Source organism: Actinoallomurus sp. NBC_01490, assembly GCF_036227085.1.
GTDB classification, from domain to species: domain Bacteria; phylum Actinomycetota; class Actinomycetes; order Streptosporangiales; family Streptosporangiaceae; genus Actinoallomurus; species Actinoallomurus oryzae.
On the sequence record NZ_CP109433.1, the window covers coordinates 9,614,850 to 9,841,712 of the forward strand.

A 226,863-nucleotide genomic window follows, 5' to 3' on the forward strand; every position below is an offset into this window, starting at 1 on the left:
GCGCTGGGCCGAGCACACCCGTACGGCCCTGGAGCAGTGTGTGCCGGCGCTGTACGTGCTGATGGACGACGACGACCCGGCCGTCCGCGCCGCGTCGGCGCTGCTGCTGTCGGAGGTACCGGACGCGCGGCCCGACGACGGCGCCGACCCGCTGTCCGAGCTGATGGCGCGGATCGAGAAGGAGACCGAGGTGGAGACCCTGGCGAGCCTGGTGGTCGCCGCCGCACGCGTCGTCCAGGGGCGCGCGGACCCGCCGTCGGCGGTGTTCTCCCGGTTGTGCGCCGACTCGGAGCATCGCGAGGTACGGGCGGCGGCCGCGGCGGCCCTTCTACGGTGTGGTCCGGCCGGTGCGGCGGCCGACTCCACGATCACCGAGGCCATCGACCGGGAACTCGCAGCGCCGGAGTCGGCCCTCGACCGTCCGCTGCGCGTCGTCGGCCTGACACGTGCGTCGTTCCTGGCGACACGCGTCGCCTCTTAGCGGCTTGCAGCCCGCCCCGCGGGGCGGAGATCTAGGCTCGCGCGTTACAGCAAGGGCTCCTGGCCTCCGTCGTAGACGATCAGGCCGTCGTCGCGGAGGCGTGCGCCGGGGGCCGGTTCGTGGCGGGTGAGACGGCCGTCGTGCATCAGGTGCTCGACCGGGACGCCGCGGGCCAAAACGAGGAAGTCGGCGATCATCCGGCGGTGACAGCGCCACCAGACGGACTCGCTGCACATCACCGCCTGCTCGCCCGCGAAGCCGAGCAACGCGTCGATCGCGGCGGCGAACTCCGGCGTACGCATGTGCGCCGCGTAACCCCGGAACATCTCCTCCCGCCAGAAGATGTCCGGCGAGTCGGGCGGAGGCCGCCGAAACCCGCCGAGACGCTTGTCCCATCGGTAGCCGATGCCGTCCGCGGGCAGCCAGGACTCCAGCGACGCCCGGGCGACGTGCGGGTTGCGGCGACTGCCCGGCGCCGTACGGACATCGACCACCAGTTCCACACCGGCGCCCCGCAGCAACCCGGCGATCTCCTCCTGCGATGCCGTCCCATGACCGAACGTCCGAACAGTACGCATCAGCCCAACGCCGCCTCACTCAGCAAGCTGCCCCTCCCGCAGAGATACCCCTAAGCAGCGCGGGAGGTCATCGCAATGCGGCTTCGATGAGGGTGGCGGCGGCGAGTAGGCGTCCCTCTTCGTTCGCCGGGGCCACGAGTTGGAGGGAGCCTGGCAGCGCAGAGCCCTTGACGGGGATCGGCAGGGACAGGGCCGGATCGCCGGACAGGTTGAAGGGGAGGGTCAGCGCGGTGAGATCGACGTCGCGTTCGGCACCGATGCGGGGTGGTGGCTGGGTGATCGTGGGCAGGGCGAGCAGCGGATAGCGTTCGAAGAGCTTGTCGAGGAACTCCCGCAGCGTCTCTTTCGTGGCGTAGGCCTCGTCGAGCATGCCGTCGGTGATCCGCTCGCCGCGCTCGATGCGGCGGCGGATCCGCTCGCTCATCCGGTCGGGGTACGCGAGGAGGCTCCGGTGTGCGCGGAAGCCCTCGCCGAGGATCAGTCTGTTTCCGGCGTCGAGGGCGGCGGGCCAGCAGTCGGCCGGTTCATCGGCGAAGACGAACCCGGCGGCGCCCAACGCGGCGTCGACGGCGGCGTCGAGCTCGGGGGCGACGGGTGTGCCCGCCGGACGCAGCCGTCCGATCATCGCCCCGGCGTCGAACGAGCCGGAAGCGAAACCCGGCTCCATCAGCGTCATGCCGAGCGTCAGCGCGGCGACGTCGGGCCCGAGCGGGCCGACCGAGTCGAGTGTCGGGGCCAGCGGGAACACCCCGTCGACCGGCACCCGGCCTCGCGTGGTCTTGAGCCCGGCGACACCGCAGCAGGCGGCCGGCACACGGACGGATCCGCCCGTGTCAGTGCCGAGCGCGACATCGGCCTCGCCCAACGCGACCGCGACCGCGGAACCGCTGGACGAACCACCGGGCACGCGGCCGGCGTCGAGGGGATTCTCCGGAGTCCCGGTCCAGGGGTTGACGCCGTCGGCGGCGCGGCACAGCTCGGTGAGGTTGGTCTTGCCGACGATCCGAGCCCCCTGCCGGCGAGCGGTCGCGACGACGGGAGCATCGTGCTCCGCGGCCACGGCCTGCTCGCTGATGACCGGGCATGCCAGCGTCGTCGGCGACCCGGCGACGTCGATGGCGTCCTTGACGGCGAGCCGCGGCCCGTCGCCCTGCGCGGTGAACTTCTCCAGCCAGATGGTCACGACGACATCATGGCGTGAGGGGGACGGATGAGATAGACCGTGCGCGCGCCTGTGGACAACCCGAGCGGCGGGGGAGGTCCCTCTCAAAGTTCCCGTGCGGGGGCGAGCGGCGTTCAGGACGACGCAGGGCGGGCGGGCTATCAGGGACTGCGTGTTGAGAGCCGCTCGGGTCGGCCCGGGTCCGGCCGGCGACCGACGGCGGCGCCGCCGAGGACCCCGCCGACGCCGAGGGCCCCGCCGACGCTGAGAGCTCCCCGCGCCTGCACGGCGACCATCGCCGTCACAGCGCAGTGTGCGTTCGACCAGGCGGCGCAGATGGTCGAGCACGCGAGAAGGCCCCCCTGCACGCCGCAGAACAGCGGGGCAGACAGGTCCCTGTGCGGAACAGCGATCACGTGTCCTACGCGAGTCCGAGCCACGGCACCCGCCACGACGCAAAAGCTCGAACACGCGGCGAAACGCCGCCTGGACACCACGCCACACGGCAGCGAGACAACCACGCAGCCCACCAACACAGAACAGCGGTCAAACGCCATCCACGAGACCGAGCCACAGCACCCACCACGGCACAGCCCGAACACGCGCGGAAACGCCCGCCCGCGCGCCGGCCTCACACAACAGCGGGCGATCAGACGGGCCCCTAACGCGGGCCGGTGGTCAGACGTTCTCCGCGAGTTCGAGCCACTGTTCTTCCAGCTCCTCGCGCTCGGTGCGGACGGTGCGCAGGTCCGTGTCGAGGGTGAGGAGCTTTTCGTGGTCGGTGGCGTGCTGTGCCATCAGGTCGTGGAGCTCGGCCTCTCGTTCGCTCAGCCGGGAGATGCGGCGCTCGAGGCGGTCGAGGTCCTTCTTCGTCTGCCAGGCGTTCTTGGAGACGGTCGGCTTGGGTGGCTCGGCCGGGCGCGCGGGCGGCGACGGTGTCGGTGTACGGCGTCGGCGGTCGAGGTATTCGTCCACGCCGCCGGGCAGCATCTTCAGGCCACCGCCGCCGAGGAGGGCGACGACATGGTCGCTGACCCGCTCGAGGAAGTAACGGTCGTGGCTGACGAGGACCAGCGACCCGGGCCATCCGTCGAGCAGGTCCTCCAGCTCGGTCAGCGTCTCGATGTCGAGGTCGTTGGTCGGCTCGTCGAGGAGCAGGACGTTCGGCTCGCCCATGAGCAGGCGGAGCAGTTGCAGGCGCCGGCGCTCGCCGCCCGACAGGTCGCCGACCGGTGTCCACTGGGCGTCGCCGCGGAAGCCGAAGCGTTCGAGCATCTGGCCGGCGGAGAACTCCTTCTTGCCGACCGTGAGGCGCCGCTTGATCTCCTCGATCGTCTCCAGCACACGGCGCGAGGGGTCGAGCTCACCCAGCTCCTGTGACAGGTGGGCGAGGCGTACGGTCTTGCCGGTCACCACCCGGCCCGCCCGCGGGCGTACGGACCCTTCGAGCAGCCGGAGCAGCGTGGTCTTGCCGCTGCCGTTCACCCCGACGAGCCCGATGCGGTCACCGGGGCCGAGCTGCCAGGTCAGATGCTCGAACAGCGTGCGGTCGCCGACCTGGACCGTCACGTCCTCCACGTCGTACACGGTCTTGCCGAGCCGCGCCGTGGCGAACCGTACGAGCTCCACGCTGTCGCGCGGCGGCGGCTCGTCGGCGATGAGGGCGTTCGCGGCCTCGACCCGGAACTTGGGCTTCGACGAGCGCGCCTGCGGGCCGCGCCGGAGCCAGGCCAGCTCCTTGCGCAAAAGGTTCTGCCGCTTTTCCTCGGCGGCGGCGGCGAGCCGGGCCCGCTCGGCCTTGGCCAGGACGTACGCGGAGTAGCCGCCCTCGTACCGGTGGACCTGCCCGTCGGCCACCTCCCAGGTGCGGTCGGTCACCTCGTCGAGGAACCAGCGATCGTGGGTGACCACGACGAGCGTGCGGTCCTTCAGGTGGCCGGCGAGCCAGGCGATCGCCTCGATGTCGAGGTGGTTGGTCGGCTCGTCCAGCATGAGAAGGTCGGTCTCGGGGACCAGCAGCGCGGCGAGCGCGACCCGCCGCCGCTCGCCGCCGGACATGCCCGCCACGGGAGCGTCGAGCGGCACGTCGGCCAGCAGACCGGCGAGGATGTCACGGGCCCGCGCGTCACCCGCCCAGTCGTGCTCCGCCCGATCTCCGAACACGACGGAACGCACCGTCGCACCGTCGGGAAACGCGTCCCGCTGGGCGAGGTAGCCGATCCGCGCGTCGCGCGCACGCGTCACGCGCCCGTCGTCCGGCTCGGTGTGCCCCGCCAGCAGGGACATCAACGTGGACTTGCCGTCACCGTTACGGCCGACGATGCCGACCCGGTCCCCCGCCGCGACCCCGAGCGAGACGCCATCGAGCAGCGGAACCGGTCCGTACGCCTTGCTCAGACCTTCGACATTGATGAGATTCACAACGCCAGTAAGGCTATCCGCCCGCACCGGGCGCCGGGCAACGCCGAGGTGGTCCTGTGGATAAACCGGGTGCCCCACGTACGTCGCGGCACTGCTGTCGCACCTGGCGCGGGCGGCGCTCTCGGGCCACGGCGGCCCCCGCAGGCTTTCCGCGAAGGTACGGAGCCGCCGTGGCCGGACACGCTATCCGCCGATGGTCACCGAACTTTTCTCACCGTCACTCCGTGGTGCGCCGATGGTGTTCGCGGCCTGGATGAGTGCGTTCACAAAGTCGATGTCGGTCTGTGGGACGGACGAATACCCGATTTCGATCTCCTTGTAGCTCATCGCGCCCATGGTCCATCGGTTCGGCCAGAGCCTGGTTGCCGGCCACCGGACGCGTCCTACCGTGCGCCGGTGCTCTGGCGTACCTTGCTCAGTAGATAGAAAAAGATGATCGCGGCGACGACGCCGGGTATCCATACGTAGAGGCTGATCTCGTTGAGAGCGGCTGCGACGAATAGGCCGCATGCGGTGGCGAGCCACAACAGCCCAAGGGCCAGCCGCCAAGGTGTGGAGACGGCCCCCTTGATGGAACTCCAGCGCCCGATGTCGAACAAGACAACGATCGCGAAGAAAAGAATTGGAATACCCAGCACTACGTAGGCGATGACCACGGCATCCTCCATCGGTGAACGAATCGACGCGTCGGGGCAGATCCCGCGGCCTAGTCGAACGTGCCCACGTCGGCCCCAGCGGAAATGTACTGCGAGTCCTACGTCGACTCAGGAGAACTTCGCAACCAAGGCACGGCCCAACTCAAGCGCCTGCTGCTGCGCCTGCACTTTCGAAAACTCGGTGACGTGCGGAGTGGCCCCGCGTGGGATGCGGGCACGGCATCCGCGCCGTACCACTCAATCTCGATCACAACGTTTCGCACCATGATGGCGAGCTGTACACCATTCAGCAAGCGCCACCCCAAAAAGTATCGTAACTCTGTTAGGCGAGAGCAAGTACGTTCACGAGGGCCCTGCGCACAGAGGCTGGCGGCGAGGCCACCGTAAACTGGAAGACGGAGCCTCACAGTTTCTGTAGCACGGTCTTAGCCAGGAGTTCGGCGGTGGCGCGGCGTTGGTCGCCCGAGCACACGTTCGGATTTCGGACGCTGCACGTCACCCGGACGAACAGGTTGCTCGTTCGGAAGGCGACGAGAGGAAGACCCTTGTCCGGAAAGACGCAAGACTGATCGACCGTGATACCGCGCGCGGGCGTACATCCGGCCTGCGTCAGCTCCTTGCCGTAGACCTTCACGATGGCCTGCACACCGTTGTCCACCGCGTTCTCCCTACCAAGCTGGACAAATACGGCGACCTGGCCGAACTTCGCATCGGGATGACTGGCGTCCGCAGGCTTCATCCATGAGCACTCCTGCACTGCCGCCACCGCCTTGTCATCGACGCGCTCACCCGCCACCGCCGCCCCGGTCAGCCGCTTCACCAGGGACGGGGGTATCAGTGAGCACGAGTCGGGCGTCTTGGTGAACCTGCCGGCATCCGAAAAGCCTGGATGATGCTTCTCAACCGAACAGCCAACGAGAAGAAGGGCAGCACACACCACCACGGGAACGGCCCGAGTGGTCGTCATCGTTCGCCGCTCCACAGGAACGCTAATCCTTCCGGAAGTGCCACTTTTTCGCGATCAGCGCGCTCGACGGGAAATCGTTCGGCTCGATGATCGCCTGTACCTCAGTCATGGTCTGCTTGCTGTTCGTGATGTAATCATGAAGCGTGTTGCGGTGCTCGATCTCCCATTTGGCGATCGTCGACGCGAATTCCGACAGCAGATTCGCTGCGGCCTCCGTCGTCCGGAACATGTTCTGAATCTTCCAGGGAGCGTATTTGCTCATGGTGACGGCGACGTCGGCCATCTTCTGCACGGACTGGTTGTACACCTTGATAATCTCGCTGTAGGCCTGCAAAAGCTGCTTGCATACCGCGATCATGTGGGTCGCGTTGCTATTGGAGACCTGGACCGCACCGTTGGTCCCGGTCAGATATCCGGAGAACGATTCGTATGCAGGTCCCTGCCACCAACCTCCCAGATTACTCAACGTCTTCGTGAGCACGCTCGCCGATCCGCCGACCAGATTATTTGCCGCGTCTGACCACACGTCATAGGCGTGGAGAACCACATCGGGGCGCCCGGCCATGTTCCGGATCCTCTGCACGCTCGCCCGAGCGCTGTCGTGACCCCCGACGGCGTCGATGCCCCGCATGATGATCGACTCGGCCTGGCGTGGATAAGCCACCTCGTCCGGCAGCCCATAGTTCTTAAATCTTACGTCCGGCATCGCTGAACCCCCCATCTACCTTTGCGCCGTCAGATACCGATGTCGGGCCGCACCATCTTGACGGTGGCTGTCACGCGGTGGTCGTTCTGTTCATAGTAGTTAGCCACCAGGTGGAGACCGTTGACTCCCGAAGACAGTGACTGCGATCCGCGCCAGAGCTTCTGGACGACCTGTTCGGCGTAGGAATTGAACTGGCTGGGATATCCCACCTCACGCCCGATATTCCCGAACGCGTCGGGCGGAAGTTCGGCCGTCCTGATGTTCTGCCAGGCCTTCTGCCAGTTCTGCGAGGCGACATTCAGGTGCACTGCCTGGTTGCGGATCTCCTCGGCGGCGTAGTAGATCTCATCATCCTTCGCCATTCACATCACCCCGTATTTTGACATCACTGCCACATCTTTCGCACCAGGTCATCGATATGCGCGTCACGCGCACCGAGCGCACGCCGGCGAGCTACGGTGATGGCCTCGAGCACGCGAGGCCCCAACTTGGACGCGTCCCCGGTCTCAAGGCTGTCCGGGTTGAGCCGTACACGGATGATCCGTCCGTGGCCGTCGACCGTCACGGATCCCATACCGGACTCAATCTCACAGCGCGCTCCCTTGTCGACCAGGGACCCGTCGAGCTCGTCGATCTTCGTCAGTACGGCGTCGATCGCCTCGACGCGGCCGGTGATGGCCTGCAACGCTGTGATGATCTGGTCCTTCAGCGGATCTTCCGACATGGCTACTCGTCAGCCCCTAGAAACGATTTGGCCAGCCTCCGGCGCAGCTTCTCCACGACGAGATCGGCTCGCCTGACGGTCAGCGTGATGTCCTTCTCGAGACGCGCTGAATTCTGCCGTGAGATCACGTCGTTCCGTATCTCGAGGTCGACCAGAGTGCCATGGCCGTCCATGGTGACACGCACCCCCTTGTCGTCGGACTCGACGGTGATCCTCTTGGTTGCGAGCTTCTGCTCGAGCTCGCGAATCTCAGCGATCTTCTTCATGGGAATTCCCGTCTCGACCGGTGCGCCCGGCGGCGAGCGACGATGACAAGGACGACCGCGAGGACTGCTATCGCTCCGCCGATCGAGACCACCGCCATGGTCGTCGATACGGCGCCGCCGCCGGTGTTCCGGCTGTGGACACTCCGCCGGACCGCAGCCTCGGGAGTTCCGCGAGGAGCCGTGCCGTAACGATTGGCCTGCCATTCGTCGAAACGGGCGTACACCGGGTTCGGAGCATCAGCCGGTACCGGGTAACGCTGCGCGTTCATCGCGCTGGTGATCTGAATCGGCCCGTAGCCGGTCTGGTCGTTCCAGGCCGGCGCCTTCGGGTGGTACGCAGTCGCCATCAGCCGCTGCACGACGGTGCGGGCCGGCATACGCGGGTTGTGAGAGCGGATGATGGCGATGGCAGCCGACACGAGTGCCGCGGAGAGGCTCGTTCCGGTGACGTGCGGGGCGAACCGACCGGTCTCCCCGACGACAGGTCCCACGCCCGGGGCCGCGACAGCGACGTAGGACTGACGCTGGGTTCCAGACCAGGGACGCAGAGACTTGTCGACCCCGCCGACCGCGACCACACCGGCACACGAGCCCGGAAGCTCGGGCCAGTTGGTCGTGTTCCCCTCATTGCCGGAGCTCGCCACCACAATCACGTCGTGCGCGACGGCGTAGGCGATGGCGTCCTGGACGCCGGGGTCGCAGTGATCGGGCCACGTGGCCGACGTGATGCCCTGCGAGATGTTGATAACTCCAGCCTTGTGATCGACGGCGAACCGTATCCCGCTCGCCATCGCCTCGTAGAGACCGACCGAGTCACCGAATTCTGCTGTGACGTGGACCGGCAGAATCTTTGCGTCAGGAGCAACACCGACATAACCGGTGCTGCCGCCTCCTTGGCCGGCGATCAGCGCCGACAGACCGGTCCCGTGCCCGCCCTCCTTGTCATCGAAGTCCTGGCGCCCGTCGCCTTTTCTCCCGGTCGTGTCGGTTCCTTTGAGGACAACACCGGCGAGCTCGGGCAGAGACGCGTTGACCCCGGAGTCGAGCACCGCGACGGTGACGCCCGCGCCCCTGGACTGCGGCCAAACATATTTCTCGATGCCCCAGACGGAGAACCACCATTCGCCCGGGAGCGGCCGGAGTGCCGCCGACGCCGGGCGGCCCACCATGACCATGAGCATGACCGCGGCGACGCCTGCGAGCAGTCGCCTCACTCGATTTTTCCGATGATCGGGCCCGGCGGCTCAAGGTCATCGATCGTCGCGGCGGCCTGCTCTTCGAGGCCTGCCGACTTCGCCAGAAGTTCGGCGACTTCCTGCTGTGGGTCCTGCGGCGAGTCCTCCCCGCTCAGCTCCTCAAAGAGATCATCGATGACCTTGTTATCGGCGTCCGACAGGTGAATTCGCAGAGGTTCGTCGATCCACTCTCGGTCAGTCTCGGTGTCAACAGCGATCAGCTTGGGTGCTGCCTGCACATCGCCGGTCCACACCTTCTCGTCTTCGGACAGCCAGCTCCGTCGCTTGCGTTCGCGGTCTCGGCGCTCGGCACCGACCGGCAGCCCGGTCATGCCCGCACGCGACGCACTGCTCATCTCAGCGGCCTGAGTCTCCTGCGCGGCGGCGGCCTCATCGGACAAGCCCGGCGTCATCCGACCGGCTCCACCATCCATACCACCGGGGACCCCGGTGATGACGCTCGGGGCGATCGGTCCATAGCCGGACGCCGGTACGCCTCCGGGACCCACGGCGGCGACACCTCCTCCGAGAGGAAACCCGCCCAATTGGCCCGGAGCAGCCCCGGCAGGAGGCGCAACGGATGGAGGCAGGCCGGCGAGCTGGGTACCGCCGTCTCCGATCTGATTCGGCTCCGCAGCGGCGTCCAGCCGGTGACCATGTGACGCGGATGAACCATCGCCGTCACCAGGGTAAGAGAAGGATGACCTCCCGGATGTTCTTGAAGCCGCCGAGTGTTCGGGGCTCCAGCCGTCGGAGTGATACTTCTCGTCGCCGGGCGGGAGGGTTGTGGACAGGTCCTGGGGCAGGGAGCCCCACGCCTGGGCGACGCGTTCGTTGGCTCCGGTCATCCAGCTTTGCGCTTCTGACAGTGACTTGGACGGGGGCTTGTTGTACTTGTACCAGGCCAGGTGCTCCGAGCCATGACGCTCGATCGTCATGCCGAACGTCTTCGCGGCCTCGCGGACCGTCGCGGCGGCGGACCACATCTCTCGCAGCTGTGACTGGGCGGCAGCCGCGTCCTTGCCCTCCCACGCGTCGTGGAGGTCCGTTCGCATGTTGAGCAGGACGCCGGCGATCTTCTCGTACGCCTCGGCGAACCTCTGGTAGCCGCGGCCCGAGGCAGCGACCGCCTCAGGGTCGCTGGACTTCAGCAGGGCGTCGATGCTCTTGGGGTCGGTGTACTGCGACGGCGCCCCCGTCGGGGCCATGGATCGCATCGGGGAGACATAGGAGTCGACCATCTCAGTCCCTCGCGTCCGGGTTCAGCGAGTTCGGAGACGCGGTCGGTGGCGGGGAGCCCGGCGAGCCGTGCTGGAACAGGTCGGTGGTCGGTACGGTGTGCAGGCGCTTGTCGACGGCGGCGATTCGCCGTTCGAGGTCGGCCTCGGTCGCGTCGTAAATGTGGGCCGAGGCATGCAGCTTCTTAATCATGTCGAGCACAGCGTGCAGGAAGCGGCTGTGCTGGTCCACGAGTGTGTCGTGGCCCGACTGGACGCTCGGGTAGAACGCCTGGGCGGCGTCCCAGGCGCCGTACGCCGCCTTGCTCGCCGGCTTCAGGTGCTCGTCCACCGCCAGCATGTCCTCCAGGTGGGAGGTCAGACGCTCGGCGATGGCTCGCACCTGGTGACGATCCATCTTGGCGTGGGCGGACGCGTCAAGTCCGGGCCATTCACGGTACGGGCCCAGTGGTACGGGTCCCTGATCGACAGGCGACATCGCACTCCCCCTCAAACGCGCACAACGCGCCAAGGCCGCACACCCCCGTGTAAAGCCTCCAAGACTTTACAAAGCTTGACACGCGGGGTCCAGATGCCGCTTGACCAACTTTACCGTTCCGTGACGCTCGGTACCGAAAGACAGCACAGAGCCACTTATCGGTCGTCCGAATCAGATCAAGACAGCACCTGGTACAGGGCCCCGAGCCTGGCGGACGGCGGAGAAGCGGCCCGTGCCCGACAGGGTCCTCCCCAAGGCCGCGGCGTGCGAGGCCGAGGACGCCAAGAAGGCGCACGTCGGGCCCGAGCCCGACACCAGGGAGCCCACCGCACCGCTCTCCACGCCCACGGCCAGCGCGGCGGCGAGGGACGGGCGCAGGCTCAGGGCCGCGGGCTGCAGGTCGTTGGTGAGCGCTCGCCCGAGCGCCAGAGGGTCGCCCGTCTTCAACGCGGCCATCAGATCATCCGACACCACCGGCCACGCGGCCGGCGCATCGGCCCGCAGGCGGTCGCATTCGGCGTACACCGCCGGCGTTGACAGGCCGCCGTCCGCGTACCCGAACACCCAGTGGAACTCCCCCACCGCCTCGACCGGGGTCAGCCGCTCGCCCCGGCCCAGCCCCACGGCCGTGCCGCCGAGCAGGGCGAACGGGACATCGCTGCCGATCCGCGCGCCCAGCTCCAGGAGGGTCTCCCGGCTCATGCCCGTCCCCCACAAGGCGTCGCACGCCACCAGGGCCGCCGCCGCGTCGGCGCTGCCGCCGGCCATTCCGCCGGCGACCGGGATGTCCTTGCGGATGTGCAGGGCGACCCGGGGTTCGACGCCGGCGTGCGACGCGAGGAGCCGTGCGGCCCGTACGGCCAGGTTGTCCGGGCCGACGGGAACGCCCGCCGGACCCTCCACAGTGATCGTCAACGTGGCGGCCGGGGTCGCGGTGACCTCGTCGAACAGCGAGACGGCGTGGAAGACGTTGACGAGGTCGTGGTAGCCGTCGTCACGGACCGGGCCGACGCCGAGCTGGAGGTTGACCTTGGCGGGTACGCGAACAGTGGTCACGGTCACGGAATGCTAGGGGATGCTCGTCGCTGTCCGGCGATCCGGGTGAAGGCCGCGACGTCGAGCGCCTCTCCGCGCGCGCCCGGGTCGACGTCGGCGGCGCGCAGGATCCGCTCCGCCGCGGCGGCCGAGCCCGCCCACCCGGCCAGGGCCGCCCGCAGGGTCTTGCGGCGCTGCGCGAAGGCCGCGTCCACCACCGCGAACACCTCCGTACGGGGGACCCCCTGCGGCGGCTCGCGCCGGGTGAAGGCGACCAGGCCCGAGTCGACGTTCGGCACCGGCCAGAACACGGCCCGCCCCACGTTGCCCGCCCGGCGCGTCTCGGCGTACCAGGCCATCTTCACCGACGGCACGCCGTACACCTTGCCGCCCGGGCCGGCCGTGAGCCGGTCGGCGACCTCGGCCTGCACCATGACCAGCCCGTGCCGCAGCGTCGGGAACGCCCCGAGCAGGTGCAGGACGACGGGCACGGCCACGTTGTACGGCAGGTTCGCCACGAGAGCGGTCGGGGGTTCGGGCAGCTCGGTCACGCGCAACGCGTCGCCGGTGACCACCGTCAGGCGGTCGGCGAGCGACGGCGCGAACTCGGCCACGGTCCGCGGCAGCCGCCCCGCGAGCACCTCGTCCACCTCGACCGCCATGACGCGGCGGGCCTCGGGCAGCAGCGCCAGGGTCAGCGAGCCGAGGCCGGGCCCCACCTCCAGGACCGCGTCTTCGGCGCCGACCTCGGCGTCGCGGACGATGCGCCGCACCGTGTTCGCGTCGATGACGAAGTTCTGGCCGAGCGTCTTGGTCGGGCGGATGCCCAGGTCGGCGGCGAGCGCGCGGACGTCCGCCGGCCCGAGTAGTCGTTCACCCACACCCCCAGTGTCCCGTACGTGCAACAGTTCCGGCGCCGGGCCCGTCCCCGTACCTGAGGAGGGTGCCTTGAATGGAGCACTGAGCTTCGAAGAGTTCGTCGGATCCCGCGCCGACGCGTTGATGCGCTACGCCTATGTGCTGACCGGCGACCCGCACGACGCCGCCGACCTGTTGCAGGAGGCGCTGGTACGCGTACGCGCCGCCTGGCCCGGCGTCGTCAACAAGCGCGAGCCGGAGGGATATGTACGCACGACCATGGCCCGGCTGCACATCAGCATCTGGCGGAAACGCCGCCGCGAACGCCTGATGCCCGAGCCGCCCGAGCGGGCCTACGACGACACGGCGCTGGCGCGGGCCGACGGCGACGGCGGCCTGTGGCGGGCGCTCTCCGGCCTGCCGCCGAAGCAGCGGGCCGTGCTGGTCCTTCGCTACTACGAGTCGCTCAGCGACAACGAGATCGCCGAGGTGCTCGGCATCTCCCGCGGCACCGTACGCAGCCAGGCGTCGCGTGCCCTGGACAAGCTACGGACGTCCTGGCGTCCGTCCGTGACGAACGGGAGTCTGCGATGACCGAGGAACTGGAGCAGGCCCTGCGGCGCACGTTCGCCGAGGCCGCCGACCGCGCCCCGAAGGCCCCGCCGGGCATCGGCCTGGAGGCACGCCCCGCGCGGCGAACCCGCGCCTATCCGCGGGTGGCGATGGCCGCCGCCGCCGTGGCCATCGCCATCGGGGGCGCCACGCTCGGCGGCCGTGCGCTGCTGACCGGCACGCACGCGTCCGGCACCGCCAGGACGGCGGCGTCCCCGGCGCTGCACCGCCTGACGAAGACCGACGTGCCGCCGATGGCGAAGGTCTGGCCCCAGGCGATCCACCGGGTGGCGGACACCCTGCCGAACGGGCGCAAGTTCCTGCCGCTGACCTTCCTCGACGGCCACACGCTGCTGGTCAACACCGAGTCCAGCTTCGAGAAGGCCGACGCCCTGTACGCCTACGACCTGCGCCGGCACACGACGAAGCAGATCACGACGGTCGTCACGCCGCCGAAGACGAAGCTGTTCGCCTCCGGCTTCGCGACCGGAGGCGGGTACGTCGCGTGGTACCTCGCGGGCGACTACGGCACCGAGATCTGGGCGGCGCCGCTCTCCGGCGGCAAGGCTCGCCTCGTCAGCCGGTCCGACACCCCCGTGCCGACCGCTCTGGCGATCGACGGCGGCAAGGTCCTGTGGTCGGTGAGCAAGACCGGCGGCGTCTTCCGCGCTCCCGTCACCGGAGGCACCGCCGAGGAGGTTCCGGACACGCGCGGGGCCTACATCCTCCAGTGGCCGTGGGTCGGCTCCCCACCGGCGGTCCGCGACGGCAAGGTGGGCGTCACGGGCTTCGCGAACGTGCGGAACGTCACGACCGGGGAGACCCGTACGGCTCGTCTCACCGACCGCGCGTCCTGGAACTGCGGCCCCACGTGGTGCGTGGGCCGGGACTCGCATTTCGTCTCCGAGGCGCAGCGCCGCGACGGCAGCGGCCGCCACGCGATTCCGGACATCGAGGCCGTTTCGAGCACCCCCCCGTCGCTGGACAGGTTCGTCATCACCTTCCCCGCGAAGGGTGCCATCGCCGTGTACGACCTGCGGACAGGTAAGGCCGGTGATCTGGGAATCAAGCAGCAGGCCAAGGACTCCTTCACCTTCCGGCTGCCCGAGGACCCGGCGAACCGCCTCTACTACACCATGACGGACGGCGGGTACGTGATCGTCGATCTCGGCGCGATCTGAACGCGGGGCCCGCTCACCGGCGATCGAAGACCGAACGACCGGCCCACGACGGTGCCGGGCCGGGGGACCCGGTCCCGTACGTGGCGGTCGCGCGTGCGGCGACCGGCCCCGATGGGCACCGGGCGACGGCGAGACGACGACCCTGGGTCACCAGGATCCGAAGACGCGCTCGCCGTTGCGGCTGATGGTCTCGCACAGCTCGGCCAGGTCCATGCCCTTGACCTCGGCCAGGCAGCGGGCGGTCAGCGGCACGAGGTACGGAGCGTTCGGCCGGCCGCGGTAGGGCACCGGCGTGAGGTACGGCGCGTCGGTCTCGACCAGCAGCAGCTCCGGTGGCGCGACCTCCGCGGCTTCGCGCAGGTCACCGGCGTTCTTGAACGTGACGTTGCCGGCGAAGCTCATGACGTAGCCACGGTCGGCGCAGACCTTGGCCATCTCGCGATCGCCGGAGAAGCAGTGGAAGACGACCTGCTCCGGCGGACCCTCCTCGGCCAGGATGCGCAGGACGTCGTCGTGGGCGTCGCGGTCGTGGATGACCAGCGCCGTGCCGGTGCGCGTGGCGATGTCGATGTGCGCGCGGAAGGACCGGTGCTGGTCGCCGGGGTCGGCCCAGTCGCGGTAGTAGTCGAGCCCGGTCTCCCCGACCGCGCGGACGTGCGGCAGCGCGGCGAGGGAGGCGATCTCATCGAGCACCTCGTCGGTGGCGTCGCCCGCGTCGTTGGGGTGGATCGCGACCGCCGCGTAGACGTCGTCGTGGGCCGCGGCCGCCTCGGCGCACCAGCGGGAGGACGCCAGGTCGTACCCGACGGTCACGACCCGGCGGATCCCGACGGCCTGACCCGCCGCGACGACCTCCGGGACCGGCGTCTTGAGGATGTCGAGGTGGCAGTGGCTGTCGAACACCTCGGCCGGCAGCGGCTCGGGAGGCGGCGGTGCCGCCTCCCGCGAGTCGCCGCGGCTCACGAGGCCTCCTCCGCCTGCCGAGCCTCCGTGCCGACCGAGCCGCTCACGACTGCTCGAGCCGGGCCAGCTCCTCGTCCACGACCGAGGGGTCCAGCTTGGTGAAGAGCGGTTTCGGTGGCGCCAGCGGGACACCCGGCGTGATCGGCCGGGACTCCCAGCGCGCGGCCGTGTCGTACGTGCCGGTCAGCACCTGGTAGCCCGGGCCGCCGTCCTCGTCGACCTCGCGCAGCTCCGGCATGCCGCTCCAGTCGCCCTCGCCGCCGAGCATCTTGTACACCTTGTCCGAGGACTTCGGCAGGAACGGCGTCAGCAGCGACTTGGCGTCGTCCACGAGCTGCAGCGCGACGTGGAGGATGGTCTTCATCCGCTCCGGGTCTTCGCTGCGGAGCTTCCACGGCGCCTGCTCGGACAGGTACTTGTTGGCCTCCGCCACGGTGCGCATGGTCTCGTTGACGGCGTTCTTGAACCGCGAGCGGTTCAGCTCCGCGCCCACCGCGTCGAACGCCGCGCGCGAGCGCTGCAGGATGGTGCGGTCGGCCTCGGTCAGCTCGCCGGCGGCCGGGATCTCGCCGATGTTCTTGGCCGCGAACGAGATCGACCGGTTGACCAGGTTGCCCCAGGCGGCGACGAGCTCGTCGTTGTTGCGCCGGACGAACTCCGACCAGGTGAAGTCGGTGTCCTGGTTCTCCGGGCCGGCCACCGCGATGTAGTAGCGCAGGGCGTCGACGTCGTACCGCTCGAGGAAGTCGCGTACGTAGATCACGACCTGCCGCGAGGAGGAGAACTTTCGCCCCTCCATGGTCAGGAACTCCGAGGAGACCACCTCGGAGGGCAGGTTGAGGCGGCCCAGGGAGCCCGGCTCACCGCCCTTGTCGCCCTCGCCGTTGTAGCCCAGCAGCATCGCCGGCCAGATCTCCGAGTGGAAGACGATGTTGTCCTTGCCCATGAAGTAGTACGACCGGGCGTCGGGGTCCTGCCACCAGGCGCGCCAGGCGTCCGGGTCGCCGGAGCGCCGGGCCCACTCGACCGAGGCCGACAGGTAGCCGATCACCGCGTCGAACCAGACGTACAGCCGCTTGTCGGGCCGGTCGACCCAGCCCGGCAGCGGCACCGGCACGCCCCAGTCGAGGTCACGGCTGATCGGGCGGGGCTGCATGTCGTCGAGGAGGTTGCGGGTGAACTTGTAGACGTTCGGCCGCCAGAGCCCCTCCTTGCTCTGCAGCCACGACCCGAGGGTCTCGGAGAACGCGGGCAGGTCGAGGAAGAAGTGCTCGGTCTCCACGAACTCCGGCTTTTCGCCGTTGATGCGGCTGCGGGGGTTGATCAGGTCGACCGGGTCGAGCTGGTTGCCGCAGTTGTCGCACTGGTCGCCGCGCGCCCCGTCGTAGCCGCAGATCGGACAGGTGCCCTCGATATAGCGGTCCGGGAGGGTGCGGCCGGTGGAGGGCGAGATCGCGCCCATCGTCGTCTTCTCGAAGACGTAGCCGTTGGCGTGGAGCCCCTTGAAGATCTCCTGGGCGACGGCGTAGTGGTTGCGCGTCGTCGTCCGGGTGAACAGGTCGTAGGACATGCCGAGGCCGTGGAGGTCCTGGCCGATCACCTTGTTGTAGCGGTCGGCGAGCTCGCGTGCGGTCACGCCCTCGTTGTCGGCCTGGACCTGGATCGGCGTGCCGTGCTCGTCGGTGCCGCTGACCATCAGGACCTGGTTGCCCGCCATCCGCTGGTAGCGGCTGAACATGTCGCAGGGCAGCGCGAAACCGGAGACGTGCCCGATGTGGCGGGGCCCGTTGGCGTACGGCCAGGCGGGCGCGGTCAGGATGTGACGGCTGGACATGCCCTAAGCCTAGAGGCCCTGCCCCGATGTATCAGCACGATATCCGCCGACCGGTGACCGGGCGCGCCCTCACACCGGCGACCGCGAGGTCTCGGCCTCGCCGAGCGCCCGGGTGAAGTCCTTCGACGACAGCCACAGCTTGTAGACGATGCCCACCTCGAAGACCAGCATCAGCGCCCCGGCCACCACGGTCACCGGAATGATCGCGTGACAGAGCGGGCCGACGATGAACACGGCCATCTGGAACTCGATGCCGCTGACCAGGTGCGTACGGACCCGGTGGCGCAGCAGCCAGTCGCGTACCCGCAGGTACCAGGAGAACCGCTGCCGGAAACCCCGCTGGAGGTCGACCGGGACCCGCTCGGGCCCGTCCGCGGGGACGGCGTCGCGCAGCCGGCCGTTCATCTCCCGGCGCACGGCCGCCACCTTCAGGGCGTCGAGATAGCGGAGCATGTCGAGGAAGACGATCGCGATGCCCAGGCCGAGGTAGACCGGCCGGCCGGTGGCCGTGTACTGCCCGGCGGTCAGGGCGACGGCGCAGGCAAGCACGCGGATGCGGTCGAACACATAGTCCAGCCAGCCGCCGAAGACGGTGCCGGTGCCGGTCAGCCGGGCGAGCTTGCCGTCCACGCAGTCGAGCACGAAGCTCAGGTGGTACAGGACCGCGCCGGCGATCAGCCACGGCCCGGCCTTCCAGAAGCAGCCCGCGGCGCCCAGGCCCAGCAGCAGCGCGCCGAGCGACACCTGGTCCGGGGTCAGCGACGTGCGGTTCGCGGTGAACCGCACGAGCCGCCCGGCCAGGGGATCGACCAGGAACACGGTCCACCACGCGTCGCGCGCCTTGTACGTGCGGGTCCGCACGTCGTCCATCGTGAAGTCCGTCGTGAACGACGGGTTCACCACTCCTCGCCGTCCTCGTCGCCGAGCGCGTGGCTGTCGTCCCCCGAGTGCAGTCCCGGGTCGGGACCGAGGAGTACCGCGATCTGCTCCAACAGATTCTTCAGCATCGGAACCACCGTTCATGCTCGCTGTGCTCACACCTGTACTTGGCCGGTCCGTCCCGTCCGGTTCTCCCTTTTTGACGCTTCCGAGGTGCCGTCGCTATGCCGGCACCGGGCGATCAGCCGCGGGAGGGCACGCCGATGCGGTCGGTCCAGCCGTCGGTGATCATCAGCGTGGAGTGGTCGGGCTCGCTCGCGACCGTGCCGTCCGCGCCGATCGGGTAGTACTCGCGCGCCAGGATCCGCGCCGATCCCGGGTCGATGATCAGGCGCTCCTCGTTCCGCTGGGGGCCGTGGAGCGTGGGTTCCTCGACGCGGACGGCCAGCGCCACGCCGGAGCGGCCGAGACCGTCGCGGGCCGGGCCGATGCCGCGGATGCCCTTCTGGGCGGCGAGCATGCGGTACGCCGCCGCGCGCACCTCCGGGGGCGCGGGCGCGTTGATGATCGCGATCCCGGCGTCCAGGACGTCCTCGGTCAGCGAGAGTTCCTGGCTCTGCGCGTGGTACTTCCGCAGTTCGGCGATCATGCGGTTCCGGTCCGCCAGGACCATCTTCCGGAGTCCTTCGGCGGTGGTGGGCAGTTTCGCCAGACCGGCCATCGTCGTGCCCTTGGGACCCAGTGCGAGGTAGGGATCGGTGGTGCGGGAGTCGGCGGAGAAGGGCTTCATGTCGGTCAGCGACGGTGACCCCGCCCGCTGCCAGGCGGCCTTGTCCGCCGGGGTGGCGAACCGGATCTGGATGTCCCGGTCCACCGTCCGCGAGGGCGGGCCCTGCTGGTACGGGTCCCAGTTCTCCCAGGTGATGCCGACGTACGCGTGGAAGGGGAAGTAGGGTCCGCTCCTCGGCGCCCCGTTGGCGAGCGTGCCGTGGCCCTTGACGCCCTTTCGGCGCTGCCGGGCCCGCTCCACGTCGCGGATCTGGGAGTACCAGTAGGCCCCGTGCGCCGTCGCCGGCTGCTTCGCGGCGTACTCGGCTCCGGCCAGCAACACCGACCGGGCGTCCAGCGGCGTGGAGACAGGTGGCGTCGCCCGGCCGTGCCGGGGCGTGTCGCCGGGCAGGGCGAGGACGCCGGCGGTCACCGCCGCGGCGGCGGCCACGGCCACGCCCGCCAAGATGGGCCGGGTGCGACGGCGTTGGGCGGGAAGGATCCGGTGGTCGGCCCGGGCCGGCGCGCGCCCGGCGGCGGTGATGCGGGCCAGGTCCGCGTCGCGGCGGCGCCGGTAGCCGTCCTCGGCCAGCGTGCCGACGTGGTCGGCGAGGATCGTCATCGGGTCGGTGAAGGTCATCTCGGCTCCTGTGTCGTGGCCGGTCTCGTCGGGGTTCATCGGGCCCTCTGCTGGATCAGTGCCGTACGGGCCGGGGCGGCCGGTGACGTGCGCAGGACGCGGGAGAGGCGTTTGCGGGCCCGGTGCAGCCGTACGGCGAAGGTCGTGGTGGAGCAGCCCATGACGCGGGCGGCGTCGCGGGGCGCCAGGTCGTACCACGTGGCCAGGACGATCGTCTCGACGTCCCGTTCCCCCAGCGCCGACAGCGCGGCGCGGACGGTGGTGCGGTCCACGATGCCTTCGGCCACGTCGGGGCCGGCCAGGTCGTCCGCCGTGGTCGCCGAGGCGATCCGGTCGGCGAGCGCCTGCCGGCGGCGGCCGGCGTCGTACTGCTTGTGCAACAGGTTGCGCGCCACTCCGAGCAGCCACGGCAGCGGCGGGTCGGGCAGGTCGTCCAGCCGCCGCCAGGCGACCAGGAAGACCTCGCTGACCACGTCCTCGGCGGCGTCCTGGCCGGCTCGCAGCAGCGCGTAGCCGAGCACGCTCCGGTAATGCCGGTCGTACAGGGCCGTGAATCGTTCGGCGGGGTCGTTCACGCCTGCGTCCTTCGGGGTCGTCGGTGGCTGACGCGAAGTACTCCCTCCGGCCGGAACGCCGATTACACCGAGACGGCACGCGAACGAGAAAAGGCCCCGGCGAACGCCGGGGCCTTCTCGCGAACCGTCGTCAGGCGGTCTCGGCCGGGTCCTTGCTCTCCTCGTCGGCGGCGTCCTCATCCGCGGGCGCGTCGACCTCCTTGAGGTTGAGGGTCTGCGCCTCGCCCGCGACCTTGACGACCGCGGCGTCCACGACGTCGGCGGCCTCCTCGGCCGGGTCGGTGACCGGCGGGTGGGAGCGGCGGCGGATCCCGAGGATGCTGACGAACAGCGACGCGAAGATCATCTGGAAGCTCATGATGAGCGCGGTCGCGGCGGGCACGACGATGCGGAGCGAGTCGCGCGGGTCCAGCTCGCCGAAGCTGTGGCCCTGCCAGTGCACCAGCGAGGCCACCAGCCCGACGAGGCCGGCGAGCGCGAGCAGGCCGCCGACGACGAGGCCGCGTTCGAGGCTCCAGGAGTCGACGACGCGCTGCACCCGCCGATCATGGGGAAGGAAACCCTCCTCCATGGCGTACACCTTGGTCAGCAGCGCGAACAGCACCGCCTGGAAGCCGATCACCAGCATCGCGGAGGCCCCGACGAGGGTGTCGACGTCGAAGGCGATGTCGCCGACGCGGACGGGCCCGGTGGACAGCGCGACGCCGCCGACGAGGCCGAGCGTCATCAGCAGCAGGCCCGGGATCAGGAACAGCCAGCGCGGGCTGTAGAGCATGAGGAAGCGCAGGTGACGCCAGCCGTCGCGCCAGGTGCTGAGGTGCGGGGCGCGGGAGCGGCCGTCGGGCGAGAGCGTGGTGGGGACCTCGCGCACGTCGTACTTGGCGAGCGTGCAGCGGACCACCATCTCGCTGGCGAACTCCATGCCGCCGGTCTGCAGGCCCAGCCGCAGGATCGAGTCGCGGCGGAACGCGCGCAGCCCGCAGTGGAAGTCGCCGATCTTGCTGCGGAAGAACAGCCGGCCGACGAAGCTGAGTACCGGGTTGCCGAGGTACTTGTGCAGCGGCGGCATGGCGCCGGGCGCGATGCCGCCCTTGAAGCGGTTGCCCATGACGAGGTCGGCGCCGTCCCGCAACTCGGTCAGGAACGGCATGAGCGAGGTGAAGTCGTAGGAGTCGTCGGCGTCGCCCATGACGACGTAGGTGCCGCGGGCCGCGCGGATGCCGCCCATCAGGGCGTTGCCGTAGCCCTTGGAGGTCACCGGCACGACGCGGGCACCCGCCTCGCGGGCGAGCTGCTGACTGCCGTCGGTGCTGCCGTTGTCGGCGATGACGACCTCGCCGTCGACGCCGTGCTCAGCGAAGAATCCGAGGGCCTTCCGCACGCATGTCTCTACGGTCTCCGCCTCGTTCAGGCAAGGCATCACCACGGAGAGTTCCACGTCGCGTCCTCCATTACCCCTCCGCAACCAAGCTTCGGGGGTTTCGACTAACCTCGTCATTGTTCCGACAAGTGGCGTGTGTTACCCATGATGCCCGCCGGCGAGCGGCTGTGTGTTGCAAAGCCGCAACCTTTGACTTCACATGAAGCACCCTGCTGACGGCAGGCTGGGGATACAGGATAAGGGCTGTGCTGTCCAGAGAGGTCGGTCCGACTTGACTACCGCGGGAGAACAGAGCGGGGAATCCGCCGTGACAGGCGCGCCGCCTGACACGTCACCTGACGGGTCCGCGGATGAAAAGCCGCAGGTCAAAGCGGTTGAGGCCGTTACGGAAGAGGAGGCCGCGCCGGAGAAAGGGCGCGCCCGCCGTGTCGGGTTGGTCTCATTCGGCGTGCTCCCGTTCCTGCTCTCGCTCGTCCGGCGTCACAAGACGTTCACCGCCGTGCTCGCCGGCGGCGCCTTCCTGCGCGCGCTCGCCATGCTGGGCTACCGGCCCGCGTCGTGGTTCAACGACTCGTTCGACTACCTGCACGTCGCGATGGCCCCCTACCCGCACCCGATCCGGCCGGACGGCTACTCGTTCCTGCTGTGGGCGCTCAAGCCGTTCCACAGCTTCGCCCTGGTGGCCGGGCTCCAGCACCTGATGGGGCTGGCCGGCGCGGTGATGATCTACGCGCTGCTGCGCCGGAAGTTCGGCCTGCCGAGCTGGGGCGCGTCCCTGGCGACCGTGCCGCTGCTGTACGACGGCTACCAGATCCAACTCGAGCACCTGATCCTGTCCGACATCCCGTTCGAGTTCCTGATCCTGTGCGCGGCGACGATCGTCCTGTGGCACGGGAAGGCGATCACCTGGAAGATCGCGGGAGTGGTCGGGCTGCTGGTCGGGCTCGCCACGCTGACGCGCACCGTCGGCGAGCCGGTGCTGATCGCCATCGTCGTGTACTTCCTGATGCGCCGCTTCAACTGGCGCGTCCTCGTCGCGACGGTCGTCATGTGCGCGCTGCCGCTCGGCGCGTACGCCGGCTGGTTCTGGGCCTGGTACGGCAAGCCGGGCATGACGACCAGCAGCGGCGTCTTCCTGTACGCCCGGGTCACGGAGTTCGCCGACTGCAACAAGATCAAGCCGCCGGTCTCGGAGTACCCGCTCTGCAAGGACAGCCGGACCTCCCACACACCGCTGACCTTCTCTCAGGACGCCATCTGGGACCGCAACTCCCCGTTCCACCGGGTGCCGGCCGCGCGGTTCACCGACTACCAGAACAAGCTCGCCGGCGACTTCGCCAAGCGCGCCATCATGGCCCAGCCGTTCGACTACGCCGTGGTCGTGATGAAGGACTTCCTCTACACCTTCAAGTGGCACCGGTCGGTCTTCCCCGACAAGGCCACCTACCAGATGTATGAGTTCGGCAAGAAGTCCGCGGCCCTGCCGACCTGGCGGATGAGCCGTGACCAGACGGCCTCGTCGGAGGCGCACCGGTACGAGGACGGCAACGCGCGCACCCGCATCATCAAGCCGTACGCCACGGGCATCCGCACCTACCAGGACGTGGCGCACATGCCCGGCACGGTGCTCGGCGGCATCCTCATCGTCGGCCTGGCCGGGCTGGTCCCGCTGTGGCGGCGCTGGGGCGGCGAGGCGTTCCTGCCCTGGATTCTCGCGACCGGGCTCCTGCTGGTGCCGCCGGCCACCGCCGAGTTCGACTACCGCTACGTGCTGCCGACGGTGCCGCTCGCGTGCGTCGCCGCCGCGATCACCTTCTCCCGCGAGCCGCGCGGGAAGCTGACGCGGCTCCTGCGGTGGCGCGGGCGCGCGTCCGAGAAGACGAACGGCTCCTCCGGCGAACCGGAGGAGCCGGGGAAGCTCGCCGCTCAGGACGCGGTCACGGCGTCCTGAGCCGCCTTCAGCGACTTCTAGTAGGCGTGCAGGCGGCGGAGCCGGAAGATCATTTCCAGCTCGGTGTTCCGCTGGCGGGGAATCGGCGCGACGACGGTCCATCCGGTGGGCAGGATCTTGACGTCGTAGCTGCCGCAGGACGGGCACACCGGCTCCGCCCACGGCGAGGTGCAGCGCTGGCTCAGGTGGTGGTAGACGACGACCTCCCCACCGTGGCCGTCTGAGGAGCGTCCGACCTCGAACTCCTTCTGCCACTCGTGCAGGCAGCCGAGGCACTCGTACTTCCACGTCTCGTGCGAGATCATGGATTCGTACATTTTCCCGTCACCCCCGGGCGAAACCATCGGATTACGTCCCGCCACGAGTTTTCCCCATTAAGTCTTGTTTGAGGGGCCCTGAGCTGCGTAAAGATTACGTCAAATAATCGTCATCGCCGGGTTTTTCGTGCAATAACCGCGTCATAAAGGTCCCTCTTTGGTACACGATGTTCTCGTGCAACCTCACCAATCGCGTCTTTTCTGGCCGCGCCATCGGTGACGCGCCGCTCGACCTCGTCCGCCAGCGCGGCCAGGTCCGCCGGGCCGGAACGCTCGGGCGCGCCTCCGACGACGATCGTGATCTCACCGCGCACGCCGCCCGAGGACCAGGCGGCCAGCTCGCCCAGCGGCCCGCGGCGCACCTCCTCGTACGTCTTGGTCAGCTCGCGGCACACGGCGGCGGGCCGTTCGGCGCCCAGCGCGCCCGCCATCGCCTCCAGCGCCGCGGTCAGCCGGTGCGGCGCCTCGAAGAAGACCATCGTGCGCGGCTCGTCGGCCAGCGCGGCCAGCCGCGACGCCCGCTCCCCCGCCTTGCGCGGCAGGAAGCCCTCGAAGCAGAAGCGGTCGCTGGGCAACCCGGAGATCACCAGCGCGGTCGTCACCGCGGACGGCCCGGGCAGGACGGTGACCGGCACCTCGGCCTCGATCGCGGCGGTGACGAGCCGGTAGCCCGGGTCGGAGACCCCCGGCAGGCCGGCGTCGGTGATGACCAGCACGTCTCGGCCCTCGCGCAGTTCCTCGACCAGTTCGGCGGCGCGGGCGCGCTCGTTCGCGTCGTAGTACGACACGATCCGCGCGGCGGTGGTGACACCCAGGTCGGCGGTGAGGCGCCGCAGGCGGCGCGTGTCCTCCGCGGCGATGATGTCGGCAGCGCCCAGTGCGCCGCGGAGGCGTTCGGATGCGTCCTCCGCGCGGCCGATCGGCGCGGCGGCCAGCGTCAGCGTCCCAGATGTTCCCACAGCACCCATCTTCGACCCCGGTGTCACCGTCTCGCACCTCGGAGACCGCCGGGCCGTGACGATCTCGTGAGGGCAGGCAGTTCGAAGTGCACAATCGGCCCGGTATCCCCCCGTACGATGTCGGGGTGGTGGCGATGACAGGACTCGAACCCGCTTCTCGGTCCCAGCGCGACGGGCGCCCGCCATCGCTGCGCCAGTGGATGGCGTCGGCGATTCCGGGCAGCAGGCTGATGGGGTGGCTCGGCCCGCTGCTCGTGACGCTGTTCGCCGGCGTGCTGCGGTTCTACGACCTCAGCAAGCCGCGCGCGGTGATCTTCGATGAGACCTACTACGCCAAAGACGCGTACGCGCTGCTGAAGTTCGGGTACGAGCACAACACGGTCAAGAACGCCGACAGCCTGCTGCTCCAGCACCCGCCGAACCTCGACATCTGGGCGAACGGCGGCAGCTTCGTCGCCCACCCGCCCGCCGGAAAGTGGCTGATCGCCATCGGCGAGTGGATGTTCGGCATGACCCCCTTCGGCTGGCGGTTCGCCTCGGCGGTGATCGGCACGCTGTCGGTGCTGATCCTGGCCCGGGTCGCGCGCCGGATGACGCGCTCGACCCTGCTCGGCACCGCGGCCGGCCTCCTGCTCGCGCTGGACGGCATGCAGTTGGTCACCAGCCGCACCGCGATCCTGGACATCTTCGTGATGTTCTGGATCCTGGCCGGGTTCGCGTGCCTGGTCATCGACCGCGACCGCACCCGCGCGGCGCTCGCGGCCAAGGTCATGGAGACCGGCAACGAGAGCGAGCTGGGCCCGTTCGTCATGCACTGGTGGCGCCTGGCCGCCGGGCTCTGCCTGGGCACGGCCGTGGCGACCAAGTGGACCGGGATCTACTACATCGCGGCGTTCGGCATCATGGTCCTGATCTGGGACATCGGCGCGCGGCGCGCCGCCGGGATCCGCCAGCCGTACGCCGGAGGGTTCCTGCTCGACGCGGTGCCGGCGTTCGTGTCGCTGGTGGTGGTGAGCGGCGTCACGTACCTCGCGTGGTGGAGCGGCTGGATCTTCAACGCGGGCGGCTGGGGCCGCGGCCGGGTGTCCGGCAACCCGATCACCGCGTTCTTCCAGGCGATGCCGCGGCTGTGGGACTACCACCAGCAGATGTGGCACTTCCACACGACGCTCACGGTCAAGCACGACTACCAGTCGTGGCCGTGGAACTGGATGTTCCTCAAGCGGCCGGTGGCGTTCTACTACAACGAGCCGACGGGCTGCGGCGCGAGCAAGTGCTCGCGCGAGGTGCTCGGCATCGGCACCCCGGCGATCTGGTGGATCTCGATCATCACCCTGCTGGTCATCACCGGCTGGTGGCTGGTGCAGCGCGACTGGCGGGCCGGCGCGACGGTCGCGGGCTTCCTGGCCGGCTGGCTGCCGTGGTTCTACTTCGGCTTCGGCCACCGGACGATGTTCCTGTTCTACGCCACCCCGATGCTGCCGTTCATGGTGCTGTCGATCGTGCTGGTCATGGGCATGCTCATCGGCCCGGCCGACACGGTGCCGATGAGACGTGTGTTCGGCGCGGCCGCCTGCGGGGCGTACGTCCTGCTCGTGCTGGCCAACTTCTACTTCCTGTATCCCATCCTCACCGGCCAGATCCTGCCCTACGACGCGTGGCACAGCCGCATGTGGTTCGACTCATGGATCTGAACGCCCGCACCCGCGTGTGGCGCGGCGGGAAGCTCGATAGGGAGAACTTCCCCGCCGCTCAGATCAGCGACTACCTGGCCGAGCCGGACACCGTCGTGTGGCTGGACCTGTGCGAGCCGGACGAGGGCGGTCTGGAGCTCATCAGCCAGGAGTTCGGCCTGGACCCGCTCGCGATCGAGGACGCCCTCAGCCAGCACGAACGACCGAAGCTCGACCGCTACGAAGGCCATCTGTTCTTCAACGCCTACGACGTGCGGCTGAGCGAGGAGACCGGCGAGCTGGCCACCCACGAGATCTCGGCGTTCGTCACCGAGCGCGCGCTGGTGACCGTACGGGGCGATGAGGAGTTCGACCTCGACGCGCTGCTCCGGCAGTGGGACTCCTCCGCCGACCTGGCCGGGTACGGCGTCGCGTACCTCCTGCACGGGCTGATCGACCTGATCGTCGACGGTCACTTCGCCGCCGTCCAGGCGCTGGACGGCGCGATCGACGACCTGGAGGAGCGCCTGTTCGGCGACGAGGCGCCCACCCGGGAGACCCAGCATCGCGGCTTCCGCCTGCGCAAGAGCCTGACCAAGCTGCGACGCGTGGTCCTGCCGATGCGCGAGGTCGTCAACACCCTGCTCCGCCGCGACCTGCACGTGGTGCCGGACCCGATGACGCCGTACTTCCAGGACGTGTACGACCACGTGCTGCGCGCCACGGAGTGGACCGAGAGCCTGCGCGACGTCGTCACGAGCCTGCAGGAGACCCGCATCGCGCTGCAGGGCAACCACCTGAACCAGGTGATGAAGAAGCTGACGGGCTGGGCCGCCGTCATCGCGGTCCCCACGGCCGTGACGGGCTTCTACGGCCAGAACGTCCCGTTCCCGGGCTACGACAAGCAGTGGGGCTTCGTGGTCAGCCTCGCCATCCTCATCGCCACCGCCGTGGCCCTGTACACCATCTTCAAAAAGCGCGACTGGCTCTAGAGCTTCTCGATCTCGGTCAGATCGATGTCGATGTCGAACGGGACCGTGAGCTTCAGCCGATCGTGGTGGATCCCGGTGAGTGCGTACGCCTTGTTCGACGGGTCGAGCTAGACGGACGCGGAGGTGAGACGGGGCAGTCCGGCGCATACCGGCGACCAAGGCGTCCACCACTGGTCCGTGAAAATTGGCCTGGGGGCGTGATCGCCTCAGGCGAGATCGGTCGGGTCGGTGTTGGCTCCGCAGCAGATGACGGCGACGCGTTCTCCCTCGGACGGGGTGTAGGCGCCGGTCAGGAGGGCGGCGTAGGCGGCGGCGGTGCCGTGTTCGACCACGATGTGGTGGTCCTGCCACAGAGCTTGCCGGGCGGCGATCACGTCCGCGTCGCTCACCAGCACCGACTCCACGCCGGTGCGGCGGGCGACCGCGTACGGGATCTCGCCCACGCGGCGGGCGCCCAGGGAGTCGGCGGCCACGCCTCCCACCGGCGCGTCGACCGGTCGGCCCGCCGCCAGTGCGGCGTGGAACGTCGGGCAGCCCTCCGGCTCCACCCCGACCACGCGCGACCGGCCCTCCAGCGCCGCCGCGATGCCGGCCATCAGCCCGCCCCCGCCGACCGCGACCAGCACGGTGTCGACGCCGCCGGTCTGTTCCTCCAGTTCCAGCGCCAGCGTGCCCTGGCCCGCGCAGACCTCCGGCTGGTCGTAGGGGTGGCCGAACAGGGCTCCCGTGTCGGCCGCGCGCTTGGTCGCGGCCTCGTAGGCTTCGGCGTACTCGCACCCGACCTGGTGTACGGAGGCGCCGAGCGCGCGCAGCCGGGCGACCTTCACCGCCGGCGCGGTCTCCGGCACGAACACCTCCGCCCGCGCGCCCAGCTCGCGGGCGGCGTACGCGAAGGCCAGGCCCGCGTTGCCGCCCGACGCCGCGACCACTCCCGCCTCTGGGAGACCGCCCGCCTCGGCCACGGCGAGAACCTGGTTGAAGGCGCCGCGCGTCTTGAACGAACCGGTGTGCTGGAGCTGCTCCAGCTTCAGCCACAGCCGGTCGAGCCGGAGTACCGGCGTCCGCAACACCCGGGAACCGATCCGGGTCCGGGCCGTCTCCACGTCACCACGAGAGATCACCCATCCACCGTACCGGCCGGACCGAAGGCCGCATTCCGGTCGACCGCCCACGTACGGTCGTCGCCGCGGTTACCAAGAAGCGAAAAACGGCCGAGTGCGCTCATAACAATTGGGATGCGGACTCTTATGGAGAATGACCGCGACACGGGATGCTGGTGCCGTGACGGGCTCAGCGAAGACCCGCAGCGCGGCCGAGCGAGTGGCCGCGCAACTGGTGACATGGCCCGGCCTCGCGGCCGGCCGTCCCTCCTGCGGCACCGGCCGGAGCTTCAACTTCCGCGGCGGCGAGATTCTCCACCTGCACACGGGCGAGGAGGCCGATCTCCGCCTGTCCCGCGGCTTCGTCGAACGCCTGGACACGGTGCTCGTCGAGAGCGGCCAGGTCGTCGTGCGGCCCGGTGACGACTGGGTGACCGTGCTGCTCGACACCGACACGGCGGGCGCCCTCCTGATCAGCCTGACGAGCCTGGCGATCCGCGCCGCCGAGGAGCAGGCGCCGGCCCGGCCGTGCACGTGGGAGCGCACCCGCCCGCGGCCCCGGCTCAAGGCTCCCTGGTCCTGATCACTGGTCGACCAGTTCGAACATCCGCTCCCAGCGGTCGGTGACCATGTCGGCGGAGAACCGGCGCACCGAGGTACGCGCCCGGCTGCCGAGCTTGGCCCGCAGGTCCTCGTCGCTCATCAGACGGGCGAGTTGTTCGGCGAACTCCGTGGTGTTGCCCGGCCGTACGAGCAGCCCGTCGGCCTCGTGCGTGATGAGTTCGCGGACGCCCGGCGCGCAGTCGAACGCCACGGTCGGCAGGCCGTACGCCATCGCCTCCATCACCGACATCGGGAAGCCCTCCATGCGCGAGGACAGGGCGAAGATCGACGCCTCGTTCAGCGCGGCCTCGACGTCGGCGGTCGCCCCGGCGAACTCCACGGTCTCCTCGACGCCGAGGTCGGACGCCTGGCGGCGCAGAACCTCCTCGTCGGGCCCGGAGCCGTACAGGCGCAGCCGCCAGTCCGGGAAGGCCCCGGTCACCTCCGCCCACGCCTCCAGCATCATGTCCTGTCCCTTCTCGAAGGACAGCCGGCCGAGCAGTTCGACCACGGGCCGCGACAGGTCCGGCAGGACCGACGGGCTGACGTGGAGCGGGTTCGGCATGAAGTCGGCGTTGGACATGTGGTCGCGGGCCCATGAGTCGGCGTCCTCGGTGCTGAGCACGAGGAACCGGTTCACGTCGGTGAAGTAGCGCTTGACCCGCTGGTACCGCGAGGAGGCCTTGGTCGCCTGGTAGGACTCGTGGCTCATGCCGATGACCGGCATGCCGGCCGTGTCGGCGAGCGCGACCCATTCCATGGCCCACACCTGCGCGGCGATGATGACGCCGCCCGGCCGGGCGGCGCGGAACAGGCGGCTCAGCTTGGCCGCGCCGTGCCGCTGCACCGAACGGAAGCGCATCGCGCGCAGCCATCCGCCGCTCCGGGACGGCGGCGGGGTGTCGTGCAGGACGCTCAGCTCGTACGGCAGGTCGCGGCCGTAGTCGTGCGGCTCGGCGGCGTGCGTCACGCCGATCACGTGCACGCGGTGGCCGCGGGCGGCGAACAGCCCACCGACGTGGTGGACCCATCGCTGCAGGCCGCCGAGCTCTTCGTGGTTGTTGCAGACGATGAAGATGTCACGCATTCGGGTCCCTCGTGAAGAAGCGGTCGACGACCTGCTTGGCGGCGGTACCCCGGTCGTATTCCCCGTAGCGCTCGACGAATTCACGCCGTTTCCCGGCGTAGCGCGCGGTGAGGCCGGGCAGGTCGGCGAGCGCGGCGAACAGCTCGTCCGGATCGCTCAGCACCGGACCGGGCCCCTCTTTCCGCAGGTCGAAGTAGGTGCCGCGGGACCGGACGTAGTCCTCCAGATCGGGGGCGAAGAACACCGTGGGACGGTCGAGCAGGGCGTAGTCGAACATCAGCGACGAATAGTCGGTGACGAGCGCGTCGGAGAGCAGCAGCAGCGAGGTGACGTCGTGCACCGCGCCGACGTCGCGGACCACGCCGCGCAGGCTCGGCGGCACGACCGCGGTGTTGAGGTAGTGCGGGCGGACCAGGAGCACGTGCGTCTCGCCGAGCTCCTCGGCGAACTCCTCCAGGTCGAACGGCGGCTCGAACCGTTTCTGCGCCTTGCCGCCCGCCCCGGCGCGGAACGTCGGCGCGTACAGCACGACCGTGCGCTCGTCGCCGGTCAGCTTCAGCCGTTCGGCCAGCTCGGCCGTGTCGCCCCCGTTGACCAGGGCGTCGTTGCGCGGGTAGCCGCTGCGGATCAGCTCGGCACGCACGCCGAGGCCCTTGGCGAGGGTCCGCGCGTCGTGCTCGGAGCGGATCAGGAAGGCGTCGTAGCGGTCGATCGCCTGTTGGAAGCGCGCCCGCCGGGTCTTGCTCCCGCGCTTGAGCTCCGGGTCGTCGAACCCCATCCGCTTGTACGCCGAGCCGTGCCAGGTCTGGATGTAGGTCGTCTGGGGGCGTTTGACGGCGTCCCGGGGAAAGCCCTGGTTGTCCACCCAGTGACCGGCCCGCGCGAGCGCCAGGTAGTACTGCCAGGAGCCGCGGCGGACGAGCTTGGCGTCCTTGGGGAAGCCGGCCGGGCTCTTGGCGTAGGACCAGATGGCGGTGAACTTCGCGCCGGACCGGCGCAGCTCCTCGTAGATGTACTTGGGGTTGTCGGAGTACTGCTTGCCGAGGTGGCTCTCGAAGACGATCGTGTCGCGCCGGATCGGCAGCCGGACGAACAGCCGGTTGTAGACGGCGATCTTGGTCTTCCGGCGGGTGAAGACCTCACGCCAGCGTCGTTCGGCGCGCAGCAGCGCGGTCCACCACCGGCGTCCGCGCCCGGTGGCGGCGAACCGGCGGAGCGTGGCGATCGTGACCCGGCCGGCCCAGCCGTACGCGACGAGGCGGAAGGCCATCTCCCCGTTCTCGGGGACGTACGCCTCGAAGTGGTCGCCCGCGAGACGGGTCAGGCGCGGTCGTACCGGCACCGACATCTCCATCGGGTCGCTCGCGAACAGCCGGATGAACAGCTCGTCGTCGCCGGCCCTGAGCCGGAGCCGCAGGCCCCAGCTCTGGTCGAGGAAGCCGAGCGGTCGCACGTCGCGGCCCGGCACGACCTCGGCCCTCCAGCGCAGCCGCCCGTCCGCGTGCGTCACCTCGGCGGGCACGGCGAAGAACCGGCCGGTCCGGCTGCGGTCGCGGAACTCCAGCCGCGCGCTGAGCGGGACGCCGGCGCCGATCCGGTTCAGCGGGTTGACGACGTCTCCGGCGAGCCGGAGCGTGTGCCCGTCGCGCGTCATCTCGGTGACTTTTCCGCCCGGGTTCAGCGACTTGAGCGGCAGCGAGTGGATGCCGAGCTCGGTGACGTCCAGGATCCGGCGCCCCTGTTCGGTGTCGAGGTGGTCGCCGGACCAGTAGATCCGCCCGTCGCGCTCGACCAGCGGCGTGGTCAGCCGGGGCTTGCCGGTCTTGCCCTTGCCGACGTAGTCCGCCGCGCTCACGGCCCCCTCGTAGTCGCCCTGGGCGACCATGAAGCCGATGATCGCCTGGAGCTCGTGGGCCTCCTCGTACGCACGCGGGTCGATCGTGGCCATGTACGCGCGGGCCAGGGCGAGGAACGCCTCGCGGTAGTCGTCGTCGCGGCTGCGCAGGCCCCGGACGTACAGCAGCAGGTCGTGGTTGAGGAACTTCACGTCCTTGGACAGCTTCAGGTCGTCGGCCCCGTACCGGGCGTACACCGCGTCGATGCGCCGGAAGATCTCCAGCCGGTCGGAGAAGTTGCGCAGCTCGGCCCGCTGGTTGGTGATCGAGAGCGTCTCGGCCTTCTCGTAGATCATCCAGTTGTAGACGCGGTGCGGGATGATGGCGATCTTCCGGGCGGCCAGGTACGCCTGCGTGCTGAACAGCAGGTCCTCGTAGTGGAGGCGTTCGACGAACCGCAGGCCCTCGCGGTCGAGGAAGTCGCGCCGGTAGAGCTTGTTGGTGGACAGCGTGTCGTAGAGCAGCTCGGGATACTCCCGCACCGAGGCGTACACGCCGCGCTCGCGGTAGACGCCGCGGTACCAGACGCGCTCCTCGCCCTTGTCGGGGTAGACGCGCCAGCAGCAGCCGGAGACGAGTTCGGCCTCGTGCTCCTCGGCGGCGGCGACCAGGTTGCGGCAGGCGTGGCGATCGAGCGTGTCGTCGCTGTCAAGGAACATCAGGTACGTGCCGCGCGCCGCGGCGATGCCGTCATTGCGCGGCTGCCCGCAGCCACCGGAGTTCTCCGCCCGGTGGATCACCCGTACGCGGTCCTCGGTCGTCGCGAGCTCGTCGGCGACCACCGGGGTCCGGTCGGTGCTGGCGTCGTCGACGATCACCACCTCGACGTCACGGTGGGACTGGCCGAGCGCGGAGCGCACGGCGGTCGGCAGCCGATCGGCATCGTTGTACACGATGACGATCACGCTGACGTCTGTCATGGAGGAACCCCTCGAACTTCCAGAGAACGAACACTTTTCTCGGACAAGTACGTAACCGACTCAACGAATGATCACCTTGAGGGGATCCTTAGGATCTGTGGTGTGCCGCGTGAACGAATCCTGATCGTGGAGGACGACTCCGTCATCGGGGCCGAGTTGTTCAAGGCCCTGTCCGCGAACGGCTATGAAGCCGGGCTCGCCACGAGCGGCCGGGCCGCGGTGGCCGACGCCCTCGTCCATCCACCGGATCTCATCCTGCTCGACCTCGGTCTGCCCGACATCGAGGGCGTCGAGCTGTGCCGCCGCCTGCGCGCCGACCTGCCGCAGACCGTGATCGTCGTGCTCACCGCCCGTACCGAGGAGTTCGAGGTCGTGGTCGCCCTCGACGCCGGGGCCGACGACTACCTCACCAAACCGTTCCGGCTCACCGAACTGGTCGCGCGGATCCGCGCCCACCTGCGCCGCCAGGGCGCGGTGCCGGGCGATTCGGTCGTCTCGGTGGGCCGGGTCCGCGTGGACCTGCCCGCACGCCGGGTGCACGCCGGTGACGCCGAGGTGCTCCTGCGGCCGAAGGAGTTCGACCTGCTGGCGGCGCTGGTGACCCGCGCGGGCGAGGTGGTCACCCGCGAACAGCTCATGGACGAGGTCTGGGACGAGAACTGGTTCGGCCCGACCAAGACGCTCGACGTGCACGTCTCCACACTCCGCCGGAAGCTCGGGACATACGCGCAGATCACGACTCTCCGCGGGCGCGGCTACCGGTACGAACGCGACGCGGACGGGGAGAGATGAGCGATCAGGACGGTGACTGATGGCGGCTACCGTATCCGCCCGCAGGCAAAAGCAAGCTAAACGTGGGGGGCGAAGACCGCCGCAGGATCAGGCGGCCTCCCTCCGCTTCGGCCAAGGAACGGGCAAGCGCCAGCCCGATGCCGTGCCCGTCCGCCGGCGCGCGGAAGACGTCCGCGCCGTCGGGCACGCCCGGGCCGTCGTCGGTGACGTCGATCGCCAGACCGGACCCGAGGTCGGTCGCGGACACCGTGATCGGCGGCCGGCCGTGCGTGACGGCGTTGTCCAGCAGGACGTGCAGGATCTGGCGTACGGCCGCGAGTGAGGCCCGCACCTCCGGCAGCTCGTCCGGCACTCGCACGGTCACGTCCGTACGGGACCGGACCTCGCTCAGCAGGGCCGGCACGTCCAGCACGCCGCGGTCGCCCACGCTGCCGCGCGACAGCCGGACCAGGTCCTCGATGATCTCCTGCAGGTGCTCGCCGCGCTCCAGGGCGGTACGGATCACCGCCCGGGGGTCGTCCTCGGCCAGGCCCGCCTCCAGGCCCAGGAGCAGGCCGGTCAGCGGGGTGCGCAGCTGGTGGGAGACGTGGGCGCTGAAGGCGCGCTCGCGGTCGAGCACGTCGCCGAGCCGCCGGGCGGTCGCCTCCAGGGCACGGCTCGCGGCGTCGGCCTCCCGTACCCCGACCGTCCTGGCCCGGATGGAGAAGTCGCCGCCGCCCAGGGCCTGCGCGTCCCGCGTGAGGCGTTCGAGCGGCGCGGCGAGGCGGACCGCCTGCCGCCGCGCGACCACGGCCGCCAGCCCGACCACGAGGAGCGCCAGGGCCGCCATCAGCAGCCACGCCCGTTCGACCCGCGCCGAGATGCGCTCGTACGGCGTCGCGACCCGGATCACCGCGACGATGGACTCGTCGGAGGGCACCGGCGCGGAGACGGTCAGCAACCCGTGCTCGACCGCTTCGTGGACGTGGCCGTCGTCCGCGTTCCCGGCGACGGGCGAGTGCTCCGGCCCGCGGCCGGTGACGCGCCGCCCGTCCAGGGTGTAGACGCCGACGCTCAGGCGCCGCGACATGCGGGTCACGATCGGCACCGGCCGGGGGTCGCGCGCGATGCTGTCGGGGACCTCGGCCGAGATGCGGGTGGCGTCGCGTTCGAGCGAGACGACCGCCTCGTCGCGGTACAGCCGCTGCAACACCACCGCGAGCGGCAGCGCGAACAGCACGACCGCCGACGCGGCGACGCCGACGATCGTGACCAGCACACGGCGCCGCAGGGGACGGCCCTCTGCCGGGGGGTTTCCGGTCATCCGGTCATTCTGCCCCCGCTCCGGCGGTGGCCCGGCCGGGGACCGTGTCGGCGGCCGTCCGGACCGGGCGTCAGCCGCAGGCGTTCTTCAGCGACGTCGCGCCTGAGGAGGACTTGTGCGAGGGCGAGGCGCTCGCCCCGGTGCGCTTGGCCTTGGCGGACGTGCTCGCGCTCGGGGAGTTCGCCGGTGTCGCCGTCGCGGGTTTCGTGCTGTTGGCGATGGCCTTCGCGGCCGCCGCGCGCATGACCCTCAGGTTCGGCTCGTAGACGTGGAATCCCGGGATCTTGCCGGGGTTGTAGGGCATGCTCTGGATGTCGGCGCCCTTCTTCACCGTGCCGGACAGCTTCACCAGAGCGGGCAGGAGCGCCACCGGGATGTTGGTGGAGATCGTGCTCTTGGCGGCCTTGGCCAGCTTCTGGAAGTGGGTGACCACCTTCTGCGGGTCGGCCTGGTCCGCGATGTCCTTCATCAGGCACTTCTGCCGGTCCATCCGGTGGAAGTCGTCGTCCGCGTCGCGGGAGCGCCCGTACCACAGGGCCTGCGTGCCGTTGAGGTGATGGGTGCCGGCCGGGAGGTAGCCCGTCGGCGGCCTCGTCTGGACGCCGTTGACGATCTCGCCGCCGATCGGCAGGCGCTTCTCGACGTGCACCGTGACGCCGCCGATGGCGTTGACGATGTCCTTGAACCCGTTGAGGTTGACGAGCACGTAGTAGTCGATCTTCAGGCCGGTGAGGTAGCCGATGGCGTCCTCGACCAGGTGCGGGCCGCGCTGGCCCTTCTTGTATCCGGGCTCGAGCTCGGGATGCCGCTCGCCCTGGATGTACAGCTCGTTCAGCAGGCCCTCGCCGCCGGGGTGCTGGGGGTTCGGGGCGTCGCCGGTGTAGCCGTAGGGCCACAGCTTCTGCATCTTCGGCGGCACCGGGAACTTCTGCAGGCTGCGGGGCAGGCTGAGCAGCACGGTGTTGCCGGTCTTGGTGTCGATGCTCGCGACCGTCATGCTGTCGGTGCGGATGCCGGTGCGGTCCGCGCCGCCGTCGCCACCGAGCAGCAGCACGTTGATCCGCGGCTTGTTCTTCCAGGGGTCGGACGCGTTGACGGCGGTGTTGCCGTCGCCGGCGAAGATGCTCGACAGCGTGTCACGCAGCACGTACGTCGCGTTCGCCGCGTACACCAGCGGCGTGCAGACCATCAGCGCCATGATCACGACGAGGGTGCCGGAGGTGATCCGCATCGCCGTCGGCAGGCCCGGCGGCCGCACCACCTGGAACGAGCGGATCACGATCACCGCCCACGCGACGGCCAGGATGAGGATGCCCGCGATGATGACGTTCAGCCAGGTGTCCTGGACCACCATCTGCTTGAGCTTGTCCTGGAAGGCCAGGGCCGCCGTCACGGTTCCGAAGACGAGGACGGCGAGAAGTCCCATGAGGGTGAAGCCCACCGCGCGGCGGCCCGCCCAGATGTGCGCTATCCCCCAGACGACGGCCGAGGCGACAGTGAGTCCCAGGGCGCGCCAGAGCCCGGCGACCGGGATCGGCTCACGGCCGTTCACCGCCCGTCCTCCGTACTGCCGCGATGCCATGAAGTCTCCTGCTCCTCTGCTCGTGGCCGGTCACAACTGTGATGAGCGCGCGATGCAACACCGTGCGGTATGCAAAGTGATTGACTGGAAGCGGTCAGTAACCCTTGGCGAAGTTTGATGGATCGTACCGTACGTATGACCCCACCTGCCTCGATTGCCCGGTAAGGCCCGGTCACCGCCCTCATCACGTGACGCATCGTCAGCGCCGCCCGGTCTCAGCCGCAGGCCGCCGTCAGCGAGACGGCCTTGCTCTTGTGCTGACTGGAGCTCTTGGGGCTCGCGCTCTTGCTCGGGTCGGCACTCGTGCTCGGGTCGGCACTCGTGCCCGGGTCCGCGCTGATGCTCGGGTCGGCGGTGGCGCCGGGCGTGACCGGGGTGGCGGACGACGTGCGCCGCGCGGCCTCGCTCTCGGCGATCGCCTTGGCCGCCGCCCGGCGCATCACCCGCAGGTCCGGCCGCACGTTCTGGAACTGCGGCGGCACGTACATCAGGCTGGTGACCTGCGCGCCCTGCTTCATCGTCCCGGACAGGCGGATGAGCGCGGGCAGCATCTCCGCCGGAATGTCGGTGGAGATCGTCTTCTTCGCCGCCTTGGCGAGCTTCTGGAAGCTGGTCAGCACCCGCTGCGGGTCGGCCTGCTCGGCGACGTCCTTCATCAGGCACTTCTGCCGGCCCATGCGGACGAAGTCGCTGCTCATGGTGCGCGACCGCCCGAACCACAGGGCCTGCTTGCCGTTCAGCTTCCGGTTGCCGGCCTTCAGCACACCGGTCGGCGCGCTGCCGTCCTCCGGCCCGCCGTACGGGATGTCGTGGGCGATGTGCACCTTGACGCCGCCCATCGCGTCGATGATGTCGGCGAACCCGAACAGGTTGACCAGGACGTAGTAGTCGATGGGCTGGCCGATGAGGTAGGAGATCTCCTCGCTGACCAGCGCGGGGCCACGGCGGCCCTTGGCGTAGCCGGGCATCAGCGACTTGTCGTCCTCGGCGTCCTGGAACAGCTCGTTCAACAATCCCTCGTCGCCGGCCGACACCCCGGTGAAGCCGCTCGGCCACCGCTTGCGCAGCCGGGGGATGATCGGGAAGTACTGCAGGTTGCGGGGCAGGCTGAACAGCACCGTGTCACCCGTGTGGGTGTCGATGCTCGCGACGGTCATGCTGTCGGTCCGCACGCCGACGCGGTCTCCCGCGCCGTCGCCGCCGAGCAGCAGGATGTTGACGCGCGGCTTGTCCTTCCACGGATCGGCGACGTTCTTGACGACCGGCGGCTTCGTGTCGTCGGCGTGGAAGATCGTGCTGATGGTGTCGCGGAGGGTGTAGGTGTCGCGGGCCGCCCAGACGAGCGGCGTGCAGACGCCGATGACGAGGACGACCACCACGGCGCCGGCGAGCATCCGCGGCACCACGGACATCCCGCTCGGACGCACGATCACGTACGAGCGGACGACGACCGCGGACCACACGAGCGCGAGCAGCAGGATGCCGCCGATGATCCCGGCCAGCCAGTCGCTCTGGACCGCGATCTGCTTGAGTTCCTCGCGGAAGTCCAGCACGACGATGACGCCGCCGCCGATGACGAGCGCGAGGAGCGCCATGAGGAGCCCGCCGACGACGCGTCGTCCGGTCGCCAGGTGGGCGACGCCCCAGACGACGGCCGAGGCGATCGTCAGTCCCAGGGCATGCCAGATGGAGCCTTCCGGCTCCTCACCGGATTCGTCGTCCAGGCCATCGTTGACCCGGGAATCGACTCGCCCCATACGCACTCCTCTGTCCCGGACTGGGAGCTTAGGTCCCAACCTGTACTGGACGCGTAAAAGCTCCGTCCAGATTGCGAGGTGAACGAGCCAACACGAACGGTGACCGGAGCGGCTGATCTACGCCGATACCGACATCCTCGGCGGATGCGAAGGTGTTACGACGATCCGGGGTTGTTTTCGTCACTTTCTGGGATCCGTACCGGCGAGCGCGCCAGACGGCGCGGACTGTCATCATGACCCGCGTGACCGCCGGCTTCTCCCGTACGCACTGGCCCGGAACACTCCGCCCCTACCAGGCGGCGGCGCTGGACCGGCTCGACGCGGCCTGGACCGGCGGACGCCGGCGTGCGTGGGCGGTGCTCCCGCCGGGGGCGGGCAAGACGCTCATCGGCCTGGAGGCCGCCCGGCGCCTGGCGCGCAAGGTCGTCGTTCTGGTCCCCAACACCGCGATCCAGAACCAGTGGATCGCGCACTGGCGGCGGTTCACCCCCGCGACGGCCACGGCGGACGCGGACCGTTCCCTCGGCGCGGACGTCACCGTGCTCACCTACCAGTCGCTGGCGATCTTCGATCCGGACGCCGAGACCGACGAGGAGGGCCGCGCCCGCGGCCCGATGCGGCGGCTGCACGTCAACGGCCGTGACCTCATCGAACGGCTGGCCGCCGCCGGGCCGCTCACCCTCGTGCTCGACGAGTGCCACCACCTGCTCGACGTCTGGGGCCGCCTCGTCGCCGAGGTCCTCGAACGGCTGCCGGACGCGATCGTCCTCGGCCTGACCGGAACCCCGCCGGAGTCGCTCTCCCCTGCCGAGGCCGCGCTGGTCGACACGCTGTTCGGCACGCCGATCCTCGGCGCGTCCACCCCGGCGCTCGTCCGCGAGGGCCACCTCGCGCCGTTCGCCGAGCTGGCCTGGCTCACCCCGCCCACGGCGGTCGAGGCGGACCACATCGCGGGCGAGGCCGAGCGCTTCGCCGAGCTCACGACCGACCTGGTCACCTCGACCGGCTTCCTGACCTGGCTGGACGCCCGGTTCACCGCGAACACGCACGCGGTGCCCTGGACACGCGTCGAAAGGGACGAACCACGGCTGGCCGCCGCCGCGCTGCGCATGCACCACGCGGGGCTGCTCGGCCTGCCGCCCGGTGCCCGGGTGCGCGAGGAGCACCGGCACGCGCCGTCCGCCGACGACTGGGTCGCGCTGCTGGACGACTACGTGAGCAACGCCGCGCCCGGCGCGGACACGGTGGAGGCGATCCGGCGGGCGCTCCCCTCGGTCGGGTACACGCTGACCCGCCGCGGCGTACGGGCCGCGCGGTCGCCGGTGGACCGGGTCCTGGCGCGCAGCGCCGCCAAGACGCACGCGACCGTGGAGATCGCCGCGGCCGAGGGCGCGGCGCTCAGCGAACGCCTGCGCGCGCTCGTGCTGTGCGACCACGAGCGCGCCGGGGCGCGCCTGCCCGCCCGGCTGCACGGAGTGCTGGAGCCGGAGGCGGGCTCGGCCTGGCTCGTGCTCGCCAACCTGGTGGCCGACGAACGCACCGCCCCGCTCGGGCCGATGCTCGTGACCGGCCGTACGGTCGCCGCCGGACCGGCCACGGCGCGGGCGTTCCTCGCCTGGGCGGACCGGCCGGACCTGTCGCTCACCGAGGACGGCGGCGTGTGCGTCATCGGCGGCTCCTGGTCGGCCCGCACCTGGGTCCGCCTGGTCACGGCGTTCTTCGAGGAGGGACGCTGCCGGATCCTCATCGGCACGCGCGCCCTGCTCGGCGAGGGCTGGGACGCCCGCGGCGTCAACGCGCTCATCGACCTGACCTCGGCCACAACCACGACCTCGGTGGTGCAGACGCGCGGGCGCGCGCTGCGGCTCGACCCGTCCTGGCCGGAGAAGGTGGCCAACGTCTGGAGCGTCGTCTGCGTCGCCGACCACCACCCCAAGGGCGCGGCGGACTGGCAGCGGTTCGTCCGCAAGCACCGCGGGTACCTGGCCGCCGCGCCGGACGGGGAGATCGTGTCCGGGGTGGCGCACGTGGACGCCGCGTTCTCCCCGTACGCCCCGCCGGACCCGGGAGAGCTGGACGCGGTGAACGCCGCCATGCTCGCGCGGGCCTCGGCGCGTGAGGAGACCCGCGAGGCCTGGCGGCTCGGCACCGGGTTCCGCGACGAACTCGTGCACACCCTCCGGGTCCGCGCGGCCCGTACGGCTCGCGCGCCGGTCTTGGCGGAGACGGCGCGTCCGGAGCCGCCGCCGGTCGTTCCCGCCGCGGCGTGTGCTGCCCCGGCCCCGCCTCGCCCGGTGCGCGCCGTCGTGGCGCTCGCCCTGGCGGGTGGCGGTGTGGCGGTACTGCTGCTAAGCGTGCTGACCTGGGTCGCCGTGCTGCTCGGCCTGCCGCTGCTGGCCACCGGGGCGTACCTGGGCGTACGCCGCACTCGGGCGCTACGACGGGCGGAACGGCTGCTGGAGGAGGCCGCGGGCGATCCTCCGCTGCTGCGGTTCGCCTGCGCCGTGGCGGACGGGCTGCGCGCCGCGGACCTCTCCCGGCGCGGCGCCGAGGGCGTGGTCGCGCGGGCCGAGCCGGACGGGACCTACCGGTTCTCCCTGTCCGCCGTGGACACGGCGACCTCCGAACGGTTCGCGCTCGCCCTGGACGAGGTGCTCTCCCCCGTCGCCGCGCCGCGCTACGTCATGCCGAGGTACGTCCTGCGGTCCGCTCCGGTGCACGAGTGGCTCGCGGGCACCGCGCGGGCGGACGGCGTCGTCTACCACGCGGTACCGGCGATCCTGGGCCAGAACCGCGGCCGGGCCAGGGCCTTCGCGCAGGCGTGGAACACCTGGATCTCCGCCGGCGATCCGGTCTACGCCAACACCCCGGAGGGAGAAGGCGTCCTCGCCACCCACCGAGGCGAGAACCCCCTGTCCGCCACGACCGTCCTGCGCGTCGCCTGGGACTGACTCAGGCCTCGACCTGGTCGGTCAGGGAGCCGTCGCCGGGAAGGTGACCTGGACGGTGGTGCCCTGCCCGGGCGCCGAGGTGACTCCGACCGTGCCGCCGTGCGCGGTCACGATCGCCTCGACGATGGCCAGCCCCAGGCCCGACGAGCCGCCGCTGTCGCGGCTGCGGCTGGGGTCGGCGCGGTAGAAACGCTCGAAGACGTGCGGCAGATGCTCCGGCGCGATGCCGTCACCCTCGTCGTGTACCGCGATCGCCACTTGCCCGTCCTGCGAGCCGACGGTAACGGTGACCGGCGTGCCGGGCCGGGTGTGCTGCACCGCGTTGCCGACGAGGTTGCGCAGCACCTGCTGGATGCGCGGCCCGTCCCCGTCGATGACCGCGTGCGCCACCCCTTGCAGGGTGATGGCCCGGTCGGCGCTGACCACCTGGGCGTCGTCCACCACCTCGCCGGCCAGCGCCACCATGTCCACCGGCCCGCGGTTCAGCGGCTGGGCCGCGTCGAGGCGGGCCAGCAGCGCCAGTTCGTCGACGAGCAGCCGCATCCGGCCCACCTCGGCCTGCATCCGTTCCATCGCGTGGTCGAGCTGGTCGGGGTCGCGCAGGCCGCCCTGGACGTACAGATCGATCCAGCCGTGCATGGTCGCCAGGGGCGTGCGCAGCTCATGGCTGGCGTCGGCGACGAAGCTGCGCAACCGGTCCTCGGCCCGTCGCTGGGCGTCGAACGCCTTCTGGAGCCTGGCGGTGAGCACGCCGGCTCGCGGGCCGGCGAGCAGCGCGACGAGGACCGGCCGCCACCGGGAGGACCGGTTCACCGCCGCACCGGCCGCAGGCTGTACCCGAACCCCCGTACGGTGTGGATCAACGACGGCCCACCGAAGTCGATCTTGCGACGCAGGTTGGAGACGAAACGCTCGACCACGCCCGCGTCGCCGCCGAAGTCGTACTGCCAGACGTGGTCCAGGATCTGCGCCTTGGAGACCACCCGCCCGGTATTGGCGAGCAGGTAGCGCAGCAGCCGGAACTCGGTGGGGGAAAGCTCGACCGGACGCCCGCCCCGGGTCACCGTGTGCCGGGCCTCATCCATCTCCAGGTCGCCGCAGCGCAGCACTCCCTCCGGCACCGCCGGCGGTACGCGGCGGGAACGCCGCAGCAGCGCCTCCAGCCGCGCGGCGACCTCCACGACGTTGAACGGCTTGGTGAGGTAGTCGTCGCCGCCCAGGCGCAGCCCGCGCACCCGGTCGTCCAGCTCGTCGCGGGCGGTCAGGAACATCACCGGCACGTGGACGTCCTGCGAGCGCAGCAGGTGCAGCAGGTCGAAGCCGTCCGTGCCGGGCAGCATCACGTCCAGCACGATCGCGTCCGGCGTGCGCGCCTCGATCGCGGCCAGTGCGGCCGGCACGTCGCCGGCCGCCTCGACCTCGAACCCCGCGAACCGCAGCGCGGACAGCAGCAACGCCCGCAGCCCCGGGTCGTCGTCCACCACCAGAATGCGGTCCACGTCCTCTATTCCACCATCAGGAGGGAAGCGCGCCCGCTGAGCCGCGCGCCCTCCACATCCAGGTCCGGCAGCACCCGGCCGAGCCACCGCGGCAACCACCAGGCGCCGTGCCGGGCCAGCGCCAGCACCGCCGGCACGAGCGTCATCCGGATCAGGAACGCGTCCAGCAACACGCCCACCGCGAGCGCGAAGGCGATGGGCTTCAGCGTGGCGTCGCCGTTCGGGATGAAGCTCGCGAAGACCGCGGTCATGATCAGGGCGGCCGCCGCCACCACGCGTGCCGAGGCCTGGAACCCCTGGCCGAGCGCGCGTTGCGGGTCGCGGCTGTGGGAGTACTCCTCGTGCATGCGGCTGACCAGGAAGACCTCGTAGTCCATCGCCAGGCCGAACAGCACCGCGATGAGGATGATCGGCATGAAGCTGATCACGGGCCCGGTGCGCGAGACCCCGACCAGATCGGCGAGCCAGCCCCACTGGAACACCGCGACCGCCGCGCCCAGCGTCGCGCCGACCGACAGCAGGAAGCCCAGCGTCGCCTTCAGCGGCACCACCAGCGACCGGAAGGCCACCATCAGCAGCAGAACGGCCAGACCTGCAACGACCAGGGCATAGGGCACGAGCGAAGCGCTCAGCAGCTGGGAGATGTCGATGCCGATGGCGGTCACGCCGGTGACCCCCGCGGACTCCCCGCCCGCGGCCTCGAGGCCGGTCACCACCTTTTCGGTACGTTCGTCCCGCGGCCCGGTCTCGGGGATCACTGTCAGCAGTGCGTACCGGCCGTTCGCGGACAGTTGCGGGCGTCCGGCGGCGACCACCCCGTCCACCGCACCGAGCCTCTCGGCCAGCGCCGTGGCGGCGGCCCGCTTGTCGCCTTCGTTCGCCAGGTCGGCCAGGACCAGCAGCGGGCCGTTGAAGCCCGGTCCGAACGCGGCGGCCGTCAGGTCGTACGCCTGCCGCTGCGTGCTGGCCGCCGGAGCCGAACCGTTGTCGGTGAGCGCGAGGCGCAACCCCGCCGCCGGCAGGGCCATGACGCCGAGCGCCGCGACGACGGCGAGCGTCGTGACCAGCGGTCGGCGGGTGACCAGCCGGACCCAGCGCGCGCCCATGGTGGGCCGGCCGTCGGCGGCCTCGCGCCGGACGGCCCGCGAGCCGGGTTTCGGGCGCAGCCGGTCCCCGGCGAAGCCCAGCACGGCCGGGATCAGGGTGACCGCCACCAGCACCGCGACGATCACGGCGGCGGCCGCGGCCAGTCCCATCGCGGTCAGGAACGGGATCCGGACGATGGTCAGCCCGGCCAGGGCGATGACCACGGTGAGGCCGGCGAAGACCACGGCAGCGCCGGCCGTGCCGATCGCACGGGCCACGGACTCGTCCACGGGTACGCCGGACGCCAGCTGCGACCGGTGCCGCGCGACGATGAACAGCGCATAGTCGATGCCGACCGCCAGCCCCAGCATGAGCGCCAGGGCCGGCGCGGTCGTCGGCAAGGTCAGCATGCCCGCGACGGTGGCCAGGCCGGCGACGGTCGCACCCACCCCGAGCAGCGCGGTGAGCAGAGGCAACCCGGCCGCCACCAGAGAACCGAACGTGATGAGGAGGATGGCCAGCGCGATCAGCAACCCTGCGGCCTCGGTGCCGTCGCCGCCATCAGAGCCGTCGCCGTACGCCGACCCGCCGGCCTCCACCCGTAGCCCGGCTTCACGGGCCGGTCGGAAGACATTCTCCAGCGCTTCGAGGGTGCCGTCCTTCAGGTGGGTGCGGTTCTCGTGGTAGTGCACGTACGCCAGGGCGACGCGACCGTCCGGCGAGACCGTGTTCGTGATGAACGGGTCCACCACCCCGGCCACCTGCGGCGCCTTCGTGGCGGCGGCGAGGGTCTGTTCGATGACGGCTTCGTGCTCGGCGACCTTGTGACCGGCGGGCGCGACGAACACCACCTGCGCGGTGGCACCCGACGAGGCGGGAAACTGCTCGGTGACGGTGTCCAGGACCCGCTGGGCACGCGAGCCGGGGATCGAGAAGTCGTCCTCATACGAGCCGCCGGCGGTGGCGGCGAGCGCCCCGGCGACGACGAGGGCGGCCAGCCAGGCCACCAGGACGGTCCGGCGGCGCCGACAGGTCCAGGCACCGAGCCGGTAGAGCAGTGCGGCCATGACGATGAACTCCCACCGATCGTGGATCAAGGAGCCTCATCACACCGCCCATACCTGACGACCTGACGCCCGCGAACCTGACGGTCGCCTGACGGTCGATCCCCGGCGTTCCCCCGCGTGGCCGGGGACTGGCTCAGGCGCCGACCACCGCGACCTCGACACACTGGCCGTTAGAGCTTGAACGGCTGCTCTTCCGCCACTCAGTCACGGTCGGCACCGCCGATCACCACGACCTCGACGCACTCGCCGTTAGAGCTCGAACGGCTGCTCTTCCGCCACTCGGCTTTGGACAGGTCAGTCATCGCCTGTCTCTCCTCTCGCTTGGTACTGACCAGCTACGCGAGTCAGCAGCCGCCGCGTCGCGGCCGGGTTCAGTGCCAAGGCTCGAAGGTGCTCGTAAAAGCCAGTGTATCGGCGCAATTCGGCATCCTCTTCCAGAAAGCGGTCACCTGCCATGCTGTCGATATAAACCACCTGCGGATCGTCCGCGAAGTTCATCACGACGAACGAGCCATGCATCCCCGGGTGCGCGCCGGCGGCGAAGTCGACCACCTGAAACGTCACGTGGGGCGACTCCATCGCATTGATGAGATGGAGAACTTGGTCGCGCATCACCATCGGCCCACCGACGGCCCGATGGAGCGCCGCCTCGTCGCAGATGGCCCAGAGCCGCAACGGGTCGTCACCCTGGAGCACCGCTTGGCGCTCAATACGAGCCTGGACTCGTCGATCGACCTCGGCTCGGGTCAGTGACGGCATCCCGCCGGGGATGACTGCCCGCGCGTACTCCTCCGTCTGGAGCAGGCCGGGGACGTAGAGGCTCTGGTAGTTCCAGACGGAGCGGGCCTCCTGTTCGAACTCGATGTAGGTGCCGTACTCCTCGGGCAGGTCGTCCGTGTACGGCTGGAGCAGGCCCGGGAAGGCGGCGTCCCTAAGGAGCTTCATCAGGGCGGCGTGCTGGTCGTCCGTCACCTCGTACACGGCGAGTAGGGCGTCGAGCGTCCGTACCTGCGGGCGCGCCCTCGCGGTCTCGATGCGGTACAAGGTCGCGGGGTTGATGCCGGTCTTCTCGCTGACGTAGTCCCGGCTGAGCTCCCTTTCCGCGCGAAGGCGGCAGAGGGTTCCCGCCAGGCGGCGAAGACGAATTGTCGGACGGGGGCGCGCGGACATTGAGAGACCTCCGAATCTAGAATTTCTCTATAAAACACGCAATATCTTGCGTTGATCTTGAATGCGGTACCAAACTGGCCCACGACTGAAGCCTGCCACATGCCATATGGAGGCGTGTGGCAATTCGGAGGTGATCACATGGGAATGCCTCGGCAGGCGTTCTTTCCGGCAGAAGAAGCCGAGTCGGTAGCGCTTGCCGCGACACCCGAGGCCGTGCCGCTCGCGCGGCGGCTCGTCATCGATGTCGCACGTCAGTGGCGCCTGCCGCACGGGTTCGCCGATGACGCCGAATTGGTCATGTCGGAATTAACGATCAATGCCATAAAGGCAACGCATCTCTTCTACGCGACCCACGGCCGGGCCGAGACCGGGAACATCAGAATCCGGCTGCGGTGGACGACACCGAGTCTCTTCACCGAGATATGGGACGTCAATCCAATGCTTCCCACCCCGAGGAAAGCGAGCGAGGACGACGCCGGCGGACGCGGCCTCGGCATCGTCGAATTCATCTGCGCGCGATGGGCCGCCGAGCGTTGCGAAGACGGCGGCAAGCTCGTCTGGGCCGAACTCCGTCTACCGAGGACCTGACGGTGTTCCCCGCACGCCCCGCCCCCGAAACGCTGCTCAAGCCGAGCGAGGCCGCACGGCTCCTGGGAGTCCGGCCGACCACGCTGGCGAGCTGGGCCCGGGCCGGCCGGCTCACCGCCCAGGCCACCCCCGGCGGCCATCGCCGCTACCGGGCGGCCGACATCTACGCCATCATCGAAGCGTCCGGTGGTACGGACGCGGACACCTGGAAGGACGACGCCGTACGCCTCTACGAACAGGGGTGGAGCATCCGCCAGGTCGCGGAGAAGTTCGACCGCGACTACGGCTCCATCCGCCGCCTGCTCCTCAGGCGGAAGGTCGTGTAACGGCACCGGGGTCACGGTCGCCGACCATGACCGGGCCATCACGCAAGAGAGGGCCGACCGCTCGATAAACGGCTTACTGTAGGCAACAAAAATCTTACGGTACGACACCCTTCTCGGCGTGCGCCTTTGTACGGCATCGAATGCTTACTTCGCCCTTCCACGGGAATGCTAGCCGACGGCCTAGGCGACCCGTACGGCAACGACATTTCAGGCAAAGAGGTCAGCGATGCCTGGACGATCTATCTACAGCAAGAACCGTGCCACTGCGGCCGGGGAATCGACGCAGGGGTATTACGAAGCACGATGGATTCGACGCCGCCCTCGCCGGGTCATGATCCGACTGCTGGTGTTCCTCATTCCGTTCATTTTCTTCACCCTTGTGCTCTCGTGGCGGAACGGGTTGGTGATCGGCGCGCTCGCGGTGGCGGCGGAGTTCACCTACGTGTGGCGTCGTCATCGGATGGCGACCGAGATGTTCAAATCGAAGCGCGCGGCGCGGACGACGGTACGGGCGCTGTTCCGGCTGGAACGGGCAGGTTACTATGCGTTTCACGATTGTCTCCTCGAGGGGAAAGAGACCGCCGAGCACATCCTCATCGGGCCGACCGGCATCTGGTTGATCGATAGCGAGACCTTCCGGGCGCAGCCCCTTCTCTGGCCGGACGATAATCGCCTCGACGCAGACGAGTATCCGCCGGTTTCGCCGATAACGACGGTCCGGAAACACGCACAGACCATGGCCGAGTTCGTTCGCGGCGCCCTCGGTAGAGACATCGTCACGCACGCGATACTTGCCGTGAGCGGGGCGCCCTAGAGGCGGCTCAAAGCCGAGGAAGTGAAGGGCGTACCGGTCATCCACAGTCGATTAGTCGCCTCGTGGATTCTCCGTAACGGCGACCCGATCTACTCACCGGAAGACGTCGAGCAGATCACCACTACCGTGGCGGGCCGGCTGTCGCTGCGCAGACAGACCGGCGACGATGAAATTCCCTGGCTGACCAGGGCACTGCGGCTGGGGCGCCCCGACACCCGCGCTCGCCGCCCGTCCCGGCGTTACCTCCCATAGCCGCGATCGACCAGCTCCTCGTCATCGAGGCGTCGTACGGCCCACCGTGCAAGCCTGACGCCCGCCACGGACAACGACGTCCGAGCGAACGGAAACGCCATAATAAAGTGCACTTCTCAGTCAATCGGTCGCTTGTTACGGTTTGACCGACCAGGGCTTCGGCGGCAGTGAGGATCCTCCGATGACCGACCATGGTGAAGCCGATGTCCAGCAGCCTCTTTCGATCGAAAGACTGCCGGTGAGCGAGGACCGGGACACCGCCTACGCCGAGATTCGCGAGCGGGGACCGGTCACCAGACTCACCACCGGGGTGGCGGCCATCTCCCGGGAGACCGCCGAGTACGTCCTGCGGCATCCAGAGCTCTTCTCCTCCAAGCGGGCCTACGAGAGTGCGGGCAGCCCGGTGCCGATGCTGCCGATCGCGTTCGACCCGCCCGAGCACACCCGCTACCGGCGCCTGCTCCAGCCCCACTTCAGCCCGCGCCGGATCAGGACGATGGAGCCCGAGATCAGAGCGCTCGCCGTCAGGCTGGTCGGCGACGTCGCCGGCGCGGGCCGCTGCGACTTCGTCTCGAGCATCGCCGTACCGCTGCCGGCGCAGGTGTTCCTGACGATGTTCGGACTCCCCCTCGCCGACCGCGATCGCCTGATCGCCTGGAAGGACGCCATCCTCGGCTCGGCCCCCGAGTTCGGGGCCGATGCCCCCTCCGAGGCCGCCGCCAAGGCCGCCGGCGAGCTTTTCGGTTATCTGGTCGAGCACATCGCGGCGCGCCGCGCGGAGAGCTGCGGGACCGACCTGCTGGCAGTCCTCCTCGCCGACACCGGCGACGACCGTCTGACCGAGCATGAGCTCCTCGGCATGTGCTTCCAATTCGTCCTCGCGGGGCTCGACACGGTGACCGACGCCCTGTCGAACGCCTTCGCGATCCTGGCCACCCGGCCGGACTTACGGCAGCAGCTCGTCGACGACCCGGGCGTCATCCCCGACGCGGTCGAGGAACTCCTCCGCATCGACGGCCCGATCCTGACCCTCCCCCGCGTGGCCGTCGAGGACATGCGGCTGGACGGCCATCGGGTCACCGCGGGTTCCGCCGTCCATGTCGCCGTCGCGGTCGCCGACCGAGACCCCGCCGAACATGCCGAGCCCGACACGATCGACTTCCACCGCCGCCAGCCTCATCTGGCCTTCGGCAGCGGGCCGCACTTCTGCCTCGGGGCTCATCTCGCCCGGCTGGAGATGAAGGTGGTCCTGGAGGAATGGCACCGCCGCATCCCCGGCTACCGGCTCGCCGAGGGCGTTCGCCCAGCGGCCCTCTGGCCGGCCGGACTGGTCGGCGTCGCCGACCTTCCCCTCGTCTACCCGGTCGAGCCGACACGGGCCGACGGCTGAGCACACGATCTCGGCCGAGCGCGGCTCTCGAGGTGTTTCCCCGGGCGAACTGCCGTCGCGTCGGTAGCGGAACACCGGAAACCGGCTAATCCCAGCGTTCGTAGGCGTCCCGCAGCGACGCTCTCCGCCCCGCGTGTGACAGCACGTCCACGCAGCCGACCCACTGCTCGACCGATCCGGCCGGCGGCAGCCTCCGGATCTCCGGATCGGCGATCTCCGCCAGCAGCCCCCGTACGACCTCCTCATCGATCGTGCGGTAGGGCCGGTCCCAGAACGGTGTGACGGCGCGCGCGGGCGTCGGCAGGCCCCTCTGCCGCTGGACGTCCAGCAGAGCCTCGGCGGCCTCGGCCAGCGCCTGCTCCCGTTCCTTCCAGCCGGACGCCGCCACCACCCGCCGCAAGTCCAGCCGGGCGGCCACCGGAAGCGTCGCGAAGACCGTGCCGCGCCACTTGGCGTACGGCTGCCAACGCCGGGACAGCGTGAAGGCCAATGAGACCACGTCGGCGGCCAATTCGGCGCAAAGGAGGCGAGAGCCCAGCTCGTCGCCGCGCTCGGCGGTCCGTCCCACGAACGGCATCTGCTGCGCCAGGCGTTTCCACCCCGCGGCCAGGACGTACCGCTCGACGTCGGGCGGGTACCAGCGCAGCGCCTGCCGGCACCGGGCGAGCGTGGTGGTCCGGTCGGTGAACACGGGGCCGGCGGTGATCTCGAGCACGCTCTGCCCGGTGAGGCTGAGCCAGTCCACCACCGAGAGGCCGCCGAGCGGGTCGACCCCCAGCCTGCCGACGGCGAAGTCCCTGACCGTGGCCGTCTCCACGTTGTGCGTGCGCGCGGCGTCCCACGTCACCGGAAATCTCACCGGACGGCCCTGGAAGGTCTGGGGCAGCTCTCGCTCGAGTACCTCGATGATCCGTGGGACCGGCGCTCCGTCCTCCACGAGCAGCGTCAAGCGGCAACCCCAGTCATGGTCACGGCTCATCGTGTCGTCGAGGCCGAGAACGTCCGAACCCGAGCCGAGACGTGCCGTGGCGTACGACAGCCCGGGAAAGACCCGGTCGAGAAGGGGCTCGACGACCTCGGCGGCGAAAGAGCGGGCCAGCACGGCTCCGGAGACGTCCACCGCGCCACCGCAGCAGACACAGGCCCCCGCACGCAAGCCATTAACCGTCCGCGGGGTGCCTTCACAAGCGGCCGGATGCGCCGAGATTTCTCAGTAGTGGAACGCCGAGGCCACCTTGGCTCCCTTGCTCTGCAGGTTGACGACCGAGCCCTCGCCGGGCGGCAGGGCGCGGCAGAGTACGCCGCCGTACCCGGCCGGGAAGGCGAAGATGCCCCAGACGGCCCGCCAGTCCTCGACCTCGCCGGTCTCGGGGTTGATGACCGGTTCCGGGGCCGGGTCGACGCGGCGCTGGACGATGTGGTCGCCGCCCTGGCACTCGGCGACCGTCTCGGCCCACTCGCGGTCGGTCTGCTCCCAGCCGACGCGGATGCCCTGGCCCGCCAGGCCCGCGAACGGCTTGAGGATCATCTGGTCACGTTCGGCGCGTACGAGGTCGGCCAGCTCCGGCGTGAGGGTCCGTGTCCAGGGCAGGATGCGGTCGATCAGTGCGTTCTCCTCCGCGGACAGGTCCGCCCGGAAGTCGGGGTCGGAGACGAGCGGCAGGCAGGTCTTGAATGACAGCAGCGCGCTGTTCAGGGGCGTCCACAGGACGACCTGGCCCTCTTCGTGCGCTCGGGTGACCGCTTCGACGTACTCGTCGTTGCGCGGGTCGCGTGCCACCTGGTTGACCGAGAAGTAGCGCAGGAGGAGGTCGATCGGCCGGTCCCGTACGTACACCCGGCCGCCCTCGACCCGTACGTCGTCGAGTTCTCCGTACACCGTCTCGACGCCGTACCCGCGAATGGTCTCCTGGAAGGAGCGGTGCAGGGACTCGTAGTACGGCGACATGCCGCCGACGGCCTCCACCGTCGCGACGACGGGCGATTCCTTCCCCGTCGCCGCGGCGAACTGCCGGGCCATGGCCGCCGGGGTGTCGACGTGCGTCAGGCCGTGTTCCGCCGCGAACTTCGCGAACGGCTCCATCGCGAGCAGGGAGTGGTTGATCTGGCTGACGTCGACCCCGCCGAGCTCACTGCCGACGTTGAACTCCAGCAGGCGGAAGCTCTCGCCGTCGTCGTAGAGGTCCGCCCGGCCGTACAGGGGCTGCTCGCCGGTGAACCGGGCCATCAGCTCGGTGCGCCGCTCGTCGGCGCCGATCGCGGCGCAGTACTTGCGGACGTCGCCGCCGAAGAGCCGGTCCGGCAGCGACACCATCAGGTCGAACAGGCCGGCGACGTCGGCGGCGGCGCGGCGGATCCGGTCCTCGGCGCAGAACAGCGGACGCGGCAGGAAGTACTTGCCCCACGCCGCGTACAACGCCTCGGGGAACTCGGCGTTCGCCATGACGTCGCGCAGGCCGGCGTCCGCCGCACAGGCGTCCAGGTACTTCTCGGTGACCATCCGTGGGCTCCTCATCGTGGGGGGTGGTCAGGCGTCCGGGGTGACGATCAGGTCCTTCTCGATCTTCCGGATGGCCTCGCGGTCGGCGTGGATCTGGTCGCTGCTCTCGTGCGCGAGGATGATGTAGCCCATGGTCATGCTGGCGAGCAGGTCGGTGCTGGCGTCCACGTGGTCGCCGGTCCGCACGACGTGCACCGGGGAGTGGTAGCTCGGCAGCTCGCGGGCCTGGTCGTAGATCTCGGCGTTGCGCACGATCCCCGTCGAGTGCGACATCAGGAACACCGCCATGACGTTGCGCCGGAGCGTGTAGCCGGGCGGCAGTTCGGCGCCGAGGCCCCGGCACACGTCCACGATCCGGGTGACCTGGCTCCCGCCGGTGGCGATCTCGGTGACGGCGGGGTTGCCGGCGCCCGCGAGGCGCGCGTTGACCTCCACCAGCCGCGGTCCGTCGGGCGTCATCATGATCTCGGTGTGCGCGGCCCAGTTCTTCAGCCCGACCGCGTCCAGCGCGCCGAGCCCGTAGTCGATCAGGTCGCCGTACGCGTCGCGGTCGTAGGGCAGCCACTCGACGCTGTCGTAGACCGCGATGCCCTCGCCGAACGGGACCCGCTTGTAGCGGATGATGTCGGTGATCGAGTGCCGCCCGTCGTGGCTGACGGTGTCGACGGCGTACTCGGTGCCGGTCAGCTGCTCCTGGACGAGGACCTCATCGGCCACCTCGTCGAGCTTGTTGCGGGTGCCGAGCAGCGCGTCGAACTGCTCGCGCCACCCGCGCCCGCCCGGCGCCCGGCTCACCCCGACGGTGCCCGCGCTGCTCGTCGGTTTGATCACCAGGTCCCGTCCGGTCAAGCCCTCGCGCTCGATCCAGGCGGCCACCTCGCCGGCGTCGCTGGTGCAGATCTGCCGGGGGATCGGCAGGCCCGCGGCGGCGACGGTCTGGTGCATGACGTACTTGTGCCGGCGGGCGTTCACCAGCTCGGGCACGTTGGAGTACGCGGGCGTCAGCGCGTCCGAGAGGTCCTGCGCCAGGTGCAGCGCCGACTCGAGGCCGGGGATCACGCCCATCGGGCCCAGCGCCCGGAGCCGTTCGGTCGTCCCGGCCAGGTCGCCGTGGTGGTTGATGATCGCGTCGAAGTCACCGGGTACGTGCGAGGAGAACAGCGAGCCCCACCCCGGGACCGCGTAGTCGATCACCGCGACCGGGCTGATGCCCGCCTTCCGCAGCGCCGGCGCGATCATCGCCGCCGAGGTGAAGGGTTGCACGATCGCGACGACTGGTCTGTCCATGACGTTCACCTTTTCCTTGGGCGTCTTACTGGCTGTCGGCCGAGGAGGCCAGGGCGGGTTCGGCGGGCTCCGGCTCGACGCGCCGGCGGCGCAGCCCCGCGCCCGCCGCGACGAACACCGCGCCGGCCAGCGCGAAACCTCCGGTGAGCACCCACACCCCGGAGCCCCATGCGTGCCATCCGGCCGTACCGATGAGGGGCCCGACGGCGTAGCCGACCTGCTGCGGCGTCGTCGCCGCGCCGATGTAGCGGGCGCGCAGGGCGGGCGGTGCGACGAGACCGGGGTAGGCCATCATCGACGGCGCGGCGACGACCTCTCCGAACGTCCACACCACGGTCGCGAGCACGAGCATCGCCACCGGGCTGGGCCCGGTGTAGAGAAGGTGGCCGACCCCCAGCAGCGCCATCCCGGCCGCCATGGGGACGCCGATCGGCAGCCGCTGCGTCCACTTGGACAGCAGCACCTCGCAGGCGATCACCATGAACCCGTTGACGGTCAGCAGGGTCGCGTACACCTGCGCGCTGTGGCCCGACCCCTTGACGAACAGCGGCAGGGCGGCCGAGCTCTGGATGTAGGCGAGCGCGGTCAGGAACAGGCCGAGGACGACGAGCAGGAAACGCCGGTCGGCGAGCACCCGCCCGTAGCCGGGGCGTTCCTCCTGCTTCGCGGTCTTCCCGGCCGCCGCGGGGGCCGGCTCGCGGCCGGGCCCGAGCGCGGCGAAGGCGACGGCGCCGAAGGCCAGTGAGGTCGCGGCGTCGACGTAGAACAACGCGTCGTAGGAGGCGTACGCCAGCAGGAGGGCGGCGCCCAGGGGGCCGACCGTCGAACCCACGTTGAACGTGAGCCGCAGCAGCGAGAAGACCATGACGTGCCGGTCCTTCGGCGTCTCCGCCACGATCCACGCCATGGCCGCGGGCCGGTACGCGTTCGCGGTCAGGCCCGCGCCGCAGGCCACCAGCGCGCCCACCCACACGTTGGGGACGTGCACGATGGCCGCGGTCAGCACGGCCGTCCCGGCCATCGAGCCGGTGACGACCCAGCGGTAGCCGATCCGGTCCGCGACCGAGCCGCCGACCGCGGATCCGGAGATCCGCCCGACCATCAGCGCCATGAGGACGACGCCGCTCTCCCCCGCGCTGAAGCCCTGCCCGGTCAGGAACAGCACCAGGAACGCGTTCAGGAACGCGGCGAGGTTGCTGATCAGGTTGCCCAGGACCAGCACCCGGACCGGCCCGCTCATGGTCCGCAGCGTGGACAGGACGGTCGGGTGCGGCTCCCCCGTGGTCATGACGCCGGCTCCAGCGGGGTTCCGGTGAAGGTGAAGAACCGTTCGGTGCCGGCGACGGCCGCGCGGCTCTCCGCGAGCGTGTCCGCGACCGCGATCACGTAGCCGCTGCGGGCCAGGCCGCGCGGCGGCAGCCGTACCTGCGTGCCGGGCTGCGTCCCGACCTGCATCTCGACGATCGGCGGGCGCAGGAACTCCTCGTGCGCCGTCGCCGAGGTGATCTCCATGTCGTACGGCGGATAGGCGAACCGGACCGACGCGGCGCGGAGCGGCCCGGGGCGCGTCACGTCCGGGGCCCGGCCCGCGACGGCGTCGGCCGCCGCGAGCGGCGCGTCGACGCCGGACGTCAGCCGGCCGAGGTGCGGGATCATCCCGCCGCCGAGCCGGGCGTTGATCTCGATAACGTGCATCGCGCCGCCGGTGAGCTTGAACTCGATGTGGGTGTAGCCGTCGGTGAACCCGACCGCCTCGTGCGCGCGGCGCGCCGTCTCACGCATCAGCGGGTCGCCCAGCAGCGGATCGTTCGCGTCCACGTCGTGGCCGACCTCCTCGAACGCGAACCTGCCCTCCCCCAGGAACTTGCGCGCCACGATCAGCGGTGTGCAGGTGCCCTGGTGCAGCACGCACTCGACGGAGATCTCCGGGCCGTCGAGGAACTCCTCGACGATCACGTAGTCCTCGAACTGGCGGATGCGGCCCATCCGGACCCCGTCGGTCAGGGCGAAGGCGGCATCGAGCTCCTCCGGCCGCTCGACCTTGCGGACGCCCATGCTGCCGCCGAGGTTGCGGGGCTTGAGGATGACCGGGTAGCCGATCTCGGCGGCGAACGCGCGGGCCTGCTCCAGGGACGAGACGGCCTTCGACGCGGGCTGCGGGAGCCCGGCCTTCCGCAGCGCCTCGCGGGTCGCGCTCTTGTCGCGGCAGCGTGCGACCGCGTCCGGGGTGAAGGTGGTGAACCCCAGCGCGCCGCTCAGGTGCGCCGCGGTCTCGACGTAGACCTCGTCGTAGCAGTAGACGCCGGCGATCTCGTGGTGGTCGGCCACCTCGCGGGCCGCCGCCGTCAGCTTGTCCAGGTCGAGGCAGTCGACCACGGTGTGGCCGACGATGTAGGGGTCCTCCCAGGTGGGCGGGGCCGGGTTCAGCAGCCACAGCCGGTACCGCGCCGACACCGACTCCAGGATGTAGGCGCGGTAGACCCAGTAGCTGCTCGCGACGAGGAGGAGGAGCGGGCGGTCGTCGCCCGCCGGCGGGCGGTGTGACATGCGGACCTCGATCAGGGTTGGAAGGCAGGGGATAGTCCCGGGCTAACCGGTGAAGTAGTCCTCCGGTCCGCCCCGGCGGCGGACGTCGAGGGTGGCGCAGTGGAAGCCGCCGCCGAACGTGTTGACCGTGCGGAACGGCACCGGGATGGGCGTGAAGCCCTCCTTCTCCAGCAGCCGGAGCAGCTCGGTCTCCTGGGCCTCCACGAAGATCCGTTCCTGGTCGAGCATCAGCGTGTTCATCGCGATCCAGCGGCTGCAGAAGTACATGGTCTGGTCCGCCGGAATGGCCGGCTCGGGGCAGACGATCATGTCCCAGCCTTGGAACATCTCCGGCGGCTCCGGCACCCGCTCGGGGTTGATGAGCACCTTGCCCGGCCGCAGCGGGACGAACGTGGCGTTCATGTGCATCGGGTGGTCGTCGACGAAGGCCACCTCGCGTACCCGGAACCGGTCGCCGAGCAGCCGGCGTACCCACTCGATGCCGAACCGGTTCGTCACGTGGCTGCGCTGCACGAGGATGTCGCGGCCGAACCGCATGAAGTCGCCGGCGTCGAGGATCGGCTCGAACTCGGTGATGACCGAGGTCTCCGGCGGGAACGGGTTGTCTTTGGACGGCCCGCCCGCGGGCTTGGCCTCGGCGTACCGCGGGTTGAAGGAGGCGTCGGTCAGCTCCGGCTTGGGCGCGGCGACCCAGCCGGCTCCGCGCCGGAAGTAGTCCTTGAAGATCGTGCGGAACGGATGGGTGGCGAAGTAGTACGACCGCCAGCCCATCGTCGCCTCGACGATCGTCTCGCCCGCCACCAGCGCGATGTCGCGCGGGAACGTGTGCGACGAGCCGCCGGTGGACTGCCACGCCTGGGTGCCGAAGGAGCGCGACTGGTCCACCGGGTCCGGCCGGCGTACGGTCACGCCCTCGGCCTCGAGGATCCGGACGAACCCGTCGAGCTCCTCGCGTGCCGCCTCGACCTGCTCGGCCGGGAACGCCCCGCCGCCGTTCCGGCGGTAGAACTCCCAGGCCTCCGGCGGCACGGTCGCCTCGATCGCGGGGTGCCACGGCGGCACGGCGGCGCCGTCGATGACCCCGACGATCACTTCCTCCAGCGGGTCCCACTCGTTGTACGAGCCGACCGGGTTCGTCGTCACGCCGGGCTCCCTTCGACGGTCCGTACGGCCACATCGGCCGCCCCGGAGACGGCGGTCAGGCCGTGCAGCCGCGCGCGCGGTACGAGCAGCGCGTCGCCCCTGCCGAGCCGGTGCGGCCGGTCGGTCGCCCACGCGTGCACGTCGACCTCGCCGCCGGTCACCTCGATGACCCGGTCGGCGTCGTACACGCGGGTGGTGAACGGGTCGCCGGGCCGCAGCCTGCGGACCTCGGCGTCGTCGCGCGCCGAGGTGGCCAGGGAGGCGCCCAGGCGGGTGTGCTCATCCAGCGTGTCCGCCCAGCGGATCTGCGCGCGGAAGTCCTCATCGCCCAGGCGCAGCAGCAGCTTGGTGTCCTCGATGCCGCGGACCAGCTCGGGGATGACCAGGTCGCCGTGCGCGCGGGCGAACCCGAGCAGCAGGTTCTCGTAGGTCATCCGGCCGTGGTGGACGTCGATGTGGGCGTGCTCGTCGCAGTACTTGGTGTCGACGCGGTCGCCGAACACCGCGCGCAGCATGGCGCCGGTGTCGGCGAAGCCCTGGGCGAACAGCCACTCCAGGTAGGTCACCGCGGCCATGTAGCGGAACACGCCGCGATGGTCCTCGGTGAGCCAGTTGAAGTAGTTCACGCCGACGAGCGAGCTGGTCAGATAGAAGTTCCAGTACGCGTGCAGGTCCGTGCGCAGCCCGACGCTGGCGAGCATCCCCTTGAAGATCGTGCTGTGCTTGGCGGGGTAGAGCCCGTACCCGAACTCGTCGTTGAAGATCTTGAACAGCTCCGACTGCTCCACGCCGTACGAGCCGCCGAGGTTGCGTGCCATCGCGGACGCCTCGGTCAGCGCGTCGAGGGCGAGCTGGATCAGGTGCATCCCGGCCGCCTCCTCCGCGTGGCGGCACTCGGTGATCGCGCGCATGGTGCCGCTCACCGACGCGGTCTCCTCGACCGCCGGGTTGTTCCCGGTGTGGTCGGCGGGCGCGCCCGCGCCGCTGACCTCGCCGAGGAAGTACGCCTGCAGCTCCTCCAGGGTCCGTACGGGCGGCACGGTCACCGCGTCGTCGAGGAAGGAGAACGCGTAGCGCTCCAGGCCGGGCCGGATCGTGTCGCGCAGCCCGCGTACCTCGTCGGAGTAGAAGAGGTCGAAGTCCTCCTTGGCCGTGGCGAGACCGCCCGGCGGCAGCAGGATCATGTCGCTCTCGTACGCGTTGCACAGGATGCGGCCGGCGATGAGCTGGCGGTACCCGAGGAACTCCGCCTCCGTGGCGGGCACCGAGAAGTCCAGGTCGCCCACGCCGTCCGGGCCGACCGGCCGGCGGTAGGGGTTGCCGGTGATGTAGATCTCCGGCCCCGGCCGGAAGACGCGCTGCGCGCAGTAGGCCTCGATGGGGCCGGCGTCCACCCCGGTGACAGTCATCATTCCGCGCGTCATTCCGCGGCTCCGTCCGTAAGAGTGCGTACGCCGCTGGCGACGGCGGTGAAGTGGATGTTCACGCCGTCGTGCCGGGCGTCGAGCAGGAGTGGTTCGTCCGGCTGGACGCTGATGGGGACGGGCAGGCACTGGACGGCCTGCTTCCAGTGGGTGTTCGGGGTGCTCGGGGCGTTGGTGAGGCTGAGGCCGGGCACCAGGTCGAGCTCGAACCAGAACGCGACCGCGTGACAGGTGCCGGCCACCGACGGCGGCACGACGAACTCCGCGCGCCGTGGCTCGGCGGTGTCGCGGTAGAAGTCGAAGCGGAAGACCTCGATCGGCTCCGACAGCATGCGGTGCTCGTGGTGGCGGAGCCGCGAGTCGAAGTACTCGATGGAGGACAGCTGGTTGAACTCGGTGAAGTCGAAACCGTACAGCTGCCCCACGTGGTTCTTGCGGTACAGCGACGGGCTCTCGACGAGCTGGGCGAACACGCGCCCGCCGCACGGCAGGATGATCGCGTCGTCGGTGAGCAGGTGCTCGCGGGCGTGGGCGATCGTGGGCAGGATGCCCTCGCCGAGCAGCGCGCAGTCGACCGTCTCGGTGACCAGCACGTCGGCGCGGCGGGGCAGATCCTCGGGCACGCGCATCCGGGTGGACATCTTCGGCACGACCGTGATCACGTCGTCGTGCCCGGCCTTGCGGATGACCCGCCGCGCGACCTCGGCGACCGGGTGCTGGGCCTCACAGGCGACGATCTGCCGGGCGCCGGCGCGCGCGGCCATCATCGACAGCAGCCCCGAGCCGGCGCCGACGTCGAGGACCAGGTGCTCGGGCGAGACGATGTGCCGGATCGCCTTGTCGTACAGCTCCGAGCGCAGCTCGTCGTGGAGCATCTCCCAGTGCCAGCGCGGCACGCTCCGGCGGATCGCCCGGTTGCGGCCGATGAGCGCCCGCCAGTTGCCGCCCTCCACGTCGAGGACGAACTCGAACGCCTTGGCCGCCTCGTCGTACCGGCCCTCCGCGTACAGGGCGTGTCCCCAGTCGATCAGGCCCTCGAGGTTCGGTCTCCCGGCCTCCCGCCGAACCTTGGCGGCGTCGACCAGGCCCCCGGCCTGGACGTCGTCTTCCATCTTCGATCACCCGTCTTCTCTGCCGTTCACCCGGCGAATCGTCGATCGGCTACTCGTGTACGCCCGCCGCCCGCGCCGGGCAGGGCTCCGTCCTCGCCTGCTCGTCCTCCGGCGGCAGGTTGGCCAGAATGCGCTTGTGGATGACGGTGATCGGCGTGTCGTCCTCCACATCGGGGAGCAGCACGACCGCCTCGTCGCCGCTGCGCACCATTGGCACGGAGGTACGTTTCACGGCCGCGGTGCCGACCTTGGTGCCGTGCCAGGGGCAGACGAGCCGGCGGCCGTCCGGGGTCTGACGGCTCAGGCTCAGCGGCCCGCCGCGGTGGGGGCACCGGTCGTGGACGAGCAGCGGCCGTCCGTCCGGCTCGAACACGAAGTAGCGGTTGTGCCCCACCAGCACGGTGTTGTGCCTGCGCAGGTCCATCACCACGACACGACTCATCGGCTCCTCCTTCGGGCGTGGGTGCATGCTCGGATCGGGACACGCCGGTCGGCGTGACCCGTGAGGGAAACCCGGGCTTATGCCGTGGGCTCGTCCACGACCGGGTGCAGCAGGTAGCGGCACTCCGGCGACACGGCCATGACCCCGTACACCCGGCCCGCGGGGATCAGCACGGCGTCGCCGCGTACGAGCCGCTCCGGCTCGCCGGTCGCGCTGGTGACCAGGTCGGCCTCGCCCGTGTCGAGGGTGAGGACCACCGCGCCGTCGTGGCTGCGGGTGCCGAAGGGGCCGTCCGCGCTCGCGCGCACGGGCCGGGGCTCGCCGGTACGGGCGGCGGCGGCGAGTTCGCGGTGGCGCGGGATGGTGTCGGCCCACCGGATCTGGGCCGCGGTGTCCTCCTCGAACCAGCCGCCGACGAGCCGCGCCTCGGCGATGCCGCGCATGAGCTCGGGCACCACGCCCGGCCCGTGCTTCTCGGCCAGGGCCAGCAGGACCTGCTCGCGGGTGATGCGCCCGTGGTGCTCGTCGATGTGGGCGTGCTCGTCGCAGTAGTGCAGGTCGACGTCCTCGCCGAAGATCTCGCGGTAGACCTTGATCATCTTCACGAACGCCGGCGCGAAGACGGCCTCCGCGTACGTGACCGCTCCCGCGTAGCGGAAGAACTTCGCGTGGTCGCGGGAAAGGTAGTAGTAGAAGTTGTTGGTGGCGAGCGGCCCGGCCAGGTAGAAGTTCCAGTACGCGTGCACATGCGTCGCCATGGCGCGGCTGCGCAGCATCTTGGCGAAGATCGTCGTGTGCTTGGTGTCGTAGACGCCGTAGCCGAACTCGTCGATGAAGATCTTGAACAGCGCCGACTGTTCGGGACCGTAGGCTCCGGCGAGGTTGCGCGACATCGCCGACGCCTCGGTGAGCCCGTCGAGCGCGAGCTGCACGAGGTAGGTGTCGGCGGCCACCTCGGGGCGCCGGGCCGCGGCGATGGCGTTCAGCGCCGGCGACTCGCCCTGTTCGGACTCGTCGGTCACGTGCTGGAAGTACGCGTCGAGGACGTCGACCGTGCAGTTCCCGCTGACGTCCACCTCGTCGGCGAGACAGTCGAAGGCGAACCGCTCCAGGTCCGAGATGGTGGCCTCGCGCAGATGGCGGAGCCCGGTGCCGTAGAACTCCTCGAAGTCGCCGCGGAGTTCGGTCAGCCCCTGTTCGGGCAGCAGCACCGTCTCGGACTCATAGAACGTGCCGAGCAGCCGGTGCGCGGCCAGCGACCGGTACGTGACCCGGTCGCGGGCGGTCAGCGGGCGGCCGAAGTCGATCTCACCGAACGTCTCCGGCGCGAGCATCCGCCGGTACGGGTTGGGACCGTGCAACACGTGACGGTCGCCGCCGAACAGCGGATTTCGCGCGAACGAGAGGGCCCGCTCGGAAAGGGTCTCGGTAACGGCTCCCAGCGGTACCGAGACATGCCGAATTGTCATTTATCAACCGTCCAACAAGTCTAAATCGATCAGGCTTAGACGATGATCGCGTTGTCGAGGATCGCCCAATAACGCGAGACAAGGACTCAGCTCAGGCACAGCACAACAATGTTGCGCTGCGCAATGGACGTATTACCCAAAGAGAAGACCCACCCCTTGGGTCGATCTGGCGGGCAGATTAACACTCGAAATGCGCCCGCCGGTATAACGTTCCGGAAACACAAAAATAAGACATAAGGCCATCTTCCGGACATTCTTCGCATACCAGGCGAGAGGCTTCATTCCGGCGCCGCACCGGAGCGACGCCCGCCTTGCCGCGCCCGGGAGCGCCGCCCGTGCGCGGGAATGACGAGAGCGATGACCGCCTGGTCAGGGGCGTAGTCGAGGAATGCCGAGCGTCCCACCTGCGCGGACTCGGGACGCCACCGGCCGGTGCGACAGACCTGGCGCGGTGCCGCGGACACCGTACACCCGCCGTCAGGCACGCTGACCACCATGGTCAGGTAAAGAAATCGAGAACGTCCGAGGCGATTGCTCGATCCGCAGGCAAGAGAAGGATCCCTGAAACGGTGGCCATATCCGGCCGATTCGCGCCCCTTACCCACTCGGCGGGGGCCGAGAAAACCCCTGACGAACACACCCAACAACTCGTGACGAAAGTTTCACCGACGGCTCCTCCCTATCCTTTCCGTATAACCACCGTCACGGAATGAAAAGCATCTTCGCGATGCCTCAGGCCGGGGAAGCCGCCGTCGAGACGACGTCAGGCCGGGCCGGACTCCGAACGTCCGGCCCGGCCTGACGCGGCACCGGGACGGCTCAGGCGAACTGGCCCGGCTGGTAGTCGCCCGCCGGCTGCTGGACGATGACGTTCAGCCGGTTGTAGGCGTTGATGAGGGCGATGAGCGCCACCAGGGCGGCGAGCTGCTCCTCGTCGTAGTGCTTGGCGGCGTTCGCCCAGACCTCATCGGTGACGCCACCGGCGGCGTCGGCGAGGCGGGTGCCCTGCTCGGCGAGCTCCAGGGCGGCCCGCTCGGCCTCGGTGAAGACCTTCGCCTCTCTCCACGCCGCGACGAGGTTGAGGCGCACGGAGGTCTCCCCCGCGTGCGCGGCCTCCTTGGTGTGCATGTCGAGGCAGCCGGCGCAACCGTTGATCTGGCTGGCGCGGATCTTCACCAGCTCCTGCGTCGCCTTCGGCAGCGTCGAGTCGGTCACGACCTTGCCCGCCGAGTTGATGTACTTGCCGAACTTCGCCGCGACGGGGCTGCCGAAGAGGTTGAGACGGGCTTCCATGGTGATCTCCTTGCCGTTCTCGGGATACACCCCTGTCGACGGCACGGAGCGCCGAGATGTGACATCCCCCCGATGTGACCCACGTCTCCCCCATTCGTGAGCCGTCGTCGCGCGCTCGGTGACGGTCAGGGTGTCGATGCCCTCAGCCGGGAGGCGAGCAGGGCGCGCCCCGTGACGATCAGTCGGTCGACCTCCGACGTCGTACCAGTCCGCATAGGGGTGACCGGCCACGCCCAGTTCGCAGAGCAAGGTCAGCCCGCCGATCGTCCGGGACAGCTTGTGACACGCCCACTTCACCGAGGACTCCGCGTTCGCGTCGGCGAACGCGCCCGGCGCATCGGCGACCTTGCCCGCGATGAAGTCGCGGTTCGCGGCCAGGCCCGGATCCGCCATGAGGCGCGACACGGGCGCCGCCGCACCGGCCTCGTCGCCGGCCAACCGGCAGATGCGCGCCTCGATCGCGTTCATCGTGACGACCGGGCTCCAGACGTTGTAGTTCGGCGTTCCCGCGCCGCCCGGCGGATGGACGATCGACGTGACCGATCGCAGCACGTCGAGTGCCTCCGCCTCACGGTCGAGCGCCCACAGGTACCGCGCGAGGTCGGCCTGCTCGAACAACTCCTTCATCCGGGTGTGCGACCAGCGACGGGCCAGCGATGTCTTCACCTTGGCGAGGTATCGGTTCTCCTCATTCGCGGGGAGTGCCGCCCCCGGCGGTGCCACCGCCGTCTTCGCCTTTGACATGACCGCATTCTCCCCGAACCGACCCGTACGCCACGGCCAGGCGAGCAGCGGTCATCCCCAGGAAGGGACCGGGCCGTGGCGCGAGGCCTGAGTCGGCCGGCTGCCGCCGTCAGCTGGTCAGCTGCAGGCAAGCGGCCTCCCACGGCCGAATGACATTCGCGCGGAGACAGGCCGCGATTATCGGATGCTCGAAGAAGACTCGATACCACTTTTTGACGCCGAGATCGATCGCCGCGAGGCCGGCACCGAGATCGTTCTCCTTGTTGTAATCACTGGGCGGCTCCCTGCAACTGCAGCCCACACTGTGAATCGGGGAACCAACCCGCCCGCAACTTACTCTTGCGGAAGATCTTCGAGATAAGCACTCCGTCGTTTTATCTTCGGCACGCCACAGATGGGCTGATGCTCCGGGAGACCTTGTCAAGACCACGGCCCCCATCACACAGAGCCGAATCAGGCGATAATAGATCGCGGGCGACGCCCGATGGTGTTCAGGTGCCGCCCCGGGGCGGGCACACCGAGTCCTCCATGACGAGACTCACGCCACATATCCCCCATACCGGGATGCACTTGTGGAAAGTTGTCCCCCATGGAATGTCAGGGCTACGACCCTTCCGCGGAATCACCCGTCCGTGCCCCCGCGATGGACCGCCCGCACTCGGCACGCGTGTGGAACTACTGGCTGGGCGGGAAGGACTGCTACCAGGTCGATCGCGAACTCGGCGACAAGGTCGCGCGACTGGTGCCCGGCATCGTCGAGTCGGCACGAGCGGACCGGGACTTCCTCAGCCGCTCGGTGCGCCACCTCGGTGAGCAGAAGGGCATCCGGCAGTATCTCGACATCGGCACCGGCCTGCCCACCATGGACAACACCCATGAGGTGGCGCAGCGGATCGCCCCCGAGTCAAGGGTCGTGTACGTCGACCACGACCCGATGGTCCTCTCCCACGCCCGTGCGCTGCTCACCAGCACCCCCGAAGGCGCCACCGACTACATCGACGCCGACCTGCGCGAGCCCGAGAGAATTCTCGAGGCCGCCGCCGAGACGCTGGACTTCGGCAAGCCGATCGCCCTCATGCTCCTCGCCGTCGTCCACCTCATCGCCGACGACGAAGAGGCCTATGGCCTCGTACGGCGACTGATGGCCGCGCTGCCCTCCGGCAGTCATCTCGTCCTGACACACGCGTGCACCGATGCGCCGACGACGCGAACAGCCATCCGGGCCTACAACGAGAGCGACATCCCCACGCTGATGAAGGGTCGCGACAAGGCCGGGATAGGAGCCTTCTTCGACGGCCTGGAACTGGTCGAACCCGGCATCGTGTGCTGCCCGGAGTGGCGCCCCGGCTTCGGCCCCCGCCGAGCGCCACACGAGGTCATGACCTACTGCGGAGTCGCGGCAAAGCCCTAGGAGCACTGTGCCGACGAACGCCGAACCCACCGAACCGGAGCGGGAGCAGGCCCCGGAACTCCTGGGAGAAGGAAGGGCGGCCGAACGGAGCCTGTCCGTTCCGCTTCCCCCGGGCAGGCTCGTGCGCGGCGACGAGGGCACCGGAAAGCCGGTGCTGTGGATGCCGGATGAGCCCACATCGGCCGACACGTGGGCATGGATGTACGCCGACCACCGACGCCCGGGACTGTGACCGCTCCCGCTCGGCGCTCTGTAGTACCGCCGCGCCGACGCGCCACCGACCACGTCGCCCTCTACCCGGACAACATCCGGCAGGCCCCCGTACACCTTGGCCTACGCCGAACAACTGGTAAACCAAAACACCTGATCCTCCTGGTGGAACTGACCAGAAGGCATAACGTGACCAACAGCCCAGCCCGGGAGGGGGCGTGGGGGCAAAGCCCCCACATCGGGGGTTCCAGGGGGTCGCCCCCTGGACAAAATGACGAAGGACCAGCGGGGAAGACGACAAAGTCGCCAACCACACTGGTCCCAGGTCCACAGTGGAGCTGAGGGGATTTGAACCCCTGACCCCCTCGATGCGAACGAGGTGCGCTACCGGACTGCGCTACAGCCCCAACGACGCAGTAAGGCTAGCAAACATTGGGCACTCCTCGCGCACCCGAGGGGGTTCGGGAGGCCGCCCGCCCGAAAAAGATCAGAAGGGGTGCGGCAGACTCCGAAGGCGGTGGCCCGGCTCGTGCCGCACCGCACCCGTTCTGAAGGTCTGTGCAGGGGATCAGTCGCCGACCGCGCGGCGGTCGGTGTACTGGTCGTAGACCTCTTCCTGGGCCCAGGCGGGGAGTTCGATGACCTCCGCCGTACGGGCGGCCTCGGTCTCCCTCGCTTGCTGCTCCTCGCGGGCCCGCCTGGCCGCCTCCGCGCGCGCCGCCGCGGCCCGGCGGCGCATCTCCTCGCGGCGGGCCTGGTCCATGCGGACGGCGACGCGCAGCAGGGAGAGGTGTCCGGCGAGCAGGACGACCGGCGGGACGGTGAACCACCACGGCGCGGCGTGCGACGCGGTGACCACGATCGCGGTCAGCGTCAGCAGGCTCAGGCCCAGCGTGCGGCGACGGCGGCGGGCGATGACGGCGCCCCGGGTGGCCCGGCGCCGGCGTACCGCGGGCGCCTCAGGGTCCCCAGAGGCCACAGGCGCCGCGGGCTCCTGGTGGGAGGGCGGCACGTCCGCCTCTGGAACGCTCTCGTCCGCCGCGTCCGGCTCCTCGTAGGCGAGGTCGTCAGTCGCGAGCGGCTCGCCCCGGCGGTGCAGGAGACGGCCGATGCCGTCGCCGTCGCGGCGGAGCCACATCGGCACGAGAACGACGCCCCAGACGGCTACGATCGCCAAATAGAGGACTGCACTGCTCATCAGCCCTCCCCATTGCCGCGTCCAGGCCCGCGCCGACCTTGGATACGCGCGCGCTCACGTCCCGCACGCTAGGACCCACCGTCAGTGGTTGACGAGTATTCGGGGCGGTGTGTCGCGAGATCGGGCCGCACATAAACGTCGGGATACCAATCTTTTGCGATCTGCCGGTTCAGCGGGGGAAAGGCTGCCGCGTGCTCGCCCGCCAGCGGGACATCAGTCCACCGGGCACATCCTCGGTGGTGAGGGCGTAACAGATGTGGTCGCGCCAGGCTCCGTCGATGTGCAGATGCCGCTGGCGGACGCCTTCCTCGCGGAATCCGAGCTTTTCCACGACACGGCGGCTCGCGGCGTTCTCCGGCCGGATATTGGCCTCCACGCGGTGGAGGCCGACGTTGAAGAAGCAGTGGTCGACGGCGAGGGCCACCGCGGTCGGCATCACCCCCCGGCCGGCGACGTTCTTGTCGATCCAGTAGCCGACCTGCGCCGACCGTGCGGAGCCCCACACGATCGCGCCGATGGTGAGCTGACCGGCGAAGTCACCGTCGTAGGTGACCACCCAGGGCAGCGCGAGGCCCTGACGTGCCTCGCGGCGCATCGTCTGCGCCATGCTGATGTAGGGGCCGATGCCGCTGCGGAACAGGGGCGTCTCCGGATTGGTGGGCTCCCAGGGGCGCAGCCATTCGGCGTTGCGGATCCGCACCTCCCGCCAGATGGAGGCGTCGCGAAGACGCAACGGCCGGAGCCCTACCGGACCCTCGGCCAAGGTGGCGGGCCAACCCCGCATACGATCCACCCCTCCATGATTGCCCCGAGACTCGCCGTGCGCCACCATCGGCCGGGCGGCTCAGGACGTACGCGGGTGGTCGCCGCCGCCGATCTGGTCGACCGCGTGACGCAGGACGCCGGCGAGGACGGCCATGCCGTCCTTCACTCCCCCGGCCGAGCCGGGCAGGTTGACGATCAGCGTACGGCCGGCCACGCCGGCGAGGCCGCGGGACAGCACCGCCGTCGGGATCTTCGCGAAGCCGGTCAGGCGGATCGCCTCCGCGATGCCGGGGATCTCGCGTTCGATCACCCGGCGGGTCATCTCCGGCGTCAGGTCCAGGGGGGTGAGCCCGGTGCCGCCGCTCGTGATCACCGCGTCGTACTCCGCGGCGACCGCCTCCCGCAGCGTCTTCTCGACGGGCTCGCCGTCGGGGATGACGACCGGGTCGCCGACCTCGAAGCCGAGCTCGCGCAGCCCGGCGACGATCAGTGGCCCGGAGGTGTCCTCGTAGACGCCCGCCGACGCACGGTTCGACACGGTGACCGCCAGGGCCCGCATCATCGCTCCTCTCCGCCGGGCCGCCGCCAGTGACCGGTCTTGCCACCGGTCTTCTCCTCGACCCGCACGTCGGTGATCACCGCGGCGGGATCGACGGCCTTGACCATGTCGATCAGTGCCAGAGCCGCGACGGAGACGCAGGTGAGCGCCTCCATCTCCACGCCGGTACGGTCCGCGGTGCGCACCTGGGCCTCGATGGAGACACCCGCGTCGTGGACGGCCAGGTCCACGGTCACGCCGTGGATGGCGATCGGGTGGCAGAGGGGGACGAGGTCGGGCGTGCGCTTGGCCGCCTGGATGCCGGCGATGCGGGCCACGGCCAGCGCGTCGCCCTTGGGAACGTTCCCGGCGCGCAGGGCCGCGACGCAGTCGGCCGACAGGCGTACGAAGCCGCTCGCGGTGGCGGTGCGCGCCGAGACCTCCTTGGCGGAGACGTCGACCATGCGGGCCGCGCCGGACTCGTCGAGGTGGGAGAACCCGGAAGGATCCGTCATGGCAGCCTCAGCACCTCGACCCGGTCGCCCTCGGACAGCTCCGTGACGTCCTCCCCCACCACGATCAGGCAGTTGGACGTGGCGAGCGCGAAGATCTGGTGGGACCCCTGGCCCTCCGCGGGGCTCACCTCGTAGGCGCCGTCGCGGTAACGAAGATCGCCGCGCAGGAAGTGCCGCAGCCCCGAGGGGGACCTGACCGGCGAGGCGAGGTGCGCCGTCACGGTCGGCAGCGGCTCCGGCGGCAGGCCCTGGAGGGCGCGCAGCGCGGGCCGTACGAAGACCTGGAAGGACACGAAGGCGCTGACCGGGTTGCCCGGCAGGGTGAACACCGGCGTGCGGCCGTCCAGCAGGCCGAACCCCTGCGGCTTGCCCGGCCGCATCGCGACCTGCTCGAACTTCATCGTGCCCAGCCCCGACAGCACCTCCTTGACCACGTCGCGGGCGCCCATGCTGACCCCGCCGGAGGTGACGACCAGGTCGGCGAAGCCGAGCTGCTCCTCGATGGCGGCGAGCACCCGGCGGGGGTCGTCGCCGATCGACCCCTGCCGGAAGCCGACGGCTCCGGCCTCGGTGGCGGCGGCGGTCAGCGCGAAGCTGTTGGAGTCCCAGATCTGGCCCGGGCCGACGGTGCCACCGGGCTCGACCAGTTCGCTGCCGGTCGAGAGCACGACGACGCGCGGGCGCGGCCGTACGGAGACGCGGGCCCGGCCGACCGCGGCGAGCATGCCGACCTGGGAGGCGCCCAGGCGCGTGCCCGCCTGCAGAACGGTCTGGCCCGCGGTGACGTCCTCACCGCTGCGCCGGATGTAGCGTCCGGGCTCGGCGGCCTGCCGGATCGTGACCTTGGCCGTGCCGCCGTCGGTGGCCTCGACCGGCACGATCGCGTCGGCGCCGGCCGGCACCGGGGCACCCGTCATGATCCGCGCGCACAGGCCGGGCCGGATGGCGTGGGTGCCCTGGTCGCCGGCGGCGATGTCGCCGACCACCGACAGGCTCACCGGCGACGTCTCCGACGCCCCGGCGACGTCGGAGGAGAGCACGGCGTACCCGTCCATGGCGGAGTTGTCGAACGGCGGCAGGTCGACGGGCGCGGTGACCGGCTCGGTCAGCACGCCGTGCAGCGCCTCCAGGAGGGCGACCTCCAGCGGCGGCAGCGGGCGCGTCGCCGCCAGGATGTCGGCGAGGTGCTCGTCGACGGTCTTCATGACGCGTCTTGCCTGGCCACGAACTCCCGCAGCCACGGCAGGAACTCGGCGGCCAGGTCGGGCCGGTCGGCGGCGAACTGCACCACCGTGCGCAGGTAGTCGAGCTTGTTGCCGGTGTCGTAGCGGCGTCCGCGGAAGAGCACGCCGTGCACCGGGCCGCCCTGGGACCGGTCGCGCTGTGCGAGGGTCATCAGCGCGTCGGTGAGCTGGATCTCGCCGCCGCGGCCGGGCGGGGTCTTCTCCAGCACGTCGAACACGGCCGGGTCGCAGACGTAGCGGCCGATGATGATCCACCGGCTCGGGGCCTCACCGGGCACCGGCTTCTCGACGAGGTTGGTCACCTTGACGACGTCGTCCTCGGCGGTGGGCTCGATCGCGGCGCAGCCGTACAGCGACACCTGCTCGGGCTCGACCTCCATCAGCGCGACGACGCTGCCGCCGAACTCGGCGCGCACCTCGAGCATCCGCTTGAGCAGCGGGTCGCGCGCGTCGATGAGGTCGTCGCCGAGCAGCACCGCGAACGGCTCGTCGCCGACGTGCTGGCGGGCGCAGTGGACGGCGTGCCCGAGGCCCTTGGGCTCGCCCTGGCGTACGTAGTGGACGTTGGCGAGCTCGCTGGACTCGCGTACGGCCGCGAGGCGCTCGGGGTCGTCCTTCGCGCGGAGCGCCTCTTCCAGCTCGTACGCGCGGTCGAAGTGGTCCTCCATCGGGCGCTTGCCGCGTCCGGTGACGAGGAGGACGTCGTTCAGACCGGCGCCCACGGCCTCCTCGACGACGTACTGGATCGCCGGCTTGTCGACGATCGGCAGCATCTCTTTGGGGGTCGCCTTCGTGGCGGGCAGGAAGCGGGTTCCAAGGCCGGCCGCGGGGACGACCGCCTTGGTTACGGGTTCGTGGTCGACCATGGGAAGACCCTAGTCCCCGACTTCCCACGGGACGCCCGCGCGGGTCCGCGAGTTCCGGTCGCGGAGGGCGGGAGAATGGTCTCGTGCGTGACATCGCCGAGGACAAGACGACCCTGCGGGCCGGGCTGCTGGCCGCGCGCGCCGGGCTGAGCGAGGAGACGCGTGCCACGGCCGCCCGGGTCCTGCGCGACACGCTCCTCACGCTCCCGGAGGCCGAGATGGCCGGCACCGTGGCGGCGTACGTCTCGATCGGGGACGAGCCGGGCACTCACGGCCTGCTGTTCGCGCTGTGGAAGCGCGGGACGTACGTGCTGGTGCCCAGGCTGCTGCCCGGCGGCGACCTCGACTGGGCCTCCTACGAAGGGCCCGACTCCCTGCGCCCCGGCCCGTACGGGCTGCTCGAGCCGGTGGAGCCGCCGCGCGGCGTCACGGCCGTCCGCGGGGCGGACCTGATCATCGTGCCGGCGCTGGCGGTGTCGTCCTCGACCGGCACCCGCCTCGGGCGCGGCGGCGGCTCGTACGACCGGGTGCTGGCGCGTGTCGACCCCGGCATCCTGACGGTCGCGGCGGTGTACGACTCCGAGCTCCTCGGCTCGGTGCCCGCCGAGCCGCACGACCGCGCGGTCCGCGCCGTCGTGACGCCCTCGCGGGGCATCACCCGTTTCACTTGATCACAAAAGAGGTGCTGATCACACTCTCTCGGCGTAGCGGAGATTCCTCCGGTACAGAAGAATCGGGCTGAACACCCTGATTCGTGAGGAGATGGTGAGTGCGCCGGACGACCGGAGCGGTCTCGTGAACGGCACGCCGTGGCGATTGCTCGCCCTGATGCCGCTCGGCGAGGAGATGAACCGGGGCCTCTTCGAGCCGCTGGGCGCGGAGGTGAGCGTTCCGGCCACCCGCGACCGGGAGGGGCTGCGCGCGGCACTCTCCGAGGCGGAGCTGGTCGTCGGCGACTACACCGGTCTGCTGGCCATGGACGCGGAGGCGGTGGCCTCGGCGCCGCACCTGGCGTTCGTGCAGATGCCGTCGGTCGGGGTCGACTCCTGCGACCTCGACGCGCTGACCGCCGCGAACGTGCCGGTGGCGAACACGGCCGGGGCGAACACCCGGTCGGTGGCGGAATGGGCCCTCGCGGCCGCTCTCGACCTGTCCCGCCGCCTCACCTGGTCGGACCGGCGGATGCGCTCGGGCGGCTGGCCGCAGCTGGAGGCCGCCGCGCACGGCGCGGACGAGCTGGGCGGCCGACGCGTCGGGATTCTGGGGATGGGCGCGATCGGCACCGAGGCCGCGCGGCTGTTCTCCGCCATCGGCTGCCCGGTGGCGTACTGGTCGCGCCGGCGTCGCCCGGAGGGGGTCTACAAGGACCTCGACGAACTGCTCGCCACCTCCGACGTCGTGGTCGTCTGCCTGCCGCTGACCGCCGAGACGCGCGGGCTTCTCGGCCCCGAACGCCTCGCACTGCTGCCGGACGGCGCGCTGCTGATCAACGTCGCGCGCGGCGGGATCGCGCCGGATGACGCCGTGCTCGCGGCACTGGACGACGGGCGGCTCGCGGGCGCCGCGCTCGACGTGTACGACCAGGAGCCGCTGCCCGCCGACCATCCGCTGCGCGGCCACGACGACGTCCTGCTGTCACCACACGCCGCAGGCGGGACCCGGCGGGCCCAGAGCAACATCATCACCATGGTCATGGACAACGTGCGGGCCGCGGTCGAGGGGCGGCCGGTGTCGGACGTGGTCAACGGTGTGGACTCGGTGATCCGCCGCCGCTAGCGGCCCGGCCTGCCGTTTCGTGACGGTGCCACCGAGGCAGGGGCACGGTGAGGGGCCCGGCAGGCGCGGTTTTGAACCCGGCAGAAGCCACAGTGAGGGGGAGCGGTGAAACTCGATCTGTGGCTGCTGCTCGGCTCCCTCGTGCTCATCACGGCCATCGTCGCCGTACGCGTGGCGCATCGCACCGGACTGCCCAGCCTGCTCCTCTACCTCGCGCTCGGGCTGCTGCTCGGGGAGGCCGGGTTCGGCATCCGCTTCGACGATCCGGCGCTCGCCGAGACGCTGGGCCTGGCCGCGCTCATCCTGATCCTCGCCGAGGGCGGCCTGACCACCCGATGGGCGGACGTACGTGAGGGCGTGCCGGCGGCTCTCTCGCTGGCCATCGCCGGTACGGCGGTCAGCATCGCGGTGGTCGCCGCCGCCGCGCACTGGCTGATCGGCGCCGAGTGGCGCAACGCCGTGCTGCTGGGCGCGGTGCTGGCGCCGACCGACGCCGCGGCCGTGTTCTCGGTGCTGCGGAGGCTGCCGCTGCCCTCACGGCTGTCCGGCGTTCTGGAGGCCGAGTCCGGCTTCAACGACGCGCCAGTGATCATCCTGGTCCTCGCGCTGACCGCCCGGCACGTCCCCAGCACTCTCACGATGGCCGGTGAGCTGGTGGCCGAGCTGATCATCGGCGGTGTGATCGGGCTGGTCGTGGGATGGATCGGCGCGTTCGCGCTGCGGCGCCTGGCGCTGCCGGCCTCGGGCCTGTACCCGCTCGCGGTGCTGTCCCTGGTGATCGGCGCGTACGGCGAGACCTCCCTGATCCACGGCAGCGGGTTCCTCGCGGTGTACGTCGCGGCGCTCGTGCTGGCCAACAGCCCGCTGCCGCACCGCCCGGCGACCCGTGGATTCGCCGAAGGGCTGGCGTGGCTCGCTCAGATCGGGCTGTTCATCATGCTCGGCCTGCTGGCCTCGCCGTCCGAGCTGCCGGCACAGATCTGGCCGGCGCTGGTGTGCGGGTTCGCGCTGGTCCTGGTGGCGCGGCCGCTGTCGGTGCTGCTGTCGACACCGTTCCTCGGGCTCGCCTGGCGGGAGAAGGCCTTCCTGTCGTGGGCGGGGCTGCGCGGGGCGGTGCCGATCGTGCTCGCCACGGTGGCGATGACGGCCGGCGTGAGCGGGGCGGACGAGCTGTTCGCCCAGGTGTTCATCATCGTGGTGGTGTTCACGCTGCTCCAGGGGCCGACGCTGCCCTGGCTCGCCCGCGCGCTCGGCGTCGCCGTCTCCGAGGCGAGCCGCGAGATCGACGTCGAGGCCGCGCCGCTGGAGGAACTGCACGCGGACCTGCTGACCATCCGCATCCCGCCGGAGTCCCGGCTCGACGGGGTGGAGATCTTCGAGCTGCGGATGCCGGCCGGCGCGTCGATCACCCTCGTCGTACGGGACGGCAAGAGCTTCGTACCCGAGCCCAGCACTCGCCTGCAGGCGGGCGATGAGCTGCTGGTCGTCACGACGAGCGACGCCCGCGGCCCGGCCGAACGGCGCTTGCGCGCGATCAGCCGGCGCGGCAAGCTGGCCGGTTGGTACGGCGAGCGAGGGGATGCGTGAGCCCTGGTCGGGAATGATCCGGCGCCCCGTACACTTAGCAGTCATCAGGTGAGAGTGCCAGGTTGCCCCACGTGGCCTGTGCAGCAAGGAGGATCTCGTGCCGACGTATCAGTACGCTTGCACGGAATGCGGTGAGCCGCTGGAGGTCGTGCAGAAGTTCACCGATGACGCGCTGACCGAGTGCCCCGCGTGCGGCGGGCGGCTTCGGAAGATCTTCTCGCCCGCCGCCATCGTGTTCCGTGGATCGGGTTTCTACCGCACCGACAGCCGTTCGGGCTCCGGTGGGACGAGCAGCACGTCCAAGGAGACCACCAAGAAGGACGACACGAAGGCCAAGAGCGAGACGAAGACCGAGACGAAGTCGGAATCCAAGTCGTCCGACTCGTCGTCTTCCTCATCCTCGAAGTCCAGCGGATCTTCGGAGAAGGTGGCCTGACCGGGCCCGGCGAGGCCGCCGGGCCCGCTCTGCCTTTCCCTTCAGCCGACCGACGTGCGCGCCCGCGGCTCGCTCTCACGCCGCGGGACGGTCGGTAGCCGGCCCGGCCACCAGAGGCCTGCGCCGATGTCGCAGGCCAGCGCCGGCACCAGCAGCGACCGTACGAGCAGGGTGTCGAGCAACACTCCGAAAGCCACCGCGAAGGCCATCTCCACCAGCCCGGTCAGGGGCAGGGTGGCGAGTGCCGCGAAGGTGGCGGCCAGCACCACGCCGGCCGAGGTGATCACACCGCCGGTGACGGTCAGGCCGCGCAGGACGCCCCGCCGGGTCCCCAGCCGCCGCGCCTCCTCGCGTACCCGGGTGAGCAGGAAGATGTTGTAATCCACCCCCAGGGCGACCAGGAAGATGAAGATCTCCAGTGGGAACCCGGAGTCGACGCCCTCGAAGCCGAACACATGGGTGAACACCAGTCCGCAGACGCCGAGTGACGCGGCGAAGGACAACACCACGGTGCCCATGAGGAGCAGCGGCGCCACGACCGCCCGCAGCAGCAGGACGAGGATCACGAAGACCACGCCGAGGACCAGCGGGATGATCACCTTGCCGTCGTGGACGGCGGCGCGCTGCGTGTCCACGTTGATCGCGGTGGTGCCGCCGACCCGGCCGCCGAGCGGGTGTACGGCGGCCCGGAGCCGGTCGACGGTGTCGCGCGCGGCCGGGCTGTCCGGCGGATCGGCGAGCGTCGCCTCGTACTGCGTGTAACCGCTCCCGGTGACGGGCTCGCCGATCTGGGCGACGCCCGGGGTGCCCGCGATCGCGTCGTGCAGTCCCGGCGAGGTCGGCGCGATCACCACGGCGGGGTTGCCGGTACCGGCGGCGAAGTGCCGGGCGATCGCCTGTTCGCCGACGACCGAGTCGGGGGTGCCGACGAACTGGCCGGCGCTGGAGACCGGCCCGACCTTCAGCGACGTCAGGCCGAGCGTCAGGACGCCCAGCAGGACCGCCGTGCCGATCCAGATGACGCGTTGCCGGTTGCCGACGAACCGGGCCACGGCGGCCCAGACTCCATGCTCGCCTTCGTCGTACGCGCGGTCGAACCGGGGCACGACGGGCCAGAAGACGCCGCGTGGCAGGGCCACCAGCAGGGCGGGCAGCAGGGTGGTCATGGCGGCCAGCGCGCAGACGATGCCGGCGGCGCCGACCGGGCCGAGGCCGCTGGTGGAGTTGAGCTCGGCGGCGAGCAGGCAGAGCAGGCCGATCGTGACGGTGGCGCCGCTGGCCAGGACGGCCGGTCCGGCACGGCGCAGGGCGAGCCGCATGGCCTCGTGCTTGTCCTCGTGGCGGTGGAGCTCCTCGCGATACCGGGCGATGATCAGTAGCGCGTAGTCGGTGCCGGCTCCGAAGACGAGGACGGCGAGGATGCCGGTGCTCTGCCCGCTGACGGTGAGGCCGGCCCGGGCGAGCAGGTACACCACGCCCTGCGACAGCGTGTACGCCGAGCCGGCGGCGATCAGCGGGACGACCCACAGGAACGGACTGCGGTAGGTCAGCAGCAGCATCAGCACGACCACCGCGAGCGTGACCAGGAGCAGGGTGCCGTCGATGCTGCCGAACACCTTGACCGCGTCGGACAGCCCGCCGGCGGGGCCGGTGACGCGGACGTCCAGCCCGGGCGGGGCGCGTTCCACGGTGTGGCGGATGGTGTCGACGGCCTTCAGCACGCCGTCCCCGTCGCCGGTTATCGGCACGAGGAGCTGCATCGCCCGGCCGTCCTTGGCCATGAGCGGTCCGGTGACGGGACCGATGCGGGCGAGCTGCGCGGCGGCCTGCCGGGCGTCCGCCTGGTCGGCCGGGGTGATGCCGCTGCGGCGCTCGTACGAGACGACGGCGAGCATCCCGTCTTCCTTGTGCACCTTGTCCTGGAGCTTGATGACCTGGGTGGCCTCGGCGCTGCCGGGCAGGTAGGCGTCGGCGTTGTTCTGGGTCACACCCTGGAGCCGGCCGCCGAGCGTGCCGCCGGCCATGAGCAGGACCAGCCACCCGACCAGGACCAGCCACTTCGTACGGCGGCTCGCCGGGAGCCGTACGAGTCTCCTGTTCATGTATCTTCCTCTCGTTTTGCGAGAAGATATTACGCGTTTGTCCGGCCAGTCAAGACATATCGCGTTTTCGGTTGTCCACAGGTGCGCAGGGGCCTCGCGCGGTGGTTCGGCGGGCCGCTAATGTCCCGCTCATGCATGCAGAGATCGGTGTGATCGGCGGCTCGGGTTTCTACTCCTTCCTCGACGACGTCGAGGAGGTCGAGGTCACCACGCCCTACGGCCCGCCCAGCGACCCCATCGCCATCGGCACGCTGCCGGGCGGAGGCGCGGGACGGCGGGTCGCCTTCCTGCCCCGGCACGGCCGCGACCACCGTTTCCCGCCCCACAAGATCCCCTACCGCGCCAATCTCTGGGCGCTGCGGTCCCTGGGCGTGCGGCAGGTGGTGGCGCCGAGCGCCGTCGGGTCCCTCACCACGGCGTACGGGCCCGGCACGCTCTGCGTCCCCGACCAGCTCATCGACCGCACCCATGGGCGCGCGCAGACCTACTACGAGGAGGGCGGCGCGATCCACGTGTCGTTCGCCGACCCCTACTGCCCGGCCGGCCGCCGCACGGCCGTCGAGGCGGCGACCGCGGCGGGCTGGCAGCCGGTCGACGGCGGCACGCTCGTGGTCGTCGAGGGGCCGCGCTTCTCGACCCGGGCCGAGTCCCAGTGGTTTGCGGGGCAGGGCTGGACGCTGGTCGGCATGACCGGGCACCCGGAGGCCGTGCTCGCCCGTGAGCTGGCGCTGTGCTACATCCCGGCGTGCCTGGTGACCGACCTGGACGCCGGCGTCGAAGAGGGCGCGGGGGTGACGCACGAGGAGGTGCTGAAGGTGTTCGCCGAAAACGTCGACCGCCTGCGCGGCCTGGTCACCGACATCGTCGCCGGCCTGCCGGCCGAGCGCGAATGTCTGTGCCCGCAGGCCCTCGACGGGCTCAAGCTTCCGTTCGACCTGCCATGAGGGCGGTGCTGAGCCGGCATCGCCGGCTGCTGGCCGCGGTGTTCGCCGCGGCCGCGGCCGCCCTGGGCCTGGCCGCCGCCCGGCCGCACGGCGGCGGCGTCCGCGTGTGGGTGGCCGCCCGCGACCTGCCCGCGGGCACCACGCTGGCCACCCGCGATGTGACCGCGAGGTCGTTACCGCGAGCCGCGGTCCCGTCCGGCCTGGTGCGCGTGGCGACGGGCCGGACCCTGTCCGGCCCCGTCCGCCGAGGCGAGCCCCTGACCGACGCCCGCCTGCGGTCAGGCGGCCTCCTGACGGCAGACGACCCGGCCGCCGTCGCCACCCCGATCCGCCTGGCCGACGCCGCCGTCGCCCGCCTGCTCCACCCGGGCGACCGCGTGGACGTACTGGCCGCCCGCCCCGACAGCCCCACCCCGGCCCGCACCGTGGCGTCCTCCGTGCCGATCCTGGCCGTCCCCAAACCGGCCCCGGCCTCGGACGAGGGCGCCCTGATCGTCGTCCGCACCGACCGCCCCCAAGCCGCCGCCCTGGCCAGAGCCTCCGTCGACTCCCGCCTATCCATCACCATCCTCAGCCAGTGACGCCCCGGCTGCTCGGCGGTGGATGGCGAGCGTGCGCGTGGCGGCGGCCAGTGCGAGGGGCACTGCGATGGCCAAAGCGATCCCCGGGACGCTGATCCCTGAGTCCTCTACCAGGAATCCGATCATCGACGTCGCGAAAGCACCGACCAGGCCCGCGCGGAGCGCGGGTGCTCGTCCGTAGGCCAGTTCGAGGGCCCCGGCGCGCCATCGAGTCGGACGGATGAGCGCCAGCCACAAGAACAGCAACGCGGCCACGGTCAAGACGGTCAGTTCCGGGGAGTGGCCGACGCTTCGCAGCATCGCTCCGGCCTTGCGGGTCACGACCGTGGCGGCCTGCCCGTTCACCACTTGGCCGGCGAACTCGCCGAGGTGGGTGCGATCTGCGGGAGGGCGCAAGTAGTCGATGAACGCCGAGGTCGCGATGACGACCACACCGGCGGCCAGGCATCCCGCGACGTGCGCGGGTGAGATCCGGCGGCCGGCGACGATCAGGGCGGTGAGAACGATGCCCGGGATGAAGGCGATGGTTCCGCCGAACTTGGCGCCCCAATCCGGCCATGCGGTGACCACCTCGGCGGCGGCACCGAGTACCAGGACGACGATCACGGCTTCACGGCGATGACCGCGGGTGACCAGCAGGTGGGCGAGGCCGGCGGCGGTGAGCAGAACCGCGGTGGCGTAGGCGGCGAAGGCGATGTTCGCGAATCCGTAGAAGCGCCCCGCGATGATCGGGTTGTATCCGGTCACGCTGTCCCACTGCAGCCGTGCGCCGGTCATCACGTCGGCGGCGAACGTGACCATGGTCAGGGCGGCGATGATCGTGCCGGGTGCGATGACGTCGCGCCGCCACCGGCCTGCCAGCGCCGCTGTGACGAGGAGGATGTCGAAGCCGGCGACGCCGGCGAACATCGTGGTGACCGGATGAGGGAAACGTGACCACGGCAGCAGGTTCACCAGGTAGGTCGCCAGCGGCCCGGCCGCCCCGCACAACGCGACCGTCCGGGTCGCCGTCAGGACGCGGCGCCGTCGTCCGCCTTGCCAGTTACGCCGCAGCGCGAGCGCACCTGCCGCGTACAGGAGCAGTTGCCCGGCCATGAACGCGATCCAGAACGGTGTCATGGTGTGCCGGCTGATCTCGGCGGCGCGGTTGGCGTCGCCGAACGAGTCCGCCGCCGCGGCCACCGTGACCGGCTTGCCCTCCGGATGCCAGGCTCTGCCGACGACGGCCGCCGGAGCCGGGACGCCGGCGGCCGACAGCGCGCCGGCGGTCAGATCGGTCAGGGTCACCAGACCCTGTCGCCGGGTCGAAGCAGAGGTCAGATACCGCGGGCGAAGGCCCGGGGCCGCCATGAGGACGTGCAGTGAGTTCCGCCGGGTGGTGTCGGACACGCCCGCGACCACGACTTTCGCCGAGGCCGGAAGCGCGGTGAGCACACTGCCGATACGGCGGTCGGCCTGCCGCACGGCGGCTGCCCGCCGCGTTCGGCTGATGGTCGCCGATCCGGCCCGGGGATAGACGCGCTGGATGTCATCGACATCCACCACGGCCAGCCTGACCGAAGCCCATCTGGTCGGGGGAACGGCCTCCGGCACCGGGGAGTAGAAGTCGACTCGTCCCCGGACGTCGGCTGCGGCGAACGCCGCCCCCGGCCCGGCCGCCATCGTCAGCCCGCCCGACCGGTGGATCGCCGTGCCCAGCGAACCGACCCGTGCGGCGTACTTTCCGCGCAGGTTCCGGGCACGAATCTGGGCGAAGCCGGGCACGATCGCCCCGGACCCGCGCGGGGACGGCGGCGCGGGCAGGTCGCACACCGCCGGCTCGCTGCCGTTCAACGATGCCCGTTGACCCGCGGAGACCGTCAGCCAGCCGTCCACCGGGCAGGTGACCCCCGACACGGTGTATGTGGACAGGTTCGCCAGTCCCGCGCGTCCGGCCAGGCGCCACAGATTCGGGGCGTCCCGCGGGCCGAGATCGTCCCACCGCAGGCCGGGCACGCCCACGACCACCACCGGCCCGCCCGTGTTCTCCCTCGCGGTGGCGTGCGCCGTCCCGAACCCCGGCGCACTCCCGAGCAGGGTGACGATGACCGCCAGGGAGACGAGCATCGACAGGCCGCGCCCCAGCCGAGATCCCGCCCCTGTGGTCGGCCACCGCGCGCCGGAACAGCTCAGCCGCATGCCCGCGAGCCTCTCACAGCGGACCGACCGACGCGGACGCCGCACGCGGTGACGGTCATCGCCCACGACCCGCCCGGGCGTTCCCGGATCCGTGATCCACCGACCGATGCCCCGGCCGACCCGATCAACGGTGCAACTCGATCTCGCAGGGACGAGTCGCGGGTCGGTGGTCAGGCGCCTTCGCAGGTGGTCCCGGTGGCGGTCGGGGCGGGTTGAAAACGGGTTGCCGCTGCCGTCCTCGTGCGTTCAGGCTGGCGGGCATGCGTGCTGCCGAGTTCGCCTCATCGCAAGCGTTGCGCGGCAGGGTCGCGCTCGTCACCGGGGTCAGCCGCCGGGCCGGGATCGGGTTCGCGGTCGCGCGGCGGCTGGCCGGGCTCGGGGCCGGGGTCTTCCTCCACCATCATGTTCCGCATGACGCCGAGCAGCCCTGGGGCGCCGACCCCGGCGGCATCGAGGCGGTGGTCGACGGTGTCCGCGAGGTCCTCGCCGAAGACGCCTCTCTTCACCATCTCGGCCTGGACCTCGGCGAGCCCGGCGCGCCCGAGCGTCTCGTCGACGCGGCCGTGGCGGCGTTCGGGCACCTCGACATCCTCGTCTGCAACCACGCGCGCAGCGGTGGCGACGGTCCGCTCGGCACGCTGGACGCGGCCATGCTCGACGCGCACTGGGCCGTGAACACCCGCTCCACCATCCTGCTCACCCAGGCGTTCGCCGCCCGGCACGACGGGCGGGCCGGCGGCCGGGTCATCCTCATGACCTCCGGGCAGAACCTCGGTCCGATGCGCGACGAGGTCGCGTACGCCAGTGCCAAGGGCGCCCTCGCCGCCATCACTCCGACGCTGGCCGACCACCTCGCCGACCAGGGGATCAACCTCAACGCGGTCAACCCCGGTCCGGTGGACACCGGCTACGCTCCCCCCGCCGCCCACGAGGAGGTACGCCGACGCTTCCCGGCCGGCCGCTGGGGAACGCCGGACGACCCCGCCCGCCTCATCGCCTGGCTCGCCACCGACGACGCCGCCTGGATCACCGGCCAGATCATCAACAGCGAAGGCGGCTTCCGCCGCTGAAGAGACTCGCGGCTGTGAGGGTCCCCCTCAACACGCCAGGCCCAGGTGAGGGTTCCCCTAATGGGAGGTGCCGGGTGAGTTTGTGGGACAGACTCGGTGCCTGGTAGCCGCTGGTGGGTGAGCACTCGGTGCCCCTGGACCGTTGTTGAGTCCTGGTGTGAGATCGTGCCCTCGCTGGTGGTCGGGAGCCGGACCGCTGATGGGGTGTCGTGCCCGCCGGTTGGCGTGAGCACTGGTCCATTAGGCCGCCGGTGGGCTCTCGCGGGCTGCTGATCTGGATCGATACCCCCGATGGAGCGGAGCGGCGATGTTGTTCGTCGGAGATGACTGGGCCGAAGATCACCATGATGTGGAGGTTCAGGACGGCTCGGGCCGGGCGCTGAGGAAGGCCCGGCTGCCCGAGGGTGTGGCGGGGGTGTCTGGTCTGCATGAACTCCTCGCGGCCCTCCTGCCCGATGACGGTGACCCCTCGCAGGTGGTGGTGTGTATCGAGACCGACCGGGGCCCGTGGGTACGGGCGCTGATCGCGGCCGGCTACCAGGTGTATGGGGTGAACCCCAAGGTCGCCGCCCGGCACCGGGAGATCGTGTCGGTCTCCGGCGCCAAGAGCGACAAGGCCGACGCGAGCTCCCTGGCCGACATGGCCCGGACCCGCCGTCACCAGCTCCGCCAGGTCGCCGCCGACTCCGGCATCGCCGAGGCGGTCAAGGTCTTGGCCCGTGCGCATCAGACGCTGATCTGGGAACGGACCCGGCACATGCTCCGGTTACGGGCCGCGCTGCGCGAGTACTTCCCGGCCGCACTGATGGCCTACAAAGACCTGGGGCTGACCGCCGCCGACACCCTGGAGCTGCTGGCGGCGGCCCCCACCCCACAGGCGGCCGCCGAACTCGGCCCACAGGCGATCACCGCAGCGCTCACCGGCCGCCGCCGTGACATCACGGCCAAGGCAAAGGCGATCCACGACGCGCTGAGCACCCCACACCTGGATCAAAGCCCCATCATCACCGCGGCCTACGCCGCGACGACACGGGCGACCGTGGCGGTCCTGCAGACCCTCACCAGCGAGATCAAGGCAATGGAAGAGCAGGTCGAGGCCTATTTTGGCCGGCACCCGGACGCTGAGATCTACCTATCCCAGCCTGGTCTGGGCCCCATCCTCAGCGCCCGGGTACTCGCAGAGTTCGGCGACGCCGACGGACGCTACGCAGACGCCAAGTCCCGCAAGAACTACGCCGGCACCAGCCCGATCACCCGCCAATCCGGCAAGTCCAAAACCGTCCACGCCCGCTTCGTCCACAACGACCGTCTCCTCGACGCCCTCCACATGCAGGCATCCTGCGCGATCTTGCACGACACCGGATGCCGCGCCTACTACGACGAGCTCCGCACACGCGGCACCAGCCACAACGCCGCCCTCCGCCAACTCGGCAACCGACTCGTCGGCATCCTGCACGGCTGCCTGAAGACCAGCACCCCCTACAACCCGGCCACCGCATGGGCACACCGAGTCCACCACAACACCGCCGCTTGACACCCCCAGCTCCAGGGGTGTCTCACACGAGCCGAGGGCCTCGCCGACGATCAGGTGTCGTCGGTGGACTCGGTGAACGGGAGCAGGACCTGAAAGCGGGTGTCGCCCGGTTCGGACCGTACTCGCAGGTCGCCGCGGTGTTTCTTGACCACGATGCGCCACGAGATGTCCAGGCCCAGCCCGGTCCCCTCGCCCACCGGCTTGGTCGTGAAGAACGGTTCGAAGATCCGCTGGCTGAGCTCCGGCGGCACGCCGGGGCCGTTGTCGCCGACCTCGACGAGCAGGTGGTCGTTCTCCCGTGCGGTGCGGACGGTCAGGCGGCCGTCGCCGTTCATCGCGGCGACCGCGTTGTCCACGAGGTTGGTCCAGACCTGGTTGAGCTCGCCGGCGTACGCGGGGATCTGCGGCAGGGACCGGTCGTAGTCCTTGACCACCTCGACGTGGCCGAGCTTGCCCGACAGCATGATCAGCGTCGAGTCGAGGCCGTCGTGCACGTCGATCCACTGGTACGGCGCGCGGTCCATCTGGGAGTACTGCTTGGCCGCCGCCAGCAGCGTGGAGATCCGCGTCGTGGCGTCCTCGATCTCGCCCATCAGCGACTCGGTCTCCACGGCGTACCCGAGCCAGCGCAGCGCGGCGTTCAGGAACTCCTCGCCCACCGCCGCATGGACCTCGTCCAGGCGCTCCACCGTGATCCCGGCCGGGACGAAGACCGCGGCCAGGTCCCAGCCGTCGGCGATGTCGTGGTCCTCGAACCAGTCGGACAGCTCGTCCTCCCGGTCGCTGGTCTGCATCGCGGTCAGCTTCGGCGCGTCGGCGACCTGCTTGACCAGCGTCTCCTGCACGTCGATGAGCTGTTCGAGGAGGTGCGGGTCGATGTCCTTACGGGCGAGCATCGCGAGTTTCTGCCGCATCCCCGCGACGCGTTCGCGCAGCGAGGACGTCGCGCGGACGGCCGCGGCGGCGGGGTTGTTCAGCTCGTGGGTCAGGCCGGCGGACAGCGCGCCGAGCGCGAGCAGGCGTTCGCGCTGGCCCACGACCGCGTCAGTGTTGCGCCGCCCGAGGAACATGCCCTCCAGCAGGTGCGCCGCCATCGGGAACCACTCGCCGAACTTCTCCCCGAACTCCGCGGCCGGCAGGGAGAAGAACGCCGTGTCGGTCAGCGCGTACACCGAGGCGGAGTAGCGCTGCTCGCCACGCTGCCCCATGAGGAACTGGGTGGCGCCGCAGTAGGACCCGCGCTGCTCGCTGCGGAGCATCTCCAGCTCGTCGCCGTGCACCACCCGCGTCATCCGCAGCGTGCCGGACAGCAGCACGTAGAAGCAGGTCGCGGGGTCGCCCTCGGTCAGGACCTTGGTGCCCTCCGCGTACTCCTCGACCTCGCCGTTCGCGCTCACCCAGGCGAGCTGGTCGTCCGTGAGCTTCTCGAAGAGGAAGAGCGTGCGGAGTTCGTCGGGGGAAAGCGTGCTCATCGCTCCTCCAGGTACCGGTGCACGAGAGTGACCGCCATCGCGCCTTCGCCGACCGCCGAGGCGACGCGTTTGACCGACTGCGAGCGTACGTCCCCGGCGACGAACACGCCCGGCACCGACGACTCCAGGTACAGCGGATCGCGGTCGAGGCTCCAGCCCGCCGGGCGCCGCCCCTCGGCGAGCAGGTCCGGTCCGGTACGGACGAAGCCGTGTTCGTCGCGCAGGATCGACTCGCCGAGCCAGTCGGTGTACGGGGCCGCGCCGATGAAGACGAACAGGTGCCCGCACGGCACCGTCTCGGTCTTGCCGCTCTCCCTCTCACAGAGCGTGATGGCCTCCAGGTGATCGTCACCGTGGGCCTCGACGACGCTCGTGCCGACGCGTACGTGCACGTTCTCGATGGCCCGGAGCTGCTCGATCAGGTAGTGGGACATCGACTGCTCCAGCGACGCCCCCCGTACGACCAGCGTGACGGACCGGGCGTGGCGGGAGAAGAACACGGCGGCCTGGCCGGCGGAGTTCGCCCCGCCGACGATGTAGACGTCCTCGCCGCCGCACGCCTGCGCCTCGGTGGACGCCGATCCGTAGTACACGCCGCGGCCGGTGAGGTCGCCGCAGCCGGACGCCTCCAGGGACCGGTACGCCACGCCGCTGGCCAGCACCACGGCGTGGGCCGCGATCTCGCTGCCGTCGCTGAACCTGATCACCCGGGCCGAGCCGCGCGCCTCCAGGCCCACCACGTCGCGGGCGGTGAGGATCTCGGCGCCGAACTTGCGCGCCTGCCGGCGGGCCCGCTCGGTGAGCTGGCTGCCGGACACGCCGTCGGGGAAGCCGAGGTAGTTCTCGATCCGGGAGCTCTGCCCGGCCTGTCCCCCGGTCGCCTGCCGCTCGACGAGCACGGTCCGCAGGCCCTCCGAGGCGCCGTACACCGCCGCGCCCAGGCCCGCGGGCCCGCCGCCGATGACGATCAGGTCGTAGAACTCGGCGGCCGGCTCGGTGGACAGGCCGACCACGGAGGCGATCTCCGCTCCGGTCGGCGAGCGCAGCACCTTGCCGTCCGGAGTGATCAGCACCGGGATGTCCTCGGGCCCGGCGCCGGCCGCCTCGAGCAGCCGGCATCCCTCCGGCTCGTCCACCGAGTACCAGCGGTACGGCACGGAGTTGCGCGCCAGAAAGTCACGCACCTCGTACGTCGGGGCTGACCAGCGATGCCCGATGACCTTGGTCTCCTCCACGGGCCGGTCGCCGACCGCGCGCCAGGTCTCCACCAGCGCGTCCACGACCGGATAGAGCTTCTCCTCCGGCGGGTCCCAGGGCTTGAGCAGGTAGTGGTCGACGTCCACGACGTTGATCGCCTGGATGGCGGCGTCGGTGTCGGCGTACGCGGTGAGCAGCGCGCGCCGCGCGTGCGGGAACAGGTCCATGGCCTGTTCGAGGAACGCGATGCCGTCCATCTGCGGCATGCGGTAGTCGGCGAGCATCGCCGCGACGGTGTCGCCGCGCAGCTTGATCTCGCGCAGCGCTTCGAGCGCGTCCTGCCCCGAGTCGGCGCGTACCACCCGGAAGTCCCGTCCGTACCGGCGTCTCAGGTCACGGGCCACCGCCCGGGACACCGACGGATCGTCATCCACGGTCAACAAGATCGGTATCCCCATAAACAGCGAGTATCCCAGGCGAGCGGCACCTGGACGAGAGCAGCCCGAGGTGTGGCACTGCCCGGATCGGTCGGCCGGCTCCGGCGCTGACCTGGTAACCCACCGGAGCGGAGGCACAACGGGGCGTTCCTCGCTACCCTGCTCGCGTGGATCGGCGACACAGGTGGGCATCGGCTCTGGTTCCGACCGTCATGGCGCGCCGTCTCTGGGCCCGGTTCGAGGTTCTGCCCTTCCGCTACGGCATGACGCTGCTGGCGGGCACGATCGCGGCGGCCGGCCTGCTCGTCGCGGGGCTGACCCTCGGCGGCGGGCCGCACGAGCACGCCGCCGAGCGCGCCCGGCCCGGCCGGAGCCCCGCGGAGGCGGCGCCGCCCGTACCGACCTGGGGCGCGTACGTCCCGCCCCGCCGGTCGGGGCCGACCCCCGTGCCCGCGCGACCCCTGGTGACCTCGGTGCCCTCCCGTCCCCCGGCCACCCACACGCCCTCCCGCTCGGCCCCGGCCACGGCCTGCCCGACGAGCCTGAGGAAATGGCCGTGGATCTGGGAGGTGTGCCGGCGCAAACCGAACGGATGACCCATGACCCGGCCGTCACAATGAGGCGTCTGACCACAGGGGCACCTGTAGTACGGTCGAGCAGCGTCAGTCAGTCGCCAGCCCCCGGAAGGATCCCCGTGCGAAGCCCTCGTCCGGTGGCGCTGATCGCGGCGATCTCGGTGTTCACGTCGTTGTGGGTGGCCGGTGCCTCGGACCGGTCCTCCGCCTCCCAGACACCCTCGCCGAACAGCGTCGAAGCTCTCCGCAAGCAGGCCGACCAGGCCAGTGCGGAGCTGGCCAAGGCGACCAAGACGTGGGAGAACCGCAGCAAGCAGCTGAAGTCCTCCGAGGAGAAGCTGAAGAAGACCCTGGCCGACCTCGGCGTCGCCGACGAGCAGCTCGACCAGATCCGCGAGCCCCTGGCGCGCCTGGCCGCGAGCACCTACAAGGATCCGGCGGCGCTCGGGATACCGGCACTGATCGGCGGCAAGGATCCCGACCAGGACCTCGCGGCGGCCTCCGACCTGACGATGTTGTCCAACGACCAGAAGACACTCATCGACAAGGCGAACCAGCTGCGCAAGCAGCATGAGCAGCTCGCCGCCACGGCCCAGGACCTGCAGTCGCGCAACGCGATCGAGCAGGCCCGGCTGCAGCAGGAGGTCAGTGGCCTGAAGTCGCGCGCCGCCGCGTTGACGGCGCAGCTGACCGCGGCGCTCAAGAAGCTGGACCCGAACACTCGGCTGCGGCTGACGTGCGACAAGAGCCTGGTCTCCGAGGCGCGCAAGTTCCCGAACGGACTGATCCCGGCGCGTTACCTGTGCAAGCTGCCGCAGCCGGGCCGGTCGCTACGCGCCGACGCGGCGCTGGCCTTCTACAACCTGAACGCCGCCTACAAGCGCCGGTTCGGTGTGCAGATGTGCCTGACGGACTCCTACCGCCCTCTCGCCGAACAGCAGCGGATCTACGCCGACCGGCCGGGCATGGCCGCGGTGCCCGGGCACAGCAACCACGGGTACGGCACGGCCGTGGACCTCTGCGGCGGCGTGCAGAGCCAGGGGTCGGCGCAGTTCAACTGGCTCCGGGCGAACTCCAGGAAGTACGAGTGGTTCCACCCCTCGTGGGCCTACAGCAGCCCGTTCGAGCCGTGGCACTGGGAGTACACGAAGGAGAACACCCAGGCCGGCAGCGACTGATCCCCGGGCACGCCTTTCCGCTCGGTACGTCCGAGGGCGCCGCACGGTGGGCCGGCAAGGTCTCACGAGGCGTTTTGCGACAGGCCCGAGGGCCCCGAGCAGGCGGCGGCACGGGGCCCTCGGACGTGTGGTGGCGGCTCCGTACGTCACGGGCCGCCAGGCGTCGGGTCAGCCGGTGACCGGGAGATCGCTGGGCACCGGGGTCGGCCGGGGAGCCTCGCCGGACGAACCGGCGCAGGTCGCGGACGAGATGGCGATCGTCTGGCTCTTGCCGAGCGCCTGCACCGCGAGTTCGAGCGCGGTGACCGTGAGGCTGCCGTCGGGGTTGTGGACCTGCTTGTTGACCGTGACCTGGACGGCGCCCAGGCCCTCGACCGGGACGGTGAGGCGGCTGTTCGGGGACATGCCGGCCTGGATGGCGCGCCCCGCCAGGCGTACGTCCACGAGGCGGGAGGAGCCGGCGCCGTCGTCGCACCGGGCCGAGATCAGCTTGGCGGACAGGACGGCCTTGGGGCTGATGGCGGCCTTGGCCACCTTGAGGTCGACCACGCTGGCCTCCGCGTGGCCAGGGACGGCGCGCGTACGGATGACGGACAGGTGGACCAGCGGGTTGCCGGGCACGGAGGCGACGCTGCGGGTGCTGGGGCGGGACGCGGAGGACACCACGGGCGTCCGCGGGATGTTCACCAGGCCGGCGGCGTAGATGCCGAAGGCCGAGGACGGTCTGCCGCCGCCGGTCGCGGAGGCCGCCGGCATGATGGCGACGGCAGCGGCCACGGGAGCCGCGACGGCGCCCGCGATCGCGCCGTACTTCAGGTGCTTACGCATTGTTGTCTCTCTCCTAATGGGGGTGATTGCTTCCAGGGAAAGCCGGAAGGGCGAGTCGAGAACATGTGACCGATTCGCGTCAGCTGGAGATCTGCACAGGCGTGCCGAGCGGAACCTTGGACAGTTGCCGCAGCGCGTCCGCCGGCACCCGTACGCAGCCGTGCGTGACGGCCTGCCCGAACACCGACTTTTGCGGCCAGCCGTGGAACGCCACGGTGCCCGGCCCTCCGCCGAAGGTGTCGAGCGAGTCGGAGTGCGCGCCGACCGGCAGGATCAGCGGGCTGTAGGTTGCCTTCGCCGGGGCGAGCGAGGCGAGGATGAACGTGCGCCCGGCGGGCGTCGGCGTCTTGGGCGCACCCACGGCGACGGTCCAGGTGCCGAGCGACTTGCCGGACTTGAGCAGAGTGAGCCGGCGCGCGGAGGTGTCGACCTTCACGTCGTACGGGCTGTGCGCCGTCTCCACCTTGCCGTTGCCGGAGGCGATCCAGCCGGCCGCGCCGTTGGGCCGGCTCGGCAGCAGCACGCGCTCCCAGCCGGGCTTGGTCTCGACGACGGGCACCCAGGTCGGGCCGCCCAACTCTTTGGCCGGCAGTATCGCGACCGGCGGGCCCCCGGGGGTCGCGGAGACGGGCAGCGCTTCGGTGGGGTGGACCACGGTGCCATCGGCCGACGCGAGGGCCCCGGTGTCCTTGGGGATGTTCTTGAGGGTCGTGAAAGTGGTCGCCTCCGGCAGCTTTCCGGCCGCCGCCGAACCCCCGGCGGCCGAGGGCGCGGAGTGACTCTTGTCCTTGCCTCCACAACCCGTCACGAGCGTCGCGATGGCAGCCGCGGCGAGCGCGCCCACCACCAGACTGCGCGAGCCCCCGACCGGCGAACACACCGAAACCGATCGCCTGAGGCGAGCCCGCGTGGAGCTAATGCGCACGAAAACTCCAAAGATCACGAGAATGGGAACTTGAGGGATGAGGGATCTTGCGAGCCCTTAATCTCGCAGGAGAGTCACATAACTACCACATGTAACGATGACCCGCAGGCGGAGTGACATAAGGGGTCGCGACCGGTGCAGGGGTACGTCTGACTTGCGGGTAAATGTCGTGCGCTCGGCGTTGAAAAGCCGCCAGGGGGCCGGGGTTACCTCTGTCTCAGGCGTCGGCGGCCCGTGCGGTGCGAGGCGGCCACAAGGCGTGGTCGAGCATGTGTGCCTCGAAGCCGGCGGACCCCGTCGGGCAGGGGCGCGATGGAGATCAGCGTCTTAGGTCTTCGGGATGGACCTCACCGCCACGCTCGACCTGTCGAAGCTGCCGATGGTCGAGCCCCGGCTGACCGGTGTGGTGGGGTTCGACGAGTTGCGGGTCATCGCCGCGACCACCGCACTCGCCGCCACCGAGGTGACGGCCCCGAACGGACCGCTGCCAATGGTCGACCCCCCGGCTAACCAGTGCGGCGGCGTTCGACCCGCTACGGACCACCGCCACGACCACCGCACTCGCCACCACCGAGATGACGGCCCCGAACGGACCGCTGCCAATGGTCGACCCCCCGGCTAACCAGTGCGGCGGCGTTCGACCCGCTACGGACCACCGCCACGACCACCGCACTCGCCACCACCGAGATGACGGCCCCGAACGGACCGCTACCGATGATCGACCCCCCGGCTAACCAGTGCGGCGGCGTTCGACCCGCTACGGACCACCGCCACGACCACCGCACTCGCCACCACCGAGATGACGGCCCCGAACGGACCGCTGCCAATGGTCGACCCCCCGGCTAACCAGTGCGGCGGCGTTCGACCCGCTACGGACCACCGCCACGACCACCGCACTCGCCACCACCGAGATGACGGCCCCGAACGGACCGCTACCGATGATCGACCCCCCGGCTAACCAGTGCGGCGGCGTTCGACCCGCTACGGATCACCGCCACGACCACCGCACTCGCCACCACCGAGATGACGGCCCCGAACGGGCTGCCGCCGCTGGATCTTGCCGTGGATCAGGCACGGCCCCGCGCCCTCCGCCTGGGCGGACTTCGCGTATCGGTGCTTCGAGTGCGCACGGCCGGGTCGACCCGGCCGGGTCGACCGTCCGTGATCGGACAGGGCCAGACGGTTGATTTCTCTGGGATGCCTATGGAAGATGAAAACCGTTCCCGAAAAGCGTGGCCGACCCGACAGGAGAATCCATGTCGTTGACCGTGTCCCCGCAACTCGTTCAGCAGGCCCAGCGTGGTGAGGTGGATGACGCCGCGTTCCTCGACTGCGTCCGAGACTCCCTGCCGTACGCCTGGAAGGTCGTCACCGGCCTGATCGACGAACTCCGGGTCGGTGAGGCCGACTTCACCGACAACCAGACCCCGCCCCCCGACGAGACCGCCCGCGGACAGCTCCTGCGGATGATGGCCAGCGACGCCATGCGCTCGGCGATCGAGCGGCACTTCGACGTACGCCTCGCGTTCCAGAACTGCCACCGCGTCGCCGCCTTCCGGCCGAGCGCCCGGCAGGCCTACGACGACTTCGTCACCGCACGCGAGCAGATCCTCAACCAGAAACCCGAACTCGTCGACTGCTGAGGAATCCCCTCTCTCTCCCGGGTGCCCGGACCGCCTCCACGGCGTCCGGGCACCACCATGCGCGGGCAAGCCATGCGTGCCCCAACCAGCTATGCCTGCCCCGACCAATCGAACCCCCTGGACACGGTCCATCCGCCAGAGGAGACGGCCACCGAGCCCCACGCCGTCGGCGCGTCTACACCGGCCGACGGGGTGCCGCGCGACCACCCACCAGAGACAAAGCCACCACCACACCGCCAACCCGGCACACGACACCACCACCAACGGCGGTGGCCCACCTTTGACGGGTGGTCGGTTGGGGTCGCGTCGGTCGGCGTAGGGCGTGCCGTTGGGATGGGTACGCCCTCGCCCCGGCGCAAGGTCACCGCCGAAGCCGCCCCGCAGCACACGTACGCCCACCGACCGAGCGCCGCGCGGCCACCCAACAGAGAAAGCCACCGCCGCACCATCGACCCGGCACACGAGACCACCGCCAAGACCCACCCCGCCACACACATGCACCCACCAACGGAGCACCGAGCGGCCGCCCACCAGAGATGGAGCCACCGCCCCACCATCGACCCGGCGCGAGATCGCCGCCAATGCCGACCCCGCCAGCACGCGTAAGCGAACCGACGGGATGCCGCCTGGCCACCCACTAGAGACGGAGCCACCGTCACACCATCGCCCCGGCGCAAGATCACCGCCGACGCCCCCGCAGCACACGTACGCCCACCGACCGAGCGCCGCGCGACCGCCCACCAAGAGACGGAGCCACCGCCGCACCATCGACCCGGCACACGAGACCACCACCAACCCCCACCCCAACGGCACGCCCTGCGCCAAGCGACGGGGTGCCGCCTGGCTATCCATGAGAGACGGAGCTGCCGCCGCGCCATCGAGCCGGCACGCGAGACGACCGCCGACACCCACCCGCCGGCACCCGTGCGCCCACCGACGGAGTGCCGTGGTGACCGCTCATCAGAGACGGGGTCGGCGCCGCGCCGTCGGTCTGGCGCGAGGTCACCGCCACCGGCCCGCCTTGTTGCTTGTGCTGGTCGGCGGGGGTCGGTGGGTGTCTGTCAGAGGTGGGCCGCTGCCGCCGGGGTGGGGATGTGCGACGGGCTCAGGACGAAGCCGGGGTCGACCTGGGCTTCCAGATCTTGGCCGATCGCGGCGTTGGCCCAGGCTCGGGCGTTCTTCACGTGGAACTCGATGGCCTGGCGGGTGAACTTGTCCCAATCCTTCGTCTGGCCGTCGACGGCGGATTGGAGGGTGGCCAGTGCCGAGCGGTCGTCTGCGGACAGGTCGCGGATGCCCATGGGACGGCCCTGCTCCATCGCCCGTACGGCGGCGGACTGGCCCACGCAGCACAGCAGTGCGTCGCCGACGCTGTCTCGGAGGAATGCCACGTCGTCGGCGTCGTGGACCTTGTTGCCGATGACGCGCAGGGCGACGTCGTAGTCCGCGGCGTAGTCGACCCACTGGCGGTAGACGGCGACGCCCTTCCTCGTCGGCTCGGCTACGAGGAACGTCAGGTCGAAGCGGGTGAACATGCCCGAGGCGAAGGACTCGGCGCCGGCCGTGCAGTCGACCACCACGTATTCGCCCGGGCCGTCGACGAGGTGGTTGAGGTACAGCTCGACGGCCCCTGTCTTGGAGTGGTAACACGCGACGCCCAGGTCATCGTCGGTGAACGGCCCGGTGACCATGAGCCTGGCTCCGGCGACCTCGGTGGACAGCCTGGCGTGGATGGGGTCGTCGCCGCCCGGCCGGAGCAGGCGGGAGCCGGTGCCGGGCGGAGTCGTCTTCACCATGGACGCCGTGGAGGCGATGCGCGGGTTGGTCCCCCGTAGGTACGTCTTGATCTCCGACAGGTGCTCCCCCATCGCCGGGATCGCGGCCGCCGCCTCCTCCGACATGCCCAGCGCGACCCCGAGATGCTGGTTGATGTCGGCATCGATCGCGACCACCGGCGCACCCGTGGCCACCAGATGCCGCACGAACAGTGAGGACAACGTCGTCTTTCCGCTGCCGCCCTTACCGACAAAAGCGATCTTCACGGTCCCTCCCAGGACGGACGGGCGCCGACAGGTCATCGGCACCGACACCGCGCTCCGCACAGCACCTTCGCTGACGGAACGTAGATCATGCTGCTACTTAGGGTGACAGTGATGCGGCAGGCGGGACCAGTGGTGACCGCCTGCTGTGGATAACTGTCGAGAGAACTCTACCGATAGTGAAAACCGTTTTCATGCATTACGGCATCCCGAAGGCGCACGCAGGCACACCGCCCTCACTTCCGTAGCAAGCCACCGAGCGATCAGGTACGTGACGCCTACGGCTTCCTCCGGTCACAGGTGGTCACGAACGCGGACACGGGCGCCGACCGAACGAGCACCTTATGTACGGCGGCCTACCGGCCCGGCTGGCGGGCGGCCGGGCGGTGCGGGATTCGTAACGGGCGATAGGTAAGCGGTGATCGATAACGGTGGCGGCGCTGGTAACGGGCGGTTGGTAGCCGGTGGTCGGCCGGTTGGCCGCTCGGCCGGTGACCAGCGGTCAGTGGCCAGCCGGTTGGCGGGGGGCGATCGGTCGGCGGGCGGCTGGCGACCGACGGCCAGTTGGTCGACCAGCGGCCAGCGGCCAGCGGCCGGCCGATAGGCGAGCGGGCGATCGGCTGGCGGGCGACTGGCGACCGACGGCCAGTTGGTCGACCAGCGGCCAGCGGCCAGCGGCCGGCCGATAGGCGAGCGGGCGATCGGCTGGCGGGCGACTGGCGACCGACGGCCAGTTGGTCGACCAGCGGCCAGCGGCCAGCGGCCGGCCGATAGGCGAGCGGGCGATCGGCTGGCGGGCGACTGGCGACCGACGGCCAGTTGGTCGACCAGCGGCCAGCGGCCAGCGGCCGGCCGATAGGCGAGCGGGCGATCGGCTGGCGGGCGACTGGCGACCGACGGCCAGTTGGTCGACCAGCGGCCAGCGGCCAGCGGCCGGCCGATAGGCGAGCGGGCGATCGGCTGGCGGGCGACTGGCGACCGACGGCCAGTTGGTCGACCAGCGGTCGGGTCGTCGACCAGCGGCCGGTTGGGCGGTCGGCCGGTGGCTGGCCGATTGGCGGATGGTTGGGCGGGCCGGCGATCGGTCGGCGGTCGGACGGTTGGCAGGCGGCCGGCCGTGGCAACCGGGCTCAATGGTCGCGGTGAGCCTGGGCTCAGCGACGGATGTGTCGGAGCCTCACTTCGCGGCGCAGGCAGGGCAGAGGCCGAAGATCTCCACGGTGTGGTCCACGTCCACGAAGCCCGCCTCCGCCGCCACCCGGTCGGCCCAGCGTTCGACCGCGCGGCCTTCGACCTCCACGCTCCGCCCGCAGGATCGGCAGGTCACGTGGTGGTGGTGTTCGCTGGTCTCGCAGCGGCGGTAGAGCGTCTCGCCGTCCTCGTCGCGGATCGTGTCGACCGCGCCGTCCTCGCTCAGCACCATCAGATGGCGGTACACCGTCGTCAGGCCGATGCGTTCGCCGCGGCGGCGGAGCTCGGCGTGGATGTCCTGGGCGCTGCGGAACCCGGCGAGGTCCTCAAGGGCGGTGGCCAGTGCCTCCGCCTGCCGTGTTCCGCGGACCCGGGTGCCCCGGACCGGCTGCGACGCGCTCACCCTCGCACCGTAGCAGCGCCCGCGACCGCCAGGCGGTCACACGGGCGACGCTCCCTCCCAGATCGCCTCGAAGGCGTAGGTCAGGCACTGGGCGAGCGCCGGGTGTTCGATCAGGACGTTGGTCGTGGAGGAGGAATCGGCCACCGGGTCGCGCAGCGACATGACCACCCGCGTGCCGTCCACGATCCACATCCGCATCGGGACGGAAGAGGCGATTCGGGCGTGCTCCCCCGCCGCCGCGTAGCGCCGGATGTCGGCCAGCATCTCCGAGTGCACCAGCGCGTCGCCCTCGTAGATGCAGCGGACGGTTCCGCCGGCCCTGGTCAGCCGCCGGATGGTGGCCAGGCCGGAGGTGCTGTCACCGGTCAGGTACGGCAGCTTGGCCATGGCGAGGATCTCCTTCTTCGCCTCGGCCTGGATCTCGTCGAGCCGTTCGGCGAGCATCTCGCGGTCGCGGAGCACCTCGACGTAGTCCAGCGGGTCGGTCTCGTCCCGGCCGTGTGACCAGGCGGGGACGAGCGCCTCGACCAGGCGTGCCGTGGCCTGTTCGAGCTGGCTGAACTGCGCGCGGTGCGCGGCCAGGAGCCGCTCGATCGCGGACGCGGGATCGACGGCGGTGTAGCGCGTGACCTGGCCCGGCAGCGCCCGTACGAGACCGCGCTCGGTCAGGCCGGACAGCACGTCGTAGATGCGCTGGCGGGGCACGCCCGACTCACGGGCGACCTGCGCCGCCGTGTAGCGCGAGCGGTTGACCAGCGCGAGGTACACCCGCGCCTCGTACCCGGTCAGGCCCAGTTCGGTGAGCTCTCGTCGCCATCCATCCAGATCACCCATCTCTCCCACGTTATCGGGCGAAAGCGCGCTTCAAGTCCGGATGCGGACGGAGTGGTCAAGAGAGAGTAAAGGCATATTGACCGCTTTATGGCATATGCCTATCGTCCGCCGCAGGCACCACTGCCCGTGGTGTCACTGGCCCGGACGCCTCTTCCGACCGATTCGGAACCCCGCACCCTCGCGCCCGGCCCCCCGCCAGAAAGGGAGCAGGATGTCACCCCCAGCACTTGCTCGACGAACGAAGCGTCGCATGAGACGTGCCGGACTCACCGTTCTCGCCTCGGTCGCGCTCGCCACCGCCTCCCTGGTCACCACCGCCCCGGCCCACGCCGCCACCCCCGCCCAGACCAGGACCGCCGACACCGCCAAGACGGCCGCCCAGGCGAACGCCGCACCGGTCCGGCGCGCCTGCGCGGCGCCCACGCACAAGAACGAGATGGCCTGCCTCTCGCTCGTCCGTACCGACGTGCAGCCGCGCAAGGGTCTTCAGCCGCAGGTCGCGCCCTCGGGCCTGGGCGCCGCCGACCTGAAGAGCGCCTACGCCCTGCCGTCGGGCGGCTCGGGCCAGACCGTCGCGATCATCGACGCGTACGACGATCCCAGCGCCGAGTCCGACCTGGCCACCTACCGCAGCCAGTACGGCCTGCCGGCCTGCACCACCGCCAACGGCTGCTTCAAGAAGGTCAACGAGAACGGCGGCTCCAGCCTGCCGAGCGCCGACTCGGGGTGGGCCGAGGAGATCTCGCTCGACCTCGACATGGTCTCGGCCGTCTGCCCGAGCTGCAAGATCCTGCTCGTGGAGGCGAACCAGCCGTCCATGGACGACCTCGGCACCGCGGTCAACACCGCGGTCAGCCTCGGCGCCAAGTTCGTCTCCAACAGCTACGGAGGCAGCGAGGACTCCAGCGACCCCAGCGCCGACTCGGCCTACTTCAACCACCCGGGCGTGGCGATCACCGTGTCGTCGGGCGATGACGGGTACGGCGTGGAGTACCCGGCCGCGTCCCGCTACGTCACCGCAGTCGGCGGCACCAGCCTGTCGCGGGCGTCCAACACGCGCGGCTGGAGCGAGACCGCCTGGAGCGGCGCCGGCTCCGGCTGCTCCGCGTACGACACCAAGCCGACGTGGCAGACCGACACCGGCTGCTCCAAGCGGACCGTCGCGGACGTCTCGGCGGTCGCCGACCCGAACACCGGCCTCGCGGTGTACGACACGTACGGCGTCGGCGGCTGGGTGGTCGTCGGCGGTACGAGCGCGTCGGCGCCGATCATCGCGGGCGTGTACGCGCTGGCCGGAGCGCCGGCCGCGGGCTCGTACCCGTCCTCGTTCCCGTACGCCCACACCGGCGCGCTGAACGACGTCACCTCCGGCAGCAACGGCTCGTGCAGCCCGAGCTACCTGTGCAGGGCGGCGGCCGGGTACGACGGGCCGACCGGGCTGGGCACGCCGAACGGCGTCACGGCGTTCGGCGGCGGCTCCACCGGCGGGAACACCGTCACGGTCACGAACCCGGGCAACCAGACGAGCACCGTCGGCACGGCCGTCAGCCTGCAGATCCAGGCGAGCGACTCCGCGTCGGGCCAGACACTGACCTACAGCGCCTCGGGCCTGCCCGCCGGCCTGTCGATCAACTCCTCGACCGGTGTCATCTCGGGGACGCCCACCACGGCGAGCACCTCGACCGTGACCGTCACCGCCCAGGACACCACGGGCGCGTCGGGTTCGGCGAGCTTCTCGTGGACGGTGAACCCGGTCGGCGGCGGATGCTCCTCGACGGGCAACAAGGTGAGCAACGGCGGCTTCGAGTCCGGCACGTCACCGTGGACGACCACGTCCGGGGTCGTCTCGACCAACGGCAGCGGTGAGAGCGCCCACTCCGGCACGCACTTCGCCTGGTTCGACGGCTACGGCACCACCCACACCGACACCGCCACCCAGTCGATCAGCATCCCCTCCGGGTGCCACGCCTCCCTCACCTTCTACCTCCATATCGACACCAACGAATACGGATCCACCGCCTACGACAAGTTCACCGTCAAGATCGGCGGCACGACCCTCGCCACCTACAGCAACGCCAACGCCGCCTCCGGCTACACGGCCAGGACCTTCGACGTGTCCTCCTACGCCAGCCAGACGGTCACGTTGTCGTTCAGCGGCACCGAGGACTCGTCCCTGCAGACCAGCTTCGTCCTCGACGACGTCGCGGTGAACGCGTCCTGACCGTGATCCAGCGGGGCCCCGGGCGCATCGCCGCCCGGGGCTCTCTCACATCCGCCGGCGGACGCACGAAGGAGGTCTCCCGGCGTTGGAATCGCCGAGGGAAGGGAAGGCTGACACTGATCAAGACTCGTTCGTCAGTTCCGTGGGAAGCCCCCGAGCCCGAGGAGCCGCTCCGAATGCCCCAGGTCGGAAACACCGAAACACCTCCCGACAAGAGCCTCGAACAGGGTCTGAAGAACCGTCACGTCGGGATGATCGCCATCGGCGGCGTCATCGGCGCCGGCCTCTTCGTCGGCTCGGGTGCCGGCATCCACGGCACCGGCCCGGCCATCCTGCTGTCCTACGCGCTCGCCGGGCTGCTCGTCATCCTGGTCATGCGCATGCTCGGCGAGATGTCGGCGGCCTCACCGGACACCGGGTCGTTCTCCGCCTACGCCGACCGCGCGATCGGGCGGTGGGCCGGCTTCACGATCGGCTGGCTGTACTGGTGGTTCTGGGCGGTCGTGCTCGCGGTCGAGGCGACGGCCGGCGCCAAGATCGTGCACGGCTGGATCCCGGCGCTCCCCCAGTGGACGCTGGCGCTGATCCTGATGATCTTCCTCACCGCGACCAACCTGTTCTCCGTCGGGTCCTACGGGGAGTTCGAGTTCTGGTTCTCGACGATCAAAGTCGCGGCGATCGCCGTCTTCATCGTCCTCGGCGTCCTGGCCATCTTCGGGCTGCTGCCCGGCACCGACGCCGTGGGCACGAGCAACCTCACGGGCCACGGCTTCTTCCCGCACGGGTACGGCGCGGTCATCACCGGGCTGCTCACCGTCGTGTTCTCCTTCATGGGCAGCGAGATCGTGACCATCGCGGCCGGGGAGTCCCGCGACCCGGGCCGCGCCGTGACCAAGGCGGTCAACAGCGTGATCTGGCGGATCATCGTCTTCTACCTCGGTTCGATCGCCGTGATCGTCACCCTGCTGCCGTGGAGCGACAGCAACGTCGCGAGCAGCCCGTACGTCGCGGTGCTCGACCGCATCGGCATCTCCGGCGCGGGCACGATCATGGACGTCATCGTGCTGACCGCCGTTCTGTCCTGCCTGAACTCCGGGCTGTACACGGCGTCGCGGATGGCGTTCTCGCTGGCCGAACGCGGCGACGCGCCGAAGGCCTTCGCCGCGACGACCGCTCGCGGCGTTCCGCACGTGGCGATCTGGGTGTCGGTCGCCTTCGGCTTCCTCGCGGTGATCTTCGACTACACCAGCCCGGACACCGTGTTCCTGTTCCTGCTGAACGGCTCCGGCGCCGTCGCGCTGTTCGTCTGGGCGGTGATCGCCGTGTCGCAGCTGCGGATGCGCCGCCGCCTCGAACGCGAGGCGCCCGAACGCATCGCCGTCCGGATGTGGCTGTACCCGTACCTGACCGTCGCCACGATCGTCGGCATCGCCGCCATCCTCATCGTGATGCTGTTCGACCACGACGGCCGCCCGCAGGTGCTGTGGTCGGTGGCGGTCGCGGCGGTCGTGCTCATCGCCGCGTTCGTACGCCACGGCCGGTCCCGCGCCACCGAACCGATCGCCCCCGGCCCGGTGCCCGCCGACCGCTGACCGTGGCTCCCGCCGGCCGTCACGCAGGTCCGTGTGTCAGGCGGTCAGGGCGAGGAAGGCGTACGTGGCCAGCCAGTGGTCGCTGACGAACCCCTTCCCCGTGACATGGGGCAGGCTCGCGGCCAGATGCCGTTCGGCGGACTCGCGCAGCGGCCCCACGCGTGGGTCGGCCGCCGGGAGGGCGGCCGTCAGCAGGCGGAACTGCCAGGCACGGGACAGGTTCAGCCCGTACAGATGCGCCTGGTGGCCGTCGCTGGCGTCGTTGACCTGGGCCGGGGTGAACAAGGCTTGCGGCCGGCCGTCCTCCAGCCCGGGCAGGAAGCCGGTCAGCCAGCCGGGAAACCGCCCGGCGGGCAGCACCCGGCGCATCAGGTCGGCCTCGCACAACGCCGGTGACAGGAAGTCCTGGCCGCTGGGCTCCCAGTCCGCCGGGTAGTCGCGGTCGTCGCCGAACCAGTCGGCCGCTCGCTCGCCGATCGCGGCGACCAGGCGGTCGCGGCCGAGCGCGGTGCCGCTCTCGTGCAGCAGTGCGAGGGCGAACGCCGTGTTGGTGTGCACGCCGTGCCGGACCGGTGCGACGGCGCGGTCCAGCCAGCCCAGGACCAGTTCCTCGATCGTGTCGGTGAGCGGGCGCAGCGCCGCCGACCACGGCCGCGCGGCCGGGTCCGGGCAGCGTTCGCAGGCGACGGCCAGCGCGACCGCCCACGCCCAGCCGTACGGTCGCTCGAACGCGGGGAACGAGCGCAGATAGGCCGCCTCCGCCTCGATCGCCCGCGCGGTCAGCGTGCGGTCGAGGGTGCCGCGGATCCGCTCGGCGTCCACCTCGCCCGGCACGTCGCTCAGCAGCCGGACCGCGAGCCAGTGCATGTGCACGCACGAGTGCCAGTCGTACGCGCCGTGGAACGCCGGGTGCAGGTCACGTGGCCGCGTGGGCTCGTCCGGCCGGCGCACCACCTGCTGGGTGGCGTGCGGGAACTCGGTGCCGATGTTGCGTACGGCGACGTCCGCGTAGCGGACCGCCACCTCGCCGATCGTCGTCATCGCCCCTCCTTCAGAACGCCAGGACGTACATCAGGACGATGTTGCAGGCCAGCAGCGGGATCGCGGTCGGGATCTGCGCCTTGATCGGCCCGTACTTGTCCTTCATCTCCAGCAGCGCCGCCGGGACGATGTTGAAGTTGGCGGCCATCGGCGTGCACAGGGTGCCGCAGAACCCGGCCAGCATGCCGATCGCGAAGACCGCCGCCGGATTGCCGTGGAAGTGCTGCACCAGCACCGGGTAGCCGATCGCCGCGGTCATGAGCGGGAAGGCGCCGAACGCGTTGCCCATGATGATCGTGAACAGCGCCATGCCGACGCAGTACACGATGACACCGCCGATGAGGGAGTTGTCGGGCAGCACGTTCTTGGTGATGCGGCCGACCTGCGTGCCGACGCCGGCCGCGACGAACAGCTGGCCGAGCGTGGCGAGCATCTGCGGGAGCACGGCGGCCCAGCCGATCGCCTCCAGCAGCCGCCGGCCCTCGTTCAGCGGCGCCAGCGGCGACTTCGGCCGCAGCATGACGAACCCGATGATCACGGCCACGATCGCCGCGACGCCGAGGCCGATCAGGGTCTCGGAAGACTTCTCCAGCAGCGGCTCACCGCCGGGATGGATCTTCGCCAGCCCGATCGCGAAGATGATCACCACGACGGGGATCGTCAGCGCGGGCACGAAGAGCCGGTTGCCGAAGCGGTCGGCGCCCGACTCCTGCTCGGCACGCGTCGGCCCGGGGGTGGTGCCACGGCCGAGCCGGCCGGTGGCGACCAGGAGCGCCATCGCGATGACCGCCAGACCCAGAACCCAGGCGGGCGCGGTCTTGTGGACGACGAACGTGCTGTAGACGAAGGCGGCGCCGAGCAGACCCCAGAACGCGCCGCTGCCGTACCGCTTGGCGTTGGTGCGGTCGGCGACGGTCAGCACGGCGACCGCGAGGAAGATCGCGCCGCACAGCCAGTAGAACCACTCGACCTTGATCATCGACCGGCCCCCTGTGCTTCGGCCCGGTCCGTACGGCCGGTGAGGCCCGCCGCTTCGGCCATCCGGCCGAGCCGGCGGTCCAGCAGGTAGAGCCGCGTGCCGTGGATCACGTACGCGCAGATCGCGGTGGGGATGGCCCACAGCGCGACGTTCAGCGCGTCGAGCTTCAGGTGGTACGTCGTGTCGACGAAGCCGGTGATCAGCAGAATGGAGCCGATCGCGACGAAGATGTCCTCGCCGAAGAACTGGCCCACCGTGTCCGCGCTGGCCGAGAAGGCCTTGACCTTCTCGCGCATGGGGTCCGGAAGCGCGCGGCCGAAGCGGCGCTCGGCGGCGCCCTCGGCCATCGGATAGATCAGGGGGCGGACCAGCGCCGCCGGGCCGTTGATCGAGGCGAGGCCCAGGGCGGAGCTGACCTGCCGGATGAACTGGTAGATGACGAGGAGCCGGCCGGTGGTGAGCCCGCTCAGCCGGGCGATCAGGCGCCGGCCCTGTTCTTGCAGGCCGAAGCGTTCGATCAGGCCGATGACCGGCAGGACGAGCACGAACAAGGTGACCGAACGGCTCGACGCGAAGCCGTTGCCGAAGGCGTTCAGGATGGCCGTCACCGACAGGTGGCCGAGGAATCCGGTGACGATGCCCGCGACCGTGACGACGACGAAGGGGTTGAGCCGCAGCGCGAAGCCGAGGACGACGAGGAGTACGCCGATGAGGACGAGCACGACCGCCCTCCTTCCCGAGTAGGGGACCGAGGGGCAGACAGGGCGCAGCCGTTGCGGGTACCGTACGTATTGTTGAGCAATCCGGCAAGAGGGCAATAAGGGGCGAGATGGCGCGAGATGGCTCTTCTGCCGGACCGGAGTCCGGCGACGCCGGAGGCTCCGGCGCCCCGGGCGAGCGGTCCGCGCCGCTCGCCGGGCTGTCCGGCGCCCGCATGCTGCTCGACCGTACGAGCACCGTGTCCAAGCTGGCCGACGCGCTGCGCGCGCAGATCATCGAAGGCGCCCTGCCGCCCGGCACACAGCTCGCCGAGCACGCCGCCGCCAAGGAGCTCGGCGTCTCGCGCAACACGCTGCGCGAGGCGTTCCGGCTGCTGGCGCACGAACGTCTGGTGATCCACGAACCGCACCGCGGCGTGTTCGTGCGCACCCTCGACGCCGACGACGTCCGCGACATCTACACCACGCGCCGCCTGGTCGAGTGCGCCGCCGTCCGCGCCGGGGACGCACCGCCCCCGGCGGTGGCCGAGATCCGCGCCGCGGTGGAGACCGCCGAGCTCGCGGTCGCCGAGTCGCGCTGGCACGACGTGGGAACGGCCGACCTGCGGTTCCACTCCGCGATCGTCGCGCTCGCCGGCAGCCGCCGCCTCAACGACATGATGCGCCGCATGCTGGCCGAGCTGCGCCTGGTCTTCCACGTGATGGCCGACCCGCACCGCTTCCACGAGCCGTACGTGCAGCGCAACGCCGCCATCGCCACGCTCATCGAGCAGGGCCGTACGCGAGAGGCCGCCGAGGTGCTGACCGGCTACCTCGACGACGCCGAGGCCCAGCTCCTCCGGGGCATCGCCGAACGGGCGGGCGACCGCGAAGGCGGCTGAGCGCACCGCGCCCGCGGGGGTCTGGTCACTGTTGATGGTCACTACCGTCCGGCCGGCTCCCTTGAGCTCACGCGTCTAGGGTCGGTCTTCCGCTCCGGCCTTCGCCACGGTTGCCGACGGCCGAGGTCTTTCGTTCGCGGTGTCGTCGGCCTCGAAGCGCAGCAGGTCTCCCGGCTGGCACTCGAGCGCCTCACAGAGCGCGGCGAGTGTCGTGAAGCGCACCGCCTTGGCGCGGCCGTTCTTGAGTACCGCCAGGTTGGCGGGGGTGATCCCGACGCGGTCCGCGAGCTCGCCCACGGACAGCTTCCGCTTGGCCAGCATCACGTCGATGTCGACGATGATCGGCATCAGATCACCTCGTCGAGCTCGGCCTGCATCTGCGTCGCTTCGACGTCGCGCGCGACGGCCTGGGCGAGCAGCATCCGCAGTACGAGCACGATGAGCGCGCCTCCCAGGACTGCCATGCCGATCCCGCCCATGATGACAGTTATGCCTGGGTTATCCGAATGCTCCGGCGCCAGCACGGCCGTGAGCGCGAACCACAAGAGGGCGGCCGCCACGATCGCCCCGATCATGACGTCGACGTAGCGGAACGCGGCATGGGAGAACACGGTTCCGCGTCGCACCATCGTCACCAGCCGCCACACACAGGCCACGACGACCTGGGCCGACACGACGCCCAGCAACACGATCACCCGGACCGGGGTCAGCGGGAACGACCCGTCCTCCGGGTCGTTCCCGCTGACCAACGCCCACAGCAGCACCGCCTGTACGAACACGGTGCTGGCGAGCACTCCGACGAGCACGACGCGCAGTGCACGGACCGTCAGCTCTCCCATCACTCCCCCTTCGATCGACTTACGATCAAAATCTATCGAATTTCGATAGGTGAGGGAAGGTGTCACCGGAATACATCAGCACTGCTCCTTCGCGTCGCGCCGGTCGACCGGGACGGGGAATCACCGCCCGGACCGTGCCGCTCCGCCGAGAGCGGCGAGCGCCTGTGCCGCTTGTGCGCGGCGCACGTCCTCGACCGAACGCCCGGTGGTGAGCAACTCGTCGATGAGGTCGATGTGCAACGTTGCGAGCAGCGCGTGCGCGACGTATCCGGCGTCATTTGCGGTGCACCCGGTCGCGGCGTCCTGGATCAGGCGCTGCAGGAGTCCGTGCATCCAGCGGTAGCGCTCCGACTGCAGGTTCCCGGTGGTGGCCACCTCGCGGGCGCGCATGAGGTTGTGGTTCTCCAGCTTGAACGTGAGCACCGCGTCCAGGAACGCGACGATCCGGTCGGGCGCCGGAGTGTCCGGCCCGAGCGGCCCCGGGCCGGACTCCACGGCCGTTCGAAGCGGCAGGAACTTCGCGGCGGCCAGTGAATCGAGAAGCCCGTCACGGTCGCCGAACGCCCGGAACAACGTCCCCTTGCCCACACCGGCCGCCGCAGCGATGGCGTCCATCGACACCGTCTGGGGCGCATCGGCGTCCGCGAAAAGCGCGTCCGCGGCGGCGAGCATGTCCTCGCGAGACGCCGGCGGCCGGCCCTGACGCCGGCCAGAGATTTTGGACTGTCGGTCCGAAACTATGTTAGGCTCCGATGGACTCATAGTCCGAAAGTCTAGCCGGGGGCCGCGCCGCCATCGAGGGTGCCGCTTCCCGAATGGTTCACCATGCGATGCCGATGAATCAGGAATCGGAGTACTCACATGCACGTAAAGCCGTTCACGATCACCATTGGTGACGACCAGCTAGAAGATCTGGATCGCCGGTTGCAGCACACTCGCTGGCCCGACGCCATACCGGGCATGGACTGGGATGACGGAACCGACCTCGCATTTCTGCAGCGCCTGACGGAACACTGGCGGACGGATTTCGACTGGCGGGCGCAGGAGGCCAGGCTGAATGCGTTGCCGCAGTTCAGCGCGGAACTCGACGGGGTCGGGGTTCACTTCGTTCACCAACGCGGAACAGGCCCCGACCCCTTGCCGTTGGTGATCACGCACGGCTTTCCGGGCTCTGGTTTCGACATGGAGCAGATCATCCCGCTCCTCGCCGACCCCGGTGGCCACGACGCGGACCCGGCCGACGCGTTCGATGTCGTGGTTCCCTCGCTTCCGGGCTACGGGTTCTCGCAACGGCCGGCCCGGCCGGGCTTCGGCCCCGAACATGTGGCCGAAATGTGGATGAAGCTGATGACAGGCCTCGGTTACGAGCGCTTCGGCCTGCATGCCGGCGACTGGGGTGCGGCTGTCTCCATATGGCTCGCATCCCGCTTCCCCGATCACGTGTCGGGGCTGCACCTCAATTTCGTTCCCGGGCTCTTCCGGCCGCCCGTGGGCGATGGAGAGCCGAGCCTGACGGCGGCCGAAGAGGAGTTCCTCGGCGACATCTCGGCTTGGTTCGATGCGGAAGGTGCATACCACCGCCTCCAGTCGACGAAACCGCAGACCCCTGCGTACGGGTTGACTGATTCACCGGCGGGCTTGGCGGCATGGATCGTCGAGAAAATGCGCGCCTGGAGCGATTGCGGCGGCGATGTGGAGCGCGTGTTCACCTTGGATGCCATCCTCACCAACATCTCGATCTATTGGTTCACCGGCACCATCGGCTCGGCCATGCGGTTCTACCGCGAGAATCGTCTCCGCCCGAATCATTTTGCGCCCGGCGAACGCGTCTTGCCGCCGCTGGGGATAGCCGCGTTTCCGCAGGACCTGATTCCACCTCGTGCCTGGCTGGAGCGCGTCTTCAACGTGACCCGCTGGACGCAGATGCCCCGCGGAGGACACTTCGGCGCCATGGAGGACCCGGAACTCCTCGCCAGGGAGATACGCGAGTTCTTCCGCCCGCTCCGTGCGCACCATGAGGACCCACCTGGCCTGACTTCGTGAACCCTCCCGGGCGTTCACCGGTCATGTGCTACCTGGGAGGTACGCCGCGGTCGGCTCCGCAGGACGATGAGGCACCGGCCGCCCGGTCATTAGCTTCTCCCCCGTCCCCATCGAGCGGAGGAGAGGACATGAGGACCCACGGAGCCCTCGCGGTGGCCGTCGCGCTGGCGCTGATCCCGGGCACGGCCGTCGCCGCGTCGCCCGTCGACGGGATCTGGCGTACCGACGGCTACGGCACGGTGATCGCCCTCGACCACGGTCACCTGCGCAGTTATGAGACCACGGCGATCAGTTGCCTGCCGGGATTCACCGCCGACCGTACCGGCGAGGACGGTACGTACATCACTGACGACGGTGACACCCTCACGGTCCGGCCGGGGCGGATGCGCTTCGCGGGCTCCCCCGGCGTGCGCCTGCTGCGGCGGATGCCCGCGCTCCCCGCCTCCTGCGGTCGCACGCCGGCGCGGGACCCGCTGACGAGCTTCGACGTCTTCTGGCAGACCTTCGCCGAGAACTACCCGTTCTTCGCCGCCAGGGGCGTCGACCGGCAGCAGGTCCGCCATCGGTACCGCCCGCTCGTGACCCCGGCCACGACCACCTCGCGCCTCGCCGAGATCTTCAACGAGATGATCGCGCCGCTGAACGACGCGCACACCTGGGTGAGCACCGGCGGTCCGCCCGTGCCGCATCTGCGCCCGGGCACGACCCTGCCCTCCCCCGCGTACGACCAGCGCGTGAAGACGTACGTCGAGCGCCGCGATCTGCACGGCACGCTCACGGAGTACGCCCAAGGCCGCGTCAGCTATGCCGACCTCCCCGGCGACCGCGGCTACCTGCGGATATCCGGTTTCGGCGGCTACACGGACGCCGACGACCAGACCTCCAACGCCGCCGAGCTGGCGCGTGCCCTCGACGCCGTCTTCACGCCGCGCCGCGCCGGCGCGCTGCGCGGGCTCGTCATCGACGTCCGGATCAACGGCGGGGGTTCGGACTCGCTGGGCCTCCAGGTCGCCTCCCGGCTCACCGGCCGCCCCTACCTCGCGTACGCCAAGCGTGCCCGGAACGACCCGCGGGACCCGGCGCGGTTCACCACGCCGCAGCCCATCGAGGTACGGCCGCACGCGCATCCCTACCGCGGGCCGGTGGCGATCCTGACCGGCGGTTCGACCTTCAGCGCCGGAGAGACGTTCATCCAGGCCCTCATGGACCGGACGCCGGCGCCGGTGCGCATCGGCGAGAACACCCAGGGCGTCTTCTCCGACGTCATGGAACGCTCGCTCCCGGACGGCCTGGTCTTCGGCCTGCCGAACGAGGAGTTCCTCACCCGCACGGGCCGCACGTTCGACGGCGTGGGCATCCCGCCGGACGTCCGCGTGCCGGTCTTCACCGATGAGGAGTTCGCCCGCGACCGCGACTCCGCCTTCGACCGCGCGATGGAGTTCCTGAGCCGCTGACCGGACCCGCGCCGGGGGCGAGGGTTACGCCGCCGGCGGCTCGCCGCGATCGCCCGCGCCCCGGCACGCCGCCCGGCTCCGGATGGCGCCACGCCCCCGGCGCCCGTGCGGGGCGCCGGGGGTGTCCGTCAGCGGAAGCCGGCGACCGGGCGCGGAGAGTAGTGCTTCTCCAGCGCGGCCACCTCGTCGTCGGTCAGCTCGACCGACAGCGCGGCGATCGCGTCCTCCAGGTGCTGCGGCCTGCCCATGCCGACGATGGGCGCGGACACCGCCGGGTGGCGCAGGACCCACGCGAGGGCGACGGCGGCGCGCGTCACGCCGCGTGCCTCGGCGACCTGCGCGACCGCGTCCACGATCTCCCGGTCGCTCTCCTGGTACAGGGTCTTGCCGAACTCGTCGGTCTCGGCGCGCGCGGTCGTGGCGTCCCAGTCGCGGGCGAGACGGCCGCGAGCGAGCGGGCTCCACGGGATCACGCCGATCCCCTGGTCCAGGCAGAGCGGCAGCATCTCCCGCTCCTCCTCGCGGTGCAGAAGGTTGTAGTGGTTCTGCATCGTGGCGAACCGCGTCCAGCCGTTCAGCCGTGAGGTGTAGAGGGCCTTGGAGAACTGCCAGGCGTACATCGAGGACGCGCCGATGTAGCGCGCCTTGCCGGCCTTGACCACGTCGTGCAGCGCCTCGAGGGTCTCCTCGATCGGGGTGTGGTGGTCCCAGCGGTGGATCTGGTACAGGTCGACGTAGTCGGTGCCCAGCCGGCGCAGGCTGGCATCGATCTCGCTCATGATCGCCTTGCGCGACAGGCCCGCGCCGTTCGGGCCCGCGTGCATCCGGCCGTGCACCTTGGTCGCGATCACGACCTCGTCGCGGCGGGCGTACCGGGCCAGGGCCCGGCCGGTGATCTCCTCGCTGCTGCCGTCGGAGTAGACGTTGGCGGTGTCGAAGAAGTTGACGCCGGCCTCGACCGCCTGCCGGATGAGCGGGGCGGCCTGATCCTCACCGAGCGTCCACGAATGGTTGCCCCGGTCGGGCTCGCCGAAGCTCATGCACCCCACGCAGATCCGCGAGACGTCGAGACCGGTCGAACCCAGCTTCACGTAATCCATGGATCCAGTCTCTCGCCGTCACGCACCGTGGCCGCCCGAGGGCGCGCATCCGGACACCGGGCGGTCAGTGAGCGGCGCGCGCCGGTCAGCGGACGGTGCGTGGACGGTCAGCGGGCGCGGCGACGCTCGGGGGCATGAACTCCTCCACGTCCGTCGGGACCGGCCGCAAGTGGGCCACGCTCTCCCTCTGCTGCCTCGCCGTTCTGGTCCTGTCCGTCGACCTGACCGCTCTCCACCTGGCCATCCCCAACCTGATCGGCGACCTGCGCCCGTCCGGCACCCAGATCCTGTGGATCGCCGACGTGTACGGCTTCGCGCTCGCCGGGCTGCTCGTCCCGATGGGCGGGATCGGCGACCGGATCGGCCGCAAGAAGCTGCTGCTCATCGGCACCACGGCGTTCGCGGCGACCTCGGTCGTCACCGCGTACGCCACCAGCGCCACGATGCTGATCGCCGCGCGTGCCCTCCTCGGCGTCGCGGGCGCCACGATCATGCCCTCCACGCTGTCGATCACCCGCAACGTCTTCACCGACGCCAAGGAGCGCACGGCGGCGGTCGGGATCGCCAGCGGCGTCGGCGCGCTCGGGGTCGGGCTCGGTCCGATCATGGGCGGCGCGCTGCTGGACCACTTCTGGTGGGGCTCGGTGTTCCTGATCAACGTGCCGATCATGGCGGTCGTGCTCCTCGCCGGGCTGTTCGTCCTGCCCGAGTCGCGCAACCCCCGGCCCGGCCGCCTCGACGTGCCGAGCGTGCCGCTGTCGATCGCCGGCGTCCTGGGTGTCGTCTACGCCATCACCGAGGCCGGGCACATCGGCCTGTTCCACGCCAGGGTCGGCGCCGGCCTCCTGATCGGCGTCGCCGGCCTCGCGGCGTTCGTCCGGCGGCAGGCGCGGCTGTCCGAGCCGCTGATCGACGTCGCGCTGTTCCGCCAGGCGGCCTTCTCCGGCTCGGTCGGCGCGAACCTGTTCGCGATGTTCGCGCTGGTCGCGCAGTCGCTGGTGTTCTCCCAGTACTTCCAGCTCGTCCTGCACTGGTCGCCGCTGCAGGCCGGGCTCGCCGGGCTGCCCGGCGGCGTCGCCGCGGCCGTCGGCGGCGCGGCGCTGGCCGCTCCGCTGATCCGTCTCATGGGACGCGCCCGTACCGTCGCGGTCGGCCTGACGGTGTCCGCGGTCGGGTTCGCGCTGTACGCCCTGAGCGGCACCGAGTCGAACTACGGGGCGCTGCTGGCGGCGATGATCCCGTGTGCTCTGGGCATCGGCGTGGCCCTGACCGTCACCAGCGACACGATCCTGGCCTCGGTGCCGAAGGACCGGGCGGGAGCCGCCTCGGCGATCTCCGAGACCGCCACCGAGCTGGGCGGCGCGCTGGGCATGGCCGTGCTCGGCAGCGTCCTGACCGCCGCGTACCGGACCCACCTCGACCTGCCCGCGGGCCTGCCGGCGGGCGCCGGCCGGGGCATCCGCGACTCGATCGGTTCCGCCGTGGAGGTCGCCGCGGCCCTGCCCGGGCGGCTCGGAGCCGAGGTCACCACCGCCGCACGGCACGCGTTCGTCGACGGGATGCACGCCGCGGTCTTCTGCAGCGCCGGGCTCGCCGCGCTGACCGGCCTGGCCGCGCTGTTCGCCCTCCGCCGGGTGCCGAAGGTGATCCCCGAGCACCTCGAGGAGGCCGACCCGCTTCCGGAAGCGCCGGCGGCGATCCGGTGACCGTTCCTCCGGGAGGCCCGCCGCCTCGGTGGCCCTCCCCGCCGTTGACCGGAGTCGTACGATGATCACCGCTGATCGTGAAGGGAGACCGCCGTGACCGACGGGACGTTCGCCGTGGAGCCGATCGGATGTGTCGAGTCGCCCCTCGTGGACCTGGCCGAGGCGCCGCGTCAGGGCGACGAGGGCACACCCGAGTCGTGGCTGGTGTTCACCCCGGAGGTGGCCGAGGGCCTGCGCGACCTGCGGTCCGGCACGGACGTGCTCGTGCTGACCTGGCTCGACCGCGCGCGCCGCGACGTGCTGGTGGTCCACCCGCGCGGCGACACGGCACGCCCCGCGACGGGGGTGTTCAGCACGCGTTCGCCGAGCCGCCCGAACCCGATCGGCCTGCACCGGGTGACCATCGTCGCCGTCGAGGGCACCCGCGTGCGCGTACGCGGCATGGAGGCCCTCGACGGCACCCCGATCGTCGACGTCAAACCGGTGCTGGGCCCGATCGCCGAACGCTAGCGCTCACGGCCGGCGCGCAGCCAGGCGACGTAGTCGGCCACCGCGCGTTCGAGGTCGTAGCGGGGCCGGTAGCCGGTGTCCTCACGGATCCTCGTGGTGTCGAGGCGGACGGTCGTGCCCGGTCCGGCGGGGTCGTGGCCGGCGGGCAGGTCCAGGCGCGCGTCCGGGACGACCGCCCTGATGGCGCGGGCGACCTCGGCGTTCGTCGTGGCGTACCCGTTGCCGACGTTGTAGGTGTCGTGGCGCAGCGTGGCGGCGGTCTGCAGCAGCGCGATGGCCCGGCCGCAGTCCTTGGCGTAGCACATGTCGATGCCGTCCTCGGCGTACGGCGTGCGCTCCGGCGGGAAGGCCGGGTCCTCGCCGTTCACGGCGGCGTGGACCAGGCGCGGCGCGGCGAAGAAGGGGGACGCGGCGCGCCCGAGCGGGCCCCAGATCGCCCCGATCCGGAAGTTCACCACGGCGAACCCGGCCTCGACCGCCGCCCGCAGGGCCAGGATCTCCATGGCCTTCTTCGCCGCGGGGATCGTGTGGGGACTGGCCGTCGACAGCGGGGCGTCCTCGCGCAGTCGGTCGCCGGGCACTCCCCCGTACACGCCGATGGTGCTGGCGATCCCGACCCGCGGCACCTCCCAGGCCTCGGCCGCGCGCAGCACGTTGAACAGCCCCTGAGTGCTCTGGGCCAAAGCATCCAGCGCTCGGCCGCCGAGCCCGGCGGCGGCGAGATGCACGATGCCGGTGACGGCGTGCCGCTTGCCCAGCGCGAGGAACGCGTCTTCGTCGGTGACGTCCAGCGGCTCGACCAGGAGCCGCCCGCCGGCCTCGTCGGCGAGGAACTCCGGGAGCCGCGCCGTGCGGTGCCGCGTGACCACACACGTCTCGCCGAGATCGAGAAGGGCCCGCGCGACGTGGGAGCCGATGAAGCCGAGCCCGCCGGTGATGAGGATCATTTCGCCGCCCTTGAGTTCGCTAGCTTGCTAATGAGGCGTCAGCCTAGAGGAGACGGTCGCTAGCATGCAAACGACCCGGCCGCGTGTAGTGTCGGGTCGCCGGTGATCGAGCGGGCGGAGGAACGGGAGACGGCGTGGACGATCTGCTCTACCTGTTCGTCCGGGCGAACAAGCTCATCCACACCGCCGCCGACGAGGCGATGAGCCGGCACGGCGTCCGCGTCGGACAGAACCGCGTGCTCGCGGCGCTCTGGGAGCGTGACGGGCTGACCCCCGGCGAGGTGGCCGCCCGCGTGCACCTCACCACGCCGACGGTGGTCAACACCGCCACCCGCATGGAGGAGGCCGGTCTGCTCACGCGCGTCCGGGACCCCGATGACGGCCGGCTCGTACGGCTCCACCTCACCGAACGCGGCCGGGCCGCGCGCGAGCCCGTCGAGGAGGAGCGGCGGCGCCTCATGGAGCGGGCCACCGCGACGCTCACCGACGACGAGCGCCGCCACCTGCACAGTGCGCTCACGAAGATCGTCGAGCGGCTGTCCTGACCGCCGTCCGCCGCCGTACGGTGTCGGCATGGTCGTCGGACGACAGCCGCTGGGAGACGGCGTCTCGTAGGGTCGACTCGACACGACTTCTCGACAGGGCGGAGCCAGATGAGGCGACCCACGCTGGAGGCGGTGGCGGCGCGGGCCGGCGTGTCCCGGGCGACGGTGTCGCGCGTCGTCAACGGCGCCGCGAACGTCAAGCCGCACCTGCGGACCGCGGTGATGCGCGCGGTCGAGGAGCTCGGCTACATCCCGAACTCCGCGGCCCGCAGCCTGGTCACCCGGCGCACCGACTCCATCGCCCTCGTCGTCTCCGAGCCGCCGTCGCGGGTCTTCTCCGACGACCCGTTCTTCTCCGCGGTCATCCGGGCGGTGAGCCAGGAGCTGGAGGCCGCCGACCGGCAGGTCATCCTCATGCTGGCCTCCTCGGCGGCCGGGCACGCGCGGGTCGAACGCTACGTCGCGGGCGGCCATGTCGACGGCGTGATCCTGCTGTCCATGCACGGCGCCGAGCCGCTGCCGGCCTCGCTCAGCCGCTCACGGGTGCCGATGGTCTCCCACGGCCGCCCCGTCGCCTCGCTGCCGGTGCCGTACTGCGACTGCGACAACCGCGGGGGTGCCCGCGCCGCCGTCGAACACCTGATCTCCCGTGGCCGCCGGCGCATCGCCACCATCTCCGGGCCGCCGGACATGACCGCAGCACAGGACCGGCTCGGCGGCTACCGCGAGGCCATGGCGGCCGCCGGCCGGAGACCGATCGTGGCGACGGGCGACTTCACCCGCGAGTCGGGCGCGACCGCGATGCGGCGGCTGCTGGCCGACGAGCCCGAGATCGACGCGGTGTTCGCCGCCTCGGACCTGATGGCGGTCGGCGCACTCGGCACGCTGCGCGCCGCCGGCCGCCGGGTGCCGGACGACGTGGCGGTGGCCGGCTTCGACGACATCGCCCTCGCGGGGTTCAGCGAGCCGCCGCTCACCACCGTCCGCCAGCCGGTCACCGAAGTCGCGGCCTGCATCGTACGGACGCTGCTGAGCACCGACCCCCCATCCGCCCCGGTCATCCTCCCCACCGAACTGATCATCCGCGAGTCGACCTGAGCCGGTGCGGGCGCGAGGGTCGCGGCTCGCGGTTGTGAGGGCCCCTCACACACCGCTCACAGTGAACGAGGGTGCCGGGCCGAGCCGCTGATCCTCGCGTAGCGCCCAGGTGTCATACCCCACGCCGCCTTGAACACCCGGGTGAAGTGAGCCTGGTCGGCGAAGCCGGTCGCGAGGGCCGTCTCCGCCAGGGCGCATCCCTCGCGCAGCCGCCTGCGGGCGACGTCGAGGCGGCGCATCACCGAGTATCGGTACGGGCTGGTGCCGCACAGGGCGCGGAACTGACGCGCGAACTCATAGCGATCAAGACCCGTGACCGCTTCCAGCTCGCTCGACCGCACGACCGCCAACCGGCTCTCCAGGAACTCCCGGCCGCTCTCGATGGCGGGCAGGTCGAGGTGGCAGGGCAGCGCACGGATGCGGCCGGCCGCGCTGCACCGGAGCAGACCCTCGGCGAGCTCGAGGACCACGGCGTCGAGCGCCAGCGGCTCGGTCGTCCCCTCGAACGCCGCTCGCACCGCGTGCGTGAGGGCCGGGTCGTCGGTCACCGGAGCGGCGAAGGGCAGCGACGTCCGCCGTCCGGTGACGGCCGACAGGGCATCGGCGATCCGGGCCGGGGCGACGTAGATCTGCCGGTAGCCGAACACGCCCGCCCCTTCGGCCCGGCCGTCGTGCGGCTCGTCGGGATGCAGCACGAAGACCTGTCCGGGAAGACTGCGCTCGACCGTGCCCCGATACTCGAACGCCTGGACCCCCGCCTCGGTGACGCCGACGGCGTACACATCGTGCCGGTGCCGGCTGAACGGGGAGCCGCGCAGACGAGCGCGAAACAGCTCCACGCCGTCCACCGGCCCGCTGGTCTCCACCCACTCCCCCAGGCCCCACGAACGTTCAAGACCGCCGCCGTGCGCGTCCGTCACGCTGATCGCCATATCCGGAGTTTACGGAGGACCCCATGCAAGCCTCTTTCACTCCAGCCGGGCTGATCGCGTTCGTGACATTCGCCGCGGTTGCCGCCGGAACTCCCGGTCCCAGCAACGTGCTGCTGGCCGCCGCCGGCGCCAGGACCGGCGTACGGCGGGGCATGACGAGTCTTCTCGGGCAGGTGACCGGGATGAGTGCCATGCTGTTCGTCGTCACCCTGGGACTCGGCAGCCTGCTCCTCGGCCACCCGTGGATCCTCGAGACCCTCAAATGGGGCGGGGCCGCCCTGCTCTGCTGGATGGCCTGGGGGATCGTGACCGCCGAACATGCCGAAGGTGCCGCAGGCGCCTCCACCGGGTTCCTCAGCATGGCCGCCTTCCAGTGGGCCAACCCCAAAGGGTGGCTGATCACGGCTGCGGCCGACGCCACATTCCTCGACCAGCACGGCGGCGGCACCCTGGACCAGGCGCTCATCTTCGCGGTTCTGTTCATGCTGGCCGCACTGCCCAGTTGCCTGCCGTGGCTGGTGTTCGGTGCCGCGCTCCAACGCTTCCTCCGCACCCCGCGAACCTGGCTCGTCTTCCGCTGCACGATGGCCGGCCTGCTGGCGGCGTCCGTCATCGTCCTCGTCTGGCCCCACAGCTGATCCGCACCGCCGGAGGGCGGCACGGCCGGTCCTGATCCGGCGCCGACGACGCCAGGCCGAGGAGGGCCTGTCAGCGGACCAGGCGGCCGAGCAGTGCGGAGGCGGCCGTGATGCCCACCGCGGCGGCGACCACGAGGACGCCGAAGTCCAGGAGCAGGTGGCCCGGCGTGCCGATGAGCAGGTGCCGGAGGGCGTCGACCTCGTAGCTGAGCGGGTTGACGTGGCTGATCACCCGCAGCCACGTCGGCATCAGGTCGACCGGGTACAGGGCGTTGGAGCCGAAGAACAGCGGCATCGTGATCGCCTGCCCGATGCCCATCAGGCGGTCGCGGGACATGGCCAGGCCGGCGATCGTCATGGACAGGCAGGAGAAGAACGCCGTGCCGAGCATCACGATGACGACCACGCCCAGCCAGCGCAGCGGGTTCAAGGTCAGCGTCACGCCGAGGATCGCCGACAGCACGAGGATGGCCACGGCCTGGGTGAGCGCCCTCGTGCCCGCGGCGAACGCCTTGCCCGTGATCAGCGCGGCACGCGGCGTCGGGGTGACGAGGAGCTTGGCCAGGACGCCGGCGTCCCGGTCCCAGATGATCTGGATGCCGTAGAAGATCGCGATGAACAGCGTCGACTGGGCGAGGATGCCCGGCGCCAGATAGTCCAGGTAGGGCACCTTCCCGGTCGGGATGGCCCGGAGGCGCGAGAACGTCTCACCGAAGATCAGCAGCCACAGGGCGGGCTGGATCGCCCGGGTGTACAGCTCCGTACGGTCGTGGCGGATCTTCTGCAGCTCGACGATGCACATCGCCACCACCCGGGCCGGCAGGAGGCGCCAGGTGGTCCAGGCGGGCGGGACGTCAGCCGAGCCGGCTGGCGGTGCGGCGGGTGCGGCGTGCGTCACGGAAGTCTCCTGATTCTTCGAGTTGGTCGCCGGTGTACGCGCGGAACACCTCCTCGAGCGTGGCGCCCGGTTCGAGGCCGGACTTGAGCTCGTCCGGGGTGCCGAGGGCGCGGATCCGCCCGCGGTGCATGAGCGCGATCCGGTTGCAGTACTGGTCGGCCTCGTCCATGTAGTGCGTGGTGACCAGCACGGTCATGCCGGTCGCCCGGCGTACCTCCTGGATGCGCTCCCACACGCCGTCGCGCGCCACCGGGTCCAGGCCGATCGTCGGTTCGTCGAGGATGAGGAGCCGCGGGGAGCTGATCAGCGCCTGGGCGAGCTCCAGCCGGCGGATCATGCCGCCGGAGTAGGTCTGCGCGCGCCGCTCGGCCGCGTCCTCCAGCTTCACGGCGGCCAGCACGTCGCGTACGCGCTCCTTCCGCTCGCCCCGCGGCACGTCGAAGAGGCGGGCGAACAGCTCGACGTTCTCGCGCCCGGTCAGGGACCCGTCGGCGGACAGCTGCTGCGGCAGGTAGCCGATCGTGCGGCGGACGGCCATCCGGTGACGCGCCACGTCGAGGCCGAAGACCTCGACCATGCCGGCCCCGGCCGGGAGGAGGGTGGTGATCAGCCGGATCGTCGTCGTCTTCCCGGCGCCGTTCGGCCCGAGGAGCCCGAAGATCTCTCCTTCGACGACGTCCAGGTCGACGTCGTCGACCGCCACGGCACTGCCGAACGCGTGCCGCAGCCCCCGGCAGACGACCGCATACCTCTCGTCACTCATGGGTCCCCCCGTCTCAGGTGGTCGTTCGGGTCGGGGTCTCCTCGGCCGGCCCGGCGTGTTCCCGCAGGCTCGCGAGGAGGCGGCCGAGCGCGGGCAGGGCCGCGGCGATCGCCGTCCGGTCCTCCTCCGCCAGCTCCTCGATGCGCGCGCCGACCATCCGGGCCCGGCGGTCACGCCAGTCGGTCAGGTGCCGCCGCGCGTCCGGCGTGAGCTCGAGCCGTACGGCGCGCCGGTCGTCCGGATCGGTCTCGCGGCGCAGCATCCCGGCCGCGAGCAACTGGTTGACGAGGGTGCTCACCGAGTTGTCGGCGAGATGCAGCTCCCGCGCGGCGGCGGCGACGCTGATGCCGGGATGGTTGCCGACGACGACCAACAGCTCGACCTGCGCCGGCCGCAGCCGTGGTGGCACCTGTTCCCGCAGCCGCCGCCGTACGAGCCGGCGCATCGCGGTGTTGACGGACATCAGCTCGGCGGCGAGGCGTACCCCCTCATCGGTCACCAAATCAGAATACCTCTTAATAAGAGGTAATTAATAGGTAGCTCCTCGCAGGCGCGTACGAAGCCGGGTTCGTACGGAGCCGGGCCCGTACGATGCCGGTCGTGGACTGGGTCGAGAGGGTCACCGGGATCCGCCGCTGGACGCGCGGGCAGGAGCGCGCGCCGCACAAGCCGCTCCTCCTGCTGTACGCGCTGGGCCACTTCCAGCGGCACGGTGACGAGCCGATCCCGTACAGCGCGGCCGAGGAGCGGCTCGGCCACCTGCTGCGGGAGTTCGGCCCTCCGCGACCGACCACGCCGGCGTACCCGTTCCACCACCTGACCAGCGACGGTCTGTGGGAGGTACGCACCGCCGACGGAGGCGGCAGCCCGGGCGCGCGCGTGGGCGCGCTGCGCGACTCGGCCGCGAGCGGCCGGCTGACGCCGCCGCTGGTACGGGACCTGCGGCGCGACCACCGGTTGCTGTCCCAGCTCGGCCGGGCGCTGCTGGACGCCAACTTCGAGCCGTCGCTGCACGAGGACATCTGCGCCGAGGTCGGCCTGGACCTGGAGTCGGTGGAGACCGGCCGCGCCGTACGCCGCCGCGACCGGGAGTTCCGCGAGCGCGTGATGGTCGCGTACGAGTACCAGTGTGCGTTCTGCGGCTTCGAGGGCTGGCTGAACGGCCGCGCGGTGGGCCTGGACGCGGCGCACGTCCAGTGGTGGGCCTTCGGCGGCCCGGACGACGTCGCCAACGGCATCTGCCTGTGCGCGCTGCACCACAAGCTGTTCGACAAGGGGGTGCTGGGCGTGACGGCCGATCACCGGGTCGCGGTGTCGACCCGTTACGTTGGCCGTGGACGGAGCGCGGAGGGGCAGGTGCTCGAGCTGTCCGGCCGCGAGATCGGCGGACCGCAGCCGGCGTTCCCCCGCGTCGCCGATGACCGCGTCGCCTGGCACACGCGCGAGGTCTTCCGCTCCCCCGCCCGAACCGCCGCCTGACGTATCGCCTTGGGCGGCGCGGAGCCGATCGCACGAGTGCCCGTACCCAGAATGGAGACCCATGGCATCCGCACGCCAAGAACTGATCGCCATCACCGGCGGCCCCGGCTCGGGCAAGACCACCCTTGTCGAGCTGCTGCGAGCGAACGGATTCGCCGCCGCGCCGGAGGCCGGGCGCGCGATCATCCAGGATCAGAGCGCCATCGGAGGCGCCGGCCTGCCCTGGAGCGACACGACGCTGTTCGCCGAGCTGATGTTGTCCTGGGAGATCCGCTCCTACCGGTGGGCGCTGACGCGGACCGGGCCGGTGTTCTTCGATCACGCCGTGCCGTGCGTGGCGGGGTACCTCCGCCTGCTGGGACGCGACGTGCCGGACCATGTGGAGGCCGCGGTGGCGGCGTTCCCCTACCGCCCGCAGGTGTTCATCGCGCCGCCCTGGCCGGAGATCTACCGCACCGATGAGGAGCGGCGCCAGAGCTGGGACGAGGCCCAGCGGACCTACGAGGCCATGGCCGAGACCTATGCCCGATACGGGTACGACCTGGTGGAGCTGCCCCGTACCGACCCGGAGGCGCGCATGAGGTTCGTGCTGCGCCACATCGGCCGCTGACCGCGGGTTAGTGTCCTACTCGTGGATGAGGTCAAGCTCGCCGAGCTGTACAGATACCCGCGGGCCGGTCGCTGGCTGCGGGCGAACATGGTGGCCAGTCTGGACGGGGCCGCATCGTATGAGGGGAAGGTCAGTCCCCTCGGCAGCCAGGTCGACCAGCAGGTGCTCTCCTTCCTGCGCGGGCTGGCCGACGTCGTGATCGTGGGAGCGAACACCATCCGCGTCGAGGGGTACGGGCCGATGCCGCCGCAGGACTCGTGGCGCGACATCCGGAAGGGGCGGCCTCCGGCTCCCCCGCTCGCGATCGTGTCCGCGCGGCTGGACCTGGACTTCGACGCGCCCGTGTTCGCCGACGCCTACGTACGGCCGATCCTCATCACGTGCGCGAGCGCGTCCGCGGAACGCCTCAAGGCGGCCGAGCGGTGCGCCGACGTCCTCGTCTGCGGTGATCTCATCGCCGACATCGGCCAGGCGCTCGACGCGCTCGCCGAGCGGGGGTTCACCCGGCAACTGTCCGAAGGCGGCCCCCGGCTGCTCGCCGAGATCGCGGCGGCCGGGCGTCTCGACGAACTCTGCCTGACGCTGAGTCCGCGGATCGTGGCGGGAAACGGACCGCGCATCGCCAACGGGCCCCTCATCGAGGACCTGTCGTTCCGGCTCGGCCATGTCTTCGAAGAGGACGGCTTTCTGTTCACCCGGTACGTACGAGAGGCGGCGGGCGACGCCTGACCGTGGCGCTAAACGACGTTGTGGCGGGCGGTGGCCGGCGGACGCCAGCCCAGAATGCTTTCCACCATTCGCACGGACGGCACGATTTCGGCGACGTCGTGAACCCGGACGATTCTCGCCCCTTGCAGAATGCACACCGCCACCGTCGCGATGGTTCCCGCCAGCCGTTCGTTCTGGGGAAGGTTCAGGGTCTCGCCGATGAAGTCCTTGTTGGACACGGCCACAAGCGTCGGATAACCGATCCCGGTGATTTCCGGTAGCCGGCGGGTCAGTTCCAGCGAGTGGTAGGTGTTCTTGTTCAGGTCGTGGCCGGGGTCGAGGATGATGCGCTCCGGCGACAGGCCACGGCCGATCGCGGCATCCGCGCGCTCGCGCAGGAAGGCCGCGACCTCCCCGGCGACGTCGTCGTACGTGGGGCGCGGAAACGGCGTGCGCGGCGCGGCGAGACTGTGCGTGATGATCAGATTCGCGTCGGCCTCCGCGACGACGTCCGCCAAGCTCAGATCGTGCAGGCCGGTCACGTTGTTGATCACGTCGGCGCCGGCCGCGAGCACCACCCGGGCGACCTCGGGACGGTAGGTCTCAACGGAGATCACCGCGTCGGTCCGCTCCCGCGCCGCCTCCACGACCGGGACGACGCGATCGATCTCCTCGCGCTCGGTCACCTCCGGCCCCGGCGCGAACGGAACCCCTCCGATGTCGATCCAGTCCGCCTCGTGCGCGATGGCGTTCTCGACCGCCTCGACGGCCTTCGACAGCGCGAAGGTGCGCCCACGATCATGGAAGGAATCCGGCGTCCGATTGATTATCGCCATGACCGCGACTTGACGCGAAAAGTCGAACGCCCGGCGGCCAATGGACCGCCGCGGACCGATGAAGTCAGGGTAGAAAATCTGAGGATTCGCTTCCATGCGCCCGACCTTGACGAAGATGGGTACGGTATACCGGCCGTGCCAGCATAACGGCAGCTCACCGAACCCCCGACCGGCCTGTTTTCGGCGCCCCGGGTACGACGCCGGCGGACAGTGCAGTGCGTGATCACCGTCCGACGAGTGACAGCAGTCTGACCGTGACGTTGCGTGTATGCGTTATCACTCTCTGTAATGATGCCTCGTGACAGAAGGGATCCGTATGGCAATCACCCGACGTACCGTCCTCGCCGCCGCCGCGACCCGCACCGTCACGGCGCTCCTGGCGGCGGCGTCTCTCATAACCGGCGCGGCCACGGCGGCCACCGCACAACCGCGTCCAGGCGTCGTGCCGCTGTACCGGACGTACCAGCCGAACGTGAACGACCACTTCTACACGACCTCGGCCGCCGAACGCGACAACGCCATCATGAGGCTCGGGTATCGCCCCGAGGGCGTCGCCGCCTATGTCTTCCCGCAGCAACGCGGGAACACCGTGCCGCTCTACCGCCTGTACCAGCCGAGCCTGCACGACCACTTCTACACGACCTCGGCCGCCGAACGCGACAACGCGGCCACACGACTCGGCTACCGCGCCGAAGGCGTCGCCGCCTACGTCCTCCCGCAGCAACGCGGGAACACCGTGCCGCTCTACCGCCTGTACCAGCCGAACGTCCACGACCACTTCTACACGACCTCGGCCGCCGAACGCGACAACGCGACCACACGACTCGGCTACCGCGCCGAAGGCATCGCCGCCTACGTCTACCGCCCGTAGACGGACGACTCGCCCAACCCGCCGGACCCCACGGTCCGGCGGGTTGTTCGGCCTCATCCCCCAGAAGCCCACGTCGTGGGTGGATCGAGGCTGAGGAACCTTCCCGCGCGGCAGGATGTCCGTATTCCATAACATGCCCGCGTGAGCGGAAGACAGGCCAAAAAGGGCCGTCGAGGGTCGCGGTCGCACGGCGGTGGCGGATCGGACCGCGAGCCCATCGAGTTGCGGCCCGACGAGCCGATCCGTGACCTGCTCGGCAGGACGCCGGTGCGGCTCCGCATCGAGGGTGACCTACTCGTCGGCTACGGGTTCGGCCACCAGCGCGTGGAGATCCCACGGTCCTCGGTGAAGTCGTTGGGCTACTACTACAAGGCGCGCTACAGGGGCGGCCCGCGGCGGGGCCTGGTCGTTCTCGACGGCGAGGGCCGCATGCTGCTGCGCGCCAAGGGAAGCTGGACCAAGAAGGTGTTCGCCTTCAGCGCCAAGGCCGGACTGCCTACTCCGCAGCACCGGGACGAGGGGCGCCTTTGGCGCCGGGCAAAGGGCTACCGGCGGCTGCGGACCGCTCCCCGCGGCGCGGAGCCGGCCACCGCTCTCGGGGTCGTCTTCGTGCTCGCGGTCGTGATGCTCGGCGGGATGGCCGGCCTGTTTCTGGCCCGGCTGCTGCCGGCATCGTTCGGCGCGGTGCGTTTGCTCTTCTACGGCCTGGCCCTTATCGGCGGAATCATCGCCGGTGCCGTCGTGGGCGGCCAGGCGGTGAAGTGCGCGACCGAGGCGCTGAAGTGGATGGCGCGCCTGGTGACCCGGTCCGGCGAGAGGCCGTCCGCCGCCGCGTCCACGAGGACATCGCCTCGGAGGAGCCGCCGCACCCGGAGCGAATTCGCCCAAGTTGTCGTGTTGGCTCTCCTCATCTTCGGGCCGATCGTGCTCGCGGCCACGCTCAGCAACGGGATACAGGACGAGCGCCTCATCAACCGGCTGCGCCATCACGGGGTCCGCGTGAGCGGCCAGGTGTGGGATCAGGTGGCCGTCTCGAACTCGACCGGCCATCGCCGCGATGTGGGCGTGGAACACCATATACACCTTCAGTTCGTGACGAATGGCAACCGGTTGGTCTGGACCGCCGAGCCGGCGATCGACGGGCACCGCTACAGCAAGGGGCCGCTCAGCGATGCCACGATCGTTTACGACCCGGCGAATCCCGAGACGGCGGCCGTGGCCCAGCAGCTGAGGTGGTCCCCATGGGGTGGCGGACGCACCGGGAACCTGGTGTTCGGCAGTGCCCTGACCGTCGCACTGGTCGTGTACCTGCCCTTCTGGCTGCGCCGGCGGAGGGCGCGCTGACGCCCCGCCAGAGGGAGAATCGGCGGCAGGACTCGACATCACGATCAGCAGGTCCGGGACTCGACGGTTCTCGCCGTGCTCACTCCATGGGCGGCACGCCGGGAAGCGCCGACTGTCGGCGACCACGTACTAGGCTGTACTCGGCGGCGGTCAGCCGTCAGGCCAAGATCCGACTCGGGGCGATATATGTGCAATGATCAAGGTCCGGTCGGTAGGCTCAGCTCTTGCCGCTAGGCGCTGACCAGCGACAAGCCCTCGTAGCTCAGGGGATAGAGCAACGGTTTCCTAAACCGTGTGCCGCAGGTTCGAATCCTGCCGGGGGCACCTAGAACATGGGAAACTTTGGTCGACGCATGTGACCTGCGTGACCTGCGCGGCGAGATGTCTGATTCTCCGGCGGTGACCACGGATGCTGCCTTGGCGAACGTACGGGCGGTGTCCTCGCGTATGGTGACGCGGATTCGCGCCTCGTGTCGGGGCTTGTTGTAGCGGACCTGGAGTTGGAAGGCGTCGTAGAGCCTTCGTTGCAGGTCCTCGGGGAGCTCATCGAGTCTGATCGCCATCTGGGGGATCTCCTCCAAAAGCGAGAGGTCGTCGCTTGCCGGGGATTGGTCTTGCTCGTTGAGGCGTGACAGCTGGGCTTGAGCGTCGCGGCGTTGTCCAGCCAGCTCGGCGAAGCGGCGTTGAATGCTTGCGCGATACTCGCGATCGATCTGGGGATCCCCGGTCGGTTCCTGAACTTCAAGCTGGGACATCAAGTTGTCCTGCCGTCGCTGGAGGTCAGCGACCGTGCTCGCGAGCTTTGCCTTGCGCGCGTCGCTGGCCTCGTCAGCCGGCGTGTTTCGCGTCTGGCCGAGTTTCGCATGCAGGTATTGCTGGCGTTGGGGGCCGAAGACACGCTCTGCGAAAAAGTCGTGGACGGCGCGAATGAGTACATCCTCCCTGACCCATAGGCTCTTGGGATGGTCGTCGTACCAGTCGGAGCGGCCCGCGTGGTGCTGGCGCGGTGGCTCGCAGGCGAAGTAGGCGTCGCCCTTCCTGGTCTTGCCGAACATACGCCTGTCGCAGAGGTCGCAGGTGACGTAGGAGCGCATCTGATAGCTGCGCTTGGTCTGCCGGTGACTGTTCGGTCCCGAGGCGTCCCTCGATCCTTGGCGATGCTTAGCCACTGGGGAGGCGGCCTCGAATAGCTCCTTGGTCACCAGCGGCTCGTGCGTCGGACGGGGTGACCATACCCATTCGCGTAGCGGGTTGTGATGCCCACCCTGCTTGCTGGCCCTGCGGTTCCACACCATGTAGCCGGTGTACTTGGGGTTCGTCAGGATCCCGCGGACGGCCGACCCGGTCCAGCGGCCTACGGCACGTCGGGGATCGACGGGCATCGGCGGCGGGTTTCGCTCTAGATCGATATTGAGCTGATCGGCGATGTGGTCGTAGCCATGACGGTCGAGAGCCCGCATGTGGAAGATCTTGGTTACTACTGGACCGGTGACCGGATCGGGTACGAGCCGTGTCTTGGTCCTTCCTTCCGCCCGCCGCGCCGGGACCGGGTGGGGGCGTTTCTCAGCCTGATAGCCATAGGGCGGGCGGCCGATGTTCCAACCCTGCTCGGTGTGCTCGCGGAAGCCGTCCCATGAGAGTTCAAGCATCTGAAGGACGTACCATTCCGCGATGGCCTGCTTGACCCTACGGGTCAGCGTCGTCGTGGCCTTCTTCCGTGGTCCACGACCGGCGGACGTGAGTTCGGTGATTGGCTCGTCAGCCGCGAGCAAGGCAACACCGGACTGCTCCAGTTCGTATTCGACTTTAGTTCCGAAATAGGTGCGTCGGGCGACTCGTTCGATCGACTCACAAATAACGGCGACAAAGCGTCGATCGGGACGCTTTGCCTCTGCAAGCAGATCTTGGATACCGCCGTCTCGTGGAATCGGAATGTCGAACTTCTCATGCGCACGGCCTTTACCTCGCTCATCGAGGTCTTTGCGACCGGATTCGACGTCGTAGAAGTGAGCGACGATGACGTAGCCATCCGGCAGTGCTTGACGTGAGCCGCGAAGCTGTCTGGGAAGTGACAGCGTCGGATCCTGCTGTTCTTCGGTTGATGTGCGTCCCAGCCAAGCGACCGGCACCGAGACTCCGGCGACAGCGGCCTCAGCCAGCGGATTGGATCGATCACTCTCGTGATGCCACGGCAAGATCGTGTCGGAGCCTACGTTTGAGTTCTCCCTCCGTCCTGCGAGGTTGAACTCCTCTGCTGGTGTAGCCATTGAAGGATCTCCCAGATCACGGCGAATTGCTTGGCTTCTAGTGCTTCGCCCTCTCGCCCACCAATCGCGATGAACTCCGCTCGTACGCTTGGCAGATGATTTCTACGACCGCGGCCACAACGGGTGGGGACACACTCGGGCTCGTGAGCATATCCCCCGGTCCGCTGGTCCGGACCTGCTTGATGGCCATTGTTCTCTAGCCGCCGCGAGGTCACTGCTGTTCTCCCCCGGGCTCATCCCGGTCCCGCGACAGGCGGTCTCTAGCGAGGCCGCACATAGCGGAGTTGTGTTCGATGCCGATGAAGGGGCGGTTGAGTTCGCGGGCGGCGAGTCCCGTGGTGGCGATGCCGGCAAACATGTCCAGGACGGTGCCGCCGGGCCGGCATCCGGCGGCGATGCATCGCAGCGGCACCTCGATTGGGATGGCGTTCAAGAAGGGGCGTGCCGGCAGGGTCCAGACGTCGCCGGTGTTCATGCCGTTCGAGTGTGCCGCGGCATGGTGATGGCCGGTCGGCGGCATTGCCGCGCCGGGCCGGCGGCACATGCCCGCGGCGTTGGCGTACTTGCCACTGCCATGCCGCTGGGAGCGATGCCGGTTGCCGGGGCGGCGGGCGCTGGCGTCGAGGCAATCTGCCGCTGGGTGGGTGCCGCCGATGGCTGACGGGTTGGCGGCAACGTCGGGGCAGCGGAGTGGTTGCCGGATGGGGTCCAGGTCGAAGTGGTACCGCTTCTGCTTGACCAGCAGAAAAATCAACTCATAACCGAGGGTGAGCCGGTCGGTGACGGGCTCCTCGTTGGTTACTTGGCTGGTGGTGGGGTGGTGCCAGACGATGGCGTTGCGGATGATCCAGCCGTCGTCGTGGGCGGCGAACGCGATCTGCCAGGGCAATCCGATCAGCGACTTGGCGGGAAGCCCGCTCATCGCCTGGTGATGTGCTCGGCGGGTGTGCCGCCCGGTGGGTGGGCCGTCCCATCCGGTGTTGGTGGCGTAGCAGTCGCTGGTGACCAGCCAGCAGGTTCCCTCGTCGGTGAGGACCCGGTGGGCTTCGGCCAAGACGCGCCGCAGTCCTGCCACGTAAAGGGTGGGGGTGGGTTCGTGACCGTGCTGGGCGTCGTCGTCAGATCCTGGGTGTTGGGGTGGTGTCCAGGGGGGTGGGCTGGTGACGATGCAGTCGACGGTCTGGTCGGGCATTTCCGCGAGGAAGTCGCGGGGGTCGGCGGCGTACAGGGTGGCGGTGGTGTCGCGGTAGTAGGGATCGCGCATGAGGTCGCTGCCTCCGGTGTGCTCCGGCGAAGTGTTGTTGCCGGATTGTCGGCAGCGGGCTCATACGAACCTCATACGTATGAGCCCTTACCTGCGTCTTTGCCGCGCGAAAGCGTTGTCGTGCGTGAGCCGCGCGGCGGCCAGATCGGCGTAGGCGGGATTCAGCTCGATGCCCCAGAAAGTCCGGTCGATGCGCTGGGCGGCCAGTCTGGTGGTCGCGGTGCCGACGAACGAGTCGACGTCGGTGCCGCGTGGCTGGCACCCGGCGGCATTGCACCGCAGCGGCAGCTCGACCGGGAGCACCGCGTAGTGCGCTTGCCGGAACGGCCGGGTCGAGATCGACCACAGATCGCCGGGGTTCCTGCCGGCTGCCGGTGCCGCGGCATGCCGCTGAGGGCTGGAGCCAGTTTCTCTGCCGCGCCGTCGCTGGCGGCAGTTCGTCTGCTTGTTCGATGCGGTGCCGTTGCCGTCCGGCGGCCAAGGGTGGTGATGGTGTGTGGGGTGGTTGCCGCCCCGGTGGGCCCGGCTTACGGCCAATGCGGACGCCGTACCCAATGCATCGACGCGTTGCTGGCCGCCGAACGCCAAGCACCAGAAGAGATCTACGCCGGCCCGGCCATCCGTGCCCTGGTCTCCGGACTGTTGGTCTCCGGCCCCACCGCACCACAGCTTCGAGGACTGGCATCCCGTTGCGGGCTCAGCTGAATCCCCTCCGAACAGCCGCACTGCCCGGCGGGAGCGGGGTACACACCTACCTGTGACGTCGAAGCACTCCGTTTCTCCTGAGCTACTCCCCGCCCGCGAGCTGCTCCTTCGTGCGCTGACGGGCAGGTGGATCTCACGTCATGCGGTCGCGTCGTCGCCTTCGGGCAGCTCGTCGTGGATGGGCAGGCGCTCGGTCAGCCCTGTGATCGTGAGCAAGCGGCGCACCTGCTCGCTGGGTCGGAGGAAGACGATCCGCGTGCCTGAGTTTTGGGCTCGTCGGTAGGCGTGGATGAAGCAGGTGATGCCTGCTGTGTCGCAGAAGGTGAGCCCGGACACCTCCACCGCTACTGGGCCTCCGCCGGCCGCCAGCGGCTCGCTCAGCCCGGCGTCCCAGAACTTTGCCGTGCCGTAGTCCAGGTCCCCCGCCACGTGGACCAGCGTCCAGCCGGCCTGTGCTTCGACCTGCACCTCCAGCACGCCGTCGAGGCTTTCTGACGCCATCACCCACCCCGTTCCCCAGTTCTTAACTCCCTACAGGGTCGCGCATGGAGGCTCGGAAAAGATGCCCGGGCGGGTAGGGGACCTGTAAGAGACCATCTGGGAGCCCGATGGACTCAAGCGGCGTTCGGTGCTCGGCGTGCCTAACCGCGGTCACCCGTGGCACGTCCTGGTTCCAGTACGGCTGACGCACCTCGCATCTTCCCTTTTCCGTGGCTGGTCGCGGTGTGTTCACCTGCCCGAGTGTGGACACCACCTACAGACCGCTCTCTTACGCGTCAGAGGGCACGTGCTCAGACGGCGGGATATGAACCGGCTCTGACCAGGAGCTCTGCGGGACCGGCATCCCAGGGTCCAGCGGAGTTTTCGGGTGGTTTTGACGATCTTCATACGCCTAGTCCGGCCGTTCGGCGCTTTGGCCTCTCATCTGAGATTCGTCTGCGTATGCGTGGCGGCATGGGTCGTGCCGGGACTCTGCGGGGTCTGAGCCGCCCGCCGGGTCGCTACCACCACCGGTGCGTACGGATAAGTGCGCTGGTAGCCGGAGGGAGGTGACCCCGAGTTCCCCGCGGCCCGAGACGGGTTCTGGGGCTGGCCCTGCGGGGTCCCGGCCACATCCGAGGAGGAGGTGGCCGATGCGCTCGACACCATTCCGGCGAGCGGCACTGACCGTCGCCGTGCTGGCGGCGCTGCTCGTGGTGTTCGCCGCACCCGAAGCGCTCGCTGTCACGGGGCTGGCGGCACCACCGAAGAACCTGCCGAAGGACCTGAACACGGTGATCAACAACATCACCAAGTGGCTGGTCGGGTTGCTGGTGGCGCTCGCGACCTTGTTTTTGACCGTGGGCGGGATCCGGTATCTGCTGGCCGGCGGTGATCCGGGTGAGGTGAACCGGGCCAAGGACACTTTGAAGTACGCCGCGATCGGCTACGGAGTGGCCGTGCTCGCGCCGGTCCTTGTGGGCATCCTCAAAAGCTTTGTCGGCCAATGAGCATGATGCGACGTTTTGCCAGTCGATTCCTCCTGGCCTTCGTGTTCTGTGCCGCCGTCCTCGCGATTGCGGCTCCGGCCAGCGCCGATACCGGGCTTCCGTCCCATGGACCCGCTGTCGTCGCGATCACGTCGACACCCACGCCGACGCCGACGTCTGGCGCACCGTCCCCTACAACGACGTCGACACCGCTGCCATCGGCATCACCGTCGACGAGCTCTCCTGCCGACGCCGTGAGTCCGAGCGTAGGATCCCCGCCGGCCACGTCTCCTCCGAGACAGGGTTCGGATGGCTGCGGCTGGTTCGACGTGTCCTGCAAGGTCAAGCAGTCGATCAACAACTGGTTCAAGGATCTGGTCGAAAGCGCGATCAATCCGGTGTTCGGGATGCTCGGCAAGAGCCTGCTGGCCACCCCGCAGCTGGATGAGTGGGACCGGGTTCAGGGGTTGTGGACCGGCTCGCTGGTGGTAGCCAATGCCTGCTACGTGCTGCTGGTGGTGATCGGCGGGCTGACCCTGATGGGCCACCAAAGCCTGCAGAGTTCCTACACGGTCAAGGACATCGCCCCCCGCCTGGTGGTGGGCATGGTCGCTTCCAACATCAGCCTGCTGCTGGTCGGTAAGGCGATCACGTTCGCCAACGCCTTGGCAGCCGCGCTGCTCGGCGAGGGCGTGGACCCAGGTGCGGCGGCCGGGCAATTCCAGAAGATCATCATCCACGCGCTCAACCCGTCCGACGTGGGGATCTTCATCGTCGTCGTGGCCATTTGGGCGGTCGTGCTCGGCACCATCCTGCTGCTGATCTACATCGTGCGGATCATGTTGACGATCTTGCTGATCGCCGCCGCGCCGCTCGCGTTGGCCTGCCACGCGCTGCCGCAGACCGAGGGCCTGGCCAAGCTGTGGTGGCGGGCTTTGGCCGGGGTGCTGGCGATCCAGGTGGCTCAGGCGCTGGTGTTCATCACCGCGATGAAGGTGCTGTTCACCACCGACATGGTCACCTGGTTTGGGGTTCATACGCCAAAGGACCAGGTCAACCTGTGGATGACCGTGTGCCTGATGTACATCTTGATCCGCATCCCGAGCTGGATCTCCCGCGTGGTCTGGCAAGGGGGCCTGAGCCGTAGCCCGATCGTCCACGCGGCCAAGACCGCGGCAACGATCGTGCTCTTCCGCGGCATGTTCGGCAAGATTGGCACCTCCCGCACGGCTTCCAAGGTTCCCGCGCCTGGAGCCACCGCTGGTGGTGCCCGTCCGTCGGGGCCAACACCGCCCGCGGCCCCGCCCTCCGCGCCTCCCTCCTCCATCCCGCCGCCTACGGGACCGTCGGCTGCCGCCGAGCCGGAGCCTCGGTGGGCGCGCCCGGAGGCGCGGTGGATGCCGCCCGATCCGGAATGGCACGCCCACGTTCATCGAGGCCGTCCCGACGCCGACAGCGTCGCCGAGCAGCAACGGTGGGGTGACCCGGTGGCGATCTGGACGCCGCCGCATGCCGGGGATTGGCGCGCACCGCCACCAGCGCGATCGAGGCCGCCCGTGGAACCTGTCCAGCGCCAACCGGATCCCGGCCGTCCCTGGAAGCGCCCGAACTAAGGCACGCGAAGAGGTGAGCTATGCCTGCTGAGGAATATGGCTACCGGATCCCCGCCGATGTCGAACGTGAGGACCGCATCCTCGCTGGCCTGACCGCACGGCAGGTCGCGATCCTGGCTGCTGCTGGTGCGGTGTTGTGGCTGGCCTACATGGCGACCCGGCATCTGGTGGCGTTGCCGGTCTTCGCCGCGATCGCGTTCCCTTTCGGCGCTGCCACCGCTGTTTTGGCATTGGGCCGGCGTGACGGCCTCGCACTGCATCAGCTCGCGCTCGCCGCGGTCCGGCAGACGCGGTCGCCGCGCAAGCTGGTGCTCGCGCCCGAAGGCGTTACCGCCCAACCGGCATGGATGGATGCCGGCCAGACGGTGCCGTTGCCGGCGCCGCTGCGGCTCCCCGCTCGCGCGATTGACGCTGATGGTCTGATCGATCTCGGTGCTGACGGGGTCGCGGTGATCTGTACCGCCACGACGGTGAGTTTCGCGCTGCGGACCCCCGCCGAGCAGACCGCGCTGGTCGCGACCTTCGGGCGCTGGCTTAACTCCTTGTCCGGGCCGACCCAGATCCTGGTGCGCGCCGAGGACGTCGACATCACCCCGCTGATCTCCGGGCTCCGCCGAGGCGCCCCCACCCTGCCGCACCCGGAACTGGAGGTCGCCGCACAAGAGCACGCCGACTTCCTCGCCAGTCTGACCGCCCGCCGGGATCTGCTGCGCCGCCGGGTGCTGATCGTGCTTCGCGAGCCCCGCCCGGCCGGCGGCACCGGACGTCACGCACGCGACGGCGCCGGCCAGCGGGTGCTGCGCCGCGCTGAGGAAGCCACCCGTGCCCTGTCCGCCGCCGGAATCAGCCTTCAGGTCTTGCCCGGTGAGGCGGCGGCCACGGTTCTTGCCGCCTGCTGCAACCCCTGGCGGCCCGGCCCCGCCTCGTCTACCGGGCAGGCGGGGCCATCGGCAGTGATCACGGCCAACGGAGGTACCTGATGAGCCCGTTCGCATCCGCTCGATCCCGGCTTCGGCCAGCCCACGGTGGATCGGATCGTGAGCCAGGACAGCTCGGTCCTAACAGCATCGAGGTCGGCGCCCGTACCCTGGGGTTGCCCGATGGGGTCTGCGCGTCGTTCGCGGTCACCGGCTATCCCGCCGATGTGGGGCCTGGCTGGCTGGAACCGCTGTTGACCTACCCGGGCCGGCTTGAGGTCGCGGTGCATGTGGAGCCGACCCCGCCCGCGGTTGCGGCTGACCGGCTCCGCCGCCAGCTCGCCCGCCTGGAATCATCAGCGCGTTCGGACGCCAGCCACGGCCGGCTGGAGGACTTCGGCGCCTCGGCCGCGGCCGATGACGCCCGGGGCCTGGCCGCTGCGCTGGCACGCGGCCAGACAAAGCTGTTTCGGGTCGGCCTGTACTTCACCGTGCACGCCAGGGACGACGAGGCGCTGGAGACCGAGTGCTCCCGGGTCCGGGCGCTGACCTCATCGCTGCTCTTAGATGCCGCGCCCGCCACGTTCCGCAGCGTGCAAGGCCTGGCCACCACCCTGCCGCTCGGCGTGGACGCGCTGAAGATGCGCCGGACCTTCGACACCTCCGCGCTGGCCGCGTCGTTCCCGTTCACCAGCCCGGACATGGACGCGCCCATCACCGACACGACCGTGCTGTACGGGATCAACACCGCGTCCTCCTCGCTGGTGATGTGGGACCGGTGGGGGCTGGACAACCACAACTCCGTCGTGCTGGCCCGCTCCGGCGCTGGCAAGTCCTACCTGACCAAGCTGGAGATCCTGCGCAGCTTGTACGCGGGGATCGAGGTCGCCGTCATCGACCCCGAAGACGAATACCGGCGCCTGTGCGAAGCCGTCGGCGGCAGCTATATCGCGCTCGGCTCGCCGGGGGTGAAACTCAACCCCTTCGACCTGCCCACCAGCACCACCACTGCTGGGGCTGACGCGTTCACCCGCCGGGCGCTGTTCTTGCACACCCTCATCGGTGTCCTGCTCGATGAACCCCTCGACCCCGCCGGGAAAGCAGCGCTCGACCGGGCCATCGTCGAGGTCTACGCCCGCGCGGGCATCACCACCGACCCGCGCACCTGGACCCGGCCCGCACCGCTGCTCGCCGACCTGGCCGCCGCTCTCCGTGACGACACTGAAGACTCCAAAGCACACGAGGTCGCCGCGCGGCTCGCCCCGTTCGTGACCGGCACCCACCGGGACTTGTTCGACTCAGCGACCAGCACCCGCCCCGACGGTCACCTGCTGGTGTTCTCCCTGCGGGACCTGCCCGATGAGCTCCGGGCCGCCGGGACGCTTCTGGCCCTGGACGCGGTCTGGCGGCGCGTGTCCAACCCCCGCCAGCGGCGTCGCCGTCTCGTGGTCGTCGACGAGGCGTGGCTGCTCATGCGCGAACCCGACGGCGCCAAATTCCTCTTCCGCCTCGCCAAATCCGCACGCAAGTACTGGTGCGGCCTCGCCGTGGTCACCCAAGACGCCGCTGACCTACTCGACACCCCGCTCGGTCAGGCCGTCATCGCCAACGCCACGACCCAGATCCTGCTCCGCCAAGCTCCACAGGCCATCGATGCCGTCGGCGATGCCTTCAACCTGTCCGCAGGTGAACGGCAGTTCCTTCTCGGCTGTGGCCGCGGCGAGGGTCTCTTGGCTGCCGGCTCGGACCGGGTCTCCTTCCGATCCATCGCCTCACCCGCCGAACACGGCGTGATCACAAGCGACCCCGCCGAACTCGCCGACCTGGATCCCGCCGATGACCGGCTGCACATCGAACTGGCCGACGACGAGCTGGAGGTCGAACCATGACGACCGATCACCGACTTTACTCTCAACAGCCCCCGGCAAGCAGCCCGGCGACACCGCCGCTCATCGCGCGTCCCAAACGGCTTCTGACCCAGAACTCCGAATTGAAACGGCTGGGCATCTGGAACTGGAGTATCCCCGCGCTCGCCGCCCGGCTCCCCAACGGCCGGACCATCCGGACCTGCCCGTCGGCCGGGGTATGCGCCCAGGTCTGCTACGCCCGCGCCGGCCGCTACAACATCCCCACCGTGCGGGCCCGGCACCTGGCCAACCTGCGCTACGTCCTGGAAGACCCGACCGGCTGGGAACACGCCATGCTCGCCGAACTGGCCACCGCGCGCTTCGATGACCGGTGGGTCAGAATCCACGACGCGGGTGACTTCTTTTCCCCCGCATACCTGGCCGCCTGGCTGAGGATCATCACCGCACGCCCGCACGTGAACTTCTACGCCTACACCAAAGAGATCGCCCTCTTCCGCCGCCTGGTCGAGCCCGACGCGCCAGGCAACTTCAGGTGGGTCTACTCCTACGGCGGCACCCAAGACCCCAACCTAGATCCCGACACCGACCGCGTCGCCGATGTCTTCCCCACCGAAGAAGCCATCGAGGACGCCGGCTGGCACTCCCAGACCGCATCGGATCTGCTCGCGGTAACCGGACCCGCCCCCGTCGGCATCCCCGCCAACAACATCGCGCGTTTCCGCCACCGGCAGGGCAACCGAACTTTCGGCCAGTGGCAAGCCCAAACGCAACGGCCTAGATGCGGCAAGCAGGCCACCAATCGACACCATCCCCGCCGAGTACATACGGCCAACCATCCGCAACTCACGCCTCGAGAACCCACCGCCGGGCGCTGCACCCAGCAAACGGACCCAACCCAACCCCAATCCGGCGAGTCGCCCATAGGGGCATGCCGCTACACGACGCCAGCACAGCAGACCGCCGCTGCGAACCGAACCGGCCCAGCGGAGGCGAACCCGTGACCGCCCTGCCGACAGGGCTGACCCGGCCCCGACACGCCGTGGCACCCACACCGACAGAGCCGCCCGTCGGACCGCTTCTCCGTGACCCGAGCGCGTTTATCCACAGCTTTATCCACAGAGGTGAGGTTCTGCTCGCGGCCTACGGCTGGGCCAGCGGCATCCTCATCGCTTGCACCTTCATCGCTGCCCTGATGCTGCGATACCTGTGGTGGCGGCGTTTCCACGCTCGGCTCGCCGACGGCGCCCGGCAGATCACCGTGCTGGCACCCCCCGAGGTCGATCCGAAGGCCGCCCATGAACTGTGGGCCAACCTCATCGGGCTGCTCCGCCCGGCCTACAAACGGCTATTTGCCGGTCAGCCACACCTGGCCTGGGAATACTCCTGGGACACTGCCTCGGTCCAGATCCGGATCTGGGTCCCCGGCCTGATCCCCCCGGGCCTGATCGAACGCGCGGTCGAGGCAGCATGGCCCGCCGCCCGCACCCACACCGCACCGAATTCCGCCCCGCCGCTGCCGCCAGGCAGCGTCACCGCCGGGGGAAGGTTACGGCTGGCGCGCCCGGATTGGCTGCCGCTGCGCGCCGATCATCACGTCGACCCGCTGCGTGCGCTGGTCGGTGCCGCGTCCGGCCTGCCCCCTGGACAGCACGCCGTGGTGCAGATCCTCGCCCGCCCAGCCACGGGCCGACGTCTGGCCAAGGCACACCGGGCGGCTGCCGCGCTCCGCAGCGGCGGCGTCACCTCCGGCCGCCCGTGGGGGCGTCTGTTCGATCTGATCACCCCCACGCCGAATCGCCGCGCTCCCAGCGCCAGTGGGTACGCCCTGCATCCCGAACGCGCAGGTGAAGTCCGCGCGATCCTGGAGAAGGCTCACGAGCCACGGTGGGAAACGGTGGTCCACTACTGCCTGGCCACCGACTCCGGGCAGGTGACCACCACCGTGGCAAGGCCGCGGAACGGCACGGCCACGTGCCATGACGGCCGGTCGAAGACTCAAGTCCGCCGGGCGCTGCGCGGTCGCGCGCACGCGATCGCTTCGGCCTACGCCCTGTACAGCGGATACAACTACCTTCGCCGCCACCGGCTTCGGCGTCCGCTCACCACGCTGAGGCGGCGGTGGATGACCCGCGGGGACCTGCTGTCAGTGACCGAACTCGCGGCACTGGCACATTTACCGTGGGACCCGGCCGTACCCGGGCTGTCCCGCGCGGGCGCCAACGCCGTCCCACCGCCCCCGTTCATCCACAGCCCCGGCCCGGACGCTAAGCCGCTCGGTGTCGCCGATGCGGGCACCCGCCGGCCCGTCGCCCTGGGTGTGGCGGACGGCCGTCACCACGTCCATGTGCTGGGCGCTACCGGGTCCGGCAAATCCACGCTGATGGCCCACATGATCCTCGCCGACGTCGCAGCCGGCCGCGGCGCGGTGGTGATCGACCCCAAAGGCGATCTGGTCACTGACCTGCTCGCCCGGTTACCTGAGCGTGTCGCGGACCGGGTGGTGTTGTTCGACCCGGATGAACGCCACGCCCGACCTTCCCTAAACGTTCTGCAAGGCCCAGACCCGAACTTGGCCACGGACAACCTGGTCGGCATCTTCCAGCGCATCTACAAGGAGTTCTGGGGGCCACGCACCGACGACATCCTCCGCTCCGCGTGCCTGACGTTGTTCCACGACCCGCACGCCACGTTGGCGGACGTCCCCCGTCTGCTGTCCGACCCCGTCTACCGAGCCCGGCTCACCGGCCGGCTCCGCGATCCGATCCTGAGAGATTTCTGGTCCTGGTACGACGAGTTGTCCGACGCCGGACGCGCGCACGCCACCGGCCCGGTGCTGAACAAGCTTCGCGGGCTCTTGCTGCGGGACTTCATCCGCTCGACCATCGGCGCTTCTACCTCCACCGTCGACCTGACCAAGGTGCTCGATGGCGGGCTGTTACTGGTCAGGGCGTCCAAAGGCGTCCTCGGCGCGGACGCCTCATCGGTGCTCGGCTCACTCGTGCTCGCGAAAGTGTGGGAAACCGTCACCAGCCGCGCCCGCCACGGCCAGGCCGCCCGCGCTGACGCCGCGCTCTATGTCGATGAGTGCCACAACTTCCTCACCCTCCCCCACGGGCTGTCCGATCTGCTCGCCGAGGCCCGTGCCTACCGGCTGTCGGTCGTACTCGCGCATCAAGACCTCGCGCAACTCCCGCGCGAGTTGCGCGAGGCGATCTCAGCGAATGCCCGTAACAAGGTCTACTTCGCCGTCTCTCCCGAAGACGCCCGCCATCTCGCCCGCCACGTCGCCCCGAACCTGTCCGAGCACGACCTGGCGCATCTGGGCGGATTCCAGGCCAGCGCCCGCCTGATCGTCGGCGCCGCCGAGACCCCCGCTTTCACCCTGCACACCGCTCCGCTGCCCCCGGCGGTCCCCGGCCGAGCGGAACTGATCCGCCGTACCGCCCGCGACACGCACGGCAGCCGCCCCGACCGCAGCCGGCGGGTACCGCCCGCCGACGATCCCCGCCGTGCCGACCCGCAGCCCAGGCCGGGACACCCCGGCATCTGACAGCGAAAGGAGCCCGTTCGATGGCTCGTCACCTCCCCGTCCCCCGTGACCCTGGTCGCTCCGACGACGCGGCTCTGGCCTTGCTCGCCTCCCGCCTCACCGACCGCGACCGATGGCTGATCCGTCTGCTGTGGGAACACCACGTCTTCACCACACCGCAGGTCGCCCAACTCGCCTACCCCACCAACGACCGCGCCCGCCACGGCATGCTCCGCCTGGCCCGCCTCGGCGTCATCGAAAGCCTGCGCATCCTCCTGCCACCTGGCCAAGGCTCCGCACCTTTGCACCACTTCCTCGGCGCGGCCGGCGCCCGGGTCCTGGCCGCCGAACGCGGCATCCCGTTCGCCGAACTCGGCTACCGCCGGGACCGCACCCTGGCTTGGGCCTACTCGTCCCGCCTGAACCACCTGATCGGCGTCAACGGCTTCTTCACCGGCCTTGTCGCCGCGTCCCGCCACGACCAGTTCAGCCGCCTGGACCAGTGGTGGTCCGAGCGGCGCTGCGCCGAAACGTGGGGCGGCTACGCCCGCCCCGACGGCTACGGACGCTGGTTCGAAGACTCCACCCACGTCGATTTCTTCCTCGAATACGACACCGGCACCGAACCGCTCGCCAAAGTCGTCCGCAAGCTCCGTGGTTACGCCGAACTCGCCGCCACCGACGGTGTCATCACCCCGGTGCTGATCTGGACCAGCGGCGCCACCCGCGAAGCCAACCTGCGGCGCCACCTCATCGGCGCGCCCGTTCCGGTCGCCACCACCAGCCCGCACGCGATCCGCGACTCCCGGCAAGGACCGGCCGGTCCCATCTGGCTCCCGGCCAATCACAACCCCACGCCCCCGCGCCTGCGCCTCATCACCCTCGCTCGCTATGCCCACACCGACCGACCGGAAGGAGAACCCCGATGAGAACCAGTCGAATCACCGGCTTGGCCGCGACGGCTACCGCAGCGATCGCGCTGCTCGCTTCCTGCACCTCACGACCCTCGACATCGGGTCCTCATACCGATCCTCGAACGCCCGCCAGCCATACGCCAGCCCCGAGCCGGTCCGCAGGCTCTGACGCGAGGCTTCTTCCGTTGTCCCCCATAGACCTCAGCACGGCGATCCGGGCAGCGACCGGCTTCGCCGCTGCGTACGCAACCTACAGCTACGCCGAATCAGTCCAGACCTACCTGGAACGCCTGCGGTCCACCGCGACACCCGAGCTGTACGCGACCCTTGCCAGGGCCGCAGCCACCCCCGGTCTCCTCAGCCGTCGCACCCGCGACCACGAGGCCGCCACCGCCCAAGCAGTCCCCGAACGGATCCGTACCATCGGCCCGGCTTCACTGATCCTCGTCGTGGGCCTGCGCGAGAACATCACCAGCTCGACCGGTCCCCGCCAGCACACCGAACGCCTGGCGGTCACCGCCACCAAGACCACCGGCACCTGGCTGATCAGCGACGTCGAGCCCGCATCCGCAGGTGACGCCGGGAACGAGAGCACGTTCCATGCCAGCGCCCCGTAAGAGCGGCGACAGCGGCTCGATCCACATCGCACTCGCAGCGGGCGTTGGAGGTCTTCTCCTGCTCATGGCAGTGCTGATCGGCGCTGGATCCATGCTCAACCTCCAAGACCCCACCGCCTGCCAGACGCAGCCTGAGGCCACCCGCGAGGCCAGCGACACGATCCCCGCGAACTACCTCCAGCTGTACCGCAAAAACGGACAAGAATCCGGGATCGCCTGGAACCTGCTCGCCGCCATCGGCAAGATCGAATCCGACCACGGCCGCGATCCCCATACCGGCGTCGCCTCCGGCGCGAACTACGCCGGAGCCGCCGGCCCCATGCAAATCGGCATCCGCGGCGCCGCCGGCAACACCTGGGGCGGCGCGCCACGCCACCCCGCGAACGCCCACACAGGCGGATACGGCACCGACGGGGACGGCGACGGCTGGGACGACGTCTACGACCCCGCCGACGCCATCCCCGCCGCCGCCCACTACCTCCGGGCCCACGGCGCACCCGGAAACATCCGCGCCGCCCTCTTCGCCTACAACCACTCCAACGACTACGTCGACACCGTGCTCGCCCAGGCCAACCGATACGCACACCACGGCGCCCAAGCGGTCATCGCCGCTGACAACCCGACCTGCGATCAGGCCACACTCGGCTCACCGCCCGCCAGCGGCGTCGCCGCCCAGGTGATCGCCTACGCACGCAGCCAGCTCGGAAAACCCTACGTCTATGGCGCCACCGGCCCCGACGCCTTCGACTGCTCCGGCCTCACCATGAGCGCCTACCGCTCCGCAGCCGTCACCATCCCCCGTCTGTCCGACGCCCAATACTGGTGGGGCGCCACCGTCCCATCAGGGCAAGAACAGCCCGGAGACCTCGTCTTCTTCGACTACAAGCCCGGCCACAGCGGACCCGGCCACGTCGGCATCGTCTACAACCCCACCGCAGGCACCATGATCGTCGCCCCGCACACAGGAACCAACGTCCGTTTCCAAAGCTACAAAAACTACCCCGGCGGCGCCGTGGGATTCACCCGTCCAACGGCTCATAACGGCCATAACGGACCCACAAGATTCTAGGGCGCCAGTTGCTCCCGTTAGCGGCTACATTTGAAATCTGCTGCCCCTTCTGAAGAGGTCCTCGGATCGGACGAACTGCATTCAATCTTCAGAAGGGGCAGATTCCCTTTGTTCAGGCTGGCCCGTGGACGCGAACCCGCTTCTCCGAGCTGTGGCGTCCAGCCCCGGCCGAGTGGCCAGGCACTGGCTTCCGGTAGCTTGAGTGTTCAGTCTGTCGAAGACTCGTCGTCGCCCATCAGGTCATTGAGCAAGGTGTAGCCGGGCATGAGCTCTCCGGGACGAAGCGGCACGGTGAAGACCTCGGGATCCTCGAAGACCGGCTCGCCGTTCGGCCGGCGAGCGTAAGCGACCCTGCCGTAGTCCACACCATCCGCGCGGTCGAATGCCATCCAGGTGATGGCTTCTTGCTCCCCTGGCCGCAGAGGATGGGGAGACACCGACCGTGTCGCCACATCACGTTCGTTGATCACCCATACCTGCGGTACCGCCAGTACCCAGCGTTCCACATCGATACGGCGGGCGTGCACTGCGGCTCGGTGCTCGAAGGCCGCAGCGGCGCTTGGATCCAGGACGTAGTCATAGTCGGTGAGCACCAGGGGACGCTGCCCTTCCATCGCGAGGATAGCCAGATACTCTCCGGCCTGGATGTGGTGCTCCGCCCGGCGCACCGTCTTGAAGAGCAAGGCCACAAGGTCATCATTCATGCACGGGCCGCCTCCCCTTCCGGCTCTAAACCAGCGTCCCCAGGAGGCGCTTTCGCGCCGGCTGATGGACCCGGAGGCTCGTCTCACGCCGATCCGATGTCGCAGGCGTCGGGCGTCTACCGTTCAGACCAGGCATCGTATCGACATCAGTCCGCCGAGAGGCCTCATCGGGCGAGTCTCGTGCATGGCGGTCTCCTGACCCGCTGGAAGGAAGGACGAGGAAGGGGTTCGCTCTTGGAGCGAGGGAGCGTACCGTTCCCGCACATGAAGGCGTATCATAAAGAACGATCGGTTCCATCCGTGTCTTTGTCAACCGTATGGGTTTTCCGATCAGGAGGCCGACTCTCCAAAGGGGAGTCGGCCTTCCCAACTTCGGACGATAGTCTTCCCAGATCGTTCAAAGCCATGTGAGCGATACATCCTTTAAGGCTCCCGGGCCGCCGCTTCGACGAACGCGCCCAATCGTTCTCGTAAAGCTTCGGCGGTCTGCGTGGCCTCTCGCAAGACCTCGATGGCCGCGTCAACCCCAAATGCGGAATCTTCCGTGATATGGCGGACTTCTTTGGGCGGGGACGCGAGCGTTACTGATACCGGCGCCCGAACATGTAGCAGGAAGTGATAGCTCCAATCATCCCCGTCATCGACGAATTCAATGGCCACTTCCACTTCTTCTGCAGACATCAGAATCCCGGGCTGGTCTTGGGCGCAGCGCACCAAGGAGGCGATGGTATCTTCCTGACCGGGCTCACGAGGTTGCCAATCCATGCCGATCTGCGGCATCGACGTGGACACCGAAAGATCGCGACTAGTGTTCAGGTCGGCGAGTTCATAGGTCACGATCAGGCTCGTCACCCAGTCACGCGCCGCCTCCTCGTTGAGAGTGAATGATGTCATCGGTGAATCCGTTCTCGCTATTTGATGGTGGACCATAGGGAAGGTTCCATGTAGGTCTCTTTTCGGTCCCGCCCTGCTTATTCAGTGGCGTGCTTGATTCTGTTATCGCGCGATTCCCACTTGCCGGTCCGGTGCTGTGCCGGTGCTACGTCCACGTCTACAACTACGAACAGGGCCACGGGTGGTGCCTGGCCGTCGTTGTACCCGTCCGGTTCTTCCCAGATCAGGCTGACGCGGTAAGTGATATGGCACCGGCAGCACATCGCCGCACGTTCTTGCTGCTCATTGGGGGCCGGTAGCGTGATACGCCGTCCGCAGCAGGGCGTCTCGGTGGTGATGTGCTTATCGGTGTGGTTGAGCAGATCGCGTAGGGCGCGCACACCGGGTGCCAGGCGATCCAGCAGCCCGCCGGAGGTCACATCGAAGGTGGCCGGCGCCGTCGCGGTCTCCGCGGGCGCCCACTGCGAGCGGTGCTGTTGCAGTTCGGCCGGCGCATCCTCGAGCGCGCGGTGGGCATAGCCGAGGTTGTACCCCTTCCTGAATAGGGGGTGCGACCGCTCGGCTTCGGGCAGGTCGGACAGATTCGGGTGCTCGGTGCCGGGGTTCGTCATGTCGACCTCTTGCTGTTGATCAGCCCGGCTACGGCCTCAACGATCACCAGGACCTGGTCATGGTTGAGATTGGTGATGTGAACCTCGTCCAAACGGTCCGTCTCATCGCGGCTCTTCAGGGCGATCACCACGTGTGGGGCTCGGCCGTACCGGTTGGTGCTGACCGCCTGGTCGAGCTCAGCGGCTTTCCCGTGGGCATCGGCCTGCTCCCAGGACAAGTCACCGTCAAGCAACTCGCGCGCCCGCAGCAGCGTCGCGAGCCTTCCTGCGAGCCGGGCGTCGTGGTCCGCTCGGGCGGCGGCAAGGATGGTCGCGTCCTCTCGGACCGTCGGCAGCAGTCTTCGGCTGATTTCGCGAGCCATCCGTTGTGGTGTCTTGGCCGTCGAAAAATGGATCACTGGTTGCTGACAGCCGTAATCGCCCGGCAGATACCGGCCGACGCCATGGTGGATTCCGCGTACGGTCACTTGCGCGGGCCCAACCTGAACGCACAGCTCGATTCCGTCGGGGGCGTGCAGCTCCCAGCGTCCCGCGTTGTGGTGACGGTCCTCGGCGAGGGCCCAGCCCTCGCCCAACGCCTCGGCGATTTGCGCGACCAGTGCCCGGGTCTGCGCGCTGGTCATGCCAGGGTCCTCCCAGCGGATGAACGGCATCACCACCACCCCGCCGGACATGAAGGATCTAGACCAGCGGTACCCGTGAAGTCGAGAACCTGCTCGCACAGCTCAACCCGGCCGGGCCTGTGGTGTGAGGATCGGTTTCTGTCCATGTCTGGCTACTCCTCGCGGGCGTGGGGTGGCCACCGGTCCAGTTGGCGCCGGACGGGTGGTCTCTCAACGTGGTTACGGCCGAGGTCGGCTTCCTGGCCGGCCTTGACGCCTTGGCGGTAGGCGCTGGAGTTGGAGTTCTTGGGCCTTCGTGGCTTTTTCAGCCGGGGGAAACGCCGTTTGAATTCGGCGGCCACTCTTTGTTCGCGGGTGACCAGGACGAGTTCACGGCTCGCGGAGACGGAGTCTCCTGAGGCGGCCTCGGTGTGCAGCTGGTCTGCGTAGTCGCCATGCTCTTGCTGAAGCTTTTCCTTGATCCCTCTGCCGAATCCGCGCATGAAGCTGCGCCGGGCGGTGGCGGTCTCTGCGGTCCGCTCGTGCGGTGCGAGCCAGGACGGGAGCTTGGCCGCGTGGATCCGGGCGGCTCTTGCGGCGGCCCCTTCCATCTGCACCAAAACTGCCGGGAGGAGGATCTTGAGGTTCTCGATCGTGGAGACCGGCCCGACGATCCGGACCCAGCGGATCCGGTTGCTGGAGTCATTGCTCAGGTAGGCGGTCTCGCAGCCCATGCCTTGTGCGACGTTGCCGAGTGCCCAGGCGCGTTCACGTCCGTGACCGCCGCGGCCCGTAACCGGATGGTCGTATAAGACGATGTCTTCTACAGGCTGGTCGTCTTGGCCTTGATGCAGGTCGGCTTCCTCGATCTCGTATTTGAACATCAACGCACCGGCGCGGGCGAATGCATTCGCGCGTTCTCCGTCCGGCGTATCGGGGTGCTCCGCCAGGGCGAGTAGGTGCCGGATCTTCTGCTTCTGCCGGTGCTTGGTGGTTTCGTCCATTTCGATACCTCGATTCGGAATACGGCCAGGCAGGCGGAGACGGGCTTGGCTTGCTGCCCCCCTGAGGGCGTGGTTTGGCCGGGTGTGGATCAGCGCCTGGGCCGCAGATGCGCGTTGAGCGCTATGTACAGGTCGATGAGTTCGCCGAGCGTTGCGCGTGCCCGAGCCTCTGCGTCGAAGTCCGGGTCGGGGGCGAGGCTGGAGGTGTGGTTGAGCTCGATGGCGTGGCGCTGAAGACGACGAGCGAGACGGCCCACCGCCGACCAATCGATCGAGTGAGGGCGTGTCGCGCTGGACTGATGGAACGGTGGTGCGTCGGTGACGTCGACGACTTGGTAGGTGGCCTGACCGGGCACGACGGCGATGCCCAAGCGGGCGGTCTCAGCGAGAAGCGTACGCACGTAAGACTTCTCCGCCTCGCCGAGCCGAGGCGACAGGCTCATCACCAATTCCTCGACACAGGCGGCGAGTTGCCGAGCAGCGTCGGCGAAATCGTCCCATTCCTGTGAGTGTCGGTCGGTGCGGTTGCCGTCGTGGGAACGGCATGTGATCGTGTAAGGCATCAAAGACTCGCTTTCCGGAGATTTGGTCGTGTGCGATGCCGCCCGGAAGCGCAATGTGAGCGAGGCATCCAGGCCACCGCGCGGATGCGGGTCCTACGCTTCGTAAGCGAGGTGAACGAAGACCTCGTAGGCGATTCGCTGATTAGGAAGGAATTGGGTGCGGAGGGCTATCTCCTGCACACCAGGTTGAGTCGGTTCACGGATGAGAACCATCGGCCAGCGCTGCCCGCGAGCTGGTAGCGGTATCCGCTGGCCTCCGCGACATCGAGAGTGCGGATGGGCGACCGCGCCGCGTGCCACGAGGAATGTCCGGCCACCACAACAGGGCATCGGGCTCCCAACGCGGAACAACCCGCCAGATCCGGTGGAAATCTCGCCGTGCAGCGTGAGCCACAGCGGTACCGCTGCCTCGATCACGCCCGCGCGACCCGGGTGTGGGAGCGCCGACACAGCCGATCTCCTCCGGTGGCATCTCAGCTCACCTCGACCTCGATCGCGCCGGTGAAGATGTCGTCCAACTCCAGGCGTGTCGCGCCCGGAATGTCGCGCTCGGCCAGCACGATCTCGATCATGGCGTCGGCGAACCGCTCCGCCGCCACGCGGGGAATCCATTGCCGGCCGTCGTCGTATCCGGCCGCGATCCACGCCTCGACGAGCAGATGCCGGGCAGTGTCGGCTTTGGATCGGTCGATGCGGGCTCCGGCCTCCAGCCGTTCTCGAGCGCTGGCCGTTTGCCTCGGCTGAGCGGTGTCCCTCCATCGTTCCAGTGCGCTCGCCGACCAGGTGGCGTAGTCCTCGCGCTCGCCCGCCAGCCGGGCGAGCGTCTTGAGGATCTCCTGGACCGCACGCGGCGAGTCCGTCGTGATATGACTCCTAAAGATCATTGACGCTCCTCCCATTCACCTCGCGGTTGATCGGGAGCCGTGACGCACACAGGACGCTTCGTCGCCTGACGGAGATCTATGTGTGAGATTTCCTGCTTAAAGGAGCCAGCGGGGACGTCTGCATTCGCGCAGGAACAGACGCTTCGGCCCATCTGTCCTTTTTGGAAGCCTCGGTGAATCTCCTGGCACTCAACGCACTCGGGATCGCCCATGTGGACCGGATTGGTTAAATGCCGGGTGGTGGCGTGGTGCTGGTCACGGCACAGGCACAAAAGATCGTGGCGGGTCAGCCCGGTGTGGGTACCGTCGCGTACGAACGCGCGCACCGCTTCGACGAGCTTGGGAATGCTCCGGTTGGGGACATTGCAGACCGGTCCTCCATACTCGCCCTCTGTATAAATCAGCTCGACGCTCCAGCCTTGGTTGCTTCCGCCCAGCGGGCCATCCATGACACCGACCGACAAGAAACCCAGCCCTTCGATCGGCACATAGATGCAAAAACAGACGCCGCCATGTGCTCGATGTAGGCGTTTCCGAATTCCTCCCTCAGTGCGGCCACGGCATCGCCCACGCCGGGCCATTCGTCGTAGTTCACGGCCAGTCCTCCCCATCGATTGGCCTCCAGCGCCGGTAACGGAGCACCGTCCCGGGCGTCGGCTCAGCCCAGTGATCGTCGGTGCCGCGCAATTCGGGGTTCAGGACGTGAAACCAGTCCCCGTTGTATTCGGCGACCGGGTCGCCGCATCCACATGCCGCCACAGCCGTCTGCCCAGCGGTGACGTGGTCAAGGTGAGCGCCAGCCAGACGCACCGCTGCCCGGCAGCGCCAGCCTGCGAGGCGTTCGCTTCCCAGGCCGCTCGCAGCAGCGAGGCGACGGTTGTTCGGGCCCGCGCCATCAGCGCCAGCTCGCACAGGGTTGATCGCCCCCACTAGGTTCGGGTTGGAGCGGGGTTGGATTCGCCGAGACCGACTCGTTCCCGCGTCGATGTCGGGTAATTGGTGTGCACGCATCCGGCTCGGCGCACCCGCCGCTGACCGGTGAGTTGAATCGGCCGCGCTGGGTAACCGGATTTATCGGTTCGTCAGCTCGCCTTTGGCGGCGCTGTGGATCCCTTTCGCCGGACCTGCACCAGCGCGCAAGGGTGCGCTTTCCGCTCACGCCGGGCGGTAGCGCCGCGTCACAAATAAGGAGCTGGCCGCGTTGGTGCCGCACTGGTCACAATCTTGCCGGTGCGACACCCAACGGCGGAGAATGGGTCAGGCAGCAGCGCGGACGCTGATGGGCTCGCCGCGTACGGCGGCCAGGGTGCGCAGGGTGGCCTGGTCGAGCTCGTCGACGCCGCCGGTGACGGCGCGCAGCATGTTGCGCTCGACCCGCCCGGCGCCCCGGACGATCTGCTCGTGGTGGGTGTAGGTGTTGACGGCCTGCATCACACCCCAGGCGGTGTTCCGCCAGGGTGAGACCCGCGTGTCGTGATTCCACAGCCGCGTCAGCGTGTCGCGCTTGTTCTCGGCCATGGTGCGCTTGCGGCCCTTGTCCTCCTCCGGCAGCGGCGCGTGGGCGTCCAGGAACGCAGCCCATTGGGCGTCGCTGACCTTGGTGTTGCACAGCGCGGTGACCTCAGCGGCGAAGTCGTCGGCGACCTGGTAGATGATGTGGAGCGCCTCGCGGGCCTGGCCGATGCGCAGCTTGGAGTTCCGCGAGTGCTTGATCTTGATCTGCTGGCCGGCCTCGGCAAGCCCGGCGGCCATCGTGTTGTCGCACACGATGTTGGTGATCGCCCGCTTGAATGTGGTGGCCAGCGACCCGTCGAAGCTCGTGGCGCCGAACAGGTGCGGGCGGAACTCCACGCCTTCGGGGGTGGTGATGTTGTCGGGGACCTCCACGCTCACCCAGGCGACCGCGCCGTTCTTGAGCAGCCCGGCCGACCCGATCGACAGGTCGTCCTCCAGCAGGGTGGCGATGGTGTTGATCAGCCACTCCATGTACGGATGCGGCTCGTATCCTTCGGTGAAGATTCCCATGACGTGGCCGTTGTCGGACCGCAGGATGGCCTGACGGCCCGGGGCCTCGACCAGCCCGCCGGTGACCGGGCTCTCCACATACACCGCGCTGGAGACCGCCTCCCAGCCGAAGAGCCTGCGCTTGACGGCCTCGACCGGGACAGGGCCGACGTAGTGGTTGGGCTCGTCGGCTTGCAGGTCGGCTCGGTAGTGCCAGGCCGTACCGCGCTTTTCGGTGAAGCCGATCAGCGTGTTCTTGTTGAGCCATTCCAGGCTCTCTTTGGACATGGGCGTGTCCTTCCTTTCCGATCGCGGGCATGAAAAAGGGCGCCACGTCGAACAGATGGCGCCCGGCGGCTCAGGGGTACTGGGCGGTCAGGAGTCCGTGGCCGTTGGCCTGGACCGCCACAGCTCGTAGGCGGTCTTTCACCCTCGGCCGGGTCGGCGTCCATGCCGCCACGGCCTTGGGGGATATCCAAGGCGGTTATTGCTTGTCGCCGCCGAAGATGCGCACCTGGTATTCCTGGTCTTCGTTCAACACCACGACGGGCAGTTCTGTGATGCCTTCGCGTTGGGCGCGGGCCAGCCGATGCCACCCGTCGATGAGCATCGCTGCGCCGTCGGCCTCGCGCAGGCGCACCATGATGAGCGGGCGCTCCAGATCGACCGTGGGCACATGATCCTCATCGAGGCCGATCGCGCCCAGCCAGCCGAACCAGGGCTGCGGATTGAACCGGTAGACGGGCAACTCGGCCGCGATCTGCTGGGCTGCGGTGACATCCCAGCGGTAGGCCAGGAATTGAAACACCTCCCGGTCTCTCATCGTCTCCACCTCCAGTGCGCGCGTTCAGACATGGACGGGGCGGGCGTCCAGCGGCCATGGCTGCGTGCCGTGCTCGCAGGTGGTGACGATGTTGAGCCGATCGGTGCGCACGAACGAGAAGCCCACGGCATCGACGCACATCGCCACTCGCTCTTCGCTGTCATCGCCCTCGCCGAGCGCCACGACGTCCCCCACTGATAGGGAGCGCAGGCGCCGATCGCGGTAGGCGCGGGCAAGGGTGGCCATGCGGCCGGTCAGTTCATCGGGGCCGAGGTTGCATGCGGTCCAGACCATCTCGGCCAGCGCTGAGGCGAAGACCTCGTCACCGAGGTCGATGTCGGCTTCGAAGACATGCACGATCGGGTGGCCGGACTCGTATCCGTCGAAATTGATCATTCGGCCCGCTTCGTCGCGGGCCACGTTGTGGTACACGCTTACGCGCATGGGTCACCTCCATGGCTTGTGGTGATCGGGTTGCGCACGCAGGTCACCGACGGCCGTACCGCGACCGACGCGTGAGATCGAAGCTCCCGGGCATTCAGCCCACCGATGGCCTGCGCCGGACCGGGAGCGATGACAACCGGACGGCTTCCGTAGAGATCTACTTCGGTGGCTATGCCGCAGCCCCGCCTGCACGGATTCGTGGGTCACGAATGCAATGACCAGGTGCCGGGCGCGGGCACGTCCAGGGGGTAGCTCGGCTCGTGCCGGTCATCGGCGCAGCGCGGGTCCTCGGGCCGGTAGGTCCATGCCCGGCCGTCGTCGTCGATCACGGCCTGGCAGCCTGGGCGGGTGCACCGACGCTGGTCGGGGTGGAAGACGATCGCATAGACCAGTCCGCTGCCGGAGCAGACCAGCAGATTCAATTCCCCGTCCTTCGAGACCCGGGTATCGGCACCAAAGCCCATTGAGAACAGGTGTGACACGTTGCGCTGCCAGGATGCGACCGCGTCCAGATACTCGCGCGAGCTGGATCCGAACGCCACAGCGAGCCGGTCGCAGTAGGCGGAGGCGGCAGCGATCACGTCGGTGGCCTCGCGGGTAACGGTCAACACGTGCTCGCGTGGACGGTGGTCGATGGTCGGACGCAGCGGGACAGTGACGGTGGGATCGTCGTAGCTGTCCGGCATCAGGTTCATAAGCTCAAGCGCTATCTCGGCGCGAGTACCGAAGGCATCGGCGCGGCCCTGGCAAGCGCTGGCGATCGCGTTCCACTGAGGGGCGGGGATCGCATATTCGCTGGGATCGAGAGTGCGGTCGGGTCCGTAGTTGGCCAGCGCGTCCCCAGCGGCCGTTAAAAGCGCACCGAATAGGTGCTGGACGACGGCAGCGAGAATCTCCCTGGTATTCCCGGCGCCCTCCACTGCGTTCAGCGTCGCTGTGAGCTCACTGCGGCTCAGCGCTCGCCTCACCCGGTACGCGGGCGGTGCTGGCACGATCCATCACCTCGCTTCGTCGCGGCGAACGCCGGTCGGCGGCTGCGCCTGGTGAGCCGCGTCGATGAACGCCAGGTCAGCGGCGGCCTCCGCGGCGCTCGTGTAGGCGCGGCTGGCGGCGAATGCACCCTCGAATCGGGGGTCCAGCCAGAAGATCCGCCACTCCTCACCGTCAACGCGCAGTTCGAAGGCACCCCACGGCTGGGTGAGCCGGCGGATGGTCCTGCCCCAGTGACGGTCGATGCTCTGTGGTGGCGGCAGGTGCCAGATGGTGGGCCAGCCCAACGCCCCCAGCACGAATACCTGCGTGATCTGGCCGTCGGGGCCGTAGTGTGGCGCGCGGTACTCGATCGCCCGTCCCCGCAGCCGGTCTCCCGCGTGGGCGAGGTAAGCGAGATGCTCACGGGCGAACTCATCGCCGGTCTCGGTGAGGTAGGCGGTCAGCCAACTCCGGTAGGTGCGCAGCGCGTCGTTGAAGTCAGACGCGATGGTGAACTCCGCTTCCGGGCCATCGGCCCGGACGATCACATAATCCATGGCATATCGCTCCAAATAGAAAAAAGACGCATGCAGGCGATCCGCCTGTACGCGTCCTGTTGGTGGTGCAATCCCAGGGACCAGGGTCGCCGTTGGGTTTGACCTCGGCTAACGCAAATCGTGGCTCGGATATCTGTTTCAGGTGCCTGATCTCTGGTGGAAAAACTGCGATATTGATCGCGCCTATAATAAAAATACGCTGGGCTACTTAGCCGTACACGGTGGAGGAGGGGAACAGCTCGTCCAAGAACGCACTCAGGCTCTGGTGGAGAGGCCGCGTCCGGTTCGGATGTTCAGCGTGATCACATACGATCTGCGCGGCTTCATCCCCCACTCCATAGACCGACCAGTGACCATCGGAATCCAGCGTCAACCACAGCGGCACGGTCGCTTCGATGACGCCGACGCAGCCCTCTTCCGCGCAGGGGTATCCGTTACGGTCCGGCACCGGCATGTCCATGACCGCACACCTCCTTTCTGCTCTTCGCCGCTTCAGGGAGCACCGCTGTGGGGCGTCAGGGTTCACCCTCCGGGCGGCCCGCACGGGGAGCACACGACCGGATCGAGGCAGGCTTGTTCCAACCTGGAGCCCGGGTGTCGGCGTACTCATGCGAAAAGCTTGATCAGCCTCAAGAGGTGAACGAAGAGCCTCATTCGTGAAGAACCGCGCAGGTCAGCTGGGGGCCGGATCGTGATCGCCGGTCCCGCGTAGCTGATCGTTGTAGACGTGCATCCACTCGCCGTCGTAGTAGGCGATCGGCTCGCCGCACCCGCAGGTGCCGTGTGCCTGGATTCCATCGGTGACCTCCAGCGCCTCCGCCATGGCCTGCTCATGGGCAGCCTGCTCGTGCGGGGCGGTGAATCGCTCGAGAGAACGCAGCAAGGCGTTGGCTTCAGCCGTGATGCCAGCCAGGACCGCGATGGCCGCCTCGGCGCCGACCTGCTCTCCTGGGTTGATCAGGTTCCACTCGCAAGCGGCGGAGGCCAGGCGAAGCTCACCCATCTCCCCGTTGGCGGGGAGGTCGACGGTGGTGTAGTACGCATCTCCGTTCGGGTCGTCGATGTAGATCAACCCGATCTGAGCCGGACCGGTGAGCAGCCTGTTGCGCTGTGCCGATTCCAGCAACTCGATCACGTCGTTTTCAGCGTCGGCTTCCAGCGGATCCCATCCGGCCCAGCTGGTCTCGGCGGATGGTCCTGATCGCTGCGAGTCTTCTGCGTGCAGCCAGGCGCGCAATTTCTTTTCCTGGAGTTCGAAGGATCCAAGATCCACGTTTTGTGTCCTTTCTCCCCTGTTCGTTTCTGGGCCGCCAGTGTGGTCTGGCGTGCACCGACCGGGATGCCCCGGAGGCACTGATCGGTGTCGTCCGCAGCCGAGGCCGGAGAACGTTCATCGCCGTGCTCCGTGTTCGCCAACAGTGGCGGGTGCTACGGGTGGCTGCGCCCCCTGGTCAGCGGTTTAGCGCGCGGGTCCGTCCCCAGGTGGTCTGCGGTGAGCAGCACAGCTGCGCGGGGTGGTCGGCGGCGGGACAGCCGTTGATGCACCAGGCGCACGCCGCCTGGTTCGTGCAGGTGCCGTCGGTCAAGTTGGCGGTGCAGGCACGGGGATCACACGTGCAACATGGCGGCCGGGTGGTCGACGCCGGGCATTGCGGGTGTGGGTGAGCACAGGCGTGGATTCCCAGGGTGGTGATGCCACCGGGCTGGTACGCCAGCGCTGCGATCCCCCGCGCCAGGGCCGACAGTACCCTTGGCCGCTTGCCGGGGGTGTAGAGAAGCTTGTCGGCGTGGGAGGCGATTCGCTGTCCATCGGCCTCGGCGAGTTCCTTCCGCGTCTCGAATGAGTGGTTACGCATTTCCGCGATGTGCAGCGGAATCAAGCCCTCCAAGGCAACCTGGATGTTCTGCCGGATACGACGGTACGCAGGTCCACCTTCGTCACCGCCAGGCCACTTTTCTGCCCGAGATTCGCCGTTCCGGTTAGGTGTTTTCTTCATGCTTCGTCTTCGCGTTGTTCGCCGTCGGACAGGTCCACAGGTATGGCCACACCCGTCTGGTGGTCATAGATCGTGAAGACGTTCGCGATCGAGTCGGGCCGCCGTATATGTTCCCATGCTTGTCTCGCCGCCGCCTGGGGGCTGGTGTCGGTCACGTCGGTTTCCCAGCGCGCTGTGAACTCACGGTGCGTCAGATCTTCCATATGTTCTCCGCTCGGGTGACGCCGATTCTGGTTGCGTTTTCCATGAGGTTGTTTCTGGTGACTGTTGGGTCCGGTAGCCGGTGTGTCTGGTTCATGGCGCGGGTTCGGCGAGCAGGTTCGGGGTAGGCGGCGTCGGTGTCGAAGGCCACGATGAATTGCCGTACGGCTCCCGGTGGCGGTGTGCACACCCACTGGTAGCCGCTGTCGGGACAATCGATACCGACGGTGGCGTTACCGGCGGCGACGCAAGCCGTGATGGCGGCCCAACGGCGAGAGCTCGCGTGCCCGTTTCTTGATGTACTGGGCGATCGGACATCCACAGGGATCGTGGGGCTTGCCCCGGATGCCTGCCGTGCGGAGCGTGGCGGCGACCTTGCCGGGGCTGTTGCCTAACTGTGCCAGGACCTGCGACAGCCACGATTCACTGAGCATGTCGGTACGGGTCGTCATGACGGTTGCCATCTCCTTTCACGTGTTCACAGGCCACTGGACGATTCCCTTGGGATGTGCGCAGTCGATAAGGGGACTTCCTGGGACATCGGCCCAGCATGAAAAAGGGCACGGCCGTGGTGTGCCGTGCCGGTTAGCCGATCCGCCGGGCCTAGCTTTCTATTGCCGCACAGTCGTCGCATTCGCTGCCGGGTGAACAGATCTTTACGGGTCTTGCTTTGGCGGCGTCACCGAGGATCTCTTGTACCGATCGCAGGATATTGACGGCCCAGTCGTCTGAGTCGTGCCATCTACTGAAGGCGCCGCCTTCGTGGTTTTCCTTGTGGGTGACCCGGCGGCGGTCCGCGTCCCAAGCGCGGATGTCCTTCGCCAGCTTCCCGAGCTGGTCCAGCGGTTCCTCCGGCTCGGTCTCGCCTGTTTCCGGTGCGCCGGTCATCTTGATTACGCAGGCATCCGGGAGGTGAGGGCCGCATGCCGTGATCGGATCCATATCGCTGGCTTCACCGTCGAGGTTGGTCTGATCGGACCAGACGGTGAATCGCGCGGTGTGTGCGCATTTACGGAAACAACTCGGCGCTGCGTGTAGCACCGCATCGACGATGGCTTGCATTATGGGTCTCCTTTTGGTCCTTCTTTCTCCGGTGATGGCTCGATGACGGCTCGCGCGCACGCTTCCGGGTGGTGGTGGTCTGCCGGTCCCCTGGCCCCCTCTCCAGGGGACCGGCAGGGCTCGTAAGGCGACGTGGGTACGTCTGAAGCCGTGGCTACCGGATGGTCAGCAGGCAGCGCCCAGCCTTACCCGGGGGTAGTGGATCGGCGGGTTAGTGGGCGAACGGTCACAAGGGCCGGGAAGGGAGCCAGGGACCCGGCCGATGGACGGGTCGAGCGGGGGTTAGCCGGGCCCCTGGCGGCTTCCCGGTGCGGCGGATGCGCCGCCGAGGAGTTCCCAGGGGTGTCCGCGCCGGGGCGGCTTAGCGTGGGGTGTTCGGAGGGCCGGTGGCTGGCGCGTCGCTGTTTCCACCGAGGCTGAGCATGAGCAGGTCGGTCATCAGGTGCGCCATGCTGTAGCCGGGGTCGTGTGAGAGCGCCCGGTTGATGGCGAGTGCCGCCAGAGCGTTGTCTCCGTCCAGCCAGGCGGCGAAGGCGAGTAGTGACGCGCAGGCGGCGATGTTGACGGCTGCCCGGCGGGTCAGGTCGCTCCACAACGCGAGCTGGGCGGGCAGGAGGTCGGGGATGATCGTCATCCAGGCTTCGTCGCGCAGGCGGATCACGCCGATCAGCACGCTGAGGCGGGCGACGTCATCATCGCTGAGCCGCTCGCCACGCCGGTATGCCTCCACCGCCGTGCCGATCAGGGTTCGGGTCTGGGCGATGAGGGCGTGGGGCATCCCGGGTTCGCGCATCTGGGCCTCGATCTGTTCGGCGATGCGGTGGGTCGCCTTCTCCACCGCCGCACGCGATGGCCCGTCCTCGGGTTCGATGCTCCTCTGGAGGCTTTGGCGATCCGGCGAGGCGTCCAGCACACGTTCCAGGTCGGCCGCCAGGGCGATTTCGCCGGCGTAGGGGGTGCCCTCAGGCGGGCAGCATGTTGTGTCGTGGCATAGGTAGGAGTAGTAGCGGCCGTGGTCGGTGCGGATGGCCTCGGCGACCGGGACACCGATGGTGGCCATGGTCGTCATCGCGGCATCGATGATCGGCCGGACGTCTGCGTCAGGCCCGTAGCCGACGAGTGCCACGGTGTCGACGTTCCTGTTGGCGATCAGTTTCGCCAGCTCAACGAAGCGTCCCTGCTCTATTCGATCGGTGTCGGGATAGTCTCGGCAGATCACGCACGTGAACCGGTTGTCTTTCAGCCCCACCACGTACAGGCCGGATGCAGGGTGAAATCCCAGAACATAGTGCAGGGCGGCGAGAACGCCCGCCGGGCCCGTCACCTTGACGACCCGGGAAGCCGTATCGGTCAACGTGACTCCTTTCGCGGACTGCTGGGTTCGGTGCGGATATCGCTGAGCTCGACGACGAGTTGTTTGCCGAGCACAAGTCGCCGGGCAGGGGTGGTCAGCGGCACCATGGCGTTCACCTCGCATGGGGTGGCCGGGCCGGTCGGGTCGTACAGGTCGCCATAGACCGCGACCGGGCGGTGGGCCGCCACCGAGACGCCGACGGTGCCGGTCGCACGCAGGTGCGGGCAGAACCGGCGGGCCAGCGGCCAGCACTCCCGGCAGGTTGGCGGGGTGGTGACGATCGTGGGGTTGGCGGGTTCGGCGAGCAGTTCCCATTCATCGCGGGGAAACAGCCACTGGATGCGGCCGTGTGGATCGGTGGCGGGGCCGCCGCAGACCTGGCAAAGATTCCGCGTCATGCACGCCAGCAGACGGCCGGTGTGGAGTTCGGTCAGTTCCGGTTCGCCGCCACGGCCGGTCCGGTTGCGGTACCACAAAACGCCGAACCGCCGGTCCTCCGAACGCTCGTCGTGGTAAGCCAAGCCGTCGGCGCGTCGTTCCAGCCGCACTTGGGGGTCGATGGTCTCACCGGTCCACCGGACCACCCACGGGACCGGTTCACCACGCCAGGTCACGGGCGTGGGCGGGCGTTGTGCGCTGGTCATGGTTTCCCTCCGATCTGGCTCTGTCCCGCGCACGGGTGCGATGGTGACCTGGCGCGTGCTTCCCCTGCCGGGCTGCGGGAGCGACGCGCCGGTTGCCATGGGAGCTGTCACGTCCCGCAGCCCACCAAGCGTCAGGTGGTCTCCTGGACGTCGCGGATCGCGTCGTATTCAAGGGAGAAGTCGTGGATCTGGAGACGGCAGGGATCGTCGCTGTCGACCGTGAGGTGATGCTTGATGATCCAGTCGATGTCGTCCTTGTCCTCATCCGGCTCACAGTCGACGGTGAGATGGAGGGTGACGTCCACGGTCGCGTCGTAGGTGGGCGCGTACGGGTCTAGGTCGTGGGCCCGGAGGAAGTCGTTGAGCCCCTGACGGCAGATTTCTCCGTCGCGGTGCCGGTCGATGGCGTAGGTGCGCATCGAGGTGATGGTCTCCTGGGCCGCTGTGGCGCGCCCTTGCGCCTGCTCGTATCGCCGCTCAGCGGCTTCACGGTCGCTGATGCAGCGCTTCACCAGCGCGTCCAAGAGGAGGCGTGCCTGCTGGTCTTGCTGCGGTGTGCTGGGCCCGGCGGGAACCAGACGCGTCGTGCTCGCCTGGACGGTGTGGAAACCGTCGGCGTTTCCGGCAACCCCGGCGTCCTCGGCGTCTCCTGTGCTGTGAGGCTCGACGCATAGGAGGGTGACCTGGTCGCTCGGTGTCCCGGCGGCGCAGCCACAGCGGCACCGATCGGCGAGTTCCGGCTGGTGCGCGGTGGCGGCCACGACCGCCAGCCGGTCCGGGCCATCAGGGTCGGTGAGGTGGACGACGTCACCGATCTGGAAGCTGAGCTGATCGGTCGACAGCAGTTCGGTGGGCATGGTGATCTTTCCCCTCTCGGGTGTCCGTTTGGTACGGGGTGTGGTTCCGCCCGGGGTGGCGGAGTGGGCTGTAATAAGCCGCGCATCGGCTTTGAGGGCTGCCACGTCGGCCGGGTCCGGAGTCTTCAGCGGGGAGTCCGGCAGGCAGGGCGGTTGGCCCGGTCGCGCGGGCGTCAGTCGTGGCTGACCAGGCGTTCGGCGATACTGGCGATCACGGCGAACCGCAGCCGCCAGGCCAGCACCGCCGGGTCATTGGTGATGACCTCGCCGATCATGGCCGAAAGAATGTCCATCGCGGCCTGACGCCGTCCTTTCCAATACGCCAGGCGGGGTGAGACGCTCGCGTCGATAAGGGGGTCGCGGTCGCGGGGGGCAAGGTGTTCATCGGCCGTCCAGACCACCTGACGGACCGACGCCAGCGCCGGGCAATCCCGGACCACCTCGGGCAGCAGCCGATCAGTCAGCTGTTCAACCCTGGAGGAGGTTTTCATCACCTCTCACCTCCCTTTTCGATCGAGGTACTGTCTGGGATCCAGGGCAAGCGATCCGCGGGTCGCCGCGGCGCCGACGCTCGCTCGGGTCGCCCCTGGCGTGGCTGTGTGGCGTGGCGCTCAGGTGCCCGCGTCGTCGAGATCGGCGTAATCGCCTCCGCTGTCGAAGGCTTCGATGAAGGCACTCACCGCCAGCGGCGGGGTGACCCGCACCAATACCTCACCGTCCTCACGGGCAATCCGGACCGAAACCGCATCCGACCCGCTCCACACGAACACGCGGGACGCGGACGGAACCCGTTCCTTCGCCTTCGCCCGGACATACAACGCAACCGGGCATCGAACGCCGGAGCCACGCCCGCCGCTGAACCCCGCCGCGCGCAGAGTTGCCGCGACCTCACCCGGGGTGCCGCCCAGCGCACTGAGCACACTGGTCAGCCACTCATCGTTGACCGGATTGATGATCAAAACATTCATCCTCTCTGTTCATGTCGGGCACCAAGCGGTACGGCGATACCTGAAACGCGCTGCGGCCCCAGCCACTTGGCTGACCGGCCGGTCGGGGCATGGAGGCGACGAGCGGGAGCGGGAACGGTGACCGCCTTCGCGCAAGCGCACGCTCCACGTGTGCGCTCGACCCGCTCGACACCGCGAACGGTCCTGCTTGTGGTGGGTGTAGGTGTTGACACCCCAGGCGGTGCCCGCGCCACGGGCGACCCGGTTGTCGCGGCTCCACAGCTTGGACAGCGCATCGCGCTTGTTCTCCGCCATGGTCCGGACCTGGCCCTTGTACTCCGGCACGGGCGCGTACGCGTCCAGGAAGGCGTTCCGCTCCTTGTCGCTCACGCTCGTCTGGCACAGCGCGGCGGTCTCGGCGGCGAAGTCGTCAGCGACCTGGTAGACGATGTTCAGCGCCTCGCGGGAGTTCCACAAGTGCTTGATCTTGATCTGCTGGCCGGCTGTTGGTTTACCTGCCTCCCCGCCTTTGGTCGAGTTTGCGCTGGTGAGCCTCGACTCGTTCCCAGTAGGCCGGGTCGTCTTCGAACGCGTTGTTCCAGCCCGGCTCCACGGCGACCATCTCGGTGCTCTCAACCGGGTACGGCTTCACCTCGGTCATCGCCACGACTTCGATCTCGCCGTTGCCCCACTGCACCGTGTAGGTCACCACGTGCTCGACCCCGTCCCTGTCAGTACGTAGCCGGTAGTCCAAGATCGTTCCCGGCGACTTAGCCGCTCGTTGCCGGGGCAGCACGGCCATCCCGGGGCCCAACTCGGCGTTCTCGGCTTCGATCTCCTCGAAGATCTTGCCGTCTGGATCGCTCACCCTGATCACCGCCTTTGCTTATTTGCGTTTGTCCGCTGAGGAGCCCTGACTCCTGTCGAGACGAAGCCCGTTGTTTCCCGCCCCCTCCCGGGAACAGCGGGATATTCGGTTACATCGACGCCCCGACGATGCGGGGGCTCGCTTGAGGTCCCCCGGCTCTGCTCATGTAGGTGCGGGATGGTGGACAGGACAGGAGGTCTGCGTCCGTTCGCCTGCGTTCGCAGTGTCCTGTTCGGAGATGATTGCCCGCTCAGCGGCCGGTGGTCGGCATCAGCCGCGCGGGCGAGTGCCTCAGTGTCCGTGAGGCTCCTGCCGGGCCACGGGGGGCGACGTGCGTACGCGGTCCGGTTGGCCCGTCCCATCTCGGCGTGGAATATGGCGCCGAGGTGGTCGGGGCGCCCGCTCAGTTGCTCCGGCGGGCCACGGTCGCTGGCATCGTCCTCCCAGCGACCACAGGTCACCGATCATCTGATGGAACTAGACGATCCCTGAGGTCGACACGCGCCAGCAGGGTCTCCTCGGGGGGCGAACTCCTGCGCGTACTTCAGGGGCAGGCCGAGGACAGGGGAATTTCCTTCGCCTGGATGGGCGGGGTGTCGGCGGGCCACGGCTCGGTGCCGTGCTGCCGGGTCGTCACGATCCGTAGCGCCTGGTGGTCCACGCGGGACAGCCCGGCCTTGTCCAAGCTCAACGCGACGCGGTCGTCGCCGTCACCGATCACGACGACGTCGCCGACCAACAGTGACCTCAAGCGGCGGGCACGATAGGCGCGGGCCAGCGTGGCGTGGGCGCCGGTGAGGGTCTGCGGATTGGCGTTGCCGATGATCCAGACCTCTTCGGTCAGCGTCCCGATACCAGGCCCGTCGGTGGGGACGACACCGACCTCGAAGTCGATGACGTGCACGAGCGGGTGGCCCGGCTGGTATCCGAACCAGCTGATCATTCGGCCCTGCTCGTCACGGGCGATGTTGTGGTAGACGCTTACGCGCACGTGCTGTCCTCCTTGTCTCGGTGGTGCTCATCAGCGCGGCCCATTTGCTGGGGTTTGGTCGGCGTGCCGGGCTGGAAGCTGATGCTGAGGTCTTCTTCGGACAGGCCGATGACGAACCAGCGGAAGCCGAGTCGAGCGGCGGCTCGGAGATCATCGAGCAGGCCGGAATCGAGGACTTCGAGGTATTCGGCGAAGTCGTCACCGGGCAGCCCGGTACGGTCCCACGCGCTCCGCCAGTGCCCGAAGCGAGGATCGAACCCGGCGGCGTAACAGACCGGGAGACGGCCGTCGGCGCCGGTGGGCGCGTTCTTGTCGGTGGACATCAGGTAGACGCCGTCGTCGCGGACGAGTATCAGGCAGGGGCCGGCGTCGACCTGCCGGTCCGGCTCATCCGGCGTCGGGTCCCAGCGGGTGCGGTGTTCGGTGGCTGCGACGGCGTCTTCGGCGAGCCGCAGCGTGGCGTCCAGATCGAACCGCAGTAGCACGAAGGGTTTGTCGGGCATGCCGATGTGCTCCTTTCCGCAAAGGTGAAGGGAGGGAAGCACCCCCGGGGTGGGGCGAGGGCGGGTCGTTGATCACCGGGGTCCCGCTGGTCCTGACCCCCCGGTCGCGCTTGGACCAGCGGGACGTCTGCGGTGATCGGTGAAGCGGGGCGGCAACCTTCTCAGTGGTCCCGGCCCCGGGGTGCACTGGCCATCAGCCCTGCTGGGGCATAAGGGCCAGCGCGACGCTTTGCGGGAACTGCTGCCGCTGTTCCGTCTACGCCGCTGCCGCTTCGTGACATGAAGCATCCGTGCCCATCCAGGCGCGGCACAGGTTCTGATGACGCGTGGTGGTCGGTGAGTACGTCACCGGCGGCATCACCATTCGGCCATCCGCGCGGACCCACGCGATCGGGGTGTCGTAGGACAGGACCGTGTACACGATGCCGGGAGCGTTCTGGTCGTCCTGGTAGCGCTCCTGCCAGTGGCGGTCCAGGCGTCCAGTCGAGGAGGGCGCGAAAGCCACGGCGCGCATCGCGCCGTGGCTTTCGAAGGGCAGTGCGCGGGCCAGGACTCCGTCCGGCCCGCCGACGTCATGGCGTATCGAGACCGTGGCCATGGCGTCTCACCCGCCGACAGCACCGCCGCCGCGAACGACGGCGATGATCGCGACGATGACCAGGACGACGTAGAAGACAGCGTTCATCGAGGGACTCACCTTCCTTGGCAAGCAGGGTGGGTTGAGCAGCGGTGAAGGGTCCCGCCCGAGGCCGAAGGCCCGGGCGGGACGGGTACAAGGGGCGGCGGGGGTGGCCGCTCGGGCGCGGGAGAGCGGGCTACTCTCCCAGGAGGGTTTCGGCGGCCTCGCGACCGAACAGGGCGAGGGTGACCAATAGGTGGACCGCGACGGCCTCCACCCCCACGATCAGGCCGATCTCCACCAGGCAGACCACGGCGGCCGTGAACAGGTGGTGGCGGTGGGTCTTGTCATGCAGGTGAGCGTTGATCACGGAGGTGTCGATCCGGTGAGCGGTGGGCGTCTGCGGCTTCACGGCGCATTCCTTCCAATTGGGGGGACGTGTCCACGCAGGTGTTTTGTGCGCGGGGGACTCCCGAGCACGGATGAACCAAGGGGCCCTGGTCTCGGCTCGCAGCCCGCCCACCGGCACGGGTGGGCGGGCAGCCAGCCGCCCGGATGACCTCAGGCGCGGTCAGCCGGGCAGAGCTGGGCGGTTGACGACGGCTACGAGGCGGCCGTCGCGGGCTGGGCTTCGGCCGGACGGCCGAGGACACGGCTGATCTTCCGGGCCTCGCGCCGGGCGCAGTGCTCGCCCCGGTAGATCAATCCGTCATGGGTGAGCAGGCCGGTGGCCGCATCGCGGGTGTACACCCGCCACGGTGTCCGGTCGGTTCTGGTGTCCCAAGCGGGCATGGCGCTCCTCCTGCTGTCGGGAACGAACCCGAGGCTCCGGGGAGACACGCGAATCCCCGGAGCCCACGCGGCGTGGTCAGGTGAGCTGGACGGCCTGGGCCTGGACCTGGAAACGCTGACCGGCGATCTCGGTCTTGCCCGTGGCGTAGTAGCCGGTCCTGCCGGTACGGAACCTCTTGGGCGCCAGGCTGTCGGCAACGCCCGCCAGAGCGGCGATCGCCTCCTGCGGCGTGGCCTTGACCTTGACCTTCGGGTTGTCCTTGCTCCCGATCAGCACGGCCTGGGCCTGCGCCTGGTACCGGGCACCGTCATCACCGACGATCTTCCCGGTGGCGTGGAAGCCCTTCGAGCCCGAGGCGAACGTCTTTGCCTTCAACTCGTCCTTGATCAGGTTCTCCAACGCCTGGTTGAGACTCACATCAGCCTCCTGAGCGGGCAGGGCCCAGGCCCTGTGCCCAGGCCACATCCAGGGGGCGTGTCCACAATGCCGCCCAGGAGCTGCATTCGTGATATCGACAGCCGGTCCGCCGGCGGTCTACTCCTCCAGTGCCGGCAGCCGGGCAGACTGCTTGTCCAGGCCCCGCCCGGGTGCGTGGTCTTCGGCCCCGCAAGACCGCGCGCCGGGGACGGGAGTGGGCGTCCCGTGCTCGATGTGTACCGCCGGAGAGAACGGGACGCATCTCTCCCCGACGGGGGGCCGCTGCCCGCCGTGCGCACCGGCGCCACCGTCGATAAGCGGTGTGACCGCGACATTTAGGTGCGCTCACGCACGACCGTGCACCGCTTTGGCGCGTGCACCGTCATGCCGGGCTTTCACTTCAATACGGGCACCGGAATGGCTGAACCGTCCGCGACATTCAAAATAGTTCCGCGCGACGATACGACACGTTGCGGTAGCCGCATCGATTCACCGCTAGGCGACGACCTAGCGGAATGCCCACGTTAACGCACGCGAGCAACACAGAGCGGAGAGGCAGAGGCAAGCTCACGCGTTGACCGCGCGAACGCCAAACGCGCTCTCACTCTAATACGGGCACCGGAATGGCCGAACCGTCCGCGACATTCAAAATAGTTCCGCGCGACGATACGACACGTTGCGGTAGCCGCATCGATTCACCGCTAGGCGACGACCTAGCGGAATGCCCACGTTAACGCACGCGAGCAACACAGAGCGGAGAGGCAGAGGCAAGCTCACGCGTTGACCGCGCGAACGCCAAACGCGCTCTCACTCTAATACGGGCACCGGATCGGTCGAACCGTCCATACCCGGGAATGCCAGAGACCCCCTAGGAACGCCCCTAGGGGGTCTCTATGCCGTGATCCTTCGTCCCTCTACTCGGTACCCTCCCCCGTCCGCTTGGGCGTCTCACTGGGGCGCATGCCCTTGTGAATCATTTCCTCGCGTGTCTGGTCCAGACGCTCTGATAGCGTCTCCCATTCCCGCCGTGCCTTGTCGCGTGTCCGGCGGACGTTGCGACGTGACCCGTACGCCCCGCCGTGTTCTGCCTGCGCGACCGTGGCCAGCACTCCCGCGCGCCCAAGATCGTCCGCCTCGTTACCGACGAACAGAACCTTTGCCAGTGTGGGGAAATCGCTCCCATCCCCCCACGCGTTCCGCATGATCGCTTCGCTGAGCTGTGAGACACCGGTCGCGGTCGCCAGTGCCGTCACGTGTTCGGCGTGCGGAACGCCGCGCATGCGCTGCACACCCGGCGTCTCCATGACTTCATCCGGGGGGACGTCGAGTCGGTAGCCGTTGCGCGCCGCAGCGTCGCGCACCGCCCAACGCTGGAGCGTCGCCCGTGTGATGATCATGGTCCGACCGTCCTTGCGGAGGTACTCCCACGATGCCGGTTCGCGCGTGTCGATCCACACCGATGCCGTTGGACAGGACTTGAGAACATCCCGCAGACGTCGCGCGAACAACAAGACTGCATCCTGCGTGACGTCGTCCGACACGTCGTCCGTGCCGTAGAGTCCGTAGCCGCTTCGCGTGATCGTCGCGCTACCGTCGCACCGCTTGCGTGATCGCGTCGCGTCCACCGTACGGCAGTAACCGCGCGCCATCCTCCGCAGGTCCGCCCAGTCATCAGCGGTGACCCTTGACATGTCCTCAGGGGTGAGATCCTCCCCAGGGACGTTGACCGGAATTGCCCGTCCAGGAATCCAGTTGGACACGATCACCTCTCCGATCGTTTGTTCCGTGATGCGCAACCGTAAAGCTTGACGGTTACGCATCAAATACCGTGCCTTTGTCACCTACCATTCAACCTCGCTTCACGGACACGTACAACACTTCCCGGCACCTCAATTTAAGGCAGAGGGTTACATTTATGTACCCGACTCAGGCCATCACAAGGAGCACACTTTTCCACACCGCAGGCCATTAAGCCCCCATGCTCGATGAGCGCCGACAATACGCCTGCCAGCATAAATAAGCTTTCGCCATACCAAGCACCAACGCCACATACATAAACGAGCACATAAAATCAGCCACCAAAAATACAGCCCTTTTCTAGAATCCTGGACTACCAGTCGGAACAGCATACGGCTGGGCCGACACCCCTGCCGACCTGCGGCTATAGACCACCCCAAGACTCCCGTTCTTAAGCAGGAGGGCGATTAGGTGTCCTATCGGCAGGGAGATTGGGACGGTCACTCAATTGCTATAGCGAGCCGGATCATCTTGGGCCAATGACTCTATATCCATGCGACACCCCGACACCTCGAGCGTCATCAGTGCGTGGTTGTTAATTAGTAGATCGCACAAACACTTGTTCGCAGGCAGGTGGCATCTCGCCACGCCATGCCTGCCCGGCGAGTTTTGCTCCGCTTACTCGCGGGGCGTGCACCCTATATAATATGCGCTTTAGGTATCGTGTCGCCCACGCCATTGCCGCGAACTAGTGGCGTCGGGTTCGCTTTGATGTTTGGCGCGTGGAATCTTTAGCCGCCACAGAAGTTGACGTGTTTCTTCACTTGGGTCTGCGTCAAGCTCTTCCAGCGCGGTTTCTAGAAGGCGGAAGGTGCGGCGGACCGCGTCGGGCCGGTTCAGGCGCGCTTGTAGCTCCATGATGCGCTGGTAGATCTCCTCGCCATATTGGTCGAGGCTGCGTGCGTGTTCGAGCGCGGCGAGGGCCTGCTCGGGCTTGTCCGGTTCGTGGAGTGAGGCAAGTTGAGTAAGGGCTTCCACTGCTAGACGGCGCAGGGCTTCGCGTTCCGGTTCGATCCATTCATAGGGTTGCTGGGCGGCCAGCTCGCCTTTGTAGGCGTCAAGCGCGTTTTGGAGGAGGCCGGCGCGTATGCGGTCGTCGGGCGCACGTGATGCTTTGTGAAGAGCAGTGCGGAAATGCCATAGATCTACGCCGACGAGTTCGGCGTCGATGCGGTATCGGTCGGCGACGACGGTGATGAAGCTCTGATCGGTGAGCCCGCTCGCGCGGCGTAGCTCCCTGCGTACGTCATTTACTGCTGCGTGGAATCGCATCACGGCGTGGCGCTGGTCGATGTCCGGCCAAAGCGCTTCGAGTATGGCGTCCCGGGATGCTCCGTCTGAGTGTACGGCGAGGAATGTCAGCAGTTCGCGGGCTTTTCCGCGGATTCCGGTCGACAGTTCGCTGCCGCCGGCGCTGAGGGTGGGTGGTCCGAGTACGCGGAGGTGCGCGGGATGGTGTTGAGAGGTGTTGGCCTCTTGCAGCGGAGTCGGTGGTGAGGGCGCAGCAAGGTCTGGTTCCGTGGGCGAGGGCGCGGACTCGGGTTCGCCGTGGGCGCTGCGGATGACGTCGAGCGTTTGGCGGGCGTCGGTGGCGGTGAGGTGGAACAGGCGAAGTCCCTGCCAGTGCGTGTCGCCGCTGTCGGCTGGGATGACGTTTCCGTGTTCGTCGACGGAGAGGTCGGGTCCTGATGGATGGGTCCCGAGGGTGACTACGGCGATGTCGTATTCGGAGGATGCGGTGCTGAGGGCTTCCAGGCGGCGTTGGTGTTCTTGGCTGGTGCTGGTGACCAGGAGGAGGTAGGGCAGGGGCTCGGTGGGGTCATCGGCTCGTAGCGTGGCAAGGTCCTGGCCATCGGTGGCGGTGTCCAGGAGCCGCGCGCGGTGGATGCGTTCGGATTCGAGGAGGCGGACCGCCGATTCGGTGTCGGTGGTGATCCGCAGTGCCCGGATGCGCCGAGCCGTCTCTTGGAGTTCTTGGTGGCTTAGCGCGAGGAGGCGCATGGCGTCGCCGCGTGGGATCACGAGTTCGATGCTGTTATCGCCTGCGTGAGTTAGGAGTCCCAGAAGCAGTGCGCGAGCTGCGGCATCGGCGCCGGGTCCGGTGAGGCCGAGGGTGAGCCCGCTGATCGGGACCGTGGTCTCCTCCTCGCCGCGGACGCCCAGCACGACCTGGCCGCTGGAAGCGACCGGGAACATGTGCAAGCGCTCAGCGTCGGTGCGCGGCGGTGCCTGGGCGTGGTCGTGGTGTCCCCCTTGGCGGGCGGCGAGGTCGGCGCGACGCAGAGCCCGTACGGCCGGCTTCGGTTGTGGTTCGGTGGCGGATAGGTCGGGCCCGGTGGCGGGGGTGCGGTGGCGGCGGCGTCGGTGGAGCCGGGAGGCGGCCAGGGCTGTCCCAACGCCTGCCGCGAACGACAGGCCCACCATCGCGCCGGAGGGCAGATCGATTGTTGTCGGCGCGTGGGTCGGCGCGGTCGTCTGCGGCGGGTTTGGTGGCGCCGGGGGGCGCGGGCTGGTCGGTTCCGGTGTCGGCGTGGAAGGGGTTGCTGTGGCGGCCGGCGGTTCGCCTTGGCGTGGGTTGGCCTGGCTGGGGGTGGTGTGTGGCGTGTCGGGGGCGGCGAGGGTGTAGCTGATTTCTACGCGGCGGTCGCGGGCGCGTGCGGCCGGGTCGTCAGTGCCGTCGGGATGGTGCTCGGGCCCGAGCGGTGCGCTCTCGCCTCGGCCGCTGATCTGGAAGCGGAAGCCCGGTGGTAAGGCTTGAGCGAGGGTTTCCCGGACGGTCTGGGCTCGACGCAGCGATAGGTGCTGGTTGTACGGAGCCGAGCCGAGGGAATCGGTGTGGCCGACGAGCACGATCGGTTGTGTCGCATCGGCGTGGGCGGCGATGTCACGGGCGGCTGCGGCGATCGCCTGGCGCGCATCCGGGGCAAGGCCGGCCGACCCGAATGCGAACCGCACGACCGTATGCCGGTGCCCAGGTCGCCTCGACGTCCTGAGATCGGCCGGCACAGTGAGTGGTCGTTTCCCAGCCGGAGGAGTAGTTGGGGCGACCTGGGGTGAGTGCGAATCCGGTGTGGGTTCGGTTGCCGCGACGTTCCGCAGGACGGGCGTACCGTGGTGCGGCGGAGCGTCGGCGGCAAGGCCTGGTGGCGTTGTCGTCGGTAGAGCGGTGCCGCGGCTGATCGAGGTCATCGCTCCGATAACGGCCACGCCGAGACTGGTGATCAGTAACGCGGCCAGGCGCTGCGGGCCGCCGAGGCCGGGGATATGTGGTGCAGGCCGTCCCGCGATATGGGCTCCAGCCTCCAGCAGCACTGTTCCAGTCCAGATGGCCCAGGCGAGCCAGGCGAGGTACTTCACCGCCACAAGAAGCAGGGTCCCGTCGTCACGATGAGACAGGGCCGCCAACGCCTGGCTCCAGCGGGGAATGTGATCGGGGATCGGAGATCCGGAGACGATTAGGAACAGCCAGGGCAGCCCAACAGTAATCGCGATCAAGGTGGCTGCCGCAGCCATGCCACGCAGGACTCTGCCGATGCCCCGTCTCGACGACGTACTCTGCTGTCGTTTCATAGGCACCCAAAGATCATTTAGCGTCGATTTGTCCCATAGGTCCGCACCGGCGAACGTTGGCGACGCAAATACTATTGCGCCACCTCCATCGCATGTCTAAGATAACTAACCTCTCGACCGAGATTGACTCACTTCTGACAGTCTGACCTCGCAAGTACCATGTGCCGTCTTGACAGACCTCTGCGCACCAGCACCACCCCCGCGGGGATCGGTGGTGTTGCCCTTCTCCTTGCGCTCTTAGCCGGCGCGTGCGGCGACGGACGCAAGGACGTGACGCTGCCGACGACGTCGCCGTCGAAGCCGCAGGCCGCCTCGCCCTCGCCGACATCGGCTGAGGACGCGATCCGTCAGAGCTACACCCAGTACTGGGCGGCCCTGCCGAGGGCAGAGCATGCAGACAGTGAGTCTCAACGCCGTGAGCTCCTAGCGGACTACGCAACCGATCCGCAGTTGGGTACCGCGCTTCGCGGCATTGATGATCTTCATGGCAAGGATCTGACGTCGACTGGCTACGTGGTGGTCCATATCCGGAGGGTGCAGTTGAGCTCCGGGACCGCGACGGTGTGGGACTGCCAGGACGCCACGCAGGCGCTGATCCGCAAACGCAGCACTGGTAAAGCCGTCAGTCGCGGAGTTTCCCACGATTATCTTCGAGCGACGCTTGTACGAGGATCTGATGGCCGATGGCGCATCAGCAAGTTCGCACCCCTCACCCACTGCTGAGGACCTTATGTTGTCTCGCGGGCAGCACGTTACTGTTAGGTATCGAAAGCGCGCCAGCTTTTGCCACGCCACGAGATCCGATACCGCCAACCGCGCATAACTGGGGATATTCCTACGGTGCTCGGCAGCCAGGAAGCGGCGGCGCGCCCAGCGCAGACGGCGATGAAGGGTCTTCTGCCAACAGGGGGAGCCCAGGCCATTCCGGTCCGGACAAGATGTCCATCTGCGGCGTCTGGCGCATGGGAATCCAGGGGTGCTCGGCCATACCGGTCCCAGGAGATCCGGCGGACGCACCTCCTGCCCCAGGGATCACCCCCGCGCAGCTGGCCGCCACCGCCTGGCAGCGGCTGCGGCTTCCCGCGCCCCAGGTCGCGACGGCGCCTCCCCGCGGCTCCGAGGGCCTCGTCGGACTGCCCGAATGGTTCTGGGTACGCAACTGGAGCAGCCACCACAATCGGGCCCAAGCTGGCGGCGTCTGGGCGGAGGTAACCGCCCGGCCCACGAGCCTGAAGATCAACCCCGGCGCAGGGCAGCCGACCGTGACATGTCATGGGCCGGGCATCGCCTACCACCGCGGGCGGCCCGCCGCAGGACAGAACTCAGACTGCTCCTACACCTATCGGCGCTCCTCCGCGGGACTGCCCGATAACTCCTACCGGGTCACCGCCACCGTGACCTGGGCGGGGACATGGGTTGGGTCTGATGGGTCTGGAGGAGCCCTGCCGGCTCTGTCGCGATCGAGCACCTTCGCGGTGCGAGTCGCCGAGGGCCAGGCGGTCACGAACTGACGGAGATTGCAGATGGCAGGGAAATCCAGCCGCACCTACGTGCAGGAATTCGACGGTCCGACCCGTTCTCCGGGCGGTCAGCCCGGAGCCGGGCGGGGATCGCTGCCGCCGCTGCCGCGTCAACGACGGCGCCGGATGCTCGTGCTCGGCGTCCTGCTCGTACTCGCCGGTGCCCTGGCCGCCGGCTACCTCTACACGGGGATGGGCGATCGGGTCGCCGTCATCGTGGTGGCCCGCGATGTGCCGGTCGGCACCCAGCTCAGCGCCGCCGACGTGGCCACGACCCGGGTGGCGGTCGACGGGTCGGTCACGGTCATCCCGGGTCGGCAGCTGCGCCAGGTTGTGGGGCGGTATGCCGCTGTCGGCCTTCGCAAGGGAACCTTGCTGGCGGCGTCCCAGCTGACCGGTGCGGTCTCTCCGCGGCCCGGGCAACAGGTCGTGCCCGTCGCGGTCAAGCTGGACCAGCTTCCCGCGCGCGGTCTGCAGCCCGGTGACCAGGTCCTGGTCATCGCCACGCCGGGGCAGGACAGCCAGGACCAAGGCGCCTCAGGCGGGAGTTCCCCGCCGTTGACGCAGAACACGCCGGCGAGCGTGGACGGGGTCAGCAGTCCCGATGCCGACGGTGACGTACGGGTCGATCTGGTCGTCGACGCCCAGGTGGGCCCGGCGGTCGTGCAACAGGCCTCGATGGGGCGGATCGGTTTCGTCATTACCTCCCGGGCACCGCGGTGATGCTGATCGCCATCACCAGTCCCGGCGACGCTGCCGGTGCCACGACCACAGCCTTCGCGATGGCCTTGACCTGGCCGGACCGTGTCCTGCTGGCCGAGTGTTCCCCGGCTGGAGGCAAGATCATGCGCGGCTACTTCCGCTACCAGGCACCACCCGCTGGCGGATTGTGGGAGCTGGCATTGGCCGCCGTCCATGGCCAGGCCGCCACTGCGGAGGCACTGTGGGACCAGACCATCGCGTTGGACACGGCCCGGCAGCGGCTACTGCTGCCCGGGCTGTCGGATCCGTTCTCCTCCAGCGAGCTGTCGGCCGGTACCTGGGACACCCTGGCGGCGACGTTCGCCGATCTGCCGGTCACCGTGCTGGCTGATACCGGGCCGATCGGCCCCGAGCAGCCGTTCGCTGTGCTGCGGGCCGCCGATCTGGTGCTGCTGGTCATGCGGCCCACCCTCGCCCAGGTCGTCGCGGCCCGGCCGCGGCTGGCCCGACTCCGCAAAGCGCTGGGGGCCGGCGCCCCGCTCGGACTGTGCCTCATCGGCGATCGCCCCTATACGCCGCGCGATATCCGTGCCGCGCTCGGCGAGTTCGCCTTGACCCTCACCTTCCCGGTCGACGAAAGGGCCGCCGAGATCCTGTCTGATGGTGGCGGCAGCGACTGGGCCCGGCGACGGATCGAGGTGAGCCCGCTGATGCGCGCCGCGAGCGCCGCCGGTCAGGCCGCCGCGAACTTCGCCGCGGGACAACGACGGCGAATCTTCGTTCCCCGACGAGCCGTGCGGGAGGAACGCCGATGAGCGGGCGATCGCTGTGGCCCTCAGACGACAGTCCCACCAGTTGGCCCGGACGACTCCCCCGGCCAGCAGCCCTCAACGGCCACGCGGTCGAGGGCGCCGGCGATCGGGCCGGTGTTGATGAGGTGGTTCTGCGCACGGCGGTCCGCGACATCAACCAGGCGCTCGATGACCAGATCACGGCCGAGACGACACCCGAGCAGGCACGCGACCTCATCGAGGCTCAAGTCCGCACCTGGATCAGTGACCAGGCTGGTACCGGCCGGTACACCCTCACCGCCGAGTTGGAAAGCCGCTTGGTCTACGCCGTCTATAACGAACGGTTCGGGCTCGGGTCCCTGCAACCGCTACTCGAAGACCCCCAGATCGAGACCATCGACGTCAACGGCGCCGACCAGGTGTGGATCAACTACGCCGACGGCCGCAAAGAACTCGCCGAACCCGTCGCGGACTCCGACACCCAACTGGTCGAGCTCATCCGCCGATGGGGTGCCTACCAAGGCCAGACCGCCCGTGACTTCTCCCCCGCCAAACCGCGGCTCCGCCTGGCCCTACCCGACGGTTCCCGCCTGACGGCGATGATGACGGTCACCCCGCGGCCGGTGCTGTCGATCCGCCGCCACCGGATGCTCGACGTCGACCTGGACCAGCTGGTGGAGGCCGGCACCCTCGACATCGGTCTGCGCGAGTTCTTACGCGCCTGCGTCGCCGCGCGCAAAGACATCGTGATCACCGGCGGGATGTCGGCCGGCAAGACCACGTTCGCCCGCGCGCTCGCCGCCGACTTCCCGCCCGAGGAGCGGATCGTCACGGTCGAGAACGAGCACGAGCTGTTCCTCCACACGCTGCCGCACCGCCATGCCGACATCGTCGCGCTGGAAGCCCGTGAGCCCAACGCCGAAGGGATCGGCGGTATCTCGGTGAGCGACCTGGTCACCGATGCCCTGCGACTGAACGCCAAACGGATCATCGTCGGTGAGGTTCTTGGGCCCGAACTGGTCCCGATGCTGGTCGCGATGAACACCGGCGGAGAAGGCTCCCTGTGCACCATCCACGCCGACTCGGCGCGGGAAGTCTTCGCCCGGATGCTGATTCTCGCCAGTTCCGGCGGCCTCACCTACCCACCCGGCACCCTCTACCGCCTTGCCGGGATGGCCGTGGACTTCGTCGTCCACCTGCGACACGAAACCTTCCACCACCAGGGCCGGCCCGCCAACGTCCGTTATGTGTCTGAAGTGCTCGAGGTTCTGCCCCCCGCGGACACCGAAGAGCCTGCCACCACCCCGGTCTATGTCCCCGGACCCGACGGTCGGGCGGTACCGCACACCCTGCCGCAGTGCGCTGCCGACCTTGAGGCGATCGGGTTCGACCCGTCCTACTTCGGCTGGGAGTACCAATGACCAGCACCCCCCTCATCGCCACACTCGCCAGCGCTCTGATCATCACCGGCGTCATCGTCATCGGTGCCGCACTCACCGGCACCGACCTCCTTCCGCTACCGCCGACCGGCCGGCCCCGCCGGCGGCTACTGCGGTGGCGATCTCGACGCACACTTGCGGAGACGGTCGCGGTCATCGGCGCAGCGATCGGCGCCTGGGCGCTGACCGGCTGGCCCGTGGCCGGTATCGCCGTGGCCGCCGCCATCATCGCGGTACCGCGGCTGCTGGGCGGCCGAGCCGCCCAGCAGCGCATCGCACGACTGGAAGCGCTGGAGACCTGGACCCGCCAACTCGCTGACGTCCTCACCACCGGAACCAGCATCGAAGACGCCCTGCTGACCACGGCCGAAGACCCTCCCACCGCGATCGCCGACCAGGTGACCGCGCTGCGGCGCCGCCTGGAATACCGCGTGGCAACCGAAGACGCCGTACGCGCCTTCGCCGACGAACTCGGCCACCCGGTCGCCGACACCATCGCCGCCACCATGATCATCGCTTCACGGATGCGCGGCCGGGGACTGCGTGAGGTACTGACCGCGCTCGCCAAGACCGTCGCGGAAGACGTCGCGATGCAGCGACAGGTCGACGCCGAACGTGCCACCCACCGCACTACGGCGATCTGGGTGATCGCCGCGCTGGCGATCTTTGTCGGCTTCGCCGTCATCAACCGGCCCTACGTCGCGCCCTTCGGCACCGCGACCGGCCAGCTGATGCTGGTCATCGTCGCCGCCCTGTACGCGGGAGCGATCTGGTGGCTGCACCGGCTCACCACCCCACCGCCCGGGCGCCGGTTCTTGACCGATGGGAGGAAACACCGGTGATCGCCGAGATCCTCGCCGCCGGAGGAGTCGTTGGACTGGGAATCTTCCTCATCGCCCGCGAACTGTTCCCCGCCCCTCCAGCTCTCACCGCCGTTCTCAACCACGCCGCCCCGCACAGCCAGCGAGGAGTACCCGACCGTAACTCGGCCGATCTACGGGCATGGCTCGGCCGGTGGATGGCCGCACGCGTCGCCGGAACGGCTATCGACGTCCGAATCCCGCGCAAGGACCTCGCGCTGCTCGGACGTTCCCCCGAGGGATATCTGGTCCAAAAACTCACCATGACCTTGTTCGGGCTCGCCGTACCCGCCATCTTGTGGACGCTGCTGATGCCGCCAGTGCCCTGGCTGGTCAGTACCGGCACCACCGCGGGCTACGCCCTGATCATGTTCCTCGGCCCTGACATCGCCCTGCGCAGCCAAGCACGCGAAGCCCGCGAAGACTTCACCACCGCGCTGATCGCCTACCTCGACCTGATCAAAATGGCCCGCGCTGGCGGAGCCGGACCCGGCGAAGCCCTCGAAACACCCGCACGCATCTGCCACGGATGGGCCTTCGCCCGAATCGCCGCCACCCTGGACCCGGCCAGCCGCGGCACCCGCGACCCCTGGGACGAGCTCACCCGACTCGCCGACCGAATCGGAGTGCGTGAACTCGCCGACACCGCAGCGATCGCCCGCCGGGCCGGCACCCAGGGCGCGAAGATCCTCGACAGTCTCACCGCCAAGGCCGCCTCGCTTCGCGAGCAGCAACTCGCCCAAGCCCTGGCTCGCGCCAAGTCCCGCACCGAGACCATGACGGTCCCCGTCGCTCTGTCCGTACTCGGCTATCTGATCTTGCTCGGCTACCCCGCCTACGCCCGAATCGTCGGCGGTTAACCCAAGAGACAGACAATTTCCGGAAGGAGCCACCATCGCATGCGCATGCCCATCCTCCCGCCCGAACTGGCCTACCTCCGCGCGATCCTCGCTCACTGGCGTCGCCGCGCAAACGACCGCGGCAGCATCACGCTGGAGTGGATGGTCATCATCGGCATCCTGTTCGCCGCTGCCATCTGGGCTGCCACCAAGATCGTCTCCGCCATCCACAGCCACGCCAACCAGGTCCAATAGAACGGAGGCACACCGACCATGCGCAGGCGCGACACGGGCAGCATCACACTCGAAATCGTCATTGCCTTCCCGGTCGCCATGCTCGGCGTGCTCCTCACCATCAACGCCGCGCTGTGGTACCACGCCCGCAACATCGCCCTGGCCGCCGCGCAAGAAGGCGTCCGCACCGGCCGCGCCTACCATGCCAACCCCGCCCAAGGAGCCACCACCGCTATCACCTTCGCCCGGACCTCCGGCCGCGGCCTCCTTCTCGGCCCCTCCGCCGACACCCATGGCAGTACCCCGACCACCGTCGTGATCCATGTCCGTGGCCAGGCCGTCTCACTCGTCCCCGGCCTCCACCTGAACATCGACCAAGTCGCACGAGGGCCCGTCGAACGTTTCACCACAGAGACAGGAGGCCGGTAATGCCCGCGTACGCCTCCAAGCTCAAGTCATCGGCAGTAACTCAGACCAACGCTGGCCGTCCGGACCGTGGGTCGGTGACCCTCGAACTGGCGGTCCTGGCCCCCGCAGTGATTCTCGCGTTGCTGTTCATCATCGCCGCTGGCCGCCTTGCCCAAGCCCACCAAGCCGTCGAGGCCGCCGCCCGCGACGCAGCCCGCCAAGCCTCGATCGCCCGCGACCCCGCAACCGCTCGCGCCAACGCGCTCACCAGCGCCCAAGCCGCCCTGAGCCGCGAAGGGCTCAACTGCCCCGCCCAAGTCAGCATCGACACTTCCGGATTTTCCCAGCCCATCGGCCGATCCGGCACCGTCACCGCCCACGTCACCTGCACCGTCCACCTCGCTGACGTCGCCGTGGCCGGCGTACCGGACACCACGATCAGGGCAAGCTTCGCCAGCCCGATCGATCCTTACCGCACAAGAACTCTCGGGCTCGGTGGTCCACACCCGCTCGGCTCCGCAGCGAGGAGCACACAATGACCGCCCTGACGCTCATCCGCCCAACAGCCAGCCATGACTCCGCTGACGCCAGCAGCGGTTCACCGGACTGGTCTCGCGTGGGCGCTTCGCTGCTGGCTGACCTGTCCCGCAACGAGTTCGGTGTTCATCGTGCTGATCGCCGTCGCGGTGCATCACTTGACGACTCCGTGTACCACGGTTGGTACAGATCGGATGGCCGCGCTGCCGTTATCGTCGAAGACCGGCCTGGCATCTACCGGCCGCTGCCTCACCTCATGCGCCACTCATCGGCGGGAATGGCCTGGGGATACAACGGCAATGGGCCTCGCGATCTGTCTCGAAGCCTACTCGCTGATGCTCTGGGCGGCCTCGCCATCTGCCACGCATGCGCTGGGCCCACAGCCTGTCTCAACGACAGCCGGCCACAGCACCTCGCATCGGATCCCCCGGCTGCCACCGCCGCGAAATGGCGAACTCCGGCCTGCCCGAATCATTGTGACGCTGGGATACTTCCCCTGCCCTACCTGCGCTTCACCGAGCAGGTTGTGGCTACCCACCTGCGCTACGGCAAAGCGTGGTCATTGCGACGGATCGACGTTCTCCGATGGTTGGCGAACCCACAGCCTCCCGCGCCATCGGGGTTCACATCGCCGGAACCTGCTCCACAATCTGAAGCACGCACATGCAGCCGACGCACACGCCCAGCACGGTCACGATCTTCAGGACGACGACGGTGACACGCCCTCGTCATATGACACGAGGCCTGTACACCAGGCGACGATCGTTTCGTACCCATAGCGCAGCCAACTCCTCAAGACAAGCTGCCAGGACCGACGTGGACGGGACGCATGTGACCGATCGAGGGTCGATCACCTTGCTGCTGATCGTCTTTTTCATCGCATTGCTGGCCGCCGCTGGCCTCGTCATCGACGGTGGCGCCAAGCTCCGGGCGGCCCGCCAAGCCTCCGCTGTCGCTGAAGAAGCCGCCCGTGCTGGCGCGGGCGAGATCGACCGCTCCCGCGCCTACGCCCATGGCGGGCAATTTGTCATCGACCGTCAGGCCGCCACCAACGCTGCGCGCTCCTACCTCGCTCACAGCGGCAATGCCGGAACCGTCAGCGTGATCGGGACGCAGACTATACGCGTCACCGTCACTATCAGCCAACCGACCATGCTGCTCCCCGCTATCGGCATCGACCAAATCCACGTGACGAAAACTGCCACCGCCGACCTAATACAGGGAGTCACAGCACCAGGCCGATGACGCGCGATAAACGCCAGCCCAGCCTTCGCTCTGACTGCATGGCTACGCAGGCGAGGGCGGGGCTGTGTAGTGAGCGACCCCGTCAGCACATTGACTTCGTCGATGATGAGATGGTGTGACGGTTCGGTTGTGCAGGCGGCGTTTTACCACAAAAATCCTCCAGGTTGGCGACACGTTCCGACACCTCGGCCTGCACCAGCCACGGCGCCTGCTCGCCCATCGGAGCCCCAGCAATCTGACGGCATCGTGCACGGTGCGCCGGCCTGGAGCAACGCATGGACCCGCTTGGCCCCCTGCGCAGATCGCAGGCGCCGGAGAAACTCCAGCCGGATCGACGTGGCGTACGTCGCCAACAGATGTGGAGAAGGGCCTGTCACGACCAGCACCCTAACGCCACGTCCCTGCACTGGCCTGGGCGCGGTATTGGCTGAGATCGTTCATCTGCTCGGTGAGTCATCGATCCTCAACTGGCCGAGTGTGTATGAAGGTATGCGCATCGCCTCCACCAGCGTTTCGAGCTCAGTCCGCTGGGCCGCGGTGATCGTGCTTTCGTTGTTCCGCAGACTGGCGATGAGGATGTCGATCGCCTCGTCCCATGCGCCGCCATCAATGGCGCTACGAATAGCGTTCAGTTGCGTGGGAGTGAGCTGGCTCTCGAATTGGCCAGGGAGCGCGTTTACACGCTGCGCCATCTTATGGGCGTCCATTAATACCTCCAGGGATTTTGTTTGACGCCGATACCACCCGGCTCAGGCCAGGCCGTGCGTATCGGACCGCCGGGTTCAATGATTATCGTAATATCCACGAGATCACGTTTACCTTGTGCGCGCCAGCGGCCGTTCTCTTGCATCGTGACGATGTCAGGGTGGCGCGCGACATCCAGGATATTTCTAACGATGGTGTCATCGTCCCACCAGGCAGGGAACTCGCATTTGCCGGGTGTTCCTGTTCCGGCTCGGTGGCCTCCACGGAAACCGGGTTCACCGTCCAGGATATGTGCGCGTCGGTCGCCGGTGAGGTGGATCGTATCAACATCCGGCCTTTTGGGATCATCGATGACTCCGGGTCGGTCCCAGCCATACGAAAGCCCGTCAGATTCATCTGATCCTTCCGAACGGTCTTTCTCGGTATCGGCGCTTCGCTGGGCGGCTGGGGTGTCGTCCGCTTCCTCCTTTTCGATGCTGATTGCGGGGCTGTCGCGTTGACCAGTGTTCTCGTTGGCGCTTCGCGCGGCCTCGCGGCTGGCGGCGCGAGAGCGATGGTATGGTTCGGTCCCCGGTTGATCGGCTGGTATGTGGCAATCGATGCGAGGAGGGTGCGCCACAGGTTTGTCAGTGATCTCGTCTGCAGCATCGACCGGCATAGCGTTTTTTCCTATGGAGTATTCGGACGGATTATCGGTACAGAATCGGGACAATGGCGTGAATGGCTATGACATGTCGGCCTGGAATGGCATGTTTCCTCCGCACTGATCACTGGCCTGCTGATTTTCACGCGTGGTTTCCTCTGCTTCGGCACCGGAGTCCAGCCCGGATACGGCAGCAGCCGATCGAGGGGGCGTGTAGTAGCCAAGGAGGCTGTCGATGTTGCCGAGGTCGGCCGCGGCTTCGGTGAGGCGCGTCGTGAAGTCGTCGTCGCCGCGCCGGGCGCTCACCGCGGTCTCGATCGCCGATGGGGCGACCGTGCCCCACAGCGTCGCTTCGCGGGCGGCGTGGTCGCGCTGGTCGCGGTCCCACCATCGCGACACGTGCCCCAGTTGCTCGGCGGCGTCGCCGCCCGGGACGGCCCGTCCGTAGCGGCGTTCCCACTCCGCGCTGTGCGGGTGGCGAGGGGCGTCGGGCGTACGGCGGTGGGTGGTCTGGAGTTCTTCCAGCACCAGGCACCACCGGTACGGGACGGTGAACCATTCGGGCTCCTCGCCGGTGCAGACGTTCCCGCCGTCCAGGCGGCCGCGCAACGTCGCGACGAGGTGGTCGGCCAGCTTTCCGGGGTCGGAGCGCGCGGCGATGGCCGAGGCGCGTGCGGCGACGGCGCCGTCGACCGCGTGCGAGAGCGCGCAGTCGCGGAGCCGTCCCGGCAGTGCCCGCAGCGCCTCGATGGTCGCGGGTTCGGGGACGGGAGAGCCCCAGCCGGACAGGTGCGCCGCCGTGGCGAACTCGGCCCAGAGCACCACCTGCGGGTGGTCGGCGAGAACCCGCTGGGCGGTGCGCATGTCCCGCAGCGTGCACGGCGAGGCGTGGCAGTCGGCGCCGCACGTGGTGCTGCGCGGGTCGACCAGCACGCCTGGGGAGGTGGTGCGGGCGGCGCGGGTGTTCTCGACGGCGGTGCCGTCGGGCATCCGGGCCAGGTGGGGGTAGTCCATGCCGTCGGTGAACACGGCGCCTTCACCGGGGCGCAGCGTGACCAGGAACTGGCTCTGGGCGTCGGTGATGTTCATCGTCGCGCCGACCGCGTCCCGGTCGTCCTTGGCGGGCAGCCGGTGCACGATCTTGACCGCGGTGTTCTTGATGACATCGGGCACGAGCTTGGAGGGGATCTGCTCGGCCACGATCAGGCCCTCGCCGTACGCGCGGATCTCGGCCAGCAGGCCGGCGAACATCTCCACCGCGTGCGCCGCCGGGCCACTCTCCTCGCTCTTGCGGAGCAGGCGGTGCGCCTCTTCGAACACGCTCAGATGGGTGAGGCCGCTCGCGGCGCCCTTGATGCGTTGCCGCATCCGCAGGTACTCGACCAGGCGCACCAGGACCGTGCCCATCAGGAACGCCTTGTCGCGGTCGTCGCCGACGTCCTCGATCTCGAACACGACGTCGCGGGCCAGCAGCCGTTCGAAGTCGATGGGGTGGCCGCCCTCGAAGAACCTCCCCGTCGTGCCGAGCCGGAGGCTGGACAGCCGGACGCGGATGAACCCACGGACGTTGTCGGTGATCTCCTTGCCGTACCCGATCTCGGTGACGACCTGCTCGGCGGCGGCCTGGAGGTCCGCGAGCGTCGGATAGCGGGGCGCGGTGCCGGGGACGCGTGGCTCGCCGAGGGCCAGATCCCAGCCGAGCTGCTCATAGCAGCGGGTCAGCGCCGCGGACAGGACCTGCGGAAACGGCTCATCGGACTCGAACGCGGCCAGGAACAGCGCGCGTACGAGGTCGGCGTGGGTCTGGAGCGGGAACGCCCGCCCCTCGGCGTCCCGGGCGGGTTCGAGGGGGTTGATACCGGCGGCGATCGCGTCGACCTCGCCGGGCCGGATCGCGACCACCTCGGCGCCGGGCAGGCGCGCGGCCATCAGCCGATATTCGGCCTTGGCCGGTTCGAGCACCAGCCACGGCAGGCCCGCCGCGCTCGCCGACTCCAGCAGTCCCCGTACGGTCTGGGACTTGCCGGCGCCGGTCGCTCCGCACACGAACGTGTGCCGGTTCAGGCTCTCCAGCGGCACCGACAGCGGCCCGACGTCCGTACGGTTGCGGTCCAGCACGCGCCCCAGGGGCACGCCTCCCGCCGCGACCTCCGGGGTGACGTCGAACTCCGGCCGTACGACGAACCTGACCCCGGGCACCTCACGCGCCGGCGGGCGGGCCAGCGCCGCGACCAGGCGGCTGGACGCCTCGAACGGCGACGCCGCTTTCGTGTCCTGGGGAGCGAGCGCGTACGGGAGCCCGTCGAGGTCCGCCGAGGCGCACACCAGCGCCGCGACGCGTTCGGCGGCCTCCGGGCCGGTGCCGCCGGCGAGCAGGCTCACCCGCCACAGCCCGCTGCTGGCCGCCTGACGCAACTCCCGGTGCCGGCGTTCGAGCCGCTGCGCCTGCACGGCGTTCTCGGGCGACCGCTCGGCCATCGACTGAGCGGTGTACGCCCGGTCGGCGATCTCGTCGGCGAGCCGGCCGGTCTCCGCGGCGTCGACGGGCTCGGCGAAAAGCAACCACGCGAACGGTTCCGTCCACACCGACAGCAGGCAGTCCTCCAGCGACGGCCGCGTCATCGGACCCGCGGTGTCCGTCTGATCGTCGATGAGCAGGCCGTCGGTGATCCCGCCGATCCGCGTCCAGTACGGCAGCTCGTTCATCACGTCGGCGACCGCGCCCGGCCGCAGGATCCGGCCACGCCCGCCGGCAGGCAGGCTCAGCACCGCCGCGCCGACGTCGTCCCCGGTGATGAGCGCCCGGCCGCCGACGTAGACCTCCACCGGACCCGCGGCCTGCGCGCGCCGCCAGCCGATCATCACCGGCTCGCCGCCATGGCACGCCGACACCAGCGCGGCCAGCCGCTGGTCCCGCCACTCGTCCCGGCCCGCAGGCTCTGCCTCGTCCGTCAGCGGGCGTCGCGGAGCTTCCGTCACCCGGCACGCGGGAACGTCTCGCACGACCTCCCATACCGGTTCCGCTGTCGGCTCACTCATGACGCGGTACCGGCTGGCCATCGCGGGCCGGTTCGGGGACGGGCGCGGGCCCGGTTCGGTAGCCCGGCGGTGGGCCGGGCGCGTACGGCAGTGGCGGGCGAGGCGGTTCGGCGCCAGTTGGTCTGGCCCATCGCGGCGGGGGCGGTACGGAGAGCGGTCCGCCTTCCGGTCGCTGGCTCCAACCCTGCGCGTGCGGTGGGAGTGGGGGATGTGGGGTGGTGGCGACTCGGTCGAGGGTGACGATGGCCGGGTCGCATTCGATCGGGGTGATGTTGCGGCCGCCTTCGGGCCGGGTCTCGATCAGCAGGAGGGCGTGGTCGGGCAGATGTTGCAGGGTGACCGGTTCGACCGCGTACTCATACACCCGTTGGGTGGTGTCGGCGTCGCTCCAGTTGGTGGTGAGCACGTAGGCGTAAGCGCTGGACCAGTTCCGGGACAGCGAGCGGCCCTCGGCGTGGGTGTCGGTGCGGCTGGTGCCGCCGCCGCGGCTGCGGGCGGTTCCGGTGTTGGTGGACCGGTCGCCGAACAGGCCGAGCGGACCGCCGCCGGATCGAGTGGCTCCGGAGGAGCGGGTGGTGCCGTGGTTGGTCGAGGTGCCGATCGAGGTGGACCAGTTGGTGGTGTCGGTATCGGCGATGCCCTGGGTGTCGGTGTCGGTGTGGGACTCGCTGCCGCCGAGGTTCTTGGTGATCTGGGACAGCACGAACTTGTGATCCCGTCCGATGAAGTCGGCGGCGCGGGTGGCGTCCTGGTGGTTCCCCAGGCGCATGAACGCGACCGCGCCGCCGCCGATCATCTCCTGGCCGGTCTCGCGCAGGCGCCGGTACAGCAGGGTCACCGGGACGCCGCGGCGTTCGCAGGCGTCCGAAAGGCGTTCGAGGTGACGGCGGGCGAGTTCGTCGGCGCCGGCCACCACCACGGACGGGCGATCCTCGTTGCTGGCGGTGATGCGGTGGATGAGCCATTGCACGATCAGGTCGGTGAGCAATTCCGAACGGGCGTTGCGGGCCTGGCTGTCCAGCGTGATGCAGGTCAGCTGGCTGGTCGGGCGGTCGGTGTCGTGGTCGGTGCCCAGGTGGCGCAGCGGGGTCAGGTAGGACTCGATCCGTGCCAGGCTCGCGTGCGCGTGGCGCCGGTATTCCACGCTGAACAACTCATGTGCGATCCGGCGCCGCTCGGTGGGGTCCAGGACCGGGGCGGTGCGCGGCTCACCCATCAACAACCCCACCGCCGCCACGATCCGGGCCAGGCTCACGTTCGCCCCGAGCGCGTCCACGATCTTGGTGAGGATCAGGTCGTCCATGCTGCGTTCGGCGCGGGTGTCCTCTGGGCTGCCGCCGTACATCGACTCCACGACCGCATCGACCAGTTCGCGCTGGTCCAGTCCCGTCAGCAGCGAGGATGTGGCGAGCTGGGCCGGGAGCGCCTGGACATCGACGCAGATACCCGCCTCGCGGGCGAGGATCGCCAGCTCTGCGCACACGCGTTCCCGCGACAGATCCAGCACCAGGAGGGGCCCCGCCGTGAGCGCTGAGGTGCCGTAGATGCTGAGCAGCGCCTCCCAGCCCCACAGCGTGCCGCCGAACACCTCCAGCCGCCGGCCCGGCGGGCGCGGCACCGACCCCCACTCCGGTCGCGTGTTCGCGGCGGCGCGCTCGTGCGCCTCGTGCCGGTTTTTCCGTGCGCGCCAGTCCCGCAGCGCGGTCTGGTATGCCCGGTCGGCGTCGATGCGGTGCTGGTGCCATGCCTCGCGGGCGCGCCGCCGTTCCGCTGTCGCGATCGCCGCCGGTGTCCCGCCGAGCCCGGCCACGATCAGCGCCAGCACAAACGACCCGAGCGGGAGCGGGGTCCGGCCCAGGACGTAGTCGGTGGCCGAGCAGGCGGAAAACAAGCCTAGGATGCCCGCTGCGATCGCGCTCGCCGGCAGGGTCCGGTTCAAATGCCGCGCTGCCTCGGCCTCGGCCGCGCTGACCCGCTGCTCCAGGTCGGCTCGCATCGGCGGCCGGGCCGGCTCCGGCTCGCGGAAGGGCGTGTAGGACAGCCAGCGGTCGCGGAACAGCCAGCCCAGCCGCGGGCCGGGAGCGAACAATAGCCCGCGCCGCTCCAGCAGCGCCTGGATTTGTGATGGCCCGGTCATCATCGAGGTAACGAATTCCATCTAATCGGTGAACTGATAAACCACGGCGAACAGAAGCAAACAGAACCCGCCGGCGTCTCGTGCCCAGCCGTTGTCAGTGGCGAGGCCGTAGAAGAACGTCAGCATCGAGATCCCGAACCCGGCCAGGGCGATGCGTCCCAGCCAACGACGGTGTCTCCACCATCGGCGGACCGGTCTTTGGGGAGATGCGGGCGGCGAGTCCGCGCTTTTCACCAACGCCTCCAATTTAGGCTCGGCGGATATCACAGAAAGACTTGTTTTGGTGGACCTGCCGCGGCGAAGCGATGCCCACGGCAGGTCCACCCGCGGCGGCGGGCGCCGGCCGGGGCCGCTATCGCGTCGGGTGTGGATCGCCGCCGACCGCGAGGGTTTCCCCAGGCCGTGATCCGATGGGGTTGGCGGACAGATAGTCGGCCAGCGGCGCCTGTACGTGCGGGTCGCCGGCAGCGACGATGCTGAGCCGGCCGAGGTTGATGTGGCGGCGGAATGCGGTGGAGATGTCCTCGGGCGTCAACGTTTGGATGGCTTCGACGGTCCGGGTGGTGAAGTCGTCGCCGAGCCCGTGGATCGCCAGGTCACGGGTGTGAGCGGCGACGATGGATGCGCGCTCGTACAACAACGGCAGGCTGGAGCGGAGCTGGTCACCTGCGGTGCTGCACTCGGTGGTGTTGAACCCGTCCTGGTGCGCGGTGCACAGGATCTGCCGCAGGTCATCGAGGGCGTGGACGGTGGCGGCGGGATCAAACGCTCCGTTGATGAGGAAGACCGAGTGGCTGGGCCTCAGCGGGTAGAGCGTGGCGGTGGTGGAGTAGGTATAGCCGCGGGCCTCACGAAGATGGGCGTCGAGGCGGCCGGTGAGCGGGGCGCCGAGGATGTGGGTGGCCACGGCGAGCGCCGGCCAGTCCGGATGCTGACGGCTGATGGTGGGGACAGCCAGCATCAGGTGGCACTGCACCGCGCCGGGGTGTCCGCCGAACTGGACGATCGGGCTCCGCTCCGCCGGCACTGACCGCGGGAACGGCGCATGCCCGCCTGGAGTACGCCAGGTGCCGAACGCGTCGGTGACCAGCGGCTCCAGGTCGATACCGGACAGGTCACCGGCGATGACGATGGTCACGCCCGCAGCGGTGAGGTGGTCGTGATGGAAGTCCGCCACATACTCAGGGCTCAGCTGCGCCAACGTCTCGGATGTGCCAGATGCGGGGCGGCCGGCACGCTCACTCGGAGAGAACACAGATCCGGCGAGCCGCCGCGCGGCATAGCCGGCCGGGTCGGTCAGCGTCAGCTGCGCGGTCAGCACCTGGATCTGCTGGGCGATGTCGGCGGGGTTGAGCTCGACCTCGCGCAAGGCGTGAGCGATGAGCTCGATGACCGGGGCGAGGTAGGCGACCGGGACCTGGCAGGCAAGATGCGGCCCGGTGTGATCGACGCCAGAGTCCCAGGTCGCGCCATAGGCGGCGAGCCGGCCGGTGAATCTCTCCAGGCTGCCATCGGCGAGTGAGGCGGCCATGACCGCCGCGATGCCCTCGGCACCGTCGGGCTCGGCACTCAGGTCGATGCCCAGGTGGATGTCGATCGCGGCGACCTGCTGACCGGGCAGGTGGACGGCACCGACGGTGAGGCCCTGGTCCAACCTGATCCACTCAGGGCGAGGCGCACGCCAGGCGGCCGGGGGCCTGACCTGCGGGCGGGGCGGCAGGGGCACAGTGATGGTCGTCATGAACGGTGTCCTCCGTATCAGAAATCTGCGGTGGCGGCGGGGGTGAAGCTGACGGTGGCGCGGCTGGCGGGACGCAGCCAGGTGTCGGTGACGCGCTGGACCTGCTCGACCTCGACGCTGCGGATGCGGTCGATGTAGGTGCTGATCGCGGCAGGGTCGTCAAAGGCGGCAGCGAAGGACGCAAGGGCGTCGGCGCGTCCTTGCAGCGGCGCGAGACCGTCCAAAGCCTCGCGTTCGTAGCCGGAGCGCCAGCGGGCCAGTTCGTCGTCGTGCGGGCCCTCCTCCACCAGCCGGACCAGTTCCTCCAGCAACACCTCCTCCGCCACCAGCACCGCTTTGTCGGTCGACATGGCGGGGGTGCCAGGGATCAGGTGGGCCTGGACGATGCCGATGGACGTCGCCTGGCGCGGGTCGACGTCGGCCGCGATGGTGTGGGCGATGCCCTCGCCGGTGACCAGGCGGCGGAACACACGGCTGGCCGGCCCGCCCGCCAGGATCCGCAGCGCCGCGTGGGCGGCGAAGATATCGGCACTCGGGGCGACGCTGTTGGGCGGCAGCCGGAAACCCAAGGTCACCAGCGGGTACGGCAACGCGGCCACGGGCACGTCCGCGCGTGTGGGTCCGCTCATCGGCGCGAGCTGTTCGACCCCGGCAGGCGGGCACCAGTTCCCGGACGGGATAGGGGCGAGGTAGCGTTCGGCGGCGGCGAACGCGTGATCGGCCGTCACATCCCCGACCACGGCCAGGACCGCGTTACGGGGCTGGTAATGCCGGGCGAAGAAGGCTTCGATGTCCTGCGGGCCCGCCGCGTCCAGGTCCTCGACGGTCCCGATCGTCGGGTGCCGGTAGGGGTGTTCCTCGGGGAACAGGCTGGCCTGTAGCCGCTCGGTCAAGGGCCCGAACACCCCACCGAACCTTTGGCGCCGTTCCTGGTCGATGATCGCCCGGTGCTTGTCCAACGTGGCCGGAACGAGCCGGTCAGGCAACGTCGTGAGCCGGCGGGCCTCCAGCCATACCGCCAATTCAAGGGCACCGGCGGGGACCTGGCTGTGGTAGAGGGTGAAATCGGCGGTGGTGGCCCCATTGCAGACACCACCGTGGGCTTGGACCAGCCAGGGCTCGTCCGCGTCGTCGTGGGAGCTTTCGAACATGAGGTGCTCGACGAGATGCGCCAAACCGGTCTTACCGGGCGGTTCATCGGCGGAGCCCACGCGGTAGACCAGGCTGGTGGCCACGCTCGGGACCGTGCGGTCGGTGATGACCACGACACCGAGCCCGTTGTCCAGCTCATGATGCTCAATCGGATACATGATGGTGTTCCTTCACTGAGATTCCGACCTCACGAGGAGGTCCGGGGGTATGCGGGAGGGCGCGGAGGCGGCGACGCCGCGATCGCCTCCTTAAAGCTCATGGCCGGGCTAGCAGGTACCGCACGGACAGCGCGGAACCAGGAGGCGGAAAACCGCACATCGCATGGGACACGGCGGCGACCCGGCTCCTGCCATCCATCACCGGATCGACACGTCGCCTGCAGGGGCATGAGGCGTTCCCGGCGGCGCGAACATCGGGGAGATCGCCTTCTTCACATCCGGCCGTGATCGTCCTCCTTGTGCGCGTTTTCGGGGCTCGTCGAGGGTGCTGCCGTAAGGGCGCGGTGCGGTTCATGCGCCGGTGAACAGACGCATCGACGACACGATGGTGTCGAGCTGAAAACCCACTGCCTGGGCTATCGACACCGCCACCGGCCGGAATTCTTCTTCGGCCCCTCGGAGCCAGGCTGTGAGTTCGCGGTCCAACCGATCCCGTTCTTCGAGGAGTACCGGATGGCGCTCTGCTTCGAGTTGAATATCGATGTCTCGCAGCAGCATTCCCGCTGCTCGTGCCGACAGCTTGAATGGACTGTCGTGCGGGCTTGGCTCGTCGGGGTTTTGACGCAGCCACGCCGTGACACCGCTGATGATGGCAAGAGTGTCGTTAACAGCAGGTCCGAATGGGCTGGCCCGCACCTGATATCGCCTTATCCGGTCAAGGACATCGTGGAGGGTTTCCGCAGCGCGGTCCAAGGCCTCGGCTCTTTTCCGTGCGGGCAGAACTTGCGGTCGTGTCCGCCACATCGGCACCTCGGGAGCGATCCCGAGTCCTCCATGACGATGCGCGTACTGGATGCTGCTGGCGCCGCAGGGCCGCCGATCGGTGGCGGCGGCTCCGGGGACCGACCTGTCGGCCGGATCGAGAACGTAGACACCCGGGCCTGCTGATTCCAGGCCGACGGTATCGATAGAGGTACTTCCGACCGTGAAGCGCCATCGGCCGGCCGTCCGCGCCAGGAGATCGACCAGCCTGGCGTCTTTATTCGGGGTGATGTAGAACGCTCCCCCGGCCATACAATTGTGCAGCGACACCACTTCAAACAAACCCGGTTTGAAGCCGTCGATGATGCTCATCATCGTCTGCGTCTCAGGCAATGGAGCGTTGAATCCGGGGCAGGGGAATGTCCATTCTGGCTGGTCGGCGAGGGCGGCGCGGTATAGGCCGCGAAAGTAGGAATCCCAGGTTGGCGTTGCGTTGGCGGTGACCCACCTATCGTTCAGCATCGCCCCATCGGGGTCGCTGCTCGCGAGGATGTGCCAAGTGACGTCGGCTCGGAGTTCGGCCCGGGTAACCACCTGGTGGGCGAGAGCGAACGCCGTGGCTCTCCCCACGGGTTCGTCGTTATGCGGGTCCCCGATGACAAAGATCTCATACGGGCCGCCGCTGACCGACAACAACTCCAGCTCATTCCCCAATCGGGACTTTCCTGCCTTGGTAAGCCGGCAAAGCCTCGGGAAGCGGGTAGAGAAATCCCGTATGCGATCGTGCAGTTCCCGAACTGACGGAGGTCGGTTCCCGATGATGGCGGCGAGCTCTTGGCGTGAAAACGTGGGATCACCACCGCTGTTTGGCGGGTACTTCATTTCATCCTTTTCTGTGTCGGGGCGGGGTCGCTACTTTGCTGGCCGCCTCCACCTTGGAGGTAAAACGCCATGTACTGTTTATTGGCATTCCCGGTGGATGATCACGTCAATTCAGTATTCCGGCTCGGGGAGAAGTGTGGTTGCTGCCGAGAGTGGCGGTCGGCGGTGATTCGCAAGGACGTGTTCGCTGCCAGGACGTCGCCGCGCTCCCTCCGGCCGGGTGTTCCGCGGCGGCGGCCTTGCTAAGTCGCCCCGTCACCACATCCGAGATCGAAGACGTCCTGCATCCGGCATGTCCCCATCACCGGCTTCCGAGTGGGGAAGACCTTCTATTCCCGCCACGAGGTCGCGGTTTGGTGTGCTGCGAAACGATGGCGTGGACGGTGCCGTAAGACGAGCCGAGCCGGGTGGCGATCTGCCGGATGCTCAGCTTCTCCTCGTCGTACATGCGCACAACGCGCGCAACCATGTCCGGATCAGACGCGGTGCGCTGGCCCGTGTATGCGCCGACGTCGTGCTCGTTGGCCTTCGGACTCGTGTCCACGCCGACGTCGTGCTCGTCGGCCTTCGTCGGTATCTTCACCACGGTGTAACGCGTGGCCAGCCATCCGTTCGGCGGGGGGCTGAAGGGCTCCGACCTGTTCGTCGGGTATCGGGTTTCGCGCTTCAGATACCCGAATGCCTCCAGCCACCTCAGCGACCGGTACAGCATCTTCTCCGAGATCCCGAGTCTGCCAGCCAACTCGGCCCGGCTGATAATGCAGGAATTATCCTCGCCGGCACGCTCGGAAAGCTCCCTCATAACGGCGATCTCACGATCGTCCGGGGACCAGACCCGTCGTCGGTTTTCCATCCCTTACCTGTCCTTCAAACGCTCTTGATAGCCCAATGCGGGAAGATCTTTCACGTGGCGAATCGCGCACGCACCGACGGAAATTTCGTCGGCTATCGGCGTGTTTGGTTTCATGCGCACGGCCCGCAATCCATGCCTTACAGGCCCATAGACGTCATCATCGTTAGCTGTATTCGCGGAGAAGTGATAGATCAGCGCGGTCGAGCCTCAGGGTGAATGCGCCGCCATAATGGTCGCTGTGGGGGTTATCGACGCGGTGGTACTCGGTGATCGCCCGCGTCAGGGCGGCGGTTACGTGGGCCTGGTCGACGCGCACGAGCCCGGCTTTCCCGGTCGGATGTAGCAACGTCATGTCGCCGGTTCGCATCGCCATGTGGGCGGCCACATCGGTCAGGCCGCCGTCACGCAGGGTCTGGCCAACGAGCTCGTTCCCCACCCAGGCATCGGATTCGCTGGTACGCCTCAAGCACCGAGAGGCCCGGTTATAGGGCTGGACCTGCTCCCAGGGCGGCTGGCTCTCGCCGTCAATGAAGACCGGGCAGTGGTTGATGTCACCGCAAATCAGGCCCAGCCCACCGCAGCGGTAGACGCGGGCGCACAGCAGGGACGCCTCTTGCGCGGCGGTCAGCACAGAATACGGAGACAGATGCGTTCCGATCGCAACCAGCGTCAGTTCTTTGCGTTTTCCATCGATCGTCACTGCCACCTTGAACCGCGGGGCGGTGTAGCCGTGGTGGAGCTCATGCGCGTACGTGACGTCGCAGTCCTCGAACTCAAGGACACCATCACGCCGCCACGCGACCGCAGTATTCAGATTGCGGGTCGGACCGACCATCAGGTGCATCCCTAAGGCGATTTCGACCCGCTTGCGCTTAACCTCGTCAGCCAGCCACTCGACCTCGGTCAAGATGAGAAGATCCGGATCCTCCTCTTTAACGACTTCCACATGTCCGGGCCAGCGGCCCTCCACGTCGGCTCTAGCTTGAACGTTCTGGAACATGATCTTGATTGTGGTCATGGCGTTCCTTTAGAAGAATGGTTGTGTGGGCGTTGGTTACCGCGCTGCCGGAGTGGGGATGCTTGAAAGCCGCCCGGCCATGTGGTGCCGGGTTTCGGTGGTTCCTTCCTTGCCGACCGCTATCGCGCTCGCGTGGATCGCAGCCGGTGATAACGAGCGCCCGTGCTCACAGCGCGCCGACCGATTCCGCGGTACGTCTGTCGACGTCTGCTGCTGGCCCGTTCACCAGGCCACCCCGCTACCGAGCCTGCTCTTGATCTCCTGGGCTGCGGCAGCCGGCTCGCTCGCGGGGCCGATCGGCTCGGGCCCCAGCCAGAACCACCACCGGTGGTCGGCCGCAGGGTTGGTCCGGCAGGCGGCCGGGATCGCCGAACCCATGATGTACAGCAGGATCCTGCTCGTCCCCGGCACATCGAGGTACGAGGTGATGCCGGCATCTTTCAATGCGGCCTTGAGCGTGCCCAGTGCGCGGGTCATCGTGACCGATGGGCTTTGCTCAACCATGGCGGGTGAGGGGTCCTTTCCTATCGGCGATTGCGGGACTGACCAATGGCGCACTCGGCGGGAGCAGGGTTTCGGGTGTCATGTGACCGTCAGTAGAGCGGTGAGCTGGGGGAGGTTGATCTCGATGAACGGTGCCCGGTGGTCGCTGCCGATCCTGAGGAGCTGGTAGGACTCGACGGCGTCAGCGATCGGCGGGCAGGCGTAGAAGCGGTCGATTCGTCCACCACCGGCGGTCCCGGTCTCGGCCAGGTCTGGTGGCTGCCGGCGCTCAGCGGAGAGATGTGCCGCGACGTCGATGAGCTTGCCGCGGCCGGTGAGCAGATCATCGACGGTGTAGTTCGGCGTCAACGCGCCTGGGATGCCGTGACAGCGGGTCACCTGGAGATGGCCGGGGAGCTGGTCGAGTTCGATGGTCGTGATGGGTGGGCCGCCACGGGCGTAGCCGTTGAAGTCCCCGCCGACCAGCACCAGCCGCTGGCTTGCCAGGGCCGAGGCGAGGCTGTAGGCCTCTGATTCCTGGGCCGGTGCCGATCGGGCCGGCAGGTGCACGCTGCACAGATCAACGGGCCACGGCAGTCCGGGGACACCGAGCTCGACGCGGCACCAGGCGTGCCGGATTCCACCGAAATGCTCCCCGAGATAAGGGACGTCGTCGATGCGGAACCCGGCGCGGGTGTCGATGAACATCCCGGTGTGCAGGGCGGTGCGCGCACCGGGTACGACCGGGCCGAGCGCCGGCTCCATGCCCAACGCGTTCGCGGTCCGCCGCAGATGGCGCCCCAGCCGCACACCTGGATCGGGTGTGGTCAGCTCTTGGGAGAACACGATGTGCGGGCGTACCGACTGCAACACCTCGATGGTCGTCCGCCAGGGTGCGTCATCGCCGGACGGCGTGATCCCACCGTTGTTCCAGTTCACCGACGCCACCCGCATCGTGGCCGGTGGCCAGCTGGTACTCACCGGCCGGTGCCGATCTTCTCGCGGGTCCCAACGGTGACGCCGGGCAAGGGCATGGACGGAACGATCATGGCGATTTCCTGCTGGTCTCGGTAGGTCAGGGCGGTCGCGCGCACGTGCGAACGGGGTCTGGGCTCGGTGAGCTCGACCGAGCGTGGCTGTGAGAGCGGCGGTTCCGGTTTCGGGGATGCGGCCCCGCCCCCGAGCTGGCCGGAGTTATCGGGGGGCGGAGCCGCTCCTCATCGCGCGATCGCCGGTTAGAAAGTGATCCAGTAGGTCACGACGATCACCTCCTCTCCTCCATCCATCGGATTGCAGCGGGCGCAGCCGATCTACCCGGGCACGGCGCCCACCGTTTGGCGGTCGTTGACTGGTCTGTTAAACAGCGGGTGCCGCGAGCTGGTGGTCAGCGCTCGGCCCCGGTTGAAGGGTGACGGCAGCGACTTCGATGCATTGGTTGTTCGCCATGCTGCGGCTGCTCTTGCGCCAGTCGGCGATGCTGCTCGTGGGGTTTTCCATGGGATCTCCTCCTTTCGCGGGTGCGGGTCGTGTCGCGGTTCTGAGGTGACCGGAGTCGCGCTGGTCAGTGATCAGGCCGCCAGTGCTTTCAGGTCGAACCAGAGCGCGCCGGCAGCGTGATCGGAGCCGGTCGTGACCTGCTGGTAACGGGTCGCGGCCTGGGCGAGGCGCTCGACGGCGTGGCAGCGGTCGACGCGTGCGCCGCCGCGGCCGGTGGGCATCAGCTCGCACGGATCCCGTACCTCGGCAGGAAGAGCGGCGACGACGTCGAGGAGACCAGCGCGCTTGAGTTCCTGCCACGCGCGCAGGTTCGGGACAAGACCGTCCGCGCTTGGCAAACAGCGGGTCAGCTGCAGGTGTGGGGCGAGCGTTGCCAGCTCGGCCGGCGTGACCATGGGTTCGGCCGGATATCCGTTGAAGTCGCCGGCCACGAGCGCCAGCTCGTTGGCATCAGTGATCAGGTTGGTGATGAACTCGATCTGTGTCATCTGCGCGCTGGTACTCCGTGCCGGAAGATGCACGCAGTAGACGTGCAGGAACTCGCTCAGGCCGGAGATCGAGATGCTGACCTTGCACCACGGAACCTGCGGCCCGGCAACACCAGGCGGCGGCCACTGGTCGACGATCTGCACCCCCGGCCGGGTGCGCACCAGCAAACCGACATGGTTTCCCGTGAGCGCCCGGGTCGCGGCTGAGGGGCCCAGCACGGGCTGCATACCCAGAAAATTCGCCGTCCGCCACAGGTGCGCCCAAATCTGGGCGGGCCGGTGATCGATTTCCTGCAGGCAAACGACATCGGGCCGGAGGGAAGCGATCGCGTTCATCGTCTCGCGCCAAGAAGCGTCGTCGCCGGTGCCCGGGTCGACCCCGCCGTAATGCAGATTCGCCCAGACGACGGCGAAGCTGCCCGGCGCCGTCGCACGCCGGGCGCTGACAGAGCTCTCATTCGCGGGAAACATCCGGCAGGTCTTCCTAACTCGGTCGTGACCGTTTGTCGGTTGGCTCGGTCTGGCGCCGGCGCGGCGCTCGTTACGGCAATGAGGTGTGGGAATCAGCGGACGGGTAAGGGCCCGCCGACACCGTGGTTCTGTGCGGGGCGCTCACCGGCCCAGCCGGTCCAAGTCCAGACGGACCGAGATCATCCGGTGATCGCTGATCCGGTCGCCGAGCTCGCTGATCCACACCCGATACGAATCGGGCACCAGAGCGGGTGCCAGATCGGGGCTGGACAGGATGTGGTCGATCCGGGCGCCCTGTCCTTGATCGATGTGGCTGTTGACGGTAGGCGTCATGTCCCCGGCGACGCAGCCTGCGTTAATGAACCCCACCTCGTGCAGCACCTGCGTCGCGCGCCGGTCCGAGACCAGCCGCCCGTCGAGCCGAAGTCCGGGCGGCAGGGTCTTGTGGGTGCGCTTGTGAGGCGGTAGCCGTTCCCAGCCTGGCTCGAATTCGGCGTGGTCATCGCAGTCCGGCCACAGTGCGTTGAAATCTCCGCCCAACAACGTCAACTGGCCCGGCGCGGCGAACCTGGTCAGCTTCTGCGCCGCGTCCAGCCGAGTTCCGCCGTCCCAGTACGCCCACTGCAACGACCGCACCGCCATCGGCCGCTCCAGCCCTTCCACCCCGAAGTGCAGCCAGCCGATCTGATCATGGAATGCATCCGGCAGCTCAGCCTTGAAGTGCTCGATCGGACGGAAACGCGGCCAGCGGACGAACACCAGATCATGAAGCTGTCCGATCGTGCTTGGGGTCATAAACGACCGCAGCCCGAAATCGGCCAGCAGGTTCTCAGCTCGATACCGGAGCCGCTGCCCCCGAAACCCGTAATACTTCCCCTCTTGGAACAGCACGACGTCGACCTCACCCGGCACCTGCCCGATTACCTCGGGCAGCAGATCGAGTTTGCGATGGTCTTGGTGTTGCTGGTCCCAGCCGCCGTCTTCCAGATTCAGCGCGACGACCGTCACCTCGCCGGCGCTCACTGTCCGCCACCGGGAGAGTCCTCGATGCCGGCCGGGATGCTTTCAGTTTCCGAGGTAACCGTGGGGAGGTAGGACGGCTCGTCGTCCGGTATGCCCGCCGTGGCCTTCTCGCACTGCTGCCAAAGATCCAGCGCGCCGAGGATCCTTTCCTCGATCCGTTCGGCTCCCATGTGACGGCCGTGCGCCTGCCCTTCACACACAGCCCGCCGAACCGTGTCGCCCGTGTTCTTCCACTCCGCCGCCAGTTGGCGGAACCGTTCGGCATCCTCGCGCTCGGACACGCACGCGCCAAGCAGCGCATCAATCACTGTGCGTAGCGTTGCCGCATCTGCGTCACTGACCGCGTGGGTGATCACATCGTGGATGGCGCGTACGTGCGTGCTGGCCCTCGTGGGCGAATCTGTCACAGCGAGTCAGCCCCTTCGCTTTGTTGTTCGTGGGTGTTTCAACGGGCCGGGATCGCCGACCAGACCGGCACCCAGCGGCGGGAACGTAAGGCCGTCGGCCGGCGCGCCGGCATAGGTGGCGTTGCCGGAGCTTGAGGTGTCGCAGGGTGAGCCGGTCATAGTGTGAGACCGCGTTTCACGAGCTGGCGCCGGACGTCCTCGAACGAGCTCCGTGCGCTCTTGAGGTCGGTGAGGGCGTCCTTGAACAGTTGCCGGAGGATCGCCACGTCGTCGGTGTCGATCTCCCTGCCGGTACGGCCAAGAAGCCACAGGTTCAACAACCCGGATGTCGCTGCGGCGTTCCGCGCCGCAGCATTGATGATCGGCCCGCCATCCATCGCGTCCAGGAGCATCTGCAGCCGGCTGAACCGGACGGCGAGCATCCCCGCCAGGTTGGTGTCGTCGTCACGGCCCGCCACCGCCTGCCGCGCATACGCCTCGTTGACGTCGACGGCCGTCTCCGGCGGTTCGGTGACAAGCGCCAGCTCAACGACAGCCAGCAGAAGGCCGAGCAGCTGCGCCCGGTCCTGTTCAAGCGGGCCGTCTGGGCGCTTGTCAGGATCGAACACCGGCGCGTGACCGAGCGGCTGCAGCGCCTGATAGATCTGTGTGGCCGTGTAAGCGTGCTTGCGCACACCCTCATCCGTCATTCCCTTACCCTCAATTCGTTCGGGAGAGCCGTGCCCGCGGATCACGGTGTTGCTGCCCACAGGGCGGGTTTGTCGCCGTCATGCGGCCATCCCGGTCAGGTCGAAGGTGACGGCGAGAGCCTGGTGGTCGCTGCCGACCGCCAGGTTCTTGGCCTCACGTGCGGCGGCGGCCCAGCGTTTGTCGCCGTGGCAGCGGTCAACGCGGGCCCCGTCTTCGGTGGTGGGGCGCAGATCCGACGGTCCTCGCCCGGTTTCGTCCAGGTGCGCGGCGATGTCGAACAGCTGAGCGCGCTGTAGTTCGTCGGCGACATCATGGTTAGGGATCAGCCCGTTCGGGCCGGGCCGGCAGCGGGTCATCTGCAGGTGCCGGGGCAGACCGGCCAGTACCTCCGGCGAGATCTCCGGCTGGCGGGGGTAGCCGTTGAAGTCCCCGCCGACGAGCGCGAACTGGATGCCTTCGGTGACCAAGCTGGTGACGATCTGCACCGCGCGGAGCTGGTCGAGTGCGGACCGGGGGCTCAGGTGCACCGAATATAGATGTGCGGCCGGGGCCACGCCGGGGATCTTGACCTGTGCTGAGCACCACCAGGGCTCGCGTGGTCCGGCCGGGGCTGAGGTAGGCCAGCGGTTGATGACCTGCAAGCCGGCGGAGGCCCGGACGAAGATGGCGGTGTGGTTACCGCCGGTCCCGCTGGCAGGCGGGCCCAGGATCGACGTCATCCCGCCCAGCGCGGTCGCGGTCGCCTCCAGATGCTGATGGAGCTGGGCCGGGTTGCCCTGGCAGTCCATCTCCTGCGCGAGCACGATCATCGGCCGTACCTGGTTGATCACGTTCACGCTGCGCAGCCAGGCGCTGCGGTCGCGACTCCGGCGGTCGACACCGCCGTACTGCCAGTTAATGATCAAGACGGTGAAGTGGGCCAGAGACAAAGACTCCGTCGTCACGCCACCACCCCCGCCAGCTCGAGCGGCCGGCCGGCGACCTGAGCGGCGTCGGCGACGATGCCCGCCATCAGCGGGAAGGCCGCGGAGGTTCCAGACGTCACAGCCGCCCGCGCAGCGACGATGCTCAGAACTCCGGCATCGCCCTGGCTCGACGCAGGCAAAGGTGGTGTGGCCGCCGAGCGATGGGAAGCGGTTGTCGTGGTGGTGAGCCCCGTGATCAGTGGGAGACCAGCCACGACGCGCGACAGTAGCGCGGTCGTTTTCAATCGCCGGGACAAAAGTGTCCTTCCTCAGTGGTGCGGAGTTCGTCCCCGAAGTCGTCCTGTTGCATGACGGCAGTACGCCAACATGACACGGGAGCAATGGCCGTCCGGTCGGCATGTGAACGGTCCGGCGGACATCTCAGCGCCATCCAATGGCGCAATGCAATGGGAGCCAACGAGCAGTTACTACCGAGTACAGGTGCGCGTCTGGGATCGACTGGCAGTTTGGGGCGGGTTGACTGGCAGTCGACTGGCAGTTCTGTCCGATATGTTGGTCATTCGGTGGACGAGCCTACACATTCGAGGTTGCACCATCGTTACCTATAATGATTCGGCTGTTACGTGCCTTCCGTGCGAGAATCGAGGCGTTCGATCGTGAGAGCGTACGGGTGGGAGAAGATGACACACAGTCGCCCCGGCTTGAAAGCCTTTCGCGACGACGTACTGAAGATGACGCAGGTCGAATTCGGTGCGGCGCTCGGCGAGACAGGATTGTGCCGCCCCGCTTCCGCCTCGGCCGTCTCAAAATGGGAGCGGGGCGAGCTCGGCATTTCCTCAACAAGGCGCGCGGCCATGGCGGTCGCGTTCTCCCGGACTCTGGACGAGATCGATGAGATCCTCCAACTCCGCGACGATACGGCGTCACCCCCTGATGCTTCCGACACCGCCCTTGAGATCCGGAGCGACTGCCTGCCCTGGCTCGACGACACAGAGAACGGTTCTACCTGGGATAACTTCATTGGGCTTACCGGGGTGTCCGGCCGGTACGCCCTCACACGGTAAGACCGGTCCACCCACCCTCGACGTCCGGCCACAACCCAAATCCATCAAGATCATCTGGTTGCCGCGGATCTACTCGATATTCACATTCACGGGACTTGCCGTCGGCAACAAACCCATGCCCTCATGATGCTCAAATGTGCTCTTGCGTGCGCCGATTTGCCTGATGGTGGGACACGCTTTCCGATCCCGCGGTGAGCCTTTCCGACTGGTTATTTAGCTGGGTTGTTGGCCGCCCGGGGCCAACAGGTGATACACGAGGAGGTCCGCATGGCCGGCTACCGGATCACGGAAAGCTACGAAGATCTGCGGAAACAGGTGCGGGCTTTCGCCGCAGAAATCGTACGCCCCTTGGTGCCGATCATGGAAAGAGACCGTGAGGTACGCCACGACTTGGCGAAGGCGATCGCAAGGCAGGGCTGGACCAGTGCAACGGTTGACCCGGAATACGAGGGCTTGGGGCTCGGGCATTATGCGAAGACCGTTATTTTGGAGGAGCTGGCCCGGGAGAACGGCGCGGCGGCGGCGATCGCCCAGGCCGGGATCATCCCGACCGGCGCGTTGGTCCATTTCGGCACCGATGAGCAGAAGAACACCTGGTTGCCGGCGATCGCGGCCGGGGACTGCCTGCCCGCGATCGATGTCACCGAACCGGGGACCGGCGGGGATGTTCTCGCGATGCGGTCGAGGGGGGAACGCGTCGATGAGCGCACCTATGTGCTGAACGGCCGGAAGGTCTGCGTCGGCAACAGCCACGTCGCCACCCTGCATCTCGTCGTGGTCCGCACCGCTGAGGGATCGGGCGGGTTGACCGCGTTCCTCGTCGAGGCGGATCGGCCCGGTATCAGCTGCCCGGCGCATGTGCCCTTCCTCGGCCTGAACGGTTTTTCCTGCGGCGAGGTCGCCCTGACCGACTGCCGTGTCCCGGTGGCCAATCGGGTCGGGGAGGAAGGCGATGGCCTGCTGGTCGCCCACGCCGCGAGCATCCTGTACGGCAGGCCGAACCTGGCCGCGCTCAGCCTGGGCTTGCAGCAGGCCGCCTGGGAAGGAGTGGCCGAGCGGGTCAAAGACGAACGCCTGCGGGTCCACCAGACCATCCAGCAACGCATCGGCGACATCCACCGGCGGCTGATCACCTCCCGAGTGGTGCTGTATGACGCGGTGAACCGCTTGGACAATGGCCTGGCGTGCGATGAGGAACTCATCGCCGCCAAGCTCGAAGTCGTCAAGGCCGCCGAAACCACCACGCGAGAGGCGTTGAACGTGCACGGCGCACGAGAAGGACTCTTCGTTGACCATCCGGCCGAACGGCGTTTCCGCGACGCCCACTGCATTGAGTTCCCCGCCGGTACCTCAGATTTCCAGCGATACCGCCTGAGCCTGGAGGCGCTGGGGCGGCGAAACCGTCCCCTGTCGGAGCGGTTCGCCACCCCACGCCAACGTGCCGAGGTCCCCGCCTGATCACCTTCGCCGGTTCTCCCGTTGCTGGAGGCGGGTCATGAACTCCTCCGCCCGCTGCGTGATGAGTTCCAGACCGGGTCGACCCCAGCTCCGCGGTTCGGTGTCCACGATGCAGATCGTGCCCAGGATCGTGCCGGTCGGCTCGTCGATCAGTGGCGCTCCCACATAGGAGCGGATCCCGATCTCGTCGACCACCTCGTTGCCGGCGTACCGGGGGTAGTCGAAGACGTCGTCCAGGACAAGCGGGAGACCCCGGTCGATGACGTCCGGGCAGTAGCCGTGGTCCTTGTCCATCACCCGGCCGACGCCCGGCTCGCCGGTCGGGGCGCCTCCGATGTTGAGCCCGGCGAAGTATTGATCGTTGGTCACGAAGTTGACCATGGTGTGCGGGGGCCAGGGCGCGCTCACCAGCTCCCGGGCGTCGTAGGCGAGGGTGCGGGCGAATGCGTCGAATTCGGCATCCGGCCTGCGTCCCACACCGAGGTCTTGGAGGCGCCGCAGGCGACGCACCAGGTGTGGGTCGTTGGGGGTCAGCAAGTGGCCTTCGATAGGGCTGTCGGTCACGATGGGCTCCAAATCAGGCGGTTCAAGGGAGGTTTTCGGGTTATCCAGCGTGTGATCGCGTGGTGAGGACGTATTCGACCAGGGTGATCAGAACGTGTTTCACCGAGTGGCGTTTCCGGGCGTCACACGCCAGGACCGGTACGCCGGTGGCGAGCCTGAGCGCGGCCCGCACCTCCTCGGTTCCATATCGGTCGGCGCCGTCGAACTCGTTGACGGCGACGATGAAGGGGATGCGGCGCCGTTCAAAGAAGTCGATGGCTTGAAAGCACGCCTGCAGGCGGCGGGTGTCGGCCAGGACGATGGCGCCGAGCGCGCCGAGGCACAGCTCGTCCCACATGAACCAGTAGCGCTCCTGACCGGGGGTTCCGAACAAATAGAGCACCAGCCCGGTGTGGATGGTGATGCGGCCCCAGTCGAGGGCAACGGTGGTGTGACTTTTGTCCTCGACCCCGTCCAGGCAGTCGGTCGTGACGCTGGCCGCGGTAAGGAGTTCTTCGGTGCTCAGGGGCTCGATCTCACTCACCGCACCAACCGCAGTCGTCTTCCCTACACCGAAGCCACCTCCGATCATGATCTTGGCCTGGATGACCGGGCGATCAGAGTGCGTATAGGCCATCGAGCACTTCCTTCAGCACTGTGTCGGTAGGCGGGCCGGTGGTCAGACGCGTATCCCGGGTGGTGACCGCGCCGGCATCGATCAGGTCGGACAGCACGACCTTGGTGACCACGGCAGGCAGCTGCATCAAGGAGGCGACCTTCGCGACCTCGATCGGGAAGCGGCACAGCTCCAGGGCGTGGGCCTGGTCCGGTTCCCATCCATCGGTGGCTTGGCCGGTGGCCACCACCACCGACAGCAGGCTCAGGTCGTAGGTCGCGTCGGTCCGTCCCTTACTTGCCCCGTACGGGCGAACCAGCGGCCCGGCTTCGGCATCCAGCAGCCATCGGCCATCGTCGGTAGCCGTCGTGCTCACCCGCCTTGGGTTTCATGGCCGGCGGGCGAGGGCCGGGCCGGTGTGGCCAGGAAGCGACGGACCCCCTTGATCAGCTCATCCATCTCATGGCCGACGAGGGATGGTTTCGCTTCGCGATCTGCGAGCACCGCCAGGACTGAGTGTTCGCCCGCGCCGCGGGCGTACACCGTGCTCGAACCGAGTTCGAGCACCGCGAGCCGGACTGTGTCGCTGCCGTCAAAGGTCCGTCCTGCCGCCCGGGCAAGGGAAATCAGCTGAGAGGCGATGGCAGCGAAACGGTCACTGTCATCGCGGCTGTGCCCGATCGCGGTCTTGACGAGGCCGTCAACAGACAGCAGTGCGACCTCGCGGACGCCCTCAACGCGATCGGCAAGGCGCTCGAGCAGCCAGCCGAGTTCGGCATCCTCGGGCCAGCCGTTCTGCTCGGTAGTCATGAATCTTCTCCTCGGGGAAGTGAGCGGTCTGTGCGCCGGTCAGAGACGGTCGTGGGATTCGTCATCGAGATCACCGGCACCTTTTTTGAAGTCGGCGATCAGGTCAGGCGTCGGCTCGGTGTCCGAGTCCTCAGATCGCCGGTTCGCCCCGTCGTGTCGTTGTTCGGGGAAACTCTGTTGCGGCACACGTTGAGGCAGCGGACGGCGTGTCGTGGCGGGAGGTTGCTCGCCGTCCGGCGCCGCGGAAGGCGGAGGTTGCCAGCGATGTCCGGCGCGCTGAGCGGACGCAGTTTCACTACCGGACCGCGATGGTGGCGGAGTGCTCGGCGCGGTTGGGCCGCCGGGGCGCAGGTAAGCGGATCCCTGGTCCCCGCCTATCACCGATTTCTGCTCACCGCGATGCTGGTGACCAACGCCAGCGATCGGGTGTGGCGGATGGACGACGGGCCGGGGCGTGGGCTGATCCGTCGCTTCAGGAGGAGCGGGTGGCAGCGCTGCCTCCGGTGGGGGGTGTGCCGCTGATCGGCTTCGCCGATCAGCGACCTGGACCATCCGGGCCGGCAGCTCGACGTAGGCGGTGGTCCCGCGGTGCAACTCTGACCGCAATGAGACCCGAATGCCCTGCCGGCTAGCCAGGGCCGCGACCACGGCCAACCCGATATGGCTCCTATCGTGTGAGGTGATGACGCTCGGGTGGGGCGGATTGGCGAGATAAGCGTTCCAGCGTTCAACGTCGCCTGGCGGCATGCCCAGGCCCTCGTCCACGACCTCGATGACCACGCCGTCGTCGCGTCCCCGCGTTCGAACAAGGACGTGGGTGTCGGGCTTGGAGAAGCTCGTGGCATTCTCGATCAACTCAGCGACGAGGTGAACGACGTCGGATACTCCATCGCCTTCCAGTGCGCCTTGGATTTTCGTCGCGACCCTGACGCGCGGATAGTCCTCGACTTCGACCACAGCCGCACGTAGGACCTTGGAGATCGGCTGCGGATCGCTCCACCGGCGCCGGGACGCCTCACCGCAGATCACCGCGAAGTTTTCTGCCTGGCGGCGATTGATGGTCACCTGGTGGTCGACAGCGAACAACCTTTTGAGCATGTCCGGGTCCACGACCCGCCGCTCCAGCTCATCGAGCATTCTGATCGCCCGATTAGCACGTGACTGCATACGTAGAGCGAGAGTGGCATACACCTGCACGGCGTGAGCCGCTCTGCTCTGCTCAATCTGTTGTGCCACCTGAATAACAGCCCTCAGGGCAGCTGCACGCAAGGCTTCCAGATCATGCGCGAGGAGCACCACTGAGTCCCCGCCGGTGAATCGGAGATCGCCTGCGCTATAGGGGGCGATGCGTTCGCCGCTCATCAACCGCTTGGCCAGCTGCTCAACGTCATCGCGTCCGTGCGCAGCGAGGGCCCGCAGTTCATCGATCCGCGCGTGCAGTTGGCGAAGCCGGCCGTGTAGCTCCGCCTGGGCTTTCTCGTGGCCGAGCGCCAGTTCCTGCTGCGCGCTGGCGTGAGCCGATACCAGCTCATCCCGGTCCTGACGCACCCGGCGATGTGCGGCCTCGGCTCCGCCCCCAGCGACAACGAGGATGACGACGCCCGCCACCGCCACCAGCATCGCGATCCCGGCGCTCTTCACCGAGGGGGCCATGGCCGCCTGCAAAAAGACAGCGCCAAAGGCTACCGCGGCCATGACGATGGCCGGAGTCACGCAAACACCCCAATGGAACAGGCGCATGCTGGGCTGGGCGGCCGGGCGGCCATGACGTGGGCCATCCCATTGGGCGATATCCGTGGTAGGAACCTGAAATTCAGGCATGAGCGTCCTCGCTGGCCGGGTGAGAGTTACGCGAGAAGCCGTGCCCGACGGTTGTGGCGAAAGACATCAATATCCTCAATACCCTTATCTATCAGGGATCGGAAATAACGGGACGCGCTTGTATCGCGCGGCGAACCCGGGAGACAGTCTCAAGCGACCCCCGTGGTTAATCGAGGACGCGAGTCGGTGGCCTCACTGGCCTGCTCCACGGTGCTTTGGGCAGGAACCTGCCAGTCATCATGGCTTTCGAGTCCAAGGAAGGAGAAGTCAGCGACGTCGTCGACGAGCTTGCACGTCCGCTCCAACGCCGACTCCGCGTGGTCTGCTTGAATATGGGCGCCGGCGGAAGCGCAGCACTCGACTATGACCACGACACCGACATCGTTCGTGACAACCACTATCAACACGGCCGCGTAGCGCCCGTCGGCTATCCGCTCGACACGCCGCAAGGCGGATCGGCCAGCGACCTGCTTCTGGTCGAAATACAAGAGCACGCCGCCACAGTCACCTGTGCGCTCCGCCGCGTTCCGATAAAGATCATCGAAATCGTTCTCCAGACGCGCGGCAAAACCTGGCGGAAGTGTGGTTCGGCGGATATCCACCCCGATGCCGTCAGGCGTACGCCAGGAGATCGGTTGCAGCCGCATGAGATCGCTGCGGGACAGCGGTCGTGAGCCAGCGGGTGCAGTTCCAACCAGCGCCGAGTGGCCGCCGTCCGGCGTAACGTGCGGCCGTTCGGTGGTCGGACACGCCGCCAGCGGTCTGTCTTGGAGCGACTCTGGAATCATGCCGACGCCTGGCCGGCGAGGTCCGCGGCCAGCCGCAGGGCATCAGCGAAGCCTGGGTGGCACTCGGCCGTGCCGGCCCCCCGGTAGTGCTCCAGCGCCTGGGCGATGTGCAGGCTGGCTTCCTGACGCTGGCCCGTGTTCTGATGCGCTTGAGCCAGGAGGTAGTGAGCGCGGGCACTGGAGAACGGCCGACCGCAGATCTGCAGTACCCACGACGCTTCGCTGAGCGCGACGATGGCGCGTGAGTCGTGTCCCGCCTCGATCTCTGCCGCGCCCAGCTCGGTCAGGGCCCGGCCGTGCTGGTGATGGTCGCGCGCAGCGAAAGCGTGCACGGCAAGCCGGAAATCGGCGCGCGCCTTGTCGATGTGGCCAGCCATGGCCTCGGCCTCGGCGATCTGGCGACGCAGCAGAGCGCTCAACCAAGTGCATTCCAGGCTCTCCCCGACGATGTCCAGAGCGCCGTTCAAGATGGGCAACGCCTGCTCCGCGTCCCCATCAGCGAGATGCAACGCCCCAACCTGGCCCAGGCCAGCGGCCTCCCCAACCCAGTCACCGGCCTCTTGTGACAATCTGAGGGCGCCTTCAGCCTGCTCGCGAGCACGCTCGAAGTCACCTGTGTCCTGGTAGGCCCGACACAGCAGCAACCGCGCCCCTGCCTCGGCCAGACGGAGACCACATCGCCGCGCTGCGGCGATCCCCCGATCGCAGACGGTCTCCCACAGATCGTGTGGCCGGCGAGAATCCAGCCAGTTGCCCAGGGTTTCGGTAATCGTGACCGCCAGCTCGTCCTGGCTGATCCCGACGGCGGCTTGCTGGGCGTAGACCAGGTTGCCGACCTCGGCGTCCAACCAGGCGAAAGCCTCGGCCGCATCGGTAGGCTGGGTCGGCCGCTGCGGCACCCGACCGTACGCCCAGCTGTGTCGAGGTGGTTCCGGACAGAGCCGGTAGTCGGCGGACGCCGCCTCGACAATCAGGCGGTGAATCGCCCGTGCCAGCGCAGCATCATCCGCGCCGCGATCGCTCTGGACAGCAGGCTCCCGCATACGAGCCCGGATGTCCTCGCAAAGCCGGTATCGCTCAGCCTCGTCACGATCGATCAGCTCTAGCTTCACCAGATGAGTAAGGCGCTCGACGGCTTCTTGCTTGGGCACCTCAAATAGCGCCGCCACGATGTCGAGGGTGAAATGCGGACCACCCCATAGGCACAGCCTGTCAAGGCTGTCGCGGGCGACCTCGTCCAGGGCCTGATAGGAGGAGATAGAAGTCACGGCGTTTCTCTTCGAGAAGGAAATGGGCAGGTGTCGCGCCCACAGGCGCGTAGATCAGGGCACGCTCGCCACGGGACTGGATCAGCCTGCGGCCCCAGAGACAACGGCGACCGCATACCGGCGCGGAAACATGCGCTCGCGAGGAGCCGAGGAACATCCTGCGGCGAGCGGTCTCGCACGCATGAACGTTCCATCCAGGCCGGTGACTGTGCCCTTGGGCTGCGCCGACGCCGTAGGTAGGTGGCGATGCCGCTCACCGCTGACACCGTTCAGCGAGTTCGTCTTCGGCAAACCGAACAAGAGCCATGGCCTGCGCACGGGCCCGAGGCGACCACATGGTGGCCTCGGCGCTGACGAGGTACAGCGCTTCAGCGATTCGGGACCGCAGCTCATCCCCACGCGAGACGGTGCCGACATCGACAATGGACACGCCGTCCTCGCCGGCCGCCAGTACGATCACGGGCCGCCCGGCGGTGCGCACGAAGAACTCCCCCGCGGTGAGCAGATCTCGAATCGGCACCCGGCGCCGATCGGCTTCGCCGGTCACCATGTCTGCGCTGCTGGTCAGCCATGCGTCCAAATCAGGATGGCTGGCGTGACCGCCCGGCTGAGGTGATCCCTGGCTATCCGGGACCCACCAGCCCGGATCGTCGGACTGCGCCGGTGCGTTGACATCGGCTCTACTCAAGGCCCTCTGGCCGGATTGCAGCAGCTCGACGGCCTGTGCGAAGGTCTCGGCGGGCGGCGCGGGAACTTCGCGTGCGAGCGCGGAGATCGCGTTGGCGAGGCGGGCCAGCAGCGCCTGAGCGTGGGACATGGCAGGTGGATCCATTTCGTTGGCCGCCACCAGAGTTGTCGTTTCGGTGAGTAGGCGGCTGAGTGAGGGCCGCACGGCCGACCGCGGGGGCGTGGTCGGCCGTGCGGCGCTTTTCCGGGATGGTCCAGCGGAGCGCAGACGCCGAGCCGAGCGCGGATGCTGTCGCGTCACGATCGCTCACCTCCAGATTCACGTATCCGGTTCAGCAGATCGTCGAGGGTGCGCGTATGTGTGTGGCGCGTTCAAACGGGCGTGGTGCGGTGTTGAGGTAACCCGGCGCTGCTGGCGAAGGTCACGTAGCCACGGGGGATCAGCACTTGCACTCGGTCCTCGATCAGCCGATCAACCAATAAAAAATACATTTTTGAGCTACACCAACATTGAATTAGGCAATCTTGAATGGCCTCTCAAACCACACGACCCGACCATTCTCATCAGCGTGCGTTCCCCACCGACCCTGCGTAATCTCGTTCACCATTTGAAGTCCACGCCCCCTTTCCATATTGAGGCCCGGATCCATTATCCGAGGTATGTGCACATCAGATCCAGCGTCGATAACCTCGACGCGAATAGCGTCATCCACCGCCAACACGATAATTGTCAGCTTTACCGAATCAGAATATCGAATGGCGTTCGTCGCCAGCTCGCACCCAAGCAGCACGACGTCATCGCCGATCTCAGCGTGATCAGCTGTTACGACGTCGTGCAGCCAGCGGCGCGCATGCCTCAATTCTCGCGATCTCGCCGGCATATCCAGCACACCCAGGATGTTCGCGTCTGTCATCGGCGCAGCTCGGTAGGTCTAGGATCTTCCTCTGCCTGCACTGCGGCCGTCGAGCGAGCCTCGTCGGACGCCTCAGCCAGCCCGCTGTTCTCGCCGGATGGCCTGCGGTAGGACGACGTGCGTATACCAACGTTCACTGAGTGCACTTCCCCGACCCCTTCCATGGTCGGCGAAACGGGTCATCTGCAGAATGCCTGCTGGGATATCCATTGTGTAGAGCGTATGGCCTGGCATTTTCTGACGCCTAATGTCACCTGACGTTTTCCGGACACCCAACGTCATCCTGGCCCGAAACAGCAGATCAAGCTGCCGCATACCCTGAGGGCCGGCAACCAGCGGTGATGATAACGATCTCGGTCCCGACCGCACGAGAGCCGTGCATCGCGCAAAGCTTGGCCGAGCCGTTCTGGGTAGTATCGGTGCGCGCGGTTGTGCTACCAGCTCACACAGAAGCCGAGGCCGGGCGCCCTTTGCCCGTCCTTCGGACGCCTACGCGTCGGCGCGGCGCGTGGTCTCTGCCCATCTCACCGCAATGACGCGGGCGATGCTGCCATCTCAGACACGGGCACACCAGATCGGCGGGCTGAATTTACACTAGCGTCCAAGCCTCTGGGTAACCAGTCATTAGCGTTCGCAGTCTTTTCTCAAGTTCGACACGAATGTCAGACTGGGCTGCGCCGCGAATATAAGCCGCCAGTGAGCGAAGCTCTCGGGCTCGCTGAAGGAGCTGCACGCCAGGGTGATGTTCAATGTCGGCGTCAACTCCGTACGCCGCGCAAAGCCTGCGCCATTCGGCGTAAGGATGCTCGAAATGGCGGACACGGTGCAGCGTTGGGACGAGGTCTTGGACACGAGGCCCACGGCTAACTGAATCCCAATCACCGAGCAGGGATCGGTCGTCAACGACATGGAGAATATTACCAGCGTGCGCATCGCCGTGGATCAGCCCCTTATCAAGGGGCAACGGTGTGCGCGGGTAGCTCCGTTTTATATCGTCCACTTGGGCGCTCAACCACTCGCGGTGCTCATGATTGAGGATATTGTCATTGCAAAGATCAGTTTGCAGTGATCCGAGTGGATCGGTCTCAGGCAAATCAATTGGCGGTGCAGGTGTCGCGTGCAGTTGCCTTAGAAGTTCCGCGAGGTTGACTACAGTCGTTGCGGCTTCCGAGCGCTGGACGACTTCATACTTCCAGAACGTGGCAGTCCAGCCGTCGATTGAAATGGGTTGATCGATCGGAAGTGGCACGACGGTTGGAAACCCCTGCTCAGCGAGCCACCGGGTTACCTCCACTGATATAGCCAGCCGCTGTTCCCATTCCTGATTGTGACGAGTGAGGCGTAGGCGCAGCACGGCATTGGCCTGAGGTAGCAGATAAACGGCATTGGCGCGGCCGTGAAGCGGGACGGCGCCGCTCGAGTTGACACCGAGAGTCGCGCACGCGTGCTTGACCGCATTCGTGGGCCGGTTGTCCACTGACGAGCCTTCGATCATGAGGCGACGCGCAGCTCCGTCCGTAGGTAGTCGCGCCAGTCTCGTACCCGTGGTTCGTCGGCGTGCGAGTCGAGCTTGTTGTCGAATGCCTTCACCAGTTCGATGGTGCGGCGGGAGGTCAACGTGTTGGCCATCGGTACCGCTTTTTTCGCCGAAGCCAGCGCTTGGTCGAGTTCGTTCAATCCGAGTTGGGCGGTCGCCGCGTGCACCGTGTTGAACTGGATGGCCCGGGGGAAGCTGGCACCGAGGTCTCGGACAGCCTGTTCGGCGCAGTCGAGTGCGCGTCGGTGTTCGCCGACCATCTCCCAGCAGCATCCCGCACACGCGGTGAGTTCCGCAGGAGTGAAGTAGGCGATCCAGCTCGGCTCTTGGTCGGCGGGGCTGATGGACGCGAACGTTCTCTCTGCCGCGCCGATGAGCCGGCGTACCCGCTCGGCCGCGTGGGCGTCTCGGGTGTCGGCAAGCGCGACGCTAAGTGCTGTTGCCGTCGCCTCTCGTAGTAGCAGCATGGCCATCACTCGCGGGCATGCCTCTGCCCGCATCCCGGCTTGATGGGCGGCGGAGGCAAGTCGCATCGCCAGTTTCGGGTGTCGTAGGTCGATGGCCTGCTGGGCGAGGATCGACAGCACCCGTGCGGCGGTCAGCGGATCATCGGCGGCTTTTGCCAGCTTGAGCGCTTGGCCATAGTGGGTCTGAGCAAGGCCGTGAGCGCCGACGTCGTAGGCCTCCCAGCCGGCCAAGGCGGTCATGAGCGCAGCGGCGCTCATCAACTGGGCCCCGATCTCGTCGGAGTATGTGCCGTGGAGAAGCGGCGCGACCTCGTGGTTAAGGTAACTGACCACCGCTGGACGTATCCGGCCGCCTCCATGCTGACGATCCATTTGGTCGAATGCCTGCATGTCAACGTGGATGCGTCGTACGTCTTCCGTACCAACCGATGGACCGGAGCCACTGTGTGCTCGGGTCTCGGCGCTTGGGTCGAGCGTCCAGGAGAGAAGCCACTCGTTCAAGCTGACGGGGAGGAAGGGAATCGCACCCAGAAGACGGCGTCGGGTCGGGTCCACGTCCCACCTCCACAGCTCGCTTGCTGTTTCAACAGTATCCGTCATGGAAACAAAGGTGGCCTTGCCAGATTCCCAAGGAACCGACTCTGCTGCCTCATCAACCCACTGATCCACCTCGGACCGCGGGACCCCGAACAGGTCAGCGATGCGATCACGGTTGTGCCGTCTCACGTCCGTCTTGCCGCGCTCCCAGCGTATCCAGGTAGTTACAGAGACTCCAATCTTCTCCGCTACCTGCTCCTGAGTAAGACCCGCGCGATTGCGAGCCTCGATCAGCTTCGAGCGGGAACGGGGGTTGACTGACGTGGTCATGCTTCCCTCGTCAGCTCCGTGAGTGCAGCCACTGAACCAGTCACCGGCACGCGAGCCGAACCCAACCGCGGCACGGCGCCAGAGAACTGCCTCGCCCGTCGCGGAGCTACCGCGTGGGCGGTGGGGCGCTCACGCTGGGCTGCCGCGTCATTAGGACCTGGCTGGGCTGTCAGGGTTGTCGCAGATCGTTGGCCGGTAGGCATCATCCAAACCTGTTCCAGACCGGTGACAGAAGGGCTGTCACGACTGTTGCATCTGACCATCACTGATGGTGACTCAGAACATAACAGGTGCGCAAGCTTCCGGAAGTAGATTCTCTACTTCCGGTACTCGTATAGAGTGCAGCTGTCAGGTCCCGGAGACGTGAGGTGACGCATGCCCGAGGCCCAACCGGAGGGCTACAGCCCAACCATCAAGAAGCGCGCGCTCAGCCGACGGCTCAGGGAGGCGCGCGAGGCGCTCGGCCTCACCACCAGCGAGGTCTGCAAGCAGCTGGCTTGGTCACCGACCAGGCTCAACTACATCGAGCATGCAAAATGGGTGAAACCGGCCACCGATGCGGTTATCGACTTGTGTGAGCTGTACGGACTGGAGGGCCGTGAGCGTGAACGGTTGATCAAGCTGGCTCGGGACGCACGACAGCGCGGCTGGTGGCGGAAGTACAACGACGTATTCACGAACGAGCTCCCGGGATTCGAGGCCGGGGCTTCACAGATCCAGACATTCGAGTCTACGTTCGTTCCCGGGCTACTCCAGGTCCGGGGGTACATCGAGTTGGTCACACGCGCCGCCGGCATCGAGGACCCAGACGGGATCCGTCGGCACGTCGACGCTCGCATCGAGCGCCAGAAGATCCTCACTCGCGATGAGGACCCATGCCAGATGCATGCCGTCATCGATGAGAGCGCGATCCTCCGGATCAGTAACGACAAGATCCGCGCTGAACAGCTCCGTCACCTCCTGGACATGACCGAGCTACCGAATGTGACCGTGCAGCTCCTGCTCATCGCAAACGGCGTCTATCCCACGAAGAGCAGTGAACCGTTCGTCTACCTTCGTTTTCCTGACTCGGCCGACCGAGACATCGTCTATCTGGAGACTACGGTCGATGACCGAATGCTCGAGGAACGCGACGAGCTAGACATATATGCCAAAAGATTCAGCCGTCTAATCAACGCTGCATGTGATCCCGACAGGACCCGCAAGCACCTTAAACAACAGATTGAGTGATCATAATATGAATATTTCCGCAATCATCTGGCGCAAAAGCAGTCGCTCAGGTGGCGGTGGCAACAACTGTGTCGAGGTGACACTTGTCACGCGACAGCTTGCACGGACCGAGTCCCTTGGCCACAACCTCCTCGGCCGAAAGCCCGCCAACTCCCCAGAGAAAGAGTCAATTGAATAAATCCGACCGCAAGCGCGACATTTCAAGCACATAACGCCATTCGTGCACAAAGGTCAGGATGCGATGGCGGCCCGCGGCCTGGCTCTCATGGTCGTTCATCACAGGCCCCTGCTGCGTTGCTGATACCCCGCGAATCGCGATGAAATAGATCACGAACCGGCTAGCGTGATCAACTCGGTATGCGCCGATCGATAGCTCGTCTGAGGACAGCCTTGCTGATCTCCACAGCGGTGAGCATCCGGGTGAGCAATTCGTCAGGGACTAGACCGAGGTCCAGACCAGCTGCCCGTGTAGCGTCGGTGAACTCGTCGCGCTGTGTACTGGTCAGGAGAGTGGCGGAGGGCGCTTGGACAGCCAGGTACAAAGCTGCCGCTGGTCGTTGGGGTGGGCGAGGCCGGAAAGATCGGTCGGCTGGCCGGCCATGTCGAGGGTGGCGCTGCCGGGGGTCAATATCTATCGCACGATGGGATATCGGGGATGTCAGTGGTTGCAGATGCCACTGGTCTGGGAGGTGTAGATCTTGCCGCTGCCGAACGGCTTCATGATGTGCAGCTTCGCTACACCCCGGCATCACCTCCGTGATTTCCAAATCGCTGTGACATTCTGGCCACTGGCGGCAAGCCGGAGCGGCGCTCCACGTGAGCTGAGCAGTGGGAGGATCTGTGAGTGGTCGAGGCCGGGGTGCAGGTCTGCGGCGCCGAACCTGTGGCGCGGGTCGTGCGGGAGCAGGTTCAGGGCGACATAGTCACCGGCGGTGAACAGCATGTCGATCAGCGTCTCCGGGGCGGTGGCATGGCCGAGGACGTCAACGGCGTAGACCATGTCATGGTGGCCCTTCGCGAGGTCCGCCAGCGTGTGTGTGCGGTTCGCGGCACCCAGGTCGCGGTCGAGTCGCCAGCGGGCGTAGGCGAGGCTGGGATTGTCCAGGTCGTAGGCGTGAACGTCATGACCGGATATCAGCAGTGCTTGGGCGTCAAGGCCTATACCGCAGCCGACGTCCGCGATGTCGGTGATGCCGTGCTCCGAAGCGAAATCGAGGAGTGTCTGAAAGAATTCGTCCTTAATTCCGCTGTAATGGAACAGTGTTAGGTCGTAGAGGTATCCGTGACTGTGGTGGTAGAAGTCGGGCTGAAGGCGCGTCCACTCTTCGTCTAAGAATGGCCGTAGAGCATTTTCTTCTGTCAGTAGTAGGTCGAAGGCGTCTCCCAGGTGTTCGGCTAGGCGTTGCCACGCGGTCGTGATTGTGGGATATGCACGTGGCGGCTTCATGATCGGTCACCTCGTGGTTGTGGTCGGGAAGCTGGCGCGTCGAGGGTGACCGGTGCCGCGGCTGAGGTTTCGGCGGCGTGGCGGATGGCGTCGGTGACGCGGCATGTGTGTAGGGCCAGGTCGCCGGTGGCGGCGTGCGGTCTTCCGGTACGCATGGCGTTGGCTAGATCGAGCACTCCCATCCCGCGGCCGACGGGCCAGCGGGAGTCGGCCTGCGGGAGGTCATGCCATGTGTTTTGGCTGCGGTTGCGGAGTCGGACGGCGCCGTGGTGGAAGTTCGGGTCTGGCAGCAGAAGTGTGCCCTCGCTTCCGTAGATCTCCAGATGAGGACGGGTGCTGGCGTGGACATCGCTGCTCGTGGTGAAGGTGATGGTCACACCGCCGGTGGTGCGTAGCACTGCGTCAACGTGGGTGAGTGCCTGCGCCTGGAAGATGTGCCCTTTCCTGGGGCCGGATCGGACGACGCGGCGGGGACGGGTCGTCGCGGTGACGCCGTCGACGCGTTGGATCGGGCCGAGGAGGTGGATGAGCTGGGCCAGGTAGTAGGGCCCCATGTCGGCCAGCGGTCCCATGCCGGGCGCGTACAGGCCTTCGGGCGCGGGGTGCCATCGTTCGGGGCCTGAGGTGAGTAGGGCGGCGGAGGCTGCGAGCGGTTCACCGATCAGGCCCGCCTCGACGGCTGCGGCGGCGGTTTGGGTCGGGGGTGCGAGGAAGGTGTCGGGTGCGGCGCCGACCTGGCATCCGTGCTGTTCGGCGAGGGCGAGCAGCTCGGCGGCGTTGTCGCCGGTGAGCGCCAAGGGTTTCTCCACGTAGGTGCAGGCACCTGCGGTGACGGCTGCTGCTGCCACGTTGCGGTGTGTCTCGGGTGGGGTGAGAACGACCAGCAGCTCGATTCGGTCGTCGCTCAACAGGTCGTCGAGCGGTGCGGCGTGGGGGATGTCGTGGCGTTCGGCGAAGGCGTGGGCGCGCTGGTCGTCGAGGTCGCTGCACGCGAGGAGTTGGACGGCAGGGCTTTGACGCAGAATGTGGGCGTATTCGTCTGCGATCATTCCGCAGCCGACGATGGCGCACTGCACTGGAGCCTTCATCGCATCCTCGCGCGGGCCACGCCGGCCTGTTCGATCGCACCGAGCAGTAGGTCGAGGAACCTTTGGTGGTGCGGCGGGTCGAGGGCTGGTATCTGGACATCGAGGTAGTGGTCCATCGCCGGTGAGGCTGATTCGGCTTTTGTGGGCCAGGCGTCGTGGACGTGGAGGTCTCCGGCCGTCGGGTGCCAGACGCGTAGTCCGCGGGCCTGTAGGTGGGTTCGGAGTGTTTGGGCCGCTTCGGATGATGGCCACCATGCTCCGACGTGCATGCCGTTGCTGTCGGCACGTTGTTCGGTGGTGGGCAGCACGGAGAGGGCCGCAGTGTCGGTCAGCAGTTGCGCGGCTTTGAGCTGCAGGGGCCGCAGGCGGCCGGTCAGGTCATCGAGGGCGTGAAGCTGTGGGATGGCCAGGGCTGCGGTGATCTCGCTCATTCTCGCGTTGCCCCTCCACAGGGAATGCGGGGTTGACACTCTGGTGTCGCCGGCGAGTGCCCTGAGGTGGTTCATGAGTTGCCGGTCGTCGCTGAGGACGAGCCCGCCCTCGCCCGCTGTGACCAGCTTGTGGGTTTCCACCGAGTAGATCGCGACCAAGCCGTGCGTGCCCGCGGCGCTGCATGGCCCGGTGCGTACGCCCCATACCTGCGCGCAGTCTTCGATGAGCGGGATGCCTCGCTCGCGCAGCTCGGCCGCGATGTGTTCGATATCGGGGGCGGGCATACCTCGCAGGTGGGCAAGGATCACGGCCGCTGTCCTCGGTGTTAGCAGTGACGCTATGGCCTCCCAGGTGGGCGTCAGGTGTTCGGTGATCGGGGCGACCCGCACGGTGGCGCCGGTGGCCTGGACGGCGGCACCGACCGAAACCCAGCCGACGGCGGGGATGATGACGTCCCGGCCTCGTCCGACGCCAAGCGCTCGCAGGGTGGCCTCGATGCCGGCGGTCGCGCTTGCGACGGCCACGGCATCGGCGCGGCCGACCAGGGCGGCGGCCAGGCGTTCCAGTTCCGGGACCTGGGTACCACCGATGGCGCCGAGCCGGCCGATGGAGACGAGCTCGGTGATTCTGCTGAGCTGGGCGGCGGCGGTGAGGCGTCCGTATTCGTAGACAGCGGATGGCAGGTGGGTGCTTGGCACAGAGAGCCTCCGGCCGGGTCTGGCTACAAGTGGTGGGTTGCGGGCAGCCTTCCGAGCACTGGGATAGGGGTGAATGCCTCGGCGTATGTGGTGCCGATACGCGCGCCCCAGAGCCGGGCGAGGTTTTCGGCCATTGGACCGAAGTGGTCCGTGATGGGCTGGGAGCGGTGGGCGTGCAGTGCTTGGGTCTTGGTGGCGTAGGTGTCGCTGATGTCGATGATGGTCTGTGGTTGGGTGGTGCCGTCGAGGGTGAGGCCGTTGTAGGTTTCGCAGCCGTAGACGCGGAGTGGATGGCCGGTGTTGATCACCACGTCCGGCAGTGCCGCCAGGACGGTGCGGCTGGCGTTGTGGTGGTCGGGGTGGGCGTCTGCGGTGGTGTGGGTGATGACTACTTCGGGGCGCAGGTGACGCATCAGGTCAGCGACCGTCTCGGCGGTCAGCTCGGGCAGTGAACGGATCTCGGCGCCGAGAATGTCTGCGCCCGCTGTGGCCTCCGCGTCGCGGGTCGGGTCGTGTGAGGCGACCGCGATCGTGACGGTGACGCCGTGCTCGGCGTGCAGGGCCAGGGTGCCGCCGGCCCACAGTTCGGCGTCGTCGGGATGTGCCACGACGGCCAGCACTGATTCCGGCCATGCGGAATCGGGTAGTAACGCGGGGCTCACCACAGCTCCAGCTTCTCGACGACTTCGGCGGGTTTGGGCAGGGCGGGGCTGGCAATCGCGCTGAGGAGGTCGGGCAGGGGGACGTCGGTCCGGACGGCGATCAGCTCACGCCATTTCAGGACTTGGTCGAAGGATTCACCGACGCGGTGTCCTTTGGCTCCGGTGAGGCGGCCGGAGGAGGGCAGATCGTGGACGCTCAGGCCATCGGCTAGGAGCCGGGCGGCGGTCTTTTCTCCGATGCCGGACACGCCGGGGATGTTGTCGGAGGGGTCTCCGCACAGCGCCCGGAAGCACGGCCATTGGGTGGGGGTCACGCTGTGGCGCTGGCGTACCTGCTCGGGTCCGATGATGCGGTTGCCTGGGCGCATGGCCGTGTTGAGGACTCGTACGCCGGGGACGTCGAGTAGTTGGTAGAAATCCTTGTCCATGGACATGATCAGCCGCTGGCGGTCCGGCGTGGAGTGGATGAGGGTGGCGATGACGTCGTCGGCTTCGGCGTCGTCGATTTCGATCCAGCCGATTCCATAGGCGTCCAGGCCGCGTTTGACGTCGGGTAGCGCGCGGATCGGCTTGAGGGCTTCTTCGTCGACGGGCCGGTTGGCCTTGTAGTTCCCGTCGGCCTGTTTGCGGGCGGCGGAGCCGTCTTGGCCGTCGAACACCACGAGGACCTCGGGAGGGTCGTCCAATTCGTCGCGGATGGCGACGCGCAGCAGTGCGAAGAACCCGAAGACGCCGGTGAGGTCGCGGGATTTGTCGCGTGAGTAGATCGGCGCCGGGAATCCATAGGCGGCGCGAAATACCAGATTGTGGCCATCGACCAGCAGCAGCGGAACTTCCATTCACCACACCGCCTTCATAAAGCGCTCAGCGATACAGGTGGGCCGGAAGTCCCGTGAACGGTAGTACGCAGCCCGTGACGCGTGCAGGTACGCTACCGCGTCTTGCGTGAGTTCCAAGGCGGCTCGCCATAGTTCCGCGGGACCGGCGGAGTGCTCGACGATGACGCCGCCGGCATCGTCTCTGGTGCCGACCAGGTCGGGCAGGTTGCCGATGTCGTACGCCACGACTGGGACGCCGCATCCGAGGGCCTCCAGCGCGACGAGCCCGAACGTCTCGGCGCGGGAGGGCACGATGACGACGGCGGCTTCGGCGAGCCATGACGGCACCTGGCTCCATGCCAGCGGGCGGGTGGAGAGGCTTACGTTGGGCCTGCGGTACTGCTGGCAGCGTGCGATGACCTGCTGTTGGACGCCGGGGCCGGCGTCGAAGGGGGCGGGAGCGAGTATCACGTCGACGTGCCGGTCGAGGCCGGCGGGGAGGGCTTGGAGGAGATCGGGCACGCCCTTGTTCTCCGCCGGGCGGGCAAGCACGCGCAGCGGGCCTCCCTGTCGCCGTCGCTCGGCTTGTTCCGGTGTGGGGGGCGGCTGGTCATACAGCAGCGCGTTGGGTACCACCTGCCAGTGCTCGGTTTCGATCCCGCGTGCTGCGGCCTCGTGGATGACCGTGGGCGAGGGGGCCACGACGCGGTCGGCGGTGCCGAGTGCCGGCAGGAGGTCTTCGGTATGACCGAGTACGTGGGCGGCGAGGACGGTGTGTGCGGGATGGTCGGCCATGAGGCGGCCCAGGCCCCACAGCGCGTCGACGTAGACCACGACGTCGATCTCGTGATCGTCCAGGATCGCGGCGAGCTCCGCGCGGATGACCCCGCCTGCGCTGGTGATGGCGTCTCGGAGTGTCTGGTCATCGGTGGGGAACGCGATCGTCAGGCTACTCAACTCGACCATCTGCGGGGATGGCGGCCGGGGTGTGGAGGCGGTGATGATGATGGGGCGATGGCCGATGCGGTGTAGTCCTTCGGCGAGCGCGGCGGTTGCTCGTTCCATTCCCGCCGGGGTGTCGGGGGCGTAGGAGGCGAGGACGAACGCCACGCCGGCGCCGGGCGGCGCGGAACGGCGGCTCATGAGGAGCTGTGCACCTCCGTGGGGATGGGCAGCGGGGTCGGGCGGGTGGTGCCGGTGAGCGGTTCCCAGGGGAAGACGACCCAGTCGGCGACGTCCCACAGGTGAAGATCGGGTGTTCCTGGGCTGGCGCCGAGGTTGCGGCACAGGGTGGCGGTGCAGATGGCGGCCTGGAGCGCGACGAGGTGAGTGAGGGTGTCGGTGACGGCGGTGAGTGTCGCGCCGGTGCCGCAGATGTCGTCGACGACCAGGAAGGGGCCCGGCTGGTTGATCAGCGGCTGAAATGAGGCCGTGTCGCAGTGCACCCGCCCGGTCGCCTGGGTGAAGGTCGCGTCGGTGGCGTTGTGGCGCGCCGAGACGGCCACCACCGGGGCCCCCGCGATGGCCGCGATCGCGTTGGCCGGTGCGCGTCCTCCGTCGGCGATACCGATCACAGTGCCGATCTGGCCCAGGCGGTCGCGGGCGGCCTCGGTGAGGAGCTTCATACCGGCGTGGTAGGCGGCCGGGGTGAGCTGCCAGAGCCGCCGATGCTCGAACATCCGCCTCGGGGCAGGGGCTGGGCCGCGGTTCATGCCGCCCCCTCCGGGCCGGTGAGTATGAGGTCCTCGACGCTGCGGAAGGCACGGTGTGTGGAGATCTCCTCCGCTGGGTGGCCGTTGCGCCAAATCTGCCCGTCGGCGCGTACGACGGTGAATCCGCCCGCGTTCGCACGGGTCCGAAGCCGAACGATGAGCCCGTCAGGGACCGCGAGCCGGTGGAGAAGCTCGGCTGCGGCGGCGTCAGACAGCATCCGATCGGGGCCGAGCTTCGCACCTTCGCCGATGGGCAGCATCTGCAGGAAGGTGACGCCACCCGCGCCGTGCTCGACCGCCAACTCCAGGATCTTCTGCGCGTCATGACAGGTGGAAGCCATGAGCACGGTCTGGATCTGCACCCGTATCCCGGCGGTGACGGCCGCGTGGATACCGGTCATAGCGCGATGGAAGGAGCCTTCGCCGCGCCAAGCGTCGTGGGCGGGGGCGGTTGGGCCGTCCAGGCTCACGCGTACGGCGTCGACGTGGGTGGCCAGTTCGGTGGCGCGGCGGCGCAGGTGCCATCCGTTGGTCGTGACGCTGATGGTGCATCCTCCACCGGTGAGGGTGTCGGCCAATGCGGGCAGGTCACTTAAGAGCAGGGGTTCTCCGCCGGAGATGTCGATTCCCGGTACGCCGCTGGCGGCGAGCAGCCGGGCGATGCGCGCTCGTTCGGCCGGCCCGGTCTCCTTCACTGCCTTGTCGTCCAGGCAGTGCGGGCACTGCAGGTTGCAGCGGACCAGCGGGGACCAGCACAGGCTGATCGGCACGGTGCCCGGATACTCGCGGGGGGCGACGGTGGTCCAGGTGGCGACGTGCTGAGGATCCAATGAGAGGCGGCCGTGGGGCAGCGTGCCGTCGTAGCGGTGGGTCAGGCCGGTGGCGGGATCGTGAACCAGGGTCAGCCCCTGGCGTTCGGTGACGCCGAAGGTGGCACTGGAGGTGGTGACTGTCATCGCAATACTTCCCATTGGGAACGGAGAGCGTTGAGCTGGGTGGTGAATTCGCGGGCCTGGCCGATGGGTGCGGGACGCTCGAGCAGGCGCCGGTAGTACTCGAGCGTGCGGGGCCAGGCGGCGAGCTTGGTCTGCCACTGGGCCTCGGCGTCCGGCGGGTCGAGGTGGAAGCCGACGGCTTGGCGCATCGGGACGACGAGTAAGCCGGAGGCGATGAGTTTGGCGCCCAGGTGGGTGTCCTCCATGCCCCAGCCGATCCGTCCGAACGCCGGATCGAACCCACCGACGTCCAGCACCGCGTGCCGGGGCACCGCCAGCAGCGCGGTCACGACCATGCGGGGCAGATCCCAGTCGTAGTAGGACCGGCCGAATCCCAGGTCCAGCAGGTCGTTGGTGTGATCGAGCGGGCGCCCCTCCAGCGGCTCGTCGAGGACGAGCCCGGAATACATCAGCCGCTGTCCGGCCGGTGGCCGCCAGCGCACGCGGTGGTCGGCCTCAAGGTCGGGTTTCGCGCCGGACCGCCAGGCCTGGCCGCGCTCGGTGAACGGGAGGTTGTGCCGGAATCCGATCAGCGCCAGGTGGTCGCCGGCACGGGCCGATATGGCCGCCAGGACGTGGCCGGGAAGGAGCATGTCGGCATCGAGGTACAGGATCGTCTCCGTCTCGGCGACGGCCGTGCCGATATTGCGGGCGGTGGCGGCTCCGGCGCGCTCGCGGATCCGGATGAGCTTGGTGACGACGTCATGTGCACGGGCGATGTCGGTCGTGTCGTCGGTGCTGGCGTCGTCGACGACGATGACCTCGAATGCGTCGCGGGCGGTCTGGTTCGCCAGCGCGTCAAGGACGAGTTGGAGGCAGTGACCGACGTCGCGGGCGGGGATCACGACCGACACCGGCCCGCCCGCGGCCAGGTGTGGTTGTGCCGGATCATGCCACCCCAGGCCGGTCAGCGCCTGGAAACCGTGCCGGGCGGGAGCGTGGTTATTGCCCCGGCGGCGCAGGGCGTCGCGAAGCCGCTCACTCATGGCCAGCCCCAGCTGTCGAGAATGGCCGAGACCGCACCCCAGTCCCGGATGTCGCTGACCGTCCGCAGCTTCGGGCAAGTGAATCGTCCGGCCAGTGCCGCGGTGACGAGGGCCTGGTAGTGCGGCTCGGCGGCCACGAGCAGTTCTTGCGGCAGGCCGGTCGATTCGATTTCGTGGTGCAGGGCCGCGCTCACCTGTGGCCGCAATTCGATGGCGCGTTGGTCGGTCAGGACGCGGTCGTAGGGCAGCACGGGCATCTCGGCCTCAATCAGCCCGTGCTCGGCGGACAGGATCCGCACCTGGTCCCGCAGCGTACGGTGGTCGCGGAGGCGCCGCCGTAGCTGCGGCACGCATCCTCCCTCGTACAGCTCCAAGGCCGGCACCGGTGTCAGGGTCGGGCGTTTGCGGCGCGAACAGCCCACGATTAGCAACGGGGGGCCCAGTCGGGCAGGTGATGTGTTCACGCCTCACGCACCGCCCGTACTCCGACGCCGCGCGATCGCAGTTCGGCCGGGGCGGCGTTGAGGAAGGTGGCTTGCGCATACAGCGGGAGCGAGGCGAACGACCCGCCCCGGATCACGCAGCCACCGCCCATGACAGTCGTCGAGGTCCACTCCCAGACGTTGCCGGCCACGTCGTACAGGCCGGCCGGAGTCGCACCCTCTCCGTGGGCCGTGACCGATACGGGCGCGCCGTAGCCGGACTCGCGGAGGTTGGCCAGCCGCGGTTTCCAAGGCTGATCACCCCAGGGATAGCGGCGCCGTTCTGGGCCGGCGGCCATCCACTCCCATTCGGTCGAGCGCGGGAGCCGACCCCCGACCCGAGCGGCAAGGACGACCGCCTCGGGCTGGGAGATCCCGGTAACGGGAACGTCGACGTCGCCGGGTTGATCGCTGGGAATTTCGAGCTGACCGGCGGTGAGCGGGGTGGCGCTCCAGTAGAGCGGTGGAACGTCGAGGCGGCGTCCTTCGTCGCCGCAGCGGCAGACGCCGCCGGGGACCAGCACCCAGTTCAGATTCATGCTCTTGCGCTTTCTCCTCGATGCGGATCAGCCGGCGATGAGGAAGAGGTCTTCGACGCAGGCGTCGTGGCGTACGCGGCTCTTGCTGGTGTTCGCGGCCAGCCCGATGGCGGTGAGGGCGTCGACGATGCGGGTGAACGCCTCCTCGGCCGATGCCTGGTCGGCGGTGAAGGCGCAGTAGTTGTCGGCGAACCGGACGATGCGCAGGCCGGCAAGCCGCCGATCGGCTGGCACCAGCCGAAGGTTGACCAGCATCGGGGTCAGCCCGCCGCCAGGGGCCAGCGGCGCGGGCATCCCCGCGACGGCCGTACGGAACCGGTCGAGGAAGGTGCCGTCGTGCACGTACGCGGCGAGCCAGTCGGTGACCTCGGCGGCGTCCGCGCCGACCGACACCTGTTTGACGTCCACATCGGCGACCCACCGGTATCCAGCGGTGTGATGGGCCATCGCGTGCCGGAGTGCGGTGATGCGGTTGCGTCGGGGCCGGTAGCCCGAGACCCAGTCCGCGAACGCCCGTGCCTCCAGGATCGGCTCGATGGCGTACCGCAACGCGCGCTGCACGATCCGGTCCTCGACGGTCGGGATGGCGCACGGAACGGGTTTGCCGGCATAGGTGTCGAACCGCACAGACCGTATCGGTCCGGGCCGCCAGGTGCCTTCCCGCAGCGCGCGGGCCAGCGCCGGGATGCGGATGTCGGCCTGCACACGGTAGGTCGCCCAGGTCACGCCATCGGCGCCGGGTGCCGAATGGCGCCGCCCTCCTCCACGCAGCGCTCGCGCGAGGAACTGCTCGCCGAGAAATGGCATGAGCGTGTGGGATTGTGGGCCTTGGTGGGTTATCGTCGATGGTGCCTGGGCGGCAGGAACGATCCCCTCGTCCTCGTGATCTACCGGTCTGCACTCCGACACGCGCGGCCTACGGTGAGGGGAACGACGGCCCCGCTCAGGCCCGGCGCTGCCTTCCGAGTATTCAGCGGCCACGGACGTCACCCCACAGCAGCACGTGCAGGCGAGTGGTCAGGTTCCAGCCGCGGGCTAAGGCATCATCAGCGACCGCGCGCGCACCGTCCAAGACCTGGTCGGCCGTCGTCCCCAGCGGCATCACCCAGATCGGCGCGAGATCGTGTTCGGCCTCGAGCTTCGCGATCTCTTCCAGGTCCCCGGGCGTCTGGACCACGAATTTGAAGACGGCCTTGCCGGACCTGACGAAAGTACGCAGCGCCTCAGGGTTGATCCTCCGCTCGGCCGGAATTCCCGAATTCGCGAGTTTCGGGGAGACGTTGAATCTGTGGGCGGCACCCCGCACACCTTGGCTGGGCAGCACCGCGCCGTTGGTCTCGATCTCGACCCGCCGACGACGGGCACGGCACACGTCGATCACCCAGGTCAGCCGATCCTGCTGCAGCAGTGGCTCCCCGCCCGTGATCACCACCAGAGCCGCGGGCCGGGCCATGAGCTCCTCCACAACCTGCGACTGACTCATCCGCCGAGTCTCGGCCGCCACGTCGTACCGGCGGGTGTCCCAGGTGTAGGAAGTGTCACAAAATGAACAGTTGAGCTGACACCGGCTCAAACGCAAGAACACGGCCCGCTGGCCGATGGACGGCCCTTCGCCCTGATAGGTCGGACCAAAGATCTCCGAGACAAGCAGATCCTTGGCGACGCGTCCGCCGGTCACCGCGTGTCTCCTTCACCGGGGACGACGTAGGCGGCACGATATTCCGCCCAGGTCGAATCCGTCTCGGCCACCCTGACTTGCAGATCGACCCCAGGGCGAAGCTGCAGGTGGGCCGCGCACCACCCAAACACCGCCGCGGCTAGCCGCTCGCTGGTCGGCGGCCCGTCCATCACATCGTTGAGGTGCTGATGGTCAAATCTCGCGCGCATCCACGCGCCGACGCGATCCAACTCCGCGAAGTCAACAACGAAGCCGTACTCGTCCAGTTCTCCAGCGGCGACCCTGATCACGACCGTGTAGTTGTGGCCATGCAGACGCCGGCACTTGTGTCCTTCGGGTAGCTGATCCAGCTGGTGGCTGGCGCTGAAAATGAACCTCTTGGCGATCTCGTACATGTGAGCCTCCAGGGGAGTGAGTACGCGGACGAGCCCCGCACATCACATGTGCATGTCTCGGGCCGATCAGCTCAGGCCCGTTTCCTGGTCGTCGATGAAGTGGTAGTCAGTGGGATCGGCGACGCCCGCTAGGTCGAACGCCTCCCGACGCTCGGCACAGGTGCCGCAGCGACCGCAGTGTCTGCTACCACCGCGGTAGCACGACCACGTGTCGGTGAACGGCACCCCCAGCTCTGCGCCGTGCCGGACGATGTCGGCCTTGGTCCACGTCAAGAAGGGAGCGAGGACCTCAAATCCCTCTGCCAAGAAGCCCTCGTTGGCCAGGGCCACCATCCGTGCGTACGCCTCCACGAAGGCCGGGCGACAGTCGGGATAGATCGGATGGTCACCAGCGTGAGCGCCGAATGTGACAGCGTCGGCCTTGGCAGACACCGCCAGGCCCACAGCTAGGTCCAGGAGCAGGGCGTTGCGGTTGGGTACGACCGTGGCCTGCATGGACACGTCGGTGTAGTAACCGAACGGCACCGCAATTCCCCGGTCAGTCAGCGCCGATCCCGCCAGCAGTCCGCCCAGGCCTGACAGGTCGAGCTGCACATACCGTGCCCCCAGAGCTCCGGCGGTGCGCCTGAGATACGCCAATTCGGTGCGGTGCCGCTGCCCATAGTCCACGCCGAGCAGCGTGAGCTGTCGTCCCTCTGCCTTTAGCCGATATGCGAGCGTAGTGGAGTCCACGCCGCCCGAGGCCACAACAACGGCGTGAGCCGATTGAGGCTTATCGGCGGATTTCACGATGGCCAACTCCTTGATCACCGGCCGCCGAGCGGCGCGGAACGACCGACTGATACGGACTCACCCGGCTGGCGGGCGAGCATCTCACCGAGACCACATGACTACGGGCCGCAGCGTCACCACTGACCTGGCCCAATACAGAGAAGCTCGCGGGTGTCCACCGCCCATTCAAACTATGGGCTTAACGTTCATGGACTGGTTCGTGTCGCGAGAAGGACAACGATTAAAACAGCTATCGCCACGAATGAGCGGACGGTCAGGACCCGTACAAGGATTCGCAATTTAGCGACTGCAGCCATCACGTCACGAAGGTCCGTGCGTGCGCGCCGCAGTCGAGTAATCAGGCTAGCCGAAAGCCAAACGGCGATGATAACTATGGTGAGTTCTACAGGGCTCATGACGACCCGTCCGTGGGGTGGAACCGCGGCAGCCCCGCTTCGTGCCCGCGATCGGTCCGAAGCCCTCATCTTGTTGGAGGTGACGATGCGGGTGATACGAGGTGACGGTTGTCGGCATTGAGGGCTCTTTTCGCAACAGGGACCTGGGGGGTCAGACCTGATCTAGTGTGCGGTCCAGTGCAATCTGCCGATAGACCAGGAGCTATCCCTATTTATGGACACAGCCCCGTTGACTGGACATATTCTGGACAGATGCTGTCCAGCGCTGCACCGTTGCCCATCGAGCACGTCACCGCGGAACTGAAGCGGCTCCGCAGAGGGCCGGGGCTCGCTCACCCCATGACCGCCACAAGACTCAGCCCGCAACTACGGCGGCTCCTGGCAGGCGACAGCCCAGATGATCCGCACGATTCCGCCGGCGAGGTCGTGCGGATCATCACCGCGCTACGGCGTGCCATCGACAACCTTGCGCCGCCCGAACGGCTCTACGCTCAGGTCGACTTCAATTTAAGCCCTGATCACGGCCACAAAACACTGACGGAACGGCATGAATCACTCGCTCGCCATCTCAAATGCGCCGCCAAGACGGTACAGCGCCACGCGGACAAGGCGTTGGAGACTATTGCGCTTACACTGGTCACCGGCGAGGACAGCCTTGGACCGGTGGATTCGCCGCGGTTCGTGGCTGATATCGATCACGCGGCGAGCTGGCAGGAGAGGCTGCGACGATTCTGGCGGCTGTCACCGACCACCGGCGTTGACATCGTCTGCTCGGAGATCCCTGAGGACGAACGACCCTACTTTGCTTCGCCGGCCGATCGTAACTACCTACGCTATGCAAAATTCGCCGACCTCGATAGCTTGATCTTCGTCAAGACCCACCTGATCAAGATCGCTCCCGATGTGACTGTCCGGGATTTTTCCCCATCGGAGTACTACGACACCGACGCTGAACGGCTCATCGTCATCGGCGGCCCGCCCTGGAACGCGAAGTACCGCGAGTTCTTGCCGCAGTTGCCTTACTACTTCGAGCCGCACCCGCTTGGAGAAGATGACCCCATCGTGCTCCCGCAACTCGACGTGGCCATCGCGCCTCGCTGGACGGCTCAGCAGGAACTCCTCCAAGACCTCGCCGTCTTCACCCGCTTGACGCTCGCCCAGGGCACGACGGTGTTCCTTCTCGGCGGATGCCTGACACTCGGGGTGCTCGGTGCTGCCAAATGCTTCCTGCAGGGAGCGCAGGGCGCCCGCAACGCCGCCCGCATCGACGAGTTGGTCGGTGACCGTGACTTCGCGCTGATCACCGAGACGCGACGCATCGGCGGCATTACCGACACAGCGGATCTGACAACACGTAATCCGCTGGTGCTCTTGGCCCGCGATGAGAACGGTTTCTCCGTCCTCATCGATAACACTAAGAGGTACCTGGATCCGTGACCGCCTCGACAATCGCCACCGAGATCCAAACCTACGTGGTCAACCTCCGGCGGCGCACCGACCGGCGCGAGCGTATGCGGCAGATTCTGCCGGCCCAGCTCAATGCCACCTACACCTGCGAATGGAACGGCCCGTTCGACGGACGGAGCCTTTCGCTGGCGCACCTTGACCGACGGGGATATCAGCTGTTCCCTTGGCGAATCCCATCAGCCAACCCGTGGTGGAACCGGCCGCTGAAACTCGGTGAGGTCGGCTGCAGTCTCAGCCACCTCGCATGCTGGCGGCAGGCTGCGACCCGGTCCGAGCCCTACACCCTTGTGCTCGAGGACGACGCCGTGTTCGCGCCTGACTTCCTCGAAAACCTTCTCCGCGGGCTCGACCTGCTCAATCCGCACGGGTTCGACCTGCTTTACCTCGGCCGGTATCCGCTCGAACCCGACCGAGCCGTGCTGCCGGGATTCGTGGCGCCTGGATACAGCCACTGCACGTTCGGCTACCTGCTCACCCGCCGTGCCGTGCGCGAGCTGCTGGCGGCCGAACTCGAGCGGGCGATCATCCCTGCCGATGAGTTCCTGCCCGCCATGTACACCCCGCACCCCCGCCCCGACATCCGAACTCGTTTCCCACCCCGGCTCACCGCACTCGCCTTCGACCCCCCGCTCGTACGGCAACTACCCAAGGACGTAGCCGGCAGCGATACCGAGAACTCCGCGTTCGTCGTATCGCCTAACGATGCCGCCAGTGCTGGATAAGGCCCTGCAGACGCCTGCCTGACCACCGCGCGATAGGAGTCTGGACATTGACCCCCGTCACGACGTGCTCAGCGGGTACGTCCCTGGTCACCACCGCACCTGCCGCGACGTAGCTGCGCGGCCCCACTCGCACGCCGCCGATCACCCGGGCGCCATAGCCGACGACACTGTCATCCTCGATCACCGGCGGCGCCTCATCCACCTCCCACCAGTCACGATGAGGCTGGGTGTACTCGTGCACCAGCTCACCCATCACCGTCGACCGGTCACCGATGATCGACCCATCGCAGATGAAGCCCGCCACCCGCGCCTCAGAGCCGACCACGACGCGGTCACACAGGTAGGCACCGTAGGCCAGACGTGTACCCGGCCCGATCCGGCAGTCGTAGCCGATTCGGACGCGATCCTCGATGACGCAGTCCCGGCCGATGTGGACACCCTCGTACACAACCACCCGGTTGAAGATCAGACACCGCTCATCAATCTCCACCTGCTCTCCCTGCACAGCCGATCGCTCGAGAAGCCGTGCCTCCTTCGGACAACCCAGCGTGCATTGCTCCCCGATCATCGTGCCGACACCGATGATGACCTCAGCGAACAGCTCGCGCGGAATCACGACGCGCGGTGGTTGCTGACAAGCCACCCGACCGTCGTCTTGATCGCCTCGTCCTCATAGGCGCGGGAATCGAAACCGTGATCCGAACCGCGCACCGTGTGGAACTGGCAATGCGGACGCGCCTGCGCCGCCCTCCTGGCGATATCGTAGGAAACGTAGGAATCCTTATCGCCATGCACCACCAGCGCTGGCTGTGCCGCGGCGAGGAAATGCTCCGTGGGGCGGTAGTGCCGAAACTCCTCAAACAACACCCGGCCGAGAGCAAATTCACCATCGACCAGCAGATACCCCTGCCTAGTCAGTAGCCCTTGCTGCACCGACCCGAAATTTTCCATCCCCCACGGCAACTCAGGCTGCAAAAACGTACGATCAAGGTCCAACACGGGGTTCCACAACACCAGGCTGCTGAGCCTGTCCGTCAGGTACGGCAGGGACAGCAGGGTAGACACCGCACCAAAACTCGCCGCAACGATCGACAGGCGGCCCGGATACACCGCCTCTGCATGGTCGATCACGGCCTGCAGATCGAGCATCTCCCCAGCGATCGTCATCCCCTTCTGCGTTCCGCCACTCCTACCATGACCACGAAAGGAGAACCGGACGACCGAAAACCCACTACCGACAAGCCGATCAGCAAGCCGAACGAACATCCCTCCCTCGTCCTTGTCGACCGTAATGCCGTGAACCTGAACGACAGTCCCAACGCTCTCCCCCGAGGGACGATGCACAGCAACGTCCAATAGGGTGCCGTCCACAGAAGCCAACTCCAGCACCTTCACCAACAACCCGCCTCCATAGATGAATATAATCATTCCAGCACGCCCAGCGATGTCGGGCATACCGAACGGGAAACGCTCAACCGCTCCCAAGGAAACGGCGGTGAGCGCGAAGCGGTTTCTCCCCGATCACATGTGCGCCCGCGGCGAGCGCGGCCTGGATAAGACGGGCGTGGCTGCCAGGGAAGGCGGCCACGACGACCACGTCGAACCCCTCCAGAGCTCCTGGCTCCACACCGCCATCCGGCCGGCTCGGCCCGGCGAGGGCGCCGAGCCGATACGGGCGCACACCGAACTCCTGGGCGATCGCGGTCGCCTTGCCCTCCTCGGCATCAGCGGCATACACCGCCTCCACCCGGCGGTCTCGCTGCAGGCCGACCAGGTACGGCAGGTGCACCTGCCGCGCGATCCAGCCGCAACCTAAGACCAGCACACGCGGCCGTAACGTCACGTCATCGCCTCCCATCGGGCGGCCAAAGCACCGAGCAGCTGGTGAAAGTCCGGGCAGGTCTTGATCACGCAATTCGGGTCGTCGAGCTCCAGCCCGGGAACCCGAAGGCCCAGCACCGAGAACGCCATCGCGATCCGGTGATCCCGCATCGTCAGGACGCGGCCCCCGTGCGGGGTTCCTGGCTCGATCTGGATCCAGTCCGACCCGGTCGTGGTGGTGATCCCGAGCCGGCCCAGGTTGTCCGCGCACGCTTGGAGGCGGTCGCATTCCTTGACCCGGGTGTTGTAGACGTTGGTGATCCGCACCGGACCGGCGGCCAGCGGCGCGATCGCTGCCAAGGTGGGCATGGTGTCGGATGCGTGGTGCAGGTCCACGGTGATGCCGCCCAGCTGGGCCGGGCCGGTCACGGTGACCTGATCGCGCTCTAGCGTGACGCTGGCGCCCATGTCGGCCAGGACCTGGGCGAAGGCCAGATCGCCTTGGGCTGAGTCCTTGCCGAGCCTAGGTACGGTGACGGTGCGCCCGGTGATCGCCGCCGCGGCCAGGAAGTAACTCGCGGTCGAAGCATCCGGCTCGACCGGCAACGTGCCCGGTGTGGTGTAGCCGCCCGGGGCCACCGTGAAGCGGTTGCCCTCGCGGTCGACCGTGGCGCCGAACGCCTCCATCAGCCGGATGGTGATGTCGATGTAGGGCGCCGAGACCAGCTTGGTGACCGTCACGCGTAGCCCATCGCGGGTCAGCGGCCCGGCCAGCAACAGCGCGGTCAGGAACTGGCTGGAGATCCCTGCATCCAGCACCACATCACCGCCGCGGAGCCCGTCCGCGTGCATCGTGTAGGGCAGTGCGTCGCCGTCAATACGCGCACCCAGCTGCCGCAGTGCGGCCAGCAGCGGCGCCATCGGCCGGGCTTGCATCTGCTCGGAGGCGTCGAAGTGGAAGGTACCGTGGCCGGCTGCGGCGAGCACAGGCACGAACCGCGCACCGGTCGCTCCATCACGGGTGTAGATCGAGGCGGTCGTGACCGCCGGGCCGCTCGGACGGCCGGCGATCCGCCACTCGGCCGCACCGCCGGGGGCGTCGACGTCGTAGCCGAGCGCGGTCAAAGCGGCGGCGCAGCCTTGGGTGTCATCGGCTATCAGCGGCCGCTGCAGGACCGTGACGCCCTGTGCGGCCGCGGCCAGGACCAACGCCCGGTTGGTGATGCTCTTCGATCCCGGGACCGGAACAGCAACCATATGATTTCGCTCGCATTCAAGAAGTGGAATCTGTCGGGCCCCGGTCGCTTGTCGCTGATCGGGGCGGACACGATTGTGGACTGGTCAGGGGCGGCGCCACAGTCGAACTCGCCAGCAGCAGCGCGCTCAGTTCGGCCACGCTGGTTACGGTGCGCCACGGTCTGCACCGGGTGAGGTCCTGGGCGCGGCCGACTCCCCACAAGCACGCCACCGTACGGACGCCCGCGCGGTCGCCGGCGACCATGTCCGTCACCGAATCCCCGACCAACACCGCCTGGTGGACGGACACCCTCAGGCGATCGCACAACCATCACACGCCCTGCGGGGAGGGCTTGGCCTCGGGCGGATCATCGGGGGTCACACTCGCCTGGACCAGGTCCGCGATCCCGCCCGCCCGCGGTGACGCCGGCCAGATCGAACGGAAGGAGATCGGATGCGTTGGACATCCAGCCTCCGACGAGCGCGTCGCCGAGGACAATCCAGAGCCGGTAGCCCCGCGTGAGGCAGACCCAAGCGATGCCGGACATCCGGACGTTCCCCACGCACGAGATCGAGCAGCGAGTCGGCCGCGTGCGCGGTGACGGCTCGCAGGCCTGGCGAGTGAGGCCGCGCCAACCGTAGGCGCCTTCGAGTACGGCGCGGGGGTCTGCGTCCGGCCTGGCGCTGCCGCTTTGCTCGCATCGCTGGCCAAGAGCGAGCGAGCGGGGTAAGCGGCGCTCGGCGGGTGGGCAGTTCTGCAGCGCGGTGCGTACCGGCCTCTGCTTGTCGATCAGGACCCGAGGGGGAGCGTGCGCACGGGTTGTCCACACAAGGGCTTGAACGCCAGGCGGTAGACGTCGACGAGCCCGGCAGTGCAGTCGCCGATTTCCTGCACGCGGCCTTCGAACGCACTGCCCGCGTCATCGCGGGCCTGGAGAAAGCTCTTTCCGGACTTGGGCCCTTGACGAGGGCTTCCTCGACACCCGCGTAGCAACCCTCGAAGCGCAGGTCATGGAAAGCGATCCGTGCTGGTGCTCGAAGGCGTCATGCCGCTCATCTCTACTTCTTCGGCTCCGGGCCCAGCGGAAACTCTGGGACCTTGTTCCACGACAGCTTCTGCCCGATTTCCTCGGCAACCAGATCTGCGAGGTGAACAGCGCCCGCCCGATAGATTCGCGCACAACTGATCGCGCCATGGATCACCAGCGAGTGCTTCCCACCCCGCATCGGCCGAAGGACCTCCTTCGCCCATGGGACCTCGCTCTTGTTGCCGCCCTTGGTGGCCGGCCCCGGCCACCGCTCAGTGCTCCAGCCACTCGTCAGACCATGACTTAGGCAATGCCTGACCTGGATCCAGGCCTGCGACTCCTCGAGCAGCTTCTCCCAGCCGATCGGTTCCGCCTTCCACCAGCTCTTCGCTCCAACGGCAGGCGGCCTCCACAGCGTCTCTTCGAAGTCGACGCCCAGCTTGGACTTCACACTGGGGAAGTCCCTGATGATCACGTTCTTGAAGTCAACCAGGCTCGGGTTGGTGAGGTCCGCCTTCTTCGTCACCTGAGCGAAGCTCTGTCCCTGCAGATAAAGCACCATCGCCAGGAAGTCCTCAGCGAACCCCTCGAACGCCGAAACCACCCCAACCGTGATCGCCGGGGCCAGCGCCGCGTACTTCCCTGGATGCCCCTTCCGCCTGGGATGGATCTCCAGCAGCGCCGACGGAACAGTCAGTGATCGAGCGAACCGATCAACTGTGTCCTGCAGAT

At 68.6% G+C, this 226,863-nt stretch carries 231 protein-coding genes, 2 tRNA genes and 3 pseudogenes (2 of these 236 running past the window's edge); 72 read left to right on the plus strand and 164 right to left on the minus strand.

Translation table 11 applies throughout. The features are described from left to right. A protein-coding gene (locus OG417_RS44055; RefSeq protein ID WP_329242433.1) for a hypothetical protein crosses the window boundary here: on the plus strand, positions 1-481 show its 3' portion. 2,105 nt of this gene lie to the left of the window's left edge; only the last 481 of its 2,586 coding nucleotides appear in the window; its start codon lies beyond the left edge, outside the window; its stop codon occupies positions 479-481. Between the two features lie 44 nt (positions 482-525). Here the strand turns inward: OG417_RS44055 and OG417_RS44060 are convergent, their stop codons facing one another. The 15 genes from OG417_RS44060 to rsmA all read right to left on the minus strand — a co-directional run bounded on the left by OG417_RS44060 (position 526) and on the right by rsmA (position 12,828). Next, a complete protein-coding gene (locus OG417_RS44060) occupies positions 526-1,059 on the minus strand; it encodes a DUF488 domain-containing protein (RefSeq protein WP_329242435.1) in 534 nt (177 codons plus the stop codon). Between the two features lie 67 nt (positions 1,060-1,126). Next, a complete protein-coding gene (locus OG417_RS44065) occupies positions 1,127-2,242 on the minus strand; it encodes an amidase (RefSeq protein WP_329242437.1) in 1,116 nt (371 codons plus the stop codon). Positions 2,243-2,899: 657 nt separating this feature from the next. Continuing rightward, a complete protein-coding gene (locus OG417_RS44070) occupies positions 2,900-4,642 on the minus strand; it encodes an ABC-F family ATP-binding cassette domain-containing protein (protein ID WP_329242440.1) in 1,743 nt (580 codons plus the stop codon). A 183-nt stretch (positions 4,643-4,825) separates the two neighbouring features. Then, complete coding sequence (locus tag OG417_RS44075; RefSeq protein ID WP_329242443.1) at positions 4,826-4,969, minus strand: hypothetical protein; 144 nt, start codon at positions 4,967-4,969, stop codon at positions 4,826-4,828. Positions 4,970-5,025: 56 nt separating this feature from the next. Continuing rightward, positions 5,026-5,298 (minus strand): hypothetical protein, encoded by a 273-nt coding sequence (locus OG417_RS44080; RefSeq protein ID WP_329242445.1) that lies wholly within the window; start codon positions 5,296-5,298, stop codon positions 5,026-5,028. Between the two features lie 403 nt (positions 5,299-5,701). Beyond that, the gene (locus OG417_RS44085; RefSeq protein ID WP_329242447.1) at positions 5,702-6,118 is read right to left on the minus strand and encodes a hypothetical protein; all 417 of its coding nucleotides are present in this window, start codon (positions 6,116-6,118) and stop codon (positions 5,702-5,704) included. Positions 6,119-6,287: 169 nt separating this feature from the next. Next, positions 6,288-6,971, minus strand: coding sequence for a hypothetical protein (locus tag OG417_RS44090; RefSeq protein ID WP_329242450.1), 684 nt, complete (start codon positions 6,969-6,971; stop codon positions 6,288-6,290). 29 nt (positions 6,972-7,000) lie between these two features. Next, positions 7,001-7,333, minus strand: coding sequence for a hypothetical protein (locus OG417_RS44095; protein ID WP_329242453.1), 333 nt, complete (start codon positions 7,331-7,333; stop codon positions 7,001-7,003). Between the two features lie 23 nt (positions 7,334-7,356). Continuing rightward, a complete protein-coding gene (locus OG417_RS44100; RefSeq protein ID WP_329242456.1) occupies positions 7,357-7,695 on the minus strand; it encodes a YbaB/EbfC family nucleoid-associated protein in 339 nt (112 codons plus the stop codon). A 2-nt stretch (positions 7,696-7,697) separates the two neighbouring features. Next, positions 7,698-7,961 (minus strand): YbaB/EbfC family nucleoid-associated protein, encoded by a 264-nt coding sequence (locus tag OG417_RS44105; RefSeq protein WP_329242459.1) that lies wholly within the window; start codon positions 7,959-7,961, stop codon positions 7,698-7,700. Further along, entirely contained in the window at positions 7,958-9,130 is a 1,173-nt protein-coding gene (locus OG417_RS44110; protein WP_329242462.1) for a S8 family serine peptidase, read from the minus strand. Before OG417_RS44110 ends, OG417_RS44105 begins: the two co-directional genes overlap by 4 nt. A 41-nt stretch (positions 9,131-9,171) precedes the next feature. Next, positions 9,172-10,437 (minus strand): hypothetical protein, encoded by a 1,266-nt coding sequence (locus tag OG417_RS44115; protein ID WP_329242465.1) that lies wholly within the window; start codon positions 10,435-10,437, stop codon positions 9,172-9,174. A 1-nt stretch (position 10,438) separates the two neighbouring features. Next, a complete protein-coding gene (locus tag OG417_RS44120) occupies positions 10,439-10,816 on the minus strand; it encodes a hypothetical protein (RefSeq protein WP_329242468.1) in 378 nt (125 codons plus the stop codon). Between the two features lie 267 nt (positions 10,817-11,083). Continuing rightward, entirely contained in the window at positions 11,084-11,974 is an 891-nt protein-coding gene (locus OG417_RS44125; RefSeq protein WP_329242471.1) for a 4-(cytidine 5'-diphospho)-2-C-methyl-D-erythritol kinase, read from the minus strand. Beyond that, the gene (rsmA, locus tag OG417_RS44130; protein WP_329242473.1) at positions 11,971-12,828 is read right to left on the minus strand and encodes a 16S rRNA (adenine(1518)-N(6)/adenine(1519)-N(6))-dimethyltransferase RsmA; all 858 of its coding nucleotides are present in this window, start codon (positions 12,826-12,828) and stop codon (positions 11,971-11,973) included. Before rsmA ends, OG417_RS44125 begins: the two co-directional genes overlap by 4 nt. A gap of 67 nt (positions 12,829-12,895) precedes the next feature. Here rsmA and OG417_RS44135 point away from each other — a divergent pair, with 67 nt between their 5' ends. After that, positions 12,896-13,399, plus strand: a complete 504-nt coding sequence (locus OG417_RS44135; protein WP_329242476.1) for a SigE family RNA polymerase sigma factor — start codon at positions 12,896-12,898, stop codon at positions 13,397-13,399. Then, a complete protein-coding gene (locus OG417_RS44140; protein ID WP_329242479.1) occupies positions 13,396-14,598 on the plus strand; it encodes a hypothetical protein in 1,203 nt (400 codons plus the stop codon). Before OG417_RS44135 ends, OG417_RS44140 begins: the two co-directional genes overlap by 4 nt. Before the next feature lie 147 nt (positions 14,599-14,745). Here OG417_RS44140 and OG417_RS44145 read toward each other — a convergent pair whose 3' ends face one another. The 6 genes from OG417_RS44145 to OG417_RS44170 form a co-directional block, all read right to left on the minus strand. Further along, entirely contained in the window at positions 14,746-15,561 is an 816-nt protein-coding gene (locus OG417_RS44145) for a TatD family hydrolase (protein WP_329242481.1), read from the minus strand. Positions 15,562-15,604: 43 nt separating this feature from the next. Then, complete coding sequence (gene metG, locus OG417_RS44150; protein ID WP_329242484.1) at positions 15,605-17,395, minus strand: methionine--tRNA ligase; 1,791 nt, start codon at positions 17,393-17,395, stop codon at positions 15,605-15,607. A gap of 69 nt (positions 17,396-17,464) precedes the next feature. After that, positions 17,465-18,265, minus strand: a complete 801-nt coding sequence (locus OG417_RS44155) for a CDP-alcohol phosphatidyltransferase family protein (RefSeq protein WP_329263019.1) — start codon at positions 18,263-18,265, stop codon at positions 17,465-17,467. A gap of 250 nt (positions 18,266-18,515) precedes the next feature. After that, positions 18,516-19,682 carry a hypothetical protein gene (locus OG417_RS44160; RefSeq protein WP_329242485.1) on the minus strand — a complete coding sequence of 389 codons (1,167 nt, stop codon included), beginning with the start codon at positions 19,680-19,682 and terminating at the stop codon, positions 18,516-18,518. Positions 19,683-19,717: 35 nt separating this feature from the next. Then, the gene (locus OG417_RS44165) at positions 19,718-20,257 is read right to left on the minus strand and encodes an RNA polymerase sigma factor (RefSeq protein ID WP_329242488.1); all 540 of its coding nucleotides are present in this window, start codon (positions 20,255-20,257) and stop codon (positions 19,718-19,720) included. A gap of 130 nt (positions 20,258-20,387) precedes the next feature. Further along, positions 20,388-21,638 (minus strand): glycosyltransferase family 2 protein, encoded by a 1,251-nt coding sequence (locus OG417_RS44170; protein WP_442875613.1) that lies wholly within the window; start codon positions 21,636-21,638, stop codon positions 20,388-20,390. Positions 21,639-22,071: 433 nt separating this feature from the next. Here OG417_RS44170 and OG417_RS44175 point away from each other — a divergent pair, with 433 nt between their 5' ends. Further along, on the plus strand, positions 22,072-23,589 hold the full coding sequence (locus OG417_RS44175) for a hypothetical protein (RefSeq protein WP_329242495.1): 1,518 nt from the start codon (positions 22,072-22,074) through the stop codon (positions 23,587-23,589). Between the two features lie 17 nt (positions 23,590-23,606). Here the strand turns inward: OG417_RS44175 and OG417_RS44180 are convergent, their stop codons facing one another. Both OG417_RS44180 and rsmI read right to left on the minus strand, forming a co-directional pair. Continuing rightward, the gene (locus tag OG417_RS44180) at positions 23,607-23,906 is read right to left on the minus strand and encodes a hypothetical protein (protein WP_329242498.1); all 300 of its coding nucleotides are present in this window, start codon (positions 23,904-23,906) and stop codon (positions 23,607-23,609) included. A 110-nt stretch (positions 23,907-24,016) separates the two neighbouring features. After that, positions 24,017-24,874 (minus strand): 16S rRNA (cytidine(1402)-2'-O)-methyltransferase, encoded by an 858-nt coding sequence (gene rsmI, locus OG417_RS44185; protein ID WP_442875614.1) that lies wholly within the window; start codon positions 24,872-24,874, stop codon positions 24,017-24,019. Between the two features lie 125 nt (positions 24,875-24,999). On the opposite strand from rsmI, the gene OG417_RS44190 reads away from it, so the two are divergent. Continuing rightward, entirely contained in the window at positions 25,000-26,559 is a 1,560-nt protein-coding gene (locus OG417_RS44190) for a dolichyl-phosphate-mannose--protein mannosyltransferase (RefSeq protein ID WP_329242503.1), read from the plus strand. Then, positions 26,550-27,530: a magnesium transporter CorA family protein gene (locus tag OG417_RS44195; RefSeq protein WP_329242505.1), complete on the plus strand. Its 981-nt coding sequence runs from the start codon at positions 26,550-26,552 to the stop codon at positions 27,528-27,530. Before OG417_RS44190 ends, OG417_RS44195 begins: the two co-directional genes overlap by 10 nt. On the opposite strand, the pseudogene OG417_RS44200 reads toward OG417_RS44195, so the two are convergent. Next, positions 27,527-27,637: pseudogene (locus tag OG417_RS44200) on the minus strand (Uma2 family endonuclease); the annotation flags it as partial. The gene OG417_RS44195 and the pseudogene OG417_RS44200 sit on opposite strands and share 4 nt — an antisense overlap. Positions 27,638-27,736: 99 nt before the next feature. Beyond that, positions 27,737-28,651: a threonine/serine dehydratase gene (locus tag OG417_RS44205; protein ID WP_329242508.1), complete on the minus strand. Its 915-nt coding sequence runs from the start codon at positions 28,649-28,651 to the stop codon at positions 27,737-27,739. Between the two features lie 160 nt (positions 28,652-28,811). Between OG417_RS44205 and OG417_RS44210 the strand changes: the two genes are divergently transcribed. Then, positions 28,812-29,213, plus strand: a complete 402-nt coding sequence (locus OG417_RS44210) for a luciferase domain-containing protein (protein ID WP_329242511.1) — start codon at positions 28,812-28,814, stop codon at positions 29,211-29,213. On the opposite strand, the gene OG417_RS44215 is transcribed toward OG417_RS44210, so the two are convergent. Further along, positions 29,214-30,320, minus strand: a complete 1,107-nt coding sequence (locus OG417_RS44215; RefSeq protein ID WP_329242514.1) for a glycosyltransferase family 4 protein — start codon at positions 30,318-30,320, stop codon at positions 29,214-29,216. Then, the gene (locus tag OG417_RS44220; protein ID WP_329242517.1) at positions 30,313-33,135 is read right to left on the minus strand and encodes a bifunctional glycosyltransferase/CDP-glycerol:glycerophosphate glycerophosphotransferase; all 2,823 of its coding nucleotides are present in this window, start codon (positions 33,133-33,135) and stop codon (positions 30,313-30,315) included. The genes OG417_RS44215 and OG417_RS44220 overlap by 8 nt, the downstream gene beginning before the upstream one ends. A gap of 120 nt (positions 33,136-33,255) precedes the next feature. Between OG417_RS44220 and OG417_RS44225 the strand changes: the two genes are divergently transcribed. After that, positions 33,256-33,927 (plus strand): response regulator transcription factor, encoded by a 672-nt coding sequence (locus tag OG417_RS44225; RefSeq protein WP_442875789.1) that lies wholly within the window; start codon positions 33,256-33,258, stop codon positions 33,925-33,927. Positions 33,928-33,931: 4 nt separating this feature from the next. On the opposite strand, the gene OG417_RS44230 is transcribed toward OG417_RS44225, so the two are convergent. The 3 genes from OG417_RS44230 to OG417_RS44240 all read right to left on the minus strand — a co-directional run bounded on the left by OG417_RS44230 (position 33,932) and on the right by OG417_RS44240 (position 38,569). After that, positions 33,932-35,230 (minus strand): sensor histidine kinase, encoded by a 1,299-nt coding sequence (locus OG417_RS44230; RefSeq protein ID WP_329242522.1) that lies wholly within the window; start codon positions 35,228-35,230, stop codon positions 33,932-33,934. Between the two features lie 70 nt (positions 35,231-35,300). Beyond that, a complete protein-coding gene (locus OG417_RS44235) occupies positions 35,301-36,812 on the minus strand; it encodes an LCP family protein (protein WP_329242525.1) in 1,512 nt (503 codons plus the stop codon). A gap of 215 nt (positions 36,813-37,027) precedes the next feature. Then, complete coding sequence (locus OG417_RS44240) at positions 37,028-38,569, minus strand: LCP family protein (RefSeq protein WP_329242528.1); 1,542 nt, start codon at positions 38,567-38,569, stop codon at positions 37,028-37,030. Positions 38,570-38,802: 233 nt separating this feature from the next. On the opposite strand from OG417_RS44240, the gene OG417_RS44245 reads away from it, so the two are divergent. Next, on the plus strand, positions 38,803-41,520 hold the full coding sequence (locus tag OG417_RS44245) for a DEAD/DEAH box helicase family protein (RefSeq protein WP_329242531.1): 2,718 nt from the start codon (positions 38,803-38,805) through the stop codon (positions 41,518-41,520). Between the two features lie 21 nt (positions 41,521-41,541). Here OG417_RS44245 and OG417_RS44250 read toward each other — a convergent pair whose 3' ends face one another. From OG417_RS44250 to OG417_RS44270, 6 genes are all read right to left on the minus strand, one after another. After that, positions 41,542-42,333, minus strand: a complete 792-nt coding sequence (locus OG417_RS44250; protein WP_329242534.1) for a sensor histidine kinase — start codon at positions 42,331-42,333, stop codon at positions 41,542-41,544. Beyond that, positions 42,330-43,019, minus strand: coding sequence for a response regulator transcription factor (locus OG417_RS44255; protein ID WP_329242537.1), 690 nt, complete (start codon positions 43,017-43,019; stop codon positions 42,330-42,332). The genes OG417_RS44250 and OG417_RS44255 overlap by 4 nt, the downstream gene beginning before the upstream one ends. Before the next feature lie 5 nt (positions 43,020-43,024). Beyond that, positions 43,025-45,202 (minus strand): MMPL family transporter, encoded by a 2,178-nt coding sequence (locus OG417_RS44260; RefSeq protein WP_329242539.1) that lies wholly within the window; start codon positions 45,200-45,202, stop codon positions 43,025-43,027. A 103-nt stretch (positions 45,203-45,305) separates the two neighbouring features. Continuing rightward, entirely contained in the window at positions 45,306-45,389 is an 84-nt protein-coding gene (locus OG417_RS54650) for a DUF397 domain-containing protein (protein ID WP_425550880.1), read from the minus strand. Continuing rightward, positions 45,373-45,474 carry a DUF397 domain-containing protein gene (locus tag OG417_RS44265; RefSeq protein ID WP_329242542.1) on the minus strand — a complete coding sequence of 34 codons (102 nt, stop codon included), beginning with the start codon at positions 45,472-45,474 and terminating at the stop codon, positions 45,373-45,375. Before OG417_RS44265 ends, OG417_RS54650 begins: the two co-directional genes overlap by 17 nt. Then, on the minus strand, positions 45,467-46,342 hold the full coding sequence (locus OG417_RS44270; protein ID WP_329242545.1) for a helix-turn-helix domain-containing protein: 876 nt from the start codon (positions 46,340-46,342) through the stop codon (positions 45,467-45,469). Before OG417_RS44270 ends, OG417_RS44265 begins: the two co-directional genes overlap by 8 nt. A gap of 138 nt (positions 46,343-46,480) precedes the next feature. On the opposite strand from OG417_RS44270, the gene OG417_RS44275 reads away from it, so the two are divergent. The 4 genes from OG417_RS44275 (at position 46,481) to OG417_RS44290 (ending at position 49,712) form a co-directional block, all read left to right on the plus strand. Beyond that, positions 46,481-46,930 (plus strand): ATP-binding protein, encoded by a 450-nt coding sequence (locus OG417_RS44275; protein WP_329242548.1) that lies wholly within the window; start codon positions 46,481-46,483, stop codon positions 46,928-46,930. Between the two features lie 2 nt (positions 46,931-46,932). Further along, the gene (locus tag OG417_RS44280; protein WP_329242550.1) at positions 46,933-47,256 is read left to right on the plus strand and encodes a helix-turn-helix domain-containing protein; all 324 of its coding nucleotides are present in this window, start codon (positions 46,933-46,935) and stop codon (positions 47,254-47,256) included. Between the two features lie 331 nt (positions 47,257-47,587). Then, positions 47,588-48,070, plus strand: a complete 483-nt coding sequence (locus tag OG417_RS44285; RefSeq protein WP_329242553.1) for a nuclease-related domain-containing protein — start codon at positions 47,588-47,590, stop codon at positions 48,068-48,070. 433 nt (positions 48,071-48,503) lie between these two features. Further along, on the plus strand, positions 48,504-49,712 hold the full coding sequence (locus tag OG417_RS44290; RefSeq protein WP_329242556.1) for a cytochrome P450: 1,209 nt from the start codon (positions 48,504-48,506) through the stop codon (positions 49,710-49,712). 85 nt (positions 49,713-49,797) lie between these two features. Here OG417_RS44290 and OG417_RS44295 read toward each other — a convergent pair whose 3' ends face one another. The 11 genes from OG417_RS44295 to OG417_RS44345 all read right to left on the minus strand — a co-directional run bounded on the left by OG417_RS44295 (position 49,798) and on the right by OG417_RS44345 (position 62,929). Beyond that, on the minus strand, positions 49,798-50,832 hold the full coding sequence (locus tag OG417_RS44295; RefSeq protein WP_329242559.1) for a DUF4037 domain-containing protein: 1,035 nt from the start codon (positions 50,830-50,832) through the stop codon (positions 49,798-49,800). A 90-nt stretch (positions 50,833-50,922) separates the two neighbouring features. Next, entirely contained in the window at positions 50,923-52,212 is a 1,290-nt protein-coding gene (locus OG417_RS44300; protein WP_329242562.1) for a hypothetical protein, read from the minus strand. Between the two features lie 27 nt (positions 52,213-52,239). Then, positions 52,240-53,499, minus strand: a complete 1,260-nt coding sequence (locus OG417_RS44305) for an ATP-grasp domain-containing protein (RefSeq protein ID WP_329242565.1) — start codon at positions 53,497-53,499, stop codon at positions 52,240-52,242. 25 nt (positions 53,500-53,524) lie between these two features. Then, a complete protein-coding gene (locus OG417_RS44310) occupies positions 53,525-54,787 on the minus strand; it encodes an MFS transporter (protein WP_329242568.1) in 1,263 nt (420 codons plus the stop codon). Next, entirely contained in the window at positions 54,784-56,046 is a 1,263-nt protein-coding gene (locus OG417_RS44315; RefSeq protein WP_329242571.1) for an ATP-grasp domain-containing protein, read from the minus strand. Before OG417_RS44315 ends, OG417_RS44310 begins: the two co-directional genes overlap by 4 nt. Before the next feature lie 42 nt (positions 56,047-56,088). Next, positions 56,089-57,189: a hypothetical protein gene (locus OG417_RS44320; protein ID WP_329242574.1), complete on the minus strand. Its 1,101-nt coding sequence runs from the start codon at positions 57,187-57,189 to the stop codon at positions 56,089-56,091. Further along, entirely contained in the window at positions 57,186-58,601 is a 1,416-nt protein-coding gene (locus tag OG417_RS44325; RefSeq protein ID WP_329242576.1) for an iron-containing redox enzyme family protein, read from the minus strand. The genes OG417_RS44320 and OG417_RS44325 overlap by 4 nt, the downstream gene beginning before the upstream one ends. An 8-nt stretch (positions 58,602-58,609) precedes the next feature. Next, positions 58,610-59,725: a 50S ribosomal protein L11 methyltransferase gene (locus OG417_RS44330; RefSeq protein WP_329242579.1), complete on the minus strand. Its 1,116-nt coding sequence runs from the start codon at positions 59,723-59,725 to the stop codon at positions 58,610-58,612. A 49-nt stretch (positions 59,726-59,774) separates the two neighbouring features. After that, positions 59,775-60,167 carry a Rieske 2Fe-2S domain-containing protein gene (locus OG417_RS44335; protein ID WP_329242582.1) on the minus strand — a complete coding sequence of 131 codons (393 nt, stop codon included), beginning with the start codon at positions 60,165-60,167 and terminating at the stop codon, positions 59,775-59,777. 77 nt (positions 60,168-60,244) lie between these two features. Beyond that, on the minus strand, positions 60,245-61,636 hold the full coding sequence (locus tag OG417_RS44340) for an iron-containing redox enzyme family protein (RefSeq protein ID WP_329242585.1): 1,392 nt from the start codon (positions 61,634-61,636) through the stop codon (positions 60,245-60,247). A gap of 819 nt (positions 61,637-62,455) precedes the next feature. After that, positions 62,456-62,929: a carboxymuconolactone decarboxylase family protein gene (locus tag OG417_RS44345; RefSeq protein WP_329263021.1), complete on the minus strand. Its 474-nt coding sequence runs from the start codon at positions 62,927-62,929 to the stop codon at positions 62,456-62,458. Positions 62,930-64,262: 1,333 nt separating this feature from the next. Here OG417_RS44345 and OG417_RS44350 point away from each other — a divergent pair. Continuing rightward, positions 64,263-65,084 carry an SAM-dependent methyltransferase gene (locus OG417_RS44350; protein WP_329242587.1) on the plus strand — a complete coding sequence of 274 codons (822 nt, stop codon included), beginning with the start codon at positions 64,263-64,265 and terminating at the stop codon, positions 65,082-65,084. A 7-nt stretch (positions 65,085-65,091) separates the two neighbouring features. Then, positions 65,092-65,316 carry a hypothetical protein gene (locus OG417_RS44355; protein ID WP_329242590.1) on the plus strand — a complete coding sequence of 75 codons (225 nt, stop codon included), beginning with the start codon at positions 65,092-65,094 and terminating at the stop codon, positions 65,314-65,316. Positions 65,317-65,627: 311 nt separating this feature from the next. Here OG417_RS44355 and OG417_RS44360 read toward each other — a convergent pair. The 7 genes from OG417_RS44360 to galU form a co-directional block, all read right to left on the minus strand. Further along, positions 65,628-65,701 (minus strand) — tRNA-Ala (locus tag OG417_RS44360). Between the two features lie 161 nt (positions 65,702-65,862). Next, entirely contained in the window at positions 65,863-66,492 is a 630-nt protein-coding gene (sepX, locus tag OG417_RS44365; protein WP_329242593.1) for a divisome protein SepX/GlpR, read from the minus strand. 169 nt (positions 66,493-66,661) lie between these two features. After that, positions 66,662-67,276, minus strand: a complete 615-nt coding sequence (locus OG417_RS44370) for a GNAT family N-acetyltransferase (protein ID WP_329242596.1) — start codon at positions 67,274-67,276, stop codon at positions 66,662-66,664. A gap of 60 nt (positions 67,277-67,336) precedes the next feature. Beyond that, on the minus strand, positions 67,337-67,819 hold the full coding sequence (locus tag OG417_RS44375) for a MogA/MoaB family molybdenum cofactor biosynthesis protein (RefSeq protein ID WP_329242599.1): 483 nt from the start codon (positions 67,817-67,819) through the stop codon (positions 67,337-67,339). Continuing rightward, positions 67,816-68,310 (minus strand): cyclic pyranopterin monophosphate synthase MoaC, encoded by a 495-nt coding sequence (moaC, locus tag OG417_RS44380; RefSeq protein WP_329242602.1) that lies wholly within the window; start codon positions 68,308-68,310, stop codon positions 67,816-67,818. The genes OG417_RS44375 and moaC overlap by 4 nt, the downstream gene beginning before the upstream one ends. Continuing rightward, positions 68,307-69,515, minus strand: coding sequence for a molybdotransferase-like divisome protein Glp (gene glp, locus OG417_RS44385; RefSeq protein WP_329242604.1), 1,209 nt, complete (start codon positions 69,513-69,515; stop codon positions 68,307-68,309). Before glp ends, moaC begins: the two co-directional genes overlap by 4 nt. Further along, a complete protein-coding gene (gene galU / locus OG417_RS44390; protein WP_329242607.1) occupies positions 69,512-70,420 on the minus strand; it encodes a UTP--glucose-1-phosphate uridylyltransferase GalU in 909 nt (302 codons plus the stop codon). The genes glp and galU overlap by 4 nt, the downstream gene beginning before the upstream one ends. Before the next feature lie 83 nt (positions 70,421-70,503). Between galU and OG417_RS44395 the strand changes: the two genes are divergently transcribed. The 4 genes from OG417_RS44395 (at position 70,504) to OG417_RS44410 (ending at position 74,219) form a co-directional block, all read left to right on the plus strand. Further along, positions 70,504-71,091 carry a 5-formyltetrahydrofolate cyclo-ligase gene (locus OG417_RS44395; RefSeq protein ID WP_329242609.1) on the plus strand — a complete coding sequence of 196 codons (588 nt, stop codon included), beginning with the start codon at positions 70,504-70,506 and terminating at the stop codon, positions 71,089-71,091. Between the two features lie 94 nt (positions 71,092-71,185). Beyond that, a complete protein-coding gene (locus OG417_RS44400; RefSeq protein ID WP_329242610.1) occupies positions 71,186-72,196 on the plus strand; it encodes a 2-hydroxyacid dehydrogenase in 1,011 nt (336 codons plus the stop codon). Positions 72,197-72,301: 105 nt separating this feature from the next. Beyond that, on the plus strand, positions 72,302-73,783 hold the full coding sequence (locus OG417_RS44405) for a potassium/proton antiporter (protein ID WP_329242612.1): 1,482 nt from the start codon (positions 72,302-72,304) through the stop codon (positions 73,781-73,783). A gap of 97 nt (positions 73,784-73,880) precedes the next feature. Beyond that, entirely contained in the window at positions 73,881-74,219 is a 339-nt protein-coding gene (locus tag OG417_RS44410; RefSeq protein ID WP_329242615.1) for an FmdB family zinc ribbon protein, read from the plus strand. A 41-nt stretch (positions 74,220-74,260) separates the two neighbouring features. Here OG417_RS44410 and OG417_RS44415 read toward each other — a convergent pair whose 3' ends face one another. Further along, positions 74,261-76,321, minus strand: a complete 2,061-nt coding sequence (locus OG417_RS44415) for an MMPL family transporter (protein ID WP_329242619.1) — start codon at positions 76,319-76,321, stop codon at positions 74,261-74,263. Between the two features lie 131 nt (positions 76,322-76,452). Here OG417_RS44415 and OG417_RS44420 point away from each other — a divergent pair, with 131 nt between their 5' ends. Beyond that, positions 76,453-77,265 (plus strand): S-methyl-5'-thioadenosine phosphorylase, encoded by an 813-nt coding sequence (locus tag OG417_RS44420; RefSeq protein ID WP_329242621.1) that lies wholly within the window; start codon positions 76,453-76,455, stop codon positions 77,263-77,265. Further along, positions 77,262-77,846, plus strand: a complete 585-nt coding sequence (locus OG417_RS44425) for an RcpC/CpaB family pilus assembly protein (RefSeq protein ID WP_329242624.1) — start codon at positions 77,262-77,264, stop codon at positions 77,844-77,846. The genes OG417_RS44420 and OG417_RS44425 overlap by 4 nt, the downstream gene beginning before the upstream one ends. Here the strand turns inward: OG417_RS44425 and OG417_RS44430 are convergent. Continuing rightward, positions 77,820-80,024 carry a hypothetical protein gene (locus OG417_RS44430; RefSeq protein WP_329242627.1) on the minus strand — a complete coding sequence of 735 codons (2,205 nt, stop codon included), beginning with the start codon at positions 80,022-80,024 and terminating at the stop codon, positions 77,820-77,822. The two genes, OG417_RS44425 and OG417_RS44430, sit on opposite strands and share 27 nt — an antisense overlap. A gap of 260 nt (positions 80,025-80,284) precedes the next feature. Here OG417_RS44430 and OG417_RS44435 point away from each other — a divergent pair, with 260 nt between their 5' ends. Next, complete coding sequence (locus OG417_RS44435) at positions 80,285-81,094, plus strand: SDR family oxidoreductase (protein WP_329242630.1); 810 nt, start codon at positions 80,285-80,287, stop codon at positions 81,092-81,094. A 307-nt stretch (positions 81,095-81,401) separates the two neighbouring features. After that, positions 81,402-82,628, plus strand: coding sequence for an IS110 family transposase (locus OG417_RS44440; RefSeq protein WP_329239396.1), 1,227 nt, complete (start codon positions 81,402-81,404; stop codon positions 82,626-82,628). A gap of 50 nt (positions 82,629-82,678) precedes the next feature. On the opposite strand, the gene OG417_RS44445 is transcribed toward OG417_RS44440, so the two are convergent. Next, on the minus strand, positions 82,679-84,100 hold the full coding sequence (locus OG417_RS44445) for an ATP-binding protein (RefSeq protein WP_329242633.1): 1,422 nt from the start codon (positions 84,098-84,100) through the stop codon (positions 82,679-82,681). Further along, the gene (locus OG417_RS44450; RefSeq protein ID WP_329242636.1) at positions 84,097-85,731 is read right to left on the minus strand and encodes an FAD-dependent oxidoreductase; all 1,635 of its coding nucleotides are present in this window, start codon (positions 85,729-85,731) and stop codon (positions 84,097-84,099) included. Before OG417_RS44450 ends, OG417_RS44445 begins: the two co-directional genes overlap by 4 nt. A gap of 170 nt (positions 85,732-85,901) precedes the next feature. Here OG417_RS44450 and OG417_RS44455 point away from each other — a divergent pair, with 170 nt between their 5' ends. Then, entirely contained in the window at positions 85,902-86,330 is a 429-nt protein-coding gene (locus tag OG417_RS44455; RefSeq protein ID WP_329242640.1) for a hypothetical protein, read from the plus strand. A gap of 98 nt (positions 86,331-86,428) precedes the next feature. Further along, the gene (locus OG417_RS44460) at positions 86,429-87,487 is read left to right on the plus strand and encodes a D-alanyl-D-alanine carboxypeptidase family protein (protein ID WP_329242643.1); all 1,059 of its coding nucleotides are present in this window, start codon (positions 86,429-86,431) and stop codon (positions 87,485-87,487) included. A 168-nt stretch (positions 87,488-87,655) separates the two neighbouring features. Here the strand turns inward: OG417_RS44460 and OG417_RS44465 are convergent, their stop codons facing one another. Together OG417_RS44465 and OG417_RS44470 are read right to left on the minus strand one after the other, a co-directional pair. Continuing rightward, positions 87,656-88,315, minus strand: a complete 660-nt coding sequence (locus OG417_RS44465; RefSeq protein WP_329242645.1) for a choice-of-anchor P family protein — start codon at positions 88,313-88,315, stop codon at positions 87,656-87,658. Positions 88,316-88,394: 79 nt separating this feature from the next. Then, positions 88,395-89,159, minus strand: a complete 765-nt coding sequence (locus tag OG417_RS44470) for a L,D-transpeptidase (RefSeq protein WP_329242648.1) — start codon at positions 89,157-89,159, stop codon at positions 88,395-88,397. A 421-nt stretch (positions 89,160-89,580) separates the two neighbouring features. Here OG417_RS44470 and OG417_RS44475 point away from each other — a divergent pair, with 421 nt between their 5' ends. Next, positions 89,581-89,862: a hypothetical protein gene (locus OG417_RS44475; protein WP_329242651.1), complete on the plus strand. Its 282-nt coding sequence runs from the start codon at positions 89,581-89,583 to the stop codon at positions 89,860-89,862. A gap of 634 nt (positions 89,863-90,496) precedes the next feature. After that, entirely contained in the window at positions 90,497-90,883 is a 387-nt protein-coding gene (locus tag OG417_RS44480) for an SCO5389 family protein (RefSeq protein WP_329242654.1), read from the plus strand. A gap of 1,061 nt (positions 90,884-91,944) precedes the next feature. Here OG417_RS44480 and OG417_RS44485 read toward each other — a convergent pair. From OG417_RS44485 to OG417_RS44495, 3 genes are all read right to left on the minus strand, one after another. Further along, a complete protein-coding gene (locus OG417_RS44485; RefSeq protein WP_329242656.1) occupies positions 91,945-92,925 on the minus strand; it encodes an ATP-binding protein in 981 nt (326 codons plus the stop codon). 1,174 nt (positions 92,926-94,099) lie between these two features. Further along, on the minus strand, positions 94,100-94,516 hold the full coding sequence (locus OG417_RS44490) for a Fur family transcriptional regulator (RefSeq protein ID WP_329242659.1): 417 nt from the start codon (positions 94,514-94,516) through the stop codon (positions 94,100-94,102). 36 nt (positions 94,517-94,552) lie between these two features. After that, positions 94,553-95,350, minus strand: a complete 798-nt coding sequence (locus tag OG417_RS44495; RefSeq protein ID WP_329242662.1) for a TrmB family transcriptional regulator — start codon at positions 95,348-95,350, stop codon at positions 94,553-94,555. A 250-nt stretch (positions 95,351-95,600) separates the two neighbouring features. Between OG417_RS44495 and OG417_RS44500 the strand changes: the two genes are divergently transcribed. Further along, positions 95,601-97,571 (plus strand): putative Ig domain-containing protein, encoded by a 1,971-nt coding sequence (locus OG417_RS44500; RefSeq protein ID WP_329242666.1) that lies wholly within the window; start codon positions 95,601-95,603, stop codon positions 97,569-97,571. A gap of 176 nt (positions 97,572-97,747) precedes the next feature. Next, a complete protein-coding gene (locus OG417_RS44505) occupies positions 97,748-99,163 on the plus strand; it encodes an amino acid permease (RefSeq protein ID WP_329242670.1) in 1,416 nt (471 codons plus the stop codon). Positions 99,164-99,199: 36 nt separating this feature from the next. On the opposite strand, the gene OG417_RS44510 is transcribed toward OG417_RS44505, so the two are convergent. Genes OG417_RS44510 through OG417_RS44520 form a run of 3 tightly spaced genes read right to left on the minus strand, consistent with a single transcriptional unit; the run spans position 99,200 to position 101,905 of the window. After that, a complete protein-coding gene (locus OG417_RS44510) occupies positions 99,200-100,204 on the minus strand; it encodes a DUF2891 domain-containing protein (protein WP_329242673.1) in 1,005 nt (334 codons plus the stop codon). A gap of 10 nt (positions 100,205-100,214) precedes the next feature. Next, on the minus strand, positions 100,215-101,183 hold the full coding sequence (locus OG417_RS44515; RefSeq protein WP_329242676.1) for a DUF979 domain-containing protein: 969 nt from the start codon (positions 101,181-101,183) through the stop codon (positions 100,215-100,217). Next, a complete protein-coding gene (locus OG417_RS44520; RefSeq protein WP_329242679.1) occupies positions 101,180-101,905 on the minus strand; it encodes a DUF969 domain-containing protein in 726 nt (241 codons plus the stop codon). Before OG417_RS44520 ends, OG417_RS44515 begins: the two co-directional genes overlap by 4 nt. 107 nt (positions 101,906-102,012) lie before the next feature. Between OG417_RS44520 and OG417_RS44525 the strand changes: the two genes are divergently transcribed. Beyond that, positions 102,013-102,783 carry a GntR family transcriptional regulator gene (locus OG417_RS44525; RefSeq protein WP_329242682.1) on the plus strand — a complete coding sequence of 257 codons (771 nt, stop codon included), beginning with the start codon at positions 102,013-102,015 and terminating at the stop codon, positions 102,781-102,783. Between the two features lie 75 nt (positions 102,784-102,858). On the opposite strand, the gene OG417_RS44530 is transcribed toward OG417_RS44525, so the two are convergent. The 3 genes from OG417_RS44530 to OG417_RS44540 form a co-directional block, all read right to left on the minus strand. Then, complete coding sequence (locus tag OG417_RS44530) at positions 102,859-103,131, minus strand: helix-turn-helix domain-containing protein (RefSeq protein ID WP_329242685.1); 273 nt, start codon at positions 103,129-103,131, stop codon at positions 102,859-102,861. Next, positions 103,131-103,622: a DUF2975 domain-containing protein gene (locus OG417_RS44535; RefSeq protein ID WP_329242688.1), complete on the minus strand. Its 492-nt coding sequence runs from the start codon at positions 103,620-103,622 to the stop codon at positions 103,131-103,133. The genes OG417_RS44530 and OG417_RS44535 overlap by 1 nt, the downstream gene beginning before the upstream one ends. 120 nt (positions 103,623-103,742) lie before the next feature. Then, positions 103,743-104,294, minus strand: a complete 552-nt coding sequence (locus tag OG417_RS44540; protein ID WP_329242691.1) for a TetR/AcrR family transcriptional regulator — start codon at positions 104,292-104,294, stop codon at positions 103,743-103,745. A 189-nt stretch (positions 104,295-104,483) separates the two neighbouring features. Here OG417_RS44540 and OG417_RS44545 point away from each other — a divergent pair, with 189 nt between their 5' ends. Both OG417_RS44545 and OG417_RS44550 read left to right on the plus strand, forming a co-directional pair. After that, positions 104,484-105,665, plus strand: coding sequence for an epoxide hydrolase family protein (locus OG417_RS44545; protein WP_329242694.1), 1,182 nt, complete (start codon positions 104,484-104,486; stop codon positions 105,663-105,665). A gap of 128 nt (positions 105,666-105,793) precedes the next feature. Further along, positions 105,794-107,119, plus strand: coding sequence for a S41 family peptidase (locus OG417_RS44550; protein ID WP_329242697.1), 1,326 nt, complete (start codon positions 105,794-105,796; stop codon positions 107,117-107,119). A 128-nt stretch (positions 107,120-107,247) separates the two neighbouring features. Here the strand turns inward: OG417_RS44550 and OG417_RS44555 are convergent, their stop codons facing one another. Next, positions 107,248-108,219: an aldo/keto reductase gene (locus OG417_RS44555; protein WP_329242700.1), complete on the minus strand. Its 972-nt coding sequence runs from the start codon at positions 108,217-108,219 to the stop codon at positions 107,248-107,250. A gap of 134 nt (positions 108,220-108,353) precedes the next feature. Between OG417_RS44555 and OG417_RS44560 the strand changes: the two genes are divergently transcribed. Beyond that, positions 108,354-109,925, plus strand: coding sequence for an MFS transporter (locus OG417_RS44560; protein WP_329242703.1), 1,572 nt, complete (start codon positions 108,354-108,356; stop codon positions 109,923-109,925). Positions 109,926-110,018: 93 nt separating this feature from the next. Continuing rightward, complete coding sequence (gene tsaA / locus OG417_RS44565; RefSeq protein ID WP_329242706.1) at positions 110,019-110,435, plus strand: tRNA (N6-threonylcarbamoyladenosine(37)-N6)-methyltransferase TrmO; 417 nt, start codon at positions 110,019-110,021, stop codon at positions 110,433-110,435. Here the strand turns inward: tsaA and OG417_RS44570 are convergent. Continuing rightward, a complete protein-coding gene (locus OG417_RS44570; RefSeq protein ID WP_329242709.1) occupies positions 110,432-111,382 on the minus strand; it encodes an NAD-dependent epimerase/dehydratase family protein in 951 nt (316 codons plus the stop codon). The two genes, tsaA and OG417_RS44570, sit on opposite strands and share 4 nt — an antisense overlap. Positions 111,383-111,516: 134 nt before the next feature. On the opposite strand from OG417_RS44570, the gene OG417_RS44575 reads away from it, so the two are divergent. Both OG417_RS44575 and OG417_RS44580 read left to right on the plus strand, forming a co-directional pair. After that, complete coding sequence (locus OG417_RS44575; protein WP_329242712.1) at positions 111,517-111,927, plus strand: MarR family winged helix-turn-helix transcriptional regulator; 411 nt, start codon at positions 111,517-111,519, stop codon at positions 111,925-111,927. Positions 111,928-112,035: 108 nt separating this feature from the next. Further along, positions 112,036-113,025, plus strand: coding sequence for a LacI family DNA-binding transcriptional regulator (locus OG417_RS44580; RefSeq protein WP_329242718.1), 990 nt, complete (start codon positions 112,036-112,038; stop codon positions 113,023-113,025). Positions 113,026-113,081: 56 nt separating this feature from the next. Here the strand turns inward: OG417_RS44580 and OG417_RS44585 are convergent, their stop codons facing one another. After that, positions 113,082-113,957 carry an AraC family transcriptional regulator gene (locus OG417_RS44585; RefSeq protein WP_329242720.1) on the minus strand — a complete coding sequence of 292 codons (876 nt, stop codon included), beginning with the start codon at positions 113,955-113,957 and terminating at the stop codon, positions 113,082-113,084. 23 nt (positions 113,958-113,980) lie between these two features. Here OG417_RS44585 and OG417_RS44590 point away from each other — a divergent pair, with 23 nt between their 5' ends. After that, positions 113,981-114,595, plus strand: a complete 615-nt coding sequence (locus tag OG417_RS44590; protein ID WP_329242723.1) for a LysE family translocator — start codon at positions 113,981-113,983, stop codon at positions 114,593-114,595. A 70-nt stretch (positions 114,596-114,665) separates the two neighbouring features. On the opposite strand, the gene OG417_RS44595 is transcribed toward OG417_RS44590, so the two are convergent. Genes OG417_RS44595 through OG417_RS44605 form a run of 3 tightly spaced genes read right to left on the minus strand, consistent with a single transcriptional unit; the run spans position 114,666 to position 116,755 of the window. Next, a complete protein-coding gene (locus tag OG417_RS44595; RefSeq protein ID WP_329242727.1) occupies positions 114,666-115,493 on the minus strand; it encodes an ABC transporter permease in 828 nt (275 codons plus the stop codon). Then, entirely contained in the window at positions 115,450-116,256 is an 807-nt protein-coding gene (locus OG417_RS44600) for an ABC transporter ATP-binding protein (protein ID WP_329242730.1), read from the minus strand. Before OG417_RS44600 ends, OG417_RS44595 begins: the two co-directional genes overlap by 44 nt. A 13-nt stretch (positions 116,257-116,269) precedes the next feature. Beyond that, entirely contained in the window at positions 116,270-116,755 is a 486-nt protein-coding gene (locus OG417_RS44605; RefSeq protein ID WP_329242732.1) for a MarR family winged helix-turn-helix transcriptional regulator, read from the minus strand. Positions 116,756-116,856: 101 nt separating this feature from the next. On the opposite strand from OG417_RS44605, the gene OG417_RS44610 reads away from it, so the two are divergent. The 3 genes from OG417_RS44610 (at position 116,857) to OG417_RS44620 (ending at position 119,074) form a co-directional block, all read left to right on the plus strand. Next, a complete protein-coding gene (locus OG417_RS44610) occupies positions 116,857-117,735 on the plus strand; it encodes a phosphorothioated DNA-binding restriction endonuclease (RefSeq protein ID WP_329242735.1) in 879 nt (292 codons plus the stop codon). 61 nt (positions 117,736-117,796) lie between these two features. Beyond that, the gene (locus OG417_RS44615; protein ID WP_329242738.1) at positions 117,797-118,345 is read left to right on the plus strand and encodes an AAA family ATPase; all 549 of its coding nucleotides are present in this window, start codon (positions 117,797-117,799) and stop codon (positions 118,343-118,345) included. 21 nt (positions 118,346-118,366) lie between these two features. After that, positions 118,367-119,074: a pyrimidine reductase family protein gene (locus OG417_RS44620; RefSeq protein ID WP_329242741.1), complete on the plus strand. Its 708-nt coding sequence runs from the start codon at positions 118,367-118,369 to the stop codon at positions 119,072-119,074. Positions 119,075-119,082: 8 nt separating this feature from the next. Here the strand turns inward: OG417_RS44620 and folP are convergent, their stop codons facing one another. Further along, a complete protein-coding gene (folP, locus tag OG417_RS44625) occupies positions 119,083-119,985 on the minus strand; it encodes a dihydropteroate synthase (RefSeq protein ID WP_329242743.1) in 903 nt (300 codons plus the stop codon). A gap of 220 nt (positions 119,986-120,205) precedes the next feature. Between folP and OG417_RS44630 the strand changes: the two genes are divergently transcribed. From OG417_RS44630 to OG417_RS44645, 4 genes are all read left to right on the plus strand, one after another. Further along, positions 120,206-120,760: a hypothetical protein gene (locus OG417_RS44630; protein WP_329242746.1), complete on the plus strand. Its 555-nt coding sequence runs from the start codon at positions 120,206-120,208 to the stop codon at positions 120,758-120,760. Positions 120,761-120,901: 141 nt separating this feature from the next. Then, positions 120,902-122,104 (plus strand): hypothetical protein, encoded by a 1,203-nt coding sequence (locus OG417_RS44635; RefSeq protein WP_329242747.1) that lies wholly within the window; start codon positions 120,902-120,904, stop codon positions 122,102-122,104. 251 nt (positions 122,105-122,355) lie between these two features. Then, positions 122,356-122,428: transfer RNA gene (locus tag OG417_RS44640), tRNA-Arg, on the plus strand. A gap of 332 nt (positions 122,429-122,760) precedes the next feature. Further along, positions 122,761-123,057, plus strand: a complete 297-nt coding sequence (locus tag OG417_RS44645; protein WP_329242750.1) for a hypothetical protein — start codon at positions 122,761-122,763, stop codon at positions 123,055-123,057. Positions 123,058-123,339: 282 nt separating this feature from the next. Here OG417_RS44645 and OG417_RS54655 read toward each other — a convergent pair. Continuing rightward, positions 123,340-123,564, minus strand: a pseudogene (locus OG417_RS54655) (recombinase family protein); the annotation flags it as partial. Here OG417_RS54655 and OG417_RS44650 point away from each other — a divergent pair. Beyond that, positions 123,544-123,741 carry a hypothetical protein gene (locus OG417_RS44650; RefSeq protein WP_329242753.1) on the plus strand — a complete coding sequence of 66 codons (198 nt, stop codon included), beginning with the start codon at positions 123,544-123,546 and terminating at the stop codon, positions 123,739-123,741. The pseudogene OG417_RS54655 and the gene OG417_RS44650 sit on opposite strands and share 21 nt — an antisense overlap. Positions 123,742-124,582: 841 nt before the next feature. On the opposite strand, the gene OG417_RS44655 is transcribed toward OG417_RS44650, so the two are convergent. The 3 genes from OG417_RS44655 to OG417_RS44665 all read right to left on the minus strand — a co-directional run bounded on the left by OG417_RS44655 (position 124,583) and on the right by OG417_RS44665 (position 126,841). Beyond that, complete coding sequence (locus OG417_RS44655) at positions 124,583-125,635, minus strand: DNA-methyltransferase (protein ID WP_329242756.1); 1,053 nt, start codon at positions 125,633-125,635, stop codon at positions 124,583-124,585. Between the two features lie 87 nt (positions 125,636-125,722). Continuing rightward, entirely contained in the window at positions 125,723-126,223 is a 501-nt protein-coding gene (locus tag OG417_RS44660; RefSeq protein ID WP_329242759.1) for a DNA methyltransferase, read from the minus strand. Positions 126,224-126,478: 255 nt separating this feature from the next. Next, positions 126,479-126,841 carry an STAS domain-containing protein gene (locus OG417_RS44665; protein ID WP_329242761.1) on the minus strand — a complete coding sequence of 121 codons (363 nt, stop codon included), beginning with the start codon at positions 126,839-126,841 and terminating at the stop codon, positions 126,479-126,481. Positions 126,842-127,473: 632 nt separating this feature from the next. Here OG417_RS44665 and OG417_RS44670 point away from each other — a divergent pair. The 9 genes and pseudogenes from OG417_RS44670 (at position 127,474) to OG417_RS44710 (ending at position 138,336) form a co-directional block, all read left to right on the plus strand. Next, on the plus strand, positions 127,474-127,830 hold the full coding sequence (locus OG417_RS44670) for a pilin (protein ID WP_329242764.1): 357 nt from the start codon (positions 127,474-127,476) through the stop codon (positions 127,828-127,830). 308 nt (positions 127,831-128,138) lie between these two features. After that, entirely contained in the window at positions 128,139-129,422 is a 1,284-nt protein-coding gene (locus OG417_RS44675; protein WP_329242766.1) for a hypothetical protein, read from the plus strand. 20 nt (positions 129,423-129,442) lie between these two features. Next, positions 129,443-130,402: a PrgI family protein gene (locus OG417_RS44680; RefSeq protein WP_329242768.1), complete on the plus strand. Its 960-nt coding sequence runs from the start codon at positions 129,443-129,445 to the stop codon at positions 130,400-130,402. Between the two features lie 113 nt (positions 130,403-130,515). Then, positions 130,516-132,228 (plus strand): VirB4 family type IV secretion system protein, encoded by a 1,713-nt coding sequence (locus OG417_RS44685; protein ID WP_329242771.1) that lies wholly within the window; start codon positions 130,516-130,518, stop codon positions 132,226-132,228. After that, positions 132,225-132,986: pseudogene (locus tag OG417_RS44690) on the plus strand (GP88 family protein); the annotation flags it as partial. The gene OG417_RS44685 and the pseudogene OG417_RS44690, both read left to right, overlap by 4 nt. Positions 132,987-133,204: 218 nt before the next feature. Continuing rightward, a complete protein-coding gene (locus OG417_RS44695; protein ID WP_329242776.1) occupies positions 133,205-135,757 on the plus strand; it encodes a type IV secretion system DNA-binding domain-containing protein in 2,553 nt (850 codons plus the stop codon). A gap of 20 nt (positions 135,758-135,777) precedes the next feature. After that, positions 135,778-136,665: a replication-relaxation family protein gene (locus tag OG417_RS44700; RefSeq protein ID WP_329242779.1), complete on the plus strand. Its 888-nt coding sequence runs from the start codon at positions 135,778-135,780 to the stop codon at positions 136,663-136,665. Between the two features lie 170 nt (positions 136,666-136,835). Then, positions 136,836-137,267 (plus strand): hypothetical protein, encoded by a 432-nt coding sequence (locus OG417_RS44705; protein ID WP_329242782.1) that lies wholly within the window; start codon positions 136,836-136,838, stop codon positions 137,265-137,267. Positions 137,268-137,331: 64 nt separating this feature from the next. Continuing rightward, positions 137,332-138,336 carry a C40 family peptidase gene (locus OG417_RS44710; RefSeq protein WP_329242785.1) on the plus strand — a complete coding sequence of 335 codons (1,005 nt, stop codon included), beginning with the start codon at positions 137,332-137,334 and terminating at the stop codon, positions 138,334-138,336. 206 nt (positions 138,337-138,542) lie between these two features. Here the strand turns inward: OG417_RS44710 and OG417_RS44715 are convergent, their stop codons facing one another. The 7 genes from OG417_RS44715 to OG417_RS44745 all read right to left on the minus strand — a co-directional run bounded on the left by OG417_RS44715 (position 138,543) and on the right by OG417_RS44745 (position 143,598). Further along, on the minus strand, positions 138,543-139,040 hold the full coding sequence (locus OG417_RS44715; protein WP_329242788.1) for a hypothetical protein: 498 nt from the start codon (positions 139,038-139,040) through the stop codon (positions 138,543-138,545). Between the two features lie 423 nt (positions 139,041-139,463). Next, the gene (locus OG417_RS44720) at positions 139,464-139,934 is read right to left on the minus strand and encodes a hypothetical protein (RefSeq protein ID WP_329242791.1); all 471 of its coding nucleotides are present in this window, start codon (positions 139,932-139,934) and stop codon (positions 139,464-139,466) included. A gap of 77 nt (positions 139,935-140,011) precedes the next feature. Next, entirely contained in the window at positions 140,012-140,545 is a 534-nt protein-coding gene (locus OG417_RS44725; protein WP_329242794.1) for a hypothetical protein, read from the minus strand. Continuing rightward, entirely contained in the window at positions 140,542-141,219 is a 678-nt protein-coding gene (locus OG417_RS44730; RefSeq protein WP_329242797.1) for a hypothetical protein, read from the minus strand. The genes OG417_RS44725 and OG417_RS44730 overlap by 4 nt, the downstream gene beginning before the upstream one ends. A gap of 101 nt (positions 141,220-141,320) precedes the next feature. Continuing rightward, positions 141,321-142,151, minus strand: coding sequence for a DUF2786 domain-containing protein (locus tag OG417_RS44735; protein WP_329242800.1), 831 nt, complete (start codon positions 142,149-142,151; stop codon positions 141,321-141,323). Positions 142,152-142,240: 89 nt separating this feature from the next. Then, positions 142,241-142,714, minus strand: a complete 474-nt coding sequence (locus tag OG417_RS44740) for a hypothetical protein (protein ID WP_329242802.1) — start codon at positions 142,712-142,714, stop codon at positions 142,241-142,243. Between the two features lie 473 nt (positions 142,715-143,187). Further along, on the minus strand, positions 143,188-143,598 hold the full coding sequence (locus tag OG417_RS44745; protein ID WP_329242804.1) for a hypothetical protein: 411 nt from the start codon (positions 143,596-143,598) through the stop codon (positions 143,188-143,190). Between the two features lie 245 nt (positions 143,599-143,843). On the opposite strand from OG417_RS44745, the gene OG417_RS44750 reads away from it, so the two are divergent. Further along, positions 143,844-144,125, plus strand: coding sequence for a hypothetical protein (locus tag OG417_RS44750; protein WP_329242806.1), 282 nt, complete (start codon positions 143,844-143,846; stop codon positions 144,123-144,125). 730 nt (positions 144,126-144,855) lie between these two features. Here OG417_RS44750 and OG417_RS44755 read toward each other — a convergent pair. The 26 genes from OG417_RS44755 to OG417_RS44880 all read right to left on the minus strand — a co-directional run bounded on the left by OG417_RS44755 (position 144,856) and on the right by OG417_RS44880 (position 165,018). Next, positions 144,856-145,890, minus strand: a complete 1,035-nt coding sequence (locus tag OG417_RS44755) for a DUF932 domain-containing protein (RefSeq protein WP_329242809.1) — start codon at positions 145,888-145,890, stop codon at positions 144,856-144,858. Between the two features lie 196 nt (positions 145,891-146,086). Continuing rightward, positions 146,087-146,425 (minus strand): ParB N-terminal domain-containing protein, encoded by a 339-nt coding sequence (locus tag OG417_RS44760; RefSeq protein ID WP_329242812.1) that lies wholly within the window; start codon positions 146,423-146,425, stop codon positions 146,087-146,089. A 24-nt stretch (positions 146,426-146,449) separates the two neighbouring features. Continuing rightward, positions 146,450-146,869, minus strand: coding sequence for a hypothetical protein (locus tag OG417_RS44765; RefSeq protein WP_329242815.1), 420 nt, complete (start codon positions 146,867-146,869; stop codon positions 146,450-146,452). A 203-nt stretch (positions 146,870-147,072) separates the two neighbouring features. Further along, on the minus strand, positions 147,073-147,861 hold the full coding sequence (locus tag OG417_RS44770; RefSeq protein WP_329242818.1) for a hypothetical protein: 789 nt from the start codon (positions 147,859-147,861) through the stop codon (positions 147,073-147,075). Between the two features lie 6 nt (positions 147,862-147,867). Further along, positions 147,868-148,389 (minus strand): hypothetical protein, encoded by a 522-nt coding sequence (locus OG417_RS44775; protein ID WP_329242821.1) that lies wholly within the window; start codon positions 148,387-148,389, stop codon positions 147,868-147,870. 217 nt (positions 148,390-148,606) lie between these two features. After that, positions 148,607-148,858: a hypothetical protein gene (locus OG417_RS44780; RefSeq protein WP_329242824.1), complete on the minus strand. Its 252-nt coding sequence runs from the start codon at positions 148,856-148,858 to the stop codon at positions 148,607-148,609. 213 nt (positions 148,859-149,071) lie between these two features. Next, positions 149,072-149,671 (minus strand): hypothetical protein, encoded by a 600-nt coding sequence (locus OG417_RS44785; protein WP_329242826.1) that lies wholly within the window; start codon positions 149,669-149,671, stop codon positions 149,072-149,074. A gap of 178 nt (positions 149,672-149,849) precedes the next feature. Further along, positions 149,850-150,395: a hypothetical protein gene (locus OG417_RS44790; protein ID WP_329242829.1), complete on the minus strand. Its 546-nt coding sequence runs from the start codon at positions 150,393-150,395 to the stop codon at positions 149,850-149,852. Next, positions 150,392-150,598, minus strand: coding sequence for a hypothetical protein (locus OG417_RS44795; RefSeq protein ID WP_329242831.1), 207 nt, complete (start codon positions 150,596-150,598; stop codon positions 150,392-150,394). The genes OG417_RS44790 and OG417_RS44795 overlap by 4 nt, the downstream gene beginning before the upstream one ends. Positions 150,599-150,829: 231 nt before the next feature. Beyond that, complete coding sequence (locus OG417_RS44800; RefSeq protein WP_329242834.1) at positions 150,830-151,048, minus strand: hypothetical protein; 219 nt, start codon at positions 151,046-151,048, stop codon at positions 150,830-150,832. A gap of 151 nt (positions 151,049-151,199) precedes the next feature. Then, positions 151,200-151,658, minus strand: a complete 459-nt coding sequence (locus OG417_RS44805; protein WP_329242836.1) for a hypothetical protein — start codon at positions 151,656-151,658, stop codon at positions 151,200-151,202. A 361-nt stretch (positions 151,659-152,019) separates the two neighbouring features. Continuing rightward, positions 152,020-153,012: a DUF4192 domain-containing protein gene (locus tag OG417_RS44810; RefSeq protein WP_329242839.1), complete on the minus strand. Its 993-nt coding sequence runs from the start codon at positions 153,010-153,012 to the stop codon at positions 152,020-152,022. Next, complete coding sequence (locus tag OG417_RS44815) at positions 153,009-153,656, minus strand: hypothetical protein (RefSeq protein ID WP_329242842.1); 648 nt, start codon at positions 153,654-153,656, stop codon at positions 153,009-153,011. The genes OG417_RS44810 and OG417_RS44815 overlap by 4 nt, the downstream gene beginning before the upstream one ends. 131 nt (positions 153,657-153,787) lie before the next feature. Continuing rightward, positions 153,788-154,618 carry a hypothetical protein gene (locus tag OG417_RS44820; RefSeq protein ID WP_329242845.1) on the minus strand — a complete coding sequence of 277 codons (831 nt, stop codon included), beginning with the start codon at positions 154,616-154,618 and terminating at the stop codon, positions 153,788-153,790. Positions 154,619-154,686: 68 nt separating this feature from the next. After that, entirely contained in the window at positions 154,687-155,004 is a 318-nt protein-coding gene (locus OG417_RS44825; RefSeq protein ID WP_329242848.1) for a hypothetical protein, read from the minus strand. 120 nt (positions 155,005-155,124) lie between these two features. After that, a complete protein-coding gene (locus tag OG417_RS44830) occupies positions 155,125-155,472 on the minus strand; it encodes a hypothetical protein (RefSeq protein WP_329242849.1) in 348 nt (115 codons plus the stop codon). Between the two features lie 18 nt (positions 155,473-155,490). Then, positions 155,491-155,952, minus strand: coding sequence for a DUF932 domain-containing protein (locus OG417_RS44835; RefSeq protein WP_329263024.1), 462 nt, complete (start codon positions 155,950-155,952; stop codon positions 155,491-155,493). 19 nt (positions 155,953-155,971) lie between these two features. After that, entirely contained in the window at positions 155,972-156,337 is a 366-nt protein-coding gene (locus OG417_RS44840) for a hypothetical protein (RefSeq protein WP_329242852.1), read from the minus strand. A 535-nt stretch (positions 156,338-156,872) separates the two neighbouring features. Next, positions 156,873-157,319, minus strand: a complete 447-nt coding sequence (locus OG417_RS44845) for a hypothetical protein (RefSeq protein WP_329242855.1) — start codon at positions 157,317-157,319, stop codon at positions 156,873-156,875. Next, entirely contained in the window at positions 157,310-157,822 is a 513-nt protein-coding gene (locus tag OG417_RS44850; protein WP_329242858.1) for a DUF3085 domain-containing protein, read from the minus strand. Before OG417_RS44850 ends, OG417_RS44845 begins: the two co-directional genes overlap by 10 nt. Positions 157,823-158,078: 256 nt before the next feature. Next, positions 158,079-158,420 carry a hypothetical protein gene (locus tag OG417_RS44855; protein WP_329242861.1) on the minus strand — a complete coding sequence of 114 codons (342 nt, stop codon included), beginning with the start codon at positions 158,418-158,420 and terminating at the stop codon, positions 158,079-158,081. Between the two features lie 217 nt (positions 158,421-158,637). Continuing rightward, positions 158,638-158,853 (minus strand): hypothetical protein, encoded by a 216-nt coding sequence (locus tag OG417_RS44860; protein ID WP_329242863.1) that lies wholly within the window; start codon positions 158,851-158,853, stop codon positions 158,638-158,640. Positions 158,854-159,044: 191 nt separating this feature from the next. After that, a complete protein-coding gene (locus OG417_RS44865; protein ID WP_329242866.1) occupies positions 159,045-159,233 on the minus strand; it encodes a hypothetical protein in 189 nt (62 codons plus the stop codon). Between the two features lie 76 nt (positions 159,234-159,309). Beyond that, positions 159,310-159,651: a hypothetical protein gene (locus OG417_RS44870; RefSeq protein WP_329242870.1), complete on the minus strand. Its 342-nt coding sequence runs from the start codon at positions 159,649-159,651 to the stop codon at positions 159,310-159,312. 914 nt (positions 159,652-160,565) lie between these two features. Next, on the minus strand, positions 160,566-161,447 hold the full coding sequence (locus OG417_RS44875; protein ID WP_329242873.1) for a hypothetical protein: 882 nt from the start codon (positions 161,445-161,447) through the stop codon (positions 160,566-160,568). A gap of 655 nt (positions 161,448-162,102) precedes the next feature. Then, positions 162,103-165,018 (minus strand): OmpA family protein, encoded by a 2,916-nt coding sequence (locus tag OG417_RS44880; RefSeq protein WP_329242876.1) that lies wholly within the window; start codon positions 165,016-165,018, stop codon positions 162,103-162,105. Positions 165,019-165,288: 270 nt separating this feature from the next. Between OG417_RS44880 and OG417_RS44885 the strand changes: the two genes are divergently transcribed. The 11 genes from OG417_RS44885 (at position 165,289) to OG417_RS44930 (ending at position 173,593) form a co-directional block, all read left to right on the plus strand. Then, complete coding sequence (locus tag OG417_RS44885; protein ID WP_329242878.1) at positions 165,289-165,741, plus strand: hypothetical protein; 453 nt, start codon at positions 165,289-165,291, stop codon at positions 165,739-165,741. A gap of 800 nt (positions 165,742-166,541) precedes the next feature. Continuing rightward, positions 166,542-167,261 carry an SAF domain-containing protein gene (locus OG417_RS44890; protein ID WP_329242881.1) on the plus strand — a complete coding sequence of 240 codons (720 nt, stop codon included), beginning with the start codon at positions 166,542-166,544 and terminating at the stop codon, positions 167,259-167,261. Next, entirely contained in the window at positions 167,261-168,055 is a 795-nt protein-coding gene (locus OG417_RS44895; RefSeq protein ID WP_329242884.1) for a hypothetical protein, read from the plus strand. The genes OG417_RS44890 and OG417_RS44895 overlap by 1 nt, the downstream gene beginning before the upstream one ends. Positions 168,056-168,177: 122 nt before the next feature. Continuing rightward, complete coding sequence (locus OG417_RS44900) at positions 168,178-169,452, plus strand: CpaF family protein (RefSeq protein WP_329242887.1); 1,275 nt, start codon at positions 168,178-168,180, stop codon at positions 169,450-169,452. Further along, positions 169,449-170,312 carry a type II secretion system F family protein gene (locus tag OG417_RS44905; RefSeq protein WP_329242890.1) on the plus strand — a complete coding sequence of 288 codons (864 nt, stop codon included), beginning with the start codon at positions 169,449-169,451 and terminating at the stop codon, positions 170,310-170,312. Before OG417_RS44900 ends, OG417_RS44905 begins: the two co-directional genes overlap by 4 nt. Beyond that, positions 170,309-171,190: a type II secretion system F family protein gene (locus OG417_RS44910; protein WP_329242894.1), complete on the plus strand. Its 882-nt coding sequence runs from the start codon at positions 170,309-170,311 to the stop codon at positions 171,188-171,190. Before OG417_RS44905 ends, OG417_RS44910 begins: the two co-directional genes overlap by 4 nt. A gap of 39 nt (positions 171,191-171,229) precedes the next feature. Next, the gene (locus OG417_RS44915) at positions 171,230-171,424 is read left to right on the plus strand and encodes a hypothetical protein (RefSeq protein ID WP_329242897.1); all 195 of its coding nucleotides are present in this window, start codon (positions 171,230-171,232) and stop codon (positions 171,422-171,424) included. An 18-nt stretch (positions 171,425-171,442) separates the two neighbouring features. Further along, a complete protein-coding gene (locus OG417_RS44920; protein ID WP_329242900.1) occupies positions 171,443-171,832 on the plus strand; it encodes a TadE family protein in 390 nt (129 codons plus the stop codon). A gap of 74 nt (positions 171,833-171,906) precedes the next feature. Continuing rightward, the gene (locus tag OG417_RS44925) at positions 171,907-172,350 is read left to right on the plus strand and encodes a TadE/TadG family type IV pilus assembly protein (RefSeq protein ID WP_329242902.1); all 444 of its coding nucleotides are present in this window, start codon (positions 171,907-171,909) and stop codon (positions 172,348-172,350) included. Then, positions 172,347-173,066: a DUF6166 domain-containing protein gene (locus OG417_RS54660; protein ID WP_442875615.1), complete on the plus strand. Its 720-nt coding sequence runs from the start codon at positions 172,347-172,349 to the stop codon at positions 173,064-173,066. Before OG417_RS44925 ends, OG417_RS54660 begins: the two co-directional genes overlap by 4 nt. Positions 173,067-173,203: 137 nt before the next feature. Continuing rightward, a complete protein-coding gene (locus OG417_RS44930; RefSeq protein WP_329242904.1) occupies positions 173,204-173,593 on the plus strand; it encodes a pilus assembly protein TadG-related protein in 390 nt (129 codons plus the stop codon). Positions 173,594-173,675: 82 nt separating this feature from the next. Here OG417_RS44930 and OG417_RS44935 read toward each other — a convergent pair whose 3' ends face one another. The 18 genes from OG417_RS44935 to OG417_RS45020 form a co-directional block, all read right to left on the minus strand. Continuing rightward, entirely contained in the window at positions 173,676-173,813 is a 138-nt protein-coding gene (locus OG417_RS44935) for a hypothetical protein (RefSeq protein WP_329242907.1), read from the minus strand. 217 nt (positions 173,814-174,030) lie between these two features. After that, the gene (locus tag OG417_RS44940) at positions 174,031-174,300 is read right to left on the minus strand and encodes a hypothetical protein (protein WP_329242910.1); all 270 of its coding nucleotides are present in this window, start codon (positions 174,298-174,300) and stop codon (positions 174,031-174,033) included. Continuing rightward, positions 174,300-174,956 carry an EndoU domain-containing protein gene (locus OG417_RS44945; RefSeq protein WP_329242912.1) on the minus strand — a complete coding sequence of 219 codons (657 nt, stop codon included), beginning with the start codon at positions 174,954-174,956 and terminating at the stop codon, positions 174,300-174,302. The genes OG417_RS44940 and OG417_RS44945 overlap by 1 nt, the downstream gene beginning before the upstream one ends. Before the next feature lie 66 nt (positions 174,957-175,022). Further along, positions 175,023-177,920, minus strand: a complete 2,898-nt coding sequence (locus OG417_RS44950; RefSeq protein WP_329242916.1) for an ATP-binding protein — start codon at positions 177,918-177,920, stop codon at positions 175,023-175,025. Positions 177,921-177,972: 52 nt separating this feature from the next. Beyond that, positions 177,973-180,138 carry a hypothetical protein gene (locus tag OG417_RS44955; RefSeq protein ID WP_329242919.1) on the minus strand — a complete coding sequence of 722 codons (2,166 nt, stop codon included), beginning with the start codon at positions 180,136-180,138 and terminating at the stop codon, positions 177,973-177,975. Between the two features lie 331 nt (positions 180,139-180,469). Beyond that, the gene (locus OG417_RS44960) at positions 180,470-181,858 is read right to left on the minus strand and encodes a M16 family metallopeptidase (RefSeq protein ID WP_329242922.1); all 1,389 of its coding nucleotides are present in this window, start codon (positions 181,856-181,858) and stop codon (positions 180,470-180,472) included. A gap of 17 nt (positions 181,859-181,875) precedes the next feature. Beyond that, the gene (locus OG417_RS44965; RefSeq protein WP_329242924.1) at positions 181,876-183,168 is read right to left on the minus strand and encodes a M16 family metallopeptidase; all 1,293 of its coding nucleotides are present in this window, start codon (positions 183,166-183,168) and stop codon (positions 181,876-181,878) included. 351 nt (positions 183,169-183,519) lie between these two features. Beyond that, the gene (locus tag OG417_RS44970) at positions 183,520-184,812 is read right to left on the minus strand and encodes a M14 family zinc carboxypeptidase (RefSeq protein ID WP_329242927.1); all 1,293 of its coding nucleotides are present in this window, start codon (positions 184,810-184,812) and stop codon (positions 183,520-183,522) included. Between the two features lie 301 nt (positions 184,813-185,113). Then, positions 185,114-185,665: a helix-turn-helix domain-containing protein gene (locus OG417_RS44975; RefSeq protein ID WP_329242930.1), complete on the minus strand. Its 552-nt coding sequence runs from the start codon at positions 185,663-185,665 to the stop codon at positions 185,114-185,116. A 163-nt stretch (positions 185,666-185,828) separates the two neighbouring features. Next, positions 185,829-186,683, minus strand: a complete 855-nt coding sequence (locus OG417_RS44980; protein ID WP_329242933.1) for a hypothetical protein — start codon at positions 186,681-186,683, stop codon at positions 185,829-185,831. A gap of 222 nt (positions 186,684-186,905) precedes the next feature. Further along, positions 186,906-187,160, minus strand: coding sequence for a hypothetical protein (locus OG417_RS44985; RefSeq protein ID WP_329242935.1), 255 nt, complete (start codon positions 187,158-187,160; stop codon positions 186,906-186,908). A gap of 105 nt (positions 187,161-187,265) precedes the next feature. Next, positions 187,266-188,147 (minus strand): hypothetical protein, encoded by an 882-nt coding sequence (locus tag OG417_RS44990; RefSeq protein ID WP_329242938.1) that lies wholly within the window; start codon positions 188,145-188,147, stop codon positions 187,266-187,268. 375 nt (positions 188,148-188,522) lie between these two features. Beyond that, entirely contained in the window at positions 188,523-188,663 is a 141-nt protein-coding gene (locus tag OG417_RS44995) for a DUF397 domain-containing protein (RefSeq protein ID WP_329242941.1), read from the minus strand. A gap of 71 nt (positions 188,664-188,734) precedes the next feature. Further along, on the minus strand, positions 188,735-189,622 hold the full coding sequence (locus tag OG417_RS45000) for an endonuclease/exonuclease/phosphatase family protein (protein WP_329242944.1): 888 nt from the start codon (positions 189,620-189,622) through the stop codon (positions 188,735-188,737). 141 nt (positions 189,623-189,763) lie between these two features. Next, positions 189,764-190,645: an endonuclease/exonuclease/phosphatase family protein gene (locus tag OG417_RS45005; protein ID WP_329242947.1), complete on the minus strand. Its 882-nt coding sequence runs from the start codon at positions 190,643-190,645 to the stop codon at positions 189,764-189,766. Beyond that, the gene (locus OG417_RS45010) at positions 190,642-190,953 is read right to left on the minus strand and encodes a hypothetical protein (protein WP_329242950.1); all 312 of its coding nucleotides are present in this window, start codon (positions 190,951-190,953) and stop codon (positions 190,642-190,644) included. The genes OG417_RS45005 and OG417_RS45010 overlap by 4 nt, the downstream gene beginning before the upstream one ends. A gap of 254 nt (positions 190,954-191,207) precedes the next feature. Next, complete coding sequence (locus OG417_RS45015) at positions 191,208-191,801, minus strand: hypothetical protein (RefSeq protein ID WP_329242953.1); 594 nt, start codon at positions 191,799-191,801, stop codon at positions 191,208-191,210. An 18-nt stretch (positions 191,802-191,819) separates the two neighbouring features. Then, positions 191,820-192,686, minus strand: coding sequence for a hypothetical protein (locus OG417_RS45020; protein ID WP_329242955.1), 867 nt, complete (start codon positions 192,684-192,686; stop codon positions 191,820-191,822). A 662-nt stretch (positions 192,687-193,348) separates the two neighbouring features. Here OG417_RS45020 and OG417_RS45025 point away from each other — a divergent pair. Next, positions 193,349-193,732 (plus strand): helix-turn-helix domain-containing protein, encoded by a 384-nt coding sequence (locus OG417_RS45025; RefSeq protein ID WP_329242958.1) that lies wholly within the window; start codon positions 193,349-193,351, stop codon positions 193,730-193,732. 267 nt (positions 193,733-193,999) lie between these two features. Then, entirely contained in the window at positions 194,000-195,190 is a 1,191-nt protein-coding gene (locus OG417_RS45030) for an acyl-CoA dehydrogenase family protein (protein WP_329242961.1), read from the plus strand. Here the strand turns inward: OG417_RS45030 and OG417_RS45035 are convergent, their stop codons facing one another. The 11 genes from OG417_RS45035 to OG417_RS45085 form a co-directional block, all read right to left on the minus strand. Then, entirely contained in the window at positions 195,191-195,754 is a 564-nt protein-coding gene (locus OG417_RS45035; RefSeq protein ID WP_329242964.1) for a GAF domain-containing protein, read from the minus strand. 40 nt (positions 195,755-195,794) lie between these two features. Continuing rightward, a complete protein-coding gene (locus OG417_RS45040) occupies positions 195,795-196,370 on the minus strand; it encodes a GTP-binding protein (protein WP_329242967.1) in 576 nt (191 codons plus the stop codon). After that, a complete protein-coding gene (locus OG417_RS45045; protein WP_329242969.1) occupies positions 196,351-196,725 on the minus strand; it encodes a DUF742 domain-containing protein in 375 nt (124 codons plus the stop codon). Before OG417_RS45045 ends, OG417_RS45040 begins: the two co-directional genes overlap by 20 nt. Further along, positions 196,722-197,159: a roadblock/LC7 domain-containing protein gene (locus tag OG417_RS45050; protein ID WP_329242972.1), complete on the minus strand. Its 438-nt coding sequence runs from the start codon at positions 197,157-197,159 to the stop codon at positions 196,722-196,724. The genes OG417_RS45045 and OG417_RS45050 overlap by 4 nt, the downstream gene beginning before the upstream one ends. A gap of 39 nt (positions 197,160-197,198) precedes the next feature. After that, the gene (locus OG417_RS45055) at positions 197,199-198,980 is read right to left on the minus strand and encodes an ATP-binding protein (RefSeq protein WP_329242975.1); all 1,782 of its coding nucleotides are present in this window, start codon (positions 198,978-198,980) and stop codon (positions 197,199-197,201) included. A gap of 149 nt (positions 198,981-199,129) precedes the next feature. After that, a complete protein-coding gene (locus OG417_RS45060) occupies positions 199,130-199,768 on the minus strand; it encodes a hypothetical protein (protein ID WP_329242977.1) in 639 nt (212 codons plus the stop codon). After that, positions 199,765-201,036, minus strand: coding sequence for a tetratricopeptide repeat protein (locus tag OG417_RS45065; protein WP_329242980.1), 1,272 nt, complete (start codon positions 201,034-201,036; stop codon positions 199,765-199,767). The genes OG417_RS45060 and OG417_RS45065 overlap by 4 nt, the downstream gene beginning before the upstream one ends. Before the next feature lie 253 nt (positions 201,037-201,289). Next, a complete protein-coding gene (locus OG417_RS45070) occupies positions 201,290-201,853 on the minus strand; it encodes a hypothetical protein (RefSeq protein WP_329242982.1) in 564 nt (187 codons plus the stop codon). A 385-nt stretch (positions 201,854-202,238) separates the two neighbouring features. Next, a complete protein-coding gene (locus tag OG417_RS45075; RefSeq protein WP_329242985.1) occupies positions 202,239-202,637 on the minus strand; it encodes an ATP-binding protein in 399 nt (132 codons plus the stop codon). A gap of 589 nt (positions 202,638-203,226) precedes the next feature. Further along, a complete protein-coding gene (locus tag OG417_RS45080) occupies positions 203,227-204,132 on the minus strand; it encodes a phosphotransferase enzyme family protein (RefSeq protein ID WP_329242987.1) in 906 nt (301 codons plus the stop codon). Further along, entirely contained in the window at positions 204,129-205,508 is a 1,380-nt protein-coding gene (locus tag OG417_RS45085) for a helix-turn-helix transcriptional regulator (RefSeq protein ID WP_329242989.1), read from the minus strand. Before OG417_RS45085 ends, OG417_RS45080 begins: the two co-directional genes overlap by 4 nt. A gap of 375 nt (positions 205,509-205,883) precedes the next feature. On the opposite strand from OG417_RS45085, the gene OG417_RS45090 reads away from it, so the two are divergent. Beyond that, positions 205,884-206,738 carry a helix-turn-helix domain-containing protein gene (locus OG417_RS45090; RefSeq protein ID WP_329242992.1) on the plus strand — a complete coding sequence of 285 codons (855 nt, stop codon included), beginning with the start codon at positions 205,884-205,886 and terminating at the stop codon, positions 206,736-206,738. 7 nt (positions 206,739-206,745) lie between these two features. Beyond that, the gene (locus tag OG417_RS54665) at positions 206,746-206,916 is read left to right on the plus strand and encodes a DUF397 domain-containing protein (protein WP_442875616.1); all 171 of its coding nucleotides are present in this window, start codon (positions 206,746-206,748) and stop codon (positions 206,914-206,916) included. On the opposite strand, the gene OG417_RS45095 is transcribed toward OG417_RS54665, so the two are convergent. The 16 genes from OG417_RS45095 to queC all read right to left on the minus strand — a co-directional run bounded on the left by OG417_RS45095 (position 206,905) and on the right by queC (position 219,459). After that, positions 206,905-207,069, minus strand: a complete 165-nt coding sequence (locus tag OG417_RS45095; protein ID WP_329242994.1) for a hypothetical protein — start codon at positions 207,067-207,069, stop codon at positions 206,905-206,907. The two genes, OG417_RS54665 and OG417_RS45095, sit on opposite strands and share 12 nt — an antisense overlap. 417 nt (positions 207,070-207,486) lie before the next feature. Next, the gene (locus OG417_RS45100) at positions 207,487-208,185 is read right to left on the minus strand and encodes a class I SAM-dependent methyltransferase (protein ID WP_329242997.1); all 699 of its coding nucleotides are present in this window, start codon (positions 208,183-208,185) and stop codon (positions 207,487-207,489) included. After that, complete coding sequence (locus OG417_RS45105) at positions 208,182-209,273, minus strand: Gfo/Idh/MocA family protein (protein ID WP_329243000.1); 1,092 nt, start codon at positions 209,271-209,273, stop codon at positions 208,182-208,184. The genes OG417_RS45100 and OG417_RS45105 overlap by 4 nt, the downstream gene beginning before the upstream one ends. Beyond that, positions 209,270-210,403, minus strand: coding sequence for an aminotransferase class I/II-fold pyridoxal phosphate-dependent enzyme (locus tag OG417_RS45110; protein ID WP_329243003.1), 1,134 nt, complete (start codon positions 210,401-210,403; stop codon positions 209,270-209,272). The genes OG417_RS45105 and OG417_RS45110 overlap by 4 nt, the downstream gene beginning before the upstream one ends. Positions 210,404-210,426: 23 nt before the next feature. Continuing rightward, entirely contained in the window at positions 210,427-211,011 is a 585-nt protein-coding gene (locus OG417_RS45115; protein ID WP_329243006.1) for a PIG-L deacetylase family protein, read from the minus strand. A gap of 50 nt (positions 211,012-211,061) precedes the next feature. Continuing rightward, entirely contained in the window at positions 211,062-211,904 is an 843-nt protein-coding gene (locus OG417_RS45120) for a 5'-3' exonuclease (protein ID WP_329243008.1), read from the minus strand. Further along, a complete protein-coding gene (locus OG417_RS45125) occupies positions 211,905-213,026 on the minus strand; it encodes a glycosyltransferase family 4 protein (RefSeq protein ID WP_329243011.1) in 1,122 nt (373 codons plus the stop codon). Then, on the minus strand, positions 213,023-213,562 hold the full coding sequence (locus OG417_RS45130) for a phosphoribosyltransferase family protein (protein ID WP_329243013.1): 540 nt from the start codon (positions 213,560-213,562) through the stop codon (positions 213,023-213,025). Before OG417_RS45130 ends, OG417_RS45125 begins: the two co-directional genes overlap by 4 nt. Positions 213,563-213,591: 29 nt before the next feature. Further along, complete coding sequence (locus tag OG417_RS45135; protein ID WP_329243015.1) at positions 213,592-214,551, minus strand: radical SAM protein; 960 nt, start codon at positions 214,549-214,551, stop codon at positions 213,592-213,594. Next, positions 214,548-215,576 carry a glycosyltransferase family 2 protein gene (locus tag OG417_RS45140; protein ID WP_329243017.1) on the minus strand — a complete coding sequence of 343 codons (1,029 nt, stop codon included), beginning with the start codon at positions 215,574-215,576 and terminating at the stop codon, positions 214,548-214,550. The genes OG417_RS45135 and OG417_RS45140 overlap by 4 nt, the downstream gene beginning before the upstream one ends. Continuing rightward, positions 215,573-216,040 (minus strand): DUF6884 domain-containing protein, encoded by a 468-nt coding sequence (locus OG417_RS45145; protein WP_329243020.1) that lies wholly within the window; start codon positions 216,038-216,040, stop codon positions 215,573-215,575. The genes OG417_RS45140 and OG417_RS45145 overlap by 4 nt, the downstream gene beginning before the upstream one ends. Continuing rightward, positions 216,037-216,597 carry a formylglycine-generating enzyme family protein gene (locus OG417_RS45150; protein WP_329243023.1) on the minus strand — a complete coding sequence of 187 codons (561 nt, stop codon included), beginning with the start codon at positions 216,595-216,597 and terminating at the stop codon, positions 216,037-216,039. Before OG417_RS45150 ends, OG417_RS45145 begins: the two co-directional genes overlap by 4 nt. Before the next feature lie 27 nt (positions 216,598-216,624). Next, a complete protein-coding gene (locus tag OG417_RS45155; RefSeq protein ID WP_329243026.1) occupies positions 216,625-217,404 on the minus strand; it encodes a reverse transcriptase domain-containing protein in 780 nt (259 codons plus the stop codon). A 163-nt stretch (positions 217,405-217,567) separates the two neighbouring features. Beyond that, positions 217,568-218,275 (minus strand): 7-carboxy-7-deazaguanine synthase QueE, encoded by a 708-nt coding sequence (locus OG417_RS45160; RefSeq protein WP_329243029.1) that lies wholly within the window; start codon positions 218,273-218,275, stop codon positions 217,568-217,570. Next, positions 218,272-218,670 carry a 6-pyruvoyl trahydropterin synthase family protein gene (locus OG417_RS45165; RefSeq protein WP_329243031.1) on the minus strand — a complete coding sequence of 133 codons (399 nt, stop codon included), beginning with the start codon at positions 218,668-218,670 and terminating at the stop codon, positions 218,272-218,274. The genes OG417_RS45160 and OG417_RS45165 overlap by 4 nt, the downstream gene beginning before the upstream one ends. Before the next feature lie 66 nt (positions 218,671-218,736). Beyond that, on the minus strand, positions 218,737-219,459 hold the full coding sequence (queC, locus tag OG417_RS45170; protein ID WP_329243034.1) for a 7-cyano-7-deazaguanine synthase QueC: 723 nt from the start codon (positions 219,457-219,459) through the stop codon (positions 218,737-218,739). A gap of 650 nt (positions 219,460-220,109) precedes the next feature. On the opposite strand from queC, the gene OG417_RS45175 reads away from it, so the two are divergent. Then, positions 220,110-221,294, plus strand: coding sequence for a hypothetical protein (locus tag OG417_RS45175; RefSeq protein ID WP_329243037.1), 1,185 nt, complete (start codon positions 220,110-220,112; stop codon positions 221,292-221,294). After that, the gene (locus OG417_RS45180; protein WP_329243039.1) at positions 221,291-222,046 is read left to right on the plus strand and encodes a glycosyltransferase family 25 protein; all 756 of its coding nucleotides are present in this window, start codon (positions 221,291-221,293) and stop codon (positions 222,044-222,046) included. The genes OG417_RS45175 and OG417_RS45180 overlap by 4 nt, the downstream gene beginning before the upstream one ends. Here the strand turns inward: OG417_RS45180 and OG417_RS45185 are convergent. The 6 genes from OG417_RS45185 to OG417_RS45205 form a co-directional block, all read right to left on the minus strand. Beyond that, positions 222,021-222,662: an acyltransferase gene (locus tag OG417_RS45185; protein WP_329243042.1), complete on the minus strand. Its 642-nt coding sequence runs from the start codon at positions 222,660-222,662 to the stop codon at positions 222,021-222,023. The two genes, OG417_RS45180 and OG417_RS45185, sit on opposite strands and share 26 nt — an antisense overlap. Beyond that, positions 222,659-223,441 carry an alpha/beta hydrolase family protein gene (locus tag OG417_RS45190; RefSeq protein ID WP_329243045.1) on the minus strand — a complete coding sequence of 261 codons (783 nt, stop codon included), beginning with the start codon at positions 223,439-223,441 and terminating at the stop codon, positions 222,659-222,661. Before OG417_RS45190 ends, OG417_RS45185 begins: the two co-directional genes overlap by 4 nt. Before the next feature lie 76 nt (positions 223,442-223,517). Next, positions 223,518-223,889 (minus strand): Gfo/Idh/MocA family oxidoreductase, encoded by a 372-nt coding sequence (locus tag OG417_RS45195; RefSeq protein ID WP_329243048.1) that lies wholly within the window; start codon positions 223,887-223,889, stop codon positions 223,518-223,520. Next, complete coding sequence (gene aroA, locus OG417_RS45200) at positions 223,886-225,124, minus strand: 3-phosphoshikimate 1-carboxyvinyltransferase (protein WP_329243051.1); 1,239 nt, start codon at positions 225,122-225,124, stop codon at positions 223,886-223,888. Before aroA ends, OG417_RS45195 begins: the two co-directional genes overlap by 4 nt. Before the next feature lie 16 nt (positions 225,125-225,140). Next, the gene (locus OG417_RS54670; RefSeq protein ID WP_442875617.1) at positions 225,141-225,413 is read right to left on the minus strand and encodes an HAD family hydrolase; all 273 of its coding nucleotides are present in this window, start codon (positions 225,411-225,413) and stop codon (positions 225,141-225,143) included. Between the two features lie 749 nt (positions 225,414-226,162). Next, positions 226,163-226,863, minus strand: the 3' portion of a protein-coding gene (locus tag OG417_RS45205) for a hypothetical protein (protein ID WP_329243053.1). It continues 25 nt past the right edge of the window; only the last 701 of its 726 coding nucleotides appear in the window; its start codon lies beyond the right edge, outside the window — the gene reads right to left on this strand; its stop codon occupies positions 226,163-226,165.

Bases quoted from the DNA above. Each gene is read 5' to 3' on its own strand.
- OG417_RS44890 (WP_329242881.1), top strand. From the start codon at position 166,542: ATGGCAGGGAAATCCAGCCGCACCTACGTGCAGGAATTCGACGGTCCG.
- OG417_RS44500 (WP_329242666.1), top strand. From the start codon at position 95,601: ATGAGACGTGCCGGACTCACCGTTCTCGCCTCGGTCGCGCTCGCCACC.
- OG417_RS44630 (WP_329242746.1), top strand. From the start codon at position 120,206: ATGGCAATCACCCGACGTACCGTCCTCGCCGCCGCCGCGACCCGCACC.
- OG417_RS44585 (WP_329242720.1), bottom strand. From the start codon at position 113,957: ATGGCGATCAGCGTGACGGACGCGCACGGCGGCGGTCTTGAACGTTCG.
- OG417_RS44510 (WP_329242673.1), bottom strand. From the start codon at position 100,204: ATGACGACGATCGGCGAGGTGGCGGTCCGCTACGCGGACGTCGCCGTA.
- OG417_RS45100 (WP_329242997.1), bottom strand. From the start codon at position 208,185: ATGAAGCCGCCACGTGCATATCCCACAATCACGACCGCGTGGCAACGC.
- OG417_RS44180 (WP_329242498.1), bottom strand. From the start codon at position 23,906: ATGTACGAATCCATGATCTCGCACGAGACGTGGAAGTACGAGTGCCTC.
- OG417_RS44310 (WP_329242568.1), bottom strand. From the start codon at position 54,787: ATGACCACGGGGGAGCCGCACCCGACCGTCCTGTCCACGCTGCGGACC.
- OG417_RS44095 (WP_329242453.1), bottom strand. From the start codon at position 7,333: ATGGCGAAGGATGATGAGATCTACTACGCCGCCGAGGAGATCCGCAAC.
- OG417_RS44350 (WP_329242587.1), top strand. From the start codon at position 64,263: ATGGAATGTCAGGGCTACGACCCTTCCGCGGAATCACCCGTCCGTGCC.
- rsmI (WP_442875614.1), bottom strand. From the start codon at position 24,874: ATGGGTGCTGTGGGAACATCTGGGACGCTGACGCTGGCCGCCGCGCCG.
- OG417_RS44700 (WP_329242779.1), top strand. From the start codon at position 135,778: ATGGCTCGTCACCTCCCCGTCCCCCGTGACCCTGGTCGCTCCGACGAC.
- OG417_RS44420 (WP_329242621.1), top strand. From the start codon at position 76,453: ATGCATGCAGAGATCGGTGTGATCGGCGGCTCGGGTTTCTACTCCTTC.
- OG417_RS44580 (WP_329242718.1), top strand. From the start codon at position 112,036: ATGAGGCGACCCACGCTGGAGGCGGTGGCGGCGCGGGCCGGCGTGTCC.
- folP (WP_329242743.1), bottom strand. From the start codon at position 119,985: ATGGAAGCGAATCCTCAGATTTTCTACCCTGACTTCATCGGTCCGCGG.
- OG417_RS44075 (WP_329242443.1), bottom strand. From the start codon at position 4,969: ATGAGCTACAAGGAGATCGAAATCGGGTATTCGTCCGTCCCACAGACC.
- OG417_RS44960 (WP_329242922.1), bottom strand. From the start codon at position 181,858: ATGACGACCATCACTGTGCCCCTGCCGCCCCGCCCGCAGGTCAGGCCC.
- OG417_RS44765 (WP_329242815.1), bottom strand. From the start codon at position 146,869: ATGCGCGTAAGCGTGTACCACAACGTGGCCCGCGACGAAGCGGGCCGA.
- OG417_RS44745 (WP_329242804.1), bottom strand. From the start codon at position 143,598: ATGATCTTTAGGAGTCATATCACGACGGACTCGCCGCGTGCGGTCCAG.
- OG417_RS44480 (WP_329242654.1), top strand. From the start codon at position 90,497: ATGTCGTTGACCGTGTCCCCGCAACTCGTTCAGCAGGCCCAGCGTGGT.
- OG417_RS44335 (WP_329242582.1), bottom strand. From the start codon at position 60,167: ATGAGTCGTGTCGTGGTGATGGACCTGCGCAGGCACAACACCGTGCTG.
- OG417_RS44195 (WP_329242505.1), top strand. From the start codon at position 26,550: ATGGATCTGAACGCCCGCACCCGCGTGTGGCGCGGCGGGAAGCTCGAT.
- OG417_RS44155 (WP_329263019.1), bottom strand. From the start codon at position 18,265: ATGGACGACGTGCGGACCCGCACGTACAAGGCGCGCGACGCGTGGTGG.
- OG417_RS44735 (WP_329242800.1), bottom strand. From the start codon at position 142,151: ATGGACGAAACCACCAAGCACCGGCAGAAGCAGAAGATCCGGCACCTA.
- OG417_RS44270 (WP_329242545.1), bottom strand. From the start codon at position 46,342: ATGTCCGCGCGCCCCCGTCCGACAATTCGTCTTCGCCGCCTGGCGGGA.
- OG417_RS44920 (WP_329242900.1), top strand. From the start codon at position 171,443: ATGCGCAGGCGCGACACGGGCAGCATCACACTCGAAATCGTCATTGCC.
- OG417_RS44945 (WP_329242912.1), bottom strand. From the start codon at position 174,956: ATGCCGGTCGATGCTGCAGACGAGATCACTGACAAACCTGTGGCGCAC.
- OG417_RS45055 (WP_329242975.1), bottom strand. From the start codon at position 198,980: ATGCCTGAATTTCAGGTTCCTACCACGGATATCGCCCAATGGGATGGC.
- OG417_RS44160 (WP_329242485.1), bottom strand. From the start codon at position 19,682: ATGACCTTCACCGACCCGATGACGATCCTCGCCGACCACGTCGGCACG.
- OG417_RS44730 (WP_329242797.1), bottom strand. From the start codon at position 141,219: ATGTCCGGCGGGGTGGTGGTGATGCCGTTCATCCGCTGGGAGGACCCT.
- OG417_RS44655 (WP_329242756.1), bottom strand. From the start codon at position 125,635: ATGCGCGATCCCTACTACCGCGACACCACCGCCACCCTGTACGCCGCC.
- OG417_RS44340 (WP_329242585.1), bottom strand. From the start codon at position 61,636: ATGACAATTCGGCATGTCTCGGTACCGCTGGGAGCCGTTACCGAGACC.
- OG417_RS44370 (WP_329242596.1), bottom strand. From the start codon at position 67,276: ATGCGGGGTTGGCCCGCCACCTTGGCCGAGGGTCCGGTAGGGCTCCGG.
- OG417_RS45120 (WP_329243008.1), bottom strand. From the start codon at position 211,904: ATGGAAGTTCCGCTGCTGCTGGTCGATGGCCACAATCTGGTATTTCGC.
- moaC (WP_329242602.1), bottom strand. From the start codon at position 68,310: ATGACGGATCCTTCCGGGTTCTCCCACCTCGACGAGTCCGGCGCGGCC.
- OG417_RS44140 (WP_329242479.1), top strand. From the start codon at position 13,396: ATGACCGAGGAACTGGAGCAGGCCCTGCGGCGCACGTTCGCCGAGGCC.
- OG417_RS44865 (WP_329242866.1), bottom strand. From the start codon at position 159,233: ATGCCCGCTTGGGACACCAGAACCGACCGGACACCGTGGCGGGTGTAC.
- OG417_RS44330 (WP_329242579.1), bottom strand. From the start codon at position 59,725: ATGGAAGACGACGTCCAGGCCGGGGGCCTGGTCGACGCCGCCAAGGTT.
- OG417_RS45175 (WP_329243037.1), top strand. From the start codon at position 220,110: ATGCTGTCCAGCGCTGCACCGTTGCCCATCGAGCACGTCACCGCGGAA.
- OG417_RS44740 (WP_329242802.1), bottom strand. From the start codon at position 142,714: ATGCCTTACACGATCACATGCCGTTCCCACGACGGCAACCGCACCGAC.
- OG417_RS44345 (WP_329263021.1), bottom strand. From the start codon at position 62,929: ATGGAAGCCCGTCTCAACCTCTTCGGCAGCCCCGTCGCGGCGAAGTTC.
- OG417_RS45105 (WP_329243000.1), bottom strand. From the start codon at position 209,273: ATGAAGGCTCCAGTGCAGTGCGCCATCGTCGGCTGCGGAATGATCGCA.
- OG417_RS44755 (WP_329242809.1), bottom strand. From the start codon at position 145,890: ATGTCCAAAGAGAGCCTGGAATGGCTCAACAAGAACACGCTGATCGGC.
- OG417_RS44995 (WP_329242941.1), bottom strand. From the start codon at position 188,663: ATGGAAAACCCCACGAGCAGCATCGCCGACTGGCGCAAGAGCAGCCGC.
- OG417_RS44555 (WP_329242700.1), bottom strand. From the start codon at position 108,219: ATGGATTACGTGAAGCTGGGTTCGACCGGTCTCGACGTCTCGCGGATC.
- OG417_RS44895 (WP_329242884.1), top strand. From the start codon at position 167,261: ATGCTGATCGCCATCACCAGTCCCGGCGACGCTGCCGGTGCCACGACC.
- OG417_RS44275 (WP_329242548.1), top strand. From the start codon at position 46,481: ATGGGAATGCCTCGGCAGGCGTTCTTTCCGGCAGAAGAAGCCGAGTCG.
- OG417_RS44090 (WP_329242450.1), bottom strand. From the start codon at position 6,971: ATGCCGGACGTAAGATTTAAGAACTATGGGCTGCCGGACGAGGTGGCT.
- OG417_RS44725 (WP_329242794.1), bottom strand. From the start codon at position 140,545: ATGACGAACCCCGGCACCGAGCACCCGAATCTGTCCGACCTGCCCGAA.
- OG417_RS44615 (WP_329242738.1), top strand. From the start codon at position 117,797: ATGGCATCCGCACGCCAAGAACTGATCGCCATCACCGGCGGCCCCGGC.
- OG417_RS45050 (WP_329242972.1), bottom strand. From the start codon at position 197,159: ATGACTACCGAGCAGAACGGCTGGCCCGAGGATGCCGAACTCGGCTGG.
- OG417_RS44935 (WP_329242907.1), bottom strand. From the start codon at position 173,813: ATGGGCGAGCAGGCGCCGTGGCTGGTGCAGGCCGAGGTGTCGGAACGT.
- OG417_RS44980 (WP_329242933.1), bottom strand. From the start codon at position 186,683: ATGACCACAATCAAGATCATGTTCCAGAACGTTCAAGCTAGAGCCGAC.
- OG417_RS44540 (WP_329242691.1), bottom strand. From the start codon at position 104,294: ATGCTCGCCGCCGCGGACGCGCTTTTCGCGGACGCCGATGCGCCCCAG.
- OG417_RS44495 (WP_329242662.1), bottom strand. From the start codon at position 95,350: ATGGGTGATCTGGATGGATGGCGACGAGAGCTCACCGAACTGGGCCTG.
- OG417_RS44220 (WP_329242517.1), bottom strand. From the start codon at position 33,135: ATGACAGACGTCAGCGTGATCGTCATCGTGTACAACGATGCCGATCGG.
- OG417_RS44550 (WP_329242697.1), top strand. From the start codon at position 105,794: ATGAGGACCCACGGAGCCCTCGCGGTGGCCGTCGCGCTGGCGCTGATC.
- OG417_RS44115 (WP_329242465.1), bottom strand. From the start codon at position 10,437: ATGGTCGACTCCTATGTCTCCCCGATGCGATCCATGGCCCCGACGGGG.
- OG417_RS44505 (WP_329242670.1), top strand. From the start codon at position 97,748: ATGCCCCAGGTCGGAAACACCGAAACACCTCCCGACAAGAGCCTCGAA.
- OG417_RS45030 (WP_329242961.1), top strand. From the start codon at position 194,000: ATGGCCGGCTACCGGATCACGGAAAGCTACGAAGATCTGCGGAAACAG.
- OG417_RS44230 (WP_329242522.1), bottom strand. From the start codon at position 35,230: ATGACCGGAAACCCCCCGGCAGAGGGCCGTCCCCTGCGGCGCCGTGTG.
- OG417_RS44190 (WP_329242503.1), top strand. From the start codon at position 25,000: ATGACAGGACTCGAACCCGCTTCTCGGTCCCAGCGCGACGGGCGCCCG.
- OG417_RS45155 (WP_329243026.1), bottom strand. From the start codon at position 217,404: ATGCCATTTCTCGGCGAGCAGTTCCTCGCGCGAGCGCTGCGTGGAGGA.
- OG417_RS44305 (WP_329242565.1), bottom strand. From the start codon at position 53,499: ATGGACAGACCAGTCGTCGCGATCGTGCAACCCTTCACCTCGGCGGCG.
- galU (WP_329242607.1), bottom strand. From the start codon at position 70,420: ATGGTCGACCACGAACCCGTAACCAAGGCGGTCGTCCCCGCGGCCGGC.
- OG417_RS44105 (WP_329242459.1), bottom strand. From the start codon at position 7,961: ATGAAGAAGATCGCTGAGATTCGCGAGCTCGAGCAGAAGCTCGCAACC.
- glp (WP_329242604.1), bottom strand. From the start codon at position 69,515: ATGAAGACCGTCGACGAGCACCTCGCCGACATCCTGGCGGCGACGCGC.
- OG417_RS44435 (WP_329242630.1), top strand. From the start codon at position 80,285: ATGCGTGCTGCCGAGTTCGCCTCATCGCAAGCGTTGCGCGGCAGGGTC.
- sepX (WP_329242593.1), bottom strand. From the start codon at position 66,492: ATGAGCAGTGCAGTCCTCTATTTGGCGATCGTAGCCGTCTGGGGCGTC.
- OG417_RS44795 (WP_329242831.1), bottom strand. From the start codon at position 150,598: ATGGAAGATCTGACGCACCGTGAGTTCACAGCGCGCTGGGAAACCGAC.
- OG417_RS44780 (WP_329242824.1), bottom strand. From the start codon at position 148,858: ATGGACATGCCGGTGCCGGACCGTAACGGATACCCCTGCGCGGAAGAG.
- OG417_RS44650 (WP_329242753.1), top strand. From the start codon at position 123,544: ATGACGGTCGAGAGCCCGCATGTGGAAGATCTTGGTTACTACTGGACC.
- OG417_RS54665 (WP_442875616.1), top strand. From the start codon at position 206,746: ATGAATATTTCCGCAATCATCTGGCGCAAAAGCAGTCGCTCAGGTGGC.
- OG417_RS44515 (WP_329242676.1), bottom strand. From the start codon at position 101,183: ATGATCAAGGTCGAGTGGTTCTACTGGCTGTGCGGCGCGATCTTCCTC.
- OG417_RS44235 (WP_329242525.1), bottom strand. From the start codon at position 36,812: ATGGCATCGCGGCAGTACGGAGGACGGGCGGTGAACGGCCGTGAGCCG.
- OG417_RS44285 (WP_329242553.1), top strand. From the start codon at position 47,588: ATGATCCGACTGCTGGTGTTCCTCATTCCGTTCATTTTCTTCACCCTT.
- OG417_RS44110 (WP_329242462.1), bottom strand. From the start codon at position 9,130: ATGGTGGGCCGCCCGGCGTCGGCGGCACTCCGGCCGCTCCCGGGCGAA.
- OG417_RS45075 (WP_329242985.1), bottom strand. From the start codon at position 202,637: ATGACAGACGCGAACATCCTGGGTGTGCTGGATATGCCGGCGAGATCG.
- OG417_RS45130 (WP_329243013.1), bottom strand. From the start codon at position 213,562: ATGTTCGAGCATCGGCGGCTCTGGCAGCTCACCCCGGCCGCCTACCAC.
- OG417_RS44415 (WP_329242619.1), bottom strand. From the start codon at position 76,321: ATGAACAGGAGACTCGTACGGCTCCCGGCGAGCCGCCGTACGAAGTGG.
- OG417_RS44805 (WP_329242836.1), bottom strand. From the start codon at position 151,658: ATGCAAGCCATCGTCGATGCGGTGCTACACGCAGCGCCGAGTTGTTTC.
- OG417_RS44315 (WP_329242571.1), bottom strand. From the start codon at position 56,046: ATGTCACACCGCCCGCCGGCGGGCGACGACCGCCCGCTCCTCCTCCTC.
- OG417_RS44590 (WP_329242723.1), top strand. From the start codon at position 113,981: ATGCAAGCCTCTTTCACTCCAGCCGGGCTGATCGCGTTCGTGACATTC.
- OG417_RS44430 (WP_329242627.1), bottom strand. From the start codon at position 80,024: ATGCGGCTGAGCTGTTCCGGCGCGCGGTGGCCGACCACAGGGGCGGGA.
- OG417_RS44855 (WP_329242861.1), bottom strand. From the start codon at position 158,420: ATGGCCACGGTCTCGATACGCCATGACGTCGGCGGGCCGGACGGAGTC.
- OG417_RS44475 (WP_329242651.1), top strand. From the start codon at position 89,581: ATGGACCTCACCGCCACGCTCGACCTGTCGAAGCTGCCGATGGTCGAG.
- OG417_RS44100 (WP_329242456.1), bottom strand. From the start codon at position 7,695: ATGTCGGAAGATCCGCTGAAGGACCAGATCATCACAGCGTTGCAGGCC.
- OG417_RS45090 (WP_329242992.1), top strand. From the start codon at position 205,884: ATGCCCGAGGCCCAACCGGAGGGCTACAGCCCAACCATCAAGAAGCGC.
- OG417_RS45085 (WP_329242989.1), bottom strand. From the start codon at position 205,508: ATGACCACGTCAGTCAACCCCCGTTCCCGCTCGAAGCTGATCGAGGCT.
- OG417_RS45140 (WP_329243017.1), bottom strand. From the start codon at position 215,576: ATGAGTGAGCGGCTTCGCGACGCCCTGCGCCGCCGGGGCAATAACCAC.
- OG417_RS44815 (WP_329242842.1), bottom strand. From the start codon at position 153,656: ATGACCAGCGCACAACGCCCGCCCACGCCCGTGACCTGGCGTGGTGAA.
- OG417_RS44425 (WP_329242624.1), top strand. From the start codon at position 77,262: ATGAGGGCGGTGCTGAGCCGGCATCGCCGGCTGCTGGCCGCGGTGTTC.
- OG417_RS45025 (WP_329242958.1), top strand. From the start codon at position 193,349: ATGACACACAGTCGCCCCGGCTTGAAAGCCTTTCGCGACGACGTACTG.
- OG417_RS44445 (WP_329242633.1), bottom strand. From the start codon at position 84,100: ATGAGCACGCTTTCCCCCGACGAACTCCGCACGCTCTTCCTCTTCGAG.
- OG417_RS44545 (WP_329242694.1), top strand. From the start codon at position 104,484: ATGCACGTAAAGCCGTTCACGATCACCATTGGTGACGACCAGCTAGAA.
- OG417_RS45150 (WP_329243023.1), bottom strand. From the start codon at position 216,597: ATGAATCTGAACTGGGTGCTGGTCCCCGGCGGCGTCTGCCGCTGCGGC.
- aroA (WP_329243051.1), bottom strand. From the start codon at position 225,124: ATGGTTGCTGTTCCGGTCCCGGGATCGAAGAGCATCACCAACCGGGCG.
- OG417_RS45080 (WP_329242987.1), bottom strand. From the start codon at position 204,132: ATGATCGAAGGCTCGTCAGTGGACAACCGGCCCACGAATGCGGTCAAG.
- OG417_RS45000 (WP_329242944.1), bottom strand. From the start codon at position 189,622: ATGTTTCCCGCGAATGAGAGCTCTGTCAGCGCCCGGCGTGCGACGGCG.
- OG417_RS44600 (WP_329242730.1), bottom strand. From the start codon at position 116,256: ATGAGTGACGAGAGGTATGCGGTCGTCTGCCGGGGGCTGCGGCACGCG.
- OG417_RS44440 (WP_329239396.1), top strand. From the start codon at position 81,402: ATGTTGTTCGTCGGAGATGACTGGGCCGAAGATCACCATGATGTGGAG.
- OG417_RS45125 (WP_329243011.1), bottom strand. From the start codon at position 213,026: ATGAGCCGCCGTTCCGCGCCGCCCGGCGCCGGCGTGGCGTTCGTCCTC.
- OG417_RS45040 (WP_329242967.1), bottom strand. From the start codon at position 196,370: ATGGCCTATACGCACTCTGATCGCCCGGTCATCCAGGCCAAGATCATG.
- OG417_RS44570 (WP_329242709.1), bottom strand. From the start codon at position 111,382: ATGATCCTCATCACCGGCGGGCTCGGCTTCATCGGCTCCCACGTCGCG.
- OG417_RS44465 (WP_329242645.1), bottom strand. From the start codon at position 88,315: ATGCGTAAGCACCTGAAGTACGGCGCGATCGCGGGCGCCGTCGCGGCT.
- OG417_RS44530 (WP_329242685.1), bottom strand. From the start codon at position 103,131: ATGCCGATCATCGTCGACATCGACGTGATGCTGGCCAAGCGGAAGCTG.
- OG417_RS44215 (WP_329242514.1), bottom strand. From the start codon at position 30,320: ATGCGTGACATCTTCATCGTCTGCAACAACCACGAAGAGCTCGGCGGC.
- OG417_RS44970 (WP_329242927.1), bottom strand. From the start codon at position 184,812: ATGAAGTACCCGCCAAACAGCGGTGGTGATCCCACGTTTTCACGCCAA.
- OG417_RS44240 (WP_329242528.1), bottom strand. From the start codon at position 38,569: ATGGGGCGAGTCGATTCCCGGGTCAACGATGGCCTGGACGACGAATCC.
- OG417_RS44905 (WP_329242890.1), top strand. From the start codon at position 169,449: ATGACCAGCACCCCCCTCATCGCCACACTCGCCAGCGCTCTGATCATC.
- OG417_RS44965 (WP_329242924.1), bottom strand. From the start codon at position 183,168: ATGTATCCGATTGAGCATCATGAGCTGGACAACGGGCTCGGTGTCGTG.
- OG417_RS44850 (WP_329242858.1), bottom strand. From the start codon at position 157,822: ATGCCCGACAAACCCTTCGTGCTACTGCGGTTCGATCTGGACGCCACG.
- OG417_RS45060 (WP_329242977.1), bottom strand. From the start codon at position 199,768: ATGATTCCAGAGTCGCTCCAAGACAGACCGCTGGCGGCGTGTCCGACC.
- OG417_RS44525 (WP_329242682.1), top strand. From the start codon at position 102,013: ATGGCGCGAGATGGCTCTTCTGCCGGACCGGAGTCCGGCGACGCCGGA.
- OG417_RS44290 (WP_329242556.1), top strand. From the start codon at position 48,504: ATGACCGACCATGGTGAAGCCGATGTCCAGCAGCCTCTTTCGATCGAA.
- OG417_RS44375 (WP_329242599.1), bottom strand. From the start codon at position 67,819: ATGATGCGGGCCCTGGCGGTCACCGTGTCGAACCGTGCGTCGGCGGGC.
- OG417_RS44715 (WP_329242788.1), bottom strand. From the start codon at position 139,040: ATGAATGATGACCTTGTGGCCTTGCTCTTCAAGACGGTGCGCCGGGCG.
- OG417_RS44710 (WP_329242785.1), top strand. From the start codon at position 137,332: ATGGCAGTGCTGATCGGCGCTGGATCCATGCTCAACCTCCAAGACCCC.
- OG417_RS44720 (WP_329242791.1), bottom strand. From the start codon at position 139,934: ATGACATCATTCACTCTCAACGAGGAGGCGGCGCGTGACTGGGTGACG.
- OG417_RS44060 (WP_329242435.1), bottom strand. From the start codon at position 1,059: ATGCGTACTGTTCGGACGTTCGGTCATGGGACGGCATCGCAGGAGGAG.
- OG417_RS44535 (WP_329242688.1), bottom strand. From the start codon at position 103,622: ATGGGAGAGCTGACGGTCCGTGCACTGCGCGTCGTGCTCGTCGGAGTG.
- OG417_RS44940 (WP_329242910.1), bottom strand. From the start codon at position 174,300: ATGGACGCCCATAAGATGGCGCAGCGTGTAAACGCGCTCCCTGGCCAA.
- OG417_RS44665 (WP_329242761.1), bottom strand. From the start codon at position 126,841: ATGGCGTCAGAAAGCCTCGACGGCGTGCTGGAGGTGCAGGTCGAAGCA.
- OG417_RS44245 (WP_329242531.1), top strand. From the start codon at position 38,803: ATGACCCGCGTGACCGCCGGCTTCTCCCGTACGCACTGGCCCGGAACA.
- OG417_RS44680 (WP_329242768.1), top strand. From the start codon at position 129,443: ATGCCTGCTGAGGAATATGGCTACCGGATCCCCGCCGATGTCGAACGT.
- OG417_RS44790 (WP_329242829.1), bottom strand. From the start codon at position 150,395: ATGAAGAAAACACCTAACCGGAACGGCGAATCTCGGGCAGAAAAGTGG.
- OG417_RS44670 (WP_329242764.1), top strand. From the start codon at position 127,474: ATGCGCTCGACACCATTCCGGCGAGCGGCACTGACCGTCGCCGTGCTG.
- OG417_RS54660 (WP_442875615.1), top strand. From the start codon at position 172,347: ATGACCGCCCTGACGCTCATCCGCCCAACAGCCAGCCATGACTCCGCT.
- OG417_RS44955 (WP_329242919.1), bottom strand. From the start codon at position 180,138: ATGGAATTCGTTACCTCGATGATGACCGGGCCATCACAAATCCAGGCG.
- OG417_RS44560 (WP_329242703.1), top strand. From the start codon at position 108,354: ATGAACTCCTCCACGTCCGTCGGGACCGGCCGCAAGTGGGCCACGCTC.
- OG417_RS44985 (WP_329242935.1), bottom strand. From the start codon at position 187,160: ATGACCCGCGCACTGGGCACGCTCAAGGCCGCATTGAAAGATGCCGGC.
- metG (WP_329242484.1), bottom strand. From the start codon at position 17,395: ATGTCCAGCCGTCACATCCTGACCGCGCCCGCCTGGCCGTACGCCAAC.
- OG417_RS44880 (WP_329242876.1), bottom strand. From the start codon at position 165,018: ATGAAACGACAGCAGAGTACGTCGTCGAGACGGGGCATCGGCAGAGTC.
- OG417_RS44825 (WP_329242848.1), bottom strand. From the start codon at position 155,004: ATGAAAACCTCCTCCAGGGTTGAACAGCTGACTGATCGGCTGCTGCCC.
- OG417_RS44800 (WP_329242834.1), bottom strand. From the start codon at position 151,048: ATGACGACCCGTACCGACATGCTCAGTGAATCGTGGCTGTCGCAGGTC.
- OG417_RS45165 (WP_329243031.1), bottom strand. From the start codon at position 218,670: ATGTACGAGATCGCCAAGAGGTTCATTTTCAGCGCCAGCCACCAGCTG.
- OG417_RS44300 (WP_329242562.1), bottom strand. From the start codon at position 52,212: ATGGTCACCGAGAAGTACCTGGACGCCTGTGCGGCGGACGCCGGCCTG.
- OG417_RS44325 (WP_329242576.1), bottom strand. From the start codon at position 58,601: ATGATGACTGTCACCGGGGTGGACGCCGGCCCCATCGAGGCCTACTGC.
- OG417_RS44265 (WP_329242542.1), bottom strand. From the start codon at position 45,474: ATGACTGACCTGTCCAAAGCCGAGTGGCGGAAGAGCAGCCGTTCGAGC.
- OG417_RS44760 (WP_329242812.1), bottom strand. From the start codon at position 146,425: ATGAGAGACCGGGAGGTGTTTCAATTCCTGGCCTACCGCTGGGATGTC.
- OG417_RS45135 (WP_329243015.1), bottom strand. From the start codon at position 214,551: ATGACAGTCACCACCTCCAGTGCCACCTTCGGCGTCACCGAACGCCAG.
- OG417_RS45070 (WP_329242982.1), bottom strand. From the start codon at position 201,853: ATGTCCCACGCTCAGGCGCTGCTGGCCCGCCTCGCCAACGCGATCTCC.
- OG417_RS44975 (WP_329242930.1), bottom strand. From the start codon at position 185,665: ATGGAAAACCGACGACGGGTCTGGTCCCCGGACGATCGTGAGATCGCC.
- OG417_RS44915 (WP_329242897.1), top strand. From the start codon at position 171,230: ATGCGCATGCCCATCCTCCCGCCCGAACTGGCCTACCTCCGCGCGATC.